The 217,291-nt window shown below is 39.3% G+C and carries 180 protein-coding genes, 1 tRNA gene, 1 other RNA gene and 2 riboswitches; of the genes, 52 read left to right on the top strand and 130 right to left on the bottom strand.

What is annotated here, in order from left to right:
* Window positions 1–46: 46 nt before the first annotated feature.
* From BLS35_RS19315 to BLS35_RS19300, 4 genes are all read right to left on the bottom strand, one after another.
* Window positions 47–820, bottom strand: a complete 774-nt coding sequence (locus BLS35_RS19315; protein WP_254778889.1) for an ISAon1 family transposase — start codon at window positions 818–820, stop codon at window positions 47–49.
* A 190-nt stretch (window positions 821–1,010) separates the two neighbouring features.
* A complete protein-coding gene (locus tag BLS35_RS19310; protein ID WP_090782334.1) occupies window positions 1,011–1,376 on the bottom strand; it encodes an ISAon1 family transposase N-terminal region protein in 366 nt (121 codons plus the stop codon).
* Window positions 1,377–1,537: 161 nt separating this feature from the next.
* A tRNA-Lys gene (locus BLS35_RS19305) sits at window positions 1,538–1,610 on the bottom strand.
* A 190-nt stretch (window positions 1,611–1,800) separates the two neighbouring features.
* Window positions 1,801–2,091 (bottom strand): Rdx family protein, encoded by a 291-nt coding sequence (locus tag BLS35_RS19300; RefSeq protein ID WP_090784300.1) that lies wholly within the window; start codon window positions 2,089–2,091, stop codon window positions 1,801–1,803.
* 90 nt (window positions 2,092–2,181) lie between these two features.
* On the opposite strand from BLS35_RS19300, the gene glgP reads away from it, so the two are divergent.
* Complete coding sequence (glgP, locus tag BLS35_RS19295; protein WP_090784297.1) at window positions 2,182–3,834, top strand: alpha-glucan family phosphorylase; 1,653 nt, start codon at window positions 2,182–2,184, stop codon at window positions 3,832–3,834.
* Window positions 3,835–3,892: 58 nt separating this feature from the next.
* Here the strand turns inward: glgP and BLS35_RS19290 are convergent, their stop codons facing one another.
* From BLS35_RS19290 to BLS35_RS19280, 3 genes are all read right to left on the bottom strand, one after another.
* Window positions 3,893–4,327: a tail fiber domain-containing protein gene (locus tag BLS35_RS19290; RefSeq protein ID WP_090784295.1), complete on the bottom strand. Its 435-nt coding sequence runs from the start codon at window positions 4,325–4,327 to the stop codon at window positions 3,893–3,895.
* Window positions 4,328–4,396: 69 nt separating this feature from the next.
* Window positions 4,397–4,702, bottom strand: coding sequence for a hypothetical protein (locus tag BLS35_RS19285; RefSeq protein WP_090784293.1), 306 nt, complete (start codon window positions 4,700–4,702; stop codon window positions 4,397–4,399).
* Between the two features lie 64 nt (window positions 4,703–4,766).
* Window positions 4,767–5,750, bottom strand: a complete 984-nt coding sequence (locus BLS35_RS19280; protein ID WP_090784291.1) for an LCP family protein — start codon at window positions 5,748–5,750, stop codon at window positions 4,767–4,769.
* Between the two features lie 175 nt (window positions 5,751–5,925).
* On the opposite strand from BLS35_RS19280, the gene BLS35_RS19275 reads away from it, so the two are divergent.
* Window positions 5,926–6,465, top strand: coding sequence for an SRPBCC family protein (locus BLS35_RS19275; RefSeq protein ID WP_090784289.1), 540 nt, complete (start codon window positions 5,926–5,928; stop codon window positions 6,463–6,465).
* Window positions 6,466–6,500: 35 nt separating this feature from the next.
* On the opposite strand, the gene BLS35_RS19270 is transcribed toward BLS35_RS19275, so the two are convergent.
* The 4 genes from BLS35_RS19270 to BLS35_RS19255 all read right to left on the bottom strand — a co-directional run bounded on the left by BLS35_RS19270 (window position 6,501) and on the right by BLS35_RS19255 (window position 13,919).
* Window positions 6,501–7,508 carry a TlpA disulfide reductase family protein gene (locus BLS35_RS19270; protein WP_090784286.1) on the bottom strand — a complete coding sequence of 336 codons (1,008 nt, stop codon included), beginning with the start codon at window positions 7,506–7,508 and terminating at the stop codon, window positions 6,501–6,503.
* 49 nt (window positions 7,509–7,557) lie between these two features.
* Window positions 7,558–8,922: a RagB/SusD family nutrient uptake outer membrane protein gene (locus tag BLS35_RS19265; protein ID WP_090784284.1), complete on the bottom strand. Its 1,365-nt coding sequence runs from the start codon at window positions 8,920–8,922 to the stop codon at window positions 7,558–7,560.
* 16 nt (window positions 8,923–8,938) lie between these two features.
* A complete protein-coding gene (locus BLS35_RS19260) occupies window positions 8,939–12,538 on the bottom strand; it encodes a SusC/RagA family TonB-linked outer membrane protein (RefSeq protein WP_090784282.1) in 3,600 nt (1,199 codons plus the stop codon).
* A 178-nt stretch (window positions 12,539–12,716) separates the two neighbouring features.
* On the bottom strand, window positions 12,717–13,919 hold the full coding sequence (locus BLS35_RS19255; protein ID WP_090784279.1) for a FecR family protein: 1,203 nt from the start codon (window positions 13,917–13,919) through the stop codon (window positions 12,717–12,719).
* Between the two features lie 210 nt (window positions 13,920–14,129).
* Between BLS35_RS19255 and BLS35_RS19250 the strand changes: the two genes are divergently transcribed.
* Window positions 14,130–14,732: an RNA polymerase sigma factor gene (locus tag BLS35_RS19250; protein WP_090784276.1), complete on the top strand. Its 603-nt coding sequence runs from the start codon at window positions 14,130–14,132 to the stop codon at window positions 14,730–14,732.
* 18 nt (window positions 14,733–14,750) lie between these two features.
* Window positions 14,751–16,124 carry an NAD-dependent succinate-semialdehyde dehydrogenase gene (locus BLS35_RS19245; protein WP_090784274.1) on the top strand — a complete coding sequence of 458 codons (1,374 nt, stop codon included), beginning with the start codon at window positions 14,751–14,753 and terminating at the stop codon, window positions 16,122–16,124.
* Between the two features lie 24 nt (window positions 16,125–16,148).
* Here the strand turns inward: BLS35_RS19245 and BLS35_RS19240 are convergent, their stop codons facing one another.
* The 11 genes from BLS35_RS19240 to BLS35_RS19190 all read right to left on the bottom strand — a co-directional run bounded on the left by BLS35_RS19240 (window position 16,149) and on the right by BLS35_RS19190 (window position 30,974).
* The gene (locus BLS35_RS19240; protein ID WP_090784272.1) at window positions 16,149–16,925 is read right to left on the bottom strand and encodes a pseudouridylate synthase; all 777 of its coding nucleotides are present in this window, start codon (window positions 16,923–16,925) and stop codon (window positions 16,149–16,151) included.
* A gap of 51 nt (window positions 16,926–16,976) precedes the next feature.
* Window positions 16,977–17,147 (bottom strand): hypothetical protein, encoded by a 171-nt coding sequence (locus BLS35_RS27895; RefSeq protein ID WP_165973346.1) that lies wholly within the window; start codon window positions 17,145–17,147, stop codon window positions 16,977–16,979.
* Between the two features lie 43 nt (window positions 17,148–17,190).
* Complete coding sequence (locus tag BLS35_RS19230; RefSeq protein WP_090784270.1) at window positions 17,191–18,480, bottom strand: DUF3748 domain-containing protein; 1,290 nt, start codon at window positions 18,478–18,480, stop codon at window positions 17,191–17,193.
* The gene (locus tag BLS35_RS19225; protein WP_090784268.1) at window positions 18,480–20,477 is read right to left on the bottom strand and encodes an FG-GAP repeat domain-containing protein; all 1,998 of its coding nucleotides are present in this window, start codon (window positions 20,475–20,477) and stop codon (window positions 18,480–18,482) included. Before BLS35_RS19225 ends, BLS35_RS19230 begins: the two co-directional genes overlap by 1 nt.
* A 192-nt stretch (window positions 20,478–20,669) precedes the next feature.
* The gene (locus tag BLS35_RS19220; RefSeq protein ID WP_090784328.1) at window positions 20,670–21,608 is read right to left on the bottom strand and encodes a dihydrodipicolinate synthase family protein; all 939 of its coding nucleotides are present in this window, start codon (window positions 21,606–21,608) and stop codon (window positions 20,670–20,672) included.
* A gap of 288 nt (window positions 21,609–21,896) precedes the next feature.
* Complete coding sequence (locus BLS35_RS19215; protein ID WP_090784266.1) at window positions 21,897–23,459, bottom strand: sodium:solute symporter family protein; 1,563 nt, start codon at window positions 23,457–23,459, stop codon at window positions 21,897–21,899.
* A gap of 92 nt (window positions 23,460–23,551) precedes the next feature.
* The gene (locus BLS35_RS19210) at window positions 23,552–25,222 is read right to left on the bottom strand and encodes a UxaA family hydrolase (RefSeq protein WP_090784264.1); all 1,671 of its coding nucleotides are present in this window, start codon (window positions 25,220–25,222) and stop codon (window positions 23,552–23,554) included.
* Entirely contained in the window at window positions 25,207–26,784 is a 1,578-nt protein-coding gene (locus BLS35_RS19205) for an aldehyde dehydrogenase (NADP(+)) (RefSeq protein WP_090784261.1), read from the bottom strand. The genes BLS35_RS19210 and BLS35_RS19205 overlap by 16 nt, the downstream gene beginning before the upstream one ends.
* Window positions 26,784–27,635 carry a fumarylacetoacetate hydrolase family protein gene (locus BLS35_RS19200; RefSeq protein ID WP_090784256.1) on the bottom strand — a complete coding sequence of 284 codons (852 nt, stop codon included), beginning with the start codon at window positions 27,633–27,635 and terminating at the stop codon, window positions 26,784–26,786. The genes BLS35_RS19205 and BLS35_RS19200 overlap by 1 nt, the downstream gene beginning before the upstream one ends.
* Before the next feature lie 8 nt (window positions 27,636–27,643).
* A complete protein-coding gene (locus BLS35_RS19195; protein WP_254778974.1) occupies window positions 27,644–29,347 on the bottom strand; it encodes a ribulokinase in 1,704 nt (567 codons plus the stop codon).
* Window positions 29,340–30,974: a fucose isomerase gene (locus tag BLS35_RS19190; protein WP_090784251.1), complete on the bottom strand. Its 1,635-nt coding sequence runs from the start codon at window positions 30,972–30,974 to the stop codon at window positions 29,340–29,342. Before BLS35_RS19190 ends, BLS35_RS19195 begins: the two co-directional genes overlap by 8 nt.
* Window positions 30,975–31,486: 512 nt before the next feature.
* Here BLS35_RS19190 and BLS35_RS19185 point away from each other — a divergent pair.
* The gene (locus BLS35_RS19185) at window positions 31,487–32,356 is read left to right on the top strand and encodes an AraC family transcriptional regulator (protein ID WP_090784248.1); all 870 of its coding nucleotides are present in this window, start codon (window positions 31,487–31,489) and stop codon (window positions 32,354–32,356) included.
* A 56-nt stretch (window positions 32,357–32,412) separates the two neighbouring features.
* On the opposite strand, the gene BLS35_RS19180 is transcribed toward BLS35_RS19185, so the two are convergent.
* On the bottom strand, window positions 32,413–33,126 hold the full coding sequence (locus tag BLS35_RS19180) for a YqjF family protein (RefSeq protein ID WP_090784245.1): 714 nt from the start codon (window positions 33,124–33,126) through the stop codon (window positions 32,413–32,415).
* A gap of 301 nt (window positions 33,127–33,427) precedes the next feature.
* Between BLS35_RS19180 and BLS35_RS19175 the strand changes: the two genes are divergently transcribed.
* On the top strand, window positions 33,428–34,690 hold the full coding sequence (locus tag BLS35_RS19175) for a BamA/TamA family outer membrane protein (RefSeq protein ID WP_090784323.1): 1,263 nt from the start codon (window positions 33,428–33,430) through the stop codon (window positions 34,688–34,690).
* Window positions 34,691–34,706: 16 nt separating this feature from the next.
* On the opposite strand, the gene BLS35_RS19170 is transcribed toward BLS35_RS19175, so the two are convergent.
* Window positions 34,707–35,387, bottom strand: a complete 681-nt coding sequence (locus BLS35_RS19170) for a hypothetical protein (RefSeq protein ID WP_090784239.1) — start codon at window positions 35,385–35,387, stop codon at window positions 34,707–34,709.
* A gap of 118 nt (window positions 35,388–35,505) precedes the next feature.
* Here BLS35_RS19170 and BLS35_RS19165 point away from each other — a divergent pair, with 118 nt between their 5' ends.
* Both BLS35_RS19165 and BLS35_RS19160 read left to right on the top strand, forming a co-directional pair.
* A complete protein-coding gene (locus tag BLS35_RS19165) occupies window positions 35,506–36,339 on the top strand; it encodes an AraC family transcriptional regulator (RefSeq protein ID WP_090784237.1) in 834 nt (277 codons plus the stop codon).
* Window positions 36,340–36,408: 69 nt separating this feature from the next.
* Window positions 36,409–36,960 (top strand): YkgB family protein, encoded by a 552-nt coding sequence (locus tag BLS35_RS19160; protein ID WP_254778972.1) that lies wholly within the window; start codon window positions 36,409–36,411, stop codon window positions 36,958–36,960.
* A gap of 14 nt (window positions 36,961–36,974) precedes the next feature.
* Here BLS35_RS19160 and BLS35_RS19155 read toward each other — a convergent pair whose 3' ends face one another.
* The 5 genes from BLS35_RS19155 to BLS35_RS19135 all read right to left on the bottom strand — a co-directional run bounded on the left by BLS35_RS19155 (window position 36,975) and on the right by BLS35_RS19135 (window position 42,202).
* A complete protein-coding gene (locus BLS35_RS19155) occupies window positions 36,975–37,796 on the bottom strand; it encodes an endonuclease/exonuclease/phosphatase family protein (protein WP_090784235.1) in 822 nt (273 codons plus the stop codon).
* Between the two features lie 33 nt (window positions 37,797–37,829).
* Complete coding sequence (locus tag BLS35_RS19150) at window positions 37,830–39,398, bottom strand: ABC1 kinase family protein (protein ID WP_090784233.1); 1,569 nt, start codon at window positions 39,396–39,398, stop codon at window positions 37,830–37,832.
* A gap of 66 nt (window positions 39,399–39,464) precedes the next feature.
* Entirely contained in the window at window positions 39,465–39,953 is a 489-nt protein-coding gene (locus BLS35_RS19145; protein ID WP_090784231.1) for a hypothetical protein, read from the bottom strand.
* A gap of 84 nt (window positions 39,954–40,037) precedes the next feature.
* Entirely contained in the window at window positions 40,038–41,915 is a 1,878-nt protein-coding gene (locus tag BLS35_RS19140) for a gamma-glutamyltransferase family protein (protein WP_090784226.1), read from the bottom strand.
* Window positions 41,916–41,977: 62 nt separating this feature from the next.
* Window positions 41,978–42,202: a CDGSH iron-sulfur domain-containing protein gene (locus BLS35_RS19135; RefSeq protein ID WP_090784222.1), complete on the bottom strand. Its 225-nt coding sequence runs from the start codon at window positions 42,200–42,202 to the stop codon at window positions 41,978–41,980.
* A 243-nt stretch (window positions 42,203–42,445) separates the two neighbouring features.
* Here BLS35_RS19135 and BLS35_RS19130 point away from each other — a divergent pair, with 243 nt between their 5' ends.
* A complete protein-coding gene (locus BLS35_RS19130; protein ID WP_090784219.1) occupies window positions 42,446–43,660 on the top strand; it encodes an MFS transporter in 1,215 nt (404 codons plus the stop codon).
* A gap of 14 nt (window positions 43,661–43,674) precedes the next feature.
* Here the strand turns inward: BLS35_RS19130 and BLS35_RS19125 are convergent, their stop codons facing one another.
* A complete protein-coding gene (locus tag BLS35_RS19125) occupies window positions 43,675–44,232 on the bottom strand; it encodes a GNAT family N-acetyltransferase (protein WP_090784216.1) in 558 nt (185 codons plus the stop codon).
* Between the two features lie 72 nt (window positions 44,233–44,304).
* On the opposite strand from BLS35_RS19125, the gene BLS35_RS19120 reads away from it, so the two are divergent.
* Window positions 44,305–45,237 carry an NADP-dependent oxidoreductase gene (locus tag BLS35_RS19120; RefSeq protein ID WP_090784213.1) on the top strand — a complete coding sequence of 311 codons (933 nt, stop codon included), beginning with the start codon at window positions 44,305–44,307 and terminating at the stop codon, window positions 45,235–45,237.
* Between the two features lie 66 nt (window positions 45,238–45,303).
* Here BLS35_RS19120 and BLS35_RS19115 read toward each other — a convergent pair whose 3' ends face one another.
* The 3 genes from BLS35_RS19115 to BLS35_RS19105 are packed head-to-tail and all read right to left on the bottom strand — an operon-like array spanning window position 45,304 to window position 46,960.
* Window positions 45,304–45,600, bottom strand: coding sequence for a Dabb family protein (locus BLS35_RS19115; RefSeq protein ID WP_090784208.1), 297 nt, complete (start codon window positions 45,598–45,600; stop codon window positions 45,304–45,306).
* Window positions 45,597–46,004, bottom strand: coding sequence for a (deoxy)nucleoside triphosphate pyrophosphohydrolase (locus BLS35_RS19110; RefSeq protein ID WP_090784205.1), 408 nt, complete (start codon window positions 46,002–46,004; stop codon window positions 45,597–45,599). Before BLS35_RS19110 ends, BLS35_RS19115 begins: the two co-directional genes overlap by 4 nt.
* Before the next feature lie 5 nt (window positions 46,005–46,009).
* Window positions 46,010–46,960 carry an energy transducer TonB gene (locus BLS35_RS19105; protein ID WP_165973347.1) on the bottom strand — a complete coding sequence of 317 codons (951 nt, stop codon included), beginning with the start codon at window positions 46,958–46,960 and terminating at the stop codon, window positions 46,010–46,012.
* A 99-nt stretch (window positions 46,961–47,059) separates the two neighbouring features.
* Here BLS35_RS19105 and BLS35_RS19100 point away from each other — a divergent pair, with 99 nt between their 5' ends.
* Window positions 47,060–47,797, top strand: coding sequence for an AcvB/VirJ family lysyl-phosphatidylglycerol hydrolase (locus BLS35_RS19100; RefSeq protein WP_090784199.1), 738 nt, complete (start codon window positions 47,060–47,062; stop codon window positions 47,795–47,797).
* Window positions 47,794–48,474 (top strand): alpha/beta fold hydrolase, encoded by a 681-nt coding sequence (locus tag BLS35_RS19095; RefSeq protein WP_090784197.1) that lies wholly within the window; start codon window positions 47,794–47,796, stop codon window positions 48,472–48,474. Before BLS35_RS19100 ends, BLS35_RS19095 begins: the two co-directional genes overlap by 4 nt.
* Window position 48,475: 1 nt before the next feature.
* Here BLS35_RS19095 and BLS35_RS19090 read toward each other — a convergent pair whose 3' ends face one another.
* The 7 genes from BLS35_RS19090 to rpiB form a co-directional block, all read right to left on the bottom strand.
* Entirely contained in the window at window positions 48,476–51,064 is a 2,589-nt protein-coding gene (locus tag BLS35_RS19090; RefSeq protein WP_090784194.1) for a phosphatidylglycerol lysyltransferase domain-containing protein, read from the bottom strand.
* A 359-nt stretch (window positions 51,065–51,423) separates the two neighbouring features.
* Window positions 51,424–53,283 (bottom strand): M1 family metallopeptidase, encoded by a 1,860-nt coding sequence (locus tag BLS35_RS19085; protein ID WP_090784191.1) that lies wholly within the window; start codon window positions 53,281–53,283, stop codon window positions 51,424–51,426.
* A gap of 50 nt (window positions 53,284–53,333) precedes the next feature.
* Window positions 53,334–53,639, bottom strand: a complete 306-nt coding sequence (locus tag BLS35_RS19080) for a hypothetical protein (RefSeq protein WP_132226023.1) — start codon at window positions 53,637–53,639, stop codon at window positions 53,334–53,336.
* Window positions 53,640–53,698: 59 nt separating this feature from the next.
* Window positions 53,699–55,048, bottom strand: coding sequence for a PhoH family protein (locus tag BLS35_RS19075; RefSeq protein WP_090784185.1), 1,350 nt, complete (start codon window positions 55,046–55,048; stop codon window positions 53,699–53,701).
* Between the two features lie 147 nt (window positions 55,049–55,195).
* Window positions 55,196–55,984, bottom strand: coding sequence for a heparin lyase I family protein (locus BLS35_RS19070; protein WP_090784183.1), 789 nt, complete (start codon window positions 55,982–55,984; stop codon window positions 55,196–55,198).
* A gap of 685 nt (window positions 55,985–56,669) precedes the next feature.
* Window positions 56,670–58,955: a DUF7133 domain-containing protein gene (locus BLS35_RS19060; protein WP_090784178.1), complete on the bottom strand. Its 2,286-nt coding sequence runs from the start codon at window positions 58,953–58,955 to the stop codon at window positions 56,670–56,672.
* 7 nt (window positions 58,956–58,962) lie between these two features.
* On the bottom strand, window positions 58,963–59,412 hold the full coding sequence (gene rpiB, locus BLS35_RS19055) for a ribose 5-phosphate isomerase B (protein ID WP_090784175.1): 450 nt from the start codon (window positions 59,410–59,412) through the stop codon (window positions 58,963–58,965).
* A gap of 142 nt (window positions 59,413–59,554) precedes the next feature.
* On the opposite strand from rpiB, the gene BLS35_RS19050 reads away from it, so the two are divergent.
* Window positions 59,555–60,271, top strand: a complete 717-nt coding sequence (locus BLS35_RS19050; protein WP_090784172.1) for a DUF4397 domain-containing protein — start codon at window positions 59,555–59,557, stop codon at window positions 60,269–60,271.
* A 77-nt stretch (window positions 60,272–60,348) separates the two neighbouring features.
* Here BLS35_RS19050 and BLS35_RS19045 read toward each other — a convergent pair whose 3' ends face one another.
* Entirely contained in the window at window positions 60,349–60,930 is a 582-nt protein-coding gene (locus BLS35_RS19045; RefSeq protein ID WP_207909137.1) for a hypothetical protein, read from the bottom strand.
* Window positions 60,931–61,119: 189 nt separating this feature from the next.
* Here BLS35_RS19045 and BLS35_RS19040 point away from each other — a divergent pair, with 189 nt between their 5' ends.
* From BLS35_RS19040 to BLS35_RS19020, 5 genes are all read left to right on the top strand, one after another.
* A complete protein-coding gene (locus BLS35_RS19040; RefSeq protein ID WP_090784170.1) occupies window positions 61,120–61,380 on the top strand; it encodes a hypothetical protein in 261 nt (86 codons plus the stop codon).
* Between the two features lie 2 nt (window positions 61,381–61,382).
* Window positions 61,383–62,057 (top strand): response regulator transcription factor, encoded by a 675-nt coding sequence (locus tag BLS35_RS19035; RefSeq protein WP_090784168.1) that lies wholly within the window; start codon window positions 61,383–61,385, stop codon window positions 62,055–62,057.
* Between the two features lies 1 nt (window position 62,058).
* On the top strand, window positions 62,059–63,390 hold the full coding sequence (locus tag BLS35_RS19030) for a sensor histidine kinase (protein ID WP_090784165.1): 1,332 nt from the start codon (window positions 62,059–62,061) through the stop codon (window positions 63,388–63,390).
* 66 nt (window positions 63,391–63,456) lie between these two features.
* A complete protein-coding gene (locus tag BLS35_RS19025) occupies window positions 63,457–63,942 on the top strand; it encodes a redoxin domain-containing protein (RefSeq protein WP_090784162.1) in 486 nt (161 codons plus the stop codon).
* A gap of 81 nt (window positions 63,943–64,023) precedes the next feature.
* Window positions 64,024–64,665 carry a DUF47 domain-containing protein gene (locus tag BLS35_RS19020; RefSeq protein ID WP_090784158.1) on the top strand — a complete coding sequence of 214 codons (642 nt, stop codon included), beginning with the start codon at window positions 64,024–64,026 and terminating at the stop codon, window positions 64,663–64,665.
* Between the two features lie 12 nt (window positions 64,666–64,677).
* On the opposite strand, the gene BLS35_RS19015 is transcribed toward BLS35_RS19020, so the two are convergent.
* From BLS35_RS19015 to BLS35_RS18975, 9 genes are all read right to left on the bottom strand, one after another.
* Entirely contained in the window at window positions 64,678–65,109 is a 432-nt protein-coding gene (locus BLS35_RS19015) for a nuclear transport factor 2 family protein (protein WP_090784154.1), read from the bottom strand.
* A 33-nt stretch (window positions 65,110–65,142) separates the two neighbouring features.
* Window positions 65,143–67,290, bottom strand: a complete 2,148-nt coding sequence (locus tag BLS35_RS19010) for a prolyl oligopeptidase family serine peptidase (protein WP_090784150.1) — start codon at window positions 67,288–67,290, stop codon at window positions 65,143–65,145.
* A gap of 18 nt (window positions 67,291–67,308) precedes the next feature.
* Window positions 67,309–68,127 (bottom strand): universal stress protein, encoded by an 819-nt coding sequence (locus tag BLS35_RS19005; protein WP_090784146.1) that lies wholly within the window; start codon window positions 68,125–68,127, stop codon window positions 67,309–67,311.
* A gap of 2 nt (window positions 68,128–68,129) precedes the next feature.
* Complete coding sequence (locus tag BLS35_RS19000; RefSeq protein ID WP_090784144.1) at window positions 68,130–68,705, bottom strand: DUF1572 family protein; 576 nt, start codon at window positions 68,703–68,705, stop codon at window positions 68,130–68,132.
* A gap of 159 nt (window positions 68,706–68,864) precedes the next feature.
* Window positions 68,865–70,550, bottom strand: a complete 1,686-nt coding sequence (locus BLS35_RS18995) for a RagB/SusD family nutrient uptake outer membrane protein (RefSeq protein WP_090784141.1) — start codon at window positions 70,548–70,550, stop codon at window positions 68,865–68,867.
* Between the two features lie 19 nt (window positions 70,551–70,569).
* A complete protein-coding gene (locus tag BLS35_RS18990; RefSeq protein ID WP_090784139.1) occupies window positions 70,570–73,977 on the bottom strand; it encodes a TonB-dependent receptor in 3,408 nt (1,135 codons plus the stop codon).
* Window positions 73,978–74,147: 170 nt separating this feature from the next.
* Window positions 74,148–75,161 carry a FecR family protein gene (locus tag BLS35_RS18985; protein ID WP_090784136.1) on the bottom strand — a complete coding sequence of 338 codons (1,014 nt, stop codon included), beginning with the start codon at window positions 75,159–75,161 and terminating at the stop codon, window positions 74,148–74,150.
* A gap of 118 nt (window positions 75,162–75,279) precedes the next feature.
* The gene (locus tag BLS35_RS18980) at window positions 75,280–75,855 is read right to left on the bottom strand and encodes an RNA polymerase sigma-70 factor (RefSeq protein ID WP_090784134.1); all 576 of its coding nucleotides are present in this window, start codon (window positions 75,853–75,855) and stop codon (window positions 75,280–75,282) included.
* Between the two features lie 135 nt (window positions 75,856–75,990).
* The gene (locus BLS35_RS18975) at window positions 75,991–77,151 is read right to left on the bottom strand and encodes an MFS transporter (protein ID WP_090784131.1); all 1,161 of its coding nucleotides are present in this window, start codon (window positions 77,149–77,151) and stop codon (window positions 75,991–75,993) included.
* 296 nt (window positions 77,152–77,447) lie between these two features.
* Here BLS35_RS18975 and BLS35_RS18970 point away from each other — a divergent pair, with 296 nt between their 5' ends.
* Entirely contained in the window at window positions 77,448–77,807 is a 360-nt protein-coding gene (locus tag BLS35_RS18970; protein ID WP_165973348.1) for a YtxH domain-containing protein, read from the top strand.
* A gap of 63 nt (window positions 77,808–77,870) precedes the next feature.
* Here the strand turns inward: BLS35_RS18970 and BLS35_RS18965 are convergent, their stop codons facing one another.
* Window positions 77,871–79,022: an MFS transporter gene (locus BLS35_RS18965; protein WP_090784120.1), complete on the bottom strand. Its 1,152-nt coding sequence runs from the start codon at window positions 79,020–79,022 to the stop codon at window positions 77,871–77,873.
* 391 nt (window positions 79,023–79,413) lie between these two features.
* A riboswitch (TPP riboswitch) is annotated at window positions 79,414–79,501 on the top strand.
* Between BLS35_RS18965 and thiS the strand changes: the two genes are divergently transcribed.
* The 10 genes from thiS (at window position 79,461) to BLS35_RS18910 (ending at window position 87,957) form a co-directional block, all read left to right on the top strand.
* The gene (gene thiS, locus BLS35_RS18955) at window positions 79,461–79,766 is read left to right on the top strand and encodes a sulfur carrier protein ThiS (RefSeq protein WP_254778970.1); all 306 of its coding nucleotides are present in this window, start codon (window positions 79,461–79,463) and stop codon (window positions 79,764–79,766) included. Its footprint overlaps the riboswitch before it by 41 nt.
* Window positions 79,767–79,791: 25 nt before the next feature.
* Window positions 79,792–81,675 (top strand): phosphomethylpyrimidine synthase ThiC, encoded by a 1,884-nt coding sequence (thiC, locus tag BLS35_RS18950; protein WP_090784117.1) that lies wholly within the window; start codon window positions 79,792–79,794, stop codon window positions 81,673–81,675.
* A 25-nt stretch (window positions 81,676–81,700) separates the two neighbouring features.
* A complete protein-coding gene (locus tag BLS35_RS18945; RefSeq protein ID WP_090784116.1) occupies window positions 81,701–82,321 on the top strand; it encodes a thiamine phosphate synthase in 621 nt (206 codons plus the stop codon).
* Between the two features lie 2 nt (window positions 82,322–82,323).
* Complete coding sequence (locus BLS35_RS18940; protein ID WP_090784115.1) at window positions 82,324–83,088, top strand: hydroxymethylpyrimidine/phosphomethylpyrimidine kinase; 765 nt, start codon at window positions 82,324–82,326, stop codon at window positions 83,086–83,088.
* The gene (locus BLS35_RS18935) at window positions 83,085–83,708 is read left to right on the top strand and encodes a thiamine phosphate synthase (RefSeq protein WP_090784114.1); all 624 of its coding nucleotides are present in this window, start codon (window positions 83,085–83,087) and stop codon (window positions 83,706–83,708) included. The genes BLS35_RS18940 and BLS35_RS18935 overlap by 4 nt, the downstream gene beginning before the upstream one ends.
* Window positions 83,702–84,463 carry a thiazole synthase gene (locus tag BLS35_RS18930; protein ID WP_090784112.1) on the top strand — a complete coding sequence of 254 codons (762 nt, stop codon included), beginning with the start codon at window positions 83,702–83,704 and terminating at the stop codon, window positions 84,461–84,463. Before BLS35_RS18935 ends, BLS35_RS18930 begins: the two co-directional genes overlap by 7 nt.
* A 5-nt stretch (window positions 84,464–84,468) precedes the next feature.
* Entirely contained in the window at window positions 84,469–85,581 is a 1,113-nt protein-coding gene (thiH, locus tag BLS35_RS18925; protein WP_090784111.1) for a 2-iminoacetate synthase ThiH, read from the top strand.
* A gap of 24 nt (window positions 85,582–85,605) precedes the next feature.
* Window positions 85,606–86,676, top strand: coding sequence for a ThiF family adenylyltransferase (locus tag BLS35_RS18920; protein WP_090784110.1), 1,071 nt, complete (start codon window positions 85,606–85,608; stop codon window positions 86,674–86,676).
* Between the two features lie 109 nt (window positions 86,677–86,785).
* Entirely contained in the window at window positions 86,786–87,091 is a 306-nt protein-coding gene (locus BLS35_RS18915; RefSeq protein ID WP_090784109.1) for a hypothetical protein, read from the top strand.
* Between the two features lie 17 nt (window positions 87,092–87,108).
* Window positions 87,109–87,957: a CvfB family protein gene (locus tag BLS35_RS18910; protein ID WP_090784106.1), complete on the top strand. Its 849-nt coding sequence runs from the start codon at window positions 87,109–87,111 to the stop codon at window positions 87,955–87,957.
* 109 nt (window positions 87,958–88,066) lie between these two features.
* Here BLS35_RS18910 and BLS35_RS18905 read toward each other — a convergent pair whose 3' ends face one another.
* The 7 genes from BLS35_RS18905 to BLS35_RS18875 form a co-directional block, all read right to left on the bottom strand.
* A complete protein-coding gene (locus BLS35_RS18905) occupies window positions 88,067–89,767 on the bottom strand; it encodes a GMC oxidoreductase (protein WP_175459615.1) in 1,701 nt (566 codons plus the stop codon).
* Between the two features lie 27 nt (window positions 89,768–89,794).
* A complete protein-coding gene (locus tag BLS35_RS18900) occupies window positions 89,795–90,382 on the bottom strand; it encodes a gluconate 2-dehydrogenase subunit 3 family protein (RefSeq protein ID WP_090784100.1) in 588 nt (195 codons plus the stop codon).
* A gap of 114 nt (window positions 90,383–90,496) precedes the next feature.
* Window positions 90,497–93,094: a BamA/TamA family outer membrane protein gene (locus tag BLS35_RS18895; protein WP_090784096.1), complete on the bottom strand. Its 2,598-nt coding sequence runs from the start codon at window positions 93,092–93,094 to the stop codon at window positions 90,497–90,499.
* Between the two features lie 10 nt (window positions 93,095–93,104).
* The gene (locus BLS35_RS18890) at window positions 93,105–95,459 is read right to left on the bottom strand and encodes a GAF domain-containing protein (RefSeq protein ID WP_090784093.1); all 2,355 of its coding nucleotides are present in this window, start codon (window positions 95,457–95,459) and stop codon (window positions 93,105–93,107) included.
* Window positions 95,459–96,328: an SdiA-regulated domain-containing protein gene (locus BLS35_RS18885; RefSeq protein ID WP_090784089.1), complete on the bottom strand. Its 870-nt coding sequence runs from the start codon at window positions 96,326–96,328 to the stop codon at window positions 95,459–95,461. The genes BLS35_RS18890 and BLS35_RS18885 overlap by 1 nt, the downstream gene beginning before the upstream one ends.
* 10 nt (window positions 96,329–96,338) lie before the next feature.
* Window positions 96,339–98,303, bottom strand: coding sequence for a polyphosphate kinase 1 (gene ppk1 / locus BLS35_RS18880; RefSeq protein ID WP_090784085.1), 1,965 nt, complete (start codon window positions 98,301–98,303; stop codon window positions 96,339–96,341).
* A gap of 7 nt (window positions 98,304–98,310) precedes the next feature.
* Complete coding sequence (locus BLS35_RS18875; RefSeq protein ID WP_090784081.1) at window positions 98,311–99,492, bottom strand: Pycsar system effector family protein; 1,182 nt, start codon at window positions 99,490–99,492, stop codon at window positions 98,311–98,313.
* Between the two features lie 215 nt (window positions 99,493–99,707).
* Here BLS35_RS18875 and BLS35_RS18870 point away from each other — a divergent pair, with 215 nt between their 5' ends.
* The 7 genes from BLS35_RS18870 to BLS35_RS18840 all read left to right on the top strand — a co-directional run bounded on the left by BLS35_RS18870 (window position 99,708) and on the right by BLS35_RS18840 (window position 107,970).
* Complete coding sequence (locus BLS35_RS18870; protein WP_090784078.1) at window positions 99,708–102,110, top strand: heavy metal translocating P-type ATPase; 2,403 nt, start codon at window positions 99,708–99,710, stop codon at window positions 102,108–102,110.
* Window positions 102,107–102,292 carry a cbb3-type cytochrome oxidase assembly protein CcoS gene (gene ccoS, locus BLS35_RS18865; protein ID WP_090784074.1) on the top strand — a complete coding sequence of 62 codons (186 nt, stop codon included), beginning with the start codon at window positions 102,107–102,109 and terminating at the stop codon, window positions 102,290–102,292. The genes BLS35_RS18870 and ccoS overlap by 4 nt, the downstream gene beginning before the upstream one ends.
* Window positions 102,293–102,365: 73 nt before the next feature.
* Window positions 102,366–104,477: a cytochrome-c oxidase, cbb3-type subunit I gene (gene ccoN, locus BLS35_RS18860; protein ID WP_090784072.1), complete on the top strand. Its 2,112-nt coding sequence runs from the start codon at window positions 102,366–102,368 to the stop codon at window positions 104,475–104,477.
* A gap of 184 nt (window positions 104,478–104,661) precedes the next feature.
* Window positions 104,662–105,459, top strand: coding sequence for a cbb3-type cytochrome c oxidase N-terminal domain-containing protein (locus BLS35_RS18855; RefSeq protein ID WP_090784069.1), 798 nt, complete (start codon window positions 104,662–104,664; stop codon window positions 105,457–105,459).
* Between the two features lies 1 nt (window position 105,460).
* On the top strand, window positions 105,461–106,858 hold the full coding sequence (gene ccoG, locus BLS35_RS18850) for a cytochrome c oxidase accessory protein CcoG (protein WP_090784067.1): 1,398 nt from the start codon (window positions 105,461–105,463) through the stop codon (window positions 106,856–106,858).
* Between the two features lie 3 nt (window positions 106,859–106,861).
* On the top strand, window positions 106,862–107,287 hold the full coding sequence (locus BLS35_RS18845) for a FixH family protein (protein ID WP_090784064.1): 426 nt from the start codon (window positions 106,862–106,864) through the stop codon (window positions 107,285–107,287).
* Window positions 107,284–107,970, top strand: a complete 687-nt coding sequence (locus tag BLS35_RS18840; RefSeq protein WP_090784062.1) for a sulfite exporter TauE/SafE family protein — start codon at window positions 107,284–107,286, stop codon at window positions 107,968–107,970. Before BLS35_RS18845 ends, BLS35_RS18840 begins: the two co-directional genes overlap by 4 nt.
* A gap of 153 nt (window positions 107,971–108,123) precedes the next feature.
* Here BLS35_RS18840 and hemN read toward each other — a convergent pair whose 3' ends face one another.
* The 4 genes from hemN to BLS35_RS18820 all read right to left on the bottom strand — a co-directional run bounded on the left by hemN (window position 108,124) and on the right by BLS35_RS18820 (window position 112,280).
* Window positions 108,124–109,488: an oxygen-independent coproporphyrinogen III oxidase gene (gene hemN / locus BLS35_RS18835; RefSeq protein WP_090784058.1), complete on the bottom strand. Its 1,365-nt coding sequence runs from the start codon at window positions 109,486–109,488 to the stop codon at window positions 108,124–108,126.
* Complete coding sequence (locus BLS35_RS18830) at window positions 109,466–109,954, bottom strand: Rossmann-fold NAD(P)-binding domain-containing protein (RefSeq protein WP_090784056.1); 489 nt, start codon at window positions 109,952–109,954, stop codon at window positions 109,466–109,468. The genes hemN and BLS35_RS18830 overlap by 23 nt, the downstream gene beginning before the upstream one ends.
* Before the next feature lie 82 nt (window positions 109,955–110,036).
* Window positions 110,037–111,095, bottom strand: a complete 1,059-nt coding sequence (locus tag BLS35_RS18825) for a response regulator (RefSeq protein ID WP_090784054.1) — start codon at window positions 111,093–111,095, stop codon at window positions 110,037–110,039.
* Window positions 111,096–112,280: a PAS domain-containing sensor histidine kinase gene (locus tag BLS35_RS18820; protein WP_090784052.1), complete on the bottom strand. Its 1,185-nt coding sequence runs from the start codon at window positions 112,278–112,280 to the stop codon at window positions 111,096–111,098.
* Between the two features lie 134 nt (window positions 112,281–112,414).
* Between BLS35_RS18820 and BLS35_RS18815 the strand changes: the two genes are divergently transcribed.
* Complete coding sequence (locus BLS35_RS18815) at window positions 112,415–114,196, top strand: hypothetical protein (RefSeq protein WP_090784050.1); 1,782 nt, start codon at window positions 112,415–112,417, stop codon at window positions 114,194–114,196.
* A gap of 102 nt (window positions 114,197–114,298) precedes the next feature.
* Here the strand turns inward: BLS35_RS18815 and BLS35_RS18810 are convergent, their stop codons facing one another.
* The 24 genes from BLS35_RS18810 to metE all read right to left on the bottom strand — a co-directional run bounded on the left by BLS35_RS18810 (window position 114,299) and on the right by metE (window position 148,179).
* Window positions 114,299–115,741 carry a sialate O-acetylesterase gene (locus BLS35_RS18810; RefSeq protein ID WP_090784048.1) on the bottom strand — a complete coding sequence of 481 codons (1,443 nt, stop codon included), beginning with the start codon at window positions 115,739–115,741 and terminating at the stop codon, window positions 114,299–114,301.
* A gap of 12 nt (window positions 115,742–115,753) precedes the next feature.
* On the bottom strand, window positions 115,754–117,148 hold the full coding sequence (locus BLS35_RS18805) for an alpha amylase family protein (protein WP_090784047.1): 1,395 nt from the start codon (window positions 117,146–117,148) through the stop codon (window positions 115,754–115,756).
* 62 nt (window positions 117,149–117,210) lie between these two features.
* Window positions 117,211–118,887, bottom strand: a complete 1,677-nt coding sequence (locus tag BLS35_RS18800; protein WP_090784045.1) for a DUF5018 domain-containing protein — start codon at window positions 118,885–118,887, stop codon at window positions 117,211–117,213.
* 23 nt (window positions 118,888–118,910) lie between these two features.
* Window positions 118,911–120,542 (bottom strand): RagB/SusD family nutrient uptake outer membrane protein, encoded by a 1,632-nt coding sequence (locus BLS35_RS18795; RefSeq protein WP_090784043.1) that lies wholly within the window; start codon window positions 120,540–120,542, stop codon window positions 118,911–118,913.
* Window positions 120,543–120,561: 19 nt separating this feature from the next.
* The gene (locus BLS35_RS18790) at window positions 120,562–124,059 is read right to left on the bottom strand and encodes a TonB-dependent receptor (RefSeq protein ID WP_139205889.1); all 3,498 of its coding nucleotides are present in this window, start codon (window positions 124,057–124,059) and stop codon (window positions 120,562–120,564) included.
* A gap of 157 nt (window positions 124,060–124,216) precedes the next feature.
* Window positions 124,217–125,431: a FecR family protein gene (locus tag BLS35_RS18785; RefSeq protein ID WP_090784041.1), complete on the bottom strand. Its 1,215-nt coding sequence runs from the start codon at window positions 125,429–125,431 to the stop codon at window positions 124,217–124,219.
* Between the two features lie 84 nt (window positions 125,432–125,515).
* The gene (locus BLS35_RS18780; protein ID WP_090784039.1) at window positions 125,516–126,094 is read right to left on the bottom strand and encodes an RNA polymerase sigma-70 factor; all 579 of its coding nucleotides are present in this window, start codon (window positions 126,092–126,094) and stop codon (window positions 125,516–125,518) included.
* A gap of 78 nt (window positions 126,095–126,172) precedes the next feature.
* Window positions 126,173–127,882, bottom strand: coding sequence for a S1 family peptidase (locus BLS35_RS18775; RefSeq protein WP_090784037.1), 1,710 nt, complete (start codon window positions 127,880–127,882; stop codon window positions 126,173–126,175).
* 55 nt (window positions 127,883–127,937) lie between these two features.
* On the bottom strand, window positions 127,938–129,131 hold the full coding sequence (locus BLS35_RS18770; RefSeq protein WP_090784035.1) for a redoxin family protein: 1,194 nt from the start codon (window positions 129,129–129,131) through the stop codon (window positions 127,938–127,940).
* 1 nt (window position 129,132) lies between these two features.
* Window positions 129,133–130,290, bottom strand: coding sequence for a TlpA disulfide reductase family protein (locus BLS35_RS18765; RefSeq protein WP_090784033.1), 1,158 nt, complete (start codon window positions 130,288–130,290; stop codon window positions 129,133–129,135).
* A gap of 41 nt (window positions 130,291–130,331) precedes the next feature.
* Window positions 130,332–131,903 carry a PKD-like family lipoprotein gene (locus tag BLS35_RS18760; protein ID WP_090784031.1) on the bottom strand — a complete coding sequence of 524 codons (1,572 nt, stop codon included), beginning with the start codon at window positions 131,901–131,903 and terminating at the stop codon, window positions 130,332–130,334.
* A gap of 33 nt (window positions 131,904–131,936) precedes the next feature.
* Entirely contained in the window at window positions 131,937–132,689 is a 753-nt protein-coding gene (locus BLS35_RS18755; protein ID WP_132226024.1) for a DUF4843 domain-containing protein, read from the bottom strand.
* Between the two features lie 10 nt (window positions 132,690–132,699).
* The gene (locus tag BLS35_RS18750; protein WP_090784027.1) at window positions 132,700–134,130 is read right to left on the bottom strand and encodes a RagB/SusD family nutrient uptake outer membrane protein; all 1,431 of its coding nucleotides are present in this window, start codon (window positions 134,128–134,130) and stop codon (window positions 132,700–132,702) included.
* Window positions 134,131–134,139: 9 nt separating this feature from the next.
* On the bottom strand, window positions 134,140–137,238 hold the full coding sequence (locus tag BLS35_RS18745; RefSeq protein ID WP_090784025.1) for a SusC/RagA family TonB-linked outer membrane protein: 3,099 nt from the start codon (window positions 137,236–137,238) through the stop codon (window positions 134,140–134,142).
* A gap of 150 nt (window positions 137,239–137,388) precedes the next feature.
* Complete coding sequence (locus BLS35_RS18740) at window positions 137,389–138,171, bottom strand: hypothetical protein (protein ID WP_090784023.1); 783 nt, start codon at window positions 138,169–138,171, stop codon at window positions 137,389–137,391.
* A gap of 45 nt (window positions 138,172–138,216) precedes the next feature.
* Entirely contained in the window at window positions 138,217–138,789 is a 573-nt protein-coding gene (locus BLS35_RS18735; RefSeq protein WP_090784021.1) for an RNA polymerase sigma factor, read from the bottom strand.
* Window positions 138,790–139,120: 331 nt separating this feature from the next.
* On the bottom strand, window positions 139,121–139,759 hold the full coding sequence (locus BLS35_RS18730; RefSeq protein ID WP_090784019.1) for an SCO family protein: 639 nt from the start codon (window positions 139,757–139,759) through the stop codon (window positions 139,121–139,123).
* Complete coding sequence (locus tag BLS35_RS18725) at window positions 139,759–140,193, bottom strand: hypothetical protein (RefSeq protein ID WP_090784016.1); 435 nt, start codon at window positions 140,191–140,193, stop codon at window positions 139,759–139,761. Before BLS35_RS18725 ends, BLS35_RS18730 begins: the two co-directional genes overlap by 1 nt.
* 43 nt (window positions 140,194–140,236) lie before the next feature.
* The gene (locus BLS35_RS18720) at window positions 140,237–141,511 is read right to left on the bottom strand and encodes a sialidase family protein (protein ID WP_132226025.1); all 1,275 of its coding nucleotides are present in this window, start codon (window positions 141,509–141,511) and stop codon (window positions 140,237–140,239) included.
* A 5-nt stretch (window positions 141,512–141,516) separates the two neighbouring features.
* Entirely contained in the window at window positions 141,517–143,817 is a 2,301-nt protein-coding gene (locus BLS35_RS18715; protein WP_090784012.1) for a TonB-dependent receptor domain-containing protein, read from the bottom strand.
* Window positions 143,818–144,005: 188 nt separating this feature from the next.
* Window positions 144,006–144,377 (bottom strand): hypothetical protein, encoded by a 372-nt coding sequence (locus BLS35_RS18710; protein WP_090784010.1) that lies wholly within the window; start codon window positions 144,375–144,377, stop codon window positions 144,006–144,008.
* 27 nt (window positions 144,378–144,404) lie between these two features.
* Window positions 144,405–144,791 carry an acyl-CoA thioesterase gene (locus BLS35_RS18705; protein ID WP_090784008.1) on the bottom strand — a complete coding sequence of 129 codons (387 nt, stop codon included), beginning with the start codon at window positions 144,789–144,791 and terminating at the stop codon, window positions 144,405–144,407.
* Window positions 144,792–145,805: a beta-ketoacyl-ACP synthase III gene (locus BLS35_RS18700; RefSeq protein WP_090784313.1), complete on the bottom strand. Its 1,014-nt coding sequence runs from the start codon at window positions 145,803–145,805 to the stop codon at window positions 144,792–144,794.
* Window positions 145,806–145,860: 55 nt separating this feature from the next.
* Complete coding sequence (gene metE / locus BLS35_RS18695; RefSeq protein ID WP_090784006.1) at window positions 145,861–148,179, bottom strand: 5-methyltetrahydropteroyltriglutamate--homocysteine S-methyltransferase; 2,319 nt, start codon at window positions 148,177–148,179, stop codon at window positions 145,861–145,863.
* A gap of 170 nt (window positions 148,180–148,349) precedes the next feature.
* A riboswitch (cobalamin riboswitch) is annotated at window positions 148,350–148,541 on the bottom strand.
* Between the two features lie 98 nt (window positions 148,542–148,639).
* Between metE and BLS35_RS18690 the strand changes: the two genes are divergently transcribed.
* Window positions 148,640–149,155, top strand: a complete 516-nt coding sequence (locus tag BLS35_RS18690) for a hypothetical protein (RefSeq protein ID WP_090784003.1) — start codon at window positions 148,640–148,642, stop codon at window positions 149,153–149,155.
* Here BLS35_RS18690 and BLS35_RS18685 read toward each other — a convergent pair.
* The 10 genes from BLS35_RS18685 to BLS35_RS27890 form a co-directional block, all read right to left on the bottom strand.
* Window positions 149,152–150,906, bottom strand: a complete 1,755-nt coding sequence (locus tag BLS35_RS18685; protein ID WP_090784001.1) for a HAMP domain-containing sensor histidine kinase — start codon at window positions 150,904–150,906, stop codon at window positions 149,152–149,154. The two genes, BLS35_RS18690 and BLS35_RS18685, sit on opposite strands and share 4 nt — an antisense overlap.
* A 27-nt stretch (window positions 150,907–150,933) precedes the next feature.
* Window positions 150,934–152,064, bottom strand: coding sequence for a histidine kinase (locus tag BLS35_RS18680; RefSeq protein ID WP_090783999.1), 1,131 nt, complete (start codon window positions 152,062–152,064; stop codon window positions 150,934–150,936).
* Window positions 152,065–152,243: 179 nt separating this feature from the next.
* Window positions 152,244–153,314, bottom strand: coding sequence for a porin (locus BLS35_RS18675; RefSeq protein ID WP_090783996.1), 1,071 nt, complete (start codon window positions 153,312–153,314; stop codon window positions 152,244–152,246).
* A 1-nt stretch (window position 153,315) separates the two neighbouring features.
* Window positions 153,316–153,882, bottom strand: a complete 567-nt coding sequence (locus BLS35_RS18670) for a K(+)-transporting ATPase subunit C (protein WP_090783993.1) — start codon at window positions 153,880–153,882, stop codon at window positions 153,316–153,318.
* A 14-nt stretch (window positions 153,883–153,896) separates the two neighbouring features.
* Complete coding sequence (gene kdpB / locus BLS35_RS18665) at window positions 153,897–155,927, bottom strand: potassium-transporting ATPase subunit KdpB (RefSeq protein ID WP_090783990.1); 2,031 nt, start codon at window positions 155,925–155,927, stop codon at window positions 153,897–153,899.
* Window positions 155,928–155,938: 11 nt separating this feature from the next.
* A complete protein-coding gene (kdpA, locus tag BLS35_RS18660) occupies window positions 155,939–157,657 on the bottom strand; it encodes a potassium-transporting ATPase subunit KdpA (RefSeq protein WP_090783986.1) in 1,719 nt (572 codons plus the stop codon).
* Window positions 157,658–157,666: 9 nt separating this feature from the next.
* The gene (locus BLS35_RS18655; protein WP_090784311.1) at window positions 157,667–157,744 is read right to left on the bottom strand and encodes a potassium-transporting ATPase subunit F; all 78 of its coding nucleotides are present in this window, start codon (window positions 157,742–157,744) and stop codon (window positions 157,667–157,669) included.
* A gap of 263 nt (window positions 157,745–158,007) precedes the next feature.
* Window positions 158,008–158,241 carry a hypothetical protein gene (locus BLS35_RS18650; RefSeq protein ID WP_132226026.1) on the bottom strand — a complete coding sequence of 78 codons (234 nt, stop codon included), beginning with the start codon at window positions 158,239–158,241 and terminating at the stop codon, window positions 158,008–158,010.
* A gap of 195 nt (window positions 158,242–158,436) precedes the next feature.
* Window positions 158,437–159,762, bottom strand: coding sequence for a sigma-54-dependent transcriptional regulator (locus BLS35_RS18645; protein WP_090784308.1), 1,326 nt, complete (start codon window positions 159,760–159,762; stop codon window positions 158,437–158,439).
* Window positions 159,763–159,782: 20 nt separating this feature from the next.
* The gene (locus tag BLS35_RS27890; protein ID WP_175459614.1) at window positions 159,783–160,799 is read right to left on the bottom strand and encodes a zinc-binding metallopeptidase family protein; all 1,017 of its coding nucleotides are present in this window, start codon (window positions 160,797–160,799) and stop codon (window positions 159,783–159,785) included.
* A gap of 103 nt (window positions 160,800–160,902) precedes the next feature.
* Between BLS35_RS27890 and BLS35_RS18635 the strand changes: the two genes are divergently transcribed.
* Together BLS35_RS18635 and BLS35_RS18630 are read left to right on the top strand one after the other, a co-directional pair.
* Window positions 160,903–161,556 carry an SCO family protein gene (locus BLS35_RS18635; RefSeq protein ID WP_090783980.1) on the top strand — a complete coding sequence of 218 codons (654 nt, stop codon included), beginning with the start codon at window positions 160,903–160,905 and terminating at the stop codon, window positions 161,554–161,556.
* A gap of 3 nt (window positions 161,557–161,559) precedes the next feature.
* Window positions 161,560–161,982, top strand: a complete 423-nt coding sequence (locus tag BLS35_RS18630) for a c-type cytochrome (protein WP_090783977.1) — start codon at window positions 161,560–161,562, stop codon at window positions 161,980–161,982.
* 1 nt (window position 161,983) lies between these two features.
* Here the strand turns inward: BLS35_RS18630 and BLS35_RS18625 are convergent, their stop codons facing one another.
* The 8 genes from BLS35_RS18625 to BLS35_RS18590 all read right to left on the bottom strand — a co-directional run bounded on the left by BLS35_RS18625 (window position 161,984) and on the right by BLS35_RS18590 (window position 173,230).
* The gene (locus BLS35_RS18625) at window positions 161,984–162,691 is read right to left on the bottom strand and encodes a LytR/AlgR family response regulator transcription factor (RefSeq protein ID WP_090783973.1); all 708 of its coding nucleotides are present in this window, start codon (window positions 162,689–162,691) and stop codon (window positions 161,984–161,986) included.
* Between the two features lies 1 nt (window position 162,692).
* A complete protein-coding gene (locus BLS35_RS18620) occupies window positions 162,693–163,763 on the bottom strand; it encodes a sensor histidine kinase (protein ID WP_090783968.1) in 1,071 nt (356 codons plus the stop codon).
* Window positions 163,764–163,789: 26 nt separating this feature from the next.
* Window positions 163,790–164,596: a DUF4249 family protein gene (locus BLS35_RS18615; protein WP_090783964.1), complete on the bottom strand. Its 807-nt coding sequence runs from the start codon at window positions 164,594–164,596 to the stop codon at window positions 163,790–163,792.
* Window positions 164,587–167,394 (bottom strand): TonB-dependent receptor, encoded by a 2,808-nt coding sequence (locus BLS35_RS18610; protein WP_090783962.1) that lies wholly within the window; start codon window positions 167,392–167,394, stop codon window positions 164,587–164,589. The genes BLS35_RS18615 and BLS35_RS18610 overlap by 10 nt, the downstream gene beginning before the upstream one ends.
* Before the next feature lie 10 nt (window positions 167,395–167,404).
* Complete coding sequence (locus tag BLS35_RS18605; protein ID WP_090783959.1) at window positions 167,405–168,106, bottom strand: DUF4397 domain-containing protein; 702 nt, start codon at window positions 168,104–168,106, stop codon at window positions 167,405–167,407.
* A gap of 151 nt (window positions 168,107–168,257) precedes the next feature.
* On the bottom strand, window positions 168,258–169,568 hold the full coding sequence (locus BLS35_RS18600) for a PepSY-associated TM helix domain-containing protein (RefSeq protein ID WP_090783957.1): 1,311 nt from the start codon (window positions 169,566–169,568) through the stop codon (window positions 168,258–168,260).
* A gap of 46 nt (window positions 169,569–169,614) precedes the next feature.
* Window positions 169,615–170,838, bottom strand: a complete 1,224-nt coding sequence (locus BLS35_RS18595; RefSeq protein WP_090784304.1) for a DUF4374 domain-containing protein — start codon at window positions 170,836–170,838, stop codon at window positions 169,615–169,617.
* A gap of 28 nt (window positions 170,839–170,866) precedes the next feature.
* On the bottom strand, window positions 170,867–173,230 hold the full coding sequence (locus tag BLS35_RS18590; protein WP_090783954.1) for a TonB-dependent receptor: 2,364 nt from the start codon (window positions 173,228–173,230) through the stop codon (window positions 170,867–170,869).
* A 116-nt stretch (window positions 173,231–173,346) separates the two neighbouring features.
* Between BLS35_RS18590 and BLS35_RS18585 the strand changes: the two genes are divergently transcribed.
* Window positions 173,347–173,844 (top strand): helix-turn-helix domain-containing protein, encoded by a 498-nt coding sequence (locus BLS35_RS18585; protein WP_090783950.1) that lies wholly within the window; start codon window positions 173,347–173,349, stop codon window positions 173,842–173,844.
* Window positions 173,845–173,858: 14 nt separating this feature from the next.
* Here the strand turns inward: BLS35_RS18585 and BLS35_RS18580 are convergent, their stop codons facing one another.
* From BLS35_RS18580 to BLS35_RS18540, 9 genes are all read right to left on the bottom strand, one after another.
* Entirely contained in the window at window positions 173,859–176,855 is a 2,997-nt protein-coding gene (locus tag BLS35_RS18580; protein ID WP_165973349.1) for a glycosyl hydrolase, read from the bottom strand.
* Window positions 176,856–176,917: 62 nt separating this feature from the next.
* Complete coding sequence (locus BLS35_RS18575; RefSeq protein WP_090783941.1) at window positions 176,918–178,477, bottom strand: RagB/SusD family nutrient uptake outer membrane protein; 1,560 nt, start codon at window positions 178,475–178,477, stop codon at window positions 176,918–176,920.
* An 8-nt stretch (window positions 178,478–178,485) separates the two neighbouring features.
* Window positions 178,486–181,593, bottom strand: coding sequence for a SusC/RagA family TonB-linked outer membrane protein (locus tag BLS35_RS18570; protein ID WP_090783937.1), 3,108 nt, complete (start codon window positions 181,591–181,593; stop codon window positions 178,486–178,488).
* A gap of 297 nt (window positions 181,594–181,890) precedes the next feature.
* A complete protein-coding gene (locus BLS35_RS18565) occupies window positions 181,891–182,835 on the bottom strand; it encodes a phosphodiester glycosidase family protein (RefSeq protein WP_165973350.1) in 945 nt (314 codons plus the stop codon).
* An 18-nt stretch (window positions 182,836–182,853) separates the two neighbouring features.
* On the bottom strand, window positions 182,854–184,476 hold the full coding sequence (locus tag BLS35_RS18560) for a DUF5689 domain-containing protein (RefSeq protein ID WP_090783930.1): 1,623 nt from the start codon (window positions 184,474–184,476) through the stop codon (window positions 182,854–182,856).
* Between the two features lie 26 nt (window positions 184,477–184,502).
* Complete coding sequence (locus tag BLS35_RS18555; protein WP_090783929.1) at window positions 184,503–185,945, bottom strand: SusD/RagB family nutrient-binding outer membrane lipoprotein; 1,443 nt, start codon at window positions 185,943–185,945, stop codon at window positions 184,503–184,505.
* An 11-nt stretch (window positions 185,946–185,956) separates the two neighbouring features.
* Window positions 185,957–189,358, bottom strand: coding sequence for a SusC/RagA family TonB-linked outer membrane protein (locus tag BLS35_RS18550; RefSeq protein ID WP_165973351.1), 3,402 nt, complete (start codon window positions 189,356–189,358; stop codon window positions 185,957–185,959).
* Between the two features lie 253 nt (window positions 189,359–189,611).
* A complete protein-coding gene (locus BLS35_RS18545; protein ID WP_090783925.1) occupies window positions 189,612–190,727 on the bottom strand; it encodes a FecR family protein in 1,116 nt (371 codons plus the stop codon).
* Window positions 190,728–190,790: 63 nt separating this feature from the next.
* Window positions 190,791–191,372 (bottom strand): RNA polymerase sigma factor, encoded by a 582-nt coding sequence (locus BLS35_RS18540; protein ID WP_090783922.1) that lies wholly within the window; start codon window positions 191,370–191,372, stop codon window positions 190,791–190,793.
* 318 nt (window positions 191,373–191,690) lie between these two features.
* On the opposite strand from BLS35_RS18540, the gene BLS35_RS18535 reads away from it, so the two are divergent.
* Window positions 191,691–191,885, top strand: a complete 195-nt coding sequence (locus tag BLS35_RS18535; RefSeq protein WP_090783920.1) for a hypothetical protein — start codon at window positions 191,691–191,693, stop codon at window positions 191,883–191,885.
* Window positions 191,886–191,966: 81 nt separating this feature from the next.
* Here BLS35_RS18535 and BLS35_RS18530 read toward each other — a convergent pair whose 3' ends face one another.
* The gene (locus BLS35_RS18530; protein WP_090783916.1) at window positions 191,967–192,269 is read right to left on the bottom strand and encodes a pyrimidine/purine nucleoside phosphorylase; all 303 of its coding nucleotides are present in this window, start codon (window positions 192,267–192,269) and stop codon (window positions 191,967–191,969) included.
* A gap of 231 nt (window positions 192,270–192,500) precedes the next feature.
* Between BLS35_RS18530 and rnpB the strand changes: the two genes are divergently transcribed.
* Together rnpB and BLS35_RS18520 are read left to right on the top strand one after the other, a co-directional pair.
* Window positions 192,501–192,879: RNase P RNA component class A (gene rnpB, locus BLS35_RS18525), an RNA gene on the top strand.
* A gap of 70 nt (window positions 192,880–192,949) precedes the next feature.
* Entirely contained in the window at window positions 192,950–194,356 is a 1,407-nt protein-coding gene (locus tag BLS35_RS18520) for a sigma-54-dependent transcriptional regulator (protein WP_090783913.1), read from the top strand.
* 43 nt (window positions 194,357–194,399) lie between these two features.
* On the opposite strand, the gene BLS35_RS18515 is transcribed toward BLS35_RS18520, so the two are convergent.
* The 5 genes from BLS35_RS18515 to gatB form a co-directional block, all read right to left on the bottom strand.
* Window positions 194,400–196,184 (bottom strand): chloride channel protein, encoded by a 1,785-nt coding sequence (locus tag BLS35_RS18515; RefSeq protein ID WP_090783910.1) that lies wholly within the window; start codon window positions 196,182–196,184, stop codon window positions 194,400–194,402.
* A gap of 13 nt (window positions 196,185–196,197) precedes the next feature.
* Window positions 196,198–196,920, bottom strand: a complete 723-nt coding sequence (locus BLS35_RS18510) for an RluA family pseudouridine synthase (RefSeq protein WP_090783908.1) — start codon at window positions 196,918–196,920, stop codon at window positions 196,198–196,200.
* Between the two features lie 30 nt (window positions 196,921–196,950).
* On the bottom strand, window positions 196,951–197,640 hold the full coding sequence (locus BLS35_RS18505) for a response regulator transcription factor (RefSeq protein WP_090783902.1): 690 nt from the start codon (window positions 197,638–197,640) through the stop codon (window positions 196,951–196,953).
* A 105-nt stretch (window positions 197,641–197,745) separates the two neighbouring features.
* A complete protein-coding gene (locus tag BLS35_RS18500; protein WP_090784302.1) occupies window positions 197,746–198,855 on the bottom strand; it encodes a TlpA disulfide reductase family protein in 1,110 nt (369 codons plus the stop codon).
* Window positions 198,856–198,863: 8 nt separating this feature from the next.
* Window positions 198,864–200,327 (bottom strand): Asp-tRNA(Asn)/Glu-tRNA(Gln) amidotransferase subunit GatB, encoded by a 1,464-nt coding sequence (gatB, locus tag BLS35_RS18495; RefSeq protein WP_090783898.1) that lies wholly within the window; start codon window positions 200,325–200,327, stop codon window positions 198,864–198,866.
* Between the two features lie 172 nt (window positions 200,328–200,499).
* Between gatB and BLS35_RS18490 the strand changes: the two genes are divergently transcribed.
* Window positions 200,500–201,150, top strand: a complete 651-nt coding sequence (locus tag BLS35_RS18490; RefSeq protein WP_090783892.1) for an oxidoreductase — start codon at window positions 200,500–200,502, stop codon at window positions 201,148–201,150.
* A 7-nt stretch (window positions 201,151–201,157) separates the two neighbouring features.
* Here BLS35_RS18490 and BLS35_RS18485 read toward each other — a convergent pair whose 3' ends face one another.
* Window positions 201,158–202,669 carry an alpha-L-fucosidase gene (locus tag BLS35_RS18485; protein ID WP_090783889.1) on the bottom strand — a complete coding sequence of 504 codons (1,512 nt, stop codon included), beginning with the start codon at window positions 202,667–202,669 and terminating at the stop codon, window positions 201,158–201,160.
* 405 nt (window positions 202,670–203,074) lie between these two features.
* Between BLS35_RS18485 and BLS35_RS18480 the strand changes: the two genes are divergently transcribed.
* A complete protein-coding gene (locus tag BLS35_RS18480; protein WP_090783885.1) occupies window positions 203,075–203,773 on the top strand; it encodes a 3-keto-disaccharide hydrolase in 699 nt (232 codons plus the stop codon).
* Between the two features lie 7 nt (window positions 203,774–203,780).
* Here the strand turns inward: BLS35_RS18480 and BLS35_RS18475 are convergent, their stop codons facing one another.
* The 8 genes from BLS35_RS18475 to BLS35_RS18440 all read right to left on the bottom strand — a co-directional run bounded on the left by BLS35_RS18475 (window position 203,781) and on the right by BLS35_RS18440 (window position 211,887).
* Window positions 203,781–204,776, bottom strand: a complete 996-nt coding sequence (locus BLS35_RS18475; RefSeq protein WP_090783881.1) for a helix-turn-helix transcriptional regulator — start codon at window positions 204,774–204,776, stop codon at window positions 203,781–203,783.
* Window positions 204,776–205,336, bottom strand: a complete 561-nt coding sequence (locus BLS35_RS18470; protein ID WP_090783878.1) for a biliverdin-producing heme oxygenase — start codon at window positions 205,334–205,336, stop codon at window positions 204,776–204,778. The genes BLS35_RS18475 and BLS35_RS18470 overlap by 1 nt, the downstream gene beginning before the upstream one ends.
* Window positions 205,337–205,359: 23 nt before the next feature.
* Window positions 205,360–206,064 carry an HmuY family protein gene (locus BLS35_RS18465; RefSeq protein WP_090783876.1) on the bottom strand — a complete coding sequence of 235 codons (705 nt, stop codon included), beginning with the start codon at window positions 206,062–206,064 and terminating at the stop codon, window positions 205,360–205,362.
* Window positions 206,065–206,126: 62 nt separating this feature from the next.
* Entirely contained in the window at window positions 206,127–207,074 is a 948-nt protein-coding gene (locus BLS35_RS18460; protein WP_090783874.1) for a hypothetical protein, read from the bottom strand.
* 6 nt (window positions 207,075–207,080) lie between these two features.
* Window positions 207,081–208,046, bottom strand: a complete 966-nt coding sequence (locus BLS35_RS18455; protein WP_132226027.1) for a hypothetical protein — start codon at window positions 208,044–208,046, stop codon at window positions 207,081–207,083.
* Window positions 208,047–208,059: 13 nt separating this feature from the next.
* Complete coding sequence (locus tag BLS35_RS18450; protein WP_090783871.1) at window positions 208,060–208,830, bottom strand: HmuY family protein; 771 nt, start codon at window positions 208,828–208,830, stop codon at window positions 208,060–208,062.
* A gap of 15 nt (window positions 208,831–208,845) precedes the next feature.
* Entirely contained in the window at window positions 208,846–209,508 is a 663-nt protein-coding gene (locus tag BLS35_RS18445) for an HmuY family protein (protein WP_090783868.1), read from the bottom strand.
* A 12-nt stretch (window positions 209,509–209,520) separates the two neighbouring features.
* Window positions 209,521–211,887 carry a TonB-dependent receptor gene (locus tag BLS35_RS18440; protein WP_090783865.1) on the bottom strand — a complete coding sequence of 789 codons (2,367 nt, stop codon included), beginning with the start codon at window positions 211,885–211,887 and terminating at the stop codon, window positions 209,521–209,523.
* Between the two features lie 353 nt (window positions 211,888–212,240).
* On the opposite strand from BLS35_RS18440, the gene BLS35_RS18435 reads away from it, so the two are divergent.
* The 5 genes from BLS35_RS18435 (at window position 212,241) to BLS35_RS18410 (ending at window position 216,249) form a co-directional block, all read left to right on the top strand.
* Window positions 212,241–213,077 carry a heme/hemin ABC transporter substrate-binding protein gene (locus BLS35_RS18435; protein ID WP_090783863.1) on the top strand — a complete coding sequence of 279 codons (837 nt, stop codon included), beginning with the start codon at window positions 212,241–212,243 and terminating at the stop codon, window positions 213,075–213,077.
* Window positions 213,074–214,117, top strand: coding sequence for a FecCD family ABC transporter permease (locus BLS35_RS18430; RefSeq protein ID WP_254778968.1), 1,044 nt, complete (start codon window positions 213,074–213,076; stop codon window positions 214,115–214,117). The genes BLS35_RS18435 and BLS35_RS18430 overlap by 4 nt, the downstream gene beginning before the upstream one ends.
* A 1-nt stretch (window position 214,118) precedes the next feature.
* Window positions 214,119–214,916 carry a heme ABC transporter ATP-binding protein gene (locus tag BLS35_RS18425; RefSeq protein WP_090783860.1) on the top strand — a complete coding sequence of 266 codons (798 nt, stop codon included), beginning with the start codon at window positions 214,119–214,121 and terminating at the stop codon, window positions 214,914–214,916.
* Between the two features lie 273 nt (window positions 214,917–215,189).
* Window positions 215,190–215,381, top strand: coding sequence for a cold-shock protein (locus BLS35_RS18415; RefSeq protein ID WP_084292065.1), 192 nt, complete (start codon window positions 215,190–215,192; stop codon window positions 215,379–215,381).
* A gap of 145 nt (window positions 215,382–215,526) precedes the next feature.
* Window positions 215,527–216,249, top strand: a complete 723-nt coding sequence (locus BLS35_RS18410; protein WP_090783853.1) for a 3-ketoacyl-ACP reductase — start codon at window positions 215,527–215,529, stop codon at window positions 216,247–216,249.
* A 64-nt stretch (window positions 216,250–216,313) separates the two neighbouring features.
* Here BLS35_RS18410 and BLS35_RS18405 read toward each other — a convergent pair whose 3' ends face one another.
* Window positions 216,314–216,682: a YybH family protein gene (locus BLS35_RS18405; RefSeq protein ID WP_090783849.1), complete on the bottom strand. Its 369-nt coding sequence runs from the start codon at window positions 216,680–216,682 to the stop codon at window positions 216,314–216,316.
* A 135-nt stretch (window positions 216,683–216,817) separates the two neighbouring features.
* Here BLS35_RS18405 and BLS35_RS18400 point away from each other — a divergent pair, with 135 nt between their 5' ends.
* Window positions 216,818–217,003, top strand: a complete 186-nt coding sequence (locus BLS35_RS18400; protein ID WP_090783847.1) for a hypothetical protein — start codon at window positions 216,818–216,820, stop codon at window positions 217,001–217,003.
* 169 nt (window positions 217,004–217,172) lie between these two features.
* Here the strand turns inward: BLS35_RS18400 and BLS35_RS27885 are convergent.
* Window positions 217,173–217,291 (bottom strand): transposase (locus BLS35_RS27885; RefSeq protein ID WP_175459613.1); only part of this gene is annotated, 119 nt, incomplete at its 5' end.

Raw genomic sequence — 217,291 nt, 5'->3', positions numbered from 1 at the left:
TCGGATCAATCCCAAAACTTGTGGAGCAAGAATGATTTTTCTGTTTTTAAGCATACAATTGCGTTAGTCTGTACAGGAAGAATTCTATGTTTTTTACACCTCTAAACAGGTTTCTAAAAGCCTTTATTTTTGCATTAAAAGATTCCGCTGAAGCATTAGTAGATCTGTTATCAAAGTAGTTCAATATAGTCTGATAATGGTTCTGTATCGACCTGGCAATTGTATTAAAAGATTTGAATCCCGTTTGTCGTACTTTTTCATGCCATTTGGCCAATCTCGCCAAGGCGAAGACTTTATCTGTTGTATTTTCAAAGATTTGACTAAGTCCAAAACTGAGTCCATAGGCTGTTTTAAGGTCAGGAAACCTTCCGAATAGGAGTTCTGCACGATCCTTTTGACTGTCTATCCAATCAGAAGGCTTTTTATATAATACATATCTGCTACGAGCCAGCAATTGCTTTATCGTATCTCCATTATGGAGTACTTCCGCTTGAAATGGCCGGCCTGTCTTTTTTGATCTTTCTATAGCTTCATTTTCCTGATCCATAGCTTCCCATCTGTGTTTGATCCGCATTTCCTGTAGCGCCTCGGTGGCCAGTTTCTGTACATGAAACCGATCTGTCACTCTGGTTGCCTGCGGAAAACAACGTTTGCAGATCAATTCCATATTACCTGCCATATCCAGGGTAACTTCAGTCACTTTTTTTCTTGCTCTTTCTGGAATTCGTTTCAGTACTGAGATGACTGTTTCGGCTTTGGTGCCTGCTACAATGGCAACAATAGCGCCTTTCTTACCTTTCGCTGATTTGTTGGTAAGGATGGTGTAAAGCTCACCATGAGATAGACTGGTTTCGTCTATAGAAAGCTGTTCACCTAGGTTTTCAGGATACAGCAGCCATTCTTTTGCATGTGATTTCTGATCCCAATTTTTAAAGTCACTGAGGTAATCACGATATTGACGAAGTAGATTCTTAGCTTTTACACCATAGAATGAACTGATGGCATCAACGCTACTCGGTGCTGTATCGATTGATTTCTTTTAAAAAAGCCGCGAAATCCCCAGTCATTCGCGTTCCCTTTTCTACTAAAGTCCAATTCCGATAAATCACCTTAGAAGTTTCTGTATTGAGCCATCGGCGTCTGCGGATATGAAAAAACACTTTATGTCCACGGATAGGAAAGTCTTGAATTACAATCTGAGGGAAAAAGCCTTTAGACAAAACTTTGATCCCATCCCATTCTAAGGGGGGATTATTCAACTCTTCGAGTTCGATATGGAAGGTTTCACTATCCTCAATAACCCCTTTGAATTCAAAATTCTCTAGTATAAAATCTGGCAGAAATAATCTGAGCAAGGATGCAGTAGCTGATGGCATAAATATAAAACGGTATAGAAATACAAAATTATAATTTTAACTCCTGCTCCACAAGTTTTGGGATTGATCCGTTTGTTCTGGAGAATTTTAGGTTTTGGTAAAAACAAAAGCCTGCAATCAAAATGATTGCAGGCTTTTGTACGTTGTGTTACTATTCTCTGTGATCCCGCTGGGATTCGAACCCAGGACCACTACATTAAAAGTGTAATGCTCTACCAGCTGAGCTACGGAATCAACATTCTTATTTGAACGTTTACACTAATCGTTTCCTTTTAGAGTGATGCAAATATAGGACTACGATATATATTGTGCAATTAATTAATTGAGAAAACATATACCATGCTGGTTTTAAGCCAGATTATTTACAAAAACCTGCTTTCAGAGCTTAATTTAAGCGCAAAAAGTGGCTATATCCTACAAAAATTTAAGATGGTTTATCAGAATGACCAAGATCTTTCTCGGGGCTCACTACATCACGTATCAATTGCTTCAATTCCTTAACTTCCGGAAAACGACCTTTCTCTTTCCTGTCAAATACAACGACATCATCAATACTGATCACATAGGTTCCTCCTATTTCCGCTGGCTTTAACAATACGCCATTCAAGTCATCGGTAAACGTACTCAGCAGTTCCTGTGCCATATATGCAGCTCTAAGCATCCAGCCACATTTTGGACAGTATTCAATAGTTACAGTAGGTTTCAATGTTTTCATGTGCGAAAAATAAACAATATCATTACAAGTCCCTAATATATAATCAGATCCAAAGCCCTTTATTCGTATTAATTTTTATAAATTAAACCCATGCTATCTAAACAAGACATTTTCGGTTACGAACCCAATCAGCAGTATAGTACTGCGGTGGCTTATTTTTCTATGGAGTTTGCGGTACACCAGGCGCTAAAAATATATAGTGGCGGATTAGGTTTCCTTGCCGGATCCCACCTAAGGAGTGCCTATGAATTGAAACAGAACCTACTTGGTATTGGAATACTATGGAAATATGGGTATTACGACCAATCCAGAGATAAGGATATGTTGATGAAGCCTGATTATACAGAAAAACAATATAGCTTCTTACAGGATACGGGTATCACCTTTAAAGTCCCGGTGCACGATGCTGAAGTACACGTCCGGGCCTACTTATTGAAACCAGAAACATTTGGCACTGCCCCTTTATTTTTGCTAAGTACAGATGTCCCAGAGAACGACTTCTTATCACGTACAATAACCCATCGTTTATACGATCCCCACGAAACTACCCGTATTGCCCAATCTATCATACTAGGCACTGGCGGAGCGATGCTGTTGGACATTTTAAATATGCCTCCCGACATATACCATATGAATGAAGGTCATTCAGTGTCCCTTAATTTTTACCTCTACAGCAAGCATAAAAGCCTGGAGGAAATAAAAAAGAGAGTAGTATTTACCACACATACACCGGAAATGGCCGGCAATGAAGAACACAGGTATAGCTTACTTAAAGAAATGTCCTTCTTTTACCATTTGCAGGAACATGAAGTAAAGTCGATTTTAGGTATGGATGGCGATAACTTTAGCTATACGCTTGCTGCACTTAAATTTGCCAGAAAAGCCAATGGAGTATCAGCCCTACATGGTAAAGTGGCCAGGGACATGTGGAGCCATAACTCAGGAATATGCGAAATCATCTCTATCACCAATGCTCAAAACCAGAAATATTGGGAAGATCCCACAATAGGTAAAGCTATAAAGTCTGGTGATGATCAGGAGATTATAGTTCGCAAAAAAGAAATGAAAGCCGATCTATTTAAAGTTGTGGCCAATCAATGTGGCAAACTTTTTAATCCAGATGTATTGACTATTGTCTGGGCAAGACGATTTGCAGGTTATAAAAGGGCTGACCTGGTGATGCAGGACTGGAACAGGTTCCTAAATTTGATTAATAATGAAGCATTTCCGGTTCAAATCATTTGGGCAGGAAAACCTTATCCAGAAGATTTTGGGGCAATCGGCCTATTTAATTCCATCATCAATCGTGCACTGCCTCTAAAAAATTGTGCAGTCCTTACCGGATATGAGCTAGAGTTATCAGCCTTACTAAAAAGAGGTTCCGACGTTTGGCTAAACAATCCAAGGATGTACAGAGAGGCTTCGGGCACCAGTGGTATGACAGCAGCGATGAACGGTAGCATTAATCTTTCCTTGCCTGATGGCTGGGTGCCAGAATTTGCTAAAGACAATGTAAACAGCTTCCTAATTCAACCAGCGGCTGATGGATTGCCAGATCAGGAACAAGACAATCAGGAGAACACCAACCTGATGAATGTGTTGGAACGGACTGTAGTACCAACCTACTATAACGACCAGAAGCAATGGTTAAGTCTGGTAAAAAAAGCAGCCATGGATGTGGTACCAGCTTTTGAAGCCAGCAGAATGGCCAAGGAATATTATGAAAAAATGTATAAAGGATAAAAAAAAGAGCTGCCCTTTTGGGGCAGCTTCTTTCCAAAACACTTAAACTGAAAAATTCTTATTTGCTTTTGGCTTTCAATAGCTTCACCTCATTCTTTAGAAGCTCTATTTCGGCCTGTTGCTCCTTAATTGCGGCTACCAATACAGGAATCAAATTCTCTGTCTGTACGGCATTGTATTTCGCAATTTTTGAGTTGTTTTTACCAGACTCATAAACTTTTGAAGCCTCGTAAACCATTGTAGGAAATTCGGGCTGGACATTGCTAGCCAAAAAACCATACTGCTCACCTGCAGGCAGCTTAAGATGCTTATACTTATTTACATCGTATTTGAAGGTTACTGGCTCCAAATTTTTTAGATGTTGCGTTGAATTAGAAATTTTGTCGATATTAACTTTAAGTTCTTGCTCGTCAATTTTTTGAGCACTTACAGTTAAAGTACTTGCGCTTAATAAAAGGGCCATAAAAGCGCCTTTGAAAATTATATATTTCATAAAATTAAATTATTGTATAAATACTGACATGCGGGTTAGTTTCTACAACCCAAAGATGGAATATGCGTACTAAAGGCCGTTGGGAGGCGGGTACGGTAAGGAAATATAAGGAGCGCTAATATTGGCGACACCCGAAAGAACCAATTTCCTGGAAAGCGTAAAGAAAAACGGACTGGAAATTAGATGAGAAATGTAATCTTCGTCCATGATCTCCAACTGCTTGCATTCTTTTTCAAGGTCGGGTACTTCATCGGTTTCTTGCTCCGATGCGCAAACAGATAAGTATTGCTGATGTTTGTCCACAGCAAATAACGAGGTACTTTTTACCAATAAAAATGAAAGTAAAATAAATATGCCCGTTAATCGTCTAAACATAAGTAGCTGGATCGTATAAACTTGTAATCGCTCTTTTCACAAAGATAAGAAATCTTAACAAATTTTATTTGCCAACAGGCTTCATATTTTTGTAAATAAAGTTATGAATCGAATTTGTGGTGGCTTTTAAATCAACGGTTAGATACCAGATATTGTTGATTCTTTTCCCCGCACTTTGCCCATCAAGTGGAAACCTTGCCTGATCAATTACTTTATTCTCCGAGTTCAAAACACTTGAAGCAAACCTCATAAGCGTCATATTGGCCATACTCGTTTCGAGATTAGGCAAGATCTGCGAAGCAAAAACAGGGAACACTTCTTGTCCGGAGCTTTTCAATTTACTAAACAAAGCAACCAGCACAGACCGTTGTCTCTCTGTCCTTTCGTAATCACCATTCCCCACTCCCCTGATCCTTGTATAAGCTACTGCTTGTCTTCCTGTTAACTTCTGTAAACCTGCACTTTTCACATGCACAGCAGGTATTTTATCGTATATAGCGACTTCATTAAGGTAATTATTTAGATATGGAAGTTCTGGATCTTTTACATTTACATTAACGCCACCCAGTGCATCTACAATTTTTGCCGCGCTATAAAAATCAACGTTCATATAATCCTTAATATCGAGATCAAAGTTTTGATTGATGGTTTTTATAGCCAATTGAGGCCCACCAACGGCATAAGCTGCATTGATTTTATCCATACCATGTCCTTCAATATTTACGTAACTATCACGCATAATTGACGACATTTTAATTTTTCCAGTTTGTTGATCAATAGAAATCACCATGATCACATCGGAATTTGCCCGGTCATCATTCTCACGCCTATCCACAGCAAAAAGCGCAATATTAATCGGGGGATTAGTCATGGCTTTTACCCAGTCTCTTGTTTTTTGTGATATTCCCAATGCTTCAGGAGTTCTGTTCAATTGAACTGCGCTTCGTTTTACAGCAACTGCTGTGGGTGCGGCTACAACTGAGGAATCCTGGGCCTTTGCATGATAGGCAAGTATCAAAAGGATCAAGGCGAACAAGTGCTTTTTCATTGTTTAAAAAAAATTGGTTAATGGTATATCTACAAAATAATATGCAATATCCCTGCCGTTGTTTTTTAAGCGACCGTTAAAAAATGTGTTTGGAGATTTACCTAAAATTTAATCATCTTTATATAGCTAAACTTGTAATTAACCAGGCCTCCTCATTAAAAACCAAAAATATATTATGAAAATTTTAAAAGGACTATTACTCTTAATTGTTGGGATTGTAATTCTGGCATTAATTGTTGCGCTCTTTGTTAAAAAAGATTACGCAGTTGAACGGGAAGTTACCATCAACAAGCCAATAGCAGTGGTATTTGATTATGTCAAACACATTAAAAATCAGGATGAGTATAGTGTTTGGAATCGTTTGGATCCAGCTTCAAAAAAGACTTATACTGGTACAGATGGTACTGTTGGGTTTATCTCGGCTTGGGAAAGTACCAATAAAAATGTAGGGAAAGGCGAGCAAGAAATTACAAATATAACTGAGCGTGACCGGATTGACATGACGCTACGTTTTAAAGAGCCCTTTGAGGCTGAGGATGCTGCTTACATGACTACGCAAGCTCTAGGCGAAAACCAAACTAAGGTAAAATGGGGCTTTAAAGGTAGAATGGCCTACCCAATGAACATCATGCTGCTTTTTATGGATATGGAAGGAATGCTGGGTAAAGATTTGCAGGGTGGTTTAGATACCTTAAAAACGACATTAGAAAAATAAAATAAAAATGGCCGGTAACCACCGGCCATTTTATTTTATTTAATTACTTCTGCCAGTTTCTTTTCTAAGGCTTCGCCCCTTAAATTTTTAGCAATGATCTTACCTTGCGGATCGATTAAGAAGTTGGAAGGAATGGCTTTAATTGCGTATAGATTTCCTGCCCCCTTAGGATCATCATGATTTGGATCTACCAATTGCATCCATGGCATCCCATCATCTTTTATTGCCTTTAGCCATTTCTCACGATCTCTTTCCTGATCAACCGATACGCCCAATACAGTAAAGTTTTTGTTCTTAAAAGCATTGTAAGCTTTCAATACTTTAGGATTCTCTGCTCTGCATGGACCACACCATGATGCCCAAAAATCGACAAGCACATATTTACCTCTATAATCAGACAATTTAACGGCTTTATTCTCCGTATTCATTTGCGTGAATTCTGGGGCCATCCGACCAACTGCAGTAGATTTACTCGCCTCTATTAAAGCTGCAAAGTCCTTACCTGCTTTAGAGTTACGGTTTTTAGCTGACAAACCATTAAACAATGGTTCTACCTTGCTTGCATCAAAATACGATCCCGCTATTTTTTGCATAGCCTCAAAGCAGAAATAGGAATCGGGATTTTGTTTAACAAAACTACTCAATGCCTCTTCAGATTTGCCTACTGCCGTGTACTTTTCAAATTCAGCATTGATACCAGCTCCACTAATTACTGCTGTTTTGATAGAATCGACAGCATTAATAATGATTAGGCCTTTGTCCAAATAAAGCGACCTTGCATCTGTACGACCTTTAACCCTTCCCTCCTTACTATTAAAATTCATGTAGACTTGTTGCGGACCTTCTGATGGACCTTTAAATTCGAACACACCATTTGTAACCAGAGCGCTATCTCTTACAGTTTTTCCGCCTTTGTAATAACTGATGTACATTTTCCCGTTTTTACCGGCGGCTGCAAATTTACCCTTTACTTGATAGGTATTATTTTGCGCCCATCCCAATACAGGAATTAGGATAAGCGCAGTTGTAATTAACTTCTTCATCTTTTCGTTATTTAAAACATTATGGTTTTATTTTTTTTTTGAATAGGACTTAGTTCCTTTGGTTTGGTGCCAATTCTGGATTCAAATTTGTTAGCTTTGGCGCAATTGGAAACAAGTAACGATAATCATTGGGCTTCAATTCAAAATTCTCCCCATTGTAACTATGTGTAAGTGTTTTGGCAAAACGCGGCTCTTTATTTAACCTTTTCAGATCAAACAAACGAAGCCCCCTAAAGCACAACTCTCTCCTCCTTTCGGCTAAAACCTTTAACAATGCATCGTCTGCAGAAGAAGCCGTTAAATCAACATAACTAGCTTTAAGAATGCGCTTTTTACGCAATAGGTTAACATCCTGCATTGCTCCACCTGCATTGTTAGCCCTGGCTTCACATTCGGCACGGATCAGGTACATTTCCGCAACCGTTGGCCCAACTGTTCTGGTATCAAAGGCAAGAAATTCACCCATATAATAGACATAACCAACAAAAGGATCCTGAGTGGTACTAAACAAGATCTGAAAACGAAGGTCGCCAACTGAACTAGCAAACACATTTTGTAAATCATGGCTCATAGAAAACCATGAATATGAATTGGATACATTCTTCAACAACAAGGTTTCAGGATTATTCCTGCTCAGTGGAAATGTAGTGGCTGGACTTGCGGCATAATCATTATAATCTGCCAAAGTACCTTTAAGCTCCAAAGTTTTTGAGGCGTATTGTAGTGCATCCGGATATTTTCCGATCTGAAGACTAGCGCGCGCAAGTAAGGAATATGCAGCAGGAAGCGATGGCTCATAGGTAGAAGTACTTGTTACAGATAGCAAGGTTATAGCCTTATTTAAGTCAATAAAGACCTGATCATATACCGCTTGTACACTTGCCCGAACTAACTGCGCAGTGGTAGTTGGTTCTAATAACAAGGGCACTCCAGGATCTGCACTAGCTGTAGAAGCATCATATTGAGTCGAATAAATATTAACTAGTGAGAAGTAGGCAAAAGCACGGTGAACCATGGCTTCACCGATCAACTGGTTCCGTTCTTTCTCTGAGCCACCCGTTGCGGTTTTCATTCCATCCAAAACTACGTTGGACAGATAAATCTGTTTATATAAATTACTCCATTGCGAATCATTGTCTGTACTTACATAAACATTATTCTGCCAGGTGTGCAGTTTATAGCTGGAATTCCCCAGATAACTAAGTCCCTGAGCTTCGTAGAATTCCACATTATCAGTAACAAACTCATCCTGTCCATATGAGGATGCCATGTTACTTGTACTGTTCAGAATCAGTCTGAAATCTTTATAAATCGAAGGGATCACTTTCCCTTTTGGTTTGATATCTAAGTAATCTTTTTTGCAACCGGAAACTATGGCTACAAAGCATAAAAGATATAAATAAGTTTGTCTCATAATTCAAGATTTAAAATTAAAAGGAAGCCCTCAGTCCAAGCGCAAATGAAGCCGGAGTTGGGAGAATGGTATAATAAGCTGAAGGCACAAAATCAGGATCAATTCCTTCCTTATTTTTAGCCCAGATCAATCCCAAATTGCGGGCGTAGGCCATCACAGCCAATTGACGCATGTGCAATTGTTTTACGATAGACGGTGCCAGACTATAAGATAGAGAAAGCTCTCTAAATCGAATATGGGATCCGCTCTCGATCAGCTGATTAGATGAGGTATACCAGTTAGCACTGTAATTAACCCCATTGCTTGGCATTACAGGCACATTAGTTTTCGCCTCATCACCAGGTTGTCTCCAACGCTGGCCAACATCACTATGTATTGATTTTTGCGTAAAGTAGCTAAAGTAATCAATCGAAGGTCGGCGGAATACATAGCCTAACTTATAGGTGATCATGAAGGACAAATCAAACTGTTTATAGCGAAATGTATTGGTAAAGCCTCCAAAATACTTAGGAACTGTTGTTCCGCTATAGGTTAAGGTAGAAAGATCATTAGAAATGTCATTCTCAGTAAACATTTGTTTTCCATCGCCCGTTAATACCGTTGGTCTTCCTTTATTGTCCAAGCCACCCCAATTGGTACTATAGATCCCATCAATAGACTTCCCTACGATTGGGTTATTTCCGGCTGGACCACTATTAAGATAATAACTTACATTATCGCGTTGAAGATTAGAAGACACCACCTTATTCTCATTATACCCGAAGTTCAATTGGGATTTCCATTGAAAATCGCCACCCCTCAGCACGTCAGCCGTAAGATTAAGGTCTACTCCATGATTATCGAGTCTTCCTGTGTTTACTTTAAGTGAGGTAAAGCCATAAGTCGCATTAAATTCGGCTGGACCAAGCAAATCATAACTTCTTTTCTTATAGATATCAAGATTAAACTCTAATCTGTCCTCCCAAAGAGATACATCTGCACCAACATTGAAAGTTTTTGTTTTCTCCCAACGAAGTAATGGATTGGCAGGATTCGTAATCGAAGCATAGCTTAAACCATTGTAAAAATCTGGAAATCCTGAAACTGTTGCTGTAAGGAATGGACTGGTTGTTTTATCTACATTTCCATTCACACCATAAGTCACACGCAGGTTTAGGCGATTTACAAAAGGCAATTGAAGAAAATCCTCTTGTCCCAATTTCCACATCCCTCCTAATGACCATAACGGCGTGGCCCGGTATTCTTTACTGGCTCCAAAAAGATTAGAATCGTCTAACCTCGCACTTCCAGAAATCACATACTTTTCTTTAAAGGTATAGTTGGCATTGGTATACCAGGATAAAAAGCGGTCTCTCACATCTGAAAGTGTATTCGGTAAAGATGGTGTAGTTTTATTACCTGTAACTGCCGTGGTATATTGGGTTGCGTAGTTTACAGGCATAGAACTCAATGTCCGGTCGTCATAACCGTACAGCCTGGTGGTAGCACCTGCAGTCCATACCTGCCTCATTTCTATACCAGCTACCGCATCCACGCGATGATCAGTACCCAATTTTTTATTCAGAACGAATTGTCCACGCACGTTATACTGTTCCATGTCACTATTGCCCTGATCCAGAATCGCACCTAAAGGCAATCCGTAAACTAATTTTGCAGGATTACTTCCAGCAAGTATAGAAGTCGCGGTGTTTATTGCATTTCTTGTGGTATAGGAATCTTGACTATAGTAATTTCGGCTGCGTTGAAAAGAGCGTTCATACAATCCACTTGCCTGAGCACTTAGGCCCTCTATAATTTTATACTGTAAACTTCCATTAATCCTAAACTGGCTATATCTGACCGTGTTGTCCGCATCAGAAAGCGCAGATAAATAGTCATATCTCCAAGGCAAATAGCCTTGTTTTTCTAAAGGATCAAGCGTTGCTGCATTAAATGCACGTGCGTATTGTACAGGCTTTCCATCATCGCCCACGATTCTGTCGTAAGGCAAAAAGGTGCTTATGCCAGGCTGTAGCGGCGTTAAGCCAAGACCATTGTTTTTGCTATTGTTCATCATGAGCATTAGCCCTGCTGAAGCATCCAACCTTTTAGAAAGCTGGAAATCATTTTTAGAATTTAAAGTAAAACGCTCTGTCTGATCACCTTTAGCCACAGGCAACTCCTTGCTATAGGAGCCTGAAAAAAAATATTTTGCCAACTCATTTCCGCCAGAGGCAGATAAGTTATATTGTTGTATCTGTTGTTTTTGCAACAGGTATTCTGAGTATTGCGTTTTATAATCATATCCACTTAGTTGTTGTACCAATGCATCACGTTGTGCAGCAGTAATCTCACCGCGTTTAAAGCGGAAAAAGATATCGGCACCCGATGAAATCGCAGGCGCTGATTTACCTTTTGGATCAGGAATAAGCAATTTATTTACACCTTCAGCTTCAAAATCAAGGTAATCAGCAGAACTGGCAACTGGCCTATAACCTAAATCTGGTTTTCCACCTATAGTAAAATTGGTAGAGAAAGTGATTTGAGGTTTATTCGCTTTACCCTTCTTTGTTTCAATGACAACAACGCCATTAGAAGCTCTTACACCCCATATCGAAGCCGCAGCTGCATCTTTTAGAAAAGTGATCGTAGCGATATCTTCTGGATTGAGCAAAGATAAATCAGATTCAAAAGGGAAACCATCCACAACGATTAAAGGATCTTGTGCAGCACTGATGGTACTACGTCCCCGAATGCTCAACAGCGAGCTTTTAGTAGGGCGTCCGCTCGAGTTAGGGAGGTTACTTGTGAGCAGTAACCCACTAGCCATACCTTCCAATTTATCCACCAGATTTAGCGTAATTTTCCGCTCCAGATCCTCCTGTTTCACTTGTGAAAATGAGCCTGTTGCCCTATCTTTTGCGATTGTTTGATATCCTGTGGATACCACAACCTGCTCTAAAAGCCGCTCATCTTCTTCCATCCTAATGGTGAAGCTTACAAAATTGGACAATGCAATTTCCTGAGTTTTAAAGCCTAGATAACGTATAATCAAGGTTTCAGCACCATTAGGAACATTTAGGCTAAACTTACCCTTTCCATCTGTTTGGCTTGTCAGCTTAGTGCCTTTAACCAACACAGTGGCACCCGCTATTGGAGATCCATCTTTTCTGTCCATAACAGTACCTTCTATCCTGCGATCTGGCGCGGTAAATCCATCAGTCCGCTCCCTGATCACTATAGTTTTATTCTGGATTTCGTAGGTAAAGGGTTGGTTAAGAAAACACTTTTCCAACACATCAGTTAAAGATGCATTTCTGACAAAGATATCTACTTTTCTGGCGAGCTTAATTTGTGGAGTAGCATAAACAAAGTCATACCCACTTTGTTTCCTGATTTCTTTAAAAACCTGGGTTAAAGAGATGTTGCTTTGTGTGAGGTTAATTTTCTGTGCAAAACCACCTGCACTTACCTGAAGTAAGGACGCGGTTAACAGAATTACGGTTAGGTTGATTCGCATAATCAGTTTTCTTTTATCTGTATTATGAATCAGCCGTGAAACCGAATCCATAATACGCAAAATTGGTTGTGCCAAGCGGGCTAAATGCCTGCATTTAAATAGCGCATAAAATTTCATACATTTGAATTTTAGCCCCTGATTAAGATTAGGGGTTTAGGTTTGGTTTTAGTTAATTATCGTGTGCGAAACATTGTTATTGAATAAATCAGCCTTTATAGCCAGGGGTGGGTCCAAGCACTCCTGGTTTTTTTATACTGAATTACTGATAGGTTCAATACCTACATAAACTGTAGAGTTATGGCATAACAGTAACCCTCCTTCCTTCGATCTTAAAATGAATTGTTCTGGTTGTTTCTAATACTTTTAGCACTTCTGATAGTTTTTTGGTCCTTGAGATTTCGCCACCAAAATCTATACTTGGTATTTGGCCTTTATAAATAACGTCGATATCATACCAACGGGCCAGTTTGCGCATAATACTTTCAATATTTTCATCGTTAAAGTAAAAATTGCCATTCTTCCAGTCGATGGCTTGCGTAACATCAACATTCATCACCTTCAGCGTATTATTTAAAATGGCTTGTTGTCCCGGCTTAATCGTAACATCTTGAGCTGAGGCAGCTACTTTTACAGATCCTTCCAACAAAGTTGTTTTAGTAGCATCTTCATTTTGATAACTATTGATATTAAAATGTGTTCCCAGTACAGTTACATCTTGTGCTTTTCCAGCTCCGTTTGTAGTTACCACAAACGGTTGATTGGGATTTTTAGCTACCTCAAAATAAGCCTCACCAGTTAACACAACCTTACGCCTGGCAGCATTAAAAACTGTTGGATACCTTAAAGAAGATAGTGCATTTAGCCAAACTGTAGTTCCATCAGGTAGATTGATCTGATATTGCCCCCCTGCCGGAGTGTTAATGGTATTGTACAGGACTTCAGTAGCGGCCGCATTTCCTTTGCTAATTTCATAAACCAATTGTCCGTCTTTTGTCTTAGTGACAACAATTCCAGCCTGTTTAGCCAGTTCTCCATTTCCAGCATCGGTTAAGGAAATTTTAGAGCCATCGGCAAGCGTTAGTATGGCTTTGTTTCCTCCTGGATTAACATCGTTACCTTGATGTTGAGCGGTTAAGTCGCCTTGTTTTGCTTGTCTATTATCATTGATGTAAAAGTAAAGTACCACTGAGAAAACAACAAAAATGGCCGCGGCAACACTATATTTAAAGTAATTCCTAATCGGACGTAATATATTATCTTGCTGGCTTCTAGCATTTAAATTAGGTTTTAACTGATCATAGATACGTAACATATGGTTATCAAGCTCGGCTTCATCTGCAGCTTCTTTGGTATCTTTTTCCAATTCTGCCGTTATCGCTTCTCTTAGCTCGGTTTCACTCTCTACTTCCGTAAAATGCTGCATCAACAATTTAATTTCCGCTACGGTACAGCCATCGTTTATATATTTGCTAAAAAGTTTACTTAAATCATCCATCATATTTACATAGCTTTGAGTACGGGCCCTATATTAAACCAATACGGACCTAAAGGGAAATACATTGATGCCTTTATTTAATTATTTACAATTATTTAATAACAAGCTCACAATCAACACAATAATTTCAGCTACGTTGTAGCTTTCATAAAACATATTGAATACTAAAAAATATTGTATATCATTGAAAAATAACCAATCCAACCATTACCATTGAAAGTTTTTGTAGAAGAGGGAGCGTTACAGCATTTGCTATTGCAGTTAAAGCAGGGCTACGAGTCTGCATTTAATACAATATATCTTGCTTACAGTAAAGCGCTCTACAAAAAAATCAATGGAATTGTGAAAGATGAATCCATTGCTGATGAGCTGTTACAGGATTTATTCTTGAAGGTATGGGAGAAAAGACAGGATATTAAACTGGAGCAGTCATTTACCGCTTTTTTATATACGATAGCCAATAATCTTGTTTTTGACTATTTCCGTAAGGTTTCTAAGGATAAGCGCTTACATGACCGTCTGCTGATCAATGCTGTAGATTATTACCTGCACACTGAAGAAAACCTGATAGGTAAAGAAACCTGGGGGATTATTGAGGAAGCCATTGACAAGCTTTCTGATCAACGCCGTAATGTATTTAAACTTTGCAAGATTGAAGGTAAATCTTATCAGGAAGCTGCCGAAGCCTTGGGAATTACCGTAGCCACAGTAAACAGTCATATGGTAAACGCTATGCGTTTTATTAAAGAATATTTACACAAAAATCAGGAAATTGGTGTTATCCTAATAGTAGCAGCCATTTTAGGCCGCAGCTAATTAATTTAATAGCATACCATGAGTATACAATCTATCAACCCAACCAACGGAGCGGTTATCAAATCCTATAAAGAGGACGCTGACAGTGTGGTTATTCATAAAATTGAACAAACGCATAGTGCCTGGTTGAAATGGCGCGAAACCAGTTTTCAGGAACGATTGGCCTGCTTAAATGAGCTTGCCGATCAACTGTATAAAGAAAGAGCCAACCTTGCCAATCTGATGGCCATGGAAATGGGTAAACCTGTAAAAGATGGGGCTGCCGAAATTGACAAATGCGCTGGTGTTTGCAAGTATTATGCGGAACATGGGGCCAACTTTCTTAAAGATCAGCTAATTGCTACAGAGGCTTCAAAAAGCTACGTTAGCTTTCAGCCTATTGGTGTTGTATTGGCTATTATGCCCTGGAACTTCCCCTTCTGGCAGGTTTTCAGGTTCCTTGCCCCTGCTTTGATGGCTGGCAATTGTGGATTGCTAAAACATGCCTCTAATGTTCCTGGTTGTGCCTTAGCGATTGAAAAATTGGTAAAGGATGCGGGCTTCCCTAATCATGTGTTTCAAACATTAATGATTGGTAGTAACGCTGTAAGTCAAGTCATTTCCCATCCTAATATAAAAGCAGTTACGCTTACTGGCAGTACTGAGGCGGGGATGAAAGTTGCCGCGCAGGCGGCTTCAGTTTTGAAAAAGACCGTATTGGAACTTGGTGGCAGCGACGCTTATATTGTTTTAGCTGATGCTGATCTGGAAGAGGCCGCAACCATTTGTGCGAACAGCAGATTGATTAACAATGGACAGAGCTGTATTTCTGCAAAAAGGTTTATCCTGGTAAAGGAAATAGAAAAGGACTTTACCCGGCTGTTTATGGAAAAGATGAAGCAAAGAAAATTGGGCGACCCGATGGATACGGAAAATGATCTGGGGCCCATGGCCAGAGCAGACTTACGCGACGAACTTCATCAGCAGGTATTAAAGAACATAGAAATGGGTGCTAAATGCATACTAGGTGGACAGGTACCCCTGTTTAAAGGCAATCACGCTTTTTATCAACCAACTATATTAACCGGAATAAAAAAGGGAATGCCGGCTTATAGCGAGGAAATGTTTGGTCCCGTAGCGGCTATTTTAACGGCTCAGGACACGGAAGATGCCATCGCCTTAGCGAATGATACACAATTTGGATTAGGTGCTGCAGTGTTTACTAAGGATGGCTCAGTTGGAGAAGAAATTGCCAGAACAAAATTACAGGCAGGATCATGCTTTGTGAATTCGCTAGTCAAATCCGACCCTCGATTACCTTTCGGGGGCATCAACCAATCTGGATATGGTAGAGAACTCGGATCATTTGGAATCCATGAATTTGTGAATATCAAAACGGTGTATATTAAATAACCGTCTTATCGTATACGAGGTATATTAACCAGTAAGCATGTGCGCTAGAATGGGTTCACATTTTTCGCGACATGGTGGATAAAAATGGCCGTGTTTCCAATAGCTGGATTTGGGCGACAGACCCCACCAGAATTCTGCCAGTGCCAATGGCTTCATTTCGTAACGAAATGCGTATTGCAGCAATTTAGGTGCAGCGCACTCCCCTGCTCCTGCTGGTGGTTTCTGAGCAGCGGTATGCTCAAAAGCTTCAAGGAGACTTTTTGATTCGCCTGCTTTGTTCAAAAAATGATATTGTTCGAAAATTCTATACTGTAAAGCGTTAGAATAGTTTTTTCTGGATGTTTTTAAGCGTTCAATCTCCGAGGTATAGACTCGATCTTTGAAGGATTCCAAATGACTAATTTCCTTATTCATTTGGGTAAGTTTTTCCATACCTATATTTAGGAATCCTCCTTCTGTAAGCCCGTCAAAAATTGGTGGCACAAACTTATCATGATGATTTTTACCTGCTAATTTCCCAGAAAATGCAGCCAGATAGCCTAATACACCTTCTTTTGTCCGAACGACAAGTACTCCAAACATTTTTCCAATAACCATCCCCTCTGCATCGGAAGACAAACCGAAATTATGCGACCATTCTTGTTGTTGCTGCAAATGAAGCTGTAGTTCATTTGCAGCAAGCAGACAAAGTGGATGCTGCTCCTCAGTTAAAGAAAAGTTAAGTCCAACTGCCAATGCTTCGATTTCTAAGGAATCGCTGAAGGGACAGAAGGCTGAATTCTCATATACTGGGTCAGACATTATATGTGCTTGTATGATGAATAGCTAATTAAAAGCACAAAGTTAAAGAACTTATTTCAGCTCCCAGCTATCCGTTCTAAATGATGAGGCTGGCAAGTTATGTTTGCCATCCTTTGTAAGCTGGGCTTTTGCAGGATAAAATACCTTATCATTACCGGCAACTTCAAAATTGACACTTTCTTTTTCATTAAAGTGTAAGCCATCAGCGTCTGTAAATTTCAATAGAGGGATCGAAAGTAGATCGAAAGATCCACTATTGTATGCTTTATTGAAGTAAAAAAATCTGCAGGTAATTGCCTCCAGCATCTTTTACATAGCGGTTATAAGTCATGGTCTTGCCATCCGGGCTCCATATTACAGCACTCACAGGTCGGCTATCGTCACTTGAGTTTTCGGTTAATTGTTTGGATTCCCCGGTAGACAGCTCCGTAATATAAATGGCATTTTGCGCAACATAACTAATGTATTGATCATCGGGACTAAAATTCAGTCCACTTTGAATATCAAACAAATGAAAACTAACCTGCTTTACCCGTCCGCCATTAGGCGAAACTACAAAGGCATTTATAAAGCCAGAAGGGTCTTTTGATAAAAAAGCAATATGTGTACCGTCAGGACTAGATCTGAGCCAATGACGTGGACCTTGGACACCTTTTCTCGTAAACGTAATCCTTCTTTGTTTTACACCCCTCGGCACATCTGGTCTACGGTTAGCGGTTCCGGCAAGGGCTTCACCAGGATTAGCTTCAGTTAAATCCGCCGGCAAATCAACCACAAAGATCTCTGTTTTAGTCTGACCGGTCTCGTCCTTCACATTTCCCTGAAAGGCAATTGCTCTTCCCTGCCAGTTTCCATCGGCTTTCTGATAACCTTTTTTCCCAATCCAGCATTCATCAAAAGCCTTATCGATATCATCACTACCTGCAATTGGATTTTCTATAACCTTTGTAACCACTACAGAAGACATCTCACCGCTGTTGTTTTCGCCATTTGCGTCATCAGTGACCTTTACCTTTCCAGGGAACATAACGCCCACAGTTCTGAGGTCCTGAACATCAGGATTAGTTTTACTCAATTGCGCGATCACCTCATCATTGTAGGTAAAACTCAATCTTTGCCCGTCTCCACTCCATGAATGCGCATGAGTTCCGCCACGTAATGCACCTGATGTATATGGTGCTATGATATCCCTTGCATCCATAAAAATGGGTACCTCAGGATTATTGACATCAATTGCTACGCCTGTTCTACGGGTAAACCCATATGGATTTTTCTCATTAGCATTTCTTATTCCATGGATAAAAATCACACGGTTAACAGCTGGTGAAAAGGAAACCGCCCCAAGGCCCGGGCCATATTCAGTTTGATTTTTTGTGTGGTAAAGTTGCTTCATTTCTCCTGTAACTACATTTACCATCTCAATACTACCAGTACTACCTATTTTACTATCGTCATTTCGGGTATCGTAAACCAGCCATTTCCCATCTGCTGAAAAACATTGATTGGTATTTAAGAAATGACCCTTCGGATCAGTCGTTAATTGTTTCTCCCGCATTACTTTTTTTTTACAGGGTTAGGTAAATAATAAAGGTGCCCGTCTTCTGCGCCGACTAAAAGATCAGGAATACCGTCTTTGTTCCAGTCCACCGTAGTTGGACTAGTGTCATGACCAGCTAGTACTAATTCAGCAAGGAGTCCTTCATTTTTAAGCTGTACCAGGCCATTTTTCGTTCCCATATTTTTCATCAGGCCCACATTGACACTGTTGACCAAAATATCAGGTTTTCCATCAAGGTCCCAATCTGCGATAGCGAATTTCCGACGCCCACTTGCACCAAATTTCAAAGTATTGAGTCTCAATGGGCCCGCCAAGCTATCCGTTACTTTGTGATTACCTTCGTATCCAGCAAAATCGGTTGCCTGAAATATTCTTTTAGGCTGTTTTAACAACAGCTCATTACCCTTCTTAAAGCGTTCATAATAGGACAGATAACCACCTGTATCCAACATAATCAAATCCGTCAATCCATCTTTATTCCAGTCTATGGCATAAGGAGTTGTACGCCATTGTGTAACCAATTCTTTAGGTTGAGGATTCCACCAGTTCCATGATGGCTTGGGAATGATCGAATTCCCCCAATCAACATTAACCTGCTGTTCTTTCGCAAGTTTAGGTGCTGTTTTAGTTCCAATATTCTTATACCAAATTACTTTACCCCATATAGAATTTACGATAAGATCTTTAAGTCCATCTCCATCCCAATCCGCAACAGATAGTGTGGTATAACCCCACTTGGCTTCCGCAGGACCTTGTATAGAGGCATTATTTCCTGCTTGTATGCGGATCTCTTTTCCATTACTTTGCAGCAATTTAGGTGCTGCCCAGCGCGGCATTCCATTATAAATTCCAAGGTTTTCTATAAAAGCAATATGACCTGCTGAATTACCACAAATGATGTCCTCATCGCCATCACCATCCCAGTCTATACCGAATGGGGTTACCAGCGCGCCAAATTTTACATTATCCGCTTCTTGCTTAAAATATACTGGCGACTTAAACTGAGGCATACCATTCTTTACCTTTCCTGTATTTTCAATAAAGGCTACACGACCATCTTCATCTCCAACAACCAAATCTGTATGACCATCTTTATTCCAGTCTACTGAAACAGGAATGATCATTTCCAGATCCATTTTAATTACCCCAGCATCATTAGCCAAATATCTTCCCGCTGCATACTCAGGCTTTAGCTTTGTGCCGATATTTTCAAAATAGGTCAATTTATCTAAAAATTCTCCGCAGATCAGGTCAAGGTCTCCATCACCATCAAAGTCGGCAAAATTAGGCGTTGGTGCTCCGAATACGTCCAATACCTTCCCACCGGCCTTCATCCGGCCTTTATTTACATACGTTCCATTTTGGTTTTCAATGAGATAAACATAACCATGAAGTGGTCCGTTTGTCCAATTTCCTTTTTTATCATAAGCATTATCCCAACCATAATCAATCCAATCATCCACCCCTACTACAATATCAACATCCCCATCATGGTCATAATCCACTAACTTCCATTGGTTAAATCGGTTTCTCCCTTTGATATCCTTCATGATAGAGTCTGCAGGGAACAGCTTTTTCTTTTGCTTAGCAAAAGTTTTAGTAAAGTTGATTAGCTCTGCTCCTGGAACCGTATAACGTGGTTTTCCATCTACATAGGAAACCTGGATATCTTTTATTGATTTGGACAGCAATACAGGCTTTGCAAACACAGGGTTTTGATCACCGCTAGTATTTTCAAACAAATAAACACCATTAAATGGTTTCCCCTGACTGGAAACCAGCAAGTCCATGTCACCATCGCCGTCATAATCAATCGGAATTGGCCATGCCCATAATCCCACACCCAAATCGACAGTTAAGCCAGGATTGTTATATTTCAGGTGCCGAAGATCTGCACCTTTAACCTGTGCAATTAAATGTATTGGCTTATTAATTAAGACGATAACAGTCAGGAAACTTATATACAAAACTCTATTTATACTTCTAATGTTCATATTTTTAAATAGCTCGTTAGCGGTAACCTAAATTAACCTTATGCTAAGATAGGCTTGTTATATATTTTCTCCACTTACTGTACTAAATTATCATATTCTGAATGTTTCCTTGTACAAACAGCATTCTGTTTAAATAGAAAAGGATCGCTGGCAAAGCGACCCTTTTCTATCCGTACTAAAAACTTTTTTAAACTAAGCTACTTCGAATTTTATTTCCAGTTCACCTTTTAAAATGTCATATCTGCCACTCAATGCATCTATATCAGTTTTAATTTTTGCATCGAAAATCCCCACGTCATTTCTTCTTGTAAAAGTAGAGATATTCAAACCTCTCTTTTGCAGATAATACTTCGAAATTATAGGATATACATTATGCATCACATCCATATTGTCGATAAAGAACTGCTGTACCTTGTCCACCTCAAGCTTTAAATCATTGTTGTCGTAATTATTGCATAACCACACAATCAATTCAGGAAAAAAGTTTCCTTGTATGCAAGAGAGACCTGCCGATCCGGCTTTTAAAGAGGCCACTGCATGCGCCATATAAGCATCGTACAAACCAAATTTATGACCTTGAGTTGCAGCAATCTTAGCTTTCACCTGTTCTATATCCAAACAAGTGTCTTTATGATAAGTCACCCTGCCCGTAGCTACCAGACGACCGAGTTGTGCTGGAGAAATTAAGCGTTTGTAAGGAACAGGGCATTCATAAAATCCCATAGGAATTTGCTCCGTTAAATCTAATAAGCTGGCTACATTTGCATCAAACACATCATCACCATCGTGCTCGCCCGCCAATAGACCAGTAATACCAATTACAGCCTCTACACCGCAGTTATAAATCTGTTTTACAAAGTCGGCCTGTTCTGCTATCGGACCACCAAAAGTACCTGTTGCCACCACCGGAACAGCGCCTTGAGCAGATTTCACAACATGGTCAACTACTTTAAGCCTTTCTCCTTCGGTAAGTTCAAACATTTCACTTGATAGGCAATTTGCAAATAAGCCTGCCGCACCTGCTTCAATATATAATTCTGTTAGTTTTGTCAGTCCATCAAAATCAATCTCGCCATTGTCTTTAAATGGCGTAAGCATTACTGGTATAAATCCTTTTTCTGATTTGTTCATTATATTTTTTTTTTCATGAGATATCAATCCTTGTTTAGCTATCATTGCTTAGCATCGATGCGCTACTAATACAAAAGTATCAGGGTAAAAGCGATATCATATGGTGCATTTTCTCCAGCTTATGTATGATCTTATCAAAAATGTTACTTTTCGATAATCCATGACAAATTAATTGACAATGAATACGTCAGAGATAAACCCTTTTAAACAGAAAAAGCATTACTTACATAATGCTTTTTCTGTTTAAATTATTTAGCCACCATATCATGGTGTTTCGAATGTTGGATTTTACGCTGCTGCCACTTTCCCTTTGAATCGTGTAATAATTGTACCCGTTAAAAAGATAGAGAGCGTACCTACCACAATGATCATATTGGCATTTAATGGATTTCTGAGGTAAGCATATTGCTCAGGGATTAAATAAGAAAGCGACATCCATAGGATAACCATTAGACCGACTATCGTACCTGCAAAAGCTTCCATATTACCAGATTTCTTGCTGATGATCCCCAAAAGGAATAGACCAAGCATCCCCCCCGCAAATATCCCCGACAACTGCCACCAGATATCCAGAATACTTTTTACACCAATCATAGCAATACCACATATCATACCGACCACACCAAACACCACGGTTGAGATATGCAATAGCCTCATGTTTTGCTTATCATTAATGCCAGGCTTAAAATAACGTTTATAAATATCCTCAGTAAATACGGTGGCGGAAGCGTTCATTCCTGAACTGATGGTACTCATTGCCGCAGAAAGAATAGCCGAAACAATCAGGCCAACTAGCCCAGTCGGGATCATTGTTACCATAAAATGTGGCATTACCTTATCTCCATAATCTGCAGGTTGAAGCGTTGCTGCCAAATTCTGGATGTCTATTGCCGATACCCCCGCGCCTAAACGCTCAGCTGCCACCTGCAATTTAACAGGCTCTATCATCTCCGGATTAACCTGATAGTATGCATACAGACAGCTTCCTATTACAAAAAACAATAAGGACGCTGGTACATAAATCCATACACAAAGCCATACAGATTTAGAAGCCTCTTTTGCAGAGGAAGCCGTATGATAGCGTTGTACATAATTCTGATCCATTCCAAAATTATTAAGGTTAATAAAGAAACCATATAATAATATCACCCAGAATGTAGTTTGCGTAAAATCAGGACTAAAGCTCCCCAGACTGAACTTATTGTCTCTACTACCAATTTCCATAATCTTTGACACCCCACCAGGCATATTGGACACAACCAGGTAGATGATCAAAATTGCACCAAGCGTTTTCAATATGCCCTGTACAACTTCGGTCCATATTACGGCTTCAATACCTCCCATTACCGTATAAATAACAATACAGATACCTGTTACCAGCATGATCACCTGCATATTGTAGCCGGTTAATGCTTGTAGTGTTAGGGAGATACCAAAAAATATCGAGCCCATACGAGCCAATTGCGTAAGTAAAAAACAAACTACGGCATAAGTACGAGCCCATGGTCCGAAACGCTTTTCGAGGTTTGTATAAGCCGAAACCTCACCGGTATTCCTATAAAATGGCACAAAATATTTAGCGGCAACCCAAGCTGCAAGTGGCATAGAAATACTGAATACAAAGGCATTCCAATTGGAACCAAAAGCTTTACCCGGTACACCTAGAAAGGTATTACTGCTTAAAAAAGTAGCATAAATAGATAATCCAATAGCCCAGCCAGGTATGGAACCCGAGGCTTTGGAATATTGTTCAGGGTTTTTGTTTCTACGGGAAAAGTAAACACCAACCATTACCATGCCCACAAGGTAGGCGAGTATAATAGCTAGGTCTAATATTGGTAGGTTTTTCATTGTTAATTTATATAAGGTTATACAAAAGTATCCCGTTAAGAATACGATCATATTATAGATTTTCTCTACATTATGTAGTATCTTATCAATAATTAAAGGTTAACATTCTGTTGCCATGGAATAAAATCATCCTGTCTCAGCAATTGAGACTTGGTTAAATAATCTCCGTTTGCAAGTTTAATACAATAATCCAGTAATTCCTCTGCCTTTTGTTCAATTGTAGATTCCCCTCTGATGATTCCACCACAATCAAAATCTATAATATCTGGCATTTTTTGAGCTAATATAGAATTGGTGGCTATTTTTACGATCGGGCAAACCGGGTTACCTGTTGGTGTGCCCAAGCCTGTTGTAAATAAAATGATTGTTGCTCCACTAGCCGTCTGTCCCGTTGTTGCGAGTACGTCATTGCCGGGTGTACACACCAAATGTAATCCAGGTGCTTTAGGAAGTTCAGTATAATTTAGTACACTTTTAATAGGCGCAGTTCCACCTTTTTTGGCAGCACCAGCAGATTTAATGGCATCTGTAATTAATCCGTCTTTAATGTTTCCAGCAGATGGGTTCATGTCAAATCCGGCATGTTGAGCTTCTGCTATAGCAACATAAGAGCGCATCAAGTGTTCGAACTTAAACGCAGCACTCTCCTCTTCACAACGATTAATTAACTCCTGCTCCACACCGCAAAGTTCTGGGAACTCGGCGAGGAGTGTCTTTCCATTCAAGGCGACCAGCAAATCTGACAAATGTCCCAAAACTGGGTTTGCCGAAATACCTGAGAATCCGTCACTTCCGCCACATTTCAATCCGATGGTTAAGGCCGAAAGCGGTGCTGGTGTACGTTTAACTTTGTTTAATTCTGTTAAGCCGATAAAGGTTTCTTTTATCGCCGCCGAAAGCATTGCACTTTCGGTACCATATTGTTGCTGCTCAAAAAACAATATAGGTTTGTCAAATCTTGAATTACGTATTTTAACCTCTTCATGAAAGTCTTCGAACCTTGTTTTCTGACACCCCAGGCTTAAAATGGTAATCCCGCCAACATTTGGATTACAAGCATAGGCAGCAAATAGAGCGGCCAAACGCTGCGCATCTTCATTGGTGCAACCACAGCCCATTTCATGCGTCAAAAACTTAATACCATCCACATTGGCAAAGAGCTTCTCCAGATTTCCAGTACCAGAAGCGCCCTTTTGAGCGGCAAATTCTTTTGGCTGATAAGCCTTCACCAACTCTAGTCCGCCAACCTTGTAGCTTGCCACTAAATCTGCCACCTGATTTTCATAGGCTTCAGTTTGGCCAAAACCCAGCGCCTTATCAAATGCATCCCTAAGTTTAAGGATATTTTTATTTTCACAGAAAACCAATGGAATGACTAACCAGTAATTAGCCGTCCCAACCTTTCCATCCGATCGATGATAGCCGTTAAAGGTTCTGTTTATCCATTTGTCTACATTCGGAGCTTGCCACTTAGGTAATTGTTTGCGTTTTGCAACAGAAAAATCTTCGGCATCATGTTTTAGATTGGTGGTGCTTATACGTTGTCCGATTTTAATTTCCTGCTGAGCCTTGCCAACCAGAACCCCATACATGATCACTTCATCTCCTACCTGTAGGTGTTTCGTTACGAATTTGTGTTTTGCGTCAATATCTTCCAGTAGAACAAACTCCTCATTGTCATAAACAACAACTTCGCCTTCCTTTAAATTCTGAAGGGCAACAATAACATTATCTGCTGGATGAACCTTTAAAACCCTTTCCATTTCCCGTTAATTTTCCTTGTAATGTTTAAAGGATTGCTATCCTTAAGTTCTGCTGGCAATAACGCCTCAGAGAAGCCCTGATAAGCAACGGGTCTTGTAAAACGATAAATCGCGTTTGTCCCTACTGAAGTACTGCTAGCATTGGTAGTCGCTGGAAACGGTCCACCATGTACCATAGCGTGTGTAACCTCTACACCAGTAGGAAAAGTATTAATGATCAACCTTCCAGCTTTCTGCTCCAAAATATAAAGTAGTTCTTTGTATGTTTCAAGGTCTTCTGGCGTTCCAAAAACAGTAGCCGTTAGATGTCCCGATAATTCTGAAGCTATTTTCAACAGGTCTTCCTTTTCTTCTGCCTGAACAATTATACTTGAAGGCCCAAAATTCTCCTCTGCAAGCGATTCATGTTGTTGAAGGTTCTGCACATTGGTATAGAAAAGTGCTGGAGTAACACCAGTAAAATCTTCAGAAGTTTTGCCCTCGGCCAATAATTTAACCCCATTCAGCGATTTAGTCTGCGCTGTACGTTTGGTATAAGCACTTTGTATCCCCGGAGTCAACATAGTACCGCCTGAAGATGCAGCAAATTCTATAGCAACCTGATTAAGGAACGAATTACTTTCAGCAGATCTTTGAAGCAAAAGCATACCCGGATTTGTGCAAAACTGACCTACACCTAAATTTACAGAGTTACTAAAACCCTGGGCAATACTATCTGCTGTATCTTTTATCGCACCTGGCAAAACAAATACCGGGTTTACACTCCCCATTTCGGCATACACCGGGATAGGTTCTGCTCTACTTGCAGCAGCGTCAAAGATAGCCTTACCGCCTGTGTACGATCCTGTAAATCCAATTGCCTTTATTTCTGGACGCATCACTAATGATGTACCAATTGCGATCCCTCCATGTAACATAGAAAATACGCCATCTGGCATATTGGTTTTCTTTGCTGCGCTGATGATTGCTGTAGCGATTAATTCACAAGTTCCAGGATGGGCAGGATGTGCTTTTACAATTACAGGGCAACCCGCTGCCAAAGCCGAAACGGTATCGCCACCGGCAACTGAAAATGCCAATGGAAAATTACTTGCACCAAATACAAGCACAGGTCCCAATGCCTTTTGCATAGAACGAATATCTGGTTTTGGCAATGGTTTACGATCTGGCATTGCTGTATCAATTGTTGCCTGTACCCAAGATCCTTCTCTCAAAAACTGCGCGAACAATAGCAACTGTCCCATAGTTCTACCACGTTCGCCCTCGATACGGCCAACAGGCAATCCTGACTCTGAAACACAGCGCTCTATCAACTCAGGTCCCAAAGCTTCTATTTCGCTGGCAATGGTTTCTAAGAAAAGAGCACGTTCCTCTCCGCTCTTAACACGATATAGTTGAAAAGCCTGACTAGCCTTAACTGCTGCCGCTTCAACTTCTGTTGCTGTTGCTTCTAAAAAAGCAGTAGCTAATTTTTCTCCATTTTTTGGATTTATCGCCTGAAAGGAATTTGTTCCGCCCCCTGCAAGATCATTCCCAATGATCTGTTTTCCTGTTAAATTCATTATAATTCGATATTTTTAAATGAGACCGTATTGGTCAAAGTGCCTATTTCTTCAATACTGATGTTAACGATATCTTTCTCTCTCAACGTAAATTCATTAGGTGGCACCAAACAAGTGCCTGTCATTAAATAAACGCCATGAACAAAGCTGGTCTCCCTAAAAAGGTAGCCAATTAATTCAGTATGACTACGCTTCATTTGGTTGATGGAGATCTCGCCCTTAAACACCTCCAGGCCATCCCTTTCAATATTCATAAGGATTTTTGTATCTGGATCAATCGGCTGTTCTGGAACATATAAACAGGGACCTATAGCTGCAGCATTATCATAGCATTTTGCCTGTGGCAGATATAAAGGATTCTCGCCTTCAATATCACGAGAACTCATATCATTTCCAATCGTATACCCCACAATTTTACCGCTTGAAGTCGCAAACAAGGTTAACTCAGGCTCTGGAACATTCCAGGTCGTGTCTCTTCTGATATGAACCGATTTTCCAGTGCCTACACAACGTGCGGCTGTTGATTTGAAAAAAAGCTCTGGACGTTCTGCATGATATACTTTATCGTAAAAATCAGCTCCACCACTTTCCTTTGCCTCTTCCATCCTCGCTTCGCGACTGCGCAGATAGGTAACGCCTGCAGCCCAAATTTCTTGTTGTGCTATAGGAGCCTCCAGATCTGATGCAGCAAAAGCATCATCTTGAACTGGTACTAAGGAAGATATAAGAAATTGCAGGTAAGTATACAAATCATCTCTATTGATTAAATTGTCCCAATTATGGTTTTCAATAAGGTAATTGGCATCACCTTTTGAAATAAATATGCCTTTTAGCGTTTTATATAATTTCATTCTATTCTTTATTGTAATACTGGTTTTTGCTCAAAAACTTCTTCAGGTAAAACAAAATCCTGGATCAGATCACCTAATTTTTTATACTTCCTGTACAGTTGCTCATAAATCACAGCGCGATCTTTGTCTGGAAAGTATTCCTGATCAAAACCACTGGTCATCATTTTTTGTGCAGTACTGATGTCCGGATGTATACCGCTAACCGTTGCGGCGAACATAGCAGCTCCCAATGCACATACTTGCTCACTAGTTGCGACGGCAATCTTTACGTTTAAAATATCTGCAAGGGTCTGCATGATGTAACTGGACTTTTTAGCAATCCCACCAATGGCAATCACCTCATTAATTGGCACATTTTCCATTTCAAAGCGCTCAACAATAGCTTTGGAGCCAAATGCTGTAGCCTCTACAAATGCTTTAAACAAAGCGGGAGCATCAGTCCCCAGGCCAAGTCCCATAATTGCCGCCTTTAACTGCTGATTGGCATCAGGTGTACGACGGCCATTGATCCAATCTAAGGCTACAACATCCAATTCTGTTACAGGGATTTTACGAGCCTTCTCGGCTAATGCCGGAAGTATAGCTGCAGTAATCTGATCAATTTCAGCAGCAGATAAAATGCCGGCACTAAGCTCTTTTATAGGAAATGAAAGTACCTCCTGAAACCAGAAATAATAATCGCCAAATGCAGATTGTCCAGCTTCCATACCGATCATCCCCGGAATAATGGATCCGTTAACCTGTCCGCATATTCCTTTGATCAGCTGACCATCAAAATCATCTACAGGGACTGTTAACATATCACATGTTGATGTACCCATTACCTTGACTAAGGTAAAAGGCTTGATTGCAGCCCCTACTGCACCAAAATGAGCATCAAGGGCACCAACACCTACTACGACGTCATCAGGTAGTCCCAATCGATTTGCCCAGTCAGCTGAAATTGTCCCAACACTTTCATCAGAAGTATAAGTTTCTGAATATAAGCGCCCACGAATTCCAGATAAGCAAGGATCTAATGCGCTCAGAAAGTTCTGAGCAGGTAAACCCTCAAACTCAGGATGCCACATGGCTTTGTGTCCAGCCGCACAACGACTACGTTTCAATTTCAGCGGATCGGTATTACCAGTCAATAATGCCGGCATCCAGTCACAATGTTCAACCCATGAAAAAGCACTTTTCGCCACCGCTTCGTCAACTCTGAGGATGTGAAGAATTTTAGACCAGAACCATTCCGAAGAATAGACCCCGCCAGAATATTTTGTAAAATCAGTCTCCCATTTTTTAGCAAGTGCATTAATTTCCTGCGCTTCTGTATTTGCCGTATGATCCTTCCACAATACGAACATGGCGTTTGGATTATCTGCAAATTGAGGCAGTAAGGCTAATGGGCAACCTTGCTCATCAACAGCTACTGGAGTAGAACCTGTCGTGTCGATAGAAATCCCCTTAATATTCTTCCGTACTTCCGGAGAAACCTTAGCCAACACCGTTTTAATCGTAAGCTCCATCGCTTCGATATAATCCAGTGGATGTTGGCGAAACTGTGACACTTTCGTATCACAGTATTTCCCCGCTTTCCATCTGCTATACGAATGAACCGCTGTAGCTAATTCTTTACCCGTCTGTGCGTCAACGAGCAGGGCCCGGGCCGAATCGGTACCATAGTCCAATCCAATTACATATTGAGATTCCATCCCAGACTTAAGCATATTTTTTTCCTTCGTGATCGACATCACCGCAGAAATGTACTGTGATTCCCATTTCTTCTAACGCTGCCGCTTTGATACGGCAAGCTTTATGCGATGAAGCCTCATCAGTAGTATAAACAACATGTATATGGTTTGCCTGGTGACGTGCCATCATCTGATCGCGTGATACGCCACTAAGGGTAGCATGCATAATCGGCCATTGAGGGGTGGTATTTTGCCAGCGTCTCTCAGTTTCTTCTGCTGGTAAAAATACGGCATCACCTACACCCAAATCACAATGTAAGGCATTGTTCTGGATATAAATTCTACTCCAAACCAGACTTCCAGGTTTACTGATACCTTTCAAACTTCCACCACCAAGATGGAAAAACATAGGTGGTTGTCTTTCACTACTTGCGCCAGCATATCCATTGATAAAATGTGCCGGTGGTGCAGCTCCTGAAATCAGGAACAGCCATACAAAATCATCGATACCATCCCCTTTAAAATGCTCACCCCAACGAATATCATGTAAAGTGTTTTCGCCAGGCATACCTAGCTCCTTCCACAAATGATAAGTCACCAAGGCATCTATACCCGCACACTCATCAACTTCATTGAAATGTGGCAAAGCTTCATTTGCATATAATTCTTTCCCTGATTCTGAAAATACTGGCGGTCTGTCCTGATTGTTCAATAAGCCTTCAACCAAATCACTGGTGGCGGTTAAATCTTTTAAACCTTGTTGATACTGAATACCAATGGTATCGCAGCCAAAATCGTCGGCCATGCGCATTGCAGCAATATACATTTTGCATTGGTCGAGGGTTTGCTCGCGGGTAAGTTCTGTTAAACTCTCAGTTCCCCATTTAAAGGTCATACCTTTTTGCAACAGCCATTCAAGTACTTTCTCAGCTTCCTGTTCAGTCACCGTCCGCATTTTAGCATAAAGGGCAGATTGACTTAAGCGTTCTTTAAATATTCCTGTTTTATGCAACAGATCATCTGGAACAATTGCATTAAACATCCCCATGCAACCTTCATCAAAAACACCCATTATCGCTTTATTATCACGTAGGATACCTCCAAATTTACGTCCAACAGCTTCATCAGCCGGTGGTATATTTACTGCATTAAAGGCCTTTACATGACTGGCATCATGAGTAATTTTCCCCGTAGACAACCATTCGGCTAAACCCTTATTAAAAAAATCATCGCTAAAATCCTCACTCCATAAGCTGCTATAATTTACTTCAGCTTTGGTAAGAGAACCATTAAGATTCAACATTCCTACCAATCCAGGCCATTGGCCGCTCCAGTTGGCAACAGTTAAAATAGGCGCTTTATGGGTAGTCAGTCCAGCCAGGACATGATGTGAGTATTGCCAAACACTTTCGGCTACAATAAGTGGAACGTTAGGATCTATCGCTTTAAATACTTCGATGCCCATACGCTGAGAATCTATAAATCCATGCTTCTTCTTTTCGTCATAAGCATGGGCTCTTTTTACTGTCCAGCCCTGCGCATTCAATGCTTTTCCCAATAGGTCTTCCATTTCTACCTGCGCCGCCCAGCAACTCAAATTGGCCGACAAACGCAAATCTCCACTACATACAAGGTAAACTTGTTTTTCAGTATATGTTGTCATGTTAAAAAGTTTAAATTTCGCTTGAATATTATTTGTCGTTTTGACAGATAATATACTTCACACCATCAATTCAAAAATTTGATTTACGCAAATATGGGGAGTGTTGAGTTGAAATCTCTACGAGTATTTGCCTAGTTTATGTAATATGTTATCATGTAATCTTTCTTTATCTTATTGAGGTTGATTTTTCAAAACCAACTCAGATCATTTTGATCATACATCGATGTACTATCTTATCATACTAAAAAGTTCAAATAAGATCACAATATTATTCGTCATTTTGACGGATAATATATTCCATACCTTCAATTCAAAAAGTAGCATAACATAAACACAGCGAGCATCGGGCTAAAAACTTTGCGATTTTTTGCCCAATTTATATGATATCTTATCATAAAATCGTTCTTTAACATTTTTTTTATAGTAATTTAGATTATCCAGTAAAGACCGCATTCTGGTAACCGATGAGCCAATATAAATTTTTGATATTTTAAAGTAAACGGATATAAATTATGAAGCCACATTTTCACAAAGTACCTGTTAAATTGGAAACTTCTTATAGTATAAGACATGATGTTTTGGCGAATTTTGGAACGCTCTGGCATTACCATCCCGAGCTGGAGCTTCATTACATAAAAAAGGGTGAGGGTGTCCGTTTCATAGGTGACAATATCAGCAATTTTTCGGATGGTGAAATGGTATTGCTGGGAGAAAACCTGCCGCATACCTGGAGATGTAAAGACAAATATTTTGAGCAGGGATCTGATTCGAATGTTGAGGCTATCGTGATTCATTTCCTACCTCATTGTCTGGGTTACGACTTATTAAATCTCCCAGAGGCCTATAAAATTTCGAAATTATATGAACGCGCTAAAAAAGGATTAGTTATTAAAGGAGAAACCAAAGAAAAACTGTCGGAATTGATGAGCACAGCTTTGCATGCAGAGAATCTGAATCGACTGACCATCCTTTTGTCTATCTTAAGCACACTTGCAGAAACAGACGAGTATGATACGATTACCAACACGCACGCTTTTTACCAAAGTAATAAGGTTGACACTGATCGCATCAATAAGATTTGCAATTATACGCTGAGCAATTACAAAAGAGAGATTAGCTTGGAAGAAATTTCTTCACTCAGCCATTTAAGCGTCACTTCTTTTTGCAGATATTTTAAGTTGATGACTAAAAAAACATACTTTGATTTCCTGACCGAGATTAGAGTGAGTCATGCTTGCAGGATGCTGATTGAAGACAACCTTACGGTAGAGACTATTTGTATGGAATCTGGCTTTAACAACGCCTCCAATTTCTACAGGCACTTCAAAAAAATTATAGGTAGTACGCCTGTAAAGTATCGCAGCAAATATTTGAGTAAGTAACTATAGCCCTGCAATGCAATTTTATTACGGGCATAGAAGCTAATGATAGTATAAAACTAAAATATAATTTGTGTCTTGCGCTCTACAGAAATTTCCGATCCTTCAGCTAGCATAACGGATACTGGATTCTGGTAATTTAAAAACTTAAAACGTTCCCCATAAGTCAAGCCAAAATCTACTTCGATCTTGTAATTTTTAACCTCATAATGGTCCCATTTCGGATGTTTTACTTCGTACTCATTGGTTTTAACATCGCTATACTTAGCGTATCCCCAATAATGCTCTGTAATAAACTCAGTCGCACTTCCTTCCTGAATTGATGAAAGCTCTTTTTCTGCTGTTATGCTAAAACGCTGCCATTCTTTTTTGCACTTCCATTTATACTCCACGATCCTCTCTTGCTCAGTTTCAATCCAACTATGCGCCATAGGCATAGCGACATAATTCTCATTGTAAATTGTATTAGCAACAAATGAAAGGGCAAACTTTGGTACTATTTCTTTAATAAAAACTACACCTCTTTTCCAGATTCCCTTATCCTTATATCGCACGTAAAAGCGCAGATTGACTTCTTCAAAGTTAGAATGAAATGGCACCCGAATGCCCATAAGCCTGGTGTTTTTAAACAAAAAGCCAATCAGACTAACATAACATGTATCGTTCCACATATCTAGTTCCGTACCAATAGGAAGGTAAGGCGTTAAAATCCGGGCATCTATTGCATAATTTGCTATAGCCAACTTTCTCCATTCTGCCGTTAAAAAACTCATGGGGAGCAAGATACGGATATTTTGATTTTAGGAATTTCTATTTTATAAAATTCGATCTTGCTTTTTCTGAGAAAAGGAAGTTGATGTGTAAACTAATAAGAGAAGCGTTAATAGAATATTCTTCATGTTATGCCGTACCTTGATATACAAAGTTGTTTAAATTAATAATTTTACACCTAATATATATAATATCCCCTATTATATCTTGGTTCTCATATTTGTATTTATCTTTGAGCAAGATCATAACACATTGAAATTTTATCACTTACCCCATATAGACAAAGTACTTAAGCAAGGTATAATGCTATCATTAGCTTTATTAGCTGGATTACAGTACACCTATAGCCAAACTAAGCCATCAGTAGATTCCCTAAAGAACGTTTCTTTAAGAAACGATTCCACACACACTCAGTATGACGTTGGCGATTTGTTTACAAGTATTTTTCATCCAAAAAGAAAACCAGATCCTTTTAAAAAGAAATCGCCAATTACCATTATACCCAATTTCGCCTACAATCCAAGTATAGGTGCTCAGATTGGCATAAAGGCGGTTGCAGGTAAAGTCTTAGGAAAAGACAGGAATACGCTAATGTCAATTGCTGCTACATCAGCATCTATAACTACTAAGGGTATCATTTATTTTTATCTCAATCATAATGTTTACACCCCAGGCAACAAATGGAACCTGCAGGGAAGTTTAGTGGCAGCGAAAACTGTTTTGCCTGATTTTGGATTAGGAATAGGAAATGCTTCCCATGCTAGTGATGCCAATTTTATACTGAGTAATCCAGACCGTAAGCCTTATGTACTTCATGCTGAGTATTACAATTTCAGAGAAAAGATATATAAACAAATTGCGAAGAGTCTCTTTGTTGGCGCTGGTGTATCCTTCGAAATTAGGAGAAAAATCGAAGACCGGTTAAATACGAGTGACCTAACACCATACAATATTTATAGTGATCGCTATGGTTTTAATAGAGATCATTACCAGTCTAATGGCTTACTTTTAAATGTACAATATACTACGCGCGACAATCAAAACCGGGCCTATAAAGGCATTTATGTTGATGCTGGGATTCGTGTAAACCAAACCTGGATGGCAAGTTCTAAAAATGCGGTACAAATTACTACGGATTTCAGAAAGTACTGGAGTTTGTCTGACAGCAATCCTGAACATGTACTTGCCTTTTGGAACTGGGGCTCATATTTAATTAGTGGTGCCCTGCCCTATCTTGAGCTCCCAGGCACAGGAAGAGATACCTACTACCGAAGCGGGAGGGGATATACTGTGACTTACTTTAAAGGCCCCAAATATTTTTACTCGGAATTGGAATATCGCTTTCCAATCTTAAGAAACAAGTTTATAAGTGGGGTAACTTTCGGTAATATCCAAACTGCAAGCGATGATCTAGGTACCAAATTATTTCAACGATGGCAGCCCGGTGGCGGAGCAGGTTTACGAGTGCTATTCAATAAAGCTACACGTACCAATCTATGCCTGGATTATGCCATCGGAAAGTATGGCTCTAAAGGATTCTTTTTGGGCTTAACCGAAGTTTTCTAGTTTCAAAAATTGATCCCTACATATTCAGGTTAGGCATAATTTTTCCGCCTTTAAAATTAAGAGACAAAGTATAAGATTGCTCGTATCTAATTTTAGTACGATCCCATTTGGGCGCCTTTTTTAATGTCTTTAAAACCTCTTCTCTAACCGCTTTGGACAATTGATCGCTTGTTGCCAAATTGGTAAGAGAACCATCTTTTTTGACAACGAATGAAGCAACTAACCAACCATTAGTTGAAGTTGGAGCCTTACATTTCCGCGCCAAATATTCGTGCAATATTTTTAATTCGTCGCTTTTGGGAATCATTGCAACCTTCCCCATGATAAATGACCTATCATTATTGCATATCGAATCTACCCGTTTAGGAACAACAACTTCGCCTAATTTTATTTGCGCATTTGCTTTCTGTCCAACCGTGCCAATGCCAAGAAATACCATAGTGGCCACGCCCCACCTTTTCCAGTAAGGCTTATTTACCGATTCCGAAGAAGCTAATTGTTCATTGCTAAATCTGCCACAAACCTTATCACTGTTTTCCTGCATAATTTTGATAAAATAGGCCGCATTTTTATCTGTCATATCGTATACTTTCTTCTGGCAAGTATTACAAAATCGCCCATCATCTTCCGATTTCATCGAATTCCAATCCTGATTACAGGTAAAACTTAGCTTTGCATTGTTGATTTTTTCTTCCATGATAATATTACTTTAAAACAGGATGCCTAAAAAATATATATTCCATATATTGAAGAAATATATTTTATAGCACTATCGAAGATCTACACTTACGCCGCTATATAAACTCCTATCAAAAATGACAAGTGAAACCCCATACATTCATCAACATAAAGACGAAACTGAACATCACTACCAAGCCAGTCCACTTTATAACATCTTTTTGTTTGAGGGAAAAGGAAGGATAAGTATTGACTTTACCGAATACGATTTCGCCGGCAATATTGTATTGTTTAGCTCTCCCTACCAACTTGTTCGCATTATTGCAGAAACACCCATAAAAGTACGCTCTTTGCAATTCCATGGAGATTTTTACTGCATTGAATACCATAAAAAAGAGGTAGCCTGTAATGGTCTTTTGTTTAATAACATTTACGCAGAGCCATTTGTACAGCTCAGAGAAGAAGACTTTGATGAAATGCATTTATTATTCGATAAACTGGCAGCTGAACTGAATTATAAAGACGATTATTCTAAAGCCGTAATACGTGCCTATTTACAATTAATCCTGGCCATAAGTAGCAAAGCCAAAATAACGAGCGTAACGGTTCCTGAAAATAATTTTGACAATCATTACATCGCTCAATTTAAAGAACTTTTAGAAACCTACTTCCAAAAGGAACGACAACCCTCTTTTTACGCGGCACAGTTAGGTGTTGCAGCGAATACATTTTCTAAAAATTGTAAGACGTATTTCATGAGGTCACCCTCCAATATGATACAAGAACGTGTTATTTTGGAAGCCAAGAAACTGATTCATCTAACCCGCAAAAGCATGAAAAGCATTGCCGCGGAGCTTAACTTTGATGACGAAAACTATTTTAGTCGCTATTTTAAAAAGCATACTGGTGTAACTCCTAGTACATTCAGAGAAAAAGTAGGTATATCTATTGTGGCAGATCTGTCCAGATAATATCCATATCTGTCCATGGTAAAAGCAGTAAAAAACATTGAATTTTGTAATAGAATAAATTTAATGGATATGTTGACTTTTTTAGCAAACGCGCAAGGCCAGTTCTTTAACCTGATGAGAATAGCCATTTTTATTGTAATGGCCTGGATTGGCGGCCTAAAAGCTTTTCAATACGAAGCCGACGGAATTGTACCTTTTGTTGCAAACAGCCCTATAATGAGCTTCTTTTACCACGAAAAAGCACCTGATTATAAAAACTACAAAAATAAAGAAGGTGAAGTCGTTGAAAAAAATATTAAGTGGCACATAAAAAATGGCACCTACACATTTTCTTATGCATTAGGTGCAGCAATCGTGATCATTGGTTTGTTAACCTTTTTAGGCAATTTCAACGCAAAACTAGGACTTACAGGAGCTTTACTCACCTTTGGAATGTCACTAGTTACCCTTAGCTTCCTGATTACCACTAAAGAAACCTGGGTTCCGGATTTAGGCGGGCCAAACCATGGCTTCCCATACCTATCAGCAGCAGGGCGTTTGGTGATTAAAGATGTGATTATGATGGCTGCTGGATTACTCTGTGCATCTGACAGTGCAGTTAAAATCCTTAAAAAAGCATAAGCCGAAATTACTTCCTATTTAGCAATCACATCTAAAGAGAACTGCATATAAATTGGTACATGATCAGAGATTAACCGTGCTGCTCTGAGATCTTCAAAGTCCTGATAAAAATAAACTATTCCTGTTCTCAGTACATTTATGCCTGAGGCTTTGAAGTAGAAATTATCATACTCCGAAGCCAGGCAATTGCCATTAACACATTTCTGCTTTAATGATGTTTTCTGGCCTTTAAAGGCAGAAGTATGCCCAGTCTTTCGCAAAGGATTAAACACCGTATGAGACTGAGGAAGATTAAAGTCACCGCAAAAAATAAGGTTATCAGCGGGATAAAGATCTGGCAGGAATTTAAAATACTTAATCTCTGTTTCTGGTTGCTTTGATATAGGAACTGCATGGAAATTGGCCACAGTAAACGTTTTACGTCCAACAGTAAACCTACAATAATAGGGCTCTCTATCAATCAGAATCCCATAAGTATCTTCCAACCATGCCGCTCCGCTTTTTTTAACTTTACCGGTGTTCCAGATAAAAGCATAACGCTCTTTTGATTTGCCTGTTGGACTTGATGTAGGGTTGCTGATTACATAATCCCAATGGCTCCCCATGCGGTTTAACTCATCTGCTAATCGGGCTACAGCCTGACTACCACCATAGCCTGCTACCACTTCCTGTATAGCGATCACATCGAATTTATTAACGACTTTGGCAATGTAGGCCACCTCATCGTCGTTTTTGGACTTACCAAAGTTTTGTATGTTCCAGGAACCAATGGTTACATTTTGGGAATACGTGGAAAAGCTTATGAATATAAGCAGGAGGAAAATATACTTTTTCAAAATCTGGATCGGAATAAAGCCGCAAATATAGCTTTATTTCATATGATTTACCAAAATCAAAATAGCCCCACTGATCAACAAAGCAGCTGCTATAATTGCCAATACCAACTTAAATACACCCCGATTAAACTGCTTAATCATTTCAGGCATATCCTTTACTTCCTGAATCAACTTTAGCTCTCCACTATTTAACTTTTGAAGTACTGCCTGTGCATCATCAGGCATTGTTTTCAGCAATTCTGTAACAGTATTGATCAACTTCATTCCGTTCTTTTTCAGATTTTCCGGACTAAGTTTCCGCATTGCAATCTGAAATATATAGGGCCTTAAGCTTTCAATAATATTCAAATCGGGTATCAACGCCCGACCAATTCCTTCAATCAATACAATTCCACGAACCAACAAATAAAGATGCGCTGGCATTAAGATTTCGTTCTGATTTAAAATAGCAGAGAACCTTCCTAGAATTTCTTTCACATCAATATGCTGAAGGGAGGCCCCATCAAGTAGATTAAAGAAATGCTGGATATCTTTCTCCAGCTTGCTTTCATCAGGAATATTATAACGTAAAGCCATCTTTTTCAGGGTAGCGATCAGTCTTTTGCTATCCTGCGATATAAAATGAGAAATAAAGTCTTCGAGTAATTCCTTTTCAACCGGCATGATACTGCCCATTGAACCAAAATCTATAAAAGCAATCTGCCCGGTTTTTAAAACCAACAAGTTTCCGGGATGAGGATCGGCATGAAAGAATCCATGTTCCAACACCTGTTTAAGATAAAGATCTAAACCTCTCCGGGCAATGACTTCTGGATCATGCCCCATCTTAATCAAAGCATCCAGATCAGTGATCTTTACCCCCTCTATAAATTCCATACACAAGATGGCATCATTCGACAATTCAGGGTAAACACTGGCCAAATAAATAGACCGATTCCCCTTAAAATCTCTGGAGAAACGTTCGATATTGGCCTGTTCATTTAAGAAAGACAGTTCCTGAAAGATGGACTGCTCGAAGGCCTCTAATACTTGCACAAGGTTGATTCTACGAAAAAGATCACTATAACTAGTCAAAAGACGTGCAACGTCCTTCATGATAAGCATATCGGCGGTCACTACCTCCCTGATCCCCGATCGTCTGATCTTCAAGATCACGTCCTGTCCACCCTTAAGTCGGGCTTTATATACTTGCGAAATGGAAGCAGCAGCAAAAGGTACAGTATTGATCTTTTCAAAGTATTGACCAGGAATAATGTTCAGCTCCTCAGCAATCAATTTTTCTACATCCATCAATTCTGGCTCCACCTTATCCTGCAGCTTTTGCAGCTCAATGATCATCTCAGCAGGTAGTAGGTCTTCCCTGCTACTAAAGGCTTGTCCAAACTTTACATAAGTAGGTCCCAATTCCTCCAGTACCATCCTAATGCGTTCATAGACAGTCAGTGCTGCTGGTACCGAATCTTCTGAACCATTAACAGCTTCGTCGGCAGGCAAAAAACTGCTAAACTGACTCCTGATCAACAACTCCTTAAATCCGTACTTACTAAGTATCCTAACTAGGGAAACAGTCCTCTTGAGTTTGATCTTTTGGTTCTCCATCATATCTATTTAAACACCTTTTAACATGATATGTTACAAGATATGGATAATATGATAAAATTCTTAAGCTTAGTATAGCTGCTTAAAGGACCTCATAAAGACTTCATAATCTTGTGTGGAAACTACTAAGGCAGTTTGATAAAGATTAACAGGATCATTTGACTCATCAAATGACTCAAAGATCAATTTCATGGCATTACTGCCTGCCCTGAAATCTTCGTGAAAGGGAATTACCCTAAGTGTTTTATTAATTTTACGAGTCTTCACAGACAGCTTAATAAAGCCATAGAACTGCTGATAAGTCAGTGTATCCTTTTTTAAAGTGATCGTTTCTGATCCGTAAATATGCCATATGGAATATCTTATAAATAAGATTTCGAAAGCTAAAATGAAGAGCACAATAACGCCTACTCCACCAACTGTAAACAATATGATAACGGCTATCAATAAGATATTTAATAAATACAAAGAGATTTTAAGGGCAAGAGATGGTTGTACTGTAATTGTAGCTGAGAGGCTATCTCCATCGTTATTTACCTTAAATTTCCCTGGTTTCATGCTTATTAAATTAACTGATTATTTTTCGGTCAAAGCTAATAAAACCTTTTAGAATACCCGGTGCAGACAGCTACAATTGTTTTCTTACCATCCTATTCCGTAATCTTCACCATGATTACTTGATCCTCCCCACAAACTCCCATGTTTCCAGTCGAAATAAATTGCATTAATCGGGCCACTGGTCCGATCACCAAAGCTTAAGGTATAGCCCATTTGTTTTAATTCATTCCTAACAGCCCCATTGGTATTCGTGTTCAGTAAAATCTGACCTGGTTTAGGTTCCCTATCGGAAGTCTTAGTTCCGCCCAGCGACAACCACAATTGATTTGAATTAAAATTAGCAGCTTCGGCAGCCTGCTGAACATTCATACCAAACTCTGCCACGTTTAAGAAGAACTGCAAAAGATTCTGATCCTGCGTATCACCTCCCTGAACTGCTGAAGCCAAAAATGGTTTCCCATCCTTAAGTGCCATTGTCGGAGATAGCGTAACCCTTGGTCGCTTACCGGGTGCAACAACATTAAAAGGATTTAATGTCGAATCCAGCACAAAACTTTGCATCCGCTGACTCATCCCTATTCCTGTATTCCCTGCAATACAAGCCGGCAACCAACCTCCACTAGGTGTAATAGAAACTACCCAACCTTCTTTATCAGCTGCCTCCACGGAGGTAGTTCCTCGCCATAACCTATCTTCATAGACTTCCTTAGGAGAATAATTACCCATATCATGCTTAGGTGCAAAATTGCGTTTGGAGGTATCCATCTCGAATCCCCGGTTTTTAAGGAGATTTTTATAAGGATTGACTAATCCCTCAAATGGATAAGGGTCGCCTGGACCTATACCAGCATCATTCTTTACAAACTGAATTAACGAAGCCCGCTGTTTGGCATATGCCTTACTCAACAAGCCCTTTATTGGTTCAATCGGCTTAAAATATGGATCTCCGTAATAAAAATCGCGATCGGCAAATGCAAGGTTCATAGCCTGATATACCGTATGAATGTATTTAGCACTGTTATACCCCATGCTTTTAAGGTCAAAATTCTCCAATATATTCAGGGCTTGTAGCATAACGGGACCTTGCGTCCACTGCTGCATTTTGTACACGTCAATACCTTTATAGTTCACCATGAGTGGTTGTTCTACTAAAGGCTTCCATTTTGCCAAATCTTCCATGGTAATTAATCCGCCTTGCTCCTGACATCCCCTTACAAATTCACGTGCAATGTCGCCCTTATAAAATCGGTCATACGCGGCCATCAAAGCGCCTTTCCGATTTTCACCCTTTTTGTGTGCCGCTTTTTCAGCATCCACCATTTTGTTCAAAGTAAGCAACAGGTCCTTTTGCACAAAAATCTCCCCTGCTTCAGGTGCCTCTCTTTGTTCATTAGCACGTGTTAGAAAAACCTTTTTACTATAAGGCCATTGTTTAATCAATGATTTTTGACGTTCGATGTAATTGGCTGCCTGGGCTTCTATCGGATAACCAGCAGCCATTTGAATGGCTGGAGCAAGCACTTGCTCCAGGGTCATTGTACCATAATTAGCGAGCATATAGATGAGTCCGCCTGGGGTTCCCGGCGTTGTAGCCGCTAAAGGACCGTATTCTGGAGGGAAATTATAACCTTTACTTTTAAAGAATTCTACGGTTGCACCTGTTGGCGCAAAGCCCATCGCATTAATGGCTATTACTTTTTTGGTATGGGGATTATAAATCAATACCTGAGTCTCTCCGCCCCAACTCAGCGTATCCCACATCGTACAGGTAGCTGCCAACATCGCACAGGCAGCATCCACTGCATTTCCTCCGTTTTGGAAAATCATGGCGCCCGCTGTTGCGGCTAATGGCTTGCCAGTAATGGCCATCCAGTTACGTCCATGTAAAACAGGTTTTTGAGTTTGCTGAGCAGATATGGATATAGAGCAGGTAGCAAAAAGAAGCAACAACAGATATTTCATACCAACAGTTATTTATCCTAATAAAGCTAAGATAAATAACTGAAATTGATATTATGTACTAATTAAGCTTTCTTTGGAGGAAGGTCGAACGCAATTGCTTCGTGTTCAAAATTCCCACCATGAGAACCATCGCAAAATGGCTTATTTTTAGAAAGACCACAGCGACAAATACCTAGTGCTGTTCTTCCCTGTAATCCATAAACATTGCCGTTTCTATCAACGATTTCAAAATCGCCTTCGATCTTTACTGAACCGTTATTATTAATTGTAAGTTTTGTTTTTGACATGTAATATTAATTTGTTGCAAAAATAGAATAATGACTAGAGAGTATGGGATCTCATTTTAATTTAGAACCGTTATCTATTGCCCATTATTACGCATACCATCAATTGTCTGTTTTTGTAATCCAGATGAAGGAATAAAATATGAAATTAGCAAGATGTAATTATTACACTAAGGTGTTAAAAAATATATACCATGGAATTTTGAAAGGCTAACTTTGACCCGTCAAAATAACATCACACATACTTTGAGCAACATAAAAACACTTAAAAAAGAGCACCAAGGAATCTCCACCTTACTTGCTTTCGCTTTACTACCTCTATCTGGTTTTGCTACAGATATTTATATACCGTCATTACCTACCATGGCTACAACTATGGGGGTGAGTAGCTTGCAGGTACAGCTAACATTGAGCTTATTTTTAATCAGCTACGGCATTTCTCAGCTCTTTATAGGTAGTGTACTAGACAGCTTCGGTAGGTACAAATTAAGCCTAATTTCTCTCGTAATTTTTGCAGCAGCCAGTATTATCATTGCCAATACCCACAACATTTATCTGATTTACCTGATGCGAATCATACATGGCTTTACGGTTGGTACAATTATCGTTGCCAAGCGTGCCTATTTCGTAGACCTGTTTACCGGAGATAAACTAAAACATTACTTAAGCCTTTTTTCCATTATATGGTCTACCGGTCCAATTGTAGCCCCTTTTTTAGGTGGCTATTTACAAACTGCATTTGGTTGGGAATCTAACTTCTATTTCCTGGCTATACTAGCTATCGTATTAGCTATTCTGGAACTTATTTACAGTGGTGAAAGTCTAAGTCACTTTTCTGAATTCTCTCTAAAAAAGATTACCGGTATATATATAACCATGATAAAAACAGCCAGTTTTAGTCTTGGTATTGTGATGCTTGGTTTAGCCTACAGTATGGTGATGATCTATAACATGACCGGTCCATTTATTATAGAACACCACTTAAACCTTACTCCGGTAGTTGCTGGCTATAGTTCTCTGATATTGGGTTTTGCATGGATGGTTGGTGGTTTCATTGGCAAGGCAACGATAAACAAGCCTTTCTTTAGAAAGATGACTACAAACCTCTTATTTCAAGGCATATTTGTACTCAGCATGATTGTTACCATTCAGTTTATTTCGAGTCTGTATAGCCTGGTATTATTTGCCTTTTTAATTCATGTAACAGCGGGTTACATATTCAATAACTACTTTACTTTTTGCCTGGGCTTATTCCCTAAAAATGCAGGAATTGCCAGTGGTTTAACCGGTGGCATTACCTATGTAATTGTATCCTTTTTAAGTTATGGAATCATTTCGATTTTGCCGGCGAAAGATGAGCATCACCTTAGTGCGAGCTATTTAATCATCACCATTTTATCGGCAATAATTATGTTCACAATCTTTAAAATGGCGAATAAAAAGACAGTGCTTAATGCATAATCGGCTAAGTATTATTACTTAGTGATTTGCATGTGAAAATAGCGACTGCCAATGAAATCTCTTTCTTTTACAACTCTAAAGCCTAAGCTTGTATACAGTTTTTCGGCTTTAGGGTTTTCTTTACTTACCAGTAGGCCGATAGCACGATGACCGTGGGCAGCGGCATAATCTACCATAGCCTTAATCAATTCTTTTCCAATACCCTTACCCTGCTTACCTGGAGCAACACTAATGCAGTCGATATAATATTCTCCTGCTTGCGTTTCTGCCTCCAGATCCTGCTTAAAGCCATAAGTTTTTTGAATGTAATCTAAAAAAGGAGCTCTTAACACTTCGAGATCGGCACCGTCATAAGCATTGATCATTCCCCCTATTTCTCCTTCCTCCTCATACACCAAAGTATTTTCATAGCTGTACTGATTACATGGCAATGCAGCAAATCTTTCAAATAAAGGAACCGCCTCATAAGGGTCTGTTGAACCTATGAATTTGGCAGCAAGTCCATCCATTGCCTGAATAATCAATTTAGCCAGTTGATTTGCGTCAGTGGGAAGTGCTTCTCGAATTATCATAAACGAAGCTAATTAAAATCAATGTAAAAACAGTGATAGGTTTTAATTGTTATCCCACAAACAATAACTAACATGAAAGCAGTTCAAATCTATAAATTCGGTGGCATTGGCGAATTAAAATATGAGGATGCACCTAAACCTGAAATCAAGCCAGATGAAGTACTAATTAAGGTTTATGCAACAAGCATCAACCCAGTGGATTGGAAAGTCAGAGAAGGACACATGCCGGGCTCCGAGAAAAGAACCTTCCCCATCATTCTTGGCTGGGACGTATCCGGCACCATAGAAATGGCAGGATCAGAAGTTAAGGGATTTAAGAAAGGTGATGCGGTATACGCCCGTCCAAATGTATCCAGAAATGGCACTTATGCTGAATATGTAGCCGTCAATCCTGCTGAAATTGCACTAAAACCTAAATCAATAGATCATATTCACGCAGCAGCTGTTCCATTAGCCGGTTTAACCGCTTGGCAAGGTTTGTTTGATCATGGAAAGCTTGAAGCCGGGCAGAAAGTGCTCATACATGCTGCTGCAGGTGGTGTTGGTACTTATGCCGTACAATTAGCCAAATGGAAAGGTGCCTATGTAATCGGCACTGCATCACAAGAGAATCTGGATTTTTTAAAAAAACTTGGAGTTGATGAGGTAATAGATTACAAAAATGAAGCCTTTGAGACTAAATTAAAAGATTTGGACCTGGTATTTGATCTTGTTGGGGGCGACGCGCAAATGAAATCACTCGAAGTACTGAAACCTGGAGGAATTTTAGTAACCACTGTGGGGCTAAGAGATGAAGCCGCAGTTACAGCAAAAGGAATGATTGGAGCACAATACATGGCACAATCCAGTCCAGAAGATTTAACCAGTCTAGCAAACCTGATAGACGAAGGAAAGCTTAAACCCATTATCGCAGAGGTATTAACTTTACCACAGGCAGCGGAAGCGCAACAAAAAAGTGAAGCTGGCCATACCCGAGGCAAAATAGTATTAAAAGTTGCTCAATAAGCCGTTTAGCTATAAGCTGACCGGAAGAATCAGTTCTGCCAGTCAGCTTTTTTTTAATTCAAAGCACTAATGTGCGTCGTATATAATTACTTTTTCAAAAAGTACTCTAAACTGGTCTAAAAATGCTTTGTGTACTTCATGCACCTGGTATACATCGTGTCCAGCAAGATCATCAAAAAACAAAACCAGCGAAAAAGTATAAGTTGTATCTACAACAGCGCGCTCAATTGGTGCAGGTGTACCAATATGAATGGTTTTAATCACTTCAATATTTTCAAGTGATTCTAAACCTTTGCGGAAAGCATTTTTTTGATCTTCAGATGTGTCGGCTTTTAGCCAGAATAATACGTGATGAGCTATCATTTTATTTCTTTTTTTTGGCGAATATAATCACTTACAATCGGAATATCTGCTTCAGCCCAGTCTAAGCTTAATAATTCATCTATCGCTACCCAATGGCACATCTCATGTTCTCTTAAAACAATTTCTCCATCCTTTATCCGACAGATAAAAGGAATCAAATTAATGGAGAAATCTGAATAGCTATGCTGGTTTGCTGACAGGCTAGATATGATTTCAATGTTCACATCCAGCTCCTCCTTAATTTCCCGGATCAAACACGCTTCAGGGCGCTCCCCTGGTTCCACTTTTCCGCCAGGAAACTCCATTTTCAATGGGAGCTTCATCTGTGCACCACGTTGGGCTACTAAAACTTTAGCAGCCTCATTTTCTATAATCGCACAGGTTACATCTATAAAAACAGCCATTATTTTTAACTAACTGTAAACATAATCGGTATATTAAAGGGTACATTAACAGGAATTCCCCTTTCTACCCCTGGTTCCCAAGGTGGAGACACACTCATTACACGAATAGCTTCTTTTGTCAGACTGGGATGTGGACTACTTAGCACTTTTATATCGCTAATAGTCCCATCTTTTAATATCTGAAATCTTAAATACACCTTGCCTTGTATGCGCTGAGTGTAACACTCTGATGGATATTTAACATTCTTTGTCAGGTACTTGTAGAATTCTTTCATCCCCCCTTTAAACTCAGGCTGGATATGAGTCTTTGTATAGGGATACTGCTTACTAGCGCGATCGGTACTTTCGCCCGAAACCAATTTACCAAGGGCATAAGTCTCGGTATAATGCACACCACTCTTCTTCCAACCACCTCTCCAAACTCCATCATAAACCCCGTCCTTTATGGCTCCACTTTCAATGATCTCTTTAAAATCCTTGTCATAAAACCCACAAATGCCATTCCCATTAACCACTATACTCTTCCCTGTCGAATCGTTAACAGTCTTAATATAAGTCTTTACCTCATCTTTGATATTTGCATAGGCAATTTCAGTATACAAATTCCCATTGGGGTAATAATGATATACCGTATCTACCAACTTTCCTTTACGGTAATTCCCCAGCAGTTTCTTCTTTCCATTTTTATAATAAGAAATATACTGTCCCTCATAAACTGGGGGATCTATTTTACTGGAAAGTCCTTTACTTTTGGTGCTGCCATCCAGATAATGCTCATTTACAATATATAAAACCGATCCCGGATCAGGTTCCTGTACAATTCGTAAATAATCAGCGCTATCGCGGATTTTCACATACTGCCCGTTATTTTTTAAGAAGTAAAGGTTTTGTTTTTGCGCATTTGCGCTTAAACCAATTGCCATGAAAGAGAAAAACAGAGCGAATATTTTATTCATACATAAATTAATAACTACTGTAAGGTAATACATTTTTCATTTTAGGGAACAATATTTGTAAAGAAAAACTAAGTAAATCAGTCAAAAATAATAAACTCAATGTTTAGTAAACCCTTGAATATTCTATTTATAACAGGCTTAATCAGCCTATCTAGTTGTAGTTTATTAAAGCGAGACAGGGTTACCCGACACAATGGAATACAACGCTCCGATTTCGATTTGCCAGTATTTGCATACCCAGCACCAGATAGCCTTAAAAGCAACACCTTAGTTTTAATCCTTTCAGGAGATGGGGGCTGGATGGATTTCGAAGATGAGATCTCCCTTAAATTTTCTGGTTCAGGATTTAACACCGTTGGCTTCAACTCCCGTGATTATTTTTGGGAAGGCAAGACACCAAGAAAAACCGCAGAAGACATTGCTATGTTGCTGATGGTCTATGTAAGGCAATATAGACCCGAAAAGATCTTTCTTTGTGGTTATTCTTTTGGTGCTGATGTTATACCATTTATATACAATAGACTTCATCCCCGCCTAAAAAGCAGAGTTGCGGCGCTTGGCATGCTCTCTCCATTTGCAACATCAGATTTTAAGGTCCGTACCTCCGACTTACTTAACATTGCCAAGGACAATAAAAAATATAATGTAAAAACAGAGGTGGACAAAATTAAAATACCAATCTACTGTTTCTACGGAAAAGATGAAGACCCTAGAGCATTGGAAGGAGTCATAAAATCAAACTTTTATGTTAAATTAATCCCCGGAGATCACAGTTACGATCAAACCTCATTTAGCGAGATCATAGCCACCATAACTAGAGGAGTAAACCAAAAATGAAACTTATAGCCGTACTTTTTTTAGTGTTTTTTTTCAATTTTGTTCAAGTCGATGCCCAAACAACTGAGTACCCTATTCACGTACAGCTTAAAAACACCAATAAACCAGTTCTGGTATTCTTAACAGGCGATGGTGGCTGGAATACATTTTCTAAACAGCTCGTAGATGAGTTTGGTAAAAATGGATACTCCGTAATTTCATTGGATACTAGAAAATATTTTTGGGAACAAAAAACACCCGTTCAATTTGGGGCAGATATGAATATCATCATTACCAATTACCTAAAGCAATGGAATAAAGATACTTTCGACATAATAGGTTATTCTTTTGGTGCAGAAGTGGCAGCATTCCTGCCTTCAAATCTACCTGCTTCCACGGCAGAGAAAATAAAAAGTCTAGTCTTACTCTCTCCTGGTTTTTCAAATAGCTTCGAAGTCAAGTTTATCAATATGCTAAACGCAAAATATACCAATAAGGATAAATACAAAGTATACCCGGAGCTCCTAAAAATAAAAGTTCCTGTATTTTGTATTTATGGAGATGACGAGCGAACAGATAGCAGTCAGGAATTAAAGGAAACCAATAACATCCGGAAAATAACCATTCCAGGCTCCCATCATTATGGAGATGATATAAAAGCAGTAGCGGGTAGTGTAATAAAATGCTTAGTAAACTAGCTTAATTACCTTCAGAGACTCTTTTTAAAGCTGAAGGCACTTGTAAAAGGTGGTAATTATGACTATAAATCAAATACTTCTTGTTCCAGTTTGGGTAGAATTTCTCTTTATATTTTCTTAGGCCTTTAAACTGGCCAAACATTTTAAAATTCTCGTAGGCATATTTAATCGTTTTCTGGGTGATGTTCACCTTCTCCATGCCAGACAGCGGTGCAAGTCCCATGTTTACAGCCGTGTATCCCTCCTCTTTCAAATAAATAAAAGTCTTAGCCAACAGCATATCCAGGACACCATTAGGTGCATCACATACCTTTCTAATCAAATCATAAGTCGCCTCACCTGGTACATAATCTGGAATTAAGTTCAAAAATGCGTACACCTTCTCTTCTTCATCCTCTACAGTAATAATGGTTTGCGCTTTTAAAATACTGGTATCAAAAACACCTTGTGTAAAAGCTACCTCCTTTTGCTTCAACTCATCCAGCCAATTATCAGACACCTTTTCTAATTTCTGCAACAAACCTTCTTTTATGGGTTCCTTATATACTTTGAAACAATAGCCTTCCGCTGTCAGCCTGCTTATCGCACTTCTGGTGGTTTTCATTTTACCACCATCGAGTGTAAAAGTGGTAAGATTCAATACGGCCTCCTCGCCAATAGGAATATGCTTATATTTCATGGCAGTATACATGCCTAAGGAATGTTCAGGAACTCTATAATAAGCGCTTATAAAGCCATTTTGCGCACAGAATTCTTCAAATGAAGCAATCATAGCTGTTTGCTCAGCCTCGTTCTCAGCAACAGGATTTTCCAATACTATTGCAAAATGACGGGTAAGCTTAAAGCTGATAAAAGCAGTTTTACTTGCGTTAAAAAACAGAAATTTGTCAGGGTATACCTTGAAATAATCCAAAGCTGATGTGCCGTATTTATCTAATAACCTCCTGGCGAGATCAAAATCTTCTGTTGAGTTGTAGGGTTTAGAAAAGTAAGGTCTAAATACGCTAAAAACAACAAAAAGTATCACCGCCGCCCCAGATATGTATATAGAATCCTGAAAGCGCTCACCAAATCGGGTAAGCGGCGTCATGCCATGATCATCAATTAAAAAGAACAATTGCAATACAGCCTTCAACGCCTGCATAATATGAAAATCAATCCCAAAATGTCTTTTATCTATAAAATAAAAGCCCAATACACCATATGCCAACACAGCAAGTATGGCATATATTAAAACCATGTAATCAATAGCAACCAATCGGGCATTTGGCCGAAGTCTATAAGAGTTACGCGTATATATCAACACAGAACACGCTATAAATGCCAACACTGCTTCTTCGTAATCTGCAGCCTTAATCAAGTGTCCAAATAAAGAGAAAACCGTTAGAAATATAGCTGCATACCAGGCACGCTTAGATCCTTGCAATAAAAATATACTGATGATAACCAGGATCAAACCAAAAACTAATACAAGTGTATTACTGGTTACGATTAAATCTTCTGGCAACAAGTTCTTAACCATCCGCAAACGTGTAGGTATAGCTGGGGTAATGGCAGATATGATATTCACAATACCCAAAACAAGGATTATACAGGCGGGTAATATCCTAAGGATCACATTGTCCTTCTTTGTAATAAAGCTGAACAAACCAGCAAGTAAGGGCAACCAAAATTCGAAGAACCTAAATAACAAGGTGATGGTTGCTGCAGCGAGAATGGGAAAACCAAACTGCTGCAACACAAAGGTGAGTGACACTTCTATTGCTCCTAAACCTCTTAAAAAGGGCGAAGCTATCAATAGGATCACCATCACAATATAACCAATTATTGCAGCAGGCCAGCTGGCATCAAGCCCCAGTGCTAACATAGCTATATAAAGATGAATAATACCAATTACTTCGATGCCTATAGAAACAAAAAGGGTAATCCAAAACTGCCTTCTAATGATCTTTTCATTAATCATATCATCCAATACAGTAGATAGTGAAGGTCTTATTCTGGAGAGCCAACCATAAGCTTTACCTTTTATAGATATAGAATAAATCAGCAAAATAAATGCAGCAGTAAGTAGCAAAAGAAACACAAAACTCAACAGTTCAGCTGTTCCAATTTTGGTAAACAATAAAGCTATGGCCAATACAGGAATAGCCACAACAACCACAGATAAAATACTACAAAAGCCAAATAATGTAGATGCCAGGTGTATTTGCGACTTGGTTATTCCCTTTTTTTCAATCTCCTTCGTAAAAAAAACCAATGAAGAAAATCCACCGGCGGGTAGAAAAATGCTTACCAAATTCCTCTTCAGAAACAATTGTGTAGCCAGTGTTAGTGGCAAAGGCTTGTTTAGGGCCTTAAAACTGTGCACATACATTAAGCCCTGTGCTGCAATGTACACAAGAGTTAAAACTATGCCCAAAAATATATACAGTGGATGGCTCCTACTCAGCTGGTCTTTAATCTTGATTACTTCAATGTGTTCCTGTCGGATAAAGAATATTGCCATAGCAATCATAAAAATCGCTACAAACAGCTGCCAAAAGAATTTATTATAAACAAGTTTAGATATATATAACTTGGCTTTATTCATATTGCAATTGTAAAAAAAGAATATCAATTCAGTATCTTTTTTCTAAGCTTTAATTTGCCCGAATCACTAAAACTCTTAGTAACAACGACTAAACTTAAAAATAGTTATTATCAGGCAGTATACAAAGGCGACCAAAGGGCTTTAAATGAGAAACGGGAATAAGTCGGAGAGACTATTCCCGTTTATAAGGTCGATCCACCACAGATCAACCTAAACCAAACTAAACCGTTTCATTAAAGACAAACTCTGTGCCAATAATTAAAAACGGATAAAATTAGCTTTAATACTATTTTAAGGACAGATATATGTAGCATAAGACATCAGTTTGTCCAGAAAAACTAACGGCCTATCTAAATGTCCTATTTCAACAACTTATCAATAGCCAGATAAGTCATAGGATGATAATTTGGTCTTGCTAATTTGTAAATATCTCTTGCTCTTTTTAATCCTTCATGTGTAGCCATCATTTCTTTATACAATGGAATAATGTGCCACATCCTTCCATTCTCGAGCAAGTAAGCCTTAATGCGTGCATCGGCAGCTGTATAATGATGACGTATAGCCAACTCATACCAAGCCAATTGTATATCTGTATTGTTAGAAGTGGTAAAACCAAATTCAGCATCCAACGCAGCCATATCTTTAGCGGTCAGCGTAGCTGGTAGCTGACTAATGAAATAACGTCTTTCATTGCTCGATACGATTTCCTTACTCAAGCCTTTTACAGCGCCAGTTTTACGCCAGTTGACAACTGATGCATCAATAGCTTTAAAGCGCGCAGAGCCAACCGCAGCTACATTAGCTGGAATACCAGTACCGTATACCCATTTCTGAATGTCGATCTTATCCTCAAGCGCTTTATCACCCTTGATCAGGTTTTTATTGAGGTAATCCAAAAACTGTTCAGTAGTTAAAGACTGGAAAGCATGACCATCAAAATATCCTCTTAAAAAAGCATCAAACTTTTCTCTGCCTACAGCCGCTTCAATCGTCTTTAAAAAGAAAAAGCCTTTTTCGTAAGCAATATCGTTTGTTCCTTCATCTGGATTGCGACCAGTGTAATCCGTTTTTAAATAGGTATCTTTATTATCAGCCCCCATATCTTTCACAGCAGCTTCCAAAGCTTGTTTTGCAAATACTTCTTGCATTTCAGCTTCGTTTTTACCGTATAACTCTTCATCCATCCGACGCTCGAAATAATTGGTGAAGCCTTCATTTAACCAGAAGTCATTCCAGGTAGCATTTGTAACCAGATTGCCACTCCAGCTATGGGCCAGTTCATGACATATAATACTCACCAATGAACGATCACCAGCTATTATAGTTGGAGTTATAAAAGTTAGGTTAGGATTTTCCATCCCTCCAAAAGGAAAACTTGGGGGCAATACCAACAAATCGTATCTACCCCATCTGTATGGGCCATAAAGCTTTTCTGCAGCATGTACCATTTTGCCCATATCAGCAAATTCCCATGTTGCTTTTTCCAATACTGAAGGTTCAGCATACACACCAGTGCGTTCATCTACAGCCTTAAAGGCTATATCCCCTACTGCAAGTGCTAATAAATAAGAAGGGATGGGATGTACCTGCTTAAACTGATAAATACCGGAACTATTTTTAGCCTGTGGATTTTCAGCACTCATTAAAGCCAGTAAATCTGCCGGTACTTGTACCGTAGCATTATAAGTAAATCTAATCCCGGGACTATCCTGACAAGGCACCCAGCTACGTGCTGCTATGCTTTCTGATTGCGTAAAAAGATACGGTCGTTTCTTTCCGGCGGTTTGTTGCGGATTAAGCCATTGTAAAGCACTTGCATCTTTACCTGTTGTATAGTAAATATTGATCAACTTAGTTTCAGGAGCGATTGCGACTTTTAAAGCCTTACCTAAATATTCTGTTTCGGAACCAAATGTAAAGGTCGTTTCCTTCTCGTCAGCTCCTAATGTAATTTTTTCAATATTCAACTTACTATCATCAAATATAATCTCCTGAGCCTTAGCCTTGTTATTAATTGTCCAGATTGCCTTTCCAGTGATTTGCTGTTGCTCAAAATTAACCTTTAAATCAAGGTCAAGGTGTGTTACATAAGCTATTGATGGCTTAGAAAAGGAATGCGGATCATCAACCATAACCTGGTTTTCAGTAGTAGTTTTTTTAGTATTCTGCTGACATGATAAAATCATCAGAATGGGAATCATTAAAGTTAGTCGTTTCATGAAATAAGATTTGCCTACGCAATCTATAATTTTTTTTATTGGGGGAATACCTATTTATTGCTTACTTCCTGCACATCAATAAATTCAGGACCACCATCAATCGGATAACCAGCTACCTTCACACCTTTTACAGTTACCTCTTTTCCTTCATAATCTTTAAGGTTAACTCTAGTACTTTTTAATGCATAAGTTTTATTAGCGGAGTTTATGGTATGTGTTCCATACTGAAAGGTAGTCATCCCCAAAGGCTCAACTTTTCCCTGTAAAATTACCAGATTCTTATCTGTCCCTGATTTTACGCTAGAGCAGCCTGCTATAGCAAGGCCAACCACTAACAACAATACAATTTTTTTCATATTCGATTTTTTAAGGTAAAACAATTTATTAAAAGTATTCAAATGTCTGGATATAACATTTACAAAAGATCGTTAGCAAGGTTTGCCAGCTCACTTCGCTCTCCTTTATCTAAAGTAATATGTGCATACAAAGCATGATCTTTTGCATTTTCGATCAGGTAAGACAAGCCGTTACTCTCTGCATCCAGATAGGGAGTATCGATTTGGTAAACATCACCAGTAAAGATGATCTTAGTATCTTCTCCTGCCCTTGAAATAATGGTCTTGATTTCGTGTGGTGTTAAGTTCTGTGCTTCATCTACAATAAAAAAGATCTTGCTTAAAGTTCTACCTCTAATGTAAGCCAAGGGCGTAATTACGATTTTCTCCGTACTTACAAAGTCATCAATCCTGGCTTGCATTTTTGGATCATCATTGTATTGTTCTTTTATAAATCTTAGACTATCCCATATTGGGGCCATATAAGGATCTATTTTAGACTTTACATCTCCTGGTAAAAAACCAATATCCTTATTGCTCAAAGCCACAATTGGCCGCGTTACATAGATCTGCCTGTAATCTTTACGTTGTTCCAAAGCACTGGCAATGGCAAGTAAGGTCTTTCCGGTTCCGGCCTTTCCTTGTATGGTGACCAATTTAATATCAGGATTGAGCAGGGCATTTATGGCAAAAGATTGCTCGTCGTTTCTTGGAGATATGTTAAATATAGTTCGGGGAGCGACAGGAAAAAGTCTGCCTGATTTTGTATTGTAATAAGCGGTTGTTGTTTTGCGCTTACCTTTCAAAATGCAAAAATGGTTAGCCTCAATATCAACAATATCCAGGCCCGTTGCATCAAAACTACCCTCTGCTTTAAGTGTTTTAAAAACCTCATCCGCAATATTTGTCAACACAGCCTTTCCGGTATATAGCTCTTCTACATTTTTAATTTTGCCTGTTTCATAATCTTCGGCATGCAGCTCCAGTGATTTTGCTTTTAAACGCAGACAAATATCCTTCGATACCAACACCACCCGTTTTTCCGGAAATTCCTGTTTAAGGCTCAAGGCGGCATTTAAAATGCGGTGATCGAATTTACCTTTGCCAAAAACTTCCTCCGCATCAAGTTTATCAGGCTTATTATCCATTACTACTTTAAAACGGCCGCTCTTACTGCCATTCAAAGGTATCCATTGGTTCATAATCCGATCCCCAGAGGCATTATCCATTAACCGGATAAAACTGCGTGCTTCGGCATTACGGGTTTCATTGCCATTTTTCATGTTATCCAGTTCTTCCAATACCTGTATTGGAATGGCTACATCATGTTCCTGAAAGTTTTTAAATGCATTATGGTCGTAAAGAATAACAGAAGTATCAAGGACGAAGATCTTTTTCTCTAAAGAAGGATGATTAGCAGCTTTTTTCATGGTATATAAAAATAGCAAAAAAGATTTGTATTGATAAGGCTAAAACAATTAGGGCATCCAAAAGGACGCCCTATAGTAATTTAGCTAAATTTTAAACCTCCATTGAACTTAGTTCGTATCAAAAGAAACACGGACTAACTATTTAAATCAGGGAGCAGCCTCTGCATAAGTAGATGCGATTTTTAATCCATGAACCCTATTTTCTATCAACTCAGAACTTGCTCCATATACCCCCCATTTAGGATCACAGTACTCTGCATCTAATGTACGTCCATAATACCTTTGTGTACCATTACTCAAATTCTGCTTCACTCCATTGAACCAAAACTCCATAAACCCTATCGCTGCATCACGAGAAACCTTTATTCTTAAAACAAAAGTATTCCAGTTGTTCACACTTACTGGTGCGCTCCATATAAATGTGTTTGCTCCGCCTGACGCAGTATGCATTAATTTAAAATTACCACTTACAGTTTTAAAAACAATAGGATAATTCTGCGTCATATTCGCACCATAAGCCTTCCACTGAAACAATGCATTTGTTGTAACAGATGAAGTCATACTCAACTGCGACCTCCAACCCAAATAAATATCGTCACCCTCTACTGCATCAAAATTTTGGGCAGCGTGTACTTCACAACGGTTACTTCCTATGGCTTTTGTAAATCTCCATATTTTACCGTAAGTGGCATTGTTCACTGCCGCCAATGTAGCCGGAGCATCCACATTTAAAGTTTTAAAAACACCTGTACCCAAATTAGCATCCCCATCCCATAGCGTAGATAGTATACCAATGTTACTGGATGGATTGACCGCACTAGCGCTGGCCTTACTCGTAATTAGCTCTTCAGACATCGAGCTTGTTTCTTTTTTACAGGAAGAAACTAGAAATGCAAAGCAGCCGAGAATTCCGGCTATAATCAATTTGTTTTTCATTAAAATTTAATTTAAGGTTAGCAAAAAACAAAGCCTAATTACAGGCAATGCTATTAGTAATAATGCTTTGATATTTAAGAGGTTAAAAAAAACATTACTAATATAGCCGATAATAGAGGAAAAAATTACACGCTATTAGCCTAGTAATAAACCATATAAGCATTTCCAGAATAATTATGAGATTGGCATACAAAAAGAAAACGGAGCCTCTCTTCTTTCGATTTAAGGTCTCCGTTTCCACTCTTCCTGCAGCCTTAGCTGTAAGAAAAGCATCAATCCGATTTATTACTTTACATTTCGTAGTGTTCTTAGTTCCTAAGAACTTTGAAACCCGTCTAAATTACTCTCTTGATTCATCCCGTAGGCTGTTTCATTTGATAATAATGTCTGTTCCGGATTCGGCTGACGTCCCTTTGTCTTTCGACTCATGGTTATCTTAGGTCTTCCTCGCAGTTTCCTTTGAATCTGATCCCTTGCTGATCCCTCGAAATTTCCAGAAGCTTTTGCCCGGAGGCCAAGTATTTCTTTTTGGTGTATTTCTTTCAGACTGTCAAAGTACTTCGTAATTGATAGATCTAATTTACAAACTTTATTCACTTAAAACAAACATATTTAAGTCAAAATACAAACATCTTTTCAACAGTCTATCAACAGCTTATCAACATGTTATTCACATTTCACATAGCTATTTGGCCTGTAATTCTTCAATTGTGAATGCTTTCTCTCTACCCTTATGTCGCTTACGAACCTTGCCCACTTCCTCAATACTAACTTTACCTGCGTTATTTTGCCATGAACCCCGGATAAAACTAAGTACTTGCGCCACGTCATCGTCAGATATTTCCTCGCTATGCGCGATACCAGGCATATCACCTGAAATTTCTGGAGATTCATATACATGCCCATTAATCTTAACAGGCCCGGTCAGTCCATACAACACAATTGAAATCAATTTCTCTTTATTTCCCGTCACCCATTCAGATTTATTCAAAGGTGGTGCAAGTGAATTGACTCCATTCCCATCCGCAGCATGACAGGTTTGACAACTAAAAGCAAATAAAGCAGCACCTTTAGGATATAGTTTAGCCTGTATTAGTGGATCTTTATTCTTCTGTGAATTTCTAACCCTGGTAATCAGCTCTGTCAATTGTTTATTTATCCTCAAATTCGTATCCGGCAGTAAATAAGCTATGGAGTTTGCAAAAACTTCTTCAGAATGAACTAAACCGCTAAGCACCGCACTAGAAACGTAAGGGTTATTGGGATACTTTTTAACCAAACTGATCAAGAGAGATTGAGCGCCCTCTGCATTAAATGGCTTAATATAATTTGCTGCATAAGCTATATATGGAGCTGCCAGCTCATCATTTTCATGTAGTAATTGCGCAAGCGCATCCATATAATATCTATAAGAAGTTCCATTGATTACAGATGGTAAAACGCTTAAGGCTTGCATTCTCAACGGCCAGGTTTCTGCTTTTAGCAAAGCCAGCACTTCGTTGGTTTGCAAAGCCGATAGTCCCTCTAACACCCACATCGCATGAATTGCCCTCAACGGTTGGCTTGTGCTTTGAATTGCGGCTCTTAAAAAAGGAATAGCGGCTTTGTTTTTTCCATCAATCAACATTTGCTGAGCCATATCGCGTACCTGACCATTACCGTTCCCTAGTAACTCTACAAGTGCCTTAGGGTCTTCGCTAAACTTTACAGCAATAGCCTGCTTGTTTTTTGGAACTACCTTATAAATCCTACCACAACTTAACGGTTCAGTTAGCTTTCTGCTTAAGATCTTGTCGCGCAAATAAGGCGTAACATAAGTTTTATGCTGTATGATACCGCGGTACATATCTACGACATACAATGCTCCATCCATTCCATTATATAAACTGACTGGCCTGAACCGTTCATCGATACTGGCCAAAAACTCTTTTCTGGAATAGGCTTGTTCACCACTTACTATGTAACCTTTTTCCTTTAAGATATCTCTCTTGATTAAATTCGCTACTGGCTCTGCAACAAATGCATTAAAATCATATTCAGCACCAAATAATCCAGCACGATAAATAACCGGACCACATGCAGCTGTAAAATTTTTCAAACGCAAACTATCATCCAACACTCCCGGCATATAGCCCCTATTTACACCTGGGGTAGGTCGGGCTGGATAAACCCTGTTGTCTTTGACTATCCTTTCCGAATAACCTTCAACGTTACGCTGATTGCTATTCGTAGCCCCAAAACCCGGGCTAAAGTAGTCACCCACCAGGTTGGTGGAATTATCATTATAGTACAAGCGTCCATAATTATCCTGACTAATCCCCCATTGCCCCCTAAAATGCGTATCCTCTATCACCCATTTATCGCCTATTTTTCGGTATCTTTTGCTCGACTTTGCATTATAAATCCAATTGTCCATGGCTCTTAACAAACCATTAGGCTGATGTTCCACATTCCCCTCATCGGCATACTTACCGTCTACCAATATCCGTTTACCAGGATGATCATTTTTAATCTCATAAAACCATAGGTTTGGCGACTCTGCCACCAATATACCACCGTCAACCAAACAAATGGCCCTTGGTAAAATCAAGGAATCCAGAAATACTTTCCTATCATCCATTAGCCCATCACCATTCTTATCTTCAAGGATTACAATTTTCCCGTTCGGCTTATCTTCACCTTTGCCATTCACATCAGGCATATAACCTACCATCTCGACCGCCCAAATCCTACCTCGAGGATCAAAAGTTAATGCCACTGGAGCTACAACAAGTGGTTCATCCGCGACAAGCTTAACTTCAAATCCATCCTCTACGCGCATCAATTTAATCGCTGCAGCTGCTGAAATAACCGGTGAGTTGGTGGTATCAGGAACAATCTCCTTATTAACTTCAATCGTCCTTTTATGGGTTTGGCATTGATGAAGCGTAAAAACGGCAAGCGCAAGCAAAATATACTGGTATAATTTCATCTAAATTCTAAAGGTTTTCATTCTCAATTGCCGTAATTTTTGCTAATCTTAAAACATGGCGTTCCTCGCCAGTGAAGGTGGCGTTTAAAAAAGCAAAGACAATGTCTTTTGCCAGTTCAATCCCAATTACACGTTCGCCCATGCAAAGAATATTTACGTCGTCATGCTCCACAGATTGATGAGCCGAATAGGTATCATGGCATACTCCTGCCCTTATCCCTTTAAATTTATTGGCGGCTATACTTACACCGACGGCGCTACCACAAATCAATATCCCCCGATCGCCCTTTTCATCAATAATTGCATTGGCTACATCAGCTGCATGATCTGGATAATCAGTCGGCGACTCACTATTTGTCCCTAAATCAACTACATCATAGCCCTTTTCCTTTAAAGCCACAATCAATATGGTTTTATAATTGAATCCGGCATGATCTGAACCTATAATTACCTTCATTTTGTGTTTTATTTTTAGTACTCAAACAGCATTTCACTGGTTAAAGCTCTAATGTAATCAGATTTTTTAAATTTTATTGTAGCGTTAGCATGACATTGTACGTCTTTATAACAGTTACATTCACAAATCTTAAAACTTAAACATGAACATCTCTATTCAACCGACGATCAAAAATCTTAAAAGATTTAGCGCATTTACTTTATTATCTATCAGCACCTTAATCCTTAATTCTTGTTCAAAAGATCCCGCACCGACACCAGAGGTAGCTTTTTTAAGTATTACGAATACTTCTCCTACGACTGCCACCTTTAACATTTATATGGATCAAAGTGTGATAAATACTGGTGGTGCGGTACCTTATAATGGAACGACTGGTTACTTTCAAACTAGCCCTGGTACGCATAGCGTTAAATTTACAACTGCAAGTAGTTCAGCAAGCATCATCACCAAAGACGTTGCATTAGAAGCAAATACGGTTAATTCACTTTTCCTTATTGACAAAGGCGCAAACATGGATTTCTTTAAAGTCAAAGATAATCTGGGTAGCATGAGCTCTACTAAGGCTTTTGTTAGGTTTATCAACCTATCTCCAGATGCACCAGCATTAGACCTTGCCGTTAAAGAAGGGAGCGTTCTTATAGAGAACAAAGCTTATAAAGCCAATAGCGAATTTATCGAAGTAGAAGCAAAAGCATATATTTTAGAATTTAGAAATAAAGCAACCGGCGCTACATTAGGAGATCCATTAAGCAGCATTGAACTTAAAGCTGGTAAATCTTACACTGTAATTTCAACTGGTTTAATTGCTCCAGGTGATGCCGAACGAGGTTTCGGTGGAAAAATCATTACCAATCAATAGCATTTAAATCGTTATTAAACATTAAAAAAAAGGGTGCATACGTACAGCGTAGCACCCTTGGTTTAATTGTGTGTTTACTAATGTCTTCCGCGACCGTGATCTCTACCACCTCTATCGTGATCTCTACCACCTCTGTCGTGATCATCACGATCTCTACCATGTCCTCTGTCACCACGATCCCATCCTCCATGGTCTCTATCGTTACTTCTTGAATAGTACTTTTTAGCTTGTCCAGGAGGCATTCCATGCGGATGCCCTTTCACTACATAATATCTTGAATCATTACTGTACCTGATTACCTGCTGACCTCTAACCGATCTGTATCTGGCATAAGCAACCCTATCTCTGTCAAAATTCCTGTACGGATCCCTAGAGTTTACAACTACTTTGTAACCACTATAAAGATCGTACCCTCTATATCTTGAAGGAAGAGAAGCAGAGAAGATCCACCTGCTATTGTCCAAATAAATGAACTGCCTTCTTGGTACATTGTAATAGCATTCTATTTCTGGTAAATAATAATTATCTACATAATCATATCCTACAGGTCCCCATAAAGGCTGAGAACCAATATTTACACTTATGCTTACCTGTGCCTCTGCCTTGAAAGGCATCCATCCTATTACACCAAGGATTCCTAATACGATTAACTTTCTCATGACCTTAATATTTAATATTTCATTTGTGTGTTGTTGAATCAAATCTCCAAACCGAACATGAAATCAAGATGAAATTTTGAAATTATTTAATATATTTTTCTTTTTCATCTTAATTTCATCTTCAGTGAGCAGCTTTGTAATAGTAGAAATGGGTACCTTCGTTTTCTGGCGCTTTATTATATTTACAACATGAACATTAATCTCTTATTTCGGTCATTCATTACAGCCCTAGTTATCATATGGCTTCCTATAGGCACTTTTGCCCGTAATTACTATAATACATCCCGGAATTCCAGCTCTAGTTTTTATCAAGATAAAAGAGATAAGAAAAAGGACACTAAAAAACCGGAAGTAAAGGAAGTACCACAATCCAGAAAACAAGAAAAACCAGGCGAGGTTAAACCTTCTGACAAGAGAGAGAGGCCACAGGATAACAAAAGAAGACACTAGGAATGAAAGTTTTGATTGTAGAGGATGAGAAAACGCTGGCCTATGAAATGGAAGATTTCCTAAAAAAGGCTTTTTACATCTGTGATCTGGCACACAATATTAAAGATGGCCTTGAAAAGATGGAGATGAACAGCTATGATTTCATTCTGCTTGATCTTGGCTTGCCTGATGGAGATGGCCTAAGCTTACTCCCAAAAGCGAAAAAATACAATCCAGACGCTGCATACATCATTCTTACTGCAAGAGGTAACCTGGAAGATCGTATTGCTGGTCTCGACCTTGGCGCAGATGATTACCTGCCAAAACCTTTCTCATTACTAGAATTACAATCCCGAATGCAAGCCATCGCGCGCCGGAAATTCAATGTTAAAGAAGAGCTATTGCCATTAGGTGATTTTAACCTGGACCTGCAAAAAAGGCTTATCCTGTTTCAGGAAAACCAGATTGAACTGTCACGTAAAGAGTTTGATCTACTTAGCTACCTGTTCCTCCACAATAACCGGGTATTAACCAGGGCACAGCTAAGCGAACACATCTGGGGTACTTTTGCAGATGATGATTACGACTCAAACTATATTGATGCTCATATTAAAAACATCCGGAAGAAACTAAACGCCTGGGCCCCTACAGATTTCCTGGAAACAGTACGCGGAGTAGGCTATAGAATAAAAAAATAACGTGAAACTATCCTCAAAATTAATCCTGTTCATTACCGGTTCTAAACTGGCTGTAGTTTTACTTTTCATTGTTTTGTTACCTTTTCTGGTGGATGGCATTGTTGCCGAATACACGACGTATTCTTTACGCAGACAACAGGATAAGGTGATCAAAATAGTGCAGCAAAAAGGCATTAATCATTACCTGCAGAACGACGATAGCTATGGAAGTTACACCATGCTTAAAGAGGAGTATATTGCTTTAGAACCTGCACCAACAGGCGTCGAAATCGACACCATAAAAACGGCTCAACGGGTAGTAGAGCAGGATACACTAACCTACAGAATCCTGATGCATACTTTTAATTTCGATCAAAAACCCTACTTACTCGAAATTGGAAAAACGATAAACAGCATCAATCAATACAACAAACCATTGCAACGCACAGCGCTATATGTGCTTATTGGACTGATCATTGCCAGTTTATTATTCGACCTCCTCTTTACACGTACCCTCATTAGTCCTTTAGGAAAAATCATTAAATCAAAACTGATCAACAGGAAATTCCCTTTTAAAGATTACTCCCCTCCCGTTCGTACCTCTACATTTGATTTTAAATACCTTGATGAATCGTTGGTATCCTTGATGGATCAAATTAATGAGGCATTTGAAAAAGAACGTGAATTTACAGCCAATGCTTCCCATGAATTGATGACCCCGATCAGTATCCTTCAAAATAAAATGGAGAACCTTATTGGTGACGAGCAATTGAGTGATACTGTAATACTCAAGATTGTGGAAATGATGAAGACGCTAAACAGGCTAAAGAAGATTTCAAATTCATTGCTCCTGATATCCAGAATAGAAAATGAGCAGTTCGTCAAATCAGATGCTGTAAAACCAGCGGACCTTGTCAATGAAGTTATTGAAGAAATCAGTCATCGTTTGGAAGAAAAAGGGCTTAATATTGAAATTAAACTGGCTAAGAATCCATTATTAAAAGGCGTAAATCACGATTTACTATTTCAATTGTTCTATAACCTGATCAATAATGCCATTAAGTATAACGTAGATCAGGGAAGTATTACGATTAATGATGAATTGACCAATAAAGGCTACTTAATTACTATTTCTGACAGTGGTATTGGCATTTCGGTAGAAGAACAGGGATTTATATTTGACCGTTTCAGAAAAACCAACCTATCAGAAAACGTAGGACATGGACTCGGTCTTTCTATTGTAAAAAGCATTTGCCAATATCATGGCATTGAAATTAAGGTCAGCTCTGAAGTACAAAAAGGCAGCGCCTTTAGCTTGCTTTTCCCTTCAGAGCTGTACACAAAAGGCATTTAAAATACTATAAGATTCTATTTAAAAGGCTATTTATTTATATTAGTAGCCGTATTAAAATCATCTGCTATGAAACAACTATTTATTGCCTTTATAATTAGCCTAAGTTCGCTAAGCCTTTCTGCACAAACACCTACTCCAGGCACAGCAATGCCTAAAGCAGTTTTTTATAAAGCAGATGGAAAGACTTTTACTACAGATCAAATTCCTAAAGGCACAAAATCGCTTATTATATTATTTGATGCCACTTGTGAGCATTGTCAACACGTAGCATCGAATCTCTCAAAACGAAGTAAAGAACTGACTGACGTGAACCTTTACCTCGTTTCGCAAGATGAATTTCGCTCCATCAATTACTTTATGGATAACTTTGGAAAACCATTAAAGACTATGAAAAATGTTACTGTATTACAAGACCGTGACTACATCTTTATCCCCTTGTTTCACCCTAAACAATACCCATCATTGTATTTGTATGGAAAAGATAAGAATCTTGATTTCTATTCCAGCAATGAAAAAGATGTGTCTAAGTTTTTCAGCAAAATAAATAATTAGCTGCTAGCTGCAGGTTAATAGACATTACATTTCATAATGGCTTAACAATGCAACTATATTTTTGTTAAAAGCAAAAATACTATGAGCAGCATTTTCAATTTCTTTAGTCCAAAGGACAAACTATTCCAACCTCTTTTTGAACAGGCAGGAAGTAACCTTGTAAAAATATCAGGAGCATTGGTGGATACCGTAACTTCAAAAGACCAGGTTAAAAGAAGAGAACACATTAAGGAAGTTGAAAAGCTTGAACAGACTGGCGACGACATTACGCACGCTATTTTTTTGGGATTGGGAAAAACCTTTATTACGCCCTTCGATCGCGAAGACATTCACGCATTGGTAAGTGCCCTGGATGATATCGCAGATTACATCTATGCAGCTGGAATAAATATAGATCTGTACAATATCAGAACGATAAACAAAGCCATGATAAACCTGGCCCAATTACTTTTTGAGATGTGTACAGATCTGGAAAGTGCCATTAAAGAACTAAGAGGTTTTAAAAATCCTCAATTAATTGCGGAGGTCTGCCTAAGGATAAATGCAGGAGAAAGTAAAGCAGATCAGATTTGTAATACTGCTATTGCCATACTATTTGATGATGAACAAGATGCCATTGAACTCATCAAACAAAAAGAAGTATTACAGATGCTTGAAATGGCCGCCGACAAATGTGATGATGCTGCAAATGTATTAGAGTCTATACTAATCAAGAATGCATAAGAGCATTCTTGATTAGTAATTGACCTTAAACGCGCGTCTGGCCAGTAATTTCCATTCGCCTGCCTCTTTTTCCCATACCAGTACTATACCAAGATTAACTTTCCCTGGGATTCCCCCATCGTTCGTATCGCCTTTTAAAATGTGACGAACTATTGCCGTTTTGCCTGCAACAGTAATAGATTGTTCTGACAATTCGATACTTTTAAAATCAGATGCCTTGGTTGATAAGGCGGTTACAAAAGCCGCTTTATCTTGAATCTTTCCTGTCGAATGTCCGTAAGTTAAATTGGCGGATGCTAAGTTTTCCAGTTCAGCCTTATTGCCACTAATCATAGCTAAACGCATTTTTTCAGTTAATTCTGCAACTTTAGTTTCGTCCTTTGATTGTGCCGAAGCATATAAAGTCATAATGGTAAATGCGATTAAGATAATTGTTTGTTTCATGTTATGCTTTTTTAATGAACCTAATATAGTCAATTACTGTAGCGGTTTATAAACCAGTCCCATGTTGTAGAACATAAATGCCCACTTATCTGCAATTTCTTCAATTGCCTTATCGGTTGGTTTTCCGGCCCCGTGTCCGGCATTAGTCTGAATGCTGATTAGTACAGGAGCATCGCCACCTTGATCTTTTTGCAACGTAGCGGCAAATTTAAAAGAGTGCGCAGGTACTACACGGTCGTCATGATCTGCAGTAGTAATTAATGTTGCAGGATAAGCAACCCCAGGTTTTAAGGCATGCACCGGCGAGTATTTATACAAGTATTCAAACATCCGCTCACTATCTTCTGATGTGCCATAGTCGTAAGCCCAACCAGCTCCCGAGGTGAATTTATGATAGCGCAGCATATCCAGCACACCTACTGCCGGAAAAGTGACTTTAAATAAATCTGGTCGCTGTGCCATTGTAGCCCCTACCAATAGACCACCATTAGAACCGCCCATACTGGCCAGATACTCCTTAGAAGTGTATTTCTGAGCTATCAGGTATTCCGCAGCAGCAATAAAATCATCAAACACATTTTGCTTTTGCAATTTTGTGCCTGCCAGATGCCATTGTTCCCCATACTCACCACCGCCACGTAAATTAGCCACAGCATAAATCCCACCCTGCTCTAATAAAGCAACGACAGAAGTGCTAAAAGCGGGTGTAAGACTAATGTTAAATCCTCCGTAACCATACAGGACAGTCGGATTTTTACCGTTTAAGGAAATTCCCTTTTTATAGGTGATGATGATTGGCACTTTTGTTCCATCTTTAGAGGCATAAAAGAATTGCTTTGACTCGTATTGTAAAGGATTAAAATCTACCCCAGATTTTTTATATAAAGTTGATTTTCCATCCACTACATCATATTTAAAGATGGTAGTAGGATATACATAAGAAGTAAAAGTATAAAACAATTCCTTTTCTTCTTTTTTACTGCTAAAGCCTATAGCCGTTCCCAAGCCAGGAAGCTCAATTTCATGTTCCAGTTTGCCATTCATATCGTACTGCAATACTTTAGTAACCGCATCTACAATATAATTGGCAAACAACTTGCCACCACCAGTAGATGGCGTTAGCACATTTGCAGTTTCTTTGATCAGTTCCTTCCAATTTGCTGGTTTCGGATCAGCAGCCTCAACAGTAACGATGCGTCCGTTAGGCGCATTTAGATTGGAGTAGATATAAAGCTTAGTTCCTTCGTTATCTATAACAGAATGGTTTTGATCAAAGTTACCAACTACACTGATGATCCCAGATCCAGGCTCTTGAAGATCTTTGATATAAAGCTCATTCCCTGAAGTTGTATTCGCAGCCGAAATAACCAGGTAATGTTCATCTTCAGTCAGCTCCGCACCAACATATCTACGTGGTGTTTTTTCACCACCAAAGATCAGCACGTCATCCTTTTGATCTGTACCCAGTTTATGAAAATACAATTTATGGTATTGAGTCAGCCCCGATAGCTCGCTGCCCTCTTTAGGTTTATCATAACTAGAGTAATAAAAGCCTTCGTTACCCTGCCAGGCTATGCCAGAAAATTTTACGTCGATAAGCGCATCGCCAACAATAGTTTTATCTGCAGTTCTCATCACCACTACAGTAGTCCAATCAGAGCCACCAGCAGAAAGCTGATAAGCACACAGACTGCCATCTTTAGAGAAATCGATGCTAGCCATAGATGTGGTGGCATCTTTAGAAAAGTCATTAGGATCAAGGAAAATTTCTGCTTGCTGATCTCCCTTTTGGCGATACAATACACTCTGGTTTTGCAAGCCTGTATTCTTATAAAAATAAGTATAGGCACCTTTCTTAAAAGGTTGCGAGTACTTTTCATAATTCATCAAATGGGTTAAACGCGCTTTAATCAGATTACGATAAGGAATCTGAGCCATATATTTTTGCGTAACCACATTCTGTGCAATTACCCATGCTCTGGTCTCTTCCGAACGGTCATCCTCCAACCAGCGATATGGATCGCTTACTTCTGTTCCAAAATAATTGTCTTTTACAGTTCCTTCTTTCGTTATAGGATAAGTCATTGTAGATTTTTTTGATATTTTATTCAATTGTGCTTCGGCTAATATGGGCGATAATATAGCCAAAAGTAACAAGCCTTTTTTACTAATTTGGTTCATAACCGAACAACTTTAGGTTTATATTGGAATAGAAAGTAGTGGAATTTGCAAGCCAGAGGCCATGATCCGGGTCTTACTGGTATGAACCAGGGAAGCCCAAAAGCCATATTTTTTAGGAACCATGATTAGCATATCGGCACCAAATACTGCTATCTCCTTTTCAATCTCTTTAATTACAGCATTTGATTTAACCTGTTTATAATAATAAGTAATACCTTCCAAGCCATCATCAATGGTATTGTTAGCGACCAGCCCATCTACTTCTTTCTTCAATTCTTCGAGCGCCTGATTCACATTAAAAACCTCAACTTCAGCATTTAAACTCAAGGCCAGTTCTTTAACGTTTATCAGTACTTTTTCTGAAACGCCACTCAGCACATCGCAAGCAAAAAGCACTTTCTTAACACCTTCAAATTTGGCTCCCAATGGTACCGCCAATACAGGCAATTTTAATTTCTTGATAGCTTTGGTTGTTGTGTTGCCCCACAAATCCTGCTCTAAAGTTTTGGTATGCATGCCCAATACCACCAGCCCAACATCATACTTCATCAGCAATTCCTTCAACTCATCTTCAACAAATGAGAACGAAAATTCATGTTCTACTTCAATGTCATAAGTAAGGGAAAGCGACAATGACCTTTCAATCATTCTGATCTCATTCTCGTTTAACAATTTCTGAAAGCTGGAACCGGGCATAAGCGTGTTGGCCGCGTGCATTGGAATCACGAAGGAATTATAAAGAATCAGCCTGGCATTATTGTGTTTTGCTATGGCAGCGGCATATTCAACTGCATTTTCCGCTACCTCCGAAAAGTCTGTTGCAACAATTATCGTCATAATCACAATTTTCTTTTTTTCTCAATAAACTCGTCAGTAAAATGTTCTTTATGTTTTGGTTTTGAAAATTTCTCTGCATTATAAACATCTGACTTCCCTCTTGGAATTGATAAAGAAACCCAGCTTGGTCCACATATCATTTTCCCTAGAAATACTATTTGACCGATGTGATAAGGATAGTGCGCCAACTGCCTGTTAATAGCCTCAATAACCGTATGTCCCATATTACGGATAAAGATCTCTTTATTCAAATCCTCATCTTTCAGTACATACAATGTATCTAGAAAACATTTCCAACCAGCGCCCCATAGTTTTAGCAGCGCTTCTTTATTAGTGATATCGTTATCAAACTCAGCTTCCCTGTCACGTGTAGCCTTTTCTCCATCCGATGTCAGGAAATCAGTCCAGCGGGAAAGCATATTTCCTGAAAGGTGTTTTACGATAGTAGCAATGCTATTGCTCTCTTCATTGGCCTGCCAGAATAGCTTATCTTCAGGGACTTGAGCGATAGTTCTTTCACCCAATGATTTATAATACTCAAATTGTTTTTGAACACTTGATAAATAATCCGTTTCCATAATTTAATTATAAACTAGATTAGGCTAAAATTACAAATTATAGTAGCAAAAGTTTGTCTTTTAAATAAAATGACAAGGCCTGCACAAAATAGATCATTCTGTACAGGCCCACGCCATAAAAATAAATTGAATCCTAGCAATTGGCTGCTCCAGTAGGCCTTAATTATACCCCGGATTTTGAGTAAGTTTAGGATTTCTACTCCGCTCTTCAGATGGAATAGGCCACAAATAATGGCGTTTATCAAAAGTACCCAGCGCAGGACTACCACTACCTAATTTATTAGCAGTCCAGTATTTTACCATTTCATCAGCAAAAACATCCCATCTGATCTGATCCATGTACATATGGCCCCATTCAAAAGCGAGCTCACGATATCTCTCTTCTCGTACAAAATTGCGCATCTTAGCCTGATCAGAAATGATAGCCTCTCCTCTTACAGTCTGCAAGGTTTGTAAAGTAGGCATCATTACACTTGGCCGCTGGCGCACTTTATTGATATAAATAGCAGCATCCGCAGTTCTGTTTAATTCTATTAATGTCTCAGCATATAACAATAATATATCAGCATAGCGCATAATAATAAGGTTACCTGGACTATCTCCGGCAGTTAAATCTAGCTTACCGATGATATATTTAACCGTACTATGGCCATTATCCGTTGCATAACTCTGCTTATAAGTGATACCACTCTGCCCGGTCCGAGATTGAAATTCGGTAATATAGGGCGTGTTTTCATACCACACCGTCCAGGCCAAACGAGGATCACGATTCGTGTAGGGCTGGTTAGGGTTAAATGTAGGGTCAGGAGATTGATAATTAAATTTATAAACAATTCCAGGCCCAGCTCCTGGAGCGGCATTAGCCTTGCTCACAAAAGTACTGCTTACAGAATAGCCATTTGTGGTTTCAAATAGATCTGTATAATATTCTGTCGGTGTTACATAGCTAAAGCCTGAGGTAGAAATTTGCGACAGTGTAGAAGGCGCAGCAAAACGTACATAAGAATTTCCTTCCTTAACACCACCCATATATTGGACTTCGAATATAGACTCTTTACCATTTTCTGTTGATGGCCAAAATAGATCCAGAAACTTAGGTTCCAGATCGTAATCTTTATCAATATTGATGACCTCATTTAATTTCGCCTCAGCCTCTGGCCATCTTTTTTCGTAAACGTATACCTTTCCAAGCAGTGACTTTGCTGCTCCTCTACTCGCACGTCCAAGTAAAGCTTTATTGGTGCGATACTCCGTTACGGAAGGCAAAAGTAATTCGGCAGACTTTAAGTCCTTTATCAATTGCGCTACAATCTCTGCCCTGGAATTGCGTGGAACAAGCAACTCCTCATACTTTTGTTCTTTAAGGATCAATGGAACATCTCCATAAAGATAGGTTAGATAAAAATAAGCTAATGAACGCAGAAATAAAGCTTCGCCTTTTAAGCGGTTCTGCGCTTTAACAGAAATAGTCACACCCTCCCCATCAATATGATCTAAAACTAGATTTGCCCTAAAAATCACCCTGTACCAGGCAATCCAGAATGTATTTGCCATCAGATATCCAGAGTTTACGCCAAAAATACCATTTTCATATTGGCCAAAGCGCGAATCACCAAAACCTGCATAAGGCGTAGCAATGTCCGTCATGGGAAAAAAACTTAGCTCCCTGTCCGACTGTAAAGCATCATAGATACCGTTAGTTGCATTAATAAAATCATCTTCAGTTTTATAAAAGGTCCCTGCCGAAAGGCTGTTTTTAGGATATGAATCCAGGAAACCCTTTTTACAACCCAATTGGCTAACCAGCAGTAAAAGAACAATAGTTATATATTTTAATTGTTTCATGTCTGTAATTATTAAATATTTAGAAAACTAAACGGGCACCTACGGTGATCGATTTTGCTACCGGGTAAGCATCTACTCCACCGCGTGAATATGCGCCATTACTTTCTGAAGGCTTCATCTCCGGGTCGTAGCCAATAAAATCAGTACAGGTAATTAAATTAGTCGCATTCAAGTATAATCTTAAGGATTGAATTTTTAAGGGTGCCGTTAACCTTTTAGAAAAAGTATAACCCAATTGCATATTCTTAATACGTAGGTAAGAAGCATCCTGAATTAGAAAACTACTCCAGATCATATCACCCTTAACCGCACCAGCAGCAGGCGTAGTTCCAGTCACTACTACACCATTAGCATCAAGTTTAGCTCTGTTATCCCAGTAGTACCGGTCTACATTATTGTTTTCACCTTCCCCATTACCACCAAAAACAGATTCAACCAACATATCTTTGTCTTTTTCTCCTTGAAATAATACAGAAAGATCTATTCCTTTCCAGGAAAAATCAAAATTAAAGCCATAAACATATTTAGGCATGTAACTTCCAATAAAGGTTTTGTCAGCGTCAGACAGCAAACCATCTCCATTAAGGTCCTTAAATCTTACCATTCCGCCACGATCGCCAGTCATATGAGGGTTAGCATCAGCCTCTGCCTTAGAATTCCAGATACCCATCGCTTCGTAACCCCAATAAGCATATAACGGCAACCCTTCGTCAGATCTTAACGGTTTATCTCTAATTGGTTTTACTCCGCCTAAATCAAGCAATACATTTTTATTATGAGAAAGGTTAAACGATCCACTATAATTAAAATCACCAGATCTATCCTGGTATTTCACCATTAGCTCCCAGCCTTTATTTTGCACCTCACCAATATTTGCTACAGGACCAGCTGTAAAACCACCACTATACGGAATAGTAGCATCTAACAACATATCCGTTGTTCTTTTATCATAAAAATCAGCTTCAAAAGATAAGCGATCTTTAAAAAAGCCAATTTCAATACCCATATCGGTAGTTGTCGTTGTTTCCCATTTAACTTTATCATTTGACATCTGTGTAGGAAAATAAGCCGGCTGACGAGTTTGAGGATTGCCAAAAACAGCACCACCAGTAACGTCAATCGTACTAATCCAGGAATATGCAGGTATATTGGCATTTCCAAGCTGTCCCCAGCTACCACGTATTTTTAAATTACTGATGACTTTTTGGTTTTTCATGAAAGACTCCTCAGAAATCCGCCAACCAGCGGAAAATGATGGATATACACCATATTGTCTGCCTGGCGCAAAGACCGAAGAACCATCACGACGCACATTGGCCTGAAAAAGATACCTGTTATTGTAAGAATAGTTTATCCTTGCAAACTGCGAGATGAGTGAATACGGGCTCACAAAACCGCCAGCAATAGTACCTGGTATATTACCAGCACCTATCGCCCGCAAATCATTGTTGGGGAAACCACTTTTCGTCGCTTCGAACTCATAACCATCACCTTTCTCTGCAGAAAAACCCAACAAAGCATTGATGCTATGTTTACCAAAAACCCTATCGTAGGTCAATAAGTTCTGGATTTCCCATACATAGGATTCCCTTGAAATGTTACGCAAACTAGCAGGTGGCCCTTCAGCTAAAGGAGTAGTGTGGTTTAAGTCTGTTGGTGAATAAATAGCCCATTTACTGGTCCATTCTTCATTAAAATTGTTACTTACCGATCCATTTAAAACCAGTTTATACTTTAAACCTTGTAAGATATCAGCCTCTGCAAACAGATTTCCAAAAGTCCGATTGGTACGCGTAAAGTTGTCCAGTATATCATTGGCAATAGATGGCGTTTTCCATGTTGTATTGGTAATGAAAGCCTCGCCAGGGAAACCTGGTCGTGGCGCCCCAGGAAAGCCATCTGGATTATAGGCAGGAATAGTTGGAGGCGCAGCCGTAATACCATTTAATGCTGCTGGCTGTGAGGACGAAAAGGCCGTAATGGTGGTCTCATACCCCGAACGAATATAACTCATATTTACCCCCGCCCGGATCGATTTACTCAATTCCTGCTGCAAATTAACACGCACATTCGCCCGATTAAAATCCGTCCCTATAATGGTACCTTTTTGATTGATATACCCCACACCGACAGCATATTTAGTCTTGTCATTTCCACCATTGATACCAATATGATAATCCTGAATCGGTGCAGTACTAAAAACATAATCAGACCAATCTGTCCATTGAGTGATAGTTTCAGGTGCTTGGGTACCTACCCAGAAAGGAGCATTACCATTGAACTTTCTTGCCTCATTTTGACGTTCAGCCCACTCCGGACCAGTAAGGTAATTAGGTTTCTTGCTAAGCGACTGCCAGCCATATTCTGATTTAAACTCTACATTCGACTTACCAGCTCTCCCTTTTTTTGTGGTTATCAGTAAAACGCCATTAGCTGCTCTGGAACCATAAATAGCGGCTGCAGATGCATCTTTCAACACGGTAATAGATTCTACATCATCGGCATCCAAGTCATTGGTGCTCCCTACAAAACCATCAACCAACACTAATGGACTGTTCCCTGATTTCACTGAACCTACCCCCCGCACTTTTATATCCGCACCTGCCCCCGGCTGTCCAGAAGTTTGGGTAACCTGTACACCACTCATCCTACCTTGAATGGCTTGACCCAAATTCGTAGAGGTAGTTTTATTTAGATCTTCAGAATTCACCGTTCCAACGGCACCGGTCAGATCTGCTTTCTTCATTGTTCCGTATCCAACTACAACCACTTCAGAAAGTGCTTTAGATACTTCGTCCAATTGCACATTCACTAGTGTTCTACCGTTAATGATTACCTCTTTGGAGGTGAAGCCTATATAGGTGAATATCAAAACACCATCTGTTGATGGAACATTAATTGTGTATTTTCCATTGCTATCACTGGTCGCTCCTCCTGTAGTTCCTTTCAATTTAACACTTACACCAGGCATAGCTCCACCGTCTGCACTGGTTACCTTTCCGGTAATCACAACCTGTACTTCGGAACTGCTTAATGTACGATCGACAGGGTCATTACCTGGGACTGGAGCTTTACTCAATACAATCCGATCGCTAATTACCTCATAACTAACACCAAGTGGTTTTAAAAGTTTACTTAAGATAGTTTCCAGCTTTTCATCATTAGCAAATACAGATACTTCCTGATCAGATTGAATAATGTTTCTGCTGTAAACAAATTTTACATTGGCATTCTTTTCAATTTGTCTTAAAGCATTCCCCAAGCTGGAATTATCAATGGTAATGTTTATAGGCCGATTTAAGACGGCCTGTGCTTTTATATTCTCGGCATAAGACATGCCCGTGAGGATTAAAGCTATGATCAGCTGACTCAGTGTGATCTTCATAATTCGACGCCAGTCAATAGAGTTTAGTAAATAAAATTTCATAAATTTGATTGTTTCGTTGGTTAAAAAATGAGACAAAAAAGATCCGTTCGCCTATGCCCTACATAGGTGTCAATTACGATTCTTTTACAATTAGGGGTGTTGCAAGCGCCCCTAATTCCTTTAAATAATGTATTCTGGCTTCCTGTTCATATATGAGTGTTTAGATTTGGTTACTTTGATATTTTTTGATGTAAAACAATATTTTTTTGATCAATGGTATAAGTAATATTCAATGACTTTTCCATCATCAACAATACTTCTGGTAAGCTTTGCCCGGTAAAGTCTGCTTTAAGCATATAATGACTTAAAGCACCATCTCCAACAGTGATATTTACACCAAACTTTGTATTCAATACCTTTATAATTTCGGTGACAGGAATATTATCAAATGAAATATCTTCCTTCTTCCACATGTTAACCGATTCACTTGATGTAATGCTATTTTTGCTGAGCTCATGATCAGCTTTGAGGTAAACTGCTTTTTGATTGGGCAACAACATCAATTCTTCTCCATCCAACGCTTCAACCTTTACAGAAACCTTACCGGTAAGCACGGCAACTTGTGTAGCAGTAGCCCCTTTACCCGTAGCTATGCTAAAACTCGTTCCCCAAACTTTCGTGATTACGCCACCCCCATAAATCACAAATGGCCTGTTCTTATCTTTAGTCACCTCGAAAAAGGCCTCCCCAGTCATCATCACCTTCCTGATTTGCAAATTAAAACCTTTCTTATATTCTATTCTAGCCAATGGACTTAACCAAATGGTACTTCCGTCAGATAAAACATGTTTTAGAATAGTATGGCTTTGGTTATCGATCACCACTTCGTTACTGTCTCTAATTATCCCTGTAGCTCGTTCTTGATGTCTACGCTTAAAATCAGATTTATAGAATATAAGCCCCAGCATTACAAATAAAACTGCTGCAGCACTTCCAATCCAATTATACAACATAATCTTTGCCCTTTTATTTCGGCGCTCGCTACCAAAAGCTTGAATATTGCTTCTGATTTGGCCCAGCATTCGCATTTTAAGTTCCAACTGTGCTTTCGTTTCCAGATCAATTATAGGATCCGGCTCATTTTCAAAAGCGACATACCATTGATGAACCGCCTCGACCTCTTCAGGTGTACATGCTCCGCCAATATATTTACGGATCAAATCCGGGGAAATAGCTTTCTTCATTACACGTTTATTATAAATGGTTGTAATAGTATAGTCAGCCAGCTTAAGCCTATCCCCTACGTGCTAAGAAAAAAAAGAAAAGAAATAATTATTGGGCTCAGTTACAGAAAAGTTATGATCAAATGGTCAACAGCAGTATAAGGCTTAGCATTAAACCATTCAGGCCAATCCTTATTCGTCTTAAAGCTTTTGTGAGTTGGTTTTCTACTGTTTTTTCAGAAATACCAAGTTCTAAGGCAATTTCCTTATTGGTTTTATATTCTCTACGACTTAACTCAAAAACCGATTTACACTTAATGGGTAGCTGCTCCACTTCTTTGTTGAGGTTTAAAACCAAGTCGTTCAGCATTACAGTTTCTTCAGTAGAATTATCGACCTTATCTGTCTTTATAGCTTCTTTATAAGTACTCCTGACCAATTCCTTTTGCAAATGGTTAAGTACCAAATACCTAATTGAAGTGAAAAGGTATCCTTCAAAGGAACTATGAATTTGTACTGTATTTCGGTTTAACCAAAGGGAAGTAAAAAAGTCCTGAACAAGCTCTTCAGATGTCTCTTTAGAGCGAACACGCTTATAGGCAGCAGCATAAAGCTTATCCCAATATCGGTTATAAAGCTCCTCGAAAGCATCAACATCTTCTTGTTTCAAAAGCAGCACTAATGCTTCATCCGAAAGCTGATTCAGGTTAGGCATGGCTATTGGTGACAATCTGCTCAGTCCAGCTGATATGGATCATGATTGCTTAGTTATTTGGTCAGGTCTAAATTAGATAAAGATTTAAGAAATTCAAAACCTATGTCTAATTAACAGTCCTAGAAGAAATATTTGCTAGGCTGCCAGCATAGCCCTTTTACTCCTTGCAATCAGCATCCAGGCAAACAAAGCTCCTGTTAAGGCCATTAAGGTACCTACCACCACAGGTGAGGTATAGCCATATCCTATTGCCAAAGGCAACCCACCTAAAAATGCACCTAGTGCATTCCCAATATTAAAACTCGCCTGACTAACAGAGGCTGCAAGCATCTCTGATCCTTTTGCAGTCGTAATCATCAACATTTGAATTGGCGCAGCGAGTGCAAAAGCTACGGCACCAGTGACAAAGGTCATAACCAAAGAAAGTGTTTGATTGGTAGAGATATAATGAACAATAACTAAACTAATGGCCATAGCTATAAGTAATGAAACCGAAGCTTTTGCAGGAGAAAATCTATCAGCCAATCTACCACCAACAAAATTACCAACCAACATCCCCAATCCGGCAAGTACCAGAATATAGGTGATAGAATCCGCGGAAAACCCAGATACATCGGTTAGTAGTGGAGCAATATAACTATACCAAGAGAACAATCCACCAGTTCCAATAGCAATCATTAGAATGATTAACCAAGCTTCTGGCAGTTTAAAGAAACCTAATTCTTTTTTCAAATCTCTGTTTTTGGTTGCCGGCAAAGCAGGCATCCATAATTTTAAACTCAAAAGTGTAATTAAACCAACTATTACAATAATTACAAAGGTATATCGCCATGAGTAATTATGCCCAATATAGGTCCCAAGTGGTACCCCAATTACGTTTGCAATGGTTAAACCAGCAAACATGAGCGACACTGCACGTGCTTCCTTACCTTTATCAGCAAGCTTACTGGCAACTACTGATCCTACACCAAAAAAGGCTCCGTGTGGCAAACCTGCAAGCAAACGGGCAACAAACATGGTCGTATAATCAGGAGAGAATGCAGAAAGTGCATTAAAAGCAACAAACATGAGCATCAGCGCCATTAATATCTTTTTTGGAGGATAACTACCTGCAATAGCAACCAAAACCGGAGCACCAATAACAACACCCAGTGCGTAAGCCGAAATCAAGTGGCCTGCTTGCGGAATGGTAATAGCCAGGTCTTTTGCAATATCAGGCAACAAGCCCATCATCACAAATTCTGTGATGCCAATCCCTAGTCCCCCAAGGGTCAATGTCAGTAAACTTTTCTTCATTTTCGTAATGTAGTTAGTGTAAAAAATACACGATACAAAATTAAGGAATAAATCGGCCCTGTTTAGTCTTTTTAAGGTAAACTTTGTGTTAATCAAGACCTAAGAATTCCTTCAAATCTTCTACCAATCCCTAGGTAGAACCACATTGAATCTTTATACTGTAATCTTAGTAATACCGGAATTAATCATTTTTTATTAAAACACTATGGACCGGCATGTGTTTATAAAAGACAAGACGTATTTTATTACCAATAAAAAAGACAGTTATGAATTATAAAAAACTAATTTCCAGCCGAATGCCAAACCTATCATACAAACCATCTGATAATGCAGGTTCAATTGTTGCATTGTTAGCCGGGCTTGCAGTTGGTGCAGTATTGGGCGTATTATTTGCTCCAGAAAGTGGCAAAAGGACAAGAAGACGAATTTCGGACAAAGCAGTAGATGCAGTTGATAGCATTCAAGATGGCTACCAGTCAATTAGAAGGCAGGTATCTACACGCAAAGATGATTTAGTGGACCTGAAAGATCGTATGGTGAACAAGGTAAAAGCCAAAGCCGCAGTAGTATCACAAGATTTTCAGGACTTCAAAGATTCTGAATTAGAAAAAATAAAATCAAAAGTACATCATGATGGCAATACTGATTCTATTTAGCCTAACAATTACCAAACGGAATAATTAGATAAATCAGCCCCCAAAGGCTTTTAAATAAAGTAATTAATCAGCTTTATTTGAAAGCCTTTGATGTTTAAAAAACATTTGTGTGATGGGGATTAATAATATCCCACAAAGGGCAAATATGACAAACGAAACTCTCAAATTAAATGCATGCGCCAGATAACCAATTAGTGGCGGCCCCAACAACATACCTGTGATTGAATAGGTTGCAATAATGGATATGGCCATTCCGGCGGAGTATTTCTTTGATGCTCCAGCCAATGCATACGACATTGGGATAATTGCAGCAGTCCCAAATCCAACCAGTGAAAAACCAACCATTGCCGTCCAGAAGAACGGAAAGATAATAGCCAGACTAATACCTGAGATGATGCATAAAGCACTCATAACGTAAGTGCTGGGCATTCCAAATCGGGCTACAATTATATCCGACAGGAACCTCGACATGGCCATAAACGTCATAAATATCAGGTATCCATAGGTGAAAATTTCCACTTTTATAATCTCCTGAAAATAAATCCCACTCCAATCAAACATCCCCCCTTCACATATTGCGCACAGAAAAACAACCAGACCAAGATAAAAAATATAAGGATCTGGCTTGCTTAAGATCAACTTATTACCTGTCTCAGATCGATCGCCTTTTAGTAAAAACTGATAAGAATACAAGGTTACAATAAGCATTAAAATAGCTACGGCTAAAAAGTGATACTGTATGACTACATTTAGTTTCAGGAAAAGTGTCGACAACAGAATACCAGCTATCCCTCCAATACTCCAATAGCCATGAAAAGACCCGACAATCTTTTTATCAAACCTTTTTTGCAAAGTAAGTGCCTGAGTATTCACAGAAATATTAAAGATCCGCGTAGTAAAAGCAAATAAAACAACAGCAGTCACCAAAGTAAAAGTATTGTGCGCAAAGCCAATAAGGGCCAGTGAAAATGCATTGAGTCCATAGCCTACCGTTAATGGTACGCGACTATTGTATTTTGATACTAACCAACCCGAAAGTGGCAAGCCAAGCAATGAACCAATTGGTAAAGCCAGTAAAATACTGCCTAACTCGGCCTCATTAAAATCGAAAGTGGTTTTAATTGTTGGAATTCTAGATGCCCAGGTAGCAAAGCTTAAACCAGACATGAAGAAGAACAGACTTAAAAAGAAACGGTGTTTTGTTGTAGAAATCATTGCATAGATATTGCACCGCAAATTTAGCAATTCATTTGGTCGTATTTTTTTAATACTGTCAGAAAGAGGTAAAGGAATTCAACTTAGACAGTGGTTTTCTTTTGCTATCCTTTTGCTATTGTTTTGCTATCCTTTTGCTATCCTTTTGCTCAAGCAACAAAAAAGCAGGTTTAAAGCAAGATCAAAGCAATTTGATAGCAGGAAAGCTCCCGAATAAGAGCGAGCACCATCCTTTGATTTTCTATTCAATCATCGGAATCAATTTCAGTAAATCCTAAGGAAGGATCCTGCACCATACCTCCCTAAATAGGCATTAACGTGATAATGAAGAGGCTTACAAAAAAATAAATTTGTAAGCCTCTTTTATTTTATGAAAATAGTATAGCTTTACAAAAAACTTTAGGGGTGCCTTGCGCTGAGATATACCCTTTGAACCTGATGCAGTTAGTACTGCCGAAGGGAAAAGTAAGAACAACTCATATTGTTCTTTTTCCATTCCTGTTACAGGCAATCTCTATAGTTTTTCCAATTTTTTTAATTATGGAAATAACTGTAAATCATCAACCACATCAGCTTAAAGACACTTGTTCCGTCGAACAAATGCTTTCCATTGTGCTTTCCGGAGCAGTCAAAGGCATTGCCGTTGCCATCAATCAAACTATTGTTTCTAAATCTAACTGGTCTTCCCATCTTTTAAAAGAAGGCGATCAGGTTATGCTCATTAAAGCCACTCAAGGCGGATAAACCAATCCTTCATTCCCATTAAATTATGAAAACAGAAAAAACTCCAGACGCACAGGTGATCAGCCGTACGCCCTTCCCTGCATCCCGTAAAGTATTTGTTAAAGGCCAGTTGCACGACATTGAGGTGGCCATGCGCGAAATCAGCTTAAGCGAGACTAAGATCCATAATGGCTTTGGCTTAACAGAACCAAACCCTCCAGTAACAGTTTACGACACAAGCGGTCCATACACTGATCCACAGGCAAATATTGATGTTAAAAAAGGCTTAAATAGGTTAAGAGAAAAATGGATAACCGGCCGACAAGATGTAGACCAACTAGATGAAATCTCCTCTGACTATGGACAACAACGTTTGGCTGACACCAAACTTGATGTCCTTAGATTTTCGCACCTAAATAAACCTTATAGGGCTAAAAAAGGTATGAATGTATCACAAATGCACTATGCAAAAAAAGGCATCATTACAGCCGAAATGGAATACATCGCCATTAGAGAGAACCAAAGAATAGATTTACTAAACGAACAACTTGGCGAACAATACGAAGTAATGAGTCACCAGCATAAAGGTCATAGCTTTGGTGCCAACACTCCAAAAGGTTACATCACACCCGAATTTGTAAGACAGGAAGTAGCTGCTGGAAGAGCTGTTATTCCTTGTAATATTAACCATCCGGAGCTAGAGCCGATGATTATTGGCCGTAATTTCCTGGTAAAGATCAATGCTAACATTGGTAATTCGGCAGTTACCTCATCTATTGAAGAAGAAGTAGAAAAAGCAGTTTGGGCTTGCAGATGGGGCGCAGATACGATAATGGACCTTTCTACCGGCAAAAACATCCATGAGACCCGCGAATGGATTATCCGTAACTCCCCTGTTCCTATTGGAACAGTTCCAATCTATCAGGCGCTGGAAAAGGTAAACGGTAAAGCGGAAGACCTAACCTGGGAATTGTTTAGAGACACTTTGATTGAGCAGGCAGAGCAAGGAGTTGATTATTTCACCATCCATGCCGGGGTATTGCTACGTTATGTTCCATTAACCGCAAAAAGGGTAACTGGAATCGTATCCCGTGGAGGTTCTATCATGGCTAAATGGTGTTTAGCGCATCATAAAGAAAATTTCTTATACACCCATTTCGAGGAAATCTGCGAGATTATGAAGGCTTATGATGTAGCCTTTTCATTGGGAGATGGACTGAGACCGGGTTGTATTGCCGATGCCAATGATGCAGCTCAATTTGGTGAATTGGAAACGCTTGGTGAGTTGACCAAAATTGCCTGGAAACATGATATACAGACCATAATTGAGGGGCCAGGACACGTACCGATGCACTTAATTAAAGAGAATATGGAGAAACAGCTGGAACATTGCTCAGAAGCACCATTCTACACCTTAGGTCCGCTAACCACTGATATTGCTCCGGGATATGATCACATTACATCGGCCATTGGCGCTGCCATGATCGGTTGGTTTGGTACCGCGATGCTTTGTTATGTAACCCCTAAAGAACACTTAGGCTTGCCTAACAAGAAAGATGTGAAGGATGGGGTGATTACTTATAAAATTGCTGCACACGCTGCTGATTTGGCAAAAGGTCATCCGGGCGCACAATACCGCGACAATGCTTTGAGTAAAGCCAGATTTGAATTTAGATGGGAGGATCAGTTTAACTTGTCGCTTGACCCTGATACAGCCAAGGAATTTCACGATGAGACTTTGCCAGCTGATGGTGCCAAAATTGCCCACTTCTGCTCGATGTGTGGCCCTAATTTTTGTTCTATGAAAATCACTCAGGATGTACGCGAATATGCAGCAAAACAAGGGCTTGATGAGCAAGAAGCATTGGAGAAAGGAATGGCAGATAAATCTAAAGAGTTTACTGAGAAAGGTAGTGAAATATACCTGTAAATCAGATAACTATTAAATCATTTACATGAAATTGATCGTCATATCAGATCCTGTTTATTTTAAGGATGAAGCCTATTTGGTCAATCAGCTCTTTGAGGCTGGAATGCCACTTTTCCACTTAAGAAAGGAAGGCTTTAATAAGCAAGCATATGCAGAGCTGATTGATGGGATAGATAAGTGCTATCACGATAGGATCGCTTTACATCAATTTCATGAACTGGTGCTAGATTTCCCTTCAGTTAATCGTCTGCATTACCCAGAGTGGCTCAGGAAAGAAACTGCTGCTAAAGGCCAGCCTATTGATGTAGATAACTATACCCTAAGCACGTCCATTCATCATTTAGATGATATGGAGGATTTAATTGGTTTTGAATATACCTTTTATGGGCCTGTCTTTAACAGTATTTCTAAGCCAGGATATGCTGGGATTGCCAATCTTGATTTTGTCTTACCTACATATATCGGCAGCACAAGAGTCATCGCCCTTGGTGGAATAACAGTAGAAAAAACACAAGCTATTCAACAAATGGGCTTTGATGGCTTTGCAGTGCTTGGGGCAATATGGAGTAAAAGAGAAATAGCAATAAGCAATCTTAAATTACTCATAAATAACAACAAACAAACTTCAACTAAATCATTTAATTAAATATGACAAGTCCTAAAAAAAACAGACCATATGTATTGAGCATAGCAGGATTTGATCCAAGTGCTGGGGCTGGCGTTTTAGCGGATGTGAAATGTTTTGAGCAACATGAAGTTTACGGCTTTGGTATTTGTACCGCTTTAACGGTGCAGACTGATAGTGACTTTATAAAGAATGATTGGTTGGCTGCAGGTCAGATTATTGACCAGTTGGCACCACTTCTGGCTAAGTTTCCAATTACAGCCTGTAAGATAGGCTTGATTAAAGATAGCGTTGTTTTACTTGAGGTGATTACTTACCTAAAATTACATGCGCCGACCTTAATAATTGTAGTTGATCCAGTTCTAAAAGCCAGTTCAGGCTATGAGTTTCATGATTGGAAAGATAGCTTAGGAATATTATCTCCCATTTTAAGGCAGATTGATTTGATTACCCCCAATTATCCTGAAATGCTGAACATGGGTGGCAAAGCTGAGGTACACGCTACTGCTAATACCTGGGCAGCTCATTGTCCGGTTTTATTAAAAGGCGGCCACCTGGCGGATAAAATGGGCACAGATTACTTATTTGAACAGGGCATTGTACATGAGTTAAAGCCAGGCGTACCTAAAATCTATCAAAAACACGGCTCAGGCTGTGTGTTATCTGCATCTACTACTGCTTATCTCGCAAAAGGATCTACGCTTTTAAATGCTTGTACGCAGGCTAAACAATACATTGAACATTTTTTAAATAGCAATAACACCCTATTAGGGTATCATAAGTTATGATAGACAAACTACACTATATATCCCAATCCCAAGCTGACAGCTCTCATTTAGCATCCATCGAGCAGGTTTTAATTGCTGGAGGCAAATGGATACAGCTAAGGGTTAAAGATAAAACAGAGGCCGAGGTATTGCCTCTAGCCATAGAAGCGGCAGCTTTATGTCAAAAGCATGGTGCAAGACTAATTGTAAATGATTACCCATCGGTAGCATTAAAGGCCGGTGCTTATGGCCTGCATCTAGGTTTAGCAGACATGCCTATTCCTGAAGCAAGGGCTATTGTTGGTCCAGATATGATCATTGGCGGAACAGCAAACACTTTAGCTCACATGCTACAAAGGGCTGAAGATGGGGCTAATTATATAGGTCTAGGGCCGTATAGGTTTACGTCAACCAAACAGAACTTAAGCCCGATAATTGGCTTACAGGGATATATTGAGCTGATGAAGCAAGCTCGCGAGGCGGGCATGCTGCTACCTGTTATCGCCATTGGCGGAATACAAATCTTAGATATCCCCTTACTGCTGGAAACTGGAGTTCATGGAGTAGCTTTATCTGGCACGCTAACCAATCAGAACAATACGACCACCATCTTAAACACGATCAATCAACTATTATGTTAAAAATAGCAGATAAAACATTTAACTCCCGTCTATTTACCGGCACTGGAAAATTCAGTTCCTCCATACAAATGGAAGAAGCTCTTTTGGCTTCGGGCTCAGAACTGGTTACCGTAGCCCTTAAAAGGGTCGATATGCGTACTGATGAGGACGACATCTTATTACATTTAAAGTATCCCCATATCAACTTATTGCCCAATACATCTGGTGTAAGGAATGCAAAAGAGGCCATATTTGCTGCTCAAATGGCTAGAGAAGCATTGGAGACCAACTGGATAAAACTAGAGATCCATCCTGATCCAAAATACCTGATGCCCGACCCTATTGAAACTTTAAAAGCTACAGAAGAACTGGTTAAACTTGGCTTTATTGTATTGCCGTACATACATGCTGATCCTGTTTTGTGTAAGCGATTAGAAGATGTAGGAACTGCTGCCGTGATGCCATTAGGATCCCCAATTGGCAGTAATAAAGGCTTAAAAACCATCGACTTTCTGGAAATCATTATCAATCAAAGTAAGGTCCCTGTGATTATAGATGCAGGAATTGGTGCACCTTCCGATGCAGCTAAGGCCATGGAAATTGGTGCTGATGCGGTATTGGTAAATACAGCTATTGCAGTTTCGCAAAACCCGGTCTTAATGGCTAAAGCGTTTAAAATTGCTGTTGAGGCTGGTAGAATGGCTTATAAAGCAAAACTAGGTGCGATTGGTAATCATGCAATAGCCAGCAGTCCCCTTACTTCATTTTTAGATTAATTACTATGTCCGGTTTTAACGACATTTTTGAGCAATGCAGCTGGGATGAAACCAGCCGAAGTATTTATAGCAAAGCGGCTGTTGATGTGGAGCGGGCTTTATCAGCACGTAAAAGGACATTGGAGGATTTTAAGGCCCTAATCTCCCCTGCCGCTGGTCCTTATCTGGAACAAATGGCCCAGATGAGTCAGCAGCTAACTTTAAAGCGCTTTGGCCGCGTGGTTCAAATGTACGTCCCCTTGTATCTTTCTAATGAATGCAACAACATTTGCACTTATTGTGGTTTTAGCTACGACAATAAAGTAAAGCGCAAAACCCTGTCTCCCATGGAGATTATGCAGGAAGTTGCTGTAATTAAGGAAATGGGTTTTGACCACGTATTATTAGTCACAGGGGAAGCCAACCAATCCGTACATACCGACTACTTTAAAAAAGTACTGGAGCTGATTGGGCCACATTTTGCACATATTTCTATGGAAGTACAACCATTAGACCTTGCAGACTATGAAGAACTTAGGCCTTTTGGTTTAAACACCGTATTGGTATATCAAGAAACCTATCATGAGGAGGATTATAAAAAACATCACCCAAAGGGTAAAAAATCAAACTTTCAATATCGTTTGGAAACGCCCGACAGATTAGGACAGGCAGGGATTCATAAAATAGGTCTGGGAGTTTTAATTGGCCTCGAAGATTGGCGCACAGACTCTTTTTATACAGCAATGCACCTGGATTATCTTGAAAAAACCTACTGGCAAAGCAAATACAGCATTTCGTTTCCGCGATTAAGACCCTTTAGTGGTGGACTAGAACCAAAAGTTGTGATGAACGACAGGGAACTCGTACAATTAATCTGTGCCTACAGATTGTTTAATGAAGAAGTAGAGCTTTCTATCTCCACCAGGGAATCTAACTTATTTAGAGACAACATCATTAAACTAGGCATTACAGCGATGAGTGCCGGTTCTAAAACTAATCCAGGAGGTTATGCCGTAGAACCGCAGTCACTAGAACAATTTGAGATTTCGGACGAGCGAAGTGCCCTGGAGATAGCAGAAATGATAGCCAAACAAGGTTATGAGGCAGTTTGGAAAGACTGGGATAATGTATTGAGATAGGAATTGAAATAAAAGAGCCGAATAATGAAAGCGTTGAGAACATTAAGCACACTAAAACGATACGACAGGCAAATTATACTTCCTGAATTGGGGATTGATGGCCAGCAGAAACTACTTAATACCAGCATATTGGTTGTAGGTGCCGGTGGCTTAGGTTGCCCATTATTGTTATACCTTGTAGGCGCAGGTGTTGGTCATATTGGTATTGTAGACCATGATGTAGTTGATGAAACTAACCTGCATAGACAGGTATTGTACCAGATGGCTGATATTGGTAAACATAAAGCTGATGTTGCAGTTACCAGGCTGCAACTGTTTAATCCGGATGTTCAGTTTACAGCTTATCCTTTCCGACTAAGGGATAAAAATGCAAAAGAGCTCATTGCGCAATACGATTTAGTTATTGATGGTTCTGACAATTTCCCTACCCGATATCTGGTAAATGACACCTGCGTTGCACTAAACAAAACACTTGTATTTGGTTCTATATTTCAATTTGAAGGTCAGGTATCCGTATTCAATTTTAATGGCGGACCTGATTACCGCTCAATTTATCCGGAACCACCTTTACCCGACGAGGTTCCAAATTGCGGAGAAAGCGGGGTAATTGGCACTCTCCCGGGAATTATTGGCAGCATAATGGCCAACGAGACAATTAAAATCATCTGTGGCTTTGGGGAGGTTTTGTCGGGGCAACTGCTCGTATATAACGCACTGAACAATGAAACACAGCGGTTTAATTTTGGCAGGACCAATAACAATGAAGATCCTAAAAAAAAAACAACTCAAGAAAATACCAGAGAGATAAGTACCCAGGATTTGGAGCAATGGAAAAACGATCAAATCAATTTTCAATTGATAGACCTTAGAGAAGCCTACGAATATGAAGAATACAACATTGGCGGCCTTAACATCCCTCTTTATAGTCTAAATGATCATCTGGATAAATTATCTACTAATCAAAGAATTGTATGCTGCTGCGCCTCTGGAAAGCGCAGCAAAATAGCCATGCATTTACTTAAAGATCGGTTTGACATAGCCATATTCTCCTTAATTCTTCCTGAAAAATCTCAGTGCATAGCAGTGAAAAAATAATAAAAAATATAAAGCCAATATTTTAACCAACTTATATCGCTTTCTGTATAGACTTGCAATAATTTAATCTTTTGACAAATTTATCATTAACAACAACCATACACTTATTATGGAAGAAAATGCTCAAAACAAAGAATTGTTGCCTAAGAAGTACAAAATTCAGGAATGTATAGAGAATCTAAAAAGAAGCGAATACAAGATCATTCTGAAGGCTATTCCTGGCATTATTGGTAAAGGTTTAACTACCTTTTATAACTATCGGGATATATGTATCGATGACAAAGAGGACATCCCATTTAAAATTGCCAGAAAACTTGAAATTTTGTTCGGATTGGAAAGTGGCGGACTAGAAACTAAAAGAACTAAGGGTAAACATTACTTAGAAATTGTTGAAGAACATAGAAAACGACAATAGAATGCTACCTTTGTAAAATGATAGCAATAGGACAATACAACGACCTTAGAATAGTAACGAAAACGGAAGAGGGTCTGATTTTAACTGATGGTGAAAAAGAAGTACTTCTACCTTACGTCGATGTTCCTCAAAATGCTGAAATAGGTGAAAACCTGAATGTATTTGTTTATATGCCTAAAGATGGTAGACTTCAGGCTACTACTAAAAAACCTTATGCTTGCGTAGGTGATTTTGCTTATTTAACTGTTGTAGATGAAGCTGAAGACGGTAGTGCATTTATGGACATTGGTTTAGGTAAAGACATTTATGTACCCAAACGTGAGCAGAAACGCCCAATGTTTAAAGGTGACAAATATGTAGTCTACGTATTTCTAGATGAAGGCAATGACCGCATGTTGGCATCGTCTAAACTTGTAAATTTTGTAGAGGAAGAAGATATAGATCTTGAAGAAGGTGATGAAGTAAGTTTATTGATTGCTGATCGCTCAGATTTGGGCTACAACGCAATTGTAGACAATAAATACATTGGCCTTTTGTATACCAACGAATTATTTGATGAATTAAACCCTGGTGAAACGCGTAAAGGTTGGATCAAAAAGATTCGTGTAGAAGGTAAAATTGACTTGAGTTTACAACCTATAGGCTATGGACACATTCTGGAAACTAAAGACGTATTACTTTCGGACCTAAAAGATAGCGGTGGTTTGATTTCACTGGGCGATAAAAGTACTCCAGATGAGATATATCACCGATTCAAAATCAGTAAAAGTGCTTTTAAGAAAGCAATTGGTGGATTGTATAAAGATAGACTAATCACCATTTCTGATTATGAGATCAAACTATTTGTCGATAACGACGCAGAGTAAAAATTAACCATTCTACTCATTGACTGGCATCTGCTGCCCTGAAGGGGGCAACAGCGCCTAGGTCAATTCTTAGCAGGTGAATTTTAAGTAAATCCCCTCATAATGTAACTTAAATGTTCTTTTTCTTCAGTTCTTTAACTGCATAATCACACGCGCGGGCTGTTAAAGCCATAAAGGTTAATGAAGGATTTTGACAAGCAATTGAAGGCATACAAGAACCATCTGTTACAAACACATTACTTACTTCATGCATTTGGTTCCATTTGTTTAATACAGATGTTTTTGGATCATTACCCATTCTGGCCGTTCCCATTTCGTGAATAGCCATACCTGGATAGCAACCGTTATCATACGTTTTGATATTCTTCATTCCTGATGCTTCCAACATTTCGGCAGCATCATTCATCATATCAACACGCATTTTCTTTTCGTTTTCTTTGTACTCGCAATCGATAGCCAATACAGGTTGTCCCCATTTGTCTTTCTTAGTCTTATCGATATATACCTTATTCTCGTAATATGGTAACATTTCACCGAAACCACCAAGCCCCATAGTCCATGAACCAGGAGTGCTCATTTTTTCTTTAAAATCATTACCAAAAGCAAGCTCAGCAATATCGCTTTGCCAGTTTTTACGGCTTGCACCACCCTGGTAACCAAATCCACGTAAATAATCACGCTTATCGGTGCCTACGTTACGGTACCTTGGGACATAAATTCCATTTGCTCTACGACCAAAAGTGTATTTATCATCAAAACCAGGCGCTTCACCCGATGCCCCACAACGGAAATGATGATCCATTAAGTTATGTCCTAATTGACCACTTCCATTTCCTAAACCATTAGGATGGGCTTCTGAAGTAGAGTTTAATAAGATAAACGTAGAGCCTAATGTAGAACCATTTACAAAAACGATCTTTGCATAAAACTCCATCGTTTTGTTGGTTTGGGCATCGATTACCATTACTCCCTTAGCTTTCTTGGTGTTCTTATCATAAATGATATGGTTTACGATAGAATATGGTCTTAACGTCAATCTTCCTGTGGCTACAGCGGCAGGCAAGGTTGAAGACTGTGTACTAAAGTAGGCCCCAAATGGACAACCACGACTACATAAATTTCTATATTGACAATTGCCACGACCTTTATGAGGAACGGTTAAATTGGCCACACGACCAATAGTCATGATGCGTGTTTTTTTATAATGCTCTTCTATCCTCTTTTTAACAGATTTCTCTACAATGTTTAAATCCATTGGAGGCAAAAATTGCCCATCAGGTAATAAAGGCCAATTTTCTGCTTGTCCAGAGATACCAGCAAAACGTTCCGCATAGTCATACCATGGTGCCAGATCTTTATAACGAATCGGCCAGTCATTACCATGTCCATCCTTTGCATTGTCTTCAAAGTTGTGATCGCTAAAACGGTAACTCTGACGGCCCCACATTAATGATTTACCGCCAACATGAAAGCCTCTGTACCAATCGAAACGTTTATCTTCAGTATAGGGACATTCCAAATCGTTTACCCACCATTTTTCATTAGCTTCACTATACGGATAGTCTCTTTTCTGAACCGGGTGAGTTCTTTTCTGTTCTTCCGTCAGACGGCCAGCATGTTTAAGCTCCCACGGAGCTTTCATTGCAGATTCATAGTCTGTTACGTGTTCAATATTCATTCCACGCTCCAGCATCAATACTTTTAATCCCTTTTCAGTTAATTCTTTTGCAGCCCAGCCACCACTTATCCCCGATCCTATTACAATAGCATCGTATGTATTTTCCTTTTTTAAGTCGGTATTTATATTCATGATTGATTATTCCTTAATAATTAAACGTTAAGTAGCCCACGACTTTTGTCCTGGTTTAAGATCTGCAGCACCATCATAGCGTCCTGGTATCGCTATATATTCGCGTGATTGCGTACAGCCAATTTCAGAGGCATAGTACCCTAAAATGGTCAGATCTCTAACCAACACGAAAAAGTAGGTAACACCACTTCTTTTTGCAGCTCTATCTGCCCTTTGTCTCTCAATCGTTTCAGTTCTTAAATTAGCAACCAACTGTTCACGTTCCTTTAAGGTAAGGGATAAGAAATCTTTATTAAAGTCTTTTAATGATTTAGCTTCCATATCTTTCAGACCTTCAGCAAAAGCTTGCTGTACTTTAGCAGGGAAGCAATCAGTAATCATCATTGGAATGAAACTTCCTAATCCAGCAGCTTTAGCACCGCCTGAATCTTTTGTAGGTGGAATAATAATATCTGCAAGCTCTCCCAATACTTTCTCCTGGTCTGCCGAAAATGAAATGAAGTTTTTCTCATTTTCCGGAAGTGTAAAGCTTTCAAATAAAATACCAAAAGTTGTTGCCGAAATTGCAGTTCCGAGCAAGACCGCGGTATTTTTAAGCGCATCTCTTCTGTTCATTGTTCTTTGTGGTTTTATTGTGTGGTTTGTGTTCTTATTTGTGGTTAAATATCTGGTTAAAATAAGGGACTCAAATTAGGGCTTATTTCTCAATATTCAAAATAAACGGTTCTTCTAAAAATTAAACCCTATAGACAAATACAGCATGCTTGCTTCCTTAGAAACACCAACACTGGCTTGTAATAAGATAACTTCACCAGGCATCACATATAAACCGCCACCATACCCTTGGTGCCACTTATTAGAATGCTCGCCCTTTTCCCATACACGACCGATATCGGTAAAACCAATCATACCTACAGTTCCCGGAACCAGATAGGAAGTAAAATTAAAAAGCTTAAGTCTTAAATCTAAGTTATTATACAGCATACTCGTACCTGTAAAACGCTTGCTGTTAAAACCACGCAAGCTCTTCGCCCCCCCCAACTGCATACGTTGAAAGAAAGTAGGGTCTCCGATGGTAGTTCCCCCACCCAAACGGTTAGCAATTACCAATCCTGATTTTGCAGGATTGATATAAAAGCGAAATTCTGTCGTCAATGCCCCGTAACTATCTGTGGTTTTATCCAATCGATGTTGTGCTACCACAGATGTTTTCCAGTAAACGCCTTTTTTGGGTATCGATACATTATCCCTGGTATCATAAATCAATCCAGCAGTTAAGCCCCCATACAGTTTGTTAGAAAAAATTTGCTGATCAGGATTTGCTGCGTTATAATCGTTGAAAAATCTTTCCTCATTTGCTGCAGCTGAACTGGTGTAATAAGAAACCAACACGCCAGCATCTACCTTTAAATGTTTAGTAATTTCTCTGCCTAGCTTAATATCAGCATTGAGGTAATTGTAGCGATTCCTATAATAAGATATACCATCTTCTCTATCAATACCCTCAGCCTCAAAATCATGATGAGTTCTCTCCGTATTGTTACCTAGGCCAAAGAAGTTACTCAGGTTATTGGGGCCAAGTAAATTAGCATGTATGGTAAGATCATTATTACCGATAGCCTTCTTAAAATCGGACACATAGTCTAACACAAACGACCTTCTCCCAGTATTATAATTGGCCCAAAACTCGTGCTTACGCGCATAAGGAGTTTTCCTGAAGCCTTGCTTTTCAATAACATAACCTAAACCGAGCTGTACTCCCTCGTCAATGTTGTATCCACCATTAACAAGAACTCCTGAGCGATCGTACAGAAAACTATTTTTATCAAAACGGTTAACCAATGAATCATTCGACAACCTGAATTTGGCTTGAGATTTATCAGGGAACTGGTTCCCTTCCGCAGGCTCATCGTAGATAAATGGCTTATTTTTCACATCTGCAGCAACCTGGTATTGATTAGCAGCCTCGGAACCGATTAAACGTACACGAATATGCGATGAAGATGGTCCACCGACAATAAATCTATCCTCGCCCCCTATTCCAAACAACCTTATTTCCTTAGTAATTCCTTGAGTAAAGGTTCTTTTATAAACCAAACGGCCTTCTTTTCCTTCCTTATTGATGTTATGAATGATTACCTCCACATCGCCATTCTCCAAATTCTTCACCTTAAAGCTTTCCTTCTTGTCAGATGCAGGTACATCCACATTTATAGATAAGAATTTATAGTACTGCATGGCAAGTGTATCCAGTTTATCCCTTCTCGAGGTAAAACACCTGATCAATTCCGGCCCCGATAACTTAAATACCGTATCTGGCATCCTGCTAAATGCTCCATAAACCAGCTTATCAGTAAGTTTGGTTTGAACATATTTAACCTCTTCCTGCCAATCTTGCGCAGTCAGTTCATTTAAAAAATACCGATCAAAATATCTTTCATTAAAATTCCAGTGATTTACATCCCTAATATTGTCGCTATAAGGCTGTAAATGCGATTTAAGCCATTGATGGTTTAATACCCATGGAAACACTCCGGATGTTTTATAAAACACTTTATCGCGATCGCGAGGCACTGGCTCGTAAATAGTCTCATTACCATCTGGCTTAGGTATCCAACGCCAGTTATCCTCGTGCCTGTCCCAATCACCCAGAACAAAATCCAGCAACCTTGCCCTTAGTGTTAGTCGTTGATCAGCCTTGGTATCATTGTTTTTCTGAATCTTTTTTTGAGCTTTCTCGGTGTTATCGGTCTTCTCCTCAAAAGGACTTCTTTCTTCAATCAGATAAACCGCGTTGGCAAAATCCCTTCTATATTCTTTTAATCCCGGATCATCACCCACATATACGATTTCGGGCTTAGCATGTCCCAATCCCAATGCACCTGCTAAATCAGGGACTACTAAAGCTGCGAAAGGGTGATTAGTAGACACTTGATCTTGCGCAATATCCTTGGCTATAGTTGCCCGTAGGTTTTCTGCCAAACCTCGCTCCGGATATTTTTGTACGGTCCGTAATGCCCATTCTTTGCCCGTCGGATCCACAAGGCGCAGTGAGCGGGTTTGCATCCCGCCACCGAGCTTTACAATAGTTAAGCCTCCTTTTTCTTTCTGAAGATCGATGATACGCATTTTTACAGGCGTAGCCCATATTTTTCGATAGCTTTCGCCCAGCCAAAACCTATGAAAAGCGCTTACTTTATTGTATTCGGGTGCAACTGCAATCGTAATGGAATCTTTTGAAACAAGTCCCTGGGCTTTCATATCCGAAGACACCATAAGCGCCGAGCCCGTCAACAAAACCGCAAAAAGCGCTCTATTTAAATACATATCTAGCAATTTAATACTTAACCCCTATTCTAAGGGCCTTCAATCCTTCAACACCTTGCAGCTCTTCCAATTCAAGATGCTCAAGATCATCATTTAGTAAACGTTGGCTCTGCAACTTTTTAATGTAACCATGGTAAGCTTTAGCCTCTTCACTGTTAAAATATACAATTGCTATTTTACCTGGCTGCGTCAGTCGCTCGTTGGTATCTTTAATTAATGCTTTATCGATCCTTTTCTTTACCATCTGGTAACGAATGTTGTAACTACCTTCTACGTCAAACCTTTGCTCATCGATTCTAAAGCTGATATCGAGTTGCTTCTCGTACACAAAAATAAGCTGCGTAGTTTCTAAAGGGATAGAAAAATATGGCCCTAAATTATTCGTTGTACGGGCTATTTCGACAAGTATACGCAGTTGCCTTAGTCTAAAATCAGAAACAATATCTTGAGGAAAAGGGATTCCGGGTGAAATAGAATGGCCGAGATAAATATCAAATTCAACCCCATCGGTCCTAAATTTCTCAAAGTAGCAAGGATAAATACTTTGCAATTCAGCATTAAACTCATCAAGATGTCTGGTTACTGCAACATTGATCATTTGCATGCTTTTTTCATAACGATCCCTGTTTTCGAAGATTTTCCGTTTATTCCCAATCAGGTTAAAATAATCATCAACAATATCAGCAACTTCGGGATAAGTGGTTTTTAAATGCTGTAAGGAATTGGGTATCTGCCGCTGCAAATAATCTTCCGTCTTAAAAATTTCCCGGTCCGACAATTCATCCAGGTGTTTATTACTCCATAAAGATACCCCTTTGGGGATTTCATTTTCAGTACACTCCTTGGATCTTTCCCTTATCGCATTTAAGGTATTTTCGAGAACTTCAAAATGGGCATATAAATCCCTTCTTATTGCCCCATTACGCTGAATACTCGAATTTCTAATATCTACAGCTCCATAAAATGGATAGACGTCTTTAAAAAACACCGGTTCTATGGGGAAATTCCTATCCCTTGCACCAGATTGTACATAATTATAAGCTGCTTCATGAAAGCGCCATTGTACAGAAGGCTGTAAAGCAGTAAACTTATCTGTAATTACATCCTGAATTTCATTATTAAAATCGATAATAACATTCTGAAACAGCTGTGCCAGCAATGGAAATGCAGCTTCAATCTTGCTCAATGTGTTTCCATTAAACTGAGTTGAATCTTTCGTGTATAACTCCAGACAGCCCACCAAACGCGCGTTATAATACAAAGGGAAAAGTGCATAAGATTTAATCCCCACCTGCCCCAATAGTTTCAAGGTTGGGTATTTATCCTGGTCTTCTTCAGAAATTTCAGGAAATATTAAAGTACGTGGATTTTTGATGTATTCCTCAATCAGTCCATCATGTTCAATTTCATGCTGACCTTCCTCTCGTCCAAGCTGAATTAAAATACTGTTAAAACCGGAGAGTTCGTTGATCTGAAGCTTGTTATTGAGCTTAATATAAGGAATCATTCCAAAATCGATCTGATCGGTCCCAACAAGTGTTTTTAAGGCCGTCGATATTTCTTTCGTATGCATCCCCTGTTGCGATTCATTATGATCTATCACCAGATTCTTAACAGTTTCCAAAGCATATTCACCTGTAACATCAGTTAAGGTGACGATTGAAATCCCCTCAACTTTAAATAATTGAGGGGGGATTAGTTTAGTTAATATCTTTAACGTATTCCTTTCATCTTTTATATAATCCTTGACATCCTTTAGGTTATATTCAGGTAGTTTAACACTCGTGGTGATATCCAAAAATCGGGTATCGACATTTAACCTATAATATTTAAGCAAGCGGGTATCTGGATCTATAACAGAATGAATAACCAGCTGATTACCGGTTAAAGAGAAGTTATAAAACCGCTCCATGATGATGTTATAAAATGCAGACAATAGATTTTTCTCCATCTCCTTCTTAGAAGGCAAGCTGAGATCTGTTTTTAAACTGCAACTTGTGGCATCCATCAGAAAGCTATAAAAAGCATCCGTACCATAATGAAAGCATGGAGATATCGGCGTGCTTAATGCCCAGTATTGTTGTTTCTCATCATTTATAATAGGAGATAAAGCGGTATAAATCAGTTCAAAAAGCGCGGTATACTTACCTGCATCCTCATTAGAAATTGGATCTTTGAGTTCTGGATATTTATTAAACTCTTCGAGTATATATCTATAAAAGTTGACCTTAGCTGTCTTTTCAGATGCTAGTCTCCCTTCAATATAATTAATAAAAGGACGTAAAGAGAGTTTAACACTAGCTTTAACCAGCTCTTGCCCAGAACCATTGATACCCTTATTTAGATCTAGCGTTATGGTTTGCATTATTTACGAAAGCTAAATTTTAAAATATTACCATCAGTAATTTCGTCTCCTTCATTAGAGATATACAGGTTGAATGCTTTATCAAAGGCGATTCCTTCGGGTTGATTAAATGTTGACGAGTTTAAACGGTGGGCCTCCTTAATTTTCCAATTGGCATCAGTAACCAACAACATTTTATTGGTAGATGATAACACATACCATTCGTTTGTTCTTGGATTTCTGGCTAATGCCGAAGGACTCAAGCTAGTCTTGAGTTTAGGATTAAGCCCTTTCATCTGGTTTAAATCGAGCCTAAAACTTTCTGCCGCAACTAAACTATCCATTTCAGGTTTGTAATCAAAAATATAACCTGTAACCTGTTTCTTTTGTTTATCTATATCACATTTCTTGCATAAAACATAGACTTTGTTGGTTTGAGAATCTGCAAATAGACCTTCATACTCGCCTTTTGGTACTAATTTTTTCCTTTCTTTGACTTTTTCGGAACTTGGTTTTACAGCTTCTGAAAAGGGGAATGAATATAGCGCCCCGTTACTTTTCAGTATAAATACAGTTTCCTTAACAATTGCCAGATCTTCAAAATCGCCTTTAGCAGCAAATTTCATGTGATATTGCTTCTTGACATCCCACTTTTGCCTAAATAATTTACCATCCTCATCCTGAATACTATAAATAGTATCACTATTACCGTTATAAAAGGTTATGCCAGATATTTCCAACAAACTTGAAGGCATATTAAACCTGTCTGGTTTACTAAAATCGTAACCTTTAGGACTTGTATATTTATTAACGGGATTTTTGCAAGCGTATGATCCAAAAATGGATAGGATAATTGTGGTGTATAAAAAATTTATGTAAAATCGTCTCATAAGCGTTTGGTTAGTTTATTTTCTGTTGCAAAAATAAGTAAATTGACTCTTGAACATTATCATTTAGCTGTAAGTTAATAATTCTAAGCAACAACTCTTTCAATTCCTCATTGTAAACAGGAAAGCAAACCTCTATCCTGCTGTAAATATTCCGATTCATCCAATCGGCGGAGCCCATAAAAACTTCAGGATTTCCGTTATTCTCGAACGCAAATATACGACCATGCTCGAGGTAACGATCTACAATTCTTGTGACAGTAATATTTTCGCTCAAACCAGCTTTCCCTGGAACCAAACAACAAATCCCACGAACAATAAGCTTAATCTTCACCCCTGCATGAGCAGCTTCATATAATTTAGTAATCAGAACCTGTTCTTCAAGGTTATTTAACTTAATAGTAATACCTGAGATCAGTCCATTTTTAGCATTGTCAATTTCTCGTTGGATTAAATCCAAAAACCTTTCCCGCAAGTTAAACTGTGCCACCAGCAAGTGTTTGAAATCGATCATATCCTCTGCAGAAGGTGCATTCTTGCTTTTACTAAGGAAACCAAACAAAGCTTCAAGCTCTTCCAACATCGGTCGGTAAGCAGTAAGCAAAATCTGGTCAGTATAAAACTTCGCGGTACTTTCGTTTAGATTACCCGTAGCCAGCAGCCCCAGGTAATCATAGGTTCCGTTAAATTGCCTTTTAACAAGGGCGACCTTGGCATGAACCTTCAGATTTATATTGCTATAAATGATCTTTACACCTGCCGCCTTCATTTGCTTCGCCCATTTGATGTTATTCGCCTCGTCAAAACGCGCTTTTAATTCGACCATAGCCACTACCTTTTTTCCATTTCTGGCAGCAGTACTTAAAGCACTAACAATTCTAGAATCATTCGCGACCCGATATAGTGTGGTATAAATTTCTACGACATTCTGATCGTTAGCAGCCTCATTAAAAAAGCGAAGTACAGGATCATAGCTTTGATAAGGAACATTGATCAATATATCTTGCTTTAGAATATGATCAAAAAGGGTCTCCGTCTCATTAATATACAGCGATTTGATGGCTGGCCATTTGGGGTAGCTAAATGCAGGATCAGCCAATGGGAAGCTATTCAAATCCTTTAAATTATGATAGGTCCCCCCCTCAACTATTGCGGCCTTCTGTAGGTTTAGCGTGTAAATGAGGTAATAGAGATTTCTGATGGGAATCCCCGGCTCACATAAAAAGCGGGTAGCAAAACCAAAATCACGTGCTTCCAATTGCCGTTCCAGCGAAGCAGTGATATCTTCATCATCTACATCCTCTATTTTCAATTCTGCGTCGCGGGTAATTTTCAAATTAAAAACACCTTTAATTTCATCACGGGGAAACAAATAAGCTATTTTGTGTTTAATAATGTCTTCTAAAAACACAACATACTTATCATTGCCTTCAGTTATGGCATATAAACGAGGCAAATTATCTGATGGGATGTTAATTAATTCCAGTCGTTCTTTCCCCTGCTTATCTACCAGTATAACTACCTGATATAATTTATTATTCTCCGCAAAAAAATCAGTAAGCTCATCATCTATGCGAATGGAGTGGATATAGGCTAGTATCTGTGTAAAAAACACATCAGCAACCTTAGCAGATATATTCGTAGGTATGGGCTTATTGTAGACCCAGTAAACATGGTGTTTCGCCAATTCAGGTATAATCTGCTCAGCCAGTATAGATCCATATTTTTGCTGCTGTCGATCAATCTTCGTTTTTGCCAGTTCGTAATTACCTTGCTGCTTCGTATCTTTCTCTAACTCATCTATAGCCATTAAAACAGGTATCCTTACCCGATAAAACTCATCCAAATTTGAGGAATAGATAGATAGAAATTTTATACGCTCCAGTAAAGGGACAGTAGCTTTATCTGCTTCCAGAAGCACCCGTTCATTAAAACTTAGCCAGCTTAAATCTCTGTTAAAAAAAACAGCATCTTCCATAAAATCTTTACATAGTTACTATTGCCGAGGCGATGATGAAGGCTAAAACAGCTGCCACAATACCGAACATAAATACATTGTAGGCGATTCTTAATAAACGGTATTTACGACCCAATACTACTCCCTGGGAATATACATCTTTAATTAAGCTGCCATAAAGAAAATCTCTGTCATCCATCATCTTAAGCATTCCACTTTCATAATCTGAAAGACTCATCCGATAAAAATTACCAAAGAAGAGCAGATTCACTCGCTTCTCCTCAATATCTGCAGGTGTAAATATACCTTCTGGAATTGAAGGTCGGGTAGCCAGAATAGAAAACACCATAGTCACCACACAGACAATCAACAAAAGTAGCGTTGGAATAATTAGATGTGGATTGTCTTCCAGCTTCCGTAAGAGTAAACTTAAAATTACCGACAGTATAATTGAGTTGGTAGATATCATGATGTGCGCCTTATTATCGGCCATATCACTCAATCGCTGATGATTTCCAGAAGAAACTCTAAACATGGTTTCTACCCCACGTTCCGGCTTGTCCCCCTTTTTCTTTTTTCCTGTTGTTGAAACGGCTGTCGTCCCTCCTTCTACTGGGGTTATTAGCTTCTTTTCCATTTCGGCGAGGTTCTGTGCTTTTTTATTGTTTAGTAATTGTTGACAAAAGTCTGTATGATAATGATGAGCCTTAAAAAGCGCTATGGTTTTAATCCGCCATTCATTTTTATCGATCTCTTTATTGCAAAATGCGGCAACTTCTTGACGCATCAGCTTATTCTTTTCCTTAAAACTGTCGCTCCCCAAATGAAAAAGATCCGCGTCACAAACAATCTGTTGCAACAAGCCCACGGGACTTTGAGGCATTTTTGTAGCTAAAATACAACCTCCGACTAAAGCAATCGTCTCTTTATCTACTTCTTTTTCTGTTAAAAACTCGGTAGCAATGCGCTCACCCCGAACCTCATGCTGACTACAATCAAACAGATAGCCCATATCATGAAACCAACTGGCGGCCGTTACGATGAAAAACTCCCGATCAGACAATTGATAATGATTAGCAATTCTAACGGCATTCTCAACTACCTGTTCTGTATGATGTAAATTGTGATAAACAAAGCGCTCGTCCTTGTGCGCTAGAAATAGGCTTGCGACATGGGTACGAAGCTGATCTAATATTTCCCGGTACTGCATTCTTATAATTTTATATTCAAAATTGCCATGATCACCATGTTCTTTCAATGCATAAATATGAGGTTTTTAATTTTTAAATAATCCAAAAGATGTAAAAACAAAACAATGCACAACTATCTTATTAAAAACAATGACTAACATCATATTTAGCCATGACGCTTATCATAGTAAAAAGTGACGACTAAGTTGAACTTTGGTGAAAATTGATTTGACCTATGTTACAGCAAAAAACGCTCAAGGCAAAAACGTATTGCTACCATTGTGGAGATGATCTACCTGTAAATCTGTATTTGTATGATGATAAACAGTTCTGTTGCTTAGGCTGTAAAGGTGTTTATCAAATCCTATCCGACCATAACCTGGATAATTATTATGCTTATAACGATATCCCAGGCCAATCCCAAAAAGTCCAATCAAAACACTTTGAATATCTGGATGAGGCAGAAATCGAGGCTAAGCTGGTAGACTATAAGGATGAAAAAATCACAACAATTACTTTATACATTCCGGCTATCCATTGCAGTTCATGTATATGGCTTCTCGAAAACCTACATAAAATAAATCCTGGAGTTGCACAATCAAGAATAGACTTCTTAAAAAAACAGGTAGCCATAACTTTTAAAAACGAACAAACTTCTTTACGTTCAGTAGTAGAGACACTAGTTTCTATTGGTTACGAGCCCTTAATAAGTTCGCAGGATGTGGTCAAAAAACAACAATCGGATTTCTCAGAACGATCGCTCGTTACTAAAATAGCCGTGGCCGGCTTTTGCTTTGGAAATGTCATGCTACTTAGCTTTCCAGAGTACTTTGGGTTATCAGATCTGGAGCAACAATTTAAATCCTTCTTTGGCTGGTTAAATCTGGCATTTGCTATGCCTGTAGTCTTTTATTGCGGCAAAGATTATTTTAGCTCTGCATATCATAATCTAAAAAAAGGGGTATTAAACCTTGACTTTCCATTAGCCTTAGGTATTGCAGTGATGTTTATTCGCTCTCTGGTGGAAATCATTAGCAATTCAGGCGCTGGTTTCGTAGATACTTTATGTGGTTTAGTCTTTTTTCTATTGATCGGAAAATGGATGCAACAGCGTACCTACCACCACCTTTCTTTTGAGCGAGATTACAGATCTTACTTTCCTGTTGCCGTAACCCTAATAAAAGATGGCCAGGAAAAACCAGTACCATTAAATGAATTGAGCATAGGCAATAGAATGCTAATCAGAAGCAATGAGATTATTCCAGCAGATGCAATTCTATTAAAAGGTGAAGCTGAGATCGACTTTAGCTTTGTAACAGGTGAATCTTTGCCCGTAAAGAAAACGCTGGGCGAAGTTGTATATGCCGGCGGTCGACAGCTTTTAGGTGCAATTGAGCTTGAAGTGGTTAAACCAGTATCTCAAAGTTACCTAACCAGATTATGGAACAACGAGGCTTTTTTTTCCGACAAAAACAGAATTAAAACCTTTAGTGATACAGCAAGTAAATATTTTAGCATTCTATTATTGCTGATCGCAACAGGTTCTGCTGCATTCTGGATGCTTTATGATGGAAACGCCACCAAAGCCATAGCCTCTTTTACCGCTGTACTCATTATCGCTTGCCCGTGTGCGCTTGCGCTGAGTACTCCTTTTACTTTAGCTGCAGTATTGAGCATTTTTGACAAGAATAAGTTCTATTTGAAAAGTACTGCTGTAGTAGAGGAACTTGCCCGTATAGACACTTTCGTATTTGATAAAACAGGGACCATAACCAATCCTGAAGCCGCAGGATTTAAATTCGAAGGAAAAATTACTGAAGAACAAAAACAGTTACTTAGCGATCTGGCCAGAAACTCGGGCCACCCATTAAGCCGGGAACTGGTAAAACTATTAAATATAAACAAGGTTCATCCTGTGGATGAATATGTAGAAAAGATTGGACGAGGAATCAGCGGAAGAATTAATGGAAATGAAGTGAAATTGGGAAGTTCCGCTTTTATTGGCCTACCGCTGATCAACTCTCCAACAAACAGCAGTGTGCATGTCATGATTAATGATCAATACCTTGGATATTTCACTTTCCAACAACAGTGGCGGGAAGGATTTAAGGATCTGACGTTTAAACTCAACAAACATGCCGACCTGCACTTGATATCAGGCGATCAGGATCACGATAAGCAAACGCTTATCCCTTTTTTCCCGCGCGCACAGCAGATGCAATTCGCACAAAGTCCACAAAACAAACTGGACTATATCAAGAATCTTCAAAGTTTAGGTAAAAAGGTGTTGATGTTTGGAGATGGATTAAATGATGCTGGTGCATTAAGACAAAGTAATCTTGGTGTTGCCGTGACCGATAACATTAACAATTTCTCTCCGGATTGTGATGCCATATTAGATGGAGCAGCTTTTCATAAGATACCTCAGTTTATTCAGCAAGCTAAAGATGCTGTAAAGGTCATTCACATCAGTTTCGTCATTTCATTAATATATAACACCTTGGGCTTATATTTTGCAGTGCAGGGCCTACTTTCCCCCCTCATTGCAGCCATATTAATGCCCATCAGTACAGTAACTATTATTTTATTCACCAGCATAGCAGCAAGGCTATATGCGCGTAAAAACCAATTGTTATGAACATGATCTACTTTCTGATAGGCTGTAGTATTTTACTGGCACTTATCTTTCTCGCTGCCTTTTTCTGGGCCAGCAAAACCGGGCAACACGATGATACTTATACCCCTAGCGTTCGGATCCTTTTTGATGATGATATTGTTGAACAAAAAGTGCCAGATAAAACTGACGAAGATCATATTTAACTCAAATGCCCATCATTCCTATAATCCAGATACCAGGGTAATTTTACATCCACAAACCTTTCATTAATTTCACATGACAGAAAAATTCTACTACGACAATAAGATCGTCAGAAACTTTGCCATAGCCACCATAGTATGGGGTATTATAGGCATGACGGTTGGATTGCTCATTGCCATGCAACTCTTTAAGCCCGCACTAAATATGGGCTCACAGTACACTACTTTCGGACGGATCAGACCACTGCACACTAATGCGGTCATTTTCGCATTTGTGGGTAATGCCATCTTTATGGGCGTTTATTATTCTTTACAACGCCTCCTTAAAGCCCGCATGTTTAGTGATGCATTGAGTAAAATACATTTCTGGGGCTGGCAGCTGATTATTGTTGCTGCTGTGATAACCCTTCCTTTAGGCCTAAGCTCCTCGCATGAATATGCCGAGCTGGAATGGCCAATTGATATTGCCATCACTATAGTATGGGTTGTATTTGGTGTAAACATGTTTGGCACTATCATCAAGCGAAGAGAAAAGCACATGTATGTAGCCATCTGGTTTTACATTGCCACCTTTGTAACTGTTGCAGTACTGCACATTGTAAATTCTGTTCAATTACCTATATCTGCTTTTAAAAGCTATTACTTATATGCTGGCGTTCAAGACGCATTGGTACAATGGTGGTACGGCCACAATGCGGTTGCATTTTTCTTAACCACACCATACTTAGGGATGATGTATTACTTCTTGCCTAAAATGGCTCAAAGACCAATTTATTCTTATAAACTGAGTATCCTACACTTCTGGTCGCTCATTTTCATTTATATCTGGGCAGGTCCTCACCATTTGTTATACACCTCGCTTCCTAGCTGGGCACAATCCCTAGGTGTAGCCTTTTCAATTATGTTAATTGCACCAAGCTGGGGCGGTATGATCAACGGCTTACTTACGCTTCGTGGTGCATGGGACAAAGTCCGTGAAGACGCTACCCTAAAATTTATGGTAGTGGGTATTACGGCTTATGGTATGGCTACTTTTGAAGGACCAATGTTGGCATTAAAACAAATTAATGCCATTGCCCACTATACCGACTGGATCGTAGCACACGTACACGTAGGTGCACTTGGATGGAATGGTTTCCTTACCTTCGGTATTTTGTATTGGTTGATACCTAGAATTTACAGAACATCTTTATACTCCAAAAAACTAGCTTCCTTCCACTTCTGGATAGGTACGTTAGGGATTATTTTCTATGCCGTTCCACTTTACTTTGCCGGCTTTACGCAGGGCTTAATGTGGAAAGAATTTACAGAAGAAGGTATGTTGAGGTATCCTAACTTCCTGGAGACAGTGATACAAATTCTTCCAATGTATGTATTGAGAGCAATTGGTGGCGCATTGTACCTGACCGGTGTGATTGTGATGACTTACAACCTGATTAAAACTGTACGCACAGGTAAATTGCTAGCTGATGAACCAGCAGAAGCTGTGCCATTACCAGAAGAATACATAGCACAAGGTTCTGATAAAAAATTACACCGTATGCTGGAGCGTAAACCAATGGTGTTCCTAGTGCTTTCTTTAATCGTTATCCTTATTGGTGGAGTAATTGAAATGATGCCAACGTTTACCATCAAATCTAATATCCCTACTATCGGTAGTGTAAAACCATATACCCCATTAGAACTACAAGGTCGCGACGTTTATATCAAAGAGGGCTGTGTAAACTGCCACTCTCAAATGATTCGCCCATTCCGTTCTGAAACAGAAAGATATGGTGAATACAGTAAGGCCGGCGAGTTTGTATATGATCATCCACACTTATGGGGATCAAAACGAACAGGGCCTGATTTAGCGCGTGAAGGCGGTAAGTATGGTAATGTATGGCACTTTAACCACTTGCTAGATCCGCAGACCATGTCGCCAGGTAGTATTATGCCGCCATATGAATGGCTGATTACGCAAACCTTAGACACCACGACTACCCGCAGCAAAATCAACGCAATGCGTACACTTGGTGTCCCTTATCCCGAAGGTTATGAGCATAAAGCAAACCGCGATCTGGACATGCAGGCTAAAGGAATAGCTGAAGATCTGCAAAAGAACAATGTAAAAGTAAAAAGCGACAAAGAGATCATTGCATTGATCGCTTATTTACAGCGATTAGGAACTGATATTAAAGCACAGTAACATCTCTAACCTACAACACCATGTTTAAACAATTTTTAGATCAAGCCACTGGAAACCAAGTGTACCTACTCACTTCACTTGGCATTTTTATGCTATTTTTCATATTGGTGGCCATATTATTGCTCACGATGAAAAAAGAAGAAGTTAAATATATGAGCGAACTCCCTTTAAAAGATGATGTACAATGAATGATATTTTAATCTGGGCCTTACTGTTTGTTGCAGTAAGTATATTAATCGCTGCATTATTGGTTTTGAAAACACTCAAAATCTATGTTCAGCAGAGCCTAAACCCTACCTACTTCGCTACTGAAGAAGAAAGAGAAAAGCATCGTATTGCACAGGAACAACTGGAAGCAGAACAACCAGAGAAAAAGTCGTTATGGACTTGGTTATTGGGCCTTAGACCCCTTTCTGAAGAGAAAGACCTGGTTATGGAGCATAAGTTTGATGGCATTGCCGAACTCGACAACCCAACGCCTGCCTGGTTTATGGTACTCTTTTATGGTACGATAATATTTGCAGCAGGTTACATGATTAACTATCACGTCATAGGCTGGGGCAAATCACAGGAGCAAGAATATGCAGCAGAACTGCAGCAAGCAGAAGAAGACCGCATTGCCCTACTACAAAAACCAGGCGGTGGTGGCGCTAATAAAATCAACGAGAACAATGTTGAGGTCTCAACAGATAAAGCTGTATTACAGGCTGGAGGAGCCTTATTTAAAAACGTATGTTCACCTTGTCACGGTGAACATGGTGAAGGCATAGTTGGACCAAACTTAACTGATGATTACTGGTTGCATGGCGGAACTATAAAAGACATCTTCAAAACCATTAAATATGGCGTTCCAGAAAAAGGAATGATTGCATGGGAGAAATCTATGAATTCAAAGCAAATCTCTGACATTGCCAGTTACATTATGTCAATAAAAGGAAGTAACCCTCCAGGAGCAAAAGCCCCTCAAGGTAAAAAAGAATAATATGTCGCAAAGTCCAAAACATTTTAGAGACCAGATTTCAACCCTTACGGATGATGGGAAAAGCCGCAAATGGATTTATCCAAGGATTGTAAAAGGAACGCTGTACAAATATCGCTCTGTACTTAGCTATTTCTTTCTAGCCCTATTATTTGCAGCTCCATTTATCAGATTGAATGGCGAACAACTGGTACTCTTAAATGTTTTGGAAAGAAAATTCGTCTTCTTTGGAATCGTTTTCTGGCCTCAAGATTTTTACCTGTTTGTCTTAGCCTTGCTCACGTTTATAGTCTTCGTTGTATTGTTTACGGTTGTATTTGGCAGGGTATTTTGTGGCTGGGCTTGTCCACAGACCATATTCCTGGAAATGGTTTTCCGCAAAATTGAAATCTGGATTGAAGGAGATCACCTAAAAAGGAAAAAGCTGGACGATGGCCCTTTGACTGGCCAAAAGATCTTCAAAAAGACGTTAAAGCATGGCATTTATCTTTGCTTATCCTTTCTAATCGCTAATATTTTTCTAGCCTACATTATTGGAACTGATGCACTAAAAAAGATTATCACAGAACCGATCTCTATGCATCTATCCGGATTCCTCTCCATTTCTGTCTTCACGTTTGTGTTTTATCTAGTCTTTTCCAGGGTACGTGAACTCGTATGTACAGTAGTTTGTCCATACGGACGCTTACAAGGGGTTCTATTGGATAACCAAAGTATCATCGTGGCTTACGATTATGAACGTGGTGAACCGAGAGCAAAACGCGTTAAAGGCGTAGAAAATCATGCTGGAGATTGCATCGATTGCAAACTATGCGTAGATGTCTGCCCTACCGGTATCGATATCCGTAATGGTACACAAATGGAATGTGTAAACTGTACAGCTTGTATTGATGCCTGTGACATGGTAATGGAAAAAATTGATCGTCCAACAAGGCTTATAGGCTTCAAATCAGAAGACGAAATCAAAACAAAACAATCGTTTCATATCAACAAACGTATTTATGCCTACTCAGCCGTTTTAATTATCCTGATTAGTGTACTGTCGTATTTATTGATAACTCGAAGCGACGTAAAAACAACCATTTTAAGAGCTGGAGGGACGCTATATCAATTAAGAGACAAAGACAAAACAGTAAGCAACTTATACAATGCAGAATTGATCAACAAGACAAACAGAAATATCAAATTTGAAATTGTGCCCAATAATCCGAAAGCTAAGATTCAATATATCCAAAAACCGGATTCTATTGCCTATGGCGGAGCGGCTAAGCTTACCTTCTTTGTTATACTTCCACAAAATGAGATCAACACTTACAAATCAGAAATTGGCTTTAAGCTAGTAGCCGATGACAAAATTGTAGACCACTTTGAAACGACATTTATTGCACCACCTAACAATTAAAAAATGAATTGGGGAACAAAATTAGTAATTGGAATGCTTTGCTTTATGAGTTTTATTATTGTACTCGCCGTATTAATGATTAACAGCAAAACCGATGCGCTGGTGGATACGGATTATTATCAAAAAGGTTTAGACTATGATAAAGACTATAGCCGCAAAGAGCAAGTAAAATCAGACAATGCAGCACCTTCCATAAATATTACGCGCGACTATATCGTCCTGCTGTTTAAAAATAAGGCGAAAGGAGATATTAAACTGGTTAGAAATGCAGATCAAAAAATGGATAAAAAGATGTCCATACAAACAGATTCAGCCAACGAGGTTAAGATACCTTTGAAAGGAATAGAAAAGGGACAATGGCGATTGATCATATCCTGGATGAGCACTGAAAAAGCTTATTTGAATGAGCAGGAGGTCATTATTCCATGAACGCAGAAAAGCTTGCTTTTATGATTGGATTGCTAGGGAGTGTGCATTGCATTGGCATGTGTGGCCCCCTGGCATTTGCTGTTCCATCTTTAAAGCAAGGTTGGTTCTTTCTGGTGGCAGACAAATTGATCTACCAACTCGGCCGTGTTGTCGCTTACTGTATATTGGGAGTTGTAATAGGATTAATAGGCAAACAAATTTGGCTGGCCGGCTTTCAACAAGGTATCAGCATTGTAAGTGGTGTTCTAATTGTTATGGCTGCATGCTCCAGGTTATTTAAGCTAAGTTTTTTAAAAAATAATCCATCTTTTATACTCAGCCCATTTAACCGCATGTTTAACTATGCTTTAAAACATAAAGCCAATCACCTGATTATAGGTTTTATCAATGGATTTTTACCTTGTGGTTTTGTATACCTTGCTCTCGCCGGCGCATTAAATACAGAAAGCGTTCAGGGCTCCGTTACTTATATGTTTTGGTTTGGAATGGGCACGCTCCCTTTGATGTTTATTGCTACTCTTGGCGTAGGCTTTACCGGAACAATGCTTAGACGAAGAATTAATCGTATATTTCCCTATATGATGCTTTTCATTGGCATATGGTTCATATTTAGAGGCTTAACGCTAGACATCCCCTATTTAAGTCCTGCCAATTCAGAAACAGGCTCCAGCATTTGTAAATAAACAAAAAGTCAATTAGGATGAAGGTTTAGAAAGCCTTAAAATCAAACCAGCTGGTCAGGGACCAGCCAGTAAGATAAGGAATTTGAGAACACTAAATTTGCGGGGAGTGTAAATTTAGAGGTATTAAAAAAACTGAAGCATTAAAAAAAATCATTAATCAGCTAGACTAAACTGCTGTGTTTCGGGTTGTTTTTCCCATAAACGCACATCTAGTGCCATACATATATTTCGTAGAAATCGTTTACCAAAAGGCGTCACCTGTAACTCATTCGCAGACAAAAACACTAATCCGTCCTGAGCAAGCCAGCGCATCCGAGTCAAGCCCATAGCAAAAGCTTCATTTTCAAGGTCTAAGGCAGTCCAAGAGGTACGTCCTTTGCACATGATGTTTAGAATATGCTTACGGATCAATAAATCCGTTTCATTTAAGATATGACCTTTAAGTGCAGGAAACTCACCATTATTTACCATTTCCATGTAGTTTTCTACTGTTTTTACATTTTGTGCAAATGCATTCCAGGTATCGCTAATTGAGGAAACACCTAAACCAATCATCAATTTGCTGTATTGGTGCGTATAGCCCATAAAGTTACGGTGCAAGGTACCAGTCTGCTCTGCTTCGTAAAGGCTATCCGTAGTCAAGGAAAAGTGATCCATACCAATATCAACATATCCACCTTCTTTCAGGAGTTCCCTACCTATGTTATACAATTCTTGTTTAGACTCTGATGAAGGAAGATCATCTTCAGTATATCTACGCTGTCCGGGTTTAATCCATGGCACATGGGCATAGCTATAAAAAGCAATACGATCGGGCCTCAATCTTAACACCTCTCCTATAGTCTCAGATAGTCCAGAAAGCGTTTGGTTTGGCAATCCATAAATCAAATCATAATTAACAGAGTGATAACCATTTTGACGTGCTAATTGAGTAATATCATTAACCTGTTCAACTGTTTGCACCCTATTGATGGCCAATTGAACTATAGGATCAAAATCTTGAATACCTAGACTTAATCTTTTAAACCCTAATCTACTTAGTGTAAAAAGATGTGCCTCGGTTGTATTTCCCGGATGGGCTTCAAAGCTAAACTCAGCATCTTTATGCAATTGTGCACCTTCTAATAAACCTCTAATTAAGAAGTCAAGATTGCGAGGACTGAAAAATGTTGGCGTACCACCACCAAGATGTAATTCTTTGATTAGCGGTTTGCTTTTAAAAAGCCCAAGATAAAGCTGCCATTCTTTAAGTAGAGCATCAATATAAGGCTTTTCTACGCTGTGATTTTTGGTAATCCGTGTATTACAGCCACAATAAGTACACAGATCCTCACAAAAAGGCAAGTGGACATATAAGCTAATCCCCTCTTCAAGATTACTTTCATTAAATGCATTAACTACTGCTTTACTCCATTTATTAGTATCAAAATTGGCCTCGTCCCAATAAGGAACCGTTGGATAGCTGGTATAGCGTGGTGCAGCTACGTGATACTTTTCAGTCAGCGTGGGTGTGTTCATGAGAATGAGAATTGTGGTTATCTAAAGAAGAATGATTTATTTTATCGCAAGATCTTGAACAAACACAGGCTAAGCCAAGGCATTTTTTCTGTTGCCATTTGTCCAGATTTAAAATAGTTTCTTCAGCAAGTACCATAGGTAATTCAGCCTCTGTAACACCTGCTAAAGCTATTGAGGGAACATTTGCAATTCTTATAGCTCTCGCTGTTGCGGTTGTCCGGTCAATATGATCCGAAGAAGTAGATCGGGTTGCAATGTATTTCACTCCCATATCAGCCAGTTTATTGATTACATCGGCCGAAACATCATCGTCTTCAAATACAATCACAGCTTCCTTTCCTGTAGCATAACTTACGGTGTCAGTACTTAGCACATTAGAAATCAGGGTAATTTCATGCTTCTTACGATTGGCAATTGCCAGGGGTTCTTTCTCAAATATTTTTATGCTGTAAGCGACTACTTTCATTCAAATTGATTATTAATAATCAAATTTAGCGCAACATCAACTTTCAAGGAATGACGTCTGTCAGCATAAAAAATGATATTCGTCAGTTTTTCATATTTTGTAATCGTAGGGCATCCAATACCACAATCTGGTTACCTTTCTTGTCCAAAATACCTTCATCTCTGAAGTCACTAAGTATCCTGCTCACTGTTTCCGTAGCCATACCTGCCATGGCAGCCAGGTTATCTCTTGATATTTTTAGCTGCAGTTCAGCACCAACCTTTTCTTGTTTACATAATCTAACCAACACATCTGCCATACGTTTTCTAACCGAATGGTAAGCGAGTTGCAATAATTGCTCTTCTCTTTCCAGCAAATTATTAGAAAGCATGTGGATAAACTGTCTAGTTACATCTGGATATTTATTAAGTAGTTCCTCAACCATATCTTTAGGCAACAAGCATACCGTAGCATCCTCCAACGCTTCAGCAGATTCGCTATATGGCTCATGACTAATTAGTGAAGGGATTCCAAAATATTCATCCATTGAATAGATACCTGTCAAAAACTCCCGCCCGTCTATGCTCATCTTCACCGTCTTTACCTTTCCAGCCAACACGAGGTAAATGCCTACAACATCATCTCCCTCATAATAAATCACCTGGCCTTTTTTAATGATTCGTACCTTGCGGTCCGCAATCATTTTATCCAATTCGGCTAAACCAGAGGTATTACTAATCAGATGATTAAGCTTATCCAAGGACTGACTATAAAAAATCTCTTGCTTATCCTTCTTGTTTAATCTACTTTCAATAGCATTCAGTAATTCTACATCATCAAAAGGTTTAGTCAGGTAATCATCTGCCCCCATTTCCATCCCTTTCCGCATATCAAATCTCTCTGCTTTTGCGGTAAGGAAAATAAATGGTATTGCTACAGTTTTAGGGTTTTTATTTAAAAGATACAAAACACCATAACCATCCAGTTCTGGCATCATGATATCACAAAGTATCAAGTCAGGAAAATGTGCATTAGCTATTTCAACTCCTATTTTTCCATTATGGGCTTGCAATACCTCATAATTTGCGAGTTCTAATATTTCAGCAGTACTTTCTCTAATATCTTCGTTATCTTCTATAACCAGTATCCTTGTCTTCTTCATTTATTTATTGAAAGAAAGTTTAAAAGTAGTCTCTTTATTAATCACGCTTTCAAAATGGAGTGATCCATTCATTAAAGTGGCATATCGCAACACAATATTTAATCCAAGCCCTGTACCCGGAATGTTTCCTGTATTATTAGCCCTAAAAAAAGGCTGAAACAAATGCTTTTGATCACTATCAGGAATCCCAATTCCATTGTCCTTTATAGTGATGATGTATTGTTCGTCATTTATTTCTGTATTGAACTCAATAAATGTATGTTCACCAGAGTATTTAATAGAATTAGAGATCAGGTTGATCATACAATTCCTGATCAAATTCTGATCTAATCTTGCCATACTTTCCAAACCCGTGTGCTGATAAATGATATGCTGTTCCTGCTTAGCAATCATTTGCATTTCTTCTGTCACTTCTTCGGATAGCCTTACCAAATCAAATGGAGCAAAAGTAGGTTCAACTATTCCAGCTTCCAATCTTTCCAGTGATAAGAAGTCATTTAAAATTGTAGTTAAGTTACCTACCGCATTTTTAATCTTCCCAACGTGCTTGCTGATATTTTTATTATCGTATGGCTGGGCATATTTCTCAATTAATGAAGAAGAAAGTTGAACGGAACTTAACGGTGTTCTGAATTCATGTGAAGCCATAGACACAAACCTGCTTTTCATCTGGTTAAGTTCCTTTTCCTTCTCTAAAGACAAACTCACTTCTTCTTTAGCCTCGCTTAAAGCTCTAACCGTTTTTCTTAAAGATTTTGTACGTTCTTCTACCAATTCTTCCAATTCGGCGGCATATTCTCGTAAGCGTTCTTCAGCTTCTTTTTCTTTGGAGAGATCATGGATAAAACCTGTGTAAATGATGCGGTCGTCATACTGAACTTCACTCACAGCAAGTCGAAAAGGAAACGTGCTACCATCCTTTCTTAAACCACGCACTTCCCGACCCTTACCGATAATACGTTTTTCCCCAGTCGTCTGATACCTACTTAAATAGCCATCATGCCCACTTTGATCTGGTTCAGGCATCAACATCTTAATGTTTCTGCCTTTTACGTCTTCCAAGGTATAACCAAAAAGTTTAAGCGCAGCAGGATTAAGGCTTTCAATGTTTCCCCGCCTGTCAATAGTAATTATACCATCAATGGCAGTTTCTATAATCGCCTCTAATAACCTGACTTGCTCCATATTGTTCTTTTCACAAATATATGAATTTTATCAATCCCCCACTTGTCACCTAAATCATATTAAAAAGTGACTCATATCATATTTTAAGCTAAAAATAGTACGCTACTTTGTGGTCTAAATCTTACATAAATTTCATGAACCATACCTTTCATATTCCAGTGCTGGGCCTGGGCTATTCAATAGACACCCCATTAAAAGTCGCTAAATATGGGATTTCTTCCGTTGTTTCCATTGTTGATGATGAACTTACTGAACGTATGCGAAAATTCCATTCGGAAAAGAACAATGAAAAATATCTCCCTATTGAGAAAAAAGTGACAGATAGCCGTGCGGTAAGGATTACAGCATATTTGAACTTATTGCATAAACTTGTTAATGAGCAGTTTGAAAGTTTATTAAATGAACCTGCAGAACCGGGAACTGCGCTTGATAAATATTTCGAGCTCCTTCCTGATTCATCTGCACTTAAGACCAGGTATATAGAAGTGCTAAAAATGAAAAATGTACAGGAAAAGTCATTAGCACTTGAGGCTTTAAAAAGCAAGCTAAAACCTGGGAGTATTGATGTAAACATCATGTCGAAGGTTGATAAAGCAAACTACGGTTTAAAGGATGAATATTTGGGAGACGACCATACCGATGCGCTTGCCGCCATGCGTGGTTTTGCTAATAGTAACCTTAAGGCATCTGTTATTATTTCAGCTGGGTTAAATCCGAGATTATATGCTTATATAGAAAAGTGTGTAGACTTCTACCCCAATAGCTCAGGTGTTTTGCATAAAAATATCATACTCAAGGTCAGCGACTTCCGCTCAGCAATGATACAAGCAAAAATGCTGGCAAAAAAAGGATTGTGGGTATCGGAATTTAGAGTTGAATCAGGATTAAACTGCGGTGGCCATGCTTTTGCTACTGAAGGTTTTTTACTAGGCCCCATACTGGAGGAGTTTAAAGAGAGACGTGCTGACCTTACAGCTGAATTGTACAAGATCTACTCCGAAGCATTAATCGGAAAAGGATTTTCAGTTCTATCCACTCCTTTGCAACGTATTACCGCACAGGGAGGAATCGGCACAGCTGAAGAGCACCGGTTTTTAATCAACTATTATCAACTGGATGCGGCCGGCTGGGGGAGCCCTTTTTTATTGGTACCTGAAGCTACAAATGTAGATGACAACACGCTAATGGACTTGATAAATGCCGATCATACTGACTATTACCTGAGCAATTCATCACCCTTGGGCGTACTTTTTAACAATTTCAAAAAAAGCAGTATAGAACAACAGCGACAGGAACGGATAGCAAAAGGTAGACCCGGTAGTCCCTGCACCAAGAAATTTCTGTGTACAAATACCGAATTTACGTCACTGCCTATCTGTACGGCATCCAGAGAATACCAGAGCTTAAAACTTAAGCAACTTGCTGAGCAGAATTTATCAGAGGAAAATCATAAGCGACAATTTACTACCATTACAGAAAAAATATGTCTTTGTGAAGGTCTTTGTTCATCGGCATATCTGAAAAACGGGATACTAAAACCGAAAGAAAATAGGGCTGTAAGTATTTGTCCAGGCCCCAACCTTGCTTACTTTTCGGGAAAATACAGCTTAAAAGAAATGATACAGCATATTTACGGAAAAACAAATTTATTAGAATCTGTAAGCCGCCCCAACCTTTTCATTAACGAACTCAACCTATACATAGATTATCTGAAAAAAGACATTGCCGTACAGCTCGACGAGCTTAGTGTAAAAAAAGAAAGGTACTTTACAAAATTTAGAGAGCAGCTTCAGCAAGGTATAGCCTATTACCAAGGACTAATCCCTGAGCTGAAAAAGCAAAGCAATATCGCAATTTCCGAAATGCAACAACAACTACTACAAGCCGAGCATGCTTTAGCAGCCTGTAAAATATAATTTAACCCGGGTATGATGCTCAGTACTTTTACGTTTCTTACAAAAAGGGTGGCTTTTTGTAAAGTCGGCATCAAGGAAACAAGCATCGTACCCGGATTAAAATCACTGGCTAGGAAAATTACTCAATGTAGCTCGAAAAGGAGCAGCTGGCAGGCCGGCATTATTAACTAAATTGCCTAACATATAGTTCCTAAAACAGTATCGTACTTCCACGGGCTCTTTAACCTGCCCACACCATACTTTAACCCGATCTGAACCATTTAAAATTAAAGCCTCAGCTGTCACAAAAACCCCATCTTTACCGGCGATTTCAAATCCTGTTATTTTTTCATTCTCAGGATTTAGCCCATCTTTTCCGAAGTCAAAAACCAATTCCACTACCCCTTCTTTCAACTGAGCAGATTTAAATACCGGACCAGAAAACTGAAAGCCTTCTTTGCCGTAAGTTTTTGCCAATGCCCAATAAGCCAGTCGTTGCCCTACTTCAATTTTATGGGGCGGATGGATAAAACCCGCACTGCCTAAATCAGCGGTTATTGCCATTCCTACGTCTGGTATTTCGCTCATCAGTTCCAATTGCGCCTGTCTGAAATAGGCCCAGTCGAGCAAGTCTTTACCTCCTGATTGCCAAGGTGCAAGCTGAACATAATAAAATGGCATTTTCGGAGCATTGAAAAATGTTCTCCATTGCTGGACCATTGCTGAAAACAATTCTTTGTACAAGGCCGGATTAACCACATTGGCCTCTCCCTGGTACCAGATCACCCCACCGATTGGAAATCCTTTCCAGGGCTTTACCATCGCGTTCCATAAAAGGGTTGGTGTACCCGCAGCCCATTCAAATTCTTTTTGATTTACATCCGGAAATTTTATGCCTCCTATCTTCTCCAGGCTGCCTTTATCCATCCATGTTTCAATTTTAGACATGCTCCATGAACAGTTGATTAAGCCAATGGCTGCGCCCAACGACTGCTCCAGCATGTCTCCAAAAAAATAAGCTGTCGCAGAAAACTCAGCTACATCTTTAGCGGAAAGCTCTTTCCAGTCCCCCACTACCCCGTCGTCAAGCGGGGTAGTACTCCAGGCTCGCCTTACGGTATACAATCTGATTTTCCGACCAGGATTAGCCGTTACAATGTGTTTTAATGTACCGAAAACCGGTTGCCCACGGAACCCCTTTACCGGCATTTCCATATTCGATTGTCCTGAACAAAACCAAACCTCACCAATAAGGATATTTTTCAACACCAGCTCCTCACCATCATTAAAACTAATCTCATATGGTTTTGCAACAGATACAGGCGTCGGTATGGTGATTTCAAAATGCCCCGAGGCGTCAGCTACGCCAGTGTATTTCTTTGCATCCCAGCCTACAGTCACCCTCACCCGCTTATTTGCACTGGCGCTACCTTTGAAGGTAACCTGCGCCTGCTGTTGCAAAACCATATGATTTCCGAAAACAGCATTCAGTTTAACCTTCGCTTCCACTTGTATAAAGCTGCAGACCAGCAGTGCTATGATCAAAAGATTAGTTATTTTATTCATTACTAAATTTGCTTACTTTTTAATACTCTTCAGATAATTATCAACCCCTGCTTTTATGGCTGCGAAGTAATTGTATCGCTTCACATGTATCATGTCGAAAATGAAATAGCCATCACCCGCATTAATTGCAGCATCTACAGTTTTGGTGACAGCGGCATCCATCCCGCCATTTTCCCAACCCGATCCATTGCCAACATCAGGTCCACCGGCAACCTTCGTATCACCTTGCATTAGCGTTTTCGCATTTTTACAGAAACCTTCAACCGTCCATTCCCCAGAACCATAGATCCGGTCTGTAGGTGCATAGGCTCCAATTAATATAAAATCCATATGATCCGCATAACCAAAATCTTTATACGCCGAACTGGCCCATGTAGGGTAAAACTGTGCGGTATCGTATTTCGGACTGGCCCAGTTCACGCCAACATCATAGTAAGTAGAGTACCAACCGCCCACATATACCCCGAACTGGATTTTGTCATTTACCGATTTAACACGCTCCCTGGCTTTAACCATAAAGTCATGTATGGTCTTTACCCTAAATTCCATCCATTTTTTAAAATGCTTAGGCATGGTAGCCGGCAAGGGGTATGATGGTGTTCCGGGAACAATGATATCATATGGAAAATTTGTAACCGTTTCGCCAATGTATTGCTCAAATTTCTGTTTTGTTACTGCGGAGAAATCACATACAAAATCATTATACCTGCAACGGTCTAAAAACAGACCGTCAATGTTATACTTTGCCAGGTCCCCTATGATATTGAGCATATATTGTTGCACCTCATCATTCGCAGGATTGATAAATTTAGTTCCATAACTGTTGTTTGGGTCCTGAGCTGTAGTGATGTCCATTACATTTACCAATCCGCCCGGAAGATTCAAAGTCGTTGCCCAATCCTTTTTCGTCCCTTCTCTGAAGAGCATCCCCTGCTGGCCTAAACCGTAAGCATAATTATTACCAGCGACAAAGGTATTGATCGCTGCATGAATTTTGAGGCCTACCGCATGCCCTTCATCAATAAATGCCTGCAGGTAATCCCATGTTGCCGTACGTTCTAAAAAGCCATATGATCCTGAGGACCAAACATCCAGCTTTTTTACCTGTTGTACCTGGCTGGAGTTAAACAGCACATCACCCATGCTAGGCCGTACATCAACTACGACATCTGTAATACCGGCATCTGCCAATTTCCCCAGGTCTCTTTTGATATTTTCCTTACTATTCGCATAATCTGGGAAATTGGCCGCAGCATCAATCCAGATATACCTTGGTTTTGCAGCTTGATCCGGAATATTTTTTTTATCCCAGATCCAGTCTATTGCGGCAGTATCTTTTTTACAGGATGAGGCGAGCCCAAATAAGCCCAGACCAGCTGTGGCTATTAAGAAATTCTTCCTATTCATATTCGGTTAGTTTTAAATCTTTTAATGAAAGGGGCTTCAGATTAGTTCGAAGCCACACAATTTTATTTTACATCTACACAATTAAATTCGTAACAAGCCAGGTTGCCCGCATTAAAATCAATCGTAAAGACCTGCATTTTATAGCCGTCAGCACTCGGGGCAATTAACACATCACCACTTGCTGAAACCGCATTTCCTACAGCACCATATTTTGCCGAGAATACCAATGCATCGGTTTTATCTACATTGCCTTTAAAGTTCCCCATTGAAGAAACATCGTAAATGTATAATTCGGATGAGATGCCCCATCCAGGGAAATGACTAGGGCAGTAGAAAGCAAGGTATTTCGCGTTGTTGAACTCTTTTGCATCTGCTAAACTATTGTTAATACCCCATCCGCTACCAGAAGTCTGATCGGCCAGGCTCAAGGCTTTGGTGTTGTTTCCGTCCAGATAATAAAGGTTATTTATACCACCATCATAAAACCCTACGAAAGTACCATCAGCAACATTTGCACCTCTGGAAGTAACTTTGGTACCATTTACATCTGCTCCCCAGAAAGGAATACCTCCGGCAGCTATCACCTCAGCACTTCCAGGAACGCCATTTGTAACCACCCAACGCACAAACTTATTCGAGCCGGAAGCGGTAGTACCATCGCATGTAGCGATAATGATCGCTTTGCCATTCAGATCACCATGAACGGAGATTTTGCTTCCCAGAGGTAAACCTGATGTATTGGTCCAGCTCAGGAAAGATTGAGGAGCAGTAGTAGTCGAATTCGTCTTGTATATTTTTAGGCTCTCACCTACATTTGTATAGTCGGCCACAAGAATATTTCCGGCACCATCACTGGCAACAGTTCCGTCACCTTTCGCAGCACCCAAATTCATGATACCGACATACTTACCTGTACTTCTATTGTAGTATTTAGGCGCCTGTCCATTCGCGGTGGAAACCACCAGGAAGTTTCCTGAAGCCGCTAAACTTGGCTTTTTGCCATCTGTATACCCTAATGTACTCAGGTTAAGATTGAAACTTAAATTTTCCGAACCACTTCTAAAACCATAGGTGATTTTAGCAGGAGCAGTTTTCATAATGGAATAGGTTGTTTTAGTTATGCCATCATGTGCAATCACGGTAAGTTGTGTAGGTTCGTTCAGATTAACACCATTCAAAGAACGGTCTAAAGTAGCATGCGCAGACACGGCTACCTCTACATCTACAGCAGACAGATCTTCGACAGTAATCAAAGAAATTGTTTTCTTATCCTGGTCAATCAAACCCGTTACCCCTACCGATTCTATAGAGAAGAACGTGATGCTGGATTTTTTAGATTTGGTACGCTCACCTCTAATGGAAATACGCTTTTGATTGCCCAATGGATCTGTAAAAGTAAAGAAGTTCTCTTTGGTCAAATCAAGGATACCCAGCTTAGGTTCAATTTTGTAATTGTTTGCCAGGTTCGCTTCAATCTTCATCGCGCTCATATAAGGCGTAGTTTCATGGTTGCTATCCTCTGGAAAAAACCATGGAATGGGGATCACAAATTGATCTGTTTCCGCTCCTGTGATATCAAACTTAACCGCCTCCATTTCTTTCAGATCGCCCGTAGCAAATTTGGCCACCAGGCTACTAATGCCTTTACTATCATTTGTAGGCTGTACATACACTGCTTTTTTACAGGATGCAAGGATAACCACAGCCGCTATAATTATATTTAATATGTGCTTTCTCATATTTATATTCCTTATTAATGCAATTAATTCCACTCAGGAAATTGTTTCACTGCAGTGTTATTTGTGATTTCTGAAGTTGGTAATGGAATGCGGTACATCTTTGCCGGAAAATTACGGTCCTGTTTATCACAGTCTACATAGGTATACTTAAATGCACTTCCTTCTTTTTCAATCTTAAGCCCATGCACGCGTTTCCCGGTAAATGCACGCTCCGCCAGTTTCCATCGTTTCATATCCCAATAATAGTATCCTTCAAAAGCCAGTTCCACCTTTCTTTCCTGCATAATCGCAGCCATCAGCTCGGTTCCGCTTTTATCCCTGTACGGGAGTCCTACCCTCGCCCTTATCTTACGGATAGCAGCATTAGCCTCCGAAGATGCATTGGAACGGTAACAAGCCTCCGCGTAGTTAAGCAATACCTCTCCCAAACGAAATGCCGTCCAGGGTTGTGTAGATCCATCCTTGCTCAGGTCAATATTCTCATCCAGCATTTTCCTTAAAAAATATCCTGTAACCGTGCGTCCTGCCGGCACCGCATCGTCTTTCCAACTCGCCCAGCCATCTGTTCCATCAATAAAAGGCTCAATTTTACGCCCCTTCCAGGATGCGCCATTGTATAAAACACTAGCCTGAAAACGGGGTTCCAAATCTACATACGGAGGTTCATCAGTAGTTCCGGATGTACTGTGCCAGGCACTCCAGTCAGGAAATCCGCCAACTGTTTTCAGCTCATAAGATTCCACCATCTCCTGGGTAGGTGTACCCATTGCTCCGACTCCTTTTCTATCACCACCGGGTGCATAGGTTGCGTCAAAACTATGGGTAAATGAAGCTTTGTTATAGCTATACTGCAGAATGGCTTCGGTACTTCCTGTCTTAAACGCATCGGCGTAGCCAGGGGTTAACTCATAGCCCATTTCCAAAACTTTTGCGCCTGCGATCTTGGCGGCTTCCCAGCGTTCGGCATACAGCATTGCTCTTGACAACAGCGCGTAAGCAGCACCACTGGTTACCCGACCGTTAGGGTTCTTATTATTAACCAAATGTTCGGCGGCAAAGTTCAAATCGGCCTGTACAAAATCCCAGCCCTGGGCTTCTGTGCTAAGTGCTGTATTTTTCTGGATCTTAGAGAGGTCTTCGGTATAAATGATGACCTCTTTATAACGTTTTACCAGATCAAAGTAGAGCTGCGCGCGGAAAAATCTGATTTCAGCCTCCAAACGGCTGGTCTCAGCTTCGGTAAACGTACCATACTTTCTAAGGTTTGATAAGGCTTCATTTACACGTCGTACCTGCTCGTAAACAGTAGACCAGTTGCCCAGATAAACCGCAGCGTAATTTGGGGTGAGTACACTACCACCATACGCGATCTCATTCGGGATGTACATATTGGCATTATAGGTCATCGATGAGTATTTAAACGCATCCGTAAAACCATCCGTCATACCAGCGATACTTTGGCCCGTGCTGAAATTACTAAAATAATTCAGGTCGTGATAAAAGCTGTTGATGGCCAGCTCCGCATATTCAACTTTACTCCATACCAGCTTATCAGAAGCGGCGGTAGTTGGCGTCATATCCAGGTACTTTTTACAAGCCGAAAAACTTAAAGCAACCATGCCAATCAGGGCGGCTTTGAATATATATTTTTTCATTTGAATCAAAATTTAAGGTTTAAAAAGACAGTGTTGCACCGCCCATAAATATTCTCTGCTGTGGATAATATCCATTATTCACACCTGGCGACTCCGGATCAACACCTTTTGGTAATCCCGATATTGTAAAAATGTTAGCGCCTTCTACAAAAAAGCGCAATGTACCCAGTCCCATTTTATCCATAATCTTTTTTGGTATTGAATAGCCGATCTGTGCTGACTTTAAACGGATGTATTTACCATCTCTGAACCAGAACGTTGAGGCTAAGCCATTATCACCGCCATGTGTAGTAGAACTTAGCGTCATTCTTGGAAATGTTCCGTTAGGATTATCAACGCTATAGGCATTCTCTACCAGGAACAACGGAGAGTTTGCACCCTCTTTAAATGTTTGTGTCCAAATGGTATTGTCATCGTAATAGTTATAATATGTACCCGTTAAGGATACGTCAAAGAACATTCCTCCAGTCAATTGTGCATTGATATCGAAGCCGTTCCACTCGGCAGCCAGATTCAGACCATAAGTCAGTTCAGGTCTGTTTGGCCTGCCAATCAATCCCCGGTCCTGGTAATCAATTTTTCCATCACCGTTCAGGTCTCTGTATTTCACATCACCCATATTCGGGCGGCTTCCATACCAGGCTGAATTGTCAATTTCTTCTTCCGAACGGAAAAGTCCATCCGCAATCCATCCCGAGACAATTCCTGTTCTCTTTCCGGTAACCTTTTGAATTTCCGGTGCATTTTCACTATCAGGATATTTAACCCAGCGGTTTCTGGCAAAAGTAACATTAGGAGAAATACGATATTTAAATGCCTTACCGCCCAGGTTAAAGCTATTGCTATGTTTCAACAACAACTCAAAACCTCTAGCATCTGTTGCGCTAAAGTTTTCATAGGAGAAATAATAGCCACCCATTGATGGTGGGTATCCGGCCGACATTCCGGTAAGGATATCGTAGGTATACGTATAAAATGCATCAAACTCGATTCCCAGCAAACCTTTCCACATGGTCATATCAACCCCCACATTATACGAAAGTGTCTTTTCCCAGGAAAGGTTAGGGTTAGCGATGACACTCGTATAAAGTGAGTTTTGTAAAGCACCATTTACTGGCAGTTTGCTACCAAAAGAATAAGTACTTAAAAATGAATACTCAGGCACACCATCACTACCCAGCAAACCTGCCGAAGCACGGAGTTTTAAATCATCAATGGTGGTCTGGTTATCCATAAAATCTTCTTTAGACACTCTCCAGGCTAATGAAGCAGAAGGGAAAAAACCCCATCTTTTACCTTCAGCATTACCAGCAAACTTATAAGAACCGTCATATCTTCCTGTAAATTCAGCAAGGTATTTCTCCTTATAATCATATTTTAAACGAAATACATAACCCAGACTTCTTGATCCAGCACTACCTCCGCCAATCGGACTGTCCGCGGGTGTGTTAAGACCAAGTTCAGGTAATTCCGGAAAGGCGACATCTTTAGCATAGGCCGATAAAGAGTTTGACTTATTGTTGCGGATCTCCACCAAAGCCAAGAGGTCTACATTATGTTCAGCGAAAGTATTTTTGTAACTCAAACTACCCTGACCAACCAATTGTTTACTTTGGGATTGACCTTCGCCCAGGAAATTGAACGACCTGCCTCTCGGATCCAGCATCTTATTAAAACCCAATTTGCTGGTTGCATCTGTTAACCTTACCGAATTTACGGAATAGTAGGTATCCAGGTTTTTATTGTGCGATGTACTGTAATCATAAGATCCGGCGGCTTTAAGGCTTAAACCTTTTACCCAGGGCACATTGTATTGTAACGACAGATTGGTCTGTAAATCTACGGCACTCGTTTTCTTGTAACCTGATTCATTGATAGCTGCAAGCGGACTATTCGGCGCACCTGAATTATTTCTTGGCGTAACACCTGTATAGAGGCCGTTATACTTTATTGGCAGATAGGGGTGCATTCCGATGGTTTGTTTAGCGATAGAAAACCATCCTTGTTCACCTAAATCCGGACTGCTGTCTGTACCTCCTGAGAGAAAACCTGGTGTTTGCCTGTATCCTGTACTACCTGCTACACCAAATTCCAAATTAAGATTTTGCGCTACTTTTGTGGTGATGTTACTACGTAGGTTATAACGGTCGTATTCAAAATTCTTGATATTTCCTTTATTGCCCATATAGCCAAGCGATACAAAATAATTCGTATTGTCACTCCCACCTTGTACAGAAAGATTGTGCTTTGTATTGCGCCCCGTACCAAAAACCTCATCGATATAGTTTACATTGTCCCAGCCATCATTAGGATCCCCGTTTAGCATGGCATCTACATCAGCCTTTAGGAAAATCGGCGTGTACTCATTCCTATTTTTAATGGTTCCATTGGCCAGCTTATCCATCATGTCGGCCATGTTGTAATAATGTGCGAACTGCGGGCCATCCATAAACTTAGGAAAATTAGCGTTTAACGATACGCCGGCAGATCCACTGTAATTTAAGGTTGGTTTTCCAGCAATTCCTTTTTTGGTGGTTACAATAATTACCCCTCCGGCAGCTTTCAACCCATAAACCGAAGCAGCCGCACCGTCTTTTAATACGGATATACTTTCTATATCATTCGGATCTAAATCATTGATAGAGCGTGGCATTCCATCTACTATATAAGTAACCGCATAATTAGAACCGCGTATCCTCAACGAAGCCTGATCAACACCTGGTTCACCAGATTCCTGCACCGAAGATATCCCCGGAAGCCGTCCTCCTAATAAACTGGATACATTTGTCGAGGGGCCCTTTAACAATTCCTCACCTTTTATGGAAGAAACAGCGCCCGATAAAGATGATTTCTTTTGCGTACCATAACCTACCACCACTACTTCACTTAAAGCACTTATGTCAATTTTCAGGACCACACTTATTGTTTTCTCCACTTTCACTTCCCTGGTTTCATAGCCCATATAAGTAATGACAAGTGTTGCGTTTTCATCTACATTGGTAATGGTAAACTCCCCTTTTTCATTTGTTCTCACCACTCTATTCGTTCCTTTAACGGTAATGGAGGCGCCAACTAAGTTATTCCCCGTTTCCGTTAAGATCTTTCCTTTTACGTCAATCGCCTGAAATCCTGCGATCAGGTTGTCAAGAAAGTTTTTGTCTTTTGCTTTGATCAGCACGGTTTTTTCATCGATGGTATACTTCAATGGCTGCCCTTCAAATATTTTTCGGAGAACAACGTCTATTTCAGCATCCTTCATGTCAATACTTACACGCTTAGCGTCCCTAAGTATCGTGGAAGTAAATAAGAAGTCGTAGCCGCTTTGCGATCTGATCTGATCAAAAACCTTCCTCAAAGGAGCATTTTTTTCAGACAAGGTTATTTTCTGCGCAAAAGAACTTGCGCTAACCTGTAAAATAGCAGTGATTAGAATTAGTAGGGTAAACCTCATAATCAGCAGAATTCTTGTGATACAGTCTGGTGGCTGCACCATTTTCTTTAAGTAAAAATTGTACATTTGATAAGTTTGGTTAGGCGATTTTACCTTTTCATTTTGCAAGATGGGTCAGGTAAGCGCAGTTAGTTAATTTGTTTTTAATATATTAACAATCCAGGCTTTAGTCAGGATTCCGATTGGCGTCGGTTTCCTGACTTACAAAGGATTATCTGTTTGCTTAATTATTGATAACGATAACCCTCCTTCCTTCTATTTTAAAATGAACTACTCCAGTTGATTCCAACATTTTCAACATCTGACTGATATTCTTCTGGCGCGAGAGCGCACCATTAAATCTCTCTTTCGAAACGCTTCCCTCAAATTCCACCTCTACATTATACCATCTTGAAATTTTACGCATGACACTCTGGATATCCTCATTGTCAAAATCAAAGGTTCCATTTTTCCAGGCTACAGCCTGTGCAATGTTCACCTCCGTGATCAAAAACATTTCGGCCCTGCTCACAGCCTGCTGTCCAGGTTTTAAAATTGACGAATGGCGCCCAGCATCCAAAGATGCAACCTTCACGGAACCTTCCAATAAAGTTGTTTTTGTATTTAATTCATCAGCATAACTGTTAATATTGAAATGCGTTCCCAGCACCTCTACCTGTTGCTTATCTGTTGATACTATGAATGGCTTCCTTATTACCGATTCTTTACTTCCTGGTCCCTTTTGTTTAACCATTACTTTTGCAACCTCAAAATAAGCTTCGCCATAAAGCTTAACCCGTCGTTCCTGATCCTGATTTAGATGGGTAGGGTAGGTTAAACTAGAAGCGGCATTCAGAACCACCAAAGAACCATCTGGTAAGCGAACGCGGAAAGTTTCTCCATTCGTAGTTGCAAGTGTATTGTAAGCCGTATTACCTACTCCTGAGCTTGGTCTGTCCCTTTCAGTTCCTTTTTCAGAGCCAGCGCCTGAGGCAACGTTATAAATAATCTCTCCTTCAGCAGTTTTAGAAATCACCACCCCTGATTCATTTACCAGTTCTCCACTACCTGCATCAGATAAAACGATCTTCTTTCCATCCGCCAACGTAAGGGTCGCCGAATTTCTACCGGGAGCAACATCATTCAGGTAAGCACTTCGCTTGTCATTATTCATCAATTTATTAACAGACAAATTAGAAAAGTAAAACCAACCTGCACCAAAAGCAAATAATGTAACTGCCGCAGCAATGGGTAGCCAAGCGCTCAACTTTCTTACTTTTGCTACCGGGCCCGGTAACTGGCTAAGAACTTCAGCCTTTATAGTCGCAATTTTATCCCCTGATAAATTGACGGCTGTACTATTAAGTTCAAACAACCATTTTTCTACCGCAGCTTTTTCAGCTTCGGTACATTTGCCGGCATTGTATTTTATAAGTAATTCTCGTTCTTGTTCTGACATACCTAAAGCGGATAATTTCCATAATTAAAGGTATGACGGGGAAGTCCCCCCAATACGTGCAGAAAAAAAAGAAAATATTTTAAATTAAAACTTGGTAAGGAAAATAAGGAAGGTGAATAGGCCGAGTTTCGTCCTGAGGCGTATTAAAGCATTCGACATCTGGCGATGAACGGTTTTCTCGGAGATCGACAATTCACCAGCAATTTCCTTATATGTATAATTAGATTTTCGGCTCAACTCAAAGATTTTCCTCATTTTTGATGGCAAAGCCTGTATCTCCATCTCAATATAAGCCATAAGTTGTTTTTCTCTCACTAAATGATCTGTTGTGGCTTCTTCCCTTTCAGTTGGCATCGAGATAGAACCAATATACTTATCGGCAACCTTCCTATGCAGAAAAAAATCAATGATCCTGTTGTTAATAGCAGTAAAAAAGTAAGCAGAGATAGCAGAATTGAAATTCAGGGTGTCACGTTTTACCCAAAGTACCGTAAAGAAATCCTGTATTACATCTTTTGCTTCCGCCTCATCTCTTAAGCGTTTATAGGCATAAACAAAAAGTAACTGAAAATAACGATCATACAATTGGGCATAGGCATTGCTGTCGCTTTCTTTTAAAAGCGTCATTAACTGCTGATCTGTAAGCCTGTTATAATCTATCATCCGCTTTATTTCCGGTATAAAAATACTCGAAAATTATCCAATGATAAATAAATTTTAGGATATATCAAGTTTTGTTTTTCACAAACTGCTAAGCACAAACTGATATATCACAAGAGTTGGTATTGCCAAGCAGGATGTTCTACTGAATCTTGCGATATTTATGCCGTAAAATTTACCAGTCAAATCAAAAACAGGTCCGCCACATTCTTCTGGCTTAAGCATTGCATCATGTGTAAATACAGATCTAAAGCCATCTCTTCTCTTGCTTTTTCCACCTACAAAATGATCCGCTGGATGATTTCCTGTCACAGGCAATAAGCCAAGGTTTACCGATAAATTGTAAGGAGCGCCGCCTCTTACCCCCTGGATATTGATGGTATCACCCGGTTCATATTTCATAATCTCCTTGCCATATTCTGGAGGAAGCGATATAGGTACGCCATTAATTCCCGTAACCTGATCCTGCAACATCAATCCAGCTTTTTCCGCCGGACTCCCTGGCGCAATACGCGTCAATAGAATTTGCTTATTTATGAAAGTAGCCGAAGCACCAAAATATCCGGAACTGAACTTTTTATCCTGACCAAAGCAAGTACTCCCCAATACACTAAGTCGATTGTTTTGTCCAGGCATGGCAGATAAAAGGAATTTACCAACTTCACTGAACTTAATGGAAGGAGTATCCGCCAAAGCTTTCAAACTGATCGCGGACTTTAACCTGGCAGCAACATACAGAAGGATCAAATCATTTTCTTTATCCCTGGAAACAACGGTCAGTGTAAGGTTCCTGCCAGTACCGAGATCAACAACGGCATGCTCTCCTATCAGTGAGCTTTTACTTACTAAAAGAGTTCCGGATTTAAATTGAGTATTTGATGCCTTTATACTCCCTGAAAGCACTGTTCCATATACCTGTTGGGGTTTTCCATTTAGCTCACTGCTAATCCGTAAACAGCTGCCATTGAAATTAAATGCTGATTTGCCAAACTGTGCTTCTAAATTTTCCAGTTCAGTAATGTGATTAATAGCAGCTTGCTGAGGATCGGATCCCAGATCATCTTCTTTTGAAGGCAAAGTTTTATAATCCTCAGCTACATTTAAAGCCGTCCAATATTTCCTGTAAAGATCCACAGGAACCTCATAGTTTATTTTTTCATTTACATCAATACGGCTATGAAGACCAATTACGCGTCCCAGCTCATCAAACAACGGACCTCCGGAATCTCCAGGTTCCATTATACAGGTAGAAACCATAAATCCCCATACATCAGGCAATCGGCTAATCCGACCAAACCTTACTGAGGGTAATTTTTGGTTGAGTGTCGTAGGATAGGCAATACTCACACACATACTGTTTAATTTCGATGAGGAAGACCATCCGATCTCTGCAAATGGCCATGCCCCTTTTGTTACTATTTTTACCATAGCTACATCAGGTCTACCCTGACTTTCAGCAGCAATTCTTCCCTTTCCTTCCGCTATTGCGGTTCTTCCGTCAGGGAAATTAACCAGATAAGTTTTCCCCGGTATGATCGCATGAGCAGCAGTAAGAATATGGCCTTCGGCTGTTACCACAACTCCGGTAAACTGCGCGCTGTTTTGTACTTTCTTAACAGTATCAAATCCCCACAACCGTACACATGCGGGATAGCCTTTTTTAATGACTGCTGATGTAATTATCTCAATACGTTTCGCGTCAAAGGATTGTTGTGCGTAACCTTCAAATACAAAGCACACTAGGTACATAAAAAACAAAGGCACTGTTCTGCCGGGAAGAATTCGGTTCATGGATTGATCATAAAAAAATGGCGTCCTATACAATTGGCGCCATTTCTATTTAAAATTATATTTTCTGTTTGAAAGCTTCTTCAAGCTGCGTTTTCAACTTAGCGCTGAAACCTGTGTACTTTTCAACAATTTTCCCTTCTCTGTCTATCAGGTATAGTGTTGGAATACCGACGATCATAAAACTCGCCATTGTTTTATTTTTATCAGGACTTAGCACTTGCGGCCAGGGCATGTTTTCTTCAGACATAGCCTTTCTCCAGGCTGCATTATCTGTATCTACAGAAACGCTCAATACTTCAAGTCCATTTTCCTTGTACTTACTGTACAGTTCTTTAATTTCCGGAATGGCTTTCCTGCAAGGACCGCACCAGCTTGCCCAGAAGTCGATCAACACATATTTCCCTTTAAAAGAATTGATGTCTACGGCCTTCCCTGAAGGGTCATTATAGGCGATATGAGGAATTACACTCCCCTTTTTCAAAGCATTCTTTATGGCGTTTTGCGCAAGAAACTCCCTTTTGAGTTGTTTGGCTTCTTCAAGTTGTGGATATAGATTCATTAGCTTCAAAAGTTCAGCCGAGAAAAACTCAGGTTCCTTATCTGTCGAGAGCATACTCAGTAAATAAACCACAGCAGGATTATTTGGATTGGCTTTAATGAGCTGCTTAAGCCTTAAGGCTTCGAAATCTGCCTTTTGTCTGATCAACCCATTCGTTCTCAAATAAGTAAACCAAGAGGTATCTTTCTTCATGTAATTTCTGGCAGCAAGAATCTCTGTGTTTAGTAGCTCCATTTCCTGATCGGCAATATATTTCTGGTACAATGCAGTATTGATCAATTGTGTACGCGGCGACTTACTGATTACCTCAACAAAACCAGAATTCTTAGTTTTGGTTCTGGCTGTATCGTATCCACGTGAAGTAATATATACATCATTATCAGACCAAAAACTGGCCGTTTGCCATTTTAAAATATCCATTGAATATAAACCAGATACTGATGGCTTAACCGATAAGCTGAAGCTGCCATCGGTGTTTACGCTCACCGAATCTACTATCCTTCTATCTTTTCCTATCCCTTTGTACAACCATACCATGTTGTACTTTTTAAAAATTTCAGGATTCTGAAACTGAACTTTCCCTGTAATGGTTATTCCTTTTTTAACCTGGGCCAGTGCTGGCATACTACCATACAGAATCAATCCTGCCAGAAGTATATATGTTGCCCTATTTTTCTGTTTATTTAGCATATTAATTGTTAAAAATGGTCTTTAATTTATCATCCAGTTGTTTACCGGCTGCACCAAGCCAGCGGCCAATAACTTTACCTTCTTTATCCAGTAAAATTTGAGTGGGATAACCTTCAATATTATACAACTGAACAACATCCGACTTCATAGACAATTCATTGTTTAAAACATTAGTCCAGGTTAGTCCATCTTTTTCTATGGCTTCCTTCCACATTTTTTCAGCCTGTGCCTGCCCGCTTACCTTCTCACTTGCCACACCTAATATTTCAAATCCTTTAGCGGTATATGTCGAATAAAGTTCTTTCAAATGTGGGTTCGCAGCCCGGCAAGGTCCACACCAGCTACCCCAGAAATCCAACAGTACATATTTACCTCTGAATTGTGACAAGCTTACCGGCTTGCCATTTACATCAGGCTTTGTAAAGTCGGGAGCGGGACCACCTGCGTCGGCAACCTTTGAAGCCTCGATTTTTGCAACGATTCCTTTTGCATAGCGTGAATTTTTGTACGTGGAAGCCAGCCCTTTGTAAGCCGCTTCCAGCTCAGCTGTTTTGTATTCCTTAGCAGTTAGTGACAAATAATAAATACTTGCAAAGGCATCCGGATGAGTTTTAATGAAGTTTTTTCTGGATGCAGCCATGGCCTGTCTGTTTTCTAGCATTTTTTTCCCAATCTCATTCATTCCCTCCTTAACACCCATAATTCTGGTTTCTACAAGTTGGCGGCGTAGTGCATCCATTTCTTTAACCAAATGCGCTTCAGATTTTCTGAATTCAGTAAAGCTGTCATTTAACGGATCACCAGTTACTGAGGCCATGTTGATGTCCATCGCAGAACCCGTAATCGTTAAATTTGCACCTTTAGAAAGTACGATTTCCAGTGGAAGTGAGGGTTGGTACATACCAGTTTTACCTCCACCCAAATATAGGTTCCGGTCTAAGCTGGTATTGATCGAAGTAACAAAAGGCTCATCTTCTACTGTTCCGGTCAATTCAAAGCTATTATTTTTTGCTTCTGCGCTGATCTCGCCGTTTAAGCCCTTTAAAATTATTTTTTCATTGCCCTGTCCTTCGAGCTTGCCTTTAATGGTGTAATTCTGTGCTTGAGCACATAGAAATCCGCCAACCAATAGCATTGTAAATGCGATTTTTTGTTTCATTATAGTTGATCTAAGTTTTGTTCGTTTTTAATCGTTATACATTACAGACTCCATTTATAACCCATGTCCTTGATTTTCCCAAAACCTGTGTAAACGCGTTCAGTGGATTTATTGATGGTACCGTTGGTTTGGTCTATTATATATGCATAGACTTTACCCACTTTTGTGCCTGGATTCCAGGTGCCAATATATACTACTGTATTTGGCTGAGGTAAAAATTGAGCAGATAATCCCGGGTTATAGAAAAATTTCTGCAGACGCACGCAGGTTACCTCCTCATTTACAGGCGACTCCCATTCTGCAGTAGCGTTTGACCCCTGTTGATAACGATGAAGGTAAACAGTTTTATCTGTACCCATCAGTGTATAATTTCCACCGAAAGCAGAATTAAGCGTGCGTATGGGCGTAGTTAAAGGAATCCCTGTGATTTGATATTTACCTGTGCCAATAACCGTAGTTGAACTGTTAAAATTGCTAACCAATAAAAAACGATCGGTATTATTTTTCATCACACTGTATTCATAAGCTACAGTAGGTGTACCATTTCCACGGCCCCAATCAAAAGCTTCAGGATCAAGGCCAACATTATTGACATCGAATGCTGCAGTCGAAGCCTGGATGGAAAAGCCCTGAACAACCGTGCCATTGGCAGCAATATTCAAAAACTTTTTATTTGTTTTATCATACACCACAGCCTCAAAACCGATACCGAATGCGGTTGCAGACCATTCGGCCAAATCACCATAACTACCATTATAAGCTGTTCCGAAAAAATTAATCCTGCTTACACCAGAAGTACTATGGTTTACCCCATGTATCCTGTTATTGTAAATAATCACTTCCTTTCTTCCTCCGTTAGTATTATTCGCCGATATACATTTAATTTCTCCACCAGGTATAAAGCTCCAGAACAGTTTTTCAATTGGATAAAACACTTGAAATGAAGATTTTTCAACTGCTACTAAATCGCGGGCAGATGCGATCATTACTTCAGCAGTAGTCAATGTCGACGCGGAATGCATCAACCCACGTGGTTCTCCTAACAAAGGGTAGCCATTTGACATCTGAAACATGTCACTGAAGGTCCTTGTTTTCACAACATTTTTTTTCGTCCAGTCATCCACAATCAGCCCGACATCAGTATTTCCGTTCTTCTCATAAAGTAACATCCAACCATCTGAAAGCTGTTCATCAACCTGCACATTAAACTTCATGTACTCTTCAACCTGCGTATCGAGGTTTTTTACGCTTAATATGACAATCCACCTCCCAGCAGGCTTTGAAATTGATTTATTTAGTGTTATTTCCTTTGATATGGTATCCCGGGTGTAAATTTTTGCAGATGTTGCCTGATAAATTGACCAGGTAAACGCCAGCTTACCAGCAACCTGATCTGACGCAGTTACCTCTTGCTGATTAAAAAATATTCTAGGGTTAATGACAAGTTCGTCATATCGATAAATTGCATAATCGCCGCGTATATTTCTTTTTGCAGTATCGATTATTAGCTTATCCAATGGTTTATATTCATAATTCCCCTTGTCCTTGTAGCAGGAAGTACATAACACCATAAGAGATAAAATTAACCATACTATATTGTTATTTTTTTTCATGAGTTCAATCTTTAAATTTTTACACGATTCTTATTATGGAAAAACAATAGGAATTAGATTCTCATCCAACAAATCTTTACCGTTATTATTTATTTTATACTGATCAAGTGCTATTTTACATTGAACTTGTAATGCTTTGGCATGGATTTCCGTAATCGTATTAGGAGGCAGTTCAGGATTGACCTTAATATTTCTTTCCACCACTAAATTAGATAAACCGGTCACTTGAATAACGAACTTATATTTCTCCGTACTATACGAACCAAAGAAATTCTTCAGTGGTAAATTTGGCAAAACAGCATTATCCCAGTTGTCTGGCTTGGTAACGGCATTTTTGAATTTGATTTTAAGATCGTTTAATTCTTTTAAAGCAGGTTGGAAAACTGATGACTGTTTAACTTTAAATGATACATTTAAATCACGGTTTGCAAACAGGTTCTTGTCTGTAGGCTTATCTACATAAAAAACCAATTGCCCTAATGACTTTCCTGCAGGCACCTTATATTTATTAAAGGTAAAAGTCAGCAATTTCGCATCATCATCTGTAGTGGTCAGCTCAAATACACGCTCATAATCAACTGGATAACCCGCTATCCGATAATTAAACACTAAAGAATCTCTATCTGTTGGACTGTAAGCAAAGTTATGCGTAATACTATCCAGCACGTTGTTTGTACCAAACCAAATATTCAGAAGCGGTACTTCTTCTTCAAAATATTTTAATTCATTTTTTTTGCAACCTGATATTGTTAATAACAACAGCAGGATAATATAAATATATCTCATCTTATATAGTTTAACGATTACTGTTTCGGTTACCAGATTCGTATTCCGCAACTGGGAGCGGTAATATGTAAGCTTTCAAAGCAACCAGATTTTTATCAGTACCTGTGATGATCGTTCTGTTCAATCTCTTGTATTGATAAAAAAGCTGACCTTCCCCAAAAAACTCTTTCCTAAACTCTTCCAGGAAAGTTATTGTAGGTTCTGCTGGTTCAACCGTTAAAGCGGTCAGACCTCTGGCCAATCTCACTTTGTTCAATGGCCCAATAATACTTTTTCCTTCTGCCAGATTAGATCCAGCAATAATAAATTGCATCTCAGAAATTTTAATGACAACACTTTTATTTCTGTAATAAAGATTTGAAGCTACCGGCGCATTGTATTTCTTAAGATAGTAGTTACTCGCTTTATCCCCTTCGCCAACTTCGAACAGATAGATATAACGGTAATCCACTGAACCTTCAGGATAATAGGCGCTCCTCGCAGCTGCACTTAAAAAAAATGTGTTGCTTATAAGGCGATCCTTTGATAAATAAAGATCGGAATAGTTGTAAAGATTGTTAATGTTCAGTCCAAATATATGTTCAGGGGCACCAGTGAGATCATTTCCGGCTGACAGGTTGGCCTGAGTAGTGTATGTAAATTTTCCGGACGTGATTACCGCATTTGCCGCTATCCTTGCTTTTTCATAGGCACCGGTGTAATAATAGAGTCTGGCCAGAAGAGCTTCAACCGCATAATAATTCAAATGCAATTGTCGGTTGAGCAAATAGCCGTTATCATCAGCCTCAGTAATAACCCGTCCCGTAAAAATCGGATCAACCTCCAGCAATTCTTTTGCTGCTTCAAGATCGCGGAGGATGAGTTCATAAGTTTCTTTCACGGTGGATTGTGGCGTCTGTTTCGCAGTGTATTGAGTAACATAAGGTATTGCAGGTTTATTCATGTCTACGAGATAAGACGCACCGAAGAGCCTTACCAAATCGAAATGCAGAAATGCACGTAATGCCAGCGCTTCTCCTTTTATAATTGCAAAATTATCATCCGTAAACATTGATCTCTTAGCATCAATCTCATTGAGCATATAATTCGAGTTACTGATCCCCTGGTATAAACCGTTCCACACACTATTAATCCTGTTCTGCACATTCGTAGCCTGATAATCATATTCCGCTTCTTCGTTATAAACCAGTGGAAAAGAAGTCCATTCGTGCGACAGAACGCCATTCATTCCATACTGCAATTCCTTACCATACAAGCTTTCCGCCGTCATCAGCGTATAAACACCAGCTAATGCTTCTTTAAAGCCTGATTCTGTTTTAAACAGCTCTGAAGATTTAATTTGAGAATTAGGTTCTACATCCAGCCATTTATTGCAGGATGACACCATCCCTGCGGCAAGACATAGTAGAGTTAAATATATTATTGATCTTGTAGTATTCATGTCCTTGGATTAAAATGTAGTTTGTAATGAGAAGGAAAATGTTCTGGCAAACGGATAGTCAGTACCTCTTTCAATTCTAACAGTTGAAAGGACAAATGCTTCATTCATGAGCAACGAACACTTCAGGTTCTTAAGTCCAATCCGTTTTAAATTTCTCCATTTGAAGTCGTAATATACATTTACAGAAGACAGTGTAAGGTCACTCTTGTTTTCAATAAACCTTGTTGTAGCCCGCGTCACAATTGGATTCACCGTAATCTTCTTAAAAGGAACTTTGTCGCCCACATTTAACCATGTGTTGTTAAAAACTCTGGAATCCACATTATTCTCGATGTTCACGTTTTCTATGCGGCTGACTAACGTTGAATTGTAATAATCCTCTCCTATGGTATAACGAAATGTACCACTCAGCCCCCAGCCTTTGTATTCCAGGTTGATACCAAAATTCCCCCTTAATGCGGGATCCGTTATACCAGCAACAATCTGATCATTAGGATTCCATTCATAGGTTGTGCTGCCATCTTTTGCCCGAAAAATTTCACGCCCTGTTGCCGGGTCGATACCCAATGATGGAACAGCCCAGATAGATGACATAGATTGCCCTTCTTCGAAGCGTATAATTGGAGAACTGAGGTTGTCGGTACGCTCTTGTTGTTCTCTGTTCAGCTGCTTTAATCCATCAGATATCTTGGTAATCTTATTGCTATTGTGCGCAAATGATCCAAATATTGATACGTAAGACTGGCTTTTCGAATCGCGGTACAGCTGATAGCTGATCGTACCTTCGTAGCCTTTATTTTGCAATGAGCCTAAATTATCTTTATAGGTACTAAAACCTGTTGATGGTGGTAAGCTTAGATCCGTTAACAGATTTTTAGTATTGGCTATATAGTAGTCCAGACGAATGTTAAGGCGTTTCAGCATATTGATATCCAAACCAATGTTATTGTCTATTTTTTGCTGCCAGCGAAGGTTGTCGTTTGCCAAAGCAGCGAGATAGGTACCTGAAACATTATCATAAGTGCTATTGGTAAAAAACGTATAAGTCGCCATCGCCTGATAAGGATTGAAACTTTGACTTCCCGTAGAACCAACCGATCCCCTGATTTTCAACATATCAAATATATTGAGGTTTTTAATGAGGTTTTCATGATGAAGGTTCCATCCCAAACCTACCGACCAGAAGGTTCCCCATCGGTTGTTTGCGCCAAATACAGATGATGCATTTCTTCGGATACTCAGGTCCAACAAATAACGGTTGTCGTAAGAATAGTTCGCAGAACCCAAAATACCAATCTCTTTTTGAATGTTTTCTGAACCGTTGGGCACACCATTTTGTGCATATTGCGCCGCAAAAGTGATAAAATCTACCCGGTTGTTCAAGAAACCCTCAGCTGCCATTCCATGAGTCTGTGCCTGGGTAGAACCCAAGTTTCCACCACCATTGACCAGCAACAGGTGCTTGCCCCATGTCTTGTTCCAATTGGCAAAAACGTCTGAATTTAAAGTCGTACTTTTCCCATCCGTTATATTATAAGTACCACGCCTGTAAAAATCTTCACCGGTCATCGCGATGAATTTGGTATGGTCTCCCGGAAAAAACAACTCAGATGCGTTACGGTTTTGCGTAAAACCTACACGGCCTGTTATCCTCAGTTCTTTAGAAGGCTGCCATTCTGTATAAAAATTTTCTGTAACTTCCGTGTAAGTTGAAAAGTCTTTGGTATTCAGCGTCGCATTATAAAGCGGATTATAGTAATACTTGGTTGGAGCTGTAGCACTTGTCTGGAACTGTCCCAGAATTTTATTGATCCGGCCAGATTCGTCATTCGGTGCCCAATAAGGATTCAATTTGGTATATTCTCCGAATGTCCCATATGGAGAGTTGACTGACTTGTTGAAATTCACGTTTAAGATATTTCTGAAGCTCACTTTTCCACTTCTGTATGAGAGGTTGATAGATCCACCCATATTATCACGTTTGGACTCTTTCATTACCCCTACCAGATTGTTATAATTCAAGTCAACGCCATAACGCATGTTCGCATCACCACCTTCCAGATACAAACCGTGCTTCGTTCCCAACCCTACACGTAGTGGCTTAGAAAGCCAATAGGTATCTACACCACGGGCGATGTCTGACTCAATCACGTTAGCTTGCTCCGTTAAAAACTGTTGTATGAGCGGCGATGAAGACGTATATCTTCCAGCGTTTCGTTCGACCTGCAGTTTTTCCGAAGCATTGGTCAGGTTATAAGACGTAAGATCCGGCATTTCTACATTGAAGTTACTGTTGTATGTGATACGCAACTTTCCTTCTTTAGGAGCGAGTGTTTCAATAACGAGCACTCCGTTTGCGGCCTTAGACCCGTAAATCGCTTTTGCTGAAGCATCACGAAGTATGGTTATGGATGCTACCCTGTTCATATCCAGATCGTATATTTTCTGCAGACTTGATTCAAATCCGTCTAAAATGAATAATGGTAAATTCGGGTTACCGGAATACTCTCCACGTACGTCATCAAGCCCAGCCTGGCCCCGCAATTGTATGTCAGGCAACATATTGGGATTCGAACCAAGAGTTAGGTTCTCCGTCAGTACAAACGAAGGATCGAGGTTCTGCAAACTTTGCAGGATGTTTTTATTACCTACTCTTTTTAAATCCTCTCCTGTAAATGAGGATGCACTACCTGTGAAGCTTTCCTTCGATCTTGTGGAATATCCCGTAACAACAACTTCTTTCAACTCGTCAGTAGATTCTTTCATCACAATAACTAAAGGCAATTTCGTGTCAGCCTTAAGCACAATCTCCTGACGCTTAAATCCAATGCTTGAAATGACCAATGTCTCCCCCGCTTTATCTGGTGAGAGGATAAACTCACCGGTATTGTTGGTGGTGGTGGCAATCCTCGGATTACTCTTAATGGAAATCATGACGCCCGGGATTGGCTTTTTTTGTTCATCGAACACCTTTCCAATGATTTTAGGAACGGCTCGAACCTGGGTTGCCTGTACCTGACTATACAGTCGTTCAGGTGTTCCCAATAACCCAAACAGCGCAAAGGTTAGGACCCCCGTTTTAATTCTTATTGTAAACTTTTTATTCATATGTTGTTGGTTTAGGTTGCTTTCTTAGAACTTATTCTCTGATTTTTGGCAAGCGTCGCTCATCCCCGGATTTGTTTTTTTAAAAAACATCCAGGAAAGACATTAGCTTCTGGCCAAAATCAGTAAGTTCAAACAGGTAAGTAAAGGTCTTTAGTTAAAACAGATCTTGACTTTGTTGTCTTTAACAGAATACGAAAACATCATCTTTTCAGACATGTCATTCAGTAAATCAGGAACAGAGATCCTTTGGAATCTAGCGGTATAGGTTTTTGTTGAACCAATTCCACCACTACAGGGTTCCAGAACAATGCCGCACTCCTCACGAAGCATAATTGCCAGTCGTTGGAAGGTGATTTCATGGACATCAAAATTCGTCAGAACTAATTGGTCCGAACCGATGCTATCCAATAGTTTGTGAATAGCTACTTTGTTGATCATGAAATTTCCCAGTTTAGTTGATTTTACGAAAAGAGGTCTTTTTTCCCGAGTTACCGTATCCGCTTCTGTTACGATCTGAACTGGTTTGTTTCTGATGGTTTTTCTTTCATGATGAGTAGTAATTTTAGGTTTAATACTGGCATGAAAAGTGTCTGATGGGAAGCTTGCATGATGATCAACAGGCTTAACCGCTGAAGTTGTAGATACAACAGCAAGCTGATCTGTTTTTGATGATACTATATTTGCATAATATACACCACAAATGATAACTGCTGCTGTTGCTGCTGCAGAAGCCCACCATTTATAAGTGGCAGACTTCTTTACATCTGCAAAATGAGGATCAAAATTTTGGTCAACATGCCCATCCCATTTGGTTACCAGAAAATCATCAAATTCGATACGATTCTTCGAATCCAATATCCATTCTTCAACAGCTTTTATTTCTGTTGCAGAACATTGCTTTTCGAAATATCTATTTAATAATTTTTTGTCCACTTTTCAATCTTATTATACACTATACAGTTGAAAGAATCTTTGCACCTAAGGTAAAATAAAAAAAAATATAGTAGTCACCCAAAACCCAAAGTTTCTCAATAGTTTTTTTACTACTGAAGATGAGTTATTTATATGATTTTCTACAGTGCTTTTAGAAATACCCAACTCTTGTGCAATCTCATTATTAGAATAACCTTGAATTCTACTCATTTTAAATACTTTCGCCCTCTTTTCGGGCAGACTATCTAAAATTTCGTTCAATACTTTTGTCAGGTCTGATGAAGGATGCTCAAAAATTTGCGGTTCTTGAGCAATTAAAAGATCATTATGCTTCTTAGCTACAATATTTTTTTTTATGGTATTATAAAGATCATTTTTTGCGACGGTGATGATATAGTTTTTTAAGGGTACATTCGGATCCAGCTTCGCCCTGTGTTCCCAAATTTTAAGAAATGTTTGCTGTATACTATCGTTAATATCTTCAGCCTCTATGTTTAACTTTGACATGAATGACATCAACACAGGAGAATACGCCTCGAAAAGTTTTACAAACGCACTTTCATCCCCGTCGTTCAACCTGGTTATTAATTGCGTTTCGTTAAATAGAACTTTAGACATTCCCCTTTATTAAACTATTAATACATGTTTCCGTATCAACTAATGAAATTTTACAATCCTCACTAATTACTCCACCAAATTAGTAGATTAAATTCAAACATTCATATATAAATGGCAACTTAATATTTAATTATTAAATTTAAGTGCTTTTTTACAAAAAACACGATAATCGTTCATTCGTTAAGTACTTAACCCACAAATAAAAAAGCCAATTTTAAATTTCAAAGCTTTAAATCCACTTACTGGGTATAAAAAACTTCTACTCTTCAAAATCGGCTTAAGTGTGAATAGTATTAACTGCAAATAATAAAAAATACGTTAAAAAGGCTGATTATTTCTTATATTCTTTCAATAAAACATCCATATCACTCATTAATTGAGCTACTTCTTTATCCTGTGTACCATCATAGGCTCCTCTGATACGCTTTTCTTTATCAACAAGCACTAAATAACCCTGATGAACAAATCCACCAGGTGCATTTTTATCTTCCTGAGCAGCGACCAAATAATTACGTTCAGCCAAAGCATAAATTTCATCCCTGCTACCCCACAAGTATTCCCATTGTGTACCTTCAACACCTAACTTTGTAGCATAAGCCTTCATTGTTGAAGGAGTATCATACTTAACATCAATCGTATGAGAAGCTAGTTTAACTTCCGGATTGCCTTTATATTTCTGATATACCTTTAACAGATTACGGTGCATCACCGGACAAATAGTTGGACAGGAGGTAAAGAAGAAATCAGCTACATAAATAGTTCCGTCAAAATTCTTCTCAGTAACTACCGCACTATCCTGATTTAATAGTTTAAAAGCCGGTATGGTTCTAAATGCAGAGTCAATTACAGTTTTACCATCAACTATCTTTTCCGTCGTTTCCAGTTGCAAGAAAGGCAAACCTTTTGGCTTATCCTTACAACTAAATAAAAACAAACTCAATAGCATTAAATATGCCCCAGGTCTAATCATTATTTCTTGAATTTACTTAAATATTCATCCGACAATTTGATCTCCGTTTTATAAATACTATCAATGGCCGCTATTTTGGCTTTTTCTGATTCAAAGTACTTTATGGCATCGTCATTTGATTTACCCGTTACATCAGGCTCAAACTTATGCATCCAATCGTTCATGCTATCTTCTGCTTGAGTCAGTTTACTCAGTAAGGCGGTGATTTCTGATTTCTCTTTTAAGGTATCCAACTCAGGAAACTTAGTTTTAAGGCCTTTAATGTCTTTCATTAAAGTATCCAATGCCATCTGATTATTTACGATTTTACTATGATCTGCCATCACCACATCGTGAAATTTCATTACATCATCACGCACCATCTTATAATCTCCCTTTTGAGTGCAGGCTATTGCTCCAATAGCGATAAGCAGTGCTCCAATTGATTTCTTCATCTTTGTTTTTTTAATTAAATGATAAGTATTATTAATATTTTTATTACTGCTTTAAACCAGCGTAATATATTGCTGATCCTTTTGCCCCTTCTCTCACCCAAGCTACCAATAAACCATTGTTAACAGTCGTTAGAACAGCATGATTATCTGCTTGCATCCCATCAGTTAGGGCTATTGTTTTCTCTGGGATCTCATCCTTCAAAATTCTTAAAATAATCTTAGACATGCCAGCCGGCCCATGCTTCATCATTCCACCTTTTGAGTGATCCATCTTCATTGTTTCGTGCTCCATCTCTTCCACTTCTTCACAAACCATAGCTGTTTTGCCATCTGTTAAAGCCACCATTTGAGGGTGTCTACCAGATGCTGTAATTAAATTCCTTTGACGAAAACCGGAATCCACAGCTGACGTACCATACAAACTCGAACTCCCCCCTGCTGTGAACCAAACCGCCCGAAGCGTATGATTAGCTACAGCAAGCGAGGGACCTGAATGCGGACAACCTTCAATTTCCCAGTTATCATTACTGATCAGCTTTGCAGGTGTAAACGTTTGCCCGTTGTCTTTGGATAATTTATAAACCATATCCCGCACCTGTTTACCTGAAAGTGCATTTGGAAATATGATACTCCGATAAGCCAGATGCAAATTCCCGTTTTTATCGCTCAAAAGATCTGTCCGGCAACATTCGCAAGTCCCTTTATCCAAACAACTATCTGTGACAAAACCTTTTCCTTTTTCTGTCCGATTAAAAAACAAAGCTGAACCTCTAATTGACTTGCCAAAACGCCCATCCAACCAAACCGCAGCCAGTTCACCATCTTTCAATTTGGTAACATCAAAAAAGCTACGTCCATAAGTATGACTGGTATCTGAATGTAAAAACTTAGCATCCGACCAGCTTTTACCCTCATTTTCTGACATACTATAATAAATTGCACCGGCATAAGGGTTCTTTTCTGTAGGAAATCTCTTAGCAAAAATGGCCACCACCGTCCCATCGTCTTTAAAAGCGATCTTAGCCATACTCTCCGCAGAAACACCACAGCCAACAGAACTGGGTACAGTCACGGCCTTACCAAATTCATTTTTCTGCTGATCATATACAGCATATTTCAATCGATACAAGGAATCTTTTCCATCCTGTTCAGACCAGCACAAAACAGAATTCCCTTTATGATCTACTGTAAAATAAGGTCCAACAGCCGCAATTCCAGCTGTATTTAGCACTTTAGCCTCATCAATTACTGGCTTGCTTTTGCAAGCAGCCAGTAATAGGGTGACGATGACCAAAGAAAAATATATTTTCTTGTTCATGTTCATTAAAATAAATATTTAACATTTAAACCACCATAACCATTTCTTTTAGGTGATGGATTAAAATAAGCAGGCGCTGCGCCACCAAATCCTACAGCATTTAAGGAAACTATGGAACTATAGCTCTTGTTCAGGATGTTATCCAAACCTGCGTATACATTTGTTTCCAAACATTTAAGGATTTGCTTCTTATAGCCAATTTTTGCATTTGCCACCTGATAAGAAGGATTGTAGGCTGAATTGGCATCATTTAAAGGCAAACGATCAGTATAGTAATAGCTTCCATAAAAGTACAATCCCATTTTCGTTTCTAAATCAATTCCCGCATTAAATACCCAGGGAGCAATACCTGTTAACTTATTTCCATCATAGTTAGCGGTAACGTCATTTTGTGCATTCAGCGTTTTATAATCCTTAAACTTGAAATCAGAATAAGTAACAGCAACAAACGGTCGCAAGCTCAATACCTCATTTTGATCCTCCGGCTTTAATAGCTGATAAGACAAAGCTAACTCAACACCATTGTGGCTAGTTTTTCCAGCATTGTTATAAATTGTAATCCCTTGCTGTATAGACTGCCCGATTAACTCACCTTTCATGTCCATTTTAAATAAGGCAAGATCATATTCAAAACGAGACTTCAACAAATTCCCTTTAGCGTTTAGCTCATAGTTTATGCCCTTTTCGGCCTGTAATCTCGGATTAATCGAACCATCTACATTCTTAATCTCTGAACTTGATGGTGGAGAGAAGCCCGAACTTACACTGGCATGCAGACTTAGCGCAGAACTAAATGTATGGCTCAATGCAATACGGGGAGTTGCCTGTGGATTGAACTTTTTAACACCACTTTGGTTCTGTTTTAAATAGTCATTCACATCATACTTCAAACTGTTATAACTTAAGCCCAACGTCAAAGTAGTTTGACTGGTTAAAGCTGTTTCAGATTGATAGAATAATGAATATTGAGTGTTCTGATAGTCAACATTCGAATTAATGGCACCTTCCACGCCTTTATTATTTACGTACTGTGTCCCCTTGGTTAATCCTTCATTAAATTCTGCTCCAACTGTAAAACGGGTAGGAAAAACACTAAAACCCGGATCATAAGAAAACCGCGTACGGCCACCATAACTTTGATAAAAGTTACGGATATAAGCATAAGGAAGTGGATGATTCAAATCATAGAAGTAAGTAAAAACGCTTGTTGTATTTGAAAACAGATCGTTAAAACGATACTGCTGGCCTAATCCTATTCTTGTCCAGGTTTGATACCTACCGGCTGCTTTATCCAGATTAGTCGCATTGGCCTGTAATGGATTTGCAGCTACCTGATCTGCCGTAAGTGAGCCCGGGATCTGTGAGTGCTGCGTAGTCCTATTAACCAGCAAGGTAATAATACGCTTATCACTTGGAAAAAGCTGGAAGTTTCCGGTCAGAAACCTACGCATATCATTGCTGTGTTCCCTATAACCATCATATTCCTGCCATCCATAGGAAACGTAACTATTCAACTTATCCCCACCACTACGATAGGTCGTTGCCAAACGGTGTAAACCATTAGCCCCTATCAATCCTGAAGCCTCTAAACTTTGTTCCTGATATGGTGAACGCTGCAGTTGGAAGTTAATTACCCCGCCAGTACCTGCGCCATAAATACTTGAAGCGGGCCCCTTTATCACTTCGGCACGGCCAATGCTATTCACATCCAATGCCTCAATCCTGGTAGTACCATCAGCCTCTGTAACAGGGATTTCGTTTACATAAATCTTAACATTCCGGATACCATAGGATGCTCTAACACCATTACCTCTAATGGAAATGCGAGCTTCAGATAGCGTACTTTGCTCCATGCGAACCCCTGGTATTGCATTTAGCGCAGATTGAAACGAAACTGCACTACCCCGGTTGATATCCTTAGCTGTAATCAAGGCAATCGCACCTGCAGTTTCCTTACTGGTTTTGTTGCTATTATACCCTGCTACCCTAACTTCGTTTAAACTAACCCCATCTGCATCTAACTGCACATTGAGGTCACCATCTTCTGGTTTTATTTTTATATTTTGTGTTTTATATCCCACTAAAACAGCTTGTATAAACTCCTGATAACCATTAATCACAAAATAGCCATTCGCATCGGATTTTGTAAGTTGTTCTTTCAAATCGTTAAAGATCATTACACCCGCCAAGGGTGCACGGGTTTGAGAGTCATAAATATGGCCTTTTATAGCCTGTGTTTGGGCCTGGCTCTGTAAAAAACAGAACAGCAAGCCAATAGATAAGATAAAATATCTGTATGGGCTCATTAAATTATTAATAAGAATTCTAAAAAAAGGAATTAACCGCCTACACAAACAGCTATACGAAAGCCATAAAACAGCCTTAAATAGCCGTATTGCTATGCGATTTGGTTACAAATTTACTTTCTCAGAGAAGACCTCAGCGTTCTTGGAGCTTCTTCAGCGACAAGTAATGCAGTCTTCGAAGAGAACAGTTAATTTGTCTGTGGCGGGTGAAATATAGAATTCTTAATGCTTTGCGGCATCCCCATAGAAGCAGGGATATGAAGTTTTGATTCCGCTAAAGCGTACTGTTTAAAGACCTGTTGTGTTACTACTACAGCATCTTGAATTTGTGTTTTTTGAGCTTGACGCTCCTGTTTTTGTTCCTTATCCTGAGCTTGCTTTAGCTTTTTCATCAGGAAACACTTACCATTACAATGCAGCTCAGGTTTATTCTTATTGATACAAAGTTCTGCAGCAATATACTTCCGATTGAGTTCAAACCCTGCAAAAACAAACAAGTTTGCAAAGTTTGTACTCAATAAGCTAAAAAGCAACAATACAGAAATTGGTTTCAATAGCATTTCGAGGCAAATGTATGGATTGCGCTTCTATTTAAGAATGGAAGTTGGCTTTTTATTTTCATCAATCGCTACAAAAGAGAACTCGCCTGTTACAGCCTTCTCCCTGGTGTCAGAATACATTTGCTCAATATAGATCTCTACCTTCACTTTTAAGCTGGTATTACCAATATGGCTTACCCTTCCTATCAGTTCCACAATAGTACCAGCAGGAATTGGTTTATTAAAGTCAATACGGTCACTACTTACAGTAACCATTCGCTGCCTGCTAAAACGAGTAGCTGTAATAAAAGCGACTTCGTCCATCATATGCATGGCAGTTCCACCAAACAAGGTGTCGTAATGATTTGTCGTATTCGGAAATACAGCTTTAAAAATTCGTGTTTCCGATGCGTCAATTTTATCTTCTAATGTCATTTAGTCTTTTTTAGGCTGGCGAAGTTTACCCCACTTCAAGTACGTTGCCCCCCAGGAGAACCCGGCGCCGAACGCAGTCAATATCATCTTATCGCCGTATTTAAAATCATCTTTAAAGTCCCATAAACACAAAGGAATGGTTGCAGCGGTTGTATTACCATAACGGTCGATGTTTACTTTAACCTGCTCTGAAGATAAACCCAGATAGTCACCTACCGATTGTATGATCCTTAAATTAGCCTGATGCGGAATCAAGTGATCGATTTGAGAACTTACCAGATCATTTGATCTTAAAACCTCATTACACGTATCCGTCATACCTTGAATAGCAGCTTTAAACACCACTCTTCCATCCTGACGCACGTAATGTAGCTTCTCATCAAGCGTAGCTTGAGATGCAGGGTATTTAGATCCACCAGCAGTAACGATCAGGTTTTCTTTACCTGAACCATCAGTTCTAAAAAAGCTATCCATTAAGCCTACCGGCTCTTCTGTTTGCTCCAATAAAACAGCTCCGGCACCGTCACCAAAAAGGATGCAAGTATTACGGTCTGTATAATTTACAATTGCACTGTTCTTATCTGCACCAATTACAATCACTTTTTTACAGCGACCGCTTTCAATCATACTGGCACCAAGTGTTAAAGCATATAAAAAGCCACTGCAAGCAGCATTGGTATCAATTCCCCAGGCATTTTTCAAACCTGCTTTTTCGCATACCATGCTTCCAGTACTTACCATCACATAATCAGGTGTAGAAGTTGATACGATTACGCAATCAATTTCATCCGGATTCACGTCTCCATCTTCCATTAATCTCTTCAAGGCATAAGTGGCCATATCAGAAGTAGCAATATTTGGGTCGTTTACAATCCTTCTCTCTTTAATCCCTGTCCTTGCAACTATCCAATCGTCATTGGTATCCACCATTTTTTCGAGGTCATGGTTACTTAAAACCGTATCTGGAACATAACCTCCAACCGCGGTAATCACCGCATTTTTCCTTATTCTCATTTGTGCGTACGTAATTCTGTAAAGAAAGGCAGGCATGGCACCTGCCTTTCTTTTTTTACAAAGTTACAGCTTCTTCCACAGATTCCCGCAGTACTTTTGCAGCAGCGACCATTTCTGTTAAAGCTTTTTTCGTTTCCTCCCAATGTCTGGTCTTTAAACCACAGTCTGGATTAACCCAAAGTTGACTTGCAGGAATAACTTTTTTAGCCTTTTTAAGTAGAAAAACCATTTCTTCCTGAGCTGGAACACGCGGTGAATGAATATCATACACACCTGGTCCAATTTCATTTGGATATTTAAAATCAGCAAACGCATCTAATAATTCCATTTGCGAGCGCGAACATTCAATCGTAATCACATCTGCATCCATATCTGCAATATTTTGGATAATGTCGTTAAATTCCGAATAACACATGTGCGTATGGATTTGAGTATCGTCCTTCACCCCACTTGCGGAGATCCTGAAAGCACGTACCGCCCATTCTAGATAATCCTGCCAATCGGCTTTACGCAATGGCAATCCTTCCCTTATCGCGGGTTCATCAATTTGAATAATCTTAATACCCGCCCTTTCTAAGTCAACAACCTCATCCCTAATGGCCAATGCAATTTGTGTACAAGTTGCTGATCGTGGCTGATCATTACGGACAAAAGACCATTGTAAAATAGTTACAGGACCTGTAAGCATTCCTTTCACCCATTTATTAGTTAAGGATTGTGCGTAAGCAGACCACCTTACCGTCATCGGCACAGGGCGATATACATCTCCATAAATTACGGGTGGCTTTACACACCTGCTGCCATAACTTTGCACCCAACCATTTTTAGTGAAGGCAAAACCAGCCAACTGCTCCCCAAAATATTCAACCATATCGTTCCGTTCAAACTCGCCATGCACCAATACATCTATCCCTGTATCTTCCTGAAAACGGATCGTTTCTGCAGTCTCTGATTCTATTAGTGCATCATATTCAGCCAGACTTAAGTCGCCCTTTTTATATTTAGCCCTCCAACTACGCACTTCAGTCGTTTGTGGAAACGAACCAATTGTTGTAGTTGGAAATAACGGTAGTTTTAATGATTTAGCCTGCAATTCCTGACGAGTAGAAAACTGACTGGTTCTTTGATCATCCGTAGATGAAATACTTGTTACCCGCTGTTTTACAATAGGATTATGAATCAAAGTAGAGGACCTGCGTCGCTCATTTGACTCAAAGTTAGCTACCAGTTTAGCATCAGCGATCGCTTCTTCATTGGCCAATTGCTTCAATACTATTACCTCATCTACCTTTTGTTTCGCAAAAGCCATCCAGTCCTTAATTTCAGGAATTAAGGTAATTTCATTCGTTTCGAGATCTAAATCACATGGTGAATGAATCAGTGAACATGATGGACTAATTATTAACCTGTCATCCCCTACTTTATCGAGTGCTTCTTCAATTAAAACGAGGGACTTTTGGAAATCATTCTTCCAGATGTTTCTTCCATCAACTACACCAACAGACAGACTCATCTTGGCCGGAACCAATTCTAATACTGTTTTCAGCTGCTCAGGACTACGAACCAAGTCAATATGCAAGGCATGAACTGGTAATGAAGTTGCCAACTCAGTATTATCCTGTAGGGCCCCAAAATAAGTAGCCAATAATATTTTCAGTTTAGGGAACTGCTTTTTAAGCTCGGAATAAACGTATTTAAAAGCTGCTTTATCTTTATCTGTAAGATCCAGGGAAAGGAAGGGTTCATCAAGTTGCAACCACTCTACGCGCTGTTCTTCAAGCTTTTTAAGGAGTTCAATATAAACAGGCAACAGGTTCTTAACCAGGTCTATTCTATCAAACCCAGCTTCTTTTTCCTTACCCAGCAACAAATAAGAAACCGGACCAATAATTACAGGCTTCGTTTTAACACCTAATCTTAAACCTTCCTGGTATTCATCTAACAGCTTAGTTGAAAACAGCTTAAACTGTTGGTCTTTAAAAAACTCGGGAACGATATAATGATAATTGGTATCAAACCATTTGGTCATTTCCATGGCTGTGATGTCTAGTCCATCTTTTTGATAGCCTCTAGCCATTGCAAAATAAAGATCGAGTTCTGAATTGCCTTTATTTAAGATTACCTCATGGTAACGCTTGGGAATGGCCCCAACAGTAAGGGATAGATCTAATACCTGATCATAAAATGAAAAATCATTAGAAGGGATCAGGTCTATACCTGCCTCTTTTTGCAGCTCCCAGTTCTGCTTACGGATGTCTCGCCCGGTTTGCACCAGACTTTGAATACTTGAATTGCCCGACCAATACTGCTCGCAGGCTTTTTTGAGTTCTCTTTTACTACCAATACGCGGGTAGCCCAGATTGTTTGTTAGCATTTTCTTGCTTTTTAATTGATGAAAAGATCAGTTAAAAGCTCTTTTGCTTAAATCGCAATGCTGCCGGAAATAAAAGAAGAAGAAAAATAGAAATGCACAGACACAGGCATTCTATTGAATGTCCGCATTTAAAATGCATCAAACTTAACTCGTGCTTCATATCGCGAAAGCATTGTCAATTCGATAAAGGCAGGTCTCCTGACTTGTAACATTTTTACCATCCTTCCCATTTCATTTCGAAACAGTGGATAAACTAAGGGTAAAAACTTTGTATGTTACTTACAGTTGCGCGACAGTTCGTGATTTACACACGATTCCCTATTAATCTACAATTAAGTAAAACCATTACCGGTTGATGAAGAAAGTAAAGAACTTATAAGCCGCTAAGGTACTGTAAAAAACTTTTTATTTTTATTCTTTTGATTTTTATTACCTTCAGCTTTTAAATCTAATAACGCTAATGAAACAACTCAGCTTTTCTGCTCTGCTACTACTTGTGGTATTAATAACTGGATCTTGCAAAAAAATACCAGTAGTCAATTATACAAATTCCAGTATCTCCTTTAAAATTGATGGTGCATACAAAGAAGCTAAGGGAAATCAAAATGTATTCGGCATACACGCAAAAGAGGAAAAGGGAATGATAATTACCGGGGATATGGATGCCGCAGGCGATCAGCAAATTTCTCTATTGATTAACAATTTCCATGGTGTTGGGGAATATAGTGGTGAAGAAAATATCTTATTAGTTTATACTACTCCAGAGTTCAAACAGAGCATACTCGGCTCTGAAGGCACAATTAAAATCACCGAATTTACTGATGGAAAAAGCATAAAAGGCGAATTTCAGATCAAAGGCAAAGCCTTCATAATCAATATGGGGGATCCAGATAACGATACAGAAGTGACCAAGATATTTTCTGAAGGAAAATTTGAGGCAAAAGTTACTACTGGCCCAATTGTAGAACCGGATTAACTTACAACAGGCAATGAAAAGCAGAACCTGCTGCCTTCTCCTATTGCACTTTCAACCCATATTGTACCATTCTCCGCTTCTATAAAGTCTTTGGATATGGCTAAGCCTAGTCCAGAGCCTGATTTATTGTTTCCATCGGTTGGTACCTGAAAATACTTCTCAAACAAGCGCTTTTGATATTTTTCTTCTATTCCTTTACCAAAATCACGAACAGAAAACTCTATCGCGCTGTTATTTTCAATTACCTGAACAACAATCTTTGATTTTTCAGCACTATACCTCAATGCATTAGATAAAAAATTAACCAGCACCCATGCTGTTTTCTCTATATCTACACTGATATGAGGTAGATTATTTCTAGAGATCAGTTCCAGTTCAATAGATTTCTGTTCAGCCTGGAACCTTACCGCATCCATCGCATAAATGGCAATTTTGCGGGGATCAGATTTTACAAAATTCAATTGCAGGTTCCCCGTTTCCACCTGGGCAAGATCAAGCAATTCGGAAGTTATTTTTAATAAACGACCACAATCCTCCTTAATGTGCTGCACCAATTCTTTTTGTTCTGGATTCATAGGCCCCACTCGTTCGTCATCCATTAATTTTAAGCTCATTTTAATAGAAGATATTGGTGTTTTTAACTCATGCGATACCGTGGCTATGAAATTGGTTTTTGCTTCATCTAGCTCTTTAAACTTCGTGATGTTCTTAAGGATATAAACCTCTCCGGCTGCCTTCCCTATCTCAACCAAAGCATGTTCAGCACCATCATCGTAATTAGGTATCCTAATTTCTCTACGTTCCAATTGGAAATATGACTCTTTTTGATCCGCATATATTTTCATGGGTTTGCTCACACTATCTTCCTGCAAGATTCTGTTTAGCAGATCATTCTTTTCCCTAAGCTCCATGGCATTTGCACCTATCACTTGTTGTTGATCAAGATTCAACAACTGGCCTGCAACTTTGTTAAAGAAAATGATTTCCTGCTTCTCATTTACTCCAATTATGGCATCCTGCATTTGCTCTATTATGGTTTCGATCCTTAGCTTCTCTGATTGTAATTTCGCCAAATTACTATTCTCCCATTTATTCAACTCTGCAGTCATAACATTAAAAGAATCAGCCAATTCAGAAAATTCGTCAGAACCATTAAACTCTAGTCGCTGCTTATAGTTTTTGCGACTGATTTCGCGTATGGCATCTGCAAACTCTCTTAATGGATTGGCCACAAAGCCCGGAAAATTGACAATAAAAGAAAACAGAATTAGAAAGCAAATAGATGCCGCAAAAATCACATACATGGCCGATTTTTCTATTGATTTCTGTGCTGCTACATTTTTCCTTACAATGGCATTCATATTCACATCATCGATTATTTTCAATTGCCATCTTACCGTACTTAAGGCTTTCTGTTTAGTCGCTAAATCAGTTGCTGGATCGATAATTCGGGCATAAGCCACCTTCAATGCGGCAACAGCCTTCCCTTCCCCTGCTTCAGTAATGTTCTTTCCTTCCAGTTCCAACTGTTGGTTAAACATTTCCTGAGCTTTTGCCGATAAAGGCAATGAATCTTCATCTATAATAGCTCGCATATTGCTCGTAAAGCTCAATGTCTCGTAATTATCTTTCAAAATAACCTTCGATCTGATGGAGATTTCGTTCATATAGTATAAGGAAACACCTCCAAAAAAGAGGATCACCACGAATAGGAACCCGAATCCGAGGCGAAGTTTGTTTTTTATCTTCATTATTATTTTGTTTTAAATGCCCAAGGCTTATGATAAGATTACCAAATCTGTCTCCGTGGCTGAAATACTTCGCAAAAGTTGGTTAAAAATCGCAGTTCTCATTATAATTTGAAATAAATTTAAATGTGGCTGCCCCATGCAAATCGTAGTGATCTCCTTTTCTTCAGCCATTTTGATAATTGTCTGTGTGATATGATTACTCTTAACCTTAATCACTTCAGCTCCCAGTTCTGTCGCCATTTTAAAATTATTGATCAGATGACGTTGTAAATCAAGCTTTACACGGTCTCCCCGTTCATTATCATTCTGTACATACAAAACTATCCAGGGGGAATGGTAATATGAAGCCAACCTTGCTGTTTTACGAATCACAATTTTAGCAGTTTCATGATTGGTCGAAATACAGGCCATAAAGCGTTCTTGCCTTAGTTTAATCTGTTTAGGAATCTCCAAACTGATCTTTCTTTCCAAATGATGGGCCACCTCTTTTAAAGCCATCTCACGTAACTGCAATATCCTTTCCGACTGAAAGAAATTTCCTAACGCACGTTCTATTTTACTATTATCATAAATTTTACCAGACTTTAAACGGTCTATCAGTTCATCAGCCGTTAAATCTATGTTTACAATCTCGTCAGCCAGCTCTAAAATCTTGTCGGGTATTCTTTCTGTAATAGGTATGCCGGTTATCTTTTCAATATCATCGTTCATACTTTCCAGATGTTGGATGTTTACCGCTGATATCACACTAATTCCAGCTTCCAGTATATCCACAACATCTTGCCATCTTTTTCCATTCTTGCTCCCTTCCACATTGCTGTGAGCAAGCTCATCAACGATAACAACTTCAGGATGCAGCGTCATAATGGCATTCACATCCATTTCTTCCAACTCCTTGCCTTTGTAAAATATCTTCCTTCTGGCAATCAAAGGTACTCCCGCCAAAAGAGCTTGGGTTTCTTCGCGGTTGTGTGTTTCAATATATCCAATTTGTATATCAATTCCATTTTTCAATAGCGCATGTGCCTCCTGCAGCATCCTGTAGGTTTTACCCACTCCTGCACTCATGCCTATATAAACCTTAAATTTCCCCCTTCTTGACTTCTTTACAAGATCGAGGAATTTACGTACGGAACTTTCTTTATTCTCTTCTTCCATCAGGGATTACCATTTAATGATGATATACGCTTCAGTTATTAAGTACCAAATCCCGAGTAATAACAATAAACAAACACTTAAAACAGGAATCAGTTTAGCAATTTTTTTTCTTTCCATGCTATTAAATATTAATACAGGACCGGCCACACCAAAACCAGCCCTGTAAAAATTATACGATCTTAAAAAGAAACCGCCATGCTCGCTGTAATTGCAGCGTTATGATTAACGGGATTTTCATTACGTATAAAAATCTTATCCTTACTATCGTATACTTTTCCTTCCAATCTCACTACTGCATTGCTAAATGGTGCATAATCCAGATTTAACGAATAACCAGTAGTTTTAAACCCATTTTCTGTACCTGTAGCAATTAAAACGCCATCCTTATCCTGGTAATACTCTACCCTCCCGGCTACTTTCCACTTACTAGCTATGGCATACTGTGCTATGGCAACAGGCGACAATACTTCACTGCGTTCGCTGCTACCCTTAGCTTTTTGCTGCGTTCCGTAATCAAACCCAACTGTTAAACCGAAATCATCTGTCACTTGATAGATCCCGTATACATTGTGATAAAAGCGTTTTACCCTAACATCATCGGCACCTTCAGTTCCTAAATAATTACTGTAATTTACGGTAATTTTAGGCGTAGGTTTCCAGGTTAACTGTACACCGCCAGCTGGCTTACTATTTCCATTTAAGCGGTTAATGCGCTGCCATCCATTTAAATATAACAATACTGCAGAAAATTTACCATCATTAGTTGCATAACTCACCTTAGCACCAGACTCATAATAAGGCGTATTCTCTGAGGAGATATTTCTGGTTAATACCCAGCAATCTTTTGATATAGCACTTTCAAAACCTATGTGCGAAGAAAATATACCTGCATCTGCCCATAAATTAATTGTTTTAGAGAGCTTGATACCTGCATTGGCTTCAAAAACGTTTTTTAATACTCCCGGTTCTGCAGCTAAATTGGCATTTGCATAAGTACCAGCCATGATAGCTACATTGGCTCTAATCGCCCCGTTGTCGTAATTTCCTTTGATAAAGCCAAGGTTTAAATTCACCTCATTGTGGCGGTTGTGCGAGTAAATAAAGCCCGGTCTGTTGTTATCCGATGGCCTGTTAAAATCGTATCCATAATAGGTCTCCAGGTAACCCGTTACTTTTATTTTGGTTTCTTCCTGCGCGTAAGTGCAAGCGGCCGAACTTAAGGCCGCTGTAAGCAATAATAGTTTCTTCATTTTATTTTTTTAATTCGTCAAGGGCAAGGTTTAATTTTAAGACATTTACAACTGAGGGACCAAACATGCCCAGCAAAGGGCCCTCCGTATTTTTTACGACAAGTTCTGCAACGGCCCTATCGGTAAGACCACGATTTGCAGCAACTCTTTTAATCTGAATGATTGCAGCTTGTTCAGAGATATTAGGATCTAAACCACTACCCGATGCAGTTACCATATCAGCAGGTATATCTGCTTTTTTCAAATAAGGGTGGTATTTTAATAGGGTATCAATTCTGCCCGACACCACAGCCAGGTATTCTTCGTTGGATGGACCTTTATTAGAACCTCCTGATCCGGCAGCATTATAACCAACTGCCGATGGTCTGCCCCAGAAATATTCTGGTTTGCTAAAGTTCTGCCCAATTAAAGCATAACCAACTACTTTACCGTTTTTAGTGATTTTCTCTCCACCCCCATTTCCTTTAGAAAAACCGCCTGCAAAGGCAACAATTAAGGGGTATACAACGCACAACAACACCAACAGAACTGCGGTAAGGCGTATAGATTGTAACAAATACTTTTTCATGATATTTTTATGTTTTAAACAAATAATCCAACAAACAAATCAATTAACTTGATGCCAATAAATGGCACAATAACACCTCCTAATCCGTATATAAACAGGTTTCTACGCAACAGTGCAGTAGCTCCTATGGGCTTATAAGCCACACCTTTTAAGGCCAGAGGAATCAAGAAGGGAATAATGATGGCATTAAAAATTACCGCCGATAGAATCGCACTTTCCGGAGTATGCAAGCCCATGATATTCAAATGTTCCAAAGCAGGAATAGATGCGATAAACAATGCTGGCACAATGGCAAAATACTTGGCCACATCATTGGCAATAGAAAAGGTAGTTAGTGTACCACGAGTAATCAGCAGCTGTTTACCTATTTCAATAATCTCAATCAGCTTGGTCGGATCATTGTCCAAATCCACCATGTTACCAGCTTCTTTAGCGGCTTGCGTTCCACTGTTCATGGCCACACCAACATCAGCTTGTGCCAAAGCGGGAGCATCATTGGTACCATCACCCATCATCGCTACCAGCTTACCTAAAGCTTGCTCTTCTTTGATGTAGTTCATTTTATCTTCAGGTTTTGCCTCAGCAATAAAATCATCAACACCAGCTTTTTCGGCGATAAACTTAGCAGTAAGTGGATTGTCACCAGTTACCATCACTGTTTTTACCCCCATTTTACGCAAGCGTTCAAAACGCTCGCTAATGCCTGGTTTTATAATATCTTGTAATTCAATTACCCCCAATGCTTTTTCATTTTCGGCAACGACCAATGGCGTTCCACCATTACTAGCTATGGCTTTTACCTGATCCTCAATATCCATAGGGAAAGGGTTGCCTGCCGTCAGAACGATGTTTCTAATCGAATCAAAAGCCCCTTTCCTAATTCGTTTACCATCTGGTGTATCAATACCACTCGATCTGGTTTCGGCTGTAAACTTGATGAACTTAGCGCCTTCAGGTGCTGTAGTCAAAACATGGGTATCTTGACCCCCTGCAAGTTCTACGATAGACTTCCCTTCGGGAGTCTCATCTGCCAGAGAACTCAATACACAGGCATCCATAAAGTTTTTAATCATCACGCCTGCTGTAGGATAAAAATTGGTTGCCTTACGGTTACCGATAGTGATGGTGCCTGTTTTATCTAACAGCAACACATCAATATCACCAGCCGTTTCTACTGCTTTACCTGATTTAGTGATCACATTGGCACGCAATGCTCTGTCCATTCCGGCGATACCGATGGCAGAAAGTAAGCCGCCAATCGTGGTAGGAATTAAACATACAAACAGGGAAATTAATGCTGCAATTGTAATCGGTGTATTGGCGTAATCAGCAAATGGCTTTAAGGTAACGCATACAATGATAAACACGAGCGTAAAACTGGCCAACAAGATGGTTAAAGCAATCTCGTTGGGTGTTTTTTGACGGGATGCTCCTTCTACAAGCGCAATCATTTTATCCAGAAAGCTCTCTCCGGGCTGCGTGTTCACTTGCACTTTAATCTCATCAGAGAGCACTTTTGTACCACCGGTTACAGATGATTTGTCACCACCAGATTCACGAATCACAGGAGCAGATTCTCCGGTAATGGCCGATTCATCAATGGTAGCAATGCCTTCGATGATTTCTCCATCAGTTGGTATCGTATCACCTGCGGTACACACAAATACATCACCTTTTTTAAGCAGATTGGAAGAACGGATTTCTATATTTCCATTGGCTAACAATACTTTTGCTGGTGTTTCTTCCCTTGTTTTCCTCAAACTATCGGCCTGTGCCTTACCGCGGGCTTCGGCAATTGCCTCTGCAAAATTGGCAAAAAGAACAGTGAGCAATAAGATCAGGAAGATCAAGAAGTTGTATACGGCCGAACCCTGAGAAGTATGGGTAAGGGAGTAGATCGTAACATATGCCATTATCACTGTACCAATTAGAACAGTAAACATCACCGGGTTACGAACCATCACCCGTGGATCCAGCTTGATAAAGGATTGTTTTAATGCAGTTTGCACTAAAGCAGGTTCAAATAATTTATTAGAAGTTTTCATTTGAATATTTTCTATTTAAGCATCGTAAAGTATTCTGCCAATGGACCTAAAGCCAGTGCAGGGAAATAAGAAAGGGCATTGAGCACCACGATAACGGCGAAGATCATCACACTGAAAGTCAGCGTATCTGTTTTCAATGTACCAGCAGATTCAGGAATGTACTTTTTAGCACCTAACAAACCTGCAATGGCTATAGGTCCTATAATAGGTAAAAAACGACCTAGCATCAATACAAAACCAGTAGCTACGTTCCAGAACACATTATTGTCTCCTAAGCCTTCAAATCCTGACCCGTTATTGGCATTAGATGAAGTCATTTCGTACAACATTTCTGAGAATCCGTGAAAGCCAGGGTTGTTTAGCCAGTTCTTAGGTTGCACAGCCCAGGCTGCCTCCCCATAATTGGTAAATACATAACTGGCGATTGCTGTACCTGCTAGAATTAAAAACGGACTCAACAAAGTAACCAACGCGGCTATTTTAATTTCTCGGGCTTCAACTTTATGTCCCAAAAACTCGGGTGTACGTCCAACCATTAATCCGGATATAAATACGGCTATAATCAGATAGATGAAATAATTGAGGATACCTACCCCGCAACCGCCATAGAAGGAGTTGATCATCATACCTAACAGTTGCCAAACGCCTGTAAGTGGCATGGTACTGTCGTGCATACTATTTACAGAACCAGTGGAAATAATGGTCGTAACCGTACTCCAGTAAGCCGATAAGGCGGGCCCAAAACGAACCTCTTTACCTTCCATAGCCCCTGTGGTCTGAGAAATCCCCATTTTTGCGAGGGCTGGATTTCCACCAAGCTCTGAACTAAGCGTTGGGATAAGCAAGAGCAGCATACCAATAGTCATTACGCCAAACATCATCCAGGCTAACTTTCTGCGTCTGATGAAATAACCAAAAGCAATTACCATAGCAATAGGAATAACGACCTGAGCAAACAACTCAACCATCGCAGTCAGATAACTTGGGTTTTCCAATGGATGTGCAGAGTTTGTGCCAAACCATCCACCACCATTTGTACCGAGGTGTTTGATAGCCACAAATGCAGCAGCCGGACCGCGAGATACATTTACCGTATCACCCTGTACCGATATAAATTGATCTTTACCTTCGTAACTAGTTGGTGTACCATTAAAAGCTAAAATTAAAGCGATAACTAAAGACATTGGCAGTAACAAGCGAGTGATTGATTTCACAAAAAAATCCCAGAAGTTACCCAGCTTAGCAGAAGTTTTATCTCTAAAAGCTTTAAATAAAACCACCGCAGCGGCTATACCTGTCGCACAACTTACAAACTGTAAGAACATCAATACAAAATGCTGAGTTAAATAACTCACGCCACTTTCGCCAGAATAGTGCTGTAGGTTACAGTTTACGACAAAGCTGATTACTGTATTAAAGGAAAGGTCCGGCGACATTCCCGGATTTCCATCAGGATTTAGCGGCAGTTTATCTTGGTACAATAACACAAAAAATCCGTATACCAACCAAACCATATTAATGGTTAGTAACGCTTTTAAATGCTGTTTCCAATTCATTTCTTCTTTGGGGTTGATCCCAGACAATTTGAATATGCCGTTTTCAATAGGTTTTAGAAAGTCTGTCCAGACCTTCTCTCCGGCAAAAACCTTTGCAAGGTATTTTCCCAGTGGAATGGCTATAGCCAGCGTAAGCAGGTAGGTAGCAATAATTCCAAGTAATTCAGTGTTCATAGCTATTAATTAAAATTTTTCGGGTTTAATGAGCACGTAAATCATATAGATGAATACGGCTAATGCGATAATGAATAATGCGATCATGATTTCTTAGATTTTTTCGAACCAGTCGATTGATTTGTAAAACACCCAGCAGAGTAGCAGCAGGGCAAGCAGAAGGAGGATTGTTAACATAATTGTGTTGTTTTTAGATGAGCAATAGCCAATTGGCATACCACAATCAGAGAACATCACACAACTAGCTGATTATCAGCAAATAATAACATAAAACAAGAATAAGTTTCAGGGTACAAAACAAAAAACCCTTCCAAAATGGAAGGGTTTTTTATCGTTTTGGTGAGGTCTATTTATTTTAACTTAGTCAGGGCTGCTTCAAGTTCAGTCGGATTATTGGTACCTATCAATATCTTCTTACCATTATTGAGTTCCAGCTGCAATCCTTTATTACCAGATACATTATAGGCCATTCCTTGACCGGACATGCTATAACGAATACCCCAGCCCCCATATTCTCCTAATGGACTATATGTTCTGATATAGTATTTATCAATCACATCCCAACTGTAATGCTTATATGCCAAAGCCACCATTGTCTAAACCTTTGATCTTCTGTAAAGAGAACTTCTTGTCGTACCATATTCAGCGTTAATTTTTAATTCTACAATATACATTAATTCCATCTTCATGAAATCTTCATGTTAAGGGGCTTATATTTGTGGTGAGAGCGTTAATTGGCAGCCTGTACTATTAGTTTAGTATGGGCTGTTTTTTATAGCTTAATTTTCAATTTTCCTGTATAAGGTAGTTAAGCCAATCCCAAGCAATCGAGCAGCTTCCGTTTTATTACCCCCAGTATACTTAAGTATTTTATCGATGTGATGCTTCTCTACATTTTCCAATTTCATCATATCACCTTCGGTAGCGACTTCCGTTGCATGAAATTCATACGGCAGCAAATTCGCGCTTAGCAATGGCCCATCAGCCAAAATCACCACACGCTCCATTACGTTTTTCAACTCTCTGATGTTACCTTTCCAGGAATGCTTCAGCAGAAGTTCTTCAAAATCATCATCCATCTTAAAACCAGGCCTATTCACCTTATTGGCAAACTCCTTTAAATAATGTCTGGCAAGCAAAAGAATATCTGATTTTCGCTGTGATAAAGATGGCAATTCAATAGAAAATACGGAAAGCCTGTAATAAAGGTCTAGCCTAAATTTACCAGCTTCGGCTTCTAACTTTAAGTCCCTATTGGTAGCGGCTATAATTCGTACATTTACTTTACTGGTCTGCGTATCTCCAACCTTAATAAAAGTCTGATTCTCTAGAACCCGCAATAACTTAGCTTGTAAGTCCAGGTTCATCTCTCCTATTTCATCCAGAAAGATCGTTCCTTCATTGGCTTCTTCAAGTAATCCTTTTTTATCCTTAATGGCGCCAGTAAAAGCTCCAGCCTTATGGCCGAACAATTCACTTTCCAACAATTCATGATTAAACCCACTACAATTTACTGCCACAAAAGGCTTCAGTTTACGCAAGCTTTCATAGTGTATAGCCTGGGCAAAGACTTCCTTTCCTGTACCAGTTTCTCCCAGTAAGAGGACTGTCGTATCTGTTGCGGCTACCTTTTGTGAAAGATTTATAGCTTCTTGTATTGCCTTAGATTGACCCAGGATGCCACTAAAACTATACTTCTTAACTACTTTAGTCTCCAATTCGCTTACTCTATACTGAAGCTTCGCCTTATCAAGCGCCTTATAAACCAAAGGAATGATCTTATCGTTATCATCACCTTTGGTGATGTAATCAAAAGCTCCATTACGGATCGCCATTACCCCATCCGCAATGGTACCAAAAGCTGTCAGGTTAATCACCTCAGCATAAGGCCTGATTTTCTTGATTTCTTTAACCAGCTCTACACCATTAATATCAGGAAGCTTTACATCGCTGATCACTACATAAATCTCATTATTAGCGAGAATCTTTAGCCCTTCCTTTCCGGTGCCAGCTTGAAAAACTTTGAAGCCTTCCAGTTCTATAATGCGCGCTAAAAGGCTGCATATCTTTTTCTCGTCATCTATAATTAGAACCGTGTGCTGCATAGCTGATAATTTCAACAATATTAGTAATTATTCGAGACAAAACTGTCGTTATAAACGTCATTAGTCAACGGCAATTTAAGCGCTTCATCCCTAATTGTGAATTTACACCAGGTATGATTTTTAATAACATTTAAAATTTCTTTTGCGGTATAACTGTGATCATAGCTAATCTCTACCGTAAAACTGTGCAGTCCACCACTAACCTTCATGTTTACTGGGTTTGGAAGATTCCCTTCTATCGGAAAAACATATTCACTAAACCACTTAATGTCGGTTAAGGCTGTGCATAGTGCATCTGTTCCCGTAGCATCAAGCACCAAACTATGCCTTGGATAAGCTACGCAGTCCAATATCATCATCGATTTCTCAACGACAGGTTTCGCTACAGTTAGCGCTACCTTCTCATTTTCTGGATCAAAAAGCATAGCAGTACACAAACAATTGCATCGCTTCTTGTTGTCAAGGATGTCGTAGTTTACACAGCTCTTGCAGCCTTCCCAAAAACCACTGTCCTGTGTAATATCAGCAAAGCTGACAGGCTCAAATCCCAATCTACTATTCAGCTTCATAATCGCCGCTCCTGATGTAATGCTGAACACTTTAGCATCGGGATACATCCTACGGGATATCCGGAATACTCTTTCCTTAATCGCCTTTGCCACACCTGCATTACGGAACTTTGGCGCAACGATCAGTCCCGAATTGGATACATACCTACCACTTTCCCAAACTTCAAAATAAGAAAAGCCAACCCATTCACCTATTCCCGTAACTGCAATTACAGCTTTCCCTTCTCTCATCTTAGCGGCAAGCGATTCAACGCTACGTTTTGATATACCTGAGCCCCGCGCTAGGGCCGACTCCTCTGTCTCTTTCGATATCTCATCTGCATACCTTACATCATTTAAAGTAGCAACACGTACAAAAATCATTTGATTTTCCATGATAAATTCATTTTTATCAGCAGGCTGTTCAAAGCAGATGCCCAATTGTGCCATAAATCTAAAACAAGCCACAATGCCACAAAAAAAGGCCATAATTTATTTCATGACGCTTTTATGGCAATAGTATACCTTATCAAAACGGTAGGGTTAATTTCATTTTAATTACATTTGCCCTTCTTCAATTATCATTATTCTTATGAAGCTACAAATTTCTATCCCACTATCTTTATTCGCTGCCGCCATTGTTTTAATAACCTCTTGTCAAGGCGAAAAAAAGTTACCAATATTAGGACCAAGAACAGTAGAAACTGTTAAAAAGCCTGATGGCAGTTCTGGTGTAGACACCGTGTACAAAACTATACCTAACTTTAGTTTTCTGAATCAGGATAGTGTTACCATCACCAATGACAAGTTTAGGGACAAGATATATATTGCTGATTTCTTTTTTACTTCATGCACCACAATATGCCCGACTATGCATCGCAACATGAAGGAAATCTTTGAAAAATATAAAGACAATCCAGAGGTCATGTACCTTTCACATACCATCGACTTTAAATATGATACCCCTTCTGTATTGAAGAAATATGCACAGAAATTAGGAGTAGACAATGGGCAGTGGCAATTTGTATACGGCAGTAAAGACAGTGTTTATAAAATTGCTGAAAAAGACTACCTGGTAGCTGTTATTGAAGATAGCACCGCTAAAGAAGGTTATATACACCAAGGCTGGTTGGTACTGATTGACAAGCAAAAACGTATTCGTGGTGCTTACGATGGCACAGATACTAAGCAAGTTGCTCAATTGATGAAAGACATTCCGGTTTTATTGTCAGAAGATAAAAAATAAGCTATGCGCAGGTTCCTGATTGGTACGTTATTTCTATTGCTGTTAGCTACCATCATCTATTCATGTCAGGATGCCGGACAGATTAAACAAGATGTCTATTATGTGAATGGCAGGGACCTCTATATTAAGCATTGTCAAAATTGCCATGGTGCCAAAGGCGAAGGTCTGGGTACTCTAACCCCACCACTTACCGACTCTGTTTTCCTAAAGTCCAACAGGGAAAAGTTAGCCTGTTATATAAAAAATGGCATAAAAGACTCTATTGTGATAAATGGGATAAAATATGAGGGTACAATGCCTGCATTTCCAGAATTATACGACATTGACATTGCCCAATTACTAGTTTACATTAGCAATTCTTTTGGTAACAAACAGGGGATGTATACAACTGAATCCGTAGCCACAGATCTAAAAAACTGTAAATAACTTACAAATTCTTATCAGAGATATATCTTTGCAAATCTTGCCTGTATCCTTCCCCTATCGGAATTTCTATCCCCGCTACCACCAGCTGCGACTTTTGCACAGATTCTATCTTATCAAGTGCAATAATGTATGATTTATGCACCCGCATAAAACGTTCTGTCCCTAAGCGTTCTTCTATATTTCTAAGGCCCATCCGGGTAATTACGGGCTTACCTCCTTGAATATTTATGCGAACATAATCTTTCATCCCCTCAATAAATGTGATGTCTTGTATTATAATTTTAACCAATGAGTAGTTGGCATTTACAAACACATGGTCATTTTCCTGAGCAGATAATCTGCCTGTAGGTTGCCTAAGTTGAAATAGGTCATGAGCTTTCTGAACAGCCTTTAAAAGTCTGGAAAAAGGAACAGGTTTTACCAGATAATCTACCACATTCAGGTTAAAACCATCCAGAGCATGTTCGCCATAGGCTGTTACCAGTATCACCATCGGCGGATTATTGATGGAACGTAACAAATCCAGGCCATTTATACCCGGCATCTGTATATCTAAAAACATCAGGTCAACTTGCAGTGTTTTCAATAGCTCTAAAGCCTCCATAGGCTTACGACAAGCCGCAACAATATTTAAAAAAGGAATCTGTTTGATATTATCTTCCAATAACTCCAAGGCAGGACGCTCGTCATCTATCAATATACAGTTCATACTATAAATCTATCTGAAGTTTAACGGTAAAGGTATCTGATGTTTGTGTAATAATAAATAAATGGTGATTGGGATAAAGTAGTTCTAATCTTCGGCGAACGTTCGCCAGCCCTATACCCGATGAACTTTCCTGAGCAGAAATACCCTGTGGAGCAATGCCATTTACAACTACCAAATGTAGCTCATCTTTATCCTCCGGAATAGAGAGTAAAATATCAATAATTGGGTCTTCAAGTGTACCTATACCATGCTTAAATGCATTTTCTACAAAGGGTATCAACAACATTGGCGCAATTGTATAGCGCTCAAAAGCGCCAGATAGGTAAAGATTAATTTTCACATCATCACCAAAACGCAGCAGTTGTAGATTAATGTAATTCTTAAGATACTCTACCTCATTAGCCAGACTGATCTGAGCTGCATTATTATCATATAACATATAGCGCATCAATTGAGATAGCCTGATCAGCGAAGGTTCCAACAATTCTGACTTCTTCCTGGCCATGGAAACCAATGTATTCAGCAAATTAAACATAAAATGAGGACTAATCTGTGAGGACAAGAACTCTAACTCAGTTTTCAAATGGATACGTTCCCGCTCTTCAATTAGCCTGTCACGATCTTGTTTATCAGTGTATAACCGGTAGCAAAAACTCACCATGATCACAAAAGCAAAGGGTAAAATAGAGATTGGCGGCCCCGGCATAAATCTCTGTCCATTTTTTCCCGGGGGCATCATTCCTGGTGGCGGAAAATGAGGCCTTGCAAACCTGGGCATTTCCGGCATTAAGAAGTTGTTAGCCACAATAAACAAGCCTAAACACCCCAATAATAGTCCGATATAAATCAATGTTCCGTATTGCCTTTCCCTCACGGGATAGATAAAATAGGTATGAACATAGAATACAACCACTAAAAGACTATTCGTTAACAACTGACTTTTTAAAAAACCATTTCGCATCTCTGGAGGTAGATTCGCCACCCTCGAGAAGAAAGGCAGACTCAGTACAACTAGCCACAGCAATAATGGAACTAAAGCATTCAGTAAACGTTTGTATCTTGATTTTTCCATTGAAAGCTCAAATGTAGAATAATAATTTATTGATAGACCAACAAATCCACCGTATCTGCCTGCATGGCTGTAAAAATACCCAAACCGTTCTGAACATTTGTAAAAGGATTAGTCAGATTTAAGGAAGTCCCACCGCCACTGTTCAATGCATCACTGTACTCCTTATTAATCCGAAAGAGCAGTACCTTATAGTTTCCCGAAAAATTAAACATCATCTGCTGAGTTTGATAGGTAGACACCTGACCCAGAATTGCTTCTGAATCCGCATATGGTCTGGTATCACGGCTATTAATGCGCGTTGGATAAGTGTCCGTATTTTTCATCATCATTATATAATAGCCTCCGTCGTTGTTATTCCATTTAAATGTAACCGGCACAAAAGTCTCAGGTTCTGTACCGAAAGAAAACGCGGGCACTTTCTGACTGCTCGCGGATACCGTAAACGCTACTGGCTTCTCTGGCATTGTAGTCTGTGCACTTATCGTCTTATCCAGGTAAGTAAAGCTTAAGGCATATGTTCCTTTGTCTTTTACAAACCCGGCATCAGCATATTCATATACCCCAGCTGCCTTTTCAGTTAGTGATACAGTAGTTGTCCCGTCAGATACTTTGAGTTGTAAATCTTTAAGGGGAAAGCCATAAGAAATCGTGTCATCCAAATATTTTTGGTAATACACTTTTACCTGTAAAGGACTTCCCGGAACAAGGTAAGCCTGTACCACAGGACGACTATAATCTGCTATTGCAGCATCTTCCTTCTTACACGCTAAGAGGCAGCTAAATACCACTACAAGAACGGTAGCGCTACTTTTAATATGTTTTACTATTTCCATTTTAAGCTAAGTGTGATATTGGGAGTAAGACCTAAATAATTAACATTGGAAGTAACCACCTGATTATTTACAATATTGTATTGTTTGTACCAAACGTTAGATCGGTTGTAAATATTGAATAAAGAGAATCCAATACTACCGGTCTTACGGCTATCTACCTTAATCAAGTCATAAGTAATTGAGGCGTCCAGCCTATGATAGTCAGGCATACGCAAAGCATTCTTTCCGCTGATCGTTAAAAATGTATGGCTGTTACCACTGTAATCATTAATGGTATAACTACTTAATGGCGCTGTATAAGGTTTGCCTGTGGCAAAAATCCAAGTTGCGGAGAACGTCCATTTACCGTAATGATATAAGTTTACCGATTTAAACTCATGACGTGTATCCTGGCTGGCAGCAAATTCGCCACCATAAGCATCAAAATTATTGGTTGCATTGGCTAAGGTATAACTGATCCAGCCGGTATACTTACCCCTTGTTTTCTGAAGCATAAATTCAAGGCCTTTGGCATAACCACTGCCGTTGTAGAAATGCTCCTCAAGGGTAACATTCTGACCTGGCCTACGGCTACCAGTTAGTCTTTGCGAATATTCAGACAAGTTATCCAGTTGCTTGTAATAACCCTCAATATCAATCAAAAACTGACCAGTTTCATAGCTAAAACCGGCTATATAGTGATTTGCCGAACTAACAGGTATAGAACTGCCATTGGATAACACCCAAAAATCACGGCTTCCGGAAAGAATATCTTCTCTAAGTACTCTATTGGTAAACTGATAAAACTTGCCGGTTGATGCTTTTAAAGTTAATTTATCAGTTAAAGTATAAGTGGCAGAAAAACGAGGTTCAAAATATAATTTACCCGTCTGGTCATATAGTGTACTTCTTAGTCCTCCTTTTACCTGAATTTTGTCGGTCAGATCACTTTCCAGCTCTCCATATGCTCCTGATGTAATTGCCGAAGTGTTCTGATCAATCAGTTTACTGGTATCACTCTGACTACTTTCATAGGTTACATGCTGCTGGGATGCAAAACCCCCAAACAAAACTTTGACCTTTGCCCCCAGTTGGTACTCCCAATCGGACTTTAAACTAAAATCCTTAAGCTTATTCTTTTCGAAAGTACCCGTACTGATTTCCTCGTCATTACCATCCTCATCCTGCACAGTAACTTTAGAGCTATTGTCTCTCTCACTATGGTAAGTTGAATAACTGAGTAATGTATTGGAGTATAATTTAGAGTTCCATTTACTAGACCATTTAAAACTGGATCCAAGATTACCATAGGTCGTTTTATCAGACATGTTTATAGCTCTGCCATTATTTATTGCAGATGGGAGTGTTAAACTTCTGCTGTTATCCAGATTGTCATTTCCCTGGTAGATACTCCAGGAAAACCTATTTTTCTGATCAGGTGCATAGGTATATTTTGCATTTAGATCATAGAAATAAGAGGAGGGTGTACTTACTGAAGCTGCATTTCCGCCAAAACCACCACCCCCACCTCCTGGCGGCCCACCAGGGCCTGGTCCCGCTGCACCGCCAGCCCCATTTGTCGTAGCTGTGCTGGTGTTGAATTTATTAAAGATCTTGTCATACAAAGGTCCCTGATAAGAACGCCTGTAAGCCAGCAACAAGGTCGACTTATCATTCAAAGGCTTTTCAACAAATACATTCGCACTCAGCAGACTTAAATCACCTGCAATATTAGTTTCCTTACTATTGCCTTCCTTGCCCACAATATCTGTTACGCTGGATAGTCTTCCCCCGTATTTTGCAGAAAAGCCACCTTTATACATCGTCACATCCTTAACTGCATTGCTATTAAAAGCACTAAAAAAACCGTAAAGATGATCCACCTGATAAACGGTAAAGCCATCAAAAAGTACCAGGTTCTGATCAGGTGTACCACCACGAACATATGCACCTGAAGAAGATTCATTGCTGGCGCTGATACCGGGCATCAACTGAAAAGATCGTAAAATATCTTTCTCCCCTATATTCGGCAATTCCTCCAGTTTTGAAGGGGAAATTTGTAATACACTTACCCTCCGCTTGTCGGTACTCATTAAGCCCTCACTACGCTTATCTGTAATCACCACTTCATTTAGTGTTTTTAAAGCGGGGTAAAGACCAATAATCAACTCCTTTTTAATGTTGTCCTTATTCAAATAATAGGTTTCACGCTGATAACCAACATAATTCACCTCAAGCTTACAGGTATCGGAGGGGACAGCAATAAGTGTAAAATAACCATCCGCATTGGTATTACTAATGATACCGGTATGTTGCACCCGTACAATCGCAGAAGGAAGAGATTCTCCACTGCCGCGATCAATAATTCGCCCTGTAATGTTAAAGGGGTCGCTTTTTCGTTTCTCCAGCGTAGGTTGAATACCTACATCCTCAGATTTTTGAATCTGAAATGACTTTGCTCGTCCGACCTCCATATTTTGCCTCATTTTCTTTAAGCGAGCAACGTCCTCCGGAACTCGGATGATATACACGGTCATGTCTGCATCTACCCAATAATAAAGCTTGTTTGACTTACACAATTGGAAGATTACATCTTTCACATTTTCATTATTAAAACGATCTACAACATCATACTTACTCACGAGGCTCCTGTCGAAGACAATTTTGAGATCAGAACCAGCCATAATGGTATCTAATATCTTATCCATTGAGGTGGTATAGAATCCACTTATTGTAGCATCGGTTCGTAGCGGCCGTTGGGCCTTTGCTGTATAGGTAATTACGACCATAATCACCATAAGCCATATTTCTTTTCTCATCCTAATCCGTTTATAGATTAGTGATTAGCTGGGCCCCAAAGGGCTGATCAATATCACCAACAGTAGTTAAGCCCCTGGCAATTATCGTATAATATTTCCCCGCGGTAAGGGTTTGATCTGTTAGTATTGTTTTAACAATTCCGTTAGCTTTAAGCTCAAAAGAATACGTTTTTGGATCAATTGCCTGAAAAGCACTTGCTGATTTATATGCTTTACCACTAATCAACGTCTCAGCTTCGCTAACTGATAAATCCAATTCAGGCGCATCGGGCGACAAGTTAATGAACCTTATGAAAGCTTTCTCTGTAGAAGCAACGTTGATTTCATCTTTTATCAGTAAAACATCGAGATTATTTCCTTTGTCAATTAAAAAGGCTGAATAGACTCCATTCTCTTCCAGACTTACGGTTTTAGTCGCTAATACATTAACGCTACTTTCCGTTGTAAAACTTAAGGTGTGATTGCCTGCCGTAAGGGTGCTATAAGCCAATATCCCACCAAAAGCTACTGCTCCGGAGGTATTGGATTTGGTACCATCAAGGTAAATATTATAGGTACCCAAAGTAGGAGATACATTTGCAACACTCAGGTAAGCATATGCAGTTGTCTCCGTTTCTTTCGAACAAGATGTCAGTAATAAACTAAACAGCAAAAGAGTAACAGCAATAAGCTGACTCAAATTTTTAATACCGGTTTTTGTAGAGATTTTCATCGCAATTGATTTAAATGTTTAACATTTCTAAAGCTCAACATCATGTTGATGAAGCGAATTTTAGAAATTATGATGTTAACAAATGTTAATTGAGATCAACCGGCACTAAAATCAGATTAAACCGATATTTTTTGCGAAGAACAATGGTTTACTAATCTTGAAGAACCTCTTTTTGCACTAACGATTTACTTTCTTGAACTTTATTTTCAGCGGATATATCTACCTTTTTCAGGACCTTCTTCTTCTTTTTAAACTTCCTGCCATACCAAATTAAAAAACCAGTTATCGGTAAACTTGCACCGATCAAAGAAGCCAAAAAAGCCATAACCTTTCCCGGAAACCCTAAAATACTGCCTACATGAATATCATAATTCATTTTGCGCAATTTGGTAGAAAAGCCTGCTGTTGCATACTCGGCATTGTATACATCCTCTCGCTTAAGCTCCGCTAAAGTATGCTGATCAAATGTATAACCCTGACTGTTGTAAAATTGTCCTGTATTTGGATATACAGTAATGTTAATCGTGGCTTTTGCGGCCGAAGTATCAGGGAAATTGTGGTAAAAGCCCTGAGATTTTGGATGTTTTGTAATCACTTTATTCCAGGCTAAATCCATAGCCCGTTCTGGTGTATAGAACTTCTTAGCTTGCAGAGAGTCAGATTCCAGACGTTTAAACTCCGCTAGTGGCTCACCTCCAGAAGTTACCCAATATAAGCCTTCACTATACCATTTTATACCATAAACCATTCCTGTGAGCGCTATAGCCAATAAAAATAACAGCGAATAAAAGCCCAGAACGTTGTGCAAATCAAGGTTTACACGCTTAAAAGAAGCACCCCATTTGATTTTAAAACTCTTATCAGTTGTAGACTTGTTCCATTTCTTTGGATACCACCAAATCAGTCCCGTAATCAATAATACCACAAAAATCATTGTCCCATAATTTACAATAGGTCTGCCAATCTCATAGGGCATCCATAAAAAACGATGGCCATTCAAAATAAACATAAAGAAGTCAGTTTCGCCTTTTTTCCGAACTTCTTTACTGACAACCTCTCCGGTATAAGGGTTAATTTTAAGGGTAATCCCAGCTCCTCTTCTACCACCACCACGGGCTCCTTTTTCCTTCTTTTCAACCTTATTTTTCAAATTTAGATCGATGGTACGGCCTTGCTGGTAACTGGCATAAGCGGGTAATTTATCAGGATAATCACGGGCCACAATGGCCGATAACTGTGCCGGGCTAATAACAGGTTTATCCTGTTTTTCAATCTTTGTTTCCGGCGCCAATAAATTATTAATTTCTTCATTAAACACCCAGATACAACCTGTTAAACAAACAATTAAAACAATGATTCCGGAAGCCAAGCCCAACCAAAGGTGGAGCCATTTGTTGATTCTGGTGAAGAGTGAATCTTTGCTCTTCTTTTTTGCTAGGGTATTTTTAGTTGCCGGTATCATTGTTTTATTCGTTTGGTGTTATAAATTGTATTTTTTGATGAAGGAATTATTTTACATGCTGAATAGCAGTAATCAATCCACCTTCAACTTTAAGTCCTCTTGTAGCCGTGTTAGTAGAAGCATCCACTTTGTAAACCCAGGTAGTACCATCTGTCAGGTTTACACCCATATAACCAGTTTTTCCATCTTTAGGGCTGTAGTTATTTACAGTCACATTTACGATGCTAGCAGCGTCAGGAAAACCAGTTACCATTGATACAGTCTTGTTCACCACATCTACAATTGCCAGGCGCTTGCCATCAACATAAGCTCCAGTTGTAGCCTTTACCTCCAGGTTAGCAATGAATTTATTTTGACCAACATATAACCAGTTCGTAATTACATATCCATTAGAAGCCGTTTCGAAGTTCATTAAATAAGTCTGGTCAAATTCAGTTGTACCAGCTTTAATGCGGGTAATAGATGATGGTTTAGTAGAAGTCAGCACACCACCTTTTTGTGCTACGGAAGAAGAAAAAGCATAAATATCCCCATTTTCAACTACAGCCAAACCATCAGTAAAGTATCTACCGATAAAGCTTGTACGGGTATCCTTAATTGTTTTCTCATATTGCATAGTAGGATAAGAATAAACTGCGATACCAGCGAAATCGGGATAGTCTGTTTCGAAACTATTGTTTTTAATGCTGAAAAAAGGAGCGAAAATTTTGGTTCCTACCTGCTTAATCCAACTAAAGTGAGCAATCTCTCCGTTTTGAGAAGCAGCAACAGCATCCAATGTACCCTCTGAAGTTTGTACATTAGTTTCTGTGCTCACAATATACCAGTTCGCTAAAGTAGGTCCAGTAGCTGCATAAGCTCTTGGTACTTTTACCATTAAAATATCCTTATTTACAGGAGCGAAAGCATGAACAGTTGCTGCAGTGAAATCACTTAATTTACTGATCTTTCCCTCTTTAACATCATAAACCGTAACCGCACCAGGGTTGCCACGACCGTAAAGCATGCTAAAGAATTTTGTACCAGAGGTAACATAGTAACGGTAAGTACCGTCTTGCTCCACACCATTACCGATGATGGATACTTTACCTTCTTCAAGGCTACTTGCAGTAACCAGGTAATCTGCTTTCCCTGTTTGGGCAACCGGTGTAACTGCCAGTATATAGTTTCCAGGGTTTTCAGGAATAACCTCTCTATTATTTTTTTTGCAAGAAGATAAAACAGCGGCGAACATCAGAACCGATAGTGCCTTGGTGATCATTGTTTTCATATAAGTCATTTATTAATTGAGTTATTTATTATTGTTGATTTTTATTAAAAAAATATCTAAGGTTTAAATAGAACCCGCGACCAGGTTTTTGCAGACTGAAGTTATCGTACAAGGGTTTATCCGTAAGATTTTTCGCCTCTAATGAGATATTGTAACGACCGTTCTTCATACTGTATACCAGGTTAACATCATGTGCGAGCTGTGTGGGGATTCCGTTTTTATCAGCCATATTGCTACTGCCGAGGCTTGGCCAGTACAACCAAAATTGATTGACATAAAGTAGGTTGTACCCTACAGTCAGGTGATCACCTTTTTTTCCGATGTCCCTTAAGGACACACTTGCATCCAGATTTCCAAACAAATAGGGAATGTTAGGCATCTGGTCTAAATAGACGTCGCTTTCCGAAGTATATCCATCTTCATATTTCTGCAAATTTTGCAGATATTGATAAGTCATGGTCCCACCAATAGATAACCAGTTTTTATAAGAATATCTTACTTCCCCATCTACCCCAATTGTACTTACTCCCTCTTTGTTGTTAGAGATGGTTTTACCTTGAGCTTTACTTAGGAGATTAATTGTGTTATAAATAAAGTCGCTAGAATACCTGTAAATCCCATTGGCCGTTACAGAAAAGCGATGCTCCTTATTGAGGCTAAATCCATAAATCATTCCTATGTTAAAATTATCGCTCTTTTCCGGTTTCAATGTCGGGTTTGGATCCTGATTTTCTAAATCGCCAAATATTTCCGTTGCTTCCGGCATCCGGTTAGCCATTTCATAGGAAGTTCTGACTTGCAGGTTTGGATTGAAAAAATAAGCGATAGCAAATCCATAACCTATTTTTTCAGTAACGTTGTTAAGATTTTTGCTTTCGATGATATTGTTCTGATAAATGTACTTCCCAAAAAAGTTCGCACTCCATTTATTATCAATATCATAACTATAGCCAAAGCCGAGTACATTTTTATCCATCTTTTTAGTTGGATCAAGCTTATCATTAGCAGGGATCAATAAATCTTTCGTTTCACGGTTAAAGGTGGAAAAAACATTGTTGATGGCTACCGAATGCCTTTCGCTGATCTTGTAACTAACCATAGCCGTTGCCAAACCATTATGATTATAGTATTTAGCATCAGTATGCGCCCGTTCACCGTAAGCAGCTTTTGGCGTCCGCAGGCCATACCAATTGTAACTGGCACGTGCGGTATCTATATTCCTTTCAAATCCAAGGTTGTAGTTAGCATTTATGGTAACATCCATCCCTTTTATCAGATTTGTTTTTTTGTATTTAAGTGATGGCATCACAATGTTTCCACGCCTGTGGAATGCACCAAAAACTTCATCTGGACGTGCACCGGTTTGCATTTCTTTATAATTCTGTCCCATCGTGATCCCGAATAATAAATTATCTGCGAAAGATTTATCAATTACACCAACATTTGCAATCAAAGTCTCGTTATGATATACGTCATGAAACCTGGGTAATGAAATTTCAGGTCCTTGTACATTTGTAAGTCTTGACGGCAATTGCACCTTGTAATTATTATCTGAGTAATTCTGAAAAGCACTTACCTGAACAGTAAAGCCTGATTTTGAGGTAGCTGCAGCATTAATCACCCCCCTGTGGGTATTGAACGATCCATAGGAGTAAGATGCATCCACATAATTCCTGTGCTTGTTGCCAGTCACAATATTTACGGCACCACCTAAAGCATCAGAACCTAACCACATCGGTACTACCCCCTTGTATACTTCTACACGCTCCGCAACATTGATGGGGATGTTGTTGATTTGAAAAGAAGAGCCAAAGTTGTCCATTGGAATTCCGTCAATAAAGTAGCGGATATGCTTACCAGAAAAACCATTTAAGGATATATTAAAGCTGGAACCAACACCACCTGTTTCCCGTACACGCACGCCAGCAACCCGATCCAGGGCGCTGGAAATGTCCATTGTTGTATTATATAACTTAGTTGCATCTACAGCAGTTACGTTAAAGGCTTGCCTATTCACTTCTTTAACTGCAGTACGCCCCATCACTACAACTTCTGCAAGGTCATTATGAATAGACTTTAAGTTGAATTTGAGTTGTCTAATGACTGGTGTCCCTACTAATACTAGTTTTTGTACAGATTCAACATAACCTAAATACCGAACGCTGATCTTATGGTCCCCTGTTCTAATATCATGAATTTTAAATTTTCCTTCGTTGTCTGTTACTGTAGATTTATTGGTACCTAGAACCTTAATACCGGCTCCAATAAGCAGTTCGCCGGTAGTAGATCTTACCATTCCTTCTATGGTATACTTCTCCTGCGCTTGTACAGAAAATCCGATGATAAGGAAAAGAATCAACCATATGTATTTGTAATGAGCAGCAATTTGCATATAATAGTTATTAACTTTATTTAGACTCGTTCTTAATTAGTGCAAAAATATATGTTACTTTGTACGGTAGTTGCAGCAATGCATACGAATTAAGCAGAGAATTTAAAGCCCCTTATATGGTAGATATTTACATTAAAGACAAGTTTGGTAAACTGATATTAGCTAAAAAAATACTGAAGAAGGACAATTTTCATTATGAGAAAACGGTATTGATCGCAGAGGATCAAACACTTAAAGTAACGATTACTTTAAATACACCTTCCCCTACTCTTGACCTAGCTTGGACAGCAAAAGATCCACAGATATTCCATAAAGTCATTGAACTGATTAGCGAGGATCTTTCCAAAAGTTTTTCTATTGAGGAGTTGGCTGACTATGTTGGTATGAACCGCACCAAGTTACAGGCTGGATTTAAACAGGTGTTTAATAAAACCATAAATTCCTTTACGCAAGAATTGAAAATGCAAACTGCAAAGGACTTGATCAACGGAAGTAAGGGATATAGTTTAAAAGAGATTGCAAGCATGCTGGGATATAGACATTCCAATCATTTTTCTGTCGCATTTAAGAAGAGATTTAATGTTTCTCCCTCTGCCTTTAAAAAAGTGGACTAAATAAATAACATTTGCTAAGACTGAACCAGAATGGTGACCGGGCCTAATAAACCAGAAGGTAAAAGCTTGTCTTCTGGCTTATAAATGATATTGGTATTCGTCAACCGCTTATCTACTGGCAGTGCAGCGTCACCAATCAGGCGATTGGGCCATAGATTAATCACTTCTATTTCAAGCAGATTATCATTTTGTTTTACAACATCACTAATATCAACCATCCATGGCAAAGTCCATATGATTCCCAGTTCTTTACCATTTAGCTTTACACTTGCTATATGCTTAACAATGCCAAGATCTAAAAAAATTGGCTTCCCCTTTAAAGGAGCCTTGTCAAGGTTAAACTGTTTCTGATATACCGACTTGCCTGAATAGTATTTTATACGTTGATCTGTATGTTGACTCCAATCCTGCAAACTATCAAACTGAATCTGCTCAGGCCCGCCCCATTTCGCATCAAACTTTACCAACCATGAGCCTCTAATCTCCTGAATAGCCGAAAGGCCAGATATGTTTTGGAAAAGCCATTCTGCTGAAGGTTTTGCTTTTGAAATAGATTTTGTAAAGACTACAAATACCGATTGATAAGGTAAAAAGTCAAAATCTATAGTTATTCTGCCATCCTCAACATTAAACACAGGCGCGGCCAAAACTGCGCCAGTAATCGGATCCCAGAGCTGAGGATTATAACCATTACCTATCCTGAAGGTACAGGTAGTTTTTGCTTTATCATTTTTACGATTAGCTAAAAAGTAAAGCTCTGTATCCTTTGTACTCCGATGGATAAAATCTATATAATTAGCTGCACCAGTATGTTCGAAATCGGGTTTGATATGGTCATTCAACAGCACCTCCCGAATTTGCTTACCTGTAAAAACCCGCCCCTTTCCATACAAATGAATACCAGAAGTATCTCCAGCACCCCAAACCTCTACTGCAATGCTTGCCAGCTCCTTATCATTATGAGGGTAATTCTGCAAGCCCGGATCCTTTTCAGGTTTAGGCCCAATGATGGTAGCTCCGGCTTTTACCAAGTCCCGCAGCTTTTTAGCTACAGGTAGAGGCATGTGTACTACCTCTGGCAATACCAATAAAGCATAGCTCATTCCATCGGGCAGAACAATACGCTTGTTTTTTACAGAAAGTCGGGTTAACAATACCTCTTCATTACACACATCGTAATCGTACCCTTTTCCCAATGCAGGATCTATACGCTTTGGCCCTACCAAATTAGGAGCCCAATCTCCATTATAATATAAAACATCCGCGACAAAAAGCCCCGATTGCAATAAATACTGACATCTGTTAATGTAATCGAGAAAAGCCCCTGCTTTATCCCACCAGGTGATGTTCCGGTTAAAATGTGTACCCGCGCCATATTCATAACCGGGTTTTCCATCCTCTGGCCTTGTAGCGGTCGAGGTATGAATTACAAATCTGTTAATCCCTTCACAAAAAGCCCGGTCCGCCACTGGTTTTAGTGTTTCCGGCGAATCACTCCAATGTGGCTTAAAAGACGTAAATGCCTCTGCAGAAACTTTTTTCTTGCCATAAATATGTGCCGCAGAAGCCACCAGTTTTCCAACTTGATTCTGATCGTGCTGTACAAAGGTTTTACCCTGCCAAAACTCGCCCATTGGCAAATCCATACGACCTAAATTTTTAAGCGCATCCATACACATTGTTCCCGACCAGCTTGGTCCTCCTGCTTCGCTTTGTACCTGCAACCCATTCTCATGGCACAATTCTGCAAAGCGTTTGTAATGCCCATCAGCCATACAATCCGCAACAGTCTTTCTGTAATCGTATAAAAATCGTTCAGATATTTCCGCACTATCAATCATTACACTTGCAAAAACAGGCAAATACGGTGTAGCATCATAACCCCTGTACGCTTTAAATTTATCCAAAAATGTTGCTGTCCAATTGGGGAATCCATCTTCAAAACTATCATCGTGGAAATACTTTAGCGACTTGCCTTTAAAAGCCCCAGCTTCCTTAAGCAATATATTTCCCAGGTATTCAAATTGTCTTTCAACTCCCTTTTTATCCAGCCAGTCTATCTCTAACCCTGCAGCCTCGGGTAAAGCATAAGCTGTACGAGCTCCTGTCATTCGATGTCCGGTTCTTATCACCGTCCACTTTCCTGCCGGAACTTCCCAATCCAACTGACCATCAGGTTTAACTTTAGATGTCAGGTCTATAATTGAGGATGATGAAACAGGCTTATCATCTGCGGCATTGCTCCATTTAACCAAGGTAGGATTCATGACATCCGCAGCTTCTGCATGGCTACTGGCATCCAATCGATTACTCTTAGCAGCGAAAGATTTTGCACGTTCACCTGCCATCATCGATGAGCCTTCCTGAACTTCAGGATAGGCAATTACTGCCGTATCCCGGTAATCCAGTTTATCCAGTGGCAAATCAATATAATCCTTTACAAAAAGTTGTTTGGCATTTTCATATCCGTTCCTATTACCCGGCAAAGGAAGCTTATCAGAAAAATGACCAGGTCCGGTTATGCTTAATTTTGACTGCAACAACCATCTTCCCGAATCCTCCGGTTTTATCCATGCGCCCCCCATTGCCCAGCCAGTACTTAAGTTTACCCCAACCTCAATTCCAAACCTATCGGCTTCCTTTAAGGCATGTCTGTAAAGTGCACGCCATTCGTCGGAAAGAAACTTAGGACCTTCAGGAATAGGACCACTGCCAAAACCACTGATCGAATTAATGAGCAATACACCGCCCATCCCTTTGGCTTTAAACTCTGCCAAATCAAGAGTAATGCCTTCTTTATTTACCAAACTGTTAAACCACCACCAGTAGCAAGATGTTTTGGCTTCGTCAGGTGGGGTAATAAAATTCTTTATCAAATCTGAATCTGCTAAAGGAATAGAATTTAAAAAGTTATTATTTAATATCGCTGCAGCACCATTAACACTCAATAAGGCTAAATTGGCAGTTGCAAGTGTACTTATTTTAATAAATTTTCGTCTGGTTTGGTTCATAATTGGTTAGGTTATAGGCGTCAAAAAAGAAGGTGTCCAGTAATACCGAACACCTTCTTTAACTAGTTGTATCCGGGGTTTTGAAACAAATCCGGATTTATTTCTCTTTCCGACTGAGGTATCGGGTACAGCATTCGCTCTTTGGTAACATCATAAGATGCAGGTGATAAATAGCTATACATTTCTTTTAGCTTAACACCATATGCATTCATAACCTGCACTGCTTTATCCCATCGCACCAAATCATGCCACCTCTTATTTTCAAAAGCAAGCTCTACCCTACGCTCATGCATAATAATATCACGCAACAAGGTCTGATCAGTGGTGGTAATATTATGAGTTGTATTGCCAAATGCCCTTGCTCTTACCGCATTCAAAGGAGCAAGCACCAATCCTGATTTCCCTTGTTCGTTTAACGACTCCGCCAACAATAGTAGCGCATCCGAATAACGATAAATCGGCCAATTATCATTACTGTTGTTTGCAACAACATGTGGTGTATGCAGATATTTTTTAATATACGGAACCCCTATTTTACCAGCAGCAGGAACATAGTTAATGATACTCTTATTGGCCGAAATAACCAATTGATCACTACCATTGTAAACACCTTCTGCAATACCTATAGATGCATCTTTCCGAGTATCACCGGCCTCATAAGCATCAAGCATATCTTGTGTAGGTGTATTCCATCCACCGGTAGCCGAATTATTAGTGGTAGTACCTGTAATTATAGTCGTATTAGTAGTTCTTGGCAAAAACTGATAAATAAAATTACTTGGCGCTGTACCTGCAGTATTACCTTCCAGGTATTGGATTTCAAAAATGGACTCGATACCATTTTTATTTGCAGGTAAAAATGCTTGAGCATAAGTTGGCCACAACCCGTACCCCATTGTCCCTAGATTAGTCAACAAAATCTCGGCATCAGCATATTTCTTTTGAGTCATGTATACTTCTGCAAGCAACATAGTCGCAGCACCTTTTGTAGCCCGCCCCTTCTCAGCAGCAGGAAGTTTATCAAGCCCTACCAATTTAGCAATGGCGTCGGTTGCATCTGAAATAATCTGGGCATATACCTCATCAACAGTTGAGCGTGATACAAAAGCATCTTCTGCTTTACTTACCTCCTTTAAATATAAAGGAACACCACCAAATAAACGTACCAGCTTGAAATAATTCCATGCCCTTAAAAATTTAGCCTGCCCGGTAAGATCATTTTTAGCAGCCTCAGGGATATCGGCATCTGCGATTCTTCCAATTACGATATTGGCTTTCGAGATACTCGAATAACATGCAAAATACACTGTATTACTATTGGTATTGGTTGGTCCATCTGTAAAATCAGCAATATTTTCTTTATACAGATATGCGGTACCACGATTGCTTGGATAAGGCTGATAATGCGTATTATCAGACCGCATCTCTGAGGTATAAAAATCATTATTTGCCAAATCCCTTAAAGGAACATAGGCCGCCATAACAGCCTGTCTAAATTGTGATTCTGTTTTATAAAATGTTTCCGGCGAGTAAGAATCTTCCGGTTTAAGTTCGATAAAGCTCTTTTTACAAGATAAGATTGTAAAAGAAAGCATTGCTGTTAATATAAATATCTTCTTCATGGAGATTCTTATTTAAATGTTGTTGAAATACCGATTGAGAATGTTCTTGGCACAGGGTATGCATTTTCATCTACACCAATACCTTGTGTGGCATCGGTACCTGAAAGGTTAATTTCAGGATTCATCCCAGAATAATTCGTAATAATAAATGCTTGCTGAACAGACGCATACACCCTTAATGCTTTCATCATCAGATTACCTTTTAATGGCACAGTATAACCCAGAGATATATTTTTTGCAGTCAGATAAGATCCACTTTCTACCCATTGGCTATTTACTTGTCTACCTATTGCCGTTGTTCCCCCTCTGGTGGTCGGGTAAATTCCCGAACCCGGATTCTCTATTGATCTCCATCTGTCTTTTATAGCAGCAAGAGGCAACCTGGAACCGTCCATATTACTTTGGTAAGCCCATTTTGCGGCAGCTAAAATATCTCCGCCAACAGCTCCGGCCATAGTAATATTTAGATCGAAGTTTTTGTATTTAAAATTATTGGTAATACCGAAGTTGAAATCAGGGGTAGGATCTCCAATAAACGTACGATCATACTCATCGCTAATTACCCCATCCGGCACACCGTTAGGCCCCGATACATCACGCATTTTTATAGTACCAATATTTGATGAACTTCCGTACTTTGGCGAATTGGCTAAATCAGCTGCATCTTTATAGAGTCCTTCAAAAACAAAACCGTAAAACTCACCTAAACGGTGGCCTACCTGATTGCGGTAATAATCTGAAGTTACCGTATTGTTTCTGCGGATAAAACCGGGATCAACCAATGAATTGATCACATTGTTTTCAAAAGAGATGTTAAAATTAGTATTCCATTGCAACTTACCTGTTAAGTTCGTTGTGTTTACACTAAGCTCATGTCCCCAAAATTCAAACTCCCCAATATTGTATTTAATGGTAGAAAAACCAGAAGCTCTTGGGATTGGTCTGTCCTGAATCATCCCATCCGTTATTTTACGATAGTAATCATAGTTAACAGAGATTCGATTTTTAAGTATGGCAAATTCTAAACCTATATCAAACTGTTTATTTCTTTCCCAACGCAGATCTGGGTTACCCAAGGAATTAATTGTATTACCGGAAACCAATACGCCATTTAGGATATAATTATATTCTCCGATTTTAGCAATTGCATCAAAATTACCAAAGCCGTTATTCCCTGTAATGCCATAGCTGGTACGCAGTTTAAGAAAGTCAATAAACTTAAATTTCTGCATAAATGCCTCGTCACTGATAATCCAGCCAGCTGATACAGATGGGAAATAGCCGTATTTTTTATCCTTACCAAATCGAGACGACCCATCGCTACGAATAGCCCCTTGTAATAAATACCTTCCTTTGTAATTGTAGTTCAAGCGGGCAATAGCCGACAACATGGAATAAGCTGTAGTATTACTAGATCCGGCACTAATAGAAGTTGCAGCACTTAGGTAAGGAACATCGTCACTTGGGAAACCTGTCCCCGATATCGAATTGCTATTTTGCTCAAACTGTTGAGCAGAGTAACCAACAAGCGCTTCCACATTGTGATCGTTATTAAAAGTTTTATTATAATGGAGATTCGCTTCAGCGGTCCAAGAAAAATTATCAACAGAACTACTTAATCCCGATGCTATAGAGTTCGTATTGATAAAAGCTGGTGTAAACTGATCACGCGTCTCCGCTCCTTTATCTGCTGCCAAATTAGTCCTTAACGTCAGTCCTTTTAAAAACTCGTAGTTTAAAAAGGCATTTCCCAATATCCGTGTTGTTCTATAATCGTCTTTGGACATTGTAAACTGAGCATAGGGATTGATATAAGCCACCATACCCGGTGAGGTAACCAACTTTGGCATACTTCCATCCGGGTTAACCGGCGAAAACAAAGGACTAGCCTCTACAACCTTTTCAAAGAACCCATTTACTCCATCAGTAGCTAACCTGTTGTTATGATCTTTGCGGTAACTTGGAGCCAGGTTAAAACCAATTTTTAATTTATTGTTACTTAAACTCAGTTCCTGATTAAGACGTAGCGTAAACAACTTTGTATCCGTGTTGATGATTACACCTTCCTGCGACTGATATCCTGCCACAATGGTGGATGAAGACCTTTCGTTAGCGGATTGTATCGTTAAATCATAACTCTGTATTGGGGCCGACTGTGTTAACACATCATACCAGTTTGTACCTACATCATATTTAAGCGGATCTGAATAAGCAGCCAATTGATCAGCGGGCACTACATAAGTAGGCTGAAATATTTTCTGATCCTCGTATCGTTCCTTCATAAATGTTGCAAACTCTCTTGCATTCATCATTTTGGGAACACGATTGGAAGGGATTTTTTGAATTCCGTAGTTACTGCTAAATTCTATTTTTGAATCCCCGGGTTTAGCATGTTTAGTCGTAATCAACACTATCCCATTTGCTGCACGCGAACCATACAATGCAGTCGAGGACGCATCTTTAAGTACTGTAAAGCTTTCGATCTCGGAAGGATTAATGTTATTGATACTACCCGTAATAGGTAAACCATCTACCACAAACAATGGCTGATTGGTCAAGAAAAGCGATGCTGCCCCACGGATACGGAATTCCATTCCCCTCCCCGGTTGCCCGCTGCTCTGTGCAATCTGTACACCGGCTACTTTGCCTTGTAGCTGCTGCGCAAATTGTCCTACAGGCATATCTTGTAATCCAGCAGCATCAATTTGTGTAAGCGCACCGGTTACCTCTCTCAACTTCTGCTTACCGTAGGTAACCACCACTTCTTTTAGCTGCGTATTTGACGATAACTTAAAATTGACAATTGTTTCTTTTCCCGCAGTTACCTTAACATCTGCTTTATCAGATTTGGTGTACCCGATATAAGAAGCAGAAAGTGTATAAGTTCCTTCCGGAAGACTAATGGAATAGTTACCATTAGCATCTGCCGTTGTTCCGTTCTTTGTACCCAGTGCCAAAACTGATGCTGATGGCAGGGATCCTGAATCATCTGTAATTTTTCCTTTTATGACTCCGGTTTTCTCTTGCGAAAAGGCCAGCTTAAAGAACAGTAGTAGCAGCAAAGTCAAACTGTACCGACTGGAATCACCCAATACTTTGTAAAGATTTTTTTTCATAATTTTTATACTTGGTTAACCGAATTTATTGCATTAAAAACGGATAACTGTTATGCACTGTCATGCTTTCGAAAGTATTTATAACATATTAAAAGAATATTAAACCAATATTAAGTTTAAAAACAAACAAAAAACAATGATTTTAAATACAAATAAAGCCACAAAAACAATCCTGAAAAACTAAAAAAAAATCCAAATGGGCTTAAAAAAAAAGAGCCTGCATCATAAAAAATATGATATAGGCTCTTTTTTTTTTAGTATTCTCGTCTTACTGAGATTCAAATACTTCCTTAAATATTACTTTTTCCGCATAATCATCCATGAATTTGCCACTGCCCGTTCTACATCTCCTGAAGGTCTATTTCGTGTTTCATAACCTCCAACACTATTTTTCACAATAAAAGTACTAGAACCTCCACCATCAAGATTCACCGCATCACGAACCCCAATAGCTTTCAGTATTTTGGCTTCATCAGCTAATGTGATTCCAGCAGAATACCCAGTCCTTCTTCCATCAACAATTAGAAAAACTAGTTTCTTACTATTGATTACCCCCACTGCTGTTCTGGGCTCAACATTTTCATCCAGTCCCGCAGTGGTTAACTCCGCATCCTTAACCAATAAATACCTGGCTCCCAAACCTTCTTTAATTCGTGTTACATAGGATATATAGTTTTTATTATCGCCTATAACGCATGTATTATCCTTCAAGATACTTAGAAAATAATACTTATCTTGATGGTTACGTGTAAGCACTCCATTCCTATAAACCATCCCCAAGGGCACACCGAGCTCATTAAAGTAATCACCATTGGTGGCTGCAATAACTTCCCGATTTGTATAACTTGCATTCTTAGCTGTAATCATACTCCTTACGGTCTGAAAACCATAGGCGTTCTTATCATTAGGCATACAAGCCTCCATACTTATATTTGGATCAGAAAGATCTACTTTGAGCAAGAAAATTGCCATTGGAACATTTCCGGCACTGATGCAGGTAATATCTGTTTCCTCTATTCCTGCTGATGGAGTGGAAGTTACGTTTGTATTTACCGTTTTAATCAGATCTGTATTCTTCTGAATAAGGGATACGTATTCAGTAGAGGGATGATCTACCCCCTTCTCTACAATAACCTCTTCTACTTTTGCTTTTTCCGTTTCAGCTTTCTTACTGCAACCCGGCTGTGTAAAGGCTGTAAACAGTAAAAAAACAAACAGGTATAATCTATATTGATATTTCATATTTAACATATTAACAGGTTATTTTCTAAAGTAAGTAACTCCTGAGCCTGATTCGATGCTTTGCAGGTTAAGTGCAGCCGCTTCAGGACAAGATAAAGTACCAATAGAAAGACTGGTTGTTTCTCGCGGTATGATCCATGCGTTCTTGCTCACCACACCGCCGAGTTTAGAGTAATCACCCACATCGGCAGCAGGCTGCCTATACATGTACAAATTAGTACCTTGTCCAAAGAATGGCTGAGCCTCCCCGGTTTCCGGATTGACAGGATTATAATGATCATTCAAAGGAACCCTGTACCCCCATTTATTGGCTGCATTATAAGCAGTGGTAATTTTTGTACCGTAGAAAACCGCATCTATAGGAACTGATGTTGGAGTGACTGTTGTTCCTGCAAATATTGCAATCCCATCGGCAACATTACTACCATCCCCCGCCATATTCCCCATGGTTGCAGCAGCTGTACCAAAATCATCATAGGCAGCCGCGGGTGCATTAATTATTCTGATCCAGTTGCCATTGCTCATGTCTGTAGTAGGCCCACAGTTCCAATATCCACCCAATACTTTACCCGGTCCACCTACGTAAAGGAAAGTACCCGCCTTTGCAGTACCCGCAGTAAGGTTAAATTTAAAAGTAAGCGTTCCGCCGGCAGCCCAACCATTTGCGGTAACTGTTCCATTAGAGGCTACAACTACTGAATAAGGTGTTACTGCAAAATCGATATCACGCAGTGCCATTAGCTGGATGTATTCATAAGAGCCCTTATGCACTACCGTAACACCATTTGAATAACCAGAGGATGTACCTGCCGCAGGGGCATCTCCTCCTCTTGGATCGGCCATAAATCCACTAATCACCAGATCGGCATTTAACGGAGCACTCGTAATCTCCACATCGTTAATGCTCCGCATACGTAATTGCATGGTAGCTCCGGCTGTGGTATTACCCTGTGGATTATTGTAGGTGGCTATACCTGTAAAATTGGCATTAACCGGCACTTTAGTAGTTGCAAAAGTAGCTCCAGATTCTGTCGAAAGTTTTACATCTGTATCAGTAGATCCATCATCAAGCCCTTTCTCTCCAGCATAAGTTTCATTGGCTACCGGAACTGGAACTAAATCCGCACCTGCTATTTTAACCAACATACTCTCGTATTTATTAAAGTTTTTTGCAAGCTCGTCCAATGTGATCAGTAAAGTTTTCACAAACCTTCCCTGCGCCACTTTTGTAATTTTAGTTTTAGGTATATCCATCAACTGTAGACTTCCTTTAACCCTGTTTATCGTACTTCCCTGGATTTCTATAACCAATGAATCACCCGGCACATAAGGCACATCTTCCGTATCTTTTAAAGTCACCACAATTCCGGCGGTTACGCCATCCTTAGTTTGTACCATTACAAATTGTCCCTTTGCAATATTTCCTCCAGCCACATCGGAAATGACTGTTCCAGCCAGACGTGAAACTCCAGTATTCTCTTCAGTAAGCTGTACAGCCGAACCCGTATACAGATTACGTACCGAAGCTACGCTAACATTTACCGTTGGTGTGCCCAATAAAGTATCCTTTTGCTTGAAGCAGGCTGTCAGCATCATAGCTGAAACAGTAATGATCACAAATGAATAAATTAATTTTTTCATCTCTATATATTTTTATAATGATAATATTATTGTTCCCACCACGATTTCACGTTGATGTTATCTGTACCTATCCAGCTAACTGCCTCCAGGTAATTCGTCTTATTGTAAGCCTGTGTAACTATCGGATATAACAGACGTCGTGGCATTTTACCACCATTGCTAGCTTGTGGATGCACAATAAGCGCAGGATAACCTGTCCTACGGTAGTCGAACCAGGATTCCAGTCCAACATAGAATAGAGAGAGGTATTTCTGATTGATAATGGTAGACAGGTTTCCGTCAAAAGCTACGCCTGGCTGGCTAAGGTAGGTTGCCGGTAAAGTTGCCACCCAAAACGTCATACTGGCTCTAACGCCATTTTCATAATAAATCTGCGCCTGGGCATTCCCTCCCGGTATCCATCCTTTCAATGCCACTTCTGCCAAAATAAACTGGAGCTCTGAGTAACTCATAATCATTCCTAAGCGTGGACTTTCGTGCAGTGTATAATTAATATAAGAAGTTGGCAGACTAAAAATAGTACCTGCCATTCCGCTAGGGAATCCACTTTGGGTACTTACATATTCTAATCCGTTCTTATTGTACCAAATTGGGATTCTCGGATCACCAAAATCCTGCATCATCTGAAGGATAAAGTTACTTGGGCAGTAATTGGCACCGAAATCTACATTGGTTAAATTGAAATAAGGATTGTAAAATGGCTCTGTATTGGTAAATGCAAGATAAGCCTGATCCGAAGCGCCGGTGAATATAGGATATACATCTGGATTGCTGACAATTGAGTTGATCTTTGCCGGACTATTCATTTCAGGACGATTACTTACCCTGAGGTATAAACGCAGGCGTAAGGAATTACAGAACTTTTTCCAGCAGGTAACCTGAGCAGCCTCCTGCGTTCCATAAAGGATATCTCCTCCTTGATCAAGTCTTTCCTTATCATTAAATAGTAATGCTGCCTTATCCAGATTACCCAGCAAATCCTCATAAATATCCTGCTGTTTATCGTATTTCGGCAAAAACTCCAGCTCATCTCCCTTTAGCGCTTCAGAATAAGGAACATTGCCAAAAACATCAGTCAACTCCGACATCATCCATGCTTTTAAGGTCAGCGCAACAGCCGTATAGTTGGCGTTACCTTCTTTTTCTGCACGTATAAGCATATCCTGAGCATTATTCAGCATGGTATAATGCTTATTCCATAAATTATTGCCTTCAGTAGCCCTTATATCGTAACGCTGTACAAAGGCATTCTCACTTTTTTGTACCGTATATTGCATCAGCTCATTGCCTATGCTTCTGGCGGCAGCGATATTTGTTGTGGTGGCAGTATACAAAGTTTGTGATAAAAGCGTCCCCGGAGTAATGTCTTTTATAGAGTTCGGGTCTTTCCTCATATTATCAAAATCCTTTGTACAACTTAGTGCCGAAATGATGGCAAAAGCTAAAACCAGGTAATGTATCTTTTTCATCTGTATAACTGTTAAAATGAAAGTTTAAAATTGAATCCAAATGTCCGGGTGGTAGGGAACTGTCCAACCTCTATTCCTTGTACCATCACTCCTCCGTTAAGGGTGCTGCTTTGCGGATCAAAAATTGGCCAGGCACTCCATACGAATAGATTGCGTCCGAATACGCCGGCAGAGGTATTTCTGATGCCCATTTTTTCCAGGTATTTGGATTTGATGGTATAATCTAACCGGGCCTCTCTTAATTTGATATAACTTGCATCAAAAATATTCGCTTCTGCATTTACACGATCAAAGTGCGCATTGTAATACACAGAAGGACTAACCACTACATCATTAGGGCGGTATGAACCGTCATCATTTAGAATTACACCTGTCCCCAGAATCCCCCCTTGCTCCCTGCCCGGTATAGTGCTTTTCAGCTTACCCGATGTAGTCATTACAGAATTAGAAAGTGAGTATTTTTTATGACCAAATTCTCCGTCAAACAAAACATTCAACCTGAACCTTTTATAAGTAAACTCATTACCAATACCTCCTTTAAACTTAGGAACTGCACTTCCCTGATAAACAATATCCGGGGTAAGCTGTGGTACACCATTAGAATAAACTATATCACCATTTGGGTTACGCAAATAACCGCGGCCATATATATCACCTATACTTCCGCCTGGGATAGCCATTAATGAAACGCCGGAAGACCCCATTGCATACAATTCCAGATTTTCTATACCATCTTTAAGGTATACGATCTTTCCACGGTTAATGGCCCCATTTATGGTTGTTCTCCAGGAGAAATCTTTTCGTGTGAGCACCTTAGCCCAGGCCTGCAATTCTAATCCCATATTGCGCACCAAACCCGCATTCATTACATAGTTGTAATAGCCACTAGCCCGCTCTACAGGCACACTTAAGATCTGATCGTAGGTATTAGTCAGGTAGGCTGAAAAGTCAATTCCGATCTTGTTTTTAAAGAACCGGGCCTCCAAACCAGCTTCATAACTTTTTGTTCTTTCAGGTTTCAGATTAGAATTATTAAGTGTTGTTGGATTCGTAACACTAGATGGAAAATTGCTCGAAGCATAATATTTCTCTATCCGGTAAGGTCGTGTATCATTCCCCACCTCCGCATAAGAGAACCTGGTTTTCAGATAGGAAAGTGTATTACTGCTCAATTTCAGCATATCGGACACCACAAGACCTAAGTTAGCCGAAGGATAGAAATAAGAATTGTAGGCACCAGAGAAAACACTTGACCAGTCGTTCCTCGCCGTCACCTCCAGGAACAAATAATCCCTGTATGATAAATTGACAAAACCATAGGCGCTGTTAATAGCTTTTTCTTCTTTATAGCCAACCAACACAGGTCTATCAATCCCATTGGTAAGCGTGTAGACTCCAGGGATCAGTAATTTATTTATACTGCCAATTGTTCTGTTGTACATCGAATGCATTCGGTTTCCCCCAATGGCTGCACTCATGCTAAAATCTTTACCGAGCTTTCTTTTATAGTTCAATAAAAAATCTGAATTTTGCTCGTAACGGATAATATTTTGCTCCTTATAAAATCCGTTGGTATAATGATGAGCACTCATCGGCTGTCTGTTCGAGCTGATATCATCATACATATCAATAGCCGTTTTAGCCGTAAATGTGAGGTCTTTTGTGATGTTATAATTGAAATTAATGTTACCAAAAACACCATTTCTCTTCATCGGATTCAACTCCTCGTACAAAGCAAAGTAAGGATTATCAGGCACAGAACTAAATGGCCTGTTTTGTTTATCATCTTCTGAGGCCCAGTAATCTCTAAACCAATTCAAATCCACATTGGCGTTGGTAAACATCAAAAAATAAGACGCGGTTTGATTGCTATACCCCGTACTTGGCAGGTTGTCTGACGATTTATTATAATAGTTGATCTTGGTAGAGATCTGCATTTTGGGACTAATTTTCTGCGTTAATGAAAAATTCACATTGGTCCGCTGATAAGATGTATTTTCCAGAATGTATCTGTTAAAGGTGTTATTTACAGATACCCTGGCTGTGGTAGTACTGTTACCACCTTCAATAGAAATAGCGTTATTGGTCGTAAGACCGGTACGGAAAAGACCTTTCCTATTATCAGGATAAGCCACCCATGGCAATCTTTCTTTACTCTGTGTTTTGGTTATTGGATCGTACTGAAAATATTTAACTCCAGTATTGAGTTTTGGACCCCAGCCAGAGCTGGTTCCTGATGTACTCCCTCCATCTTCTGAAGTTCCGTAAGAGTAATAAGTTACATCCGAACCTGCACCCTGCCCATATTCATACTGATAATCCGGGAAATTATTCACCTGATCTATCGAGGTATTGGAATTTATCGTGATGCCCAATCCCTTACGTGCACCACCAGATTTGGTAGTTACGATAATTGCGCCGTTCGCACCCCTGGAACCATATAGCGCCGTTGCACCAGCACCTTTTAGTACGGTAATGCTGGCAATGTCATCCGGGCTAAGATCACTTACGGCAGTACCGAAATCAAGTGAAGGTTCTGCAGAAGAATAAGCTCCACCACCGTTTCCACTAATCTGATTGCTTATCGGTACCCCATCAATTACGATCAGCGCACCACTATTACCCAATTGCAGAGATTTATCACCTCTTAAAATGATATCTGAGGAACCCATTGGTCCATCTGCCTTCTGAATGTTTAAGCCCGCAACTTTACCTTCAAGCGCATTTAGCCAGTTACTGGCTGGAGCGTCAGAGACCGTTGAACCATCAAGTTTTTGTGCAGAATAGCCCAGAGATTTCTCTTCGCGCTTAATACCCAGGGCAGTTACCATTACCTCTTTAAGGTCTTTAGGATCTGGTTGCAGCTTAACATTTATCAGTTGAGATTTATCGGCCGTAACCTTCACATTGCTTACCTTTTGTGTAGCATATGAAATATAGGAAACCTCCAAAGTATACACACCAGGAGCAACCGCTATGGAATAAATCCCATTCTGGTCGGTCATAGCCACTTTTTTAGCTTCAATAATCTTCACACTCGCTCCAGCAAGGGGCTGTCCATTTTCATCACTAATGATACCGGTAATTTTTCCAGTAGCAACGTTTTGCTGCCCCGACCTGTCAAGATCCTTAATGATGATAGTTTTATCTTCAATCACATAACTTAATGACTGACCGATAAGGCTCTGGCTCATCGCCGTAGCCAAGGGGGTGTTGTTAAAATCAACATCAATCGTTTTTGTATTTTCGATCTTTTTCAGTGTCCATAAAACATTATAACCAGTTTGTTTTCTGATCTCTTTAAAAAACTGATCGAATGTAATATTATGTTGCTTTAAGGTAACAGTCTGAGCAAGTCCCGTTGCACTGACCTCCGTTATTGCAATAATCATTAGTAAAATCCAGAGCTTCATAATAAGCAATAGTTTATTTATGCAGCCCGGAGGCTTGCCTAAAATTCTTGTAGAAATTTTATACATTTGGTTGTTTGATTGGTTAAAAACTTTGTTGTTGGCACACAATATCAAATGAATAGCTACCAGACATTTAAGGGCTCCGACGGGAATCGGGGCTCTTTTTTCTGAGCTATCCAATTTAGCTAAGGCCGCTAAGGATCGTCTTTGTAAATTTTCATGTCGTTTAATTTGCTCGTTTATTAATCTATGATTATGGCATTACAGTTATCACTGGCCCTTCAAGCTTAAAATGTACGTCACCTGTTAGCTCCATCATTTTTAAGACCTTAGAAACATTATCGAACTTTGAAACCGTCCCCCCGAACACCAATGTCTTCACTTCTTCATTGCTATATTTTACGGTTACACCGTACCATTTAGAGATTTTTCGCATCACGCTTTCAAGCGCTTCACTATCAAACATGAAGAGTCCGTTCTTCCAGGCCAGCGCAGCTTCAAGATCTGTTTTAAATATTCTTAAACCGGTTGATGTAACAACAGATTGCTGCCCCGGCTTGATAAACTCACCATTTACCTTTACGCTACCCTCCAATAAAGTAGTTTTAACTGCGAGTTCATCTGGATAGGCATTAATATTAAAATGCGTACCTACAACCTCTACTTCCTGCTTGTCTGTGCTTACTCTAAAAGGCTGATTTTTATTCTTTGCTACTTCGAAATATGCCTCCCCCTTTAAAGCTACCTTTCTAAACGCCTGTCCGGCAAAACTCGCAGGAAATTTGATTGAAGAAAGCGCGTTAAGCCAAACCCTGGTCCCATCCGGAAGATCTACCTGAAATTGTCCCCCAACAGGAGTTTCGATGATATTGTACTTTAATTCACCTCTTTGTTCTTGCCCACTATTCATAACCTTATAAACTAAACGTCCATCAGATTTTTTCACAATTGTAATTCCCCCTATATGAGTAACCGTACCATCAGGCGCATCCGTCAGAGAAATTCTCTTGCCGTCGGCTAAAACTAGAATTGCTTTGTTTCCCCCAGGGGCAATGTCATTGGTCTTTGTATGCGCCAGCTGAGACGGCGTATCTTTAATTTTATACAAGAAAAAACCAACGGATAGCGCAATGAGCACAATTGCTGCCACAGAAAGATGCGACCAACGAAAACGCCGAGCCCCGGAATGAGCTATAGGCATACCTTTCCAGATCTCATCAAGATCAGCTTTCTTTTCTTTGTCTGATAACTCAGGAAGGTCGGTATTTTCATACTCCAGGTACCAGCTTTCAAGAATCTCAAGCTCCGCATCAGTACAGGCGTTCGCCTTGTATTTCGCCAATAAATCTTTAATTTCTGCTCTATTCATATATCTGGTCAAAAGCAATATTCCTATTACTAATGACTAAGACAGGAAGCTAAACCGCAAGGGTTAGATGAAGCATAAAAAAAATAAAAAAAAGCTAAATATGCCTAGTTTCAGGCGAAGGGTCTTTAATGCATTCTTCATCTGCCGCTTTACAGTTTCCTCAGAAATTTCCATTTTACATGCGATTTCACGATGACTAAGGTATTCTTTCCGGCTCAGCAAAAATAAAGCTTTCATTCTGGGTGGTAAAGAATCTATTTCCTGCTCAATCTGCATAGCCAGCTGCTTTTCCCTAATCAGGTGGTCAGTCAAAAAACTATTTTGGCTAGTGTAAGCTTCCAGTGAATCGATGTATTTATCTGCCACTTGCTGATGTGCAATGATATTTAATATCTTGTTCCGCATTGCGGTATACAGATACCCCGATAAGTTAGCGTTGAAGTTTATCACATTTCGTTTAGTCCAAAGCCCAGCAAAAAGCTCTTGGATTACATCCTTCGCCTCTTCCCTATTTTTAAGTTTCTTGTAGGCATGACTATAGAGTACCCATTTATAGCGCTCATAGATTTCAGTAAAGGCAGACTCATCATCTTCTTTTAACCTGAGAATCAGCTCGAAATCACTAAATTGGTTATATCTGGTCATATCCTGAAAATCGTCTTACATTTAATCCTCTGATCAATGTTAATTATTATTTTTCAAATTAGCATTATCAAAGTTTAATTTACTTTCAAAATGTTTAATAACGTTACAAATGATTAACATCACCTTAACAATAGCCCGATTTTAATGATTTTAGTCAGATCTAATTCTATTTAAATCATAAGAAAAAAGCTTGTACGTTCTTTACCAGCATACACCGCCGATATGATCAAAAACTTAACTGTAAACTGATCAAAACTTAACATTAAAACACTTAAATTCAATCAATTAAAGACACCTACCCTAGTAAACCATCTCAATATGAAAAATGTCAATGAAAACCAAAACCACAATTTCAATGGGGAGATCTACACCGAACTTTTTAAGAAATCGGCAGCATTAAAAGAGAAAAACAGCATTGTCCAGGAGAAACTAAACACCTTGAAAAAAATGTCTGATGAATTTCTAAAATCAAAAACTAAGAGTCAGCCAGAAAAAGACCCAAATCTTATGTAGAAGCAAATGTAAAATGGTTCGTGTGTAACAAAACAACGCGGGCATCTTATAAACTAAATTAAGAGATACCCGCTTTTGCTATTACCCGTAATAACATAAATAAGCTACATCATCATTACATGACACTTCAAACGAAGTTCCCGCGGCCACATCAAATTCTTCTTGTTCAGTATATTTTTTAGCTTCTCCATCTGCTGTTAGTTTTACATCCATACTACCCGATATAATGACCATTTTTTCAGGTGAAGAGGCAGAAAATGTATATGTTCCCTTTTTCATTACCCCAACGGTAGCTTTACCTTTTGCTGTTTCCAGTCCAAGACTTTGAACTTTACCTTCGAAATATACATTGTGGCTTATTGGAGAATTGGTTGAATTACTCATAATTTTGGTTCGATTGTTTATGGTTAATATTAAAAAGGCAAATGTATTGAAATCAATCAGCTTTTCCTTCCTCAACGGTAACAAGAACTTCCTCGCGAAGATCTGGAACCTCGGTCTGAAATACTTCTTCCAATTTTAATCTAAAACCCGGCAATAGATCCGAACTAAACTCCTCACCAACGATAAACGGTGCCGCTGAGATATAAATTAAGATTTTGTATCTTTGTTCAAAATGCAAGCTGTTCTATCGCTGGCCCGATCAAAAGGGAAAGAGGAAAGTCCGGGCAACACAGAGCATCTCGCTTCCTAACGGGAAGAGGCTCAGGACTGAATGCCTGAGTTATGGAAAGTGCCGCAGAAAATATACCGCCGATGGCTTTTAAGTACAGGTAAGGTTGAAAACGTGAGGTAAGAGCTCACGATTTTTCCGGGCGACCGGAAGAGTGGTAAACCCCGGGAGTTGAAAGACCAAATAGGCTAACGTATGTAGGGCTGCTCGTCCGATGTTAGTGGGTAGGTCGTTAGAGATAAATGGCAACATTTATAGTAGATTAATGGTAGAATCCTAATTTATTGGGAACAGAACCCGGCTTATAGGCTTGCATTTTTTTATTTTTTAAGGCGTTATTGATAATATAAATTATATTAGTAGCCTAACGCAAAAATGACTAGCAGTACCTATGGCAAAATTATTGATAATTGATGATGAGCGGGCAATAAGAAATACCCTTCGTGAAATTTTAGAATACGAAAACTACGAAGTAGAAGATATAGACAATGGTGTTGAGGGATTAGAACTCATTAAGAAAAAGAAATACGATCTTGTTCTTTGCGACATCAAAATGAATCGAATGGATGGTATGGAAGTGCTTGAACAAGCATTAGCCTTTAGTCCGGATCTTCCTTTTATTATGATCTCTGGACATGGCACAGTTGAAACTGCCATAGAAGCTAGTAAAAAAGGTGCCTTCGACTTTATTTCTAAACCACCTGATCTAAACAGGTTATTAATTACGGTTAGAAATGCGCTTGATAGAGGTACTTTAGTTACTGAAACTAAAGTCTTAAAAAGAAAAGCCAGCAAAACAAGGGATATTCTTGGTAGCTCTGACAGCATCAACAAAATTAAAGAGACGATTGAACGCGTTGCACCTACCGAAGCAAGGGTTTTAATAACCGGTGCAAATGGTAGTGGTAAAGAATTAGTCGCACGCTGGTTACACGAAAAATCTCAGCGAGCTGAAAATCCGCTTATTGAGGTAAACTGTGCAGCTATCCCTTCTGAGTTGATTGAAAGTGAACTTTTTGGTCACGAAAAAGGCTCTTTTACATCCGCAGTAAAACAACGCATTGGTAAATTTGAATTGGCAAATGGTGGTACACTATTTCTAGATGAAATTGGCGACATGAGCCTTTCTGCACAAGCAAAAGTATTACGTGCTTTACAAGAACATAAAATTACCCGCGTAGGTGGCGAAAAAGAACAGGAAGTAAACGTTCGGGTACTTGCTGCAACCAACAAAGATCTTTTAAAAGAAATCGAAGCTGGTAATTTCCGTATGGATTTATACCACCGTTTAAATGTAATCAACATACATGTTCCTCATTTAACCGAACGAACGGAAGACATTCCTGAAATTGCAGGAAACTTCCTGGAAGAGATTTGCCGTGATTATGGAATGCCTGCTAAGAAGATCAGTGATGGCGCTATGGCAGCCTTACAAGCGTTACCATGGACAGGAAACGTTCGTGAGTTACATAATATGATTGAGCGTCTGATTATTTTAAGTGACAAATCCATCACAGAAAACGATGTTATCTCTTTCGCTAATCCAGGTGGTGGAACAAACATTGGTGCGATGGGTTCGAACAATGGTCATGCGGGATCACAAAACGGATCTTCGATTGACTATGAGAAATTCAATAACTTTCAGGATTATAAAGATCATGCTGAACGAGAGTTTATCAAATTTAAATTGGAGAAAAACAACTGGAACGTTTCCAAAACTGCTGATGATATTGAAATTCAGCGCAGTCACCTATACAGTAAGATAGAGAAATTTGGCTTGAAGAGAGCCGTAGAATAAACAAAAAAAACTCCTGATGATGTCAGGAGTTTTTTTTTGTTTATCATCCCATATAATCTGCCTGTCGACTCAACAAAGCCCTATATTTATTAAAAATAGCAGTCTTAGATACAAAGCCCATATATAAACCTGCCTCATCCAACACCGGCAACAACCAGGCATTTTCCTTTTCCATTTTCTGCAAAACGATTTTCAAATGATCAGAAATAACCACTACAGCTGGAGCTGCCTGCATCAAGTTATTAACAGACCACTCCTCGGCTTGATCTGTCCCTTTTCTTAAAATATCTTCCACATACACCAGTCCTTTAAAGACTTTCTCATCATCTACAACTGGAAACAAGTTCCTTTTAGACTGTAAAATCTCATTCAATCGTGCTGAAATTAAATCATGTTCATTCAGTACCAAATAATCACTTTCCACCAGGTATCTTAATTTCATCATATTCAGCACTGTGGTATCCTTATCTTCCAATGATGAAAGTTCTCCCTTTTCTGCTAAAGGTTTGGTATAGATAGAATGTTGATTTTTATTTCTGTTAATCAGATAGGCTATTGCCGATGTAATCATTAAAGGAACCATTAAAACATAGCCACCCGTAATCTCTGCAATTAAAAAGATACCAGTAAGAGGCGCGTGCATAATAGCGCTTAACGATGCGGCCATACCGGCAACAATAAAATTAGCCACATTTAAATGCGCAATGCCCAGGGTATTAATCGTAAATGCCAAAACAAAGCCCATTAAGCCACCCATAATTAAACTAGGTGCAAAAATTCCCCCATTACCACCAGCACTTAAGGTAATTAGCGTAGCTGCAGATTTAGCAAAAACAGTAACAACGGTAAACAGAATAATCACCCATGGTAAACTACTGTATTCAGAAAATATACTATTTGTAAGTAAAGCGGTATAATTACCTCCCAAAAGGCTTTTGATAGTAATATAGCCCTCTCCATATAAAGTTGGAAATAAAAACACCAACAAGCCCAACATTAAACCGCCTATCACTACTTTCTTATAGGGATTGGTTATCTTATAAAAAGAGCTTTTTATAAAAGCATTAATCTTTGTAAAATAGATGGAGAAAATACCAATCAATACTGCCAGCAATACATAATAGATCAGCGCATTCATTTTCCAGCCTTCCGTAACCAGAAAAAAAAGCTGTTCGTTGTAAAACAAACGCGCCACTACCGCTGCAGTTGCCGAGGCTAATAATAAGGGTATAAATGCGGGAATGGTAAATTCTGGAAGTAAAATTTCTATTGCGAAGACCATTCCAGCAATCGGACTGTTAAATGCACCTGCAATACCTGCCGCTGCACCACAAGCCAGCAACATGGTGGTCTCTCTATAGGATAAACCTAAGAAACGGCCAACAATAGAACCGATAGCCCCCCCACTGGTTACAATAGGTGCTTCCAGTCCCGTAGAACCGCCAAAACCAACAGTTAAGGCTGCTGTAATAATCTGCGAGTAGGCATTATGAGGCTCAACCTTACTTGATTTTTTAGAAATCGTATATAGTAATGGTGTTAGGCCCGTTTCAAACTTCCCCTTCCTGATAAAGCGACGGACATACATGACCGACAACAAGATTCCGATAAAAGGGAAGAAGAAAAATAGGTAATACTTATACTGCCACTGAAAGCCAGTCTGCAAAAATTCTTCGATGTGGTGCGTTATGGCTTTAAGTAAAGATGCGGCAAGGCCAGCAAGGATACCTACAATTAGTGCCGCAATGACAAGAAAATTCCGGTTGGAGATCTTTGTTTTCCTGTACTGATTAATTGCGTCTACATAATTCACTAACCTAACGTACATCTTTATCTAATTTTTAAGCATCAAATTTATCTAATAACTTAATGAGTGTGGCGAAATCTTTAGGATATGGTGCTTCTATTACGATATCCTGTCCGTCCAATCCCTTAAATACAAGGTGTCTGGCATGTAGGGCAAAACGTTTCATAATAGGTTGCTCCTCGTCATCTTTTGCTATGCGATAGTCTTTTTTGATGCTGGAAAGGAATACCGGCTTACCTCTGTACATATCATCACCCGCAATTGCAGCACGCTGCGTGGCCAGGTGAATTCTGATTTGGTGCATACGTCCGGTAATCGGCTTACATTCTACCAAAGTATAATGCCTGTAATGTTTTATCGTATTAAAGATAGTTTCTGCACGTTTGCCTTCTTTACGGTCAATCGTAACGCTTTTATTGCCATCATTTAAGATAGGTAGGTCAATAAAAAGCTCTTTGAAGGTAAACTGACCATCCACAACGGCATGATAAGTTTTGTTGATTTTACGCTTTTCGAACTGTATCGCCACATTGCGATATGCTTCAGGCGTTTTAGCGATAATAATGGCACCAGATGTTTCTTTATCTAAACGGTGACATACCTGTGCATCAGCGGAATATTGCTTTGCAAGGCGAAGAATATTTACTTCTCCCGAACCGCCGCGCTCGTCTAATGAAGCTACAAACGGCGGTTTATTTACTACGATATAATCATCGTTTTCAAATAGGATAAGATCTTTAAAGGAAGGATATTTCAATATGATAAGAATTTCTTAGCTACAAAAGTACTAAGAAAGTTCGAATTTATAGCCCACTCCTTTAACTGTTGCCACATAAGTTTCGCCTAATTTCTCGCGCAGCTTACGAATATGCACATCAATAGTGCGGTTAGTAACCACTACAGAGTCTTCCCAAATATTCTTTAAGATAGATTCTCTGGTGTATACCTTTCCAGGTTTAGAAGCCAATAGATAAAGTAATTCGAATTCTTTTTTGGCCAACACAACCTTCTTACCGCTCTGATAAACCAGATAAGCTTCCCTGTCAATCACCAAATCCCCTATTTCAACTTTATTGTCAGACACTTCATCAGCACTTGAATTTCTTCTTAAGATTGCATTAATACGGCTTACCAATGCACGAGGCTTAATCGGTTTAGCGATATAATCATCTGCACCTACGTTAAAACCAGCAATTTCAGAATACTCCTCACTGCGAGCAGTCAGGAACACCATAAATGTGTTTTTAAACTCAGGAATTGCGCGCATTAATCTACAAGCCTCAATACCATCCATTTTCGGCATCATGATGTCGAGGATAATTAAATCAGGGTGCACTTTTTTTGCAATCGTAATTCCCTCCTGGCCATTTGCAGCTAAATAAACCTGATAGCCTTCCTTTTTAAGGTTGTACTCTATCAGCTCTAAAATATCTGGTTCATCATCAACAATAAGTATCTTCTGTTTTACGGTGCTCATAGCTTTAATTATTTGTTACGAAATTAGGTAATCAATTACAATGTAGCGTTAAACCCAAGTTAACAAATTGTTAATAAGCTCATCTATATTAACATGAATTTAGGGTTATCGTAAAGTCTTACTCAAAAATGCATCCAATTCTTCGCCACGAAGGTTTTTAGCGATGATTTTTCCGCTAGGATCTACGATAAAAGAACTTGGTATTGCTTCAATAGCATATAACTTTGCAGTAGGACTATCGAAATCTTTCAAATCACTACCCTGAGCCCAGGTCAATTTATCCGCAATAACTGCGCTCTTCCATGCCGCAGCATCTTTATCCAGAGATATACCTAAGATGGTAAAATTCTTGTCCTTAAAAGCATTATAAGCCTTAACGACATTCGGATTCTCATTTCTACATGGTACACACCATGAGGCCCAGAAATCAAGCATCACATATTTACCTTTAAAATCAGACAGTTTAATTGGCTTCCCATCGATACCATTAATGGTAAAGTCTGGCGCTGCCTGTCCAACTTGTATTGATTTCAGCTTAGCCATTCTAACCAAGAACTCCGTTACAGCCGCATTATCGTTAAAATTACTTTTGATTTTATCAGCATAGTCTACCATCTCTTTTTCAAACTCAGCAGGATTTAAAAGATTTACGGCATAAAAGCTAGCCAAAGAAGTTGTGTTGTCTTGTGCAAACTTTAACACTGCTTTATTTAGGCCATTAATTTCCTGAATATACGCTGGTTTTAATTGCGCCATAATCACGTCCCTTTTATCAGGTTGCGCGGTTACAGCATCATCAAATTTCTTCTGAATCTCAGAGATTTTGCCCATATACTGGTTTTTCACTTTATTCAGTTCTTCCAGCTTATCCGCTTCCATCGCACCAGAAATACTATAAGCAAGCGTTTTATCAGCCAAATCCGCATTAATCTTAATCTGATCTCCATTTTTTGCGATGATCATATATTCACTATGACCAGAGGAGATTCTAAAGAAATCAACCGCAGGTGTACTGTGAGTAAACTTAAAGTCCCCATTTTCAGAAAATACGGTAGAATCCAACGGCGTTTGATGATCTTTCTGCAGGCCAAACAGATAAACTTTGCTACCAGGACTTGCATTTTTAAATTGTCCTTCTATTACAAAACTTCCTTTATCCTTACAGGCGGAAAAAACAGCACACAACAATAATATATATCCTAGTCTCTTCATCATAATCTTCATTATTTTAACTTTTCTTGTAACAATTCATTTATTTTCAATGGGTTAGCTTTCCCCTTAGCAAGTTTCATCACTTCACCAACAAATAGCCCTAACACTCCTTTTTTTCCTTTTCTATAAGCCCCGACCTGAGCTTGATACTTCAGCAGAACCTCGTCTACAAATGCCGACAATTCATCGTTATTTTCAACAATCAAAAGGTTTAGCTTTGCTGCCAGTGCCATCACATTGTCTGCCGGTGCTTTAAACAGCTCTGGTAACAATTGTTGCAAGGCAATCTGCTGGGTGATTTGTTTATCATCAACCATATTGATGACATCAGCAAGTTGCTCTGGTATCACCTTAAAATCTGCTATTCCAATTTCCTGCTCATTTAACAAGGCTCTAACAGAACCTGTAAGCCAGTTTACCAGGCTCTTTTTATTATTGACAAAAGGCAAGGCCTCATTAAAATAGCTATACAAATCATGATCGTCAGACAGCATTGTAGCCTCAGAATCACTAACACCAAAGTCTGTTACCAGTTTTTTGGAGATTTCCTGAGGTAATGCTGGCATATCAAATTTCATCTGTGCCAGCCATTCGTCTGATATATGTACTGGCGCAAGATCTGGATCTGGGAAATAACGGTAGTCATTTGCTTCTTCTTTACTTCGCATAGGTGCCGTAGTGCCATGATCTGCATCAAAAGTAAGCGTGCTCTGCATAATTTTTCCGCCAGCCAGAATCACTTCTTTCTGCCGTCCATATTCAAAATCCATTGCCCTACGTACATTTCTGATGGAGTTCAGATTTTTCACCTCACAGCGTGTTCCAAATTCAACAGTTCCTTGTTCACGAATAGAGATATTTGCATCGCAACGTAAACTGCCCTCTTCCATATTTCCATCACTCACATCTAGGTGGCGAACCAGTTTCCTGATCTCCGTTAATAAAAGTGAGGCTTCTTCTGAGCTTCTGATATCGGGTTCTGTTACGATTTCAATTAAAGGTACGCCAGCCCTATTCAGATCTACATACGAATATTTATCATTCTGATCGTGCAGGCTTTTACCGGCATCTTCTTCCAAATGAATCCTATTAATTCCTATCCGTTTTTCTTCGCCATTACTTAAAGTCACATTGATAAAACCATTCTGACAGATAGGCTTATTGTCTTGCGTGATCTGATATCCTTTCGGCAGATCGGCATAGAAGTAATTTTTACGATCAAAATAATTGACCTGATTGATGGTGCAATTTAATGCTAAACCCATTCTTACCGCTTTTGCAACAACCTCTTTGTTTAATTTAGGTAATGCACCTGGTAAGGCTAAAGAAACCGGAGATATATGTTCATTAGGTTTTGCGCCAAAATAAGCACTATCAGAGGAGAATATTTTAGATTTTGTATTTAGTTGTACGTGGATCTCTAAACCAGATACCAATTCAAATTCTGATGGAGAAACTGCAGTTTTCGTACTCATTTATAGGCAATAATTTTCTTAAAAATTGATGTATTTGATATACAAACATAACTATTTATACATTACAAACGGAGGTATGTCGCCATAATTATACTTGCAGATGGCACGATAACACTCAATCAAAGCAAACTTATAGCCCTATCTGATTGTTAATTTTCTATATTTGGATAAAATGGAGGCAATAGTTGCAGGCGCTACGGGTTTAATTGGAAGCAGTTTATTACAACAACTGCTAGATCACCCGGATTATACAATGGTTACCGCTATAGTGAGAAAAGAAATCCCCCTACAGCACCCAAAATTGCGACAAGTGGTGATTGACTTTGATCAACTCGAAAACCATCAGGAACATCTCAAAGGAGATGTCGTATTTTGTGCACTAGGTACAACTAAAAGTAAAACACCCGACAAAGACCAATACAGAAAAATAGATTATCAATACCCATTGGATATCGCATTTATTGCGCAACAAAATGGCGTATCTCAATACCATTTAGTATCTGCGCTAGGTGCAAATCAGGATTCCGCTATCTTTTATTCTAAGTTAAAAGGCGAAGTAGAACGTGACCTTAAAACCATTCCCTTTAAGGCCATACATATCTATAGGCCATCACTATTAGTAGGCGACCGTAAGGAACGCCGCAGCGGTGAAGGCATCATGATTGGCCTAATGCGGGTTTTAAATCCTTTGCTTATTGCTGGATTAAAAAAATACCGCAGCATAAAAATAGAAAAAGTTGCTTCAGCCATGCTAAAGCAATCCTTAAAACCGCTGACTGGTATATTTACTTATGATTCCGATCAAATAGAAGAATTAAGCTAAACATCTATCAATACACTCCCAGCTCGCTCACAGCAATACATACGGGTGAATAAAACTTTATCCTAACCCTATCTGCTGTTTCTGGTTGAGGCAAACGGATAATGCGGTTAGCACCAATACTGGTTGCTTTAGCAATTTGTAGCCAGGCATTGTTCTTAAAAATCTCCACTTGTACGCTATCTATTCTTTGACCTAGTTTAATGTTTTCACGTAACTGGATGATGGAGAAATTTACAGGTTTTGTAAATTCAAGTTCGGCTGTTACATTACGCACCACATCGTCTGTAGCCCAATAACTGTAACGATCCGCATCAGTTAAATTAGCAGAACCGAATAAAAGTAGTTCCTTTTTACGAATGTCTGATCGATTAACAGCACTCAACAGATACTCTACCTGGCCACGAACATTTGATAAAGTAATTTTTGCCTGCTTAGCCTGATTATTTGCAAATACTTGTTTAAGCATTGCACCAAATTTTGCCAGCGTATCCACATCATTTTGATGAAGTAATCCTTCGGTATTTGGCGATAATCCAAGATCCAAACCGCCACCTCTTCCTACAGAGCTGCAATAAATATTAAAAAGTTGTGCAACAGATTTTACCTTATCATCCTGGTCCTTATGATAAAACCAACCTGGTCTCAATGCAACATCAGCTTCAAAAGGAACCCATTGTTTACCATCTCTTGTACCACTGCCCAAATTAGCCTGATCCATGAAACCCGGCATAGCTGGCTTTCCGTTTTTCCCTTGAATTGTAATCGTAGCCCAACTAGTTTCAGGTGCAAGTCCTTTTTCATTCCCCAACCATCTTACGTCCAAGCCAACATCGCTAAATATAGCTGCGTTAGGCTGCATTTTACGGGTTATATTTTCCCAGGTATTGTGCCAATCATAGTAATTAGATTGATCTACTTTCCTTTGCTCTTTTTTTCCACCATAGTACCCATCGCCCCCATTGGCCCCATCGTGCCAACTCATAAACAATTCGCCATAATTGCTATACAATTCCTTTAACTGTTTTCTATAAACATCAACATAAGCTGGACTACCATAATTAGGATTATTTCGGTCCCAGGGTGAACAATATACCCCAAATTTCAATCCTTCCTGTTTTGCCGCCTGCTGAAAATCCTTTACCATATCCCCCTTACCATTCCTCCAGTTGCTTTTACTAATGTTATAGTCTGATGTTTTTGTTGGCCATAAGGCAAAACCATCATGGTGTTTAGCGACTGCAATTATCCCTTTAAACCCACCAGCTTTAGCCGCTTCCACAATTTGCAATGCATTAAATTTTGTAGGATTGAAAAGAGAAGGCTCTGCATCGCCATAACCCCATTCTTTGTTCTGAAAGGTTGTTGGTGTAAAGTGAATCAGGCAGTACATTTCTGTCTCATGCCATTTCAATTGCCTTTCTGATGGTAAGGCTCCATATGGTTTAGGGGTTTTGGTCTGTGCAATTGATACACTGGTTAAACACAAACCGAAAGCAAGCAGGCTTAATCTTTTTATCATTTTAGAGACAATTATATGCTAAATATAACATATAATGTTTTGGTTTTCTCTTTTCTAATGTACGAACTAAACGTTTGATTGCTAACCTACTTGGGTCCGGCCCGAGTATCTCTAAAGGTAAATTACTTAAGTTCTAATTAACCAGCGTTCAGCGGATGCTGAACGGCCCCACCCGTTGAGTGTCCGTTCAATGTCCGTTCAATATCCGTTCAAATGCCGTTCATTATAGGGATACTTTAGCTTAACTATAACGAAACTATTGAGATTGATGTAGGTGCTTTCCTGAAAGGATTGTAGTATTTCAGAAGCTAAGGGTACAGCTTCTTCTTTTGCGTGTAGATATCCAGATTAAATTTTATTTCAATTCTATTCTCCCATTATATTGGGTTATACTATATTTAACTTATGAAACCAAATGTAACCAAGGCAGTACTCATAGGACTATTATGCTTAAGCAGCTCTGTATCCTTTGCACAAAAAAGGAACTTATTTAACGGAAAAGATTTAACAGGATGGCACAGCGATGTCCCTGACAAAGACAAAAATCCTGATATAAAACCTTCGTTTATTGTGCGCAATGGTTTGCTGGTTAGTATGGGTGATCCTCGCGGCCATCTAATTACTGATGCAAACTACAAAAACTACAGCATAGAGGTTCAATACCGTTTTTCTGCAAAGCCAGGAAATTGCGGCGTATTGGTTCATGCATCAACACCAAGAGCACTTTATGGAATGTTCCCAAAATCGATAGAAGTACAAATGCAGGATAAAAATGCAGGCGATTTTTGGTGTATTGAAGAAGATATTACTGTACCTGACATGGAAGCCAGACGCGGCCCAAAAGAGAACTGGGGAATAAATGGAAAGAAACAACGCCGGATAAAAAAGCTGGCAGATAGCTTAGAAAATCCAGTAGGCGAATGGAATAAAATGGTTGTAGAATGCCTGGACGACAAAGTGAAAGTTTGGGTAAATGATAAACTTGCAAATTACGGCACGAACTGCACAGCTCAAAGCGGACAAATTGCGCTACAAGCAGAGGGTTCGGAAGTAGAATTTAGGAAGGTTGTACTTAAACCGATTAAGAAATTAAGCAAAGACTAGTCTTTGCTTAATCTTCGTTAGCTTTAATTTCACTTGGTAAAATTCCAAAATAACGTTTAAAAGCATCTGTAAGATGGCTTTGATGGTTAAAACCAACAGCCGTAGCCACCTGTCCTACACTCCTTTTCTCATCAAGAATTAGCCGACGTGCCTCTTCCATCCTTAGCCGAGTTACATAACCATAAATGGTAGTTCCGTAATATGCTTTAAAACCCCGTTTCAGTTTAAATTCATTCAAGGTTATTTGCTTGGAAAGCTCTATAATTGTTGGCGGATAACTATACTCCGCATCAAGGATTTCCCGGGCATGTTCGATCTTTTTCAGATCATCTTGTTTGATCAGATATTTTTCAACCTCAACCCCAGACTGCATCTGTTCAAGCTGTAACATCAACAATTCCAGAATCTTTGATTCGGTATGCAATCTTTTTAACTCACCTGTCCTTTTACATTCACAGATGTCATTAATGACTCTTTTCATTTCCGTTGTTACCGGAAGATCCTTAGCTGCAAAAGAAGTATATTTTCCCTTCAAAATTTCTTTTACAAAATCAGTATGCAATAAGGAATGTTGGTCTATCAAATGAAAATAATAGGACTTAGAGAGCACCAATAAAAAGTACTTATACTCTATGTCAGGCAACATTTGATATTTTCCCTTTATAGAAGGAATGTAACGGATATTGTGACGGCTACCCTCTCTGCGATTACTTTTAGCATCCTTTTTCTCTACATTGGGGTTTGTCCCATAAAATATGAATTGGGAGGTGATGGTTTCCCCTTCTACTTCAGAAAGTACCTTAACACCAGTATTAAACTGCATCGTGGCATGCACAAGAAATAATCCACCAGCGCTAAGCTGGTAATTTACCAGCTTCTGCGCAGGGAGACTTTTAATGTTTATGTTCTTTTCAGAGAGTGGTGTATTTGGAGTATAATGTTCAGGAATTTCTTCGATAAACAACCAATCGTCCGAGCCCTCTATCTTAGATTTGATTTTCATTAGGCAACGCTAACCTCGCCAAATACTTCTCCAAAATTGGAAAAAGTATCATTTGCAGTTTTAATAGCAAGCGCTTCTTCAGCTTCGTTATTGGCTTGCGCATTTAATACCGCTGTAAACTTTCCCCACATCTGGCCTGTAGCTTCACCATAACCAGAGAAGAAAGAAACTCCTTTTGTGATTCCGAATTTCTCTAACATTTTTACAATGATTGGTCCACCCATAATCGAACCTTCCATTACGTAAAGTGCGCCAAGCGCCTCTACTGTGTTATTGATCTCTGGAGCAGTTGCAGTTGGAAGTTCATTTACGTTTGAACCAAGCTCTTCAATATCTTGTTTTAAGTAAGAAGAATTACGACGTTCTGCATGATCAGGCAATAAATCTGTGGTAATATAAGGTGCAATAGCTTGCTCAACCTGATTAAAATAAACATAAAAATGTTTTAAAAAATCGGCGTAGTCAGCATCGCTACGAATAGCTTTCATTTTTTGTACTACTTTTTTTTCAAGGTTTAAGTGTGCTTCTTTAGTAGCTTCTTTAATATTTGTGCTTAACATATGTTTAATTTTTATGTATAAAATTACTTGATTTGGAATTTAGTGCTGCCTTTTGGTACTATAACGTATTCAAACGTAAAAAATGGCATTGGTACATCGATAAACCATTTATCAGCTGTAAATGCATCTTTGTAAATGCTGATCATTTTTATTTTCGCGTAATCGCCTTTTGCAGTGCGGATAACCAATGTGCGTTTTTCGGGCATAGCGTAAGCTACGTGCTTTTTTCTTGCACTGCCATCACCTCTTATCAATCCCGTCATATCATACAGATACCATCCTGTTCCTGAAGCCGCAGCGCCTTCTTTGTCAGTACCAAACACATCTTTTCCCGTTTTGAATTCTGAATCAGCTGGCACATCAGTTACCTGATCAAAAGGTTTTTCGATGATTGCAACTCCACCTACAGCATTGCTTCCAGCACCATAGTTGGTTGCCTCAGCACTGTTATTACCACTGATGAAGCTGGTCAGCATGCCGCCGAATGCCATATCCCATTCTGTTGTTTTTACTTGTGTTGCTGCAATCTCTTTTTTGGTATCGAAACTAAAGTATATAGTGGTTGCGCCTGTTGTAGCTGGAGCAAAATTCTCAATACGCTCCAGTTTATAGTAAAAGGTAGATCCTGCCTCTACTGTCTCTTTATCCTTTTTACAGGACGAAGCCATGATAGCGGTAAGGAGTAATAAGCTGCATATTTTAGCAGTTCTTGGTCTTAAATGATTCATAATAAATTAGTCTATTAAATATTGAATTGTTATTTCTTGTAGCTCTTTTGCCTATTAAAATATTACTCAACAACCGTAATGGGGAAACTCAAAAAATCCAGCTGACCATACCCAGCAGCATAATAGTCTGCGTCAGGATAAAAATACCTGATCCTGTTACAATCCCCTAAAGGAAAATTCGCAGGGATTTCCAAGGTCAAACTGTTTGCTGTTGTAGACTTCAGATTTATCGGAATAAAGGTTTTTGTGATCGAATTATATAACACTACAGCATTGACCTTATCCAAATTTTCTCCACCTGCGATCATGAATTGCCCATTTCTCTTAACTGTTGAAGCAACAGAGATTTCAGTTAGGACTACCGGCTTAGGATCTGCAATTACTTCAAAATTATCCTTAAATAGAACTGTTTTATTACCAGAAATAACCTTAACGCTTTGATAATTACCAATTGCAAAATCTGGATCCAAAATCACAGCAATAGGTGTGATCTCATTGATTTTAACAGGAATATCTTGTCCACTGGTGTTGACAAAGAATACCTTAGTTTTACCTTCTTCAACATCAAACAAATCACCACTTAACTGGGCCGTCCTATTTGATCTTAAAAATCTTTTATTTTTATAGATATCAGGCCCATAAAATGCGCTGATCATTGGTATAAGACTATTCACAATTGGCTTCAATTTGTAGGTAGTAACCGTTCCATTTTCGGCAGTCACAGTATAAGTTACCGACTCATTAAAGGATACTTTTGTGCTTGCAAGTGGTAAAATACTTGCTTTATCAGCAACCGTAATCGAAGGCGTAATTTCCTGAGGGATAGCCTGACCTACTGGCCAGTATAAAATGATTTCATTGTTTTCAATTACAGCCTTTAACTGCGCTCCATTAGCGTCTTTAATAGAAAATGCAAGTATATCAGTATATGGAAGGGCAGGATATTCTTTTTTACAAGCACTTAAGCTGAATAAAAAAAAGATTGAAATGTATAAATATATTGATTTCATTGTTTTCTATTTTGCGTTTACAGTTATTGGCCAAAATGCATTTATAATTGGGAATCCCTCAAATAATATGGAAGGGTAATAGGTTCCCACTGGCACAGTCTCAGGAATCTTCACAGTAGCCAATGTTCTGCTATAGCTAAGAACAGGAAGTGATACATCTTGCCCGGCAACATTAATCGTAATGGATTTTAAGTCTTTAAATACGGGACCACTTGATTTAATAGTAAAGGTATCGCCCTGTTTCGCGATTATAGAAACATAATCCACTTGTGGTAAAATGTATTCCAATGTAACAGGGTATTTTAAATCTGTAGTAAGTGATTGTACTTTTACCCTCACTTTATAGAGTCCGGGATCCAGGGTCTGAGGCACACCAACATAACCCATTGAATACACTTTTTCGGTCGCAGCCATCAACACATTTACAGCTGCTGGCCCATAACCAGTAGTGTAGGACATTTCGGTCTCCGTATTGTCAGCTCCAACAAGAAATATTCTTATTTTGGTCGGATCGAGGGTATTAAAGTTACCAGATAAATTAATCATGTAATAGCCTATGCCCCATACAACAGTTTTACTCTCGGTAGATACCTCATTCACCTTTAATGGCGAAATCTGCTGCAGCTTAATTACTAACTTATAGGTTGCGGTACTTTTATCAGCGCCCGTCACAGTATAAGTTGTCTTGTTATCCAATACATCTACAGGTAAGACTTCAACTGAAAGTTTTGCTCCAGTAGCCAGCTTAATCTCTGGATCAATTACATCCAGATTATAATAAAATGGAAGGTATACTGTAATCGTTTTATCTGTTTCGTCTATTACACCGCTGATACTGCCATCTGATACAGGCACCTTGTAGGCTATTATTTTACTATTGGACTGTTGAGGCAGGTCCATTGTCTTTTTACAGGAGGATAAGCTCATTAAAGCAAATAATGTGCAGCAGAAGAATTTTAATCTCGATTTCATTGACTATGGTATCTTATTTAATTTCAAATTTTGTGCTCCCTTTTGGTACCATCACATATTCAAATGTGAAAAACATGTGCGGTGTAGTTCTGAACCATTTATCGGGTGTAAAAGCATCCTTATAACAGCTGATCATTTTTACTTTCGCATAATTTCCTTTGCCGGTCCGTACAACAATTGTTCTTGCCAAAAGCTGTGTTCCGTTTGTCATGGTCATTGGAGCAGAAAGCGCGTAAGCAACATGCTGCTTATCAAAACTTGAATTACTCATCAAACCGCCACCAAAATCATAAAGATACCAACCTGTACCAACACCAAAATCACCCTTTTCATCAGTCCCTATTACCGTTCCTTTTGTTTTAAACTGTGTGTCTGAAGGAACATCAACTACCTCATCGAAGGCTTTCTCAAGGATTAGAATGCCACCAACGCCCGGGCCACCATAGCCTAAATTAGAACCATCTGTACCGGAATTTCCGGCGATAAAACTATTGTAAAGTCCGTTAAAGCCCATATCCCATCTTGCTGTTTTAGCATATTTTGCAGGTGCTTCGGCCTTAGTTTCCAAACTAAAATAAGCCGCAGCCTTTGTTTCCGTAGGGTTTTTATCGTCAGTTTCAACGGCAAAGTTTTCTACCCTGTGAAGCTTATAAAAAGGCACCATAGCCGACTCAGGGGGTAACTCTTCGTCCGGTTTGGATTCATTAGATTTAGAACAGGCACCGAGCAGTATCACAGTGAACATGACAGCTGCGATTTGCGTTAGAAGTTGTTTTGTTTTCATTATCTTAGTTTATAATTAATCTTTCGTACTTAAATTCCTACTACCATCTTGCTGCACATAATACCTGAATGTGAAATAGGGAGCGGGCCAGTTCAGGTCACTCACTGTAGCAGGTGCGCCTTTATACATGCTGATCAGTTGCAATTTTGCATATTGACCATCAGCAGTCTTTAAAACATAGGTTCTGTTTTTTACAGGTACAGCGATATGCGTATTTAGTTCATAGAAGTACCAACCATCACCATTGCCGGGGTCCCATCCTACCGCATTCACTCCATTTTTTACAAATTCATCGTCTGAAGGTGCTGTTTTTACAGCATCATAAGCTTGATTGACAACCACCATCGCCCCTTTTCCTGGGCCCCCAAAACCGTAATTCTGGTTATCGGTGCCATTATTTACAGACACATAAGAATTGTATTCTTTGGCAAATGCGATATCCCAATCGGCAGTAAGCAGCTTACTTTTATCAACCTTATTACTCGTCTTTAAGCTGAAATAAAAAGTCTCAAATGGCTTTGCTCCACCTACAGTATTTCCTACATCCCCAGGCAAATCTCTTACAATGGTACTTTTACCATCTTCAAGATCGGGCTTAATTTCATCCTTCGTACAGGCAGCGAAGCTGATGACAACTGCCAGCATGACCATTCCTTGTATTAGTTTACTCTTTTTCATATTTTATTATGCTTAATCTTTAAAAAACCGCCAACTGATACCTGCGACTATGGCTCGTCCCTGCTGTGCGGGCATCAACTGATCCCGATAGTTCATCAGGTTATCTGCCGTAAGCTGTAACTGCAAATGCTTGTTGTAAAATGTTTTCTGTACTGCAGCATTCAAGAGAAAGAAACTGCGTACATAAGTATCATAGGGATCTAAAAAATTATTAGCCTTATTGTCTTCCATAAAACCATATTTACTCCTATAATTCACTCTAAATGTGCCTGTAATACCACTCTTTTCATGTGCATAACTGATTTTTAGGTTAGCCATGTGACGCGAGCGGTTGTTTAACCCCACATAATCTTTACGTGTGGCAGGCCTAACGTCATTGATATCAGTATCGTAAATAGATCCATACAAACCGGTACCGTTCTTTATGGAGTCGACCACACCTTTGTCTATCGCATAAAGCAACTGGTAACCGGCAGAGAGGTTTAAAGACTTCGTTGCCGACCAGCTTAAACCTATTTCTGTGCCCGTAGTGTATGCCCGGGCAATGTTTATGTACGAAAAGATCTGCTGATTATTGGTTTTAACTGCAACCAATTCTGAATTGATAAAGTCCTTCATATCATTATAAAAGACATTTACATCCAGTTTTAAACTTGTAAAAAGATTATAGTTAAAGCCCGCGCTATAAGAAACAGAGCGTTCGGGTCTTAAGCTGCCAATATTTTTAGCGATCGGCAATACACTCATAATCTGTCCAGCATCTTGCAGCAGTTTTAATTCTCGTCCAAATTCTTCCGATCCGAGCACGGTATAACCCGTTTGCAGGTTTGTAAACACAAGGTATAATTGCTGAAAATTTGGGGTTTTAAAACCGGTACCAACGGCTGCTTTTAGCCTAAGTTTTTCGTTTAAATTGTATTGCAATCCCAGGCTTGGATTTAATTTAGCGCCATACCGATCATGGTAATCGTATCTGGCACCAGCAGTAACAGACAGCTGATCAGCTGCCTGCCAACTGGCCTGAGCGTAACCGAAGTAATTTGCCATATTTTTACTACCCCTGTAAGCAGTGTTGTCTAACAATTCATAAGCAGCCCCAGTACCACCGGTAAGTTCAATAACGTTGGAGAAACGTTGCGTAACCTGCAACTCTGCACGATGCAAGTATTGCTCAAACCGGTTTCCGGGTATAACTACTCCGCTATTCAAATCTGTAATGTCCTGCGCCGTTTGATAACGTGTTAAATAATATTGAGTCTTTAATTTAAGTCCGTTATTGAAATTATTATTTAGGGCAATAGAGCCATTTAAATCATGTTCATCTAATATATCCTTACTAGGTTTAACCCCATAAGAAAGTTCATTTTCTGAATACCGGGTTACGTATCTTCCATTAAAATTTAAAGTACTTTTATCACTTAGCAAATACCTTCCCCTGCCCTGAAAAGCAAAACTGTTAAACGGCGGTGCGGTTTTACCTTCATTTAGGTAAGGGTTAGCGTTGAATCCATCGGTGCGGTAATAATTACCCGAAAAATAGGCAGATCCTTTTTTGCCTGCAAAAGGAGTTTCCCCTTCTAAAGTGGCATCCAACATATTAAAACTGCCATATGTTAATCCAGCCATACCTTGAGGATGGGTAATATTTTTCCGGGTTACGATATTAATAACCCCTGCCAATGCCTCACTTCCAAATAAGCAAGAAGAAGCACCTTTTATAATTTCTATGCGTTCTATGCTAGATACAGTAATTCGCGATAAATCAAAATTACCACCGTTGCGACCTACCATTGGTTGTCCATCGATCATAATCATGGTATAACCGCTGCCAAAACCTTGCATTTGTAACCCTACGGCTCTACTTCCAGCCCCTATATCACTTACAATGGCCAGTCCTGTTTGCTCTTTCAAAACCTCATCCAGCCTCCTGCTTCCCATCATTTCTATCTCCTTTCTCGATATCACCTTACTAGGCATAGCGGTACGTGTCATGTCAATAAAGTTATCCGGATTACTATGCACACCGCTAACATTTACTTCGTTCAGCGCATGATCACCCTGTTTTAGTTTAATAATGACATGCTGTATTTTGCCTTCTTCTATTTTTACCTCAGTCGCATACTTTTCGAAGCCTATTGCCTTTATAGTTAAATTATAGGTGCCTCCATATAAATTCTTGATGCTGAACTTACCATTGCCATCTGTAACCGCTCTTTTATTGTCTGGTTGTAAAACAACTGTAATTCCCGAGATTGCCTTTCCGGCTTCATCTGTAACTACCCCAGTCAGCTTGATCCTAACATCAGCAGCAAAGCCATAAATGCTAAGCAGGAGAAATACGAGGATAAAAGAATATTTTGAGGGTATTGAGTTGTACATTTATATCTACTAGTTATTTTTAATCAATCTAAATAAGATCACAAATATGCTTACATTTGCCAATAATCAAGCAACGTCAGCGGGATTATTTTTGACTATTTCGGGATTAAATTAACGGAATTGGGATTTTTCAGTCAGGTAACTGCCTGAACAGGCTAAAGAGAACATAAAAAACAAGTCAAACTAAAAGGCTAATAAGCAAATAGATGACTAACAAAAAAAATAAAAAAAGACTAAACCAGGACTTTTAAAATGATAAAATACCGATACCGACAATCCTCAATAAATTATTTGGAATCATTTTAATTAAAGCTTCCTTTGCACCGTGATCGCATACCTAATCCAATTATAGAATGAAGAAATCCTTATACATTTTACTGCTGATTTTTCTGGGCTACGGCATCTCAGCGAATGCAAACATGGCCCCAAAACGAATCATTACACTTGGTGCTGCGCTTACTGAAACAGTTGATGCGCTAGGTTTTGGTCCGCAGATCGTAGCCATTGATGTTACCAGTACCTACCCTGCATACACTGCCAAGCTCCCTAAAGTAAGCCAGAACCGGACGGTATCTACGGAGGGAATCATCTCTTTTAGTCCTGATCTTGTTTTAGCTCCAGAAGGCGGCTTATCGAAAGCAACCGAATCTCAGTTAAAATCAGCAGGAATCAGGGTAATCGTCATTAAACAGGAGTTTTCTGTTAAAGGAGCATCTGCCTTTATCAGGCAAGTTGCTGCCGCACTTGGCGTTGCTACCAAAGGCGAAGACCTGGTTAAAAAAACTGAATCTGAAGTAAACAAAGCACTGGCTCTTGTGAAGAAAAACCCTAAATCACCTAAAGTGCTATTTATTTATGCGCGAGGCACTGGAGTAATGATGGTAGCCGGTAAAGACACCAATATTGACGCAATCATTAAATTGGCTGGGGGAAAAAATGCAGCTCAAGGCTTCTCTAAATTTAAGCCATACACTACCGAATCTCTTGTAAATGCGAATCCAGACCTTATACTTATGTTCGATTTTGGTTATAAAAGTCTGGGTGGAGCTGCAAGTATTTTAAAAATGCCTGGTGTTTCGTTGACCAATGCAGGTAAAAATAAAAGGATCGTGGAAATGGATGGGGATCTGCTCACAGGCTTTTCTACCAGACTAGCCCAGGCACTTACACAGCTAAACGACAAGTGGTGAATAAAAAAGTACTGTTATATCTTATACTAATCATTGCATTATTTATAGCATCGGCCTTTTCGATGGGCTTAGGTGCAGTAAAAATCCCTATCAAAGAGGTACTGCTCATACTTTCAAAAAAAATAGGGTTATTTACCGATCCCCCTGTCTCTGCTCAACATGAAGGTGTTTTAAATATTGTACGTCTGCCCCGTGTAGCGCTTGGCCTATTGGTTGGTGCAGCCCTTGGCATTTCGGGAACTGCTGTTCAGGGCATCTTTAGAAATCCATTGGCAGAACCGGGATTAATCGGTATTTCTGCCGGAGCATCCTTGATGGCGGTTATTATTATTGTGCTTGAAGTAGCGCTATTTGCAGGTTTAAGTAACCTATTGGGTTATTACTTACTCGCTTTCGGAGCCTTTAGTGGTGCAGGAATAGCTGCTATGCTGGTCTACCAAATTTCTCGCACCGATGGTAAATCAAATGTGGCCACAATGTTACTCGCCGGTATTGCCATCAATGCCTTGGCAGGAGCTTTAACAGGCCTAATCACCTATATAGCCGATGATCAGCAATTGCGAAACATCACATTTTGGATGTTAGGCAGTCTGGCTGGCGCTACATGGGAGAATGTATTGGCCGTAGCGCCCTTTGTTTTAATTCCAGTACTCCTATTGCCGCGCATGGGTAAAGCCTTAAACGCATTCTCATTAGGTGAAGTCCAGGCGGCTCAACTTGGTTTAAAAGTAAACCAAATCAAAAGAAATGTCGTTATACTGGCCACCATGGGCGTTGGTGCAGCCGTAGCTGTCTCTGGTATCATTAGCTTTGTTGGCTTACTTGTCCCACATACCATCCGGTTATTTATAGGTGTAGATAATAAGCATGTGTTACCGGCATCTGCCTTACTTGGCGCATTGATGCTTACACTGGCTGATATGTTGTGTCGCACCATCATTGCACCTATTGAGCTACCAATTGGTGTAATCACTGCGCTATTAGGCACCCCGCTATTTTTGTATATTTTAATTAAGGATAAAAAGAAACTCGTTTTATAAAATGCTGATTGCTGATTCGTTGACATTTGAAATAGGAAAAAGATCGCTGGTAAAGGATGTTTCATTTAGCATCCGTCCCGGCGAGCTCCTCATTATTCTTGGCGCTAATGGGGCGGGAAAATCAACTTTGTTCCGACTGCTGAGTGGAGAAAGGATTCCTACCTGCGGCAGTGTACAACTACAGGGAAAAGAAATCTCTACCTATACAGCTGCGCAACTTGCCTTGAAACGTGGCGTGCTTAGCCAGCAAAACATTGTAAATATGGCTTTTACGGTTATCGAAATCGTGATGATGGGGCGATACCCGCATTACAGCAATAATCCTGCGATAAAGGACACAGAAATCGTACAGCAGGTAATGGAGTTAACCGGTGTTATCGCCTTTGCAGATCGTTCTTACTTAACCTTATCCGGCGGCGAACAACAGAGGGTACAGCTGGCCAGGGTACTTGCCCAGATATGGGATGTACCAAACGCTTTGTTGCTTATGGACGAACCAGTAGCCAGTTTAGATTTGCAGTACCAACAACAAACGTTAGCTATAGCCAAAATGCTAAGCAAGCGAGGCTTTATGGTGGTTAGCATTCTGCATGACATTAACCTGGCTGGACAGTATGCCGATCGCATTATTATGCTTAAAAATGGAAGGAAGTGGTACGATGGTACTGCCGCGGAAGTCTTGAGTTCCAAAAACATTTATGAAGTGTTTGAAATCAATTCTGATGTGTATACAAATCCAAGAACATTGAAACACTTTTTTATTCCGAGGAACGTTTCTCTAAATATAAATCCGCAATAATTTTATCTGTAAATCAACTATTTTTGCTTTATGACCACCAAATCTACATCCGAAAAAAAAACAGCATTATTAAAATGGCTGAGAAAAGTTGGGGTATGGGGATTCCTCTTTTTCTTGATTAAAGGCTTGATATGGCTTGCATTAGGCTATTGGGTGATCAAATAGTTGAATACTGAATTTACCCTTTATGTTAGCAATCAGTCACATCAACAAATAATATTTTGATTTACAATAAATTACATTACCTTTGTTAAATATTTAAATAATAATACAATGCAACAAGGAACAGTAAAATTCTTCAATGAGACAAAAGGTTTTGGATTTATCGTACCAGCTAATGGTGACGCTGAAATTTTTGTTCATTCATCTGGCTTAATCGATAGCATTCGTGAGAATGATTCAGTAAGCTATGACATCGAGCAAGGTAAAAAAGGCTTGAACGCAATTAATGTTAAGATTAGCTAATCAAAATATTTATAAATTGTTAAAAACATCCACCCTAACAGGTGGATGTTTTTTTTTGACCTTACGATTGCATCCCGTTTTGTAATTTTGCAACCAGAAGTTAATTCTATCGAATGGCCTCATCATATTAATACATTTTACATATATGGAAACTCTAAATAACAAAACAGCACTAATTACAGGTGCCGGTAAAGGTTTAGGCAAAGCAATTGCACTTACGCTTGCAAAAGAGGGTGTAAATTTAGCCCTGGTATCAAGAACAGCAAGTGACCTTGAAAAAGTAACTGAGCAAGCCAAACAAATAAATCCTGCAATTAAAGTTGTATATGCAACAGCCGATGTGGCTAACCTGGATGAGGTAGCTGCTGCCTGTGCAAAAATAACAGCCGAAATTGGCAACATAGATATACTGGTAAACAATGCGGGCATTGCCAAATTTGGCAAATTCCTGGAGTTAGAAGTTAGCGATTGGGAAAATATAGTAAAAACCAACTTATTTGGTCCTTACTATTTCATTAAACAAATCCTGCCTCAAATGTTGGAACGCAAAAGCGGCGATATTGTTAACGTTTCTTCAACTGCAGGACTTAAGGGTTCTCCGTTAACAAGCGCTTATAGCGCCTCTAAATTTGGTTTGATTGGCTTATCAGAATCATTGATGTTCGAAGCAAGAAAGTCTAACGTACGCGTATTTACGCTTACTCCAAGTACGATTGCTACCGACCTTGCGATAGATAATAAACTAACAGATGGCAATCCGGACTCTACACTTCAGCCAGAAGATTTCGCTGAATTGCTGGTTGCGCATTTAAAACTTCCAAACCGCGCATTGGTAAAAGATGTTAGTCTTTGGTCTACAAACCCATAAAAATAGAAAAGCCGCAAAAAATTGCGGCTTTTCTATTTTTAGCTTATCTAGCGCATTGGGTTAATCAATTCAAGGAAACATAAAGTTCGTTTTGAGTTAACCACGTTCCATTTACTTTGCGCCAGGTAGCGGCATAATTGCCGTGGTATTTATCATTTTTATAATTCCATGTTCCACTTTCCCAAGCAGTATCTCCACCATTGCTGACGGTAATTGTATCAGGAATACGCTCAAACAATGGACTACTATTTGAAAACATATATGTCCAATCTGCAGCAATTTTCGCTTTTCCAATGGTATAACTGCCATCTCCGGCAATCTGTACAAAATCTTTCATCCAGTGTTTAGAGACTCCTGCTACATCTTTTTTTGCTATACAACTGTTCGAATCAAGCCTTGCTTGTTTAATTAATAAAGTATCTGTTGAATTCATTGGACAATAGGTTTTCGAGGTAGCTAAATACCCTTAATTTTTAGCCAATGTATGGATTTTTGAAGAATCATTTAAGCAGATTGATTGAAACTATTACAACTTCCATTTGTTATAGCCTATATCAAAAATAAAAATATGGGACTATTAAAAACAGCACTAATAGGCGCCGCAGTTTACGGTGCTATTAAGTACATCACAAAAAAAGATATCAATGGCCGCTCTATTGTGGACGACCTTAAAGATAAAGCTCCCGAATGGATGGAAAAAGCCAAAGGTGTTAAAGACGAGTTGAAAGCAGAGCTAGAGCGTCAGCGATATTAAAAGTAGCCGTCTCATAAGTCAATTATGAGACGGTTTTTTTATTGTGTTATTTTTTGAGTTATTAGCTACTTTTTTCAGATCAAAGCTACAAGTTTTGGTTGAACGTTGATTTGTGTATGCATCTATGTTCCCCGGTGTACTTTAGCATTAAACAACGATACAAAAAGCTTTACGCTTTCCATTTTTTTAAGTTGTGAGCGATGGAAAGCAACCCGACTTCTACTTCAGCCTTGCTTATCCCTTTCAATAAAAACCGTTTGAAGCCACGATTAGCTTTGATATGTGCAA

The organism is Pedobacter sp. ok626, from assembly GCF_900100435.1.
Taxonomy (GTDB): Bacteria; Bacteroidota; Bacteroidia; order Sphingobacteriales; family Sphingobacteriaceae; genus Pedobacter.
This window is presented reverse-complemented; position numbering and strand designations above follow the sequence as displayed.

What these genes read in the sequence shown, in the direction of transcription:
- BLS35_RS19310 (WP_090782334.1), bottom strand. Translation starts at nt 1,376, where the DNA reads ATGCCATCAGCTACTGCATCCTTGCTCAGATTATTTCTGCCAGATTTT.
- BLS35_RS19300 (WP_090784300.1), bottom strand. Translation starts at nt 2,091, where the DNA reads ATGAAAACATTGAAACCTACTGTAACTATTGAATACTGTCCAAAATGT.
- glgP (WP_090784297.1), top strand. Translation starts at nt 2,182, where the DNA reads ATGCTATCTAAACAAGACATTTTCGGTTACGAACCCAATCAGCAGTAT.
- BLS35_RS19290 (WP_090784295.1), bottom strand. Translation starts at nt 4,327, where the DNA reads ATGAAATATATAATTTTCAAAGGCGCTTTTATGGCCCTTTTATTAAGC.
- BLS35_RS19285 (WP_090784293.1), bottom strand. Translation starts at nt 4,702, where the DNA reads ATGTTTAGACGATTAACGGGCATATTTATTTTACTTTCATTTTTATTG.
- BLS35_RS19280 (WP_090784291.1), bottom strand. Translation starts at nt 5,750, where the DNA reads ATGAAAAAGCACTTGTTCGCCTTGATCCTTTTGATACTTGCCTATCAT.
- BLS35_RS19275 (WP_090784289.1), top strand. Translation starts at nt 5,926, where the DNA reads ATGAAAATTTTAAAAGGACTATTACTCTTAATTGTTGGGATTGTAATT.
- BLS35_RS19270 (WP_090784286.1), bottom strand. Translation starts at nt 7,508, where the DNA reads ATGAAGAAGTTAATTACAACTGCGCTTATCCTAATTCCTGTATTGGGA.
- BLS35_RS19265 (WP_090784284.1), bottom strand. Translation starts at nt 8,922, where the DNA reads ATGAGACAAACTTATTTATATCTTTTATGCTTTGTAGCCATAGTTTCC.
- BLS35_RS19260 (WP_090784282.1), bottom strand. Translation starts at nt 12,538, where the DNA reads ATGAAATTTTATGCGCTATTTAAATGCAGGCATTTAGCCCGCTTGGCA.
- BLS35_RS19255 (WP_090784279.1), bottom strand. Translation starts at nt 13,919, where the DNA reads ATGATGGATGATTTAAGTAAACTTTTTAGCAAATATATAAACGATGGC.
- BLS35_RS19245 (WP_090784274.1), top strand. Translation starts at nt 14,751, where the DNA reads ATGAGTATACAATCTATCAACCCAACCAACGGAGCGGTTATCAAATCC.
- BLS35_RS19240 (WP_090784272.1), bottom strand. Translation starts at nt 16,925, where the DNA reads ATGTCTGACCCAGTATATGAGAATTCAGCCTTCTGTCCCTTCAGCGAT.
- BLS35_RS19230 (WP_090784270.1), bottom strand. Translation starts at nt 18,480, where the DNA reads ATGCGGGAGAAACAATTAACGACTGATCCGAAGGGTCATTTCTTAAAT.
- BLS35_RS19225 (WP_090784268.1), bottom strand. Translation starts at nt 20,477, where the DNA reads ATGAACATTAGAAGTATAAATAGAGTTTTGTATATAAGTTTCCTGACT.
- BLS35_RS19220 (WP_090784328.1), bottom strand. Translation starts at nt 21,608, where the DNA reads ATGAACAAATCAGAAAAAGGATTTATACCAGTAATGCTTACGCCATTT.
- BLS35_RS19215 (WP_090784266.1), bottom strand. Translation starts at nt 23,459, where the DNA reads ATGAAAAACCTACCAATATTAGACCTAGCTATTATACTCGCCTACCTT.
- BLS35_RS19210 (WP_090784264.1), bottom strand. Translation starts at nt 25,222, where the DNA reads ATGGAAAGGGTTTTAAAGGTTCATCCAGCAGATAATGTTATTGTTGCC.
- BLS35_RS19205 (WP_090784261.1), bottom strand. Translation starts at nt 26,784, where the DNA reads ATGAATTTAACAGGAAAACAGATCATTGGGAATGATCTTGCAGGGGGC.
- BLS35_RS19200 (WP_090784256.1), bottom strand. Translation starts at nt 27,635, where the DNA reads ATGAAATTATATAAAACGCTAAAAGGCATATTTATTTCAAAAGGTGAT.
- BLS35_RS19195 (WP_254778974.1), bottom strand. Translation starts at nt 29,347, where the DNA reads ATGCTTAAGTCTGGGATGGAATCTCAATATGTAATTGGATTGGACTAT.
- BLS35_RS19190 (WP_090784251.1), bottom strand. Translation starts at nt 30,974, where the DNA reads ATGACAACATATACTGAAAAACAAGTTTACCTTGTATGTAGTGGAGAT.
- BLS35_RS19185 (WP_090784248.1), top strand. Translation starts at nt 31,487, where the DNA reads ATGAAGCCACATTTTCACAAAGTACCTGTTAAATTGGAAACTTCTTAT.
- BLS35_RS19180 (WP_090784245.1), bottom strand. Translation starts at nt 33,126, where the DNA reads ATGAGTTTTTTAACGGCAGAATGGAGAAAGTTGGCTATAGCAAATTAT.
- BLS35_RS19175 (WP_090784323.1), top strand. Translation starts at nt 33,428, where the DNA reads ATGCTATCATTAGCTTTATTAGCTGGATTACAGTACACCTATAGCCAA.
- BLS35_RS19170 (WP_090784239.1), bottom strand. Translation starts at nt 35,387, where the DNA reads ATGGAAGAAAAAATCAACAATGCAAAGCTAAGTTTTACCTGTAATCAG.
- BLS35_RS19165 (WP_090784237.1), top strand. Translation starts at nt 35,506, where the DNA reads ATGACAAGTGAAACCCCATACATTCATCAACATAAAGACGAAACTGAA.
- BLS35_RS19160 (WP_254778972.1), top strand. Translation starts at nt 36,409, where the DNA reads ATGTTGACTTTTTTAGCAAACGCGCAAGGCCAGTTCTTTAACCTGATG.
- BLS35_RS19150 (WP_090784233.1), bottom strand. Translation starts at nt 39,398, where the DNA reads ATGATGGAGAACCAAAAGATCAAACTCAAGAGGACTGTTTCCCTAGTT.
- BLS35_RS19145 (WP_090784231.1), bottom strand. Translation starts at nt 39,953, where the DNA reads ATGAAACCAGGGAAATTTAAGGTAAATAACGATGGAGATAGCCTCTCA.
- BLS35_RS19140 (WP_090784226.1), bottom strand. Translation starts at nt 41,915, where the DNA reads ATGAAATATCTGTTGTTGCTTCTTTTTGCTACCTGCTCTATATCCATA.
- BLS35_RS19135 (WP_090784222.1), bottom strand. Translation starts at nt 42,202, where the DNA reads ATGTCAAAAACAAAACTTACAATTAATAATAACGGTTCAGTAAAGATC.
- BLS35_RS19125 (WP_090784216.1), bottom strand. Translation starts at nt 44,232, where the DNA reads ATGATAATTCGAGAAGCACTTCCCACTGACGCAAATCAACTGGCTAAA.
- BLS35_RS19120 (WP_090784213.1), top strand. Translation starts at nt 44,305, where the DNA reads ATGAAAGCAGTTCAAATCTATAAATTCGGTGGCATTGGCGAATTAAAA.
- BLS35_RS19115 (WP_090784208.1), bottom strand. Translation starts at nt 45,600, where the DNA reads ATGATAGCTCATCACGTATTATTCTGGCTAAAAGCCGACACATCTGAA.
- BLS35_RS19110 (WP_090784205.1), bottom strand. Translation starts at nt 46,004, where the DNA reads ATGGCTGTTTTTATAGATGTAACCTGTGCGATTATAGAAAATGAGGCT.
- BLS35_RS19105 (WP_165973347.1), bottom strand. Translation starts at nt 46,960, where the DNA reads ATGAATAAAATATTCGCTCTGTTTTTCTCTTTCATGGCAATTGGTTTA.
- BLS35_RS19100 (WP_090784199.1), top strand. Translation starts at nt 47,060, where the DNA reads ATGTTTAGTAAACCCTTGAATATTCTATTTATAACAGGCTTAATCAGC.
- BLS35_RS19095 (WP_090784197.1), top strand. Translation starts at nt 47,794, where the DNA reads ATGAAACTTATAGCCGTACTTTTTTTAGTGTTTTTTTTCAATTTTGTT.
- BLS35_RS19090 (WP_090784194.1), bottom strand. Translation starts at nt 51,064, where the DNA reads ATGAATAAAGCCAAGTTATATATATCTAAACTTGTTTATAATAAATTC.
- BLS35_RS19085 (WP_090784191.1), bottom strand. Translation starts at nt 53,283, where the DNA reads ATGAAACGACTAACTTTAATGATTCCCATTCTGATGATTTTATCATGT.
- BLS35_RS19080 (WP_132226023.1), bottom strand. Translation starts at nt 53,639, where the DNA reads ATGAAAAAAATTGTATTGTTGTTAGTGGTTGGCCTTGCTATAGCAGGC.
- BLS35_RS19075 (WP_090784185.1), bottom strand. Translation starts at nt 55,048, where the DNA reads ATGAAAAAAGCTGCTAATCATCCTTCTTTAGAGAAAAAGATCTTCGTC.
- BLS35_RS19070 (WP_090784183.1), bottom strand. Translation starts at nt 55,984, where the DNA reads ATGAAAAACAAATTGATTATAGCCGGAATTCTCGGCTGCTTTGCATTT.
- BLS35_RS19060 (WP_090784178.1), bottom strand. Translation starts at nt 58,955, where the DNA reads ATGAAATTATACCAGTATATTTTGCTTGCGCTTGCCGTTTTTACGCTT.
- rpiB (WP_090784175.1), bottom strand. Translation starts at nt 59,412, where the DNA reads ATGAAGGTAATTATAGGTTCAGATCATGCCGGATTCAATTATAAAACC.
- BLS35_RS19050 (WP_090784172.1), top strand. Translation starts at nt 59,555, where the DNA reads ATGAACATCTCTATTCAACCGACGATCAAAAATCTTAAAAGATTTAGC.
- BLS35_RS19045 (WP_207909137.1), bottom strand. Translation starts at nt 60,930, where the DNA reads ATGAGAAAGTTAATCGTATTAGGAATCCTTGGTGTAATAGGATGGATG.
- BLS35_RS19040 (WP_090784170.1), top strand. Translation starts at nt 61,120, where the DNA reads ATGAACATTAATCTCTTATTTCGGTCATTCATTACAGCCCTAGTTATC.
- BLS35_RS19035 (WP_090784168.1), top strand. Translation starts at nt 61,383, where the DNA reads ATGAAAGTTTTGATTGTAGAGGATGAGAAAACGCTGGCCTATGAAATG.
- BLS35_RS19025 (WP_090784162.1), top strand. Translation starts at nt 63,457, where the DNA reads ATGAAACAACTATTTATTGCCTTTATAATTAGCCTAAGTTCGCTAAGC.
- BLS35_RS19020 (WP_090784158.1), top strand. Translation starts at nt 64,024, where the DNA reads ATGAGCAGCATTTTCAATTTCTTTAGTCCAAAGGACAAACTATTCCAA.
- BLS35_RS19015 (WP_090784154.1), bottom strand. Translation starts at nt 65,109, where the DNA reads ATGAAACAAACAATTATCTTAATCGCATTTACCATTATGACTTTATAT.
- BLS35_RS19010 (WP_090784150.1), bottom strand. Translation starts at nt 67,290, where the DNA reads ATGAACCAAATTAGTAAAAAAGGCTTGTTACTTTTGGCTATATTATCG.
- BLS35_RS19005 (WP_090784146.1), bottom strand. Translation starts at nt 68,127, where the DNA reads ATGACGATAATTGTTGCAACAGACTTTTCGGAGGTAGCGGAAAATGCA.
- BLS35_RS19000 (WP_090784144.1), bottom strand. Translation starts at nt 68,705, where the DNA reads ATGGAAACGGATTATTTATCAAGTGTTCAAAAACAATTTGAGTATTAT.
- BLS35_RS18995 (WP_090784141.1), bottom strand. Translation starts at nt 70,550, where the DNA reads ATGAAACAATTAAAATATATAACTATTGTTCTTTTACTGCTGGTTAGC.
- BLS35_RS18990 (WP_090784139.1), bottom strand. Translation starts at nt 73,977, where the DNA reads ATGAAATTTTATTTACTAAACTCTATTGACTGGCGTCGAATTATGAAG.
- BLS35_RS18985 (WP_090784136.1), bottom strand. Translation starts at nt 75,161, where the DNA reads ATGAAGAAAGCTATTTCCCCGGATTTGATCCGTAAATATATTGGCGGA.
- BLS35_RS18980 (WP_090784134.1), bottom strand. Translation starts at nt 75,855, where the DNA reads ATGCCTAACCTGAATCAGCTTTCGGATGAAGCATTAGTGCTGCTTTTG.
- BLS35_RS18975 (WP_090784131.1), bottom strand. Translation starts at nt 77,151, where the DNA reads ATGAAGAAAAGTTTACTGACATTGACCCTTGGGGGACTAGGGATTGGC.
- BLS35_RS18970 (WP_165973348.1), top strand. Translation starts at nt 77,448, where the DNA reads ATGCCAAACCTATCATACAAACCATCTGATAATGCAGGTTCAATTGTT.
- BLS35_RS18965 (WP_090784120.1), bottom strand. Translation starts at nt 79,022, where the DNA reads ATGATTTCTACAACAAAACACCGTTTCTTTTTAAGTCTGTTCTTCTTC.
- thiS (WP_254778970.1), top strand. Translation starts at nt 79,461, where the DNA reads ATGCAGTTAGTACTGCCGAAGGGAAAAGTAAGAACAACTCATATTGTT.
- thiC (WP_090784117.1), top strand. Translation starts at nt 79,792, where the DNA reads ATGAAAACAGAAAAAACTCCAGACGCACAGGTGATCAGCCGTACGCCC.
- BLS35_RS18945 (WP_090784116.1), top strand. Translation starts at nt 81,701, where the DNA reads ATGAAATTGATCGTCATATCAGATCCTGTTTATTTTAAGGATGAAGCC.
- BLS35_RS18940 (WP_090784115.1), top strand. Translation starts at nt 82,324, where the DNA reads ATGACAAGTCCTAAAAAAAACAGACCATATGTATTGAGCATAGCAGGA.
- BLS35_RS18935 (WP_090784114.1), top strand. Translation starts at nt 83,085, where the DNA reads ATGATAGACAAACTACACTATATATCCCAATCCCAAGCTGACAGCTCT.
- BLS35_RS18930 (WP_090784112.1), top strand. Translation starts at nt 83,702, where the DNA reads ATGTTAAAAATAGCAGATAAAACATTTAACTCCCGTCTATTTACCGGC.
- thiH (WP_090784111.1), top strand. Translation starts at nt 84,469, where the DNA reads ATGTCCGGTTTTAACGACATTTTTGAGCAATGCAGCTGGGATGAAACC.
- BLS35_RS18920 (WP_090784110.1), top strand. Translation starts at nt 85,606, where the DNA reads ATGAAAGCGTTGAGAACATTAAGCACACTAAAACGATACGACAGGCAA.
- BLS35_RS18915 (WP_090784109.1), top strand. Translation starts at nt 86,786, where the DNA reads ATGGAAGAAAATGCTCAAAACAAAGAATTGTTGCCTAAGAAGTACAAA.
- BLS35_RS18910 (WP_090784106.1), top strand. Translation starts at nt 87,109, where the DNA reads ATGATAGCAATAGGACAATACAACGACCTTAGAATAGTAACGAAAACG.
- BLS35_RS18905 (WP_175459615.1), bottom strand. Translation starts at nt 89,767, where the DNA reads ATGAATATAAATACCGACTTAAAAAAGGAAAATACATACGATGCTATT.
- BLS35_RS18900 (WP_090784100.1), bottom strand. Translation starts at nt 90,382, where the DNA reads ATGAACAGAAGAGATGCGCTTAAAAATACCGCGGTCTTGCTCGGAACT.
- BLS35_RS18895 (WP_090784096.1), bottom strand. Translation starts at nt 93,094, where the DNA reads ATGTATTTAAATAGAGCGCTTTTTGCGGTTTTGTTGACGGGCTCGGCG.
- BLS35_RS18890 (WP_090784093.1), bottom strand. Translation starts at nt 95,459, where the DNA reads ATGCAAACCATAACGCTAGATCTAAATAAGGGTATCAATGGTTCTGGG.
- BLS35_RS18885 (WP_090784089.1), bottom strand. Translation starts at nt 96,328, where the DNA reads ATGAGACGATTTTACATAAATTTTTTATACACCACAATTATCCTATCC.
- ppk1 (WP_090784085.1), bottom strand. Translation starts at nt 98,303, where the DNA reads ATGGAAGATGCTGTTTTTTTTAACAGAGATTTAAGCTGGCTAAGTTTT.
- BLS35_RS18875 (WP_090784081.1), bottom strand. Translation starts at nt 99,492, where the DNA reads ATGCAGTACCGGGAAATATTAGATCAGCTTCGTACCCATGTCGCAAGC.
- BLS35_RS18870 (WP_090784078.1), top strand. Translation starts at nt 99,708, where the DNA reads ATGTTACAGCAAAAAACGCTCAAGGCAAAAACGTATTGCTACCATTGT.
- ccoS (WP_090784074.1), top strand. Translation starts at nt 102,107, where the DNA reads ATGAACATGATCTACTTTCTGATAGGCTGTAGTATTTTACTGGCACTT.
- ccoN (WP_090784072.1), top strand. Translation starts at nt 102,366, where the DNA reads ATGACAGAAAAATTCTACTACGACAATAAGATCGTCAGAAACTTTGCC.
- BLS35_RS18855 (WP_090784069.1), top strand. Translation starts at nt 104,662, where the DNA reads ATGAATGATATTTTAATCTGGGCCTTACTGTTTGTTGCAGTAAGTATA.
- ccoG (WP_090784067.1), top strand. Translation starts at nt 105,461, where the DNA reads ATGTCGCAAAGTCCAAAACATTTTAGAGACCAGATTTCAACCCTTACG.
- BLS35_RS18845 (WP_090784064.1), top strand. Translation starts at nt 106,862, where the DNA reads ATGAATTGGGGAACAAAATTAGTAATTGGAATGCTTTGCTTTATGAGT.
- BLS35_RS18840 (WP_090784062.1), top strand. Translation starts at nt 107,284, where the DNA reads ATGAACGCAGAAAAGCTTGCTTTTATGATTGGATTGCTAGGGAGTGTG.
- hemN (WP_090784058.1), bottom strand. Translation starts at nt 109,488, where the DNA reads ATGAACACACCCACGCTGACTGAAAAGTATCACGTAGCTGCACCACGC.
- BLS35_RS18830 (WP_090784056.1), bottom strand. Translation starts at nt 109,954, where the DNA reads ATGAAAGTAGTCGCTTACAGCATAAAAATATTTGAGAAAGAACCCCTG.
- BLS35_RS18825 (WP_090784054.1), bottom strand. Translation starts at nt 111,095, where the DNA reads ATGAAGAAGACAAGGATACTGGTTATAGAAGATAACGAAGATATTAGA.
- BLS35_RS18820 (WP_090784052.1), bottom strand. Translation starts at nt 112,280, where the DNA reads ATGGAGCAAGTCAGGTTATTAGAGGCGATTATAGAAACTGCCATTGAT.
- BLS35_RS18815 (WP_090784050.1), top strand. Translation starts at nt 112,415, where the DNA reads ATGAACCATACCTTTCATATTCCAGTGCTGGGCCTGGGCTATTCAATA.
- BLS35_RS18810 (WP_090784048.1), bottom strand. Translation starts at nt 115,741, where the DNA reads ATGAATAAAATAACTAATCTTTTGATCATAGCACTGCTGGTCTGCAGC.
- BLS35_RS18805 (WP_090784047.1), bottom strand. Translation starts at nt 117,148, where the DNA reads ATGAATAGGAAGAATTTCTTAATAGCCACAGCTGGTCTGGGCTTATTT.
- BLS35_RS18800 (WP_090784045.1), bottom strand. Translation starts at nt 118,887, where the DNA reads ATGAGAAAGCACATATTAAATATAATTATAGCGGCTGTGGTTATCCTT.
- BLS35_RS18795 (WP_090784043.1), bottom strand. Translation starts at nt 120,542, where the DNA reads ATGAAAAAATATATATTCAAAGCCGCCCTGATTGGCATGGTTGCTTTA.
- BLS35_RS18790 (WP_139205889.1), bottom strand. Translation starts at nt 124,059, where the DNA reads ATGTACAATTTTTACTTAAAGAAAATGGTGCAGCCACCAGACTGTATC.
- BLS35_RS18785 (WP_090784041.1), bottom strand. Translation starts at nt 125,431, where the DNA reads ATGTCAGAACAAGAACGAGAATTACTTATAAAATACAATGCCGGCAAA.
- BLS35_RS18780 (WP_090784039.1), bottom strand. Translation starts at nt 126,094, where the DNA reads ATGATAGATTATAACAGGCTTACAGATCAGCAGTTAATGACGCTTTTA.
- BLS35_RS18775 (WP_090784037.1), bottom strand. Translation starts at nt 127,882, where the DNA reads ATGAACCGAATTCTTCCCGGCAGAACAGTGCCTTTGTTTTTTATGTAC.
- BLS35_RS18770 (WP_090784035.1), bottom strand. Translation starts at nt 129,131, where the DNA reads ATGCTAAATAAACAGAAAAATAGGGCAACATATATACTTCTGGCAGGA.
- BLS35_RS18765 (WP_090784033.1), bottom strand. Translation starts at nt 130,290, where the DNA reads ATGAAACAAAAAATCGCATTTACAATGCTATTGGTTGGCGGATTTCTA.
- BLS35_RS18760 (WP_090784031.1), bottom strand. Translation starts at nt 131,903, where the DNA reads ATGAAAAAAAATAACAATATAGTATGGTTAATTTTATCTCTTATGGTG.
- BLS35_RS18755 (WP_132226024.1), bottom strand. Translation starts at nt 132,689, where the DNA reads ATGAGATATATTTATATTATCCTGCTGTTGTTATTAACAATATCAGGT.
- BLS35_RS18750 (WP_090784027.1), bottom strand. Translation starts at nt 134,130, where the DNA reads ATGAATACTACAAGATCAATAATATATTTAACTCTACTATGTCTTGCC.
- BLS35_RS18745 (WP_090784025.1), bottom strand. Translation starts at nt 137,238, where the DNA reads ATGAATAAAAAGTTTACAATAAGAATTAAAACGGGGGTCCTAACCTTT.
- BLS35_RS18735 (WP_090784021.1), bottom strand. Translation starts at nt 138,789, where the DNA reads ATGTCTAAAGTTCTATTTAACGAAACGCAATTAATAACCAGGTTGAAC.
- BLS35_RS18730 (WP_090784019.1), bottom strand. Translation starts at nt 139,759, where the DNA reads ATGATTAGACCTGGGGCATATTTAATGCTATTGAGTTTGTTTTTATTT.
- BLS35_RS18725 (WP_090784016.1), bottom strand. Translation starts at nt 140,193, where the DNA reads ATGAAGAAATCAATTGGAGCACTGCTTATCGCTATTGGAGCAATAGCC.
- BLS35_RS18720 (WP_132226025.1), bottom strand. Translation starts at nt 141,511, where the DNA reads ATGAACAAGAAAATATATTTTTCTTTGGTCATCGTCACCCTATTACTG.
- BLS35_RS18715 (WP_090784012.1), bottom strand. Translation starts at nt 143,817, where the DNA reads ATGAGCCCATACAGATATTTTATCTTATCTATTGGCTTGCTGTTCTGT.
- BLS35_RS18710 (WP_090784010.1), bottom strand. Translation starts at nt 144,377, where the DNA reads ATGCTATTGAAACCAATTTCTGTATTGTTGCTTTTTAGCTTATTGAGT.
- BLS35_RS18705 (WP_090784008.1), bottom strand. Translation starts at nt 144,791, where the DNA reads ATGACATTAGAAGATAAAATTGACGCATCGGAAACACGAATTTTTAAA.
- BLS35_RS18700 (WP_090784313.1), bottom strand. Translation starts at nt 145,805, where the DNA reads ATGAGAATAAGGAAAAATGCGGTGATTACCGCGGTTGGAGGTTATGTT.
- metE (WP_090784006.1), bottom strand. Translation starts at nt 148,179, where the DNA reads ATGCTAACAAACAATCTGGGCTACCCGCGTATTGGTAGTAAAAGAGAA.
- BLS35_RS18690 (WP_090784003.1), top strand. Translation starts at nt 148,640, where the DNA reads ATGAAACAACTCAGCTTTTCTGCTCTGCTACTACTTGTGGTATTAATA.
- BLS35_RS18685 (WP_090784001.1), bottom strand. Translation starts at nt 150,906, where the DNA reads ATGAAGATAAAAAACAAACTTCGCCTCGGATTCGGGTTCCTATTCGTG.
- BLS35_RS18680 (WP_090783999.1), bottom strand. Translation starts at nt 152,064, where the DNA reads ATGGAAGAAGAGAATAAAGAAAGTTCCGTACGTAAATTCCTCGATCTT.
- BLS35_RS18675 (WP_090783996.1), bottom strand. Translation starts at nt 153,314, where the DNA reads ATGAAGAAACTATTATTGCTTACAGCGGCCTTAAGTTCGGCCGCTTGC.
- BLS35_RS18670 (WP_090783993.1), bottom strand. Translation starts at nt 153,882, where the DNA reads ATGAAAAAGTATTTGTTACAATCTATACGCCTTACCGCAGTTCTGTTG.
- kdpB (WP_090783990.1), bottom strand. Translation starts at nt 155,927, where the DNA reads ATGAAAACTTCTAATAAATTATTTGAACCTGCTTTAGTGCAAACTGCA.
- kdpA (WP_090783986.1), bottom strand. Translation starts at nt 157,657, where the DNA reads ATGAACACTGAATTACTTGGAATTATTGCTACCTACCTGCTTACGCTG.
- BLS35_RS18655 (WP_090784311.1), bottom strand. Translation starts at nt 157,744, where the DNA reads ATGATCGCATTATTCATTATCGCATTAGCCGTATTCATCTATATGATT.
- BLS35_RS18645 (WP_090784308.1), bottom strand. Translation starts at nt 159,762, where the DNA reads ATGCAGCACACGGTTCTAATTATAGATGACGAGAAAAAGATATGCAGC.
- BLS35_RS27890 (WP_175459614.1), bottom strand. Translation starts at nt 160,799, where the DNA reads ATGGCCTTTTTTTGTGGCATTGTGGCTTGTTTTAGATTTATGGCACAA.
- BLS35_RS18635 (WP_090783980.1), top strand. Translation starts at nt 160,903, where the DNA reads ATGAAGCTACAAATTTCTATCCCACTATCTTTATTCGCTGCCGCCATT.
- BLS35_RS18630 (WP_090783977.1), top strand. Translation starts at nt 161,560, where the DNA reads ATGCGCAGGTTCCTGATTGGTACGTTATTTCTATTGCTGTTAGCTACC.
- BLS35_RS18625 (WP_090783973.1), bottom strand. Translation starts at nt 162,691, where the DNA reads ATGAACTGTATATTGATAGATGACGAGCGTCCTGCCTTGGAGTTATTG.
- BLS35_RS18620 (WP_090783968.1), bottom strand. Translation starts at nt 163,763, where the DNA reads ATGGAAAAATCAAGATACAAACGTTTACTGAATGCTTTAGTTCCATTA.
- BLS35_RS18615 (WP_090783964.1), bottom strand. Translation starts at nt 164,596, where the DNA reads ATGGAAATAGTAAAACATATTAAAAGTAGCGCTACCGTTCTTGTAGTG.
- BLS35_RS18610 (WP_090783962.1), bottom strand. Translation starts at nt 167,394, where the DNA reads ATGAGAAAAGAAATATGGCTTATGGTGATTATGGTCGTAATTACCTAT.
- BLS35_RS18605 (WP_090783959.1), bottom strand. Translation starts at nt 168,106, where the DNA reads ATGAAAATCTCTACAAAAACCGGTATTAAAAATTTGAGTCAGCTTATT.
- BLS35_RS18600 (WP_090783957.1), bottom strand. Translation starts at nt 169,568, where the DNA reads ATGATACCGGCAACTAAAAATACCCTAGCAAAAAAGAAGAGCAAAGAT.
- BLS35_RS18595 (WP_090784304.1), bottom strand. Translation starts at nt 170,838, where the DNA reads ATGAAAACAATGATCACCAAGGCACTATCGGTTCTGATGTTCGCCGCT.
- BLS35_RS18590 (WP_090783954.1), bottom strand. Translation starts at nt 173,230, where the DNA reads ATGCAAATTGCTGCTCATTACAAATACATATGGTTGATTCTTTTCCTT.
- BLS35_RS18585 (WP_090783950.1), top strand. Translation starts at nt 173,347, where the DNA reads ATGGTAGATATTTACATTAAAGACAAGTTTGGTAAACTGATATTAGCT.
- BLS35_RS18580 (WP_165973349.1), bottom strand. Translation starts at nt 176,855, where the DNA reads ATGAACCAAACCAGACGAAAATTTATTAAAATAAGTACACTTGCAACT.
- BLS35_RS18575 (WP_090783941.1), bottom strand. Translation starts at nt 178,477, where the DNA reads ATGAAGAAGATATTTATATTAACAGCAATGCTTTCTTTTACAATCTTA.
- BLS35_RS18570 (WP_090783937.1), bottom strand. Translation starts at nt 181,593, where the DNA reads ATGAAAAAAAATCTTTACAAAGTATTGGGTGATTCCAGTCGGTACAGT.
- BLS35_RS18565 (WP_165973350.1), bottom strand. Translation starts at nt 182,835, where the DNA reads ATGAAATATCAATATAGATTATACCTGTTTGTTTTTTTACTGTTTACA.
- BLS35_RS18560 (WP_090783930.1), bottom strand. Translation starts at nt 184,476, where the DNA reads ATGAAAAAATTAATTTATTCATTTGTGATCATTACTGTTTCAGCTATG.
- BLS35_RS18555 (WP_090783929.1), bottom strand. Translation starts at nt 185,945, where the DNA reads ATGAAAAAGATACATTACCTGGTTTTAGCTTTTGCCATCATTTCGGCA.
- BLS35_RS18550 (WP_165973351.1), bottom strand. Translation starts at nt 189,358, where the DNA reads ATGAAGCTCTGGATTTTACTAATGATTATTGCAATAACGGAGGTCAGT.
- BLS35_RS18545 (WP_090783925.1), bottom strand. Translation starts at nt 190,727, where the DNA reads ATGAATAGAGCAGAAATTAAAGATTTATTGGCGAAATACAAGGCGAAC.
- BLS35_RS18540 (WP_090783922.1), bottom strand. Translation starts at nt 191,372, where the DNA reads ATGACCAGATATAACCAATTTAGTGATTTCGAGCTGATTCTCAGGTTA.
- BLS35_RS18535 (WP_090783920.1), top strand. Translation starts at nt 191,691, where the DNA reads ATGAAAAATGTCAATGAAAACCAAAACCACAATTTCAATGGGGAGATC.
- BLS35_RS18530 (WP_090783916.1), bottom strand. Translation starts at nt 192,269, where the DNA reads ATGAGTAATTCAACCAATTCTCCAATAAGCCACAATGTATATTTCGAA.
- BLS35_RS18520 (WP_090783913.1), top strand. Translation starts at nt 192,950, where the DNA reads ATGGCAAAATTATTGATAATTGATGATGAGCGGGCAATAAGAAATACC.
- BLS35_RS18515 (WP_090783910.1), bottom strand. Translation starts at nt 196,184, where the DNA reads ATGTACGTTAGGTTAGTGAATTATGTAGACGCAATTAATCAGTACAGG.
- BLS35_RS18505 (WP_090783902.1), bottom strand. Translation starts at nt 197,640, where the DNA reads ATGAGCACCGTAAAACAGAAGATACTTATTGTTGATGATGAACCAGAT.
- BLS35_RS18500 (WP_090784302.1), bottom strand. Translation starts at nt 198,855, where the DNA reads ATGATGAAGAGACTAGGATATATATTATTGTTGTGTGCTGTTTTTTCC.
- gatB (WP_090783898.1), bottom strand. Translation starts at nt 200,327, where the DNA reads ATGAGTACGAAAACTGCAGTTTCTCCATCAGAATTTGAATTGGTATCT.
- BLS35_RS18490 (WP_090783892.1), top strand. Translation starts at nt 200,500, where the DNA reads ATGGAGGCAATAGTTGCAGGCGCTACGGGTTTAATTGGAAGCAGTTTA.
- BLS35_RS18485 (WP_090783889.1), bottom strand. Translation starts at nt 202,669, where the DNA reads ATGATAAAAAGATTAAGCCTGCTTGCTTTCGGTTTGTGTTTAACCAGT.
- BLS35_RS18480 (WP_090783885.1), top strand. Translation starts at nt 203,075, where the DNA reads ATGAAACCAAATGTAACCAAGGCAGTACTCATAGGACTATTATGCTTA.
- BLS35_RS18475 (WP_090783881.1), bottom strand. Translation starts at nt 204,776, where the DNA reads ATGAAAATCAAATCTAAGATAGAGGGCTCGGACGATTGGTTGTTTATC.
- BLS35_RS18470 (WP_090783878.1), bottom strand. Translation starts at nt 205,336, where the DNA reads ATGTTAAGCACAAATATTAAAGAAGCTACTAAAGAAGCACACTTAAAC.
- BLS35_RS18465 (WP_090783876.1), bottom strand. Translation starts at nt 206,064, where the DNA reads ATGAATCATTTAAGACCAAGAACTGCTAAAATATGCAGCTTATTACTC.
- BLS35_RS18460 (WP_090783874.1), bottom strand. Translation starts at nt 207,074, where the DNA reads ATGAAATCAATATATTTATACATTTCAATCTTTTTTTTATTCAGCTTA.
- BLS35_RS18455 (WP_132226027.1), bottom strand. Translation starts at nt 208,046, where the DNA reads ATGAAATCGAGATTAAAATTCTTCTGCTGCACATTATTTGCTTTAATG.
- BLS35_RS18450 (WP_090783871.1), bottom strand. Translation starts at nt 208,830, where the DNA reads ATGAAAACAAAACAACTTCTAACGCAAATCGCAGCTGTCATGTTCACT.
- BLS35_RS18445 (WP_090783868.1), bottom strand. Translation starts at nt 209,508, where the DNA reads ATGAAAAAGAGTAAACTAATACAAGGAATGGTCATGCTGGCAGTTGTC.
- BLS35_RS18440 (WP_090783865.1), bottom strand. Translation starts at nt 211,887, where the DNA reads ATGTACAACTCAATACCCTCAAAATATTCTTTTATCCTCGTATTTCTC.
- BLS35_RS18435 (WP_090783863.1), top strand. Translation starts at nt 212,241, where the DNA reads ATGAAGAAATCCTTATACATTTTACTGCTGATTTTTCTGGGCTACGGC.
- BLS35_RS18425 (WP_090783860.1), top strand. Translation starts at nt 214,119, where the DNA reads ATGCTGATTGCTGATTCGTTGACATTTGAAATAGGAAAAAGATCGCTG.
- BLS35_RS18415 (WP_084292065.1), top strand. Translation starts at nt 215,190, where the DNA reads ATGCAACAAGGAACAGTAAAATTCTTCAATGAGACAAAAGGTTTTGGA.
- BLS35_RS18410 (WP_090783853.1), top strand. Translation starts at nt 215,527, where the DNA reads ATGGAAACTCTAAATAACAAAACAGCACTAATTACAGGTGCCGGTAAA.
- BLS35_RS18405 (WP_090783849.1), bottom strand. Translation starts at nt 216,682, where the DNA reads ATGAATTCAACAGATACTTTATTAATTAAACAAGCAAGGCTTGATTCG.
- BLS35_RS18400 (WP_090783847.1), top strand. Translation starts at nt 216,818, where the DNA reads ATGGGACTATTAAAAACAGCACTAATAGGCGCCGCAGTTTACGGTGCT.